The organism is Streptomyces viridifaciens, from assembly GCF_001888885.2.
Taxonomy (GTDB): domain Bacteria; phylum Actinomycetota; class Actinomycetes; order Streptomycetales; family Streptomycetaceae; genus Kitasatospora; species Kitasatospora aureofaciens.
On record NZ_CP090840.1, the window covers coordinates 1,554,360 to 1,731,283 of the forward strand.

At 69.7% G+C, this 176,924-nt stretch carries 155 protein-coding genes, 22 pseudogenes and 3 CRISPR repeat arrays (1 of these 180 only partly in view); of the genes and pseudogenes, 107 read left to right on the forward strand and 70 right to left on the reverse strand.

Features of this window, described 5'->3' with window-relative positions; translation table 11 throughout:
* Nucleotides 1–878, reverse strand: partial view of an asparagine synthase-related protein gene (locus tag BOQ63_RS06590; RefSeq protein ID WP_030554730.1) — the 5' portion only. The gene continues 694 nt to the left of window position 1, outside the view; only the first 878 of its 1,572 coding nucleotides appear in the window; it begins with the start codon at nucleotides 876–878; its stop codon lies beyond the left edge, outside the window.
* A 2-nt stretch (nucleotides 879–880) separates the two neighbouring features.
* Entirely contained in the window at nucleotides 881–2,596 is a 1,716-nt protein-coding gene (locus BOQ63_RS06595) for a thiamine pyrophosphate-binding protein (protein ID WP_072653673.1), read from the reverse strand.
* A 392-nt stretch (nucleotides 2,597–2,988) separates the two neighbouring features.
* Between BOQ63_RS06595 and BOQ63_RS06600 the strand changes: the two genes are divergently transcribed.
* The 4 genes from BOQ63_RS06600 (at nucleotide 2,989) to BOQ63_RS06615 (ending at nucleotide 6,633) form a co-directional block, all read left to right on the forward strand.
* A complete protein-coding gene (locus tag BOQ63_RS06600; RefSeq protein ID WP_072653674.1) occupies nucleotides 2,989–4,032 on the forward strand; it encodes an aldo/keto reductase in 1,044 nt (347 codons plus the stop codon).
* A gap of 207 nt (nucleotides 4,033–4,239) precedes the next feature.
* On the forward strand, nucleotides 4,240–4,695 hold the full coding sequence (locus BOQ63_RS06605; RefSeq protein ID WP_030554735.1) for a nuclear transport factor 2 family protein: 456 nt from the start codon (nucleotides 4,240–4,242) through the stop codon (nucleotides 4,693–4,695).
* Nucleotides 4,696–4,821: 126 nt separating this feature from the next.
* Nucleotides 4,822–6,021, forward strand: a complete 1,200-nt coding sequence (locus tag BOQ63_RS06610; protein ID WP_030554738.1) for a PLP-dependent aminotransferase family protein — start codon at nucleotides 4,822–4,824, stop codon at nucleotides 6,019–6,021.
* Between the two features lie 105 nt (nucleotides 6,022–6,126).
* Nucleotides 6,127–6,633, forward strand: a complete 507-nt coding sequence (locus BOQ63_RS06615; protein ID WP_043389671.1) for a flavin reductase family protein — start codon at nucleotides 6,127–6,129, stop codon at nucleotides 6,631–6,633.
* A 122-nt stretch (nucleotides 6,634–6,755) separates the two neighbouring features.
* On the opposite strand, the gene BOQ63_RS06620 is transcribed toward BOQ63_RS06615, so the two are convergent.
* A complete protein-coding gene (locus tag BOQ63_RS06620) occupies nucleotides 6,756–7,151 on the reverse strand; it encodes a 2'-5' RNA ligase family protein (RefSeq protein ID WP_150476327.1) in 396 nt (131 codons plus the stop codon).
* 4 nt (nucleotides 7,152–7,155) lie between these two features.
* Here BOQ63_RS06620 and BOQ63_RS06625 point away from each other — a divergent pair.
* Nucleotides 7,156–7,525, forward strand: a pseudogene (locus BOQ63_RS06625) (phosphotransferase); the annotation flags it as partial.
* A gap of 147 nt (nucleotides 7,526–7,672) precedes the next feature.
* Here BOQ63_RS06625 and BOQ63_RS06630 read toward each other — a convergent pair.
* From BOQ63_RS06630 to BOQ63_RS06640, 3 genes and pseudogenes are all read right to left on the reverse strand, one after another.
* The gene (locus BOQ63_RS06630; protein WP_030554742.1) at nucleotides 7,673–8,257 is read right to left on the reverse strand and encodes a DinB family protein; all 585 of its coding nucleotides are present in this window, start codon (nucleotides 8,255–8,257) and stop codon (nucleotides 7,673–7,675) included.
* A gap of 371 nt (nucleotides 8,258–8,628) precedes the next feature.
* A pseudogene (locus BOQ63_RS06635) lies at nucleotides 8,629–9,001 on the reverse strand (dihydrofolate reductase family protein); the annotation flags it as partial.
* Nucleotides 9,002–9,115: 114 nt separating this feature from the next.
* Nucleotides 9,116–9,885 (reverse strand): IS5 family transposase gene (locus BOQ63_RS06640; RefSeq protein WP_150476328.1). Its coding sequence is split into 2 segments (ribosomal slippage): nucleotides 9,116–9,576 and nucleotides 9,576–9,885, totalling 771 coding nucleotides; the frame shifts between segments, so codons are not numbered across the junction.
* Between the two features lie 107 nt (nucleotides 9,886–9,992).
* On the opposite strand from BOQ63_RS06640, the gene BOQ63_RS06645 reads away from it, so the two are divergent.
* Nucleotides 9,993–10,376 carry a S8/S53 family peptidase gene (locus BOQ63_RS06645; RefSeq protein WP_072653677.1) on the forward strand — a complete coding sequence of 128 codons (384 nt, stop codon included), beginning with the start codon at nucleotides 9,993–9,995 and terminating at the stop codon, nucleotides 10,374–10,376.
* Here BOQ63_RS06645 and BOQ63_RS06650 read toward each other — a convergent pair.
* Both BOQ63_RS06650 and BOQ63_RS06655 read right to left on the reverse strand, forming a co-directional pair.
* Nucleotides 10,358–11,248, reverse strand: coding sequence for an IS3 family transposase (locus BOQ63_RS06650; protein WP_150476329.1), 891 nt, complete (start codon nucleotides 11,246–11,248; stop codon nucleotides 10,358–10,360). The two genes, BOQ63_RS06645 and BOQ63_RS06650, sit on opposite strands and share 19 nt — an antisense overlap.
* The gene (locus BOQ63_RS06655; RefSeq protein ID WP_072653749.1) at nucleotides 11,245–11,535 is read right to left on the reverse strand and encodes a transposase; all 291 of its coding nucleotides are present in this window, start codon (nucleotides 11,533–11,535) and stop codon (nucleotides 11,245–11,247) included. Before BOQ63_RS06655 ends, BOQ63_RS06650 begins: the two co-directional genes overlap by 4 nt.
* A gap of 74 nt (nucleotides 11,536–11,609) precedes the next feature.
* Between BOQ63_RS06655 and BOQ63_RS06660 the strand changes: the two genes are divergently transcribed.
* The 8 genes and pseudogenes from BOQ63_RS06660 to BOQ63_RS06695 all read left to right on the forward strand — a co-directional run bounded on the left by BOQ63_RS06660 (nucleotide 11,610) and on the right by BOQ63_RS06695 (nucleotide 18,894).
* Complete coding sequence (locus BOQ63_RS06660; protein ID WP_223886192.1) at nucleotides 11,610–12,065, forward strand: S8 family serine peptidase; 456 nt, start codon at nucleotides 11,610–11,612, stop codon at nucleotides 12,063–12,065.
* A 92-nt stretch (nucleotides 12,066–12,157) separates the two neighbouring features.
* Nucleotides 12,158–12,601 (forward strand): annotated as a pseudogene (locus BOQ63_RS06665) (transposase); the annotation flags it as partial.
* Between the two features lie 82 nt (nucleotides 12,602–12,683).
* Nucleotides 12,684–13,056: pseudogene (locus BOQ63_RS06670) on the forward strand (hypothetical protein).
* 111 nt (nucleotides 13,057–13,167) lie between these two features.
* Nucleotides 13,168–13,434: a hypothetical protein gene (locus tag BOQ63_RS06675; RefSeq protein ID WP_223886193.1), complete on the forward strand. Its 267-nt coding sequence runs from the start codon at nucleotides 13,168–13,170 to the stop codon at nucleotides 13,432–13,434.
* A 489-nt stretch (nucleotides 13,435–13,923) separates the two neighbouring features.
* On the forward strand, nucleotides 13,924–15,264 hold the full coding sequence (locus BOQ63_RS06680; protein ID WP_150476330.1) for a hypothetical protein: 1,341 nt from the start codon (nucleotides 13,924–13,926) through the stop codon (nucleotides 15,262–15,264).
* A gap of 469 nt (nucleotides 15,265–15,733) precedes the next feature.
* Nucleotides 15,734–15,961, forward strand: a complete 228-nt coding sequence (locus BOQ63_RS06685; protein WP_072653682.1) for a hypothetical protein — start codon at nucleotides 15,734–15,736, stop codon at nucleotides 15,959–15,961.
* 735 nt (nucleotides 15,962–16,696) lie between these two features.
* Nucleotides 16,697–17,191 (forward strand): hypothetical protein, encoded by a 495-nt coding sequence (locus BOQ63_RS06690; RefSeq protein WP_072653683.1) that lies wholly within the window; start codon nucleotides 16,697–16,699, stop codon nucleotides 17,189–17,191.
* Between the two features lie 419 nt (nucleotides 17,192–17,610).
* On the forward strand, nucleotides 17,611–18,894 hold the full coding sequence (locus BOQ63_RS06695) for a tetratricopeptide repeat protein (RefSeq protein ID WP_223886194.1): 1,284 nt from the start codon (nucleotides 17,611–17,613) through the stop codon (nucleotides 18,892–18,894).
* Between the two features lie 26 nt (nucleotides 18,895–18,920).
* Here BOQ63_RS06695 and BOQ63_RS06700 read toward each other — a convergent pair.
* The 4 genes and pseudogenes from BOQ63_RS06700 to BOQ63_RS06715 all read right to left on the reverse strand — a co-directional run.
* Nucleotides 18,921–19,037 (reverse strand): annotated as a pseudogene (locus tag BOQ63_RS06700) (IS5/IS1182 family transposase); the annotation flags it as partial.
* A 108-nt stretch (nucleotides 19,038–19,145) separates the two neighbouring features.
* Complete coding sequence (locus BOQ63_RS06705; RefSeq protein ID WP_191093617.1) at nucleotides 19,146–20,927, reverse strand: reverse transcriptase/maturase family protein; 1,782 nt, start codon at nucleotides 20,925–20,927, stop codon at nucleotides 19,146–19,148.
* Between the two features lie 437 nt (nucleotides 20,928–21,364).
* Nucleotides 21,365–22,147, reverse strand: a pseudogene (locus BOQ63_RS06710) (IS5 family transposase).
* 123 nt (nucleotides 22,148–22,270) lie between these two features.
* Nucleotides 22,271–22,873 carry an anhydro-N-acetylmuramic acid kinase gene (locus tag BOQ63_RS06715; RefSeq protein ID WP_223886340.1) on the reverse strand — a complete coding sequence of 201 codons (603 nt, stop codon included), beginning with the start codon at nucleotides 22,871–22,873 and terminating at the stop codon, nucleotides 22,271–22,273.
* A 65-nt stretch (nucleotides 22,874–22,938) separates the two neighbouring features.
* Between BOQ63_RS06715 and BOQ63_RS06720 the strand changes: the two genes are divergently transcribed.
* Together BOQ63_RS06720 and BOQ63_RS06725 are read left to right on the forward strand one after the other, a co-directional pair.
* Nucleotides 22,939–23,238, forward strand: coding sequence for a hypothetical protein (locus BOQ63_RS06720; protein WP_167395605.1), 300 nt, complete (start codon nucleotides 22,939–22,941; stop codon nucleotides 23,236–23,238).
* A 722-nt stretch (nucleotides 23,239–23,960) separates the two neighbouring features.
* Complete coding sequence (locus tag BOQ63_RS06725; protein ID WP_072653686.1) at nucleotides 23,961–24,176, forward strand: hypothetical protein; 216 nt, start codon at nucleotides 23,961–23,963, stop codon at nucleotides 24,174–24,176.
* Between the two features lie 586 nt (nucleotides 24,177–24,762).
* On the opposite strand, the gene BOQ63_RS06730 is transcribed toward BOQ63_RS06725, so the two are convergent.
* Nucleotides 24,763–24,930: a hypothetical protein gene (locus BOQ63_RS06730; RefSeq protein ID WP_167395667.1), complete on the reverse strand. Its 168-nt coding sequence runs from the start codon at nucleotides 24,928–24,930 to the stop codon at nucleotides 24,763–24,765.
* A gap of 164 nt (nucleotides 24,931–25,094) precedes the next feature.
* Entirely contained in the window at nucleotides 25,095–26,372 is a 1,278-nt protein-coding gene (locus BOQ63_RS06735) for a SpoIIE family protein phosphatase (protein WP_072653687.1), read from the reverse strand.
* A gap of 329 nt (nucleotides 26,373–26,701) precedes the next feature.
* Between BOQ63_RS06735 and BOQ63_RS06740 the strand changes: the two genes are divergently transcribed.
* From BOQ63_RS06740 to BOQ63_RS06760, 5 genes are all read left to right on the forward strand, one after another.
* The gene (locus tag BOQ63_RS06740) at nucleotides 26,702–27,547 is read left to right on the forward strand and encodes a patatin-like phospholipase family protein (RefSeq protein ID WP_072653688.1); all 846 of its coding nucleotides are present in this window, start codon (nucleotides 26,702–26,704) and stop codon (nucleotides 27,545–27,547) included.
* A gap of 250 nt (nucleotides 27,548–27,797) precedes the next feature.
* A protein-coding gene (locus BOQ63_RS06745) for an IS630 family transposase (RefSeq protein ID WP_454130716.1) occupies nucleotides 27,798–28,879 on the forward strand; the annotation gives its coding sequence in 2 pieces (ribosomal slippage) (nucleotides 27,798–28,283 and nucleotides 28,286–28,879; 1,080 coding nt in all).
* Between the two features lie 229 nt (nucleotides 28,880–29,108).
* The gene (locus BOQ63_RS06750; RefSeq protein WP_072653689.1) at nucleotides 29,109–30,974 is read left to right on the forward strand and encodes an NAD(P)/FAD-dependent oxidoreductase; all 1,866 of its coding nucleotides are present in this window, start codon (nucleotides 29,109–29,111) and stop codon (nucleotides 30,972–30,974) included.
* Between the two features lie 603 nt (nucleotides 30,975–31,577).
* A complete protein-coding gene (locus BOQ63_RS06755) occupies nucleotides 31,578–31,946 on the forward strand; it encodes a hypothetical protein (protein WP_072653691.1) in 369 nt (122 codons plus the stop codon).
* A 196-nt stretch (nucleotides 31,947–32,142) separates the two neighbouring features.
* On the forward strand, nucleotides 32,143–33,036 hold the full coding sequence (locus tag BOQ63_RS06760) for an IS5 family transposase (RefSeq protein WP_223886195.1): 894 nt from the start codon (nucleotides 32,143–32,145) through the stop codon (nucleotides 33,034–33,036).
* Here BOQ63_RS06760 and BOQ63_RS06765 read toward each other — a convergent pair.
* Entirely contained in the window at nucleotides 33,017–33,520 is a 504-nt protein-coding gene (locus tag BOQ63_RS06765) for a hypothetical protein (RefSeq protein WP_072653692.1), read from the reverse strand. The two genes, BOQ63_RS06760 and BOQ63_RS06765, sit on opposite strands and share 20 nt — an antisense overlap.
* A gap of 319 nt (nucleotides 33,521–33,839) precedes the next feature.
* On the opposite strand from BOQ63_RS06765, the gene BOQ63_RS06770 reads away from it, so the two are divergent.
* A complete protein-coding gene (locus BOQ63_RS06770; protein WP_223886196.1) occupies nucleotides 33,840–34,736 on the forward strand; it encodes a S41 family peptidase in 897 nt (298 codons plus the stop codon).
* A 187-nt stretch (nucleotides 34,737–34,923) separates the two neighbouring features.
* Here BOQ63_RS06770 and BOQ63_RS06775 read toward each other — a convergent pair whose 3' ends face one another.
* Nucleotides 34,924–35,580 carry a hypothetical protein gene (locus BOQ63_RS06775; protein WP_072653693.1) on the reverse strand — a complete coding sequence of 219 codons (657 nt, stop codon included), beginning with the start codon at nucleotides 35,578–35,580 and terminating at the stop codon, nucleotides 34,924–34,926.
* 303 nt (nucleotides 35,581–35,883) lie between these two features.
* Here BOQ63_RS06775 and BOQ63_RS06780 point away from each other — a divergent pair, with 303 nt between their 5' ends.
* The 14 genes and pseudogenes from BOQ63_RS06780 (at nucleotide 35,884) to BOQ63_RS06845 (ending at nucleotide 47,099) form a co-directional block, all read left to right on the forward strand.
* Nucleotides 35,884–36,444: a GNAT family N-acetyltransferase gene (locus tag BOQ63_RS06780; protein WP_072653694.1), complete on the forward strand. Its 561-nt coding sequence runs from the start codon at nucleotides 35,884–35,886 to the stop codon at nucleotides 36,442–36,444.
* A 350-nt stretch (nucleotides 36,445–36,794) separates the two neighbouring features.
* A complete protein-coding gene (locus tag BOQ63_RS06785) occupies nucleotides 36,795–37,328 on the forward strand; it encodes a GNAT family N-acetyltransferase (protein WP_191093637.1) in 534 nt (177 codons plus the stop codon).
* A gap of 332 nt (nucleotides 37,329–37,660) precedes the next feature.
* The gene (locus BOQ63_RS06790) at nucleotides 37,661–38,383 is read left to right on the forward strand and encodes a hypothetical protein (protein WP_072653696.1); all 723 of its coding nucleotides are present in this window, start codon (nucleotides 37,661–37,663) and stop codon (nucleotides 38,381–38,383) included.
* Between the two features lie 91 nt (nucleotides 38,384–38,474).
* Nucleotides 38,475–38,618: pseudogene (locus BOQ63_RS06795) on the forward strand (IS5/IS1182 family transposase); the annotation flags it as partial.
* A 248-nt stretch (nucleotides 38,619–38,866) separates the two neighbouring features.
* On the forward strand, nucleotides 38,867–39,679 hold the full coding sequence (locus BOQ63_RS06800) for a DUF4328 domain-containing protein (RefSeq protein WP_072653697.1): 813 nt from the start codon (nucleotides 38,867–38,869) through the stop codon (nucleotides 39,677–39,679).
* 288 nt (nucleotides 39,680–39,967) lie between these two features.
* Nucleotides 39,968–40,306, forward strand: coding sequence for a hypothetical protein (locus tag BOQ63_RS06805; RefSeq protein WP_072653698.1), 339 nt, complete (start codon nucleotides 39,968–39,970; stop codon nucleotides 40,304–40,306).
* Between the two features lie 513 nt (nucleotides 40,307–40,819).
* A complete protein-coding gene (locus tag BOQ63_RS06810) occupies nucleotides 40,820–41,359 on the forward strand; it encodes a hypothetical protein (protein WP_072653699.1) in 540 nt (179 codons plus the stop codon).
* 79 nt (nucleotides 41,360–41,438) lie between these two features.
* On the forward strand, nucleotides 41,439–41,975 hold the full coding sequence (locus tag BOQ63_RS06815) for a hypothetical protein (protein WP_072653700.1): 537 nt from the start codon (nucleotides 41,439–41,441) through the stop codon (nucleotides 41,973–41,975).
* A gap of 515 nt (nucleotides 41,976–42,490) precedes the next feature.
* Nucleotides 42,491–42,796, forward strand: coding sequence for a type VII secretion target (locus tag BOQ63_RS06820; RefSeq protein ID WP_072653701.1), 306 nt, complete (start codon nucleotides 42,491–42,493; stop codon nucleotides 42,794–42,796).
* Between the two features lie 2 nt (nucleotides 42,797–42,798).
* The gene (locus tag BOQ63_RS06825) at nucleotides 42,799–44,382 is read left to right on the forward strand and encodes a hypothetical protein (RefSeq protein WP_072653702.1); all 1,584 of its coding nucleotides are present in this window, start codon (nucleotides 42,799–42,801) and stop codon (nucleotides 44,380–44,382) included.
* A gap of 8 nt (nucleotides 44,383–44,390) precedes the next feature.
* On the forward strand, nucleotides 44,391–44,780 hold the full coding sequence (locus BOQ63_RS06830) for a hypothetical protein (protein ID WP_191093638.1): 390 nt from the start codon (nucleotides 44,391–44,393) through the stop codon (nucleotides 44,778–44,780).
* The gene (locus BOQ63_RS06835; protein ID WP_072653704.1) at nucleotides 44,777–45,244 is read left to right on the forward strand and encodes a protease inhibitor I42 family protein; all 468 of its coding nucleotides are present in this window, start codon (nucleotides 44,777–44,779) and stop codon (nucleotides 45,242–45,244) included. The genes BOQ63_RS06830 and BOQ63_RS06835 overlap by 4 nt, the downstream gene beginning before the upstream one ends.
* A 21-nt stretch (nucleotides 45,245–45,265) precedes the next feature.
* Entirely contained in the window at nucleotides 45,266–46,138 is an 873-nt protein-coding gene (locus tag BOQ63_RS06840) for an NAD-dependent epimerase/dehydratase family protein (protein WP_150476332.1), read from the forward strand.
* Between the two features lie 169 nt (nucleotides 46,139–46,307).
* Complete coding sequence (locus tag BOQ63_RS06845) at nucleotides 46,308–47,099, forward strand: hypothetical protein (RefSeq protein ID WP_143174656.1); 792 nt, start codon at nucleotides 46,308–46,310, stop codon at nucleotides 47,097–47,099.
* Between the two features lie 21 nt (nucleotides 47,100–47,120).
* On the opposite strand, the gene BOQ63_RS06850 is transcribed toward BOQ63_RS06845, so the two are convergent.
* Nucleotides 47,121–47,534, reverse strand: coding sequence for a hypothetical protein (locus tag BOQ63_RS06850; protein ID WP_072653707.1), 414 nt, complete (start codon nucleotides 47,532–47,534; stop codon nucleotides 47,121–47,123).
* 326 nt (nucleotides 47,535–47,860) lie between these two features.
* On the opposite strand from BOQ63_RS06850, the gene BOQ63_RS06855 reads away from it, so the two are divergent.
* Nucleotides 47,861–48,823 carry a WGR domain-containing protein gene (locus BOQ63_RS06855; RefSeq protein WP_223886197.1) on the forward strand — a complete coding sequence of 321 codons (963 nt, stop codon included), beginning with the start codon at nucleotides 47,861–47,863 and terminating at the stop codon, nucleotides 48,821–48,823.
* Nucleotides 48,824–48,923: 100 nt separating this feature from the next.
* On the opposite strand, the gene BOQ63_RS06860 is transcribed toward BOQ63_RS06855, so the two are convergent.
* A complete protein-coding gene (locus BOQ63_RS06860; RefSeq protein WP_318299398.1) occupies nucleotides 48,924–49,046 on the reverse strand; it encodes a hypothetical protein in 123 nt (40 codons plus the stop codon).
* A gap of 74 nt (nucleotides 49,047–49,120) precedes the next feature.
* On the opposite strand from BOQ63_RS06860, the gene BOQ63_RS06865 reads away from it, so the two are divergent.
* The 4 genes from BOQ63_RS06865 (at nucleotide 49,121) to BOQ63_RS06880 (ending at nucleotide 51,158) form a co-directional block, all read left to right on the forward strand.
* The gene (locus BOQ63_RS06865) at nucleotides 49,121–49,762 is read left to right on the forward strand and encodes a helicase associated domain-containing protein (protein ID WP_223886198.1); all 642 of its coding nucleotides are present in this window, start codon (nucleotides 49,121–49,123) and stop codon (nucleotides 49,760–49,762) included.
* A 32-nt stretch (nucleotides 49,763–49,794) separates the two neighbouring features.
* Nucleotides 49,795–49,947, forward strand: a complete 153-nt coding sequence (locus BOQ63_RS06870) for a hypothetical protein (RefSeq protein ID WP_167395668.1) — start codon at nucleotides 49,795–49,797, stop codon at nucleotides 49,945–49,947.
* Between the two features lie 154 nt (nucleotides 49,948–50,101).
* Nucleotides 50,102–50,362 carry a hypothetical protein gene (locus tag BOQ63_RS06875; protein ID WP_072653710.1) on the forward strand — a complete coding sequence of 87 codons (261 nt, stop codon included), beginning with the start codon at nucleotides 50,102–50,104 and terminating at the stop codon, nucleotides 50,360–50,362.
* Nucleotides 50,362–51,158 (forward strand): IS5 family transposase gene (locus BOQ63_RS06880; RefSeq protein WP_167395688.1). Its coding sequence is split into 2 segments (ribosomal slippage): nucleotides 50,362–50,698 and nucleotides 50,698–51,158, totalling 798 coding nucleotides; the frame shifts between segments, so codons are not numbered across the junction. The genes BOQ63_RS06875 and BOQ63_RS06880 overlap by 1 nt, the downstream gene beginning before the upstream one ends.
* Before the next feature lie 122 nt (nucleotides 51,159–51,280).
* Here the strand turns inward: BOQ63_RS06880 and BOQ63_RS06885 are convergent.
* From BOQ63_RS06885 to BOQ63_RS06895, 3 genes and pseudogenes are all read right to left on the reverse strand, one after another.
* Nucleotides 51,281–52,119: pseudogene (locus BOQ63_RS06885) on the reverse strand (IS5 family transposase).
* Nucleotides 52,116–52,688, reverse strand: a complete 573-nt coding sequence (locus BOQ63_RS06890) for a hypothetical protein (protein WP_150476334.1) — start codon at nucleotides 52,686–52,688, stop codon at nucleotides 52,116–52,118. The pseudogene BOQ63_RS06885 and the gene BOQ63_RS06890 overlap by 4 nt, the downstream one beginning before the upstream one ends.
* A 138-nt stretch (nucleotides 52,689–52,826) precedes the next feature.
* Nucleotides 52,827–53,615, reverse strand: coding sequence for a hypothetical protein (locus tag BOQ63_RS06895; protein ID WP_030558152.1), 789 nt, complete (start codon nucleotides 53,613–53,615; stop codon nucleotides 52,827–52,829).
* A 610-nt stretch (nucleotides 53,616–54,225) separates the two neighbouring features.
* On the opposite strand from BOQ63_RS06895, the pseudogene BOQ63_RS06900 reads away from it, so the two are divergent.
* Nucleotides 54,226–54,354, forward strand: a pseudogene (locus BOQ63_RS06900) (IS110 family transposase); the annotation flags it as partial.
* A gap of 92 nt (nucleotides 54,355–54,446) precedes the next feature.
* Here the strand turns inward: BOQ63_RS06900 and BOQ63_RS06905 are convergent.
* A complete protein-coding gene (locus tag BOQ63_RS06905) occupies nucleotides 54,447–54,788 on the reverse strand; it encodes a hypothetical protein (RefSeq protein WP_050366262.1) in 342 nt (113 codons plus the stop codon).
* 800 nt (nucleotides 54,789–55,588) lie between these two features.
* Here BOQ63_RS06905 and BOQ63_RS06910 point away from each other — a divergent pair.
* On the forward strand, nucleotides 55,589–56,794 hold the full coding sequence (locus tag BOQ63_RS06910) for a trypsin-like serine protease (RefSeq protein ID WP_050366261.1): 1,206 nt from the start codon (nucleotides 55,589–55,591) through the stop codon (nucleotides 56,792–56,794).
* Between the two features lie 359 nt (nucleotides 56,795–57,153).
* Here BOQ63_RS06910 and BOQ63_RS06915 read toward each other — a convergent pair whose 3' ends face one another.
* On the reverse strand, nucleotides 57,154–57,561 hold the full coding sequence (locus BOQ63_RS06915; RefSeq protein WP_030558159.1) for a hypothetical protein: 408 nt from the start codon (nucleotides 57,559–57,561) through the stop codon (nucleotides 57,154–57,156).
* A gap of 616 nt (nucleotides 57,562–58,177) precedes the next feature.
* Here BOQ63_RS06915 and BOQ63_RS06920 point away from each other — a divergent pair.
* Nucleotides 58,178–58,684, forward strand: a complete 507-nt coding sequence (locus tag BOQ63_RS06920) for a GNAT family N-acetyltransferase (RefSeq protein WP_030558160.1) — start codon at nucleotides 58,178–58,180, stop codon at nucleotides 58,682–58,684.
* 314 nt (nucleotides 58,685–58,998) lie between these two features.
* On the opposite strand, the gene BOQ63_RS06925 is transcribed toward BOQ63_RS06920, so the two are convergent.
* Nucleotides 58,999–59,550 (reverse strand): hypothetical protein, encoded by a 552-nt coding sequence (locus tag BOQ63_RS06925; protein ID WP_030558161.1) that lies wholly within the window; start codon nucleotides 59,548–59,550, stop codon nucleotides 58,999–59,001.
* Nucleotides 59,551–60,372: 822 nt separating this feature from the next.
* A complete protein-coding gene (locus tag BOQ63_RS06930; protein WP_072653713.1) occupies nucleotides 60,373–61,170 on the reverse strand; it encodes a hypothetical protein in 798 nt (265 codons plus the stop codon).
* A gap of 203 nt (nucleotides 61,171–61,373) precedes the next feature.
* Between BOQ63_RS06930 and BOQ63_RS06935 the strand changes: the two genes are divergently transcribed.
* The 3 genes from BOQ63_RS06935 to BOQ63_RS06945 all read left to right on the forward strand — a co-directional run bounded on the left by BOQ63_RS06935 (nucleotide 61,374) and on the right by BOQ63_RS06945 (nucleotide 63,734).
* Nucleotides 61,374–62,642 carry an MFS transporter gene (locus tag BOQ63_RS06935; RefSeq protein ID WP_072653714.1) on the forward strand — a complete coding sequence of 423 codons (1,269 nt, stop codon included), beginning with the start codon at nucleotides 61,374–61,376 and terminating at the stop codon, nucleotides 62,640–62,642.
* 181 nt (nucleotides 62,643–62,823) lie between these two features.
* Nucleotides 62,824–62,979 carry a hypothetical protein gene (locus BOQ63_RS06940; protein WP_157846660.1) on the forward strand — a complete coding sequence of 52 codons (156 nt, stop codon included), beginning with the start codon at nucleotides 62,824–62,826 and terminating at the stop codon, nucleotides 62,977–62,979.
* Nucleotides 62,980–63,188: 209 nt separating this feature from the next.
* Nucleotides 63,189–63,734, forward strand: coding sequence for a GNAT family N-acetyltransferase (locus BOQ63_RS06945; protein ID WP_072653715.1), 546 nt, complete (start codon nucleotides 63,189–63,191; stop codon nucleotides 63,732–63,734).
* Nucleotides 63,735–64,022: 288 nt separating this feature from the next.
* Here the strand turns inward: BOQ63_RS06945 and BOQ63_RS06950 are convergent, their stop codons facing one another.
* Complete coding sequence (locus tag BOQ63_RS06950) at nucleotides 64,023–64,313, reverse strand: hypothetical protein (RefSeq protein WP_072653716.1); 291 nt, start codon at nucleotides 64,311–64,313, stop codon at nucleotides 64,023–64,025.
* 68 nt (nucleotides 64,314–64,381) lie between these two features.
* Here BOQ63_RS06950 and BOQ63_RS06955 point away from each other — a divergent pair, with 68 nt between their 5' ends.
* Nucleotides 64,382–64,528 (forward strand): hypothetical protein, encoded by a 147-nt coding sequence (locus BOQ63_RS06955; RefSeq protein ID WP_197697942.1) that lies wholly within the window; start codon nucleotides 64,382–64,384, stop codon nucleotides 64,526–64,528.
* A 72-nt stretch (nucleotides 64,529–64,600) separates the two neighbouring features.
* Here BOQ63_RS06955 and BOQ63_RS06960 read toward each other — a convergent pair whose 3' ends face one another.
* Nucleotides 64,601–65,176, reverse strand: a complete 576-nt coding sequence (locus tag BOQ63_RS06960) for a hypothetical protein (protein WP_030558169.1) — start codon at nucleotides 65,174–65,176, stop codon at nucleotides 64,601–64,603.
* Between the two features lie 1,186 nt (nucleotides 65,177–66,362).
* Between BOQ63_RS06960 and BOQ63_RS06965 the strand changes: the two genes are divergently transcribed.
* Nucleotides 66,363–67,025, forward strand: a complete 663-nt coding sequence (locus BOQ63_RS06965) for an HAD-IA family hydrolase (RefSeq protein ID WP_030558171.1) — start codon at nucleotides 66,363–66,365, stop codon at nucleotides 67,023–67,025.
* A gap of 165 nt (nucleotides 67,026–67,190) precedes the next feature.
* Here BOQ63_RS06965 and BOQ63_RS06970 read toward each other — a convergent pair whose 3' ends face one another.
* Nucleotides 67,191–67,349 (reverse strand): hypothetical protein, encoded by a 159-nt coding sequence (locus BOQ63_RS06970; RefSeq protein ID WP_157881877.1) that lies wholly within the window; start codon nucleotides 67,347–67,349, stop codon nucleotides 67,191–67,193.
* A 444-nt stretch (nucleotides 67,350–67,793) separates the two neighbouring features.
* Between BOQ63_RS06970 and BOQ63_RS06975 the strand changes: the two are divergent.
* From BOQ63_RS06975 to BOQ63_RS06985, 3 genes and pseudogenes are all read left to right on the forward strand, one after another.
* Nucleotides 67,794–67,979: pseudogene (locus BOQ63_RS06975) on the forward strand (replication-relaxation family protein); the annotation flags it as partial.
* A 257-nt stretch (nucleotides 67,980–68,236) separates the two neighbouring features.
* On the forward strand, nucleotides 68,237–68,953 hold the full coding sequence (locus BOQ63_RS06980) for an NUDIX hydrolase (RefSeq protein WP_223886200.1): 717 nt from the start codon (nucleotides 68,237–68,239) through the stop codon (nucleotides 68,951–68,953).
* 155 nt (nucleotides 68,954–69,108) lie between these two features.
* Nucleotides 69,109–71,874: a M4 family metallopeptidase gene (locus tag BOQ63_RS06985; protein WP_030558219.1), complete on the forward strand. Its 2,766-nt coding sequence runs from the start codon at nucleotides 69,109–69,111 to the stop codon at nucleotides 71,872–71,874.
* On the opposite strand, the gene BOQ63_RS06990 is transcribed toward BOQ63_RS06985, so the two are convergent.
* Nucleotides 71,871–72,041 (reverse strand): DUF1330 domain-containing protein, encoded by a 171-nt coding sequence (locus BOQ63_RS06990; RefSeq protein WP_078938848.1) that lies wholly within the window; start codon nucleotides 72,039–72,041, stop codon nucleotides 71,871–71,873. The genes BOQ63_RS06985 and BOQ63_RS06990 overlap by 4 nt on opposite strands.
* Before the next feature lie 810 nt (nucleotides 72,042–72,851).
* The gene (locus BOQ63_RS06995) at nucleotides 72,852–73,703 is read right to left on the reverse strand and encodes an NAD(P)H-binding protein (protein WP_072653720.1); all 852 of its coding nucleotides are present in this window, start codon (nucleotides 73,701–73,703) and stop codon (nucleotides 72,852–72,854) included.
* A 223-nt stretch (nucleotides 73,704–73,926) separates the two neighbouring features.
* On the opposite strand from BOQ63_RS06995, the gene BOQ63_RS07000 reads away from it, so the two are divergent.
* Nucleotides 73,927–74,787 (forward strand): helix-turn-helix domain-containing protein, encoded by an 861-nt coding sequence (locus BOQ63_RS07000; RefSeq protein ID WP_198429405.1) that lies wholly within the window; start codon nucleotides 73,927–73,929, stop codon nucleotides 74,785–74,787.
* A 779-nt stretch (nucleotides 74,788–75,566) separates the two neighbouring features.
* Here the strand turns inward: BOQ63_RS07000 and BOQ63_RS07005 are convergent.
* The gene (locus tag BOQ63_RS07005; RefSeq protein ID WP_046386466.1) at nucleotides 75,567–75,830 is read right to left on the reverse strand and encodes a hypothetical protein; all 264 of its coding nucleotides are present in this window, start codon (nucleotides 75,828–75,830) and stop codon (nucleotides 75,567–75,569) included.
* 1,113 nt (nucleotides 75,831–76,943) lie between these two features.
* On the opposite strand from BOQ63_RS07005, the gene BOQ63_RS07010 reads away from it, so the two are divergent.
* Complete coding sequence (locus BOQ63_RS07010) at nucleotides 76,944–77,516, forward strand: RICIN domain-containing protein (RefSeq protein WP_030558224.1); 573 nt, start codon at nucleotides 76,944–76,946, stop codon at nucleotides 77,514–77,516.
* A 177-nt stretch (nucleotides 77,517–77,693) separates the two neighbouring features.
* On the opposite strand, the gene BOQ63_RS07015 is transcribed toward BOQ63_RS07010, so the two are convergent.
* Entirely contained in the window at nucleotides 77,694–78,431 is a 738-nt protein-coding gene (locus BOQ63_RS07015) for an MBL fold metallo-hydrolase (RefSeq protein WP_030558226.1), read from the reverse strand.
* A 5-nt stretch (nucleotides 78,432–78,436) separates the two neighbouring features.
* Entirely contained in the window at nucleotides 78,437–79,387 is a 951-nt protein-coding gene (locus BOQ63_RS07020; RefSeq protein ID WP_167395670.1) for a saccharopine dehydrogenase NADP-binding domain-containing protein, read from the reverse strand.
* 193 nt (nucleotides 79,388–79,580) lie between these two features.
* Between BOQ63_RS07020 and BOQ63_RS07025 the strand changes: the two genes are divergently transcribed.
* The 5 genes from BOQ63_RS07025 to BOQ63_RS07045 all read left to right on the forward strand — a co-directional run bounded on the left by BOQ63_RS07025 (nucleotide 79,581) and on the right by BOQ63_RS07045 (nucleotide 83,827).
* Nucleotides 79,581–80,060: a MarR family winged helix-turn-helix transcriptional regulator gene (locus BOQ63_RS07025; RefSeq protein WP_046387077.1), complete on the forward strand. Its 480-nt coding sequence runs from the start codon at nucleotides 79,581–79,583 to the stop codon at nucleotides 80,058–80,060.
* Nucleotides 80,061–80,465: 405 nt separating this feature from the next.
* Nucleotides 80,466–81,089, forward strand: coding sequence for a type IV toxin-antitoxin system AbiEi family antitoxin domain-containing protein (locus tag BOQ63_RS07030; protein ID WP_167395671.1), 624 nt, complete (start codon nucleotides 80,466–80,468; stop codon nucleotides 81,087–81,089).
* 583 nt (nucleotides 81,090–81,672) lie between these two features.
* Nucleotides 81,673–82,002 carry a hypothetical protein gene (locus tag BOQ63_RS07035; protein WP_141763811.1) on the forward strand — a complete coding sequence of 110 codons (330 nt, stop codon included), beginning with the start codon at nucleotides 81,673–81,675 and terminating at the stop codon, nucleotides 82,000–82,002.
* Nucleotides 82,003–82,154: 152 nt separating this feature from the next.
* A complete protein-coding gene (locus BOQ63_RS07040; RefSeq protein WP_191093640.1) occupies nucleotides 82,155–83,435 on the forward strand; it encodes a helicase associated domain-containing protein in 1,281 nt (426 codons plus the stop codon).
* A gap of 80 nt (nucleotides 83,436–83,515) precedes the next feature.
* The gene (locus BOQ63_RS07045; RefSeq protein ID WP_072653723.1) at nucleotides 83,516–83,827 is read left to right on the forward strand and encodes a DnaB-like helicase C-terminal domain-containing protein; all 312 of its coding nucleotides are present in this window, start codon (nucleotides 83,516–83,518) and stop codon (nucleotides 83,825–83,827) included.
* Here BOQ63_RS07045 and BOQ63_RS07050 read toward each other — a convergent pair.
* From BOQ63_RS07050 to BOQ63_RS07060, 3 genes are all read right to left on the reverse strand, one after another.
* The gene (locus BOQ63_RS07050) at nucleotides 83,820–84,278 is read right to left on the reverse strand and encodes a hypothetical protein (protein ID WP_143174660.1); all 459 of its coding nucleotides are present in this window, start codon (nucleotides 84,276–84,278) and stop codon (nucleotides 83,820–83,822) included. The genes BOQ63_RS07045 and BOQ63_RS07050 overlap by 8 nt on opposite strands.
* A gap of 111 nt (nucleotides 84,279–84,389) precedes the next feature.
* On the reverse strand, nucleotides 84,390–84,788 hold the full coding sequence (locus BOQ63_RS07055; protein WP_191093641.1) for a hypothetical protein: 399 nt from the start codon (nucleotides 84,786–84,788) through the stop codon (nucleotides 84,390–84,392).
* Nucleotides 84,785–85,639, reverse strand: coding sequence for an IS5 family transposase (locus tag BOQ63_RS07060; RefSeq protein WP_150476338.1), 855 nt, complete (start codon nucleotides 85,637–85,639; stop codon nucleotides 84,785–84,787). Before BOQ63_RS07060 ends, BOQ63_RS07055 begins: the two co-directional genes overlap by 4 nt.
* Before the next feature lie 328 nt (nucleotides 85,640–85,967).
* Here BOQ63_RS07060 and BOQ63_RS07065 point away from each other — a divergent pair.
* Nucleotides 85,968–86,806 (forward strand): annotated as a pseudogene (locus BOQ63_RS07065) (IS5 family transposase).
* Here the strand turns inward: BOQ63_RS07065 and BOQ63_RS07070 are convergent.
* Nucleotides 86,803–87,135 (reverse strand): hypothetical protein, encoded by a 333-nt coding sequence (locus BOQ63_RS07070; RefSeq protein ID WP_223886203.1) that lies wholly within the window; start codon nucleotides 87,133–87,135, stop codon nucleotides 86,803–86,805. The pseudogene BOQ63_RS07065 and the gene BOQ63_RS07070 sit on opposite strands and share 4 nt — an antisense overlap.
* A gap of 10 nt (nucleotides 87,136–87,145) precedes the next feature.
* Between BOQ63_RS07070 and BOQ63_RS07075 the strand changes: the two genes are divergently transcribed.
* Both BOQ63_RS07075 and BOQ63_RS07080 read left to right on the forward strand, forming a co-directional pair.
* Entirely contained in the window at nucleotides 87,146–87,499 is a 354-nt protein-coding gene (locus BOQ63_RS07075) for a helicase associated domain-containing protein (RefSeq protein ID WP_072653726.1), read from the forward strand.
* 856 nt (nucleotides 87,500–88,355) lie between these two features.
* Nucleotides 88,356–88,999, forward strand: a pseudogene (locus BOQ63_RS07080) (IS5 family transposase); the annotation flags it as partial.
* Between the two features lie 21 nt (nucleotides 89,000–89,020).
* Here the strand turns inward: BOQ63_RS07080 and BOQ63_RS07085 are convergent.
* The gene (locus BOQ63_RS07085) at nucleotides 89,021–90,262 is read right to left on the reverse strand and encodes an IS110 family RNA-guided transposase (RefSeq protein ID WP_072653728.1); all 1,242 of its coding nucleotides are present in this window, start codon (nucleotides 90,260–90,262) and stop codon (nucleotides 89,021–89,023) included.
* 376 nt (nucleotides 90,263–90,638) lie between these two features.
* On the opposite strand from BOQ63_RS07085, the pseudogene BOQ63_RS07090 reads away from it, so the two are divergent.
* The 4 genes and pseudogenes from BOQ63_RS07090 to BOQ63_RS07105 all read left to right on the forward strand — a co-directional run bounded on the left by BOQ63_RS07090 (nucleotide 90,639) and on the right by BOQ63_RS07105 (nucleotide 94,926).
* A pseudogene (locus BOQ63_RS07090) lies at nucleotides 90,639–91,421 on the forward strand (IS5 family transposase).
* A gap of 437 nt (nucleotides 91,422–91,858) precedes the next feature.
* Nucleotides 91,859–93,640, forward strand: coding sequence for a reverse transcriptase/maturase family protein (locus tag BOQ63_RS07095; protein WP_191093617.1), 1,782 nt, complete (start codon nucleotides 91,859–91,861; stop codon nucleotides 93,638–93,640).
* A 239-nt stretch (nucleotides 93,641–93,879) separates the two neighbouring features.
* Nucleotides 93,880–94,161, forward strand: a pseudogene (locus BOQ63_RS07100) (transposase); the annotation flags it as partial.
* Nucleotides 94,162–94,548: 387 nt separating this feature from the next.
* Nucleotides 94,549–94,926 carry a hypothetical protein gene (locus BOQ63_RS07105; protein WP_223886204.1) on the forward strand — a complete coding sequence of 126 codons (378 nt, stop codon included), beginning with the start codon at nucleotides 94,549–94,551 and terminating at the stop codon, nucleotides 94,924–94,926.
* A 23-nt stretch (nucleotides 94,927–94,949) separates the two neighbouring features.
* On the opposite strand, the gene istB (BOQ63_RS07110) is transcribed toward BOQ63_RS07105, so the two are convergent.
* A complete protein-coding gene (gene istB, locus BOQ63_RS07110; protein ID WP_318299399.1) occupies nucleotides 94,950–95,771 on the reverse strand; it encodes an IS21-like element helper ATPase IstB in 822 nt (273 codons plus the stop codon).
* A 140-nt stretch (nucleotides 95,772–95,911) separates the two neighbouring features.
* Nucleotides 95,912–97,069, reverse strand: a complete 1,158-nt coding sequence (locus BOQ63_RS07115; RefSeq protein ID WP_223886205.1) for a Mu transposase domain-containing protein — start codon at nucleotides 97,067–97,069, stop codon at nucleotides 95,912–95,914.
* A 97-nt stretch (nucleotides 97,070–97,166) separates the two neighbouring features.
* Here BOQ63_RS07115 and BOQ63_RS07120 point away from each other — a divergent pair, with 97 nt between their 5' ends.
* Nucleotides 97,167–97,838, forward strand: a complete 672-nt coding sequence (locus BOQ63_RS07120; protein ID WP_072653729.1) for a hypothetical protein — start codon at nucleotides 97,167–97,169, stop codon at nucleotides 97,836–97,838.
* On the opposite strand, the gene BOQ63_RS07125 is transcribed toward BOQ63_RS07120, so the two are convergent.
* Entirely contained in the window at nucleotides 97,781–99,091 is a 1,311-nt protein-coding gene (locus BOQ63_RS07125; RefSeq protein WP_072653730.1) for a tyrosine-type recombinase/integrase, read from the reverse strand. The genes BOQ63_RS07120 and BOQ63_RS07125 overlap by 58 nt on opposite strands.
* A 159-nt stretch (nucleotides 99,092–99,250) precedes the next feature.
* Complete coding sequence (locus BOQ63_RS07130) at nucleotides 99,251–99,838, reverse strand: SMI1/KNR4 family protein (RefSeq protein WP_143174661.1); 588 nt, start codon at nucleotides 99,836–99,838, stop codon at nucleotides 99,251–99,253.
* A gap of 132 nt (nucleotides 99,839–99,970) precedes the next feature.
* Here BOQ63_RS07130 and BOQ63_RS07135 point away from each other — a divergent pair, with 132 nt between their 5' ends.
* Nucleotides 99,971–100,327, forward strand: coding sequence for a hypothetical protein (locus BOQ63_RS07135; protein WP_107488445.1), 357 nt, complete (start codon nucleotides 99,971–99,973; stop codon nucleotides 100,325–100,327).
* Between the two features lie 80 nt (nucleotides 100,328–100,407).
* On the opposite strand, the gene BOQ63_RS07140 is transcribed toward BOQ63_RS07135, so the two are convergent.
* The 3 genes from BOQ63_RS07140 to BOQ63_RS07150 all read right to left on the reverse strand — a co-directional run bounded on the left by BOQ63_RS07140 (nucleotide 100,408) and on the right by BOQ63_RS07150 (nucleotide 102,392).
* Complete coding sequence (locus BOQ63_RS07140) at nucleotides 100,408–100,566, reverse strand: hypothetical protein (RefSeq protein WP_167395672.1); 159 nt, start codon at nucleotides 100,564–100,566, stop codon at nucleotides 100,408–100,410.
* A complete protein-coding gene (locus tag BOQ63_RS07145; RefSeq protein ID WP_072653732.1) occupies nucleotides 100,563–101,228 on the reverse strand; it encodes a recombinase family protein in 666 nt (221 codons plus the stop codon). Before BOQ63_RS07145 ends, BOQ63_RS07140 begins: the two co-directional genes overlap by 4 nt.
* Nucleotides 101,229–101,414: 186 nt before the next feature.
* The gene (locus tag BOQ63_RS07150; RefSeq protein WP_072653733.1) at nucleotides 101,415–102,392 is read right to left on the reverse strand and encodes a TetR/AcrR family transcriptional regulator C-terminal domain-containing protein; all 978 of its coding nucleotides are present in this window, start codon (nucleotides 102,390–102,392) and stop codon (nucleotides 101,415–101,417) included.
* Nucleotides 102,393–102,570: 178 nt separating this feature from the next.
* Here BOQ63_RS07150 and BOQ63_RS07155 point away from each other — a divergent pair, with 178 nt between their 5' ends.
* On the forward strand, nucleotides 102,571–103,680 hold the full coding sequence (locus BOQ63_RS07155; protein ID WP_072653734.1) for an FAD-dependent monooxygenase: 1,110 nt from the start codon (nucleotides 102,571–102,573) through the stop codon (nucleotides 103,678–103,680).
* Nucleotides 103,681–104,133: 453 nt separating this feature from the next.
* A pseudogene (locus tag BOQ63_RS07160) lies at nucleotides 104,134–107,160 on the forward strand (Tn3 family transposase).
* A 263-nt stretch (nucleotides 107,161–107,423) separates the two neighbouring features.
* Here BOQ63_RS07160 and BOQ63_RS07165 read toward each other — a convergent pair.
* The 4 genes and pseudogenes from BOQ63_RS07165 to BOQ63_RS07180 all read right to left on the reverse strand — a co-directional run bounded on the left by BOQ63_RS07165 (nucleotide 107,424) and on the right by BOQ63_RS07180 (nucleotide 112,235).
* A complete protein-coding gene (locus BOQ63_RS07165; RefSeq protein WP_072653735.1) occupies nucleotides 107,424–108,704 on the reverse strand; it encodes a hypothetical protein in 1,281 nt (426 codons plus the stop codon).
* Nucleotides 108,701–109,960, reverse strand: coding sequence for a tyrosine-type recombinase/integrase (locus BOQ63_RS07170; RefSeq protein ID WP_072653736.1), 1,260 nt, complete (start codon nucleotides 109,958–109,960; stop codon nucleotides 108,701–108,703). The genes BOQ63_RS07165 and BOQ63_RS07170 overlap by 4 nt, the downstream gene beginning before the upstream one ends.
* 78 nt (nucleotides 109,961–110,038) lie before the next feature.
* Nucleotides 110,039–110,371, reverse strand: a pseudogene (locus tag BOQ63_RS07175) (IS21 family transposase); the annotation flags it as partial.
* Between the two features lie 679 nt (nucleotides 110,372–111,050).
* Nucleotides 111,051–112,235: a radical SAM protein gene (locus BOQ63_RS07180; protein ID WP_072653738.1), complete on the reverse strand. Its 1,185-nt coding sequence runs from the start codon at nucleotides 112,233–112,235 to the stop codon at nucleotides 111,051–111,053.
* A 568-nt stretch (nucleotides 112,236–112,803) separates the two neighbouring features.
* On the opposite strand from BOQ63_RS07180, the gene BOQ63_RS07185 reads away from it, so the two are divergent.
* From BOQ63_RS07185 to BOQ63_RS07205, 5 genes are all read left to right on the forward strand, one after another.
* The gene (locus BOQ63_RS07185) at nucleotides 112,804–113,412 is read left to right on the forward strand and encodes a transcriptional regulator (RefSeq protein ID WP_079183449.1); all 609 of its coding nucleotides are present in this window, start codon (nucleotides 112,804–112,806) and stop codon (nucleotides 113,410–113,412) included.
* A 69-nt stretch (nucleotides 113,413–113,481) separates the two neighbouring features.
* Nucleotides 113,482–114,720 (forward strand): MFS transporter, encoded by a 1,239-nt coding sequence (locus BOQ63_RS07190; RefSeq protein WP_167395674.1) that lies wholly within the window; start codon nucleotides 113,482–113,484, stop codon nucleotides 114,718–114,720.
* Nucleotides 114,717–115,865, forward strand: a complete 1,149-nt coding sequence (locus BOQ63_RS07195) for a glycosyltransferase (protein WP_072653741.1) — start codon at nucleotides 114,717–114,719, stop codon at nucleotides 115,863–115,865. Before BOQ63_RS07190 ends, BOQ63_RS07195 begins: the two co-directional genes overlap by 4 nt.
* 450 nt (nucleotides 115,866–116,315) lie before the next feature.
* On the forward strand, nucleotides 116,316–116,720 hold the full coding sequence (locus BOQ63_RS07200) for a helicase associated domain-containing protein (RefSeq protein WP_072653742.1): 405 nt from the start codon (nucleotides 116,316–116,318) through the stop codon (nucleotides 116,718–116,720).
* Between the two features lie 105 nt (nucleotides 116,721–116,825).
* Nucleotides 116,826–117,917 carry an integrase core domain-containing protein gene (locus BOQ63_RS07205; RefSeq protein ID WP_072653743.1) on the forward strand — a complete coding sequence of 364 codons (1,092 nt, stop codon included), beginning with the start codon at nucleotides 116,826–116,828 and terminating at the stop codon, nucleotides 117,915–117,917.
* Nucleotides 117,918–118,155: 238 nt separating this feature from the next.
* Here the strand turns inward: BOQ63_RS07205 and BOQ63_RS07210 are convergent, their stop codons facing one another.
* Both BOQ63_RS07210 and BOQ63_RS07215 read right to left on the reverse strand, forming a co-directional pair.
* Nucleotides 118,156–118,869: an SEL1-like repeat protein gene (locus BOQ63_RS07210; protein WP_072653744.1), complete on the reverse strand. Its 714-nt coding sequence runs from the start codon at nucleotides 118,867–118,869 to the stop codon at nucleotides 118,156–118,158.
* Nucleotides 118,866–119,282, reverse strand: a complete 417-nt coding sequence (locus BOQ63_RS07215) for a hypothetical protein (protein WP_072653745.1) — start codon at nucleotides 119,280–119,282, stop codon at nucleotides 118,866–118,868. The genes BOQ63_RS07210 and BOQ63_RS07215 overlap by 4 nt, the downstream gene beginning before the upstream one ends.
* 169 nt (nucleotides 119,283–119,451) lie before the next feature.
* On the opposite strand from BOQ63_RS07215, the gene BOQ63_RS07220 reads away from it, so the two are divergent.
* The 11 genes and pseudogenes from BOQ63_RS07220 to BOQ63_RS07270 all read left to right on the forward strand — a co-directional run bounded on the left by BOQ63_RS07220 (nucleotide 119,452) and on the right by BOQ63_RS07270 (nucleotide 126,392).
* Nucleotides 119,452–119,940: a hypothetical protein gene (locus tag BOQ63_RS07220; RefSeq protein WP_150476339.1), complete on the forward strand. Its 489-nt coding sequence runs from the start codon at nucleotides 119,452–119,454 to the stop codon at nucleotides 119,938–119,940.
* 301 nt (nucleotides 119,941–120,241) lie between these two features.
* Nucleotides 120,242–120,505, forward strand: a pseudogene (locus BOQ63_RS07225) (recombinase family protein); the annotation flags it as partial.
* A gap of 86 nt (nucleotides 120,506–120,591) precedes the next feature.
* A complete protein-coding gene (locus BOQ63_RS07230; protein ID WP_223886341.1) occupies nucleotides 120,592–120,891 on the forward strand; it encodes a serine integrase family protein in 300 nt (99 codons plus the stop codon).
* 44 nt (nucleotides 120,892–120,935) lie between these two features.
* Nucleotides 120,936–121,187: pseudogene (locus BOQ63_RS07235) on the forward strand (transposase); the annotation flags it as partial.
* 260 nt (nucleotides 121,188–121,447) lie between these two features.
* A complete protein-coding gene (locus tag BOQ63_RS07240; RefSeq protein WP_072653747.1) occupies nucleotides 121,448–121,708 on the forward strand; it encodes a DUF4158 domain-containing protein in 261 nt (86 codons plus the stop codon).
* 36 nt (nucleotides 121,709–121,744) lie between these two features.
* Nucleotides 121,745–122,611, forward strand: a complete 867-nt coding sequence (locus BOQ63_RS07245; RefSeq protein ID WP_191093643.1) for a hypothetical protein — start codon at nucleotides 121,745–121,747, stop codon at nucleotides 122,609–122,611.
* 34 nt (nucleotides 122,612–122,645) lie between these two features.
* Nucleotides 122,646–122,963 (forward strand): transposase, encoded by a 318-nt coding sequence (locus tag BOQ63_RS07250; protein WP_030558334.1) that lies wholly within the window; start codon nucleotides 122,646–122,648, stop codon nucleotides 122,961–122,963.
* Complete coding sequence (locus tag BOQ63_RS07255) at nucleotides 122,960–123,874, forward strand: IS3 family transposase (RefSeq protein WP_150476341.1); 915 nt, start codon at nucleotides 122,960–122,962, stop codon at nucleotides 123,872–123,874. Before BOQ63_RS07250 ends, BOQ63_RS07255 begins: the two co-directional genes overlap by 4 nt.
* Nucleotides 123,875–123,901: 27 nt before the next feature.
* Nucleotides 123,902–125,164: pseudogene (locus BOQ63_RS07260) on the forward strand (Tn3 family transposase); the annotation flags it as partial.
* A 50-nt stretch (nucleotides 125,165–125,214) separates the two neighbouring features.
* On the forward strand, nucleotides 125,215–125,505 hold the full coding sequence (locus tag BOQ63_RS07265; RefSeq protein ID WP_072653749.1) for a transposase: 291 nt from the start codon (nucleotides 125,215–125,217) through the stop codon (nucleotides 125,503–125,505).
* Nucleotides 125,502–126,392 carry an IS3 family transposase gene (locus BOQ63_RS07270; RefSeq protein WP_150476343.1) on the forward strand — a complete coding sequence of 297 codons (891 nt, stop codon included), beginning with the start codon at nucleotides 125,502–125,504 and terminating at the stop codon, nucleotides 126,390–126,392. The genes BOQ63_RS07265 and BOQ63_RS07270 overlap by 4 nt, the downstream gene beginning before the upstream one ends.
* A gap of 33 nt (nucleotides 126,393–126,425) precedes the next feature.
* Here BOQ63_RS07270 and BOQ63_RS07275 read toward each other — a convergent pair.
* A pseudogene (locus BOQ63_RS07275) lies at nucleotides 126,426–126,764 on the reverse strand (helix-turn-helix domain-containing protein); the annotation flags it as partial.
* Nucleotides 126,765–126,854: 90 nt separating this feature from the next.
* Nucleotides 126,855–127,187: a CRISPR direct-repeat array (repeat unit 28 nt; unit sequence GGCTGACCCCCGCGGGTGCGGGGAGGAG).
* 215 nt (nucleotides 127,188–127,402) lie between these two features.
* Here BOQ63_RS07275 and BOQ63_RS07280 point away from each other — a divergent pair.
* Nucleotides 127,403–127,714: a hypothetical protein gene (locus tag BOQ63_RS07280; RefSeq protein ID WP_191093644.1), complete on the forward strand. Its 312-nt coding sequence runs from the start codon at nucleotides 127,403–127,405 to the stop codon at nucleotides 127,712–127,714.
* Between the two features lie 355 nt (nucleotides 127,715–128,069).
* Nucleotides 128,070–128,627: a hypothetical protein gene (locus tag BOQ63_RS07285; protein ID WP_150476344.1), complete on the forward strand. Its 558-nt coding sequence runs from the start codon at nucleotides 128,070–128,072 to the stop codon at nucleotides 128,625–128,627.
* A gap of 46 nt (nucleotides 128,628–128,673) precedes the next feature.
* On the opposite strand, the pseudogene BOQ63_RS07290 reads toward BOQ63_RS07285, so the two are convergent.
* From BOQ63_RS07290 to istA (BOQ63_RS07300), 3 genes and pseudogenes are all read right to left on the reverse strand, one after another.
* Nucleotides 128,674–128,793: pseudogene (locus BOQ63_RS07290) on the reverse strand (IS21-like element helper ATPase IstB); the annotation flags it as partial.
* A 619-nt stretch (nucleotides 128,794–129,412) separates the two neighbouring features.
* Complete coding sequence (istB, locus tag BOQ63_RS07295) at nucleotides 129,413–130,231, reverse strand: IS21-like element helper ATPase IstB (RefSeq protein WP_223886207.1); 819 nt, start codon at nucleotides 130,229–130,231, stop codon at nucleotides 129,413–129,415.
* Entirely contained in the window at nucleotides 130,231–131,499 is a 1,269-nt protein-coding gene (istA, locus tag BOQ63_RS07300; RefSeq protein WP_072653819.1) for an IS21 family transposase, read from the reverse strand. The genes istB (BOQ63_RS07295) and istA (BOQ63_RS07300) overlap by 1 nt, the downstream gene beginning before the upstream one ends.
* A gap of 214 nt (nucleotides 131,500–131,713) precedes the next feature.
* Here istA (BOQ63_RS07300) and istA (BOQ63_RS07305) point away from each other — a divergent pair, with 214 nt between their 5' ends.
* Nucleotides 131,714–132,979: an IS21 family transposase gene (gene istA, locus BOQ63_RS07305; RefSeq protein ID WP_030291260.1), complete on the forward strand. Its 1,266-nt coding sequence runs from the start codon at nucleotides 131,714–131,716 to the stop codon at nucleotides 132,977–132,979.
* Between the two features lie 116 nt (nucleotides 132,980–133,095).
* Nucleotides 133,096–133,824, forward strand: a complete 729-nt coding sequence (gene istB / locus BOQ63_RS07310) for an IS21-like element helper ATPase IstB (protein ID WP_051747369.1) — start codon at nucleotides 133,096–133,098, stop codon at nucleotides 133,822–133,824.
* A 1,402-nt stretch (nucleotides 133,825–135,226) separates the two neighbouring features.
* Here the strand turns inward: istB (BOQ63_RS07310) and BOQ63_RS07315 are convergent.
* Nucleotides 135,227–135,781: a Uma2 family endonuclease gene (locus BOQ63_RS07315; protein WP_030557348.1), complete on the reverse strand. Its 555-nt coding sequence runs from the start codon at nucleotides 135,779–135,781 to the stop codon at nucleotides 135,227–135,229.
* Nucleotides 135,782–138,521: 2,740 nt separating this feature from the next.
* Nucleotides 138,522–138,795: direct repeats of the CRISPR family, unit length 29 nt; unit sequence CGGCTGACCCCCGCGGGCGCGGGGAGGAC.
* A 119-nt stretch (nucleotides 138,796–138,914) separates the two neighbouring features.
* On the opposite strand from BOQ63_RS07315, the gene BOQ63_RS07320 reads away from it, so the two are divergent.
* Nucleotides 138,915–139,289, forward strand: a complete 375-nt coding sequence (locus tag BOQ63_RS07320; protein WP_191093645.1) for a hypothetical protein — start codon at nucleotides 138,915–138,917, stop codon at nucleotides 139,287–139,289.
* 222 nt (nucleotides 139,290–139,511) lie between these two features.
* Here the strand turns inward: BOQ63_RS07320 and BOQ63_RS07325 are convergent, their stop codons facing one another.
* The 3 genes from BOQ63_RS07325 to BOQ63_RS07335 form a co-directional block, all read right to left on the reverse strand.
* Nucleotides 139,512–139,745: a helix-turn-helix domain-containing protein gene (locus tag BOQ63_RS07325; RefSeq protein WP_072653753.1), complete on the reverse strand. Its 234-nt coding sequence runs from the start codon at nucleotides 139,743–139,745 to the stop codon at nucleotides 139,512–139,514.
* Nucleotides 139,745–140,332 carry a DUF2975 domain-containing protein gene (locus tag BOQ63_RS07330; RefSeq protein WP_072653754.1) on the reverse strand — a complete coding sequence of 196 codons (588 nt, stop codon included), beginning with the start codon at nucleotides 140,330–140,332 and terminating at the stop codon, nucleotides 139,745–139,747. The genes BOQ63_RS07325 and BOQ63_RS07330 overlap by 1 nt, the downstream gene beginning before the upstream one ends.
* Nucleotides 140,333–142,526: 2,194 nt before the next feature.
* A complete protein-coding gene (locus BOQ63_RS07335) occupies nucleotides 142,527–145,556 on the reverse strand; it encodes a CRISPR-associated helicase/endonuclease Cas3 (RefSeq protein WP_072653755.1) in 3,030 nt (1,009 codons plus the stop codon).
* A gap of 173 nt (nucleotides 145,557–145,729) precedes the next feature.
* On the opposite strand from BOQ63_RS07335, the gene BOQ63_RS07340 reads away from it, so the two are divergent.
* The 8 genes from BOQ63_RS07340 (at nucleotide 145,730) to BOQ63_RS07375 (ending at nucleotide 154,407) form a co-directional block, all read left to right on the forward strand.
* Nucleotides 145,730–147,229 (forward strand): type I-E CRISPR-associated protein Cse1/CasA, encoded by a 1,500-nt coding sequence (locus BOQ63_RS07340; RefSeq protein ID WP_072653756.1) that lies wholly within the window; start codon nucleotides 145,730–145,732, stop codon nucleotides 147,227–147,229.
* Nucleotides 147,222–147,803 (forward strand): type I-E CRISPR-associated protein Cse2/CasB, encoded by a 582-nt coding sequence (gene casB, locus BOQ63_RS07345; protein WP_079183456.1) that lies wholly within the window; start codon nucleotides 147,222–147,224, stop codon nucleotides 147,801–147,803. The genes BOQ63_RS07340 and casB overlap by 8 nt, the downstream gene beginning before the upstream one ends.
* Nucleotides 147,804–147,807: 4 nt before the next feature.
* Nucleotides 147,808–149,175 carry a type I-E CRISPR-associated protein Cas7/Cse4/CasC gene (locus BOQ63_RS07350; protein WP_072653757.1) on the forward strand — a complete coding sequence of 456 codons (1,368 nt, stop codon included), beginning with the start codon at nucleotides 147,808–147,810 and terminating at the stop codon, nucleotides 149,173–149,175.
* Nucleotides 149,172–150,041: a type I-E CRISPR-associated protein Cas5/CasD gene (cas5e, locus tag BOQ63_RS07355; RefSeq protein ID WP_072653758.1), complete on the forward strand. Its 870-nt coding sequence runs from the start codon at nucleotides 149,172–149,174 to the stop codon at nucleotides 150,039–150,041. Before BOQ63_RS07350 ends, cas5e begins: the two co-directional genes overlap by 4 nt.
* A complete protein-coding gene (gene cas6e / locus BOQ63_RS07360) occupies nucleotides 150,038–150,772 on the forward strand; it encodes a type I-E CRISPR-associated protein Cas6/Cse3/CasE (protein ID WP_223886208.1) in 735 nt (244 codons plus the stop codon). The genes cas5e and cas6e overlap by 4 nt, the downstream gene beginning before the upstream one ends.
* A gap of 45 nt (nucleotides 150,773–150,817) precedes the next feature.
* A CRISPR array of direct repeats spans nucleotides 150,818–152,005; the repeat unit is 29 nt; unit sequence GTCCTCCCCGCGCGAGCGGGGGTCAGCCG.
* Nucleotides 152,006–152,084: 79 nt separating this feature from the next.
* Nucleotides 152,085–152,402 (forward strand): hypothetical protein, encoded by a 318-nt coding sequence (locus BOQ63_RS07365; protein ID WP_223886209.1) that lies wholly within the window; start codon nucleotides 152,085–152,087, stop codon nucleotides 152,400–152,402.
* Nucleotides 152,403–152,445: 43 nt separating this feature from the next.
* On the forward strand, nucleotides 152,446–153,561 hold the full coding sequence (locus BOQ63_RS07370; RefSeq protein ID WP_478295460.1) for a hypothetical protein: 1,116 nt from the start codon (nucleotides 152,446–152,448) through the stop codon (nucleotides 153,559–153,561).
* A 129-nt stretch (nucleotides 153,562–153,690) separates the two neighbouring features.
* On the forward strand, nucleotides 153,691–154,407 hold the full coding sequence (locus BOQ63_RS07375; protein WP_072653761.1) for a hypothetical protein: 717 nt from the start codon (nucleotides 153,691–153,693) through the stop codon (nucleotides 154,405–154,407).
* Between the two features lie 688 nt (nucleotides 154,408–155,095).
* Here the strand turns inward: BOQ63_RS07375 and BOQ63_RS07380 are convergent.
* Nucleotides 155,096–155,986 carry an IS3 family transposase gene (locus tag BOQ63_RS07380; protein ID WP_360334877.1) on the reverse strand — a complete coding sequence of 297 codons (891 nt, stop codon included), beginning with the start codon at nucleotides 155,984–155,986 and terminating at the stop codon, nucleotides 155,096–155,098.
* Nucleotides 155,983–156,273, reverse strand: a complete 291-nt coding sequence (locus tag BOQ63_RS07385) for a transposase (RefSeq protein WP_454130967.1) — start codon at nucleotides 156,271–156,273, stop codon at nucleotides 155,983–155,985. Before BOQ63_RS07385 ends, BOQ63_RS07380 begins: the two co-directional genes overlap by 4 nt.
* 464 nt (nucleotides 156,274–156,737) lie before the next feature.
* Between BOQ63_RS07385 and BOQ63_RS07390 the strand changes: the two genes are divergently transcribed.
* The 3 genes from BOQ63_RS07390 to BOQ63_RS07400 all read left to right on the forward strand — a co-directional run bounded on the left by BOQ63_RS07390 (nucleotide 156,738) and on the right by BOQ63_RS07400 (nucleotide 159,131).
* On the forward strand, nucleotides 156,738–156,935 hold the full coding sequence (locus BOQ63_RS07390) for a hypothetical protein (protein ID WP_072653762.1): 198 nt from the start codon (nucleotides 156,738–156,740) through the stop codon (nucleotides 156,933–156,935).
* Nucleotides 156,932–158,551 carry an alpha/beta hydrolase gene (locus BOQ63_RS07395; RefSeq protein WP_167395678.1) on the forward strand — a complete coding sequence of 540 codons (1,620 nt, stop codon included), beginning with the start codon at nucleotides 156,932–156,934 and terminating at the stop codon, nucleotides 158,549–158,551. Before BOQ63_RS07390 ends, BOQ63_RS07395 begins: the two co-directional genes overlap by 4 nt.
* Before the next feature lie 148 nt (nucleotides 158,552–158,699).
* Nucleotides 158,700–159,131: a hypothetical protein gene (locus tag BOQ63_RS07400; RefSeq protein WP_072653764.1), complete on the forward strand. Its 432-nt coding sequence runs from the start codon at nucleotides 158,700–158,702 to the stop codon at nucleotides 159,129–159,131.
* Nucleotides 159,132–159,629: 498 nt separating this feature from the next.
* On the opposite strand, the gene BOQ63_RS07405 is transcribed toward BOQ63_RS07400, so the two are convergent.
* A complete protein-coding gene (locus tag BOQ63_RS07405; RefSeq protein ID WP_167395679.1) occupies nucleotides 159,630–161,267 on the reverse strand; it encodes a PKD domain-containing protein in 1,638 nt (545 codons plus the stop codon).
* Nucleotides 161,268–161,842: 575 nt separating this feature from the next.
* On the opposite strand from BOQ63_RS07405, the gene BOQ63_RS07410 reads away from it, so the two are divergent.
* From BOQ63_RS07410 to BOQ63_RS07425, 4 genes are all read left to right on the forward strand, one after another.
* Nucleotides 161,843–163,095, forward strand: a protein-coding gene (locus BOQ63_RS07410; protein ID WP_223886210.1) for an IS3 family transposase whose coding sequence is annotated in 2 segments (ribosomal slippage) — nucleotides 161,843–162,125 and nucleotides 162,125–163,095 — 1,254 coding nt in all. Because the reading frame shifts where the segments join, the coding sequence is not laid out codon by codon here.
* 87 nt (nucleotides 163,096–163,182) lie between these two features.
* Nucleotides 163,183–163,893, forward strand: coding sequence for a NucA/NucB deoxyribonuclease domain-containing protein (locus BOQ63_RS07415; protein WP_223886211.1), 711 nt, complete (start codon nucleotides 163,183–163,185; stop codon nucleotides 163,891–163,893).
* Between the two features lie 30 nt (nucleotides 163,894–163,923).
* A complete protein-coding gene (locus tag BOQ63_RS07420; RefSeq protein WP_050366105.1) occupies nucleotides 163,924–164,463 on the forward strand; it encodes a hypothetical protein in 540 nt (179 codons plus the stop codon).
* Nucleotides 164,464–164,794: 331 nt separating this feature from the next.
* The gene (locus tag BOQ63_RS07425) at nucleotides 164,795–165,544 is read left to right on the forward strand and encodes a helicase associated domain-containing protein (protein WP_223886212.1); all 750 of its coding nucleotides are present in this window, start codon (nucleotides 164,795–164,797) and stop codon (nucleotides 165,542–165,544) included.
* Here the strand turns inward: BOQ63_RS07425 and BOQ63_RS07430 are convergent.
* The 5 genes and pseudogenes from BOQ63_RS07430 to BOQ63_RS07450 form a co-directional block, all read right to left on the reverse strand.
* Nucleotides 165,516–166,312 (reverse strand): IS5 family transposase gene (locus BOQ63_RS07430; RefSeq protein WP_191093689.1). Its coding sequence is split into 2 segments (ribosomal slippage): nucleotides 165,516–165,976 and nucleotides 165,976–166,312, totalling 798 coding nucleotides; the frame shifts between segments, so codons are not numbered across the junction. The two genes, BOQ63_RS07425 and BOQ63_RS07430, sit on opposite strands and share 29 nt — an antisense overlap.
* A 345-nt stretch (nucleotides 166,313–166,657) precedes the next feature.
* A complete protein-coding gene (locus tag BOQ63_RS07435) occupies nucleotides 166,658–168,721 on the reverse strand; it encodes a hypothetical protein (protein ID WP_072653772.1) in 2,064 nt (687 codons plus the stop codon).
* Nucleotides 168,702–170,138 (reverse strand): lipase/acyltransferase domain-containing protein, encoded by a 1,437-nt coding sequence (locus BOQ63_RS07440; RefSeq protein ID WP_072653773.1) that lies wholly within the window; start codon nucleotides 170,136–170,138, stop codon nucleotides 168,702–168,704. Before BOQ63_RS07440 ends, BOQ63_RS07435 begins: the two co-directional genes overlap by 20 nt.
* On the reverse strand, nucleotides 170,044–170,820 hold the full coding sequence (locus tag BOQ63_RS07445) for a hypothetical protein (RefSeq protein ID WP_167395606.1): 777 nt from the start codon (nucleotides 170,818–170,820) through the stop codon (nucleotides 170,044–170,046). Before BOQ63_RS07445 ends, BOQ63_RS07440 begins: the two co-directional genes overlap by 95 nt.
* Before the next feature lie 268 nt (nucleotides 170,821–171,088).
* Nucleotides 171,089–171,658, reverse strand: a pseudogene (locus BOQ63_RS07450) (transposase); the annotation flags it as partial.
* Between BOQ63_RS07450 and BOQ63_RS07455 the strand changes: the two are divergent.
* On the forward strand, nucleotides 171,627–171,821 hold the full coding sequence (locus BOQ63_RS07455) for a hypothetical protein (protein ID WP_223886213.1): 195 nt from the start codon (nucleotides 171,627–171,629) through the stop codon (nucleotides 171,819–171,821). The pseudogene BOQ63_RS07450 and the gene BOQ63_RS07455 overlap by 32 nt on opposite strands.
* A 476-nt stretch (nucleotides 171,822–172,297) precedes the next feature.
* Here the strand turns inward: BOQ63_RS07455 and BOQ63_RS07460 are convergent, their stop codons facing one another.
* The 3 genes from BOQ63_RS07460 to BOQ63_RS07470 all read right to left on the reverse strand — a co-directional run bounded on the left by BOQ63_RS07460 (nucleotide 172,298) and on the right by BOQ63_RS07470 (nucleotide 175,468).
* Nucleotides 172,298–173,017 (reverse strand): TnsA-like heteromeric transposase endonuclease subunit, encoded by a 720-nt coding sequence (locus tag BOQ63_RS07460; RefSeq protein ID WP_499503635.1) that lies wholly within the window; start codon nucleotides 173,015–173,017, stop codon nucleotides 172,298–172,300.
* 1,039 nt (nucleotides 173,018–174,056) lie between these two features.
* Entirely contained in the window at nucleotides 174,057–174,476 is a 420-nt protein-coding gene (locus tag BOQ63_RS07465) for an endonuclease VII domain-containing protein (RefSeq protein WP_079183459.1), read from the reverse strand.
* Between the two features lie 275 nt (nucleotides 174,477–174,751).
* Nucleotides 174,752–175,468: a DUF4241 domain-containing protein gene (locus tag BOQ63_RS07470; RefSeq protein WP_072653775.1), complete on the reverse strand. Its 717-nt coding sequence runs from the start codon at nucleotides 175,466–175,468 to the stop codon at nucleotides 174,752–174,754.
* Nucleotides 175,469–176,924: the final 1,456 nt, after the last annotated feature.

A 176,924-nucleotide genomic window follows, 5' to 3' on the forward strand; every position in this document is an offset into this window, starting at 1 on the left:
ACCACCCTGGCCTGCGGGAACTCGTCGGCGAGGTCGGTGCCCATCGACACGGTGTCGACGGGCCCGGTCCGGTGGTGGGCGGTCAGTGCGGCGACGCTGGAGGAGTCGATGCCGCCGGAGAGCACCACCAGCGGGGTGTCCGGGCCGGTGCGGGCGCGGACGGCGCGGTCCAGGGCGAGCCGAACGGCCTCGGTGGCCTCCTGTTCGGCCATGATCCGGCGGGCCGGCGTGGGCGCCCAGGTGCGGTGGTCGGTGCAGTCCGCGGTGGCCACCCCGATCTCCAGGACGGTCCCGGCGGGCACCTGGTGGGTGCCGGGCAGCCGGCGGACCCGGCGCGCGGCCGTGATCCGCCGGCCGACCGGCGCGGTCCGCAGGGCCTTCGCCTCGGTCGCCGCGAGGACGGTCCCGGGGACGGCGCTCACGTACAGCGGCACGGAGCCGGCGTGGTCGGTGGCCAGCAGCACCCGGCCGCCGTCCGCGACCACGGCCGCGAACCGCCCGTTGAGCAGCCGGAACGCGTGCAGGTCGTAGGTGTCGACGAGGGCGAGCAGCAGGTCCGCGTCGGTGACCGGCCCGGCCTGCGCGCCGAGCAGGGTGAGCAGCTCGTCCCGGTTGTAGAGCTCCCCGGCGAGCAGCACCGTGCGGCCCCGCCGGTGGGCGTGGGCGGCGTCGGGTGCGCCGGAGTGCAGCAGGACGGCGTCCAGGCCCGGTCCGCCCGGTCGGGCCTTGATGACGGCGCGCGGGCCGGCGGAGGCGAACACCGCCCCGGGGGCGGCGGGGTCCGCTCCCCGGGGGGCGGGGAACGCCCCGGGGGACCTGCCGCCGTCGCACTGGACGGCGGCCAGGAACCCGGTGGCGGCGGGCAGTGTCGACGCCATCGTCAGATGCTCAGCGCGCCGAAGCCGCCGGTCGTGAAGTCGTAGTTCACCGGCACCTCGATCAGGAACGGCCGGCCGAGCGCGGCGCCCTTGCGCAGCGCGGCGAGCAGCTCCTCCCGGGTGGTCGCCTTGACGGCCTCCACGCCGTTGGCGCGGGCGAGGTCGACGAAGTCGACGCCGGTGAACTTGACCACCGGGTCGTGCGAGCGGTGGTGGCCGAGGTTCTGGTACAGCTCGATCAGGCCGTTGGTGTCGTTGTTGACGACGACGGTGACGATCGGCAGGTTGAGCCGGGCGACGGTCTCCAGGTCGGCGCTGTTGGAGTGGAAGCCGCCGTCGCCGGCGATCAGGAAGGTGGGCTGCCCGGGGCGGGCGAGCTGGGCGCCCATCGCCGCCGGGATGCCGTAGCCGAAGCTGGAGCAGCCCGCCGAGGTGAGGAAGCCGAACGGCTGGTCCGCGCGGGCGAACAGCACACCGTAGTGCCGGAAGAAGCCGATGTCGGAGACGATCGTGCCCTCGCCCGGCTCGGCGGTCTCCGCCATCACGGTGTTCATCGAGTCGATCACCTGGTGGACGCGCATGCCGTCCTGGTAGCGCTCGGTGTCGGCGAGGAACTCCGCGATCCGCTCGCGCAGCGGGGTGATGTCGTGCGGGGTCTTCGCCGGGACGTCGGCTGTCCGCTCCTCGAGGTGCTGCACGAAGGCGAGCACGTCGGTGACGACGTCGACGTCCGGCCGGTAGACCCGCGGGATCGGGTTGACGGTGGGCGACACCCGCACGGTGGTCTTGGCGCCGCCGCGCTGCCACATCGACGGACGCAGGTCCTCCGCGTAGTCGTAGCCGAGGGTGAGGATGACGTCGGCCGGGCCGAACAGCGTCTCCAGCGCCGGGAACGACAGGATGCCGTCCATGTAGCCGGTGACGGCGCCGTAGTTGAGGGCATGGCCGTGCGGCAGCACTCCCTTGGCGATGTACGTGGTGATGACCGGGATGTTCAGCCGCTCGGCGAGCGCGCGGACGGCCGGGATGGCACCGGAGCGGATCGCGGCGGCGCCGACCACCAGCACCGGGTGCTGCGCCGACTCGACCAGCTCCGCCGCCTGCTCGGCGGCGTCCTGCCAGCCGTCCTGCACCGCGCCGACCGGCTTGGCGGGGGTCCGGGCGGCGGGGTGGACCAGCGTGGTGTCGATGTCGCTGCCGAGCAGGTCGACGGGCAGCGAGATGAAGCTCGGGCCGACCGGCTCGGTCATCGCGGCGGCGACCGCGGAGTCGACCAGGTCGGTGATGTCGTCGGGCCGCTGGAGCTCCACCGCGTACTTGGTCATCGGGCGCATCACCGCGACCGAGTCCAGGCACTGGTGGGTGTCGTTGGGAAAGATGTCGTGCGACTCGGACTGCGCCGCCAGCGCGATCACCGGGGAGCGGTCGAGGACCGAGGTGGCCACCCCGGTGGACAAGTTGGTCATGCCCGGCCCCAGGGTGGCCCAGCAGGCCTGCGGCCGGCCGGAGATCCGGGCCAGGACGTCGGCCGCCACCCCGGCCGTGAACTCGTGGCGGGTCAGCACGAAGTCGACGCCCTCGACCTCGTCGAAGAGGATCGAGGCGGCCTCGCGGCCGACCACGCCGAAGACCGTCTGCACCCCGTGGTCGCGCAGCCGCTGCAGCAGCGCGTGGGCGGTCGTCGGGTTGGTGCTCGGGCTCTTGGACACACGGGACATGGCAGCTCCTCAGGCACGAAGGGGGTATCGGTGCGGGCGCCGGAGGGCCGGCGCCGGAAGGCGGCGTGCCGCCGGGACTCGACCGGCCGGGACGCCGCGTCTCGACTCTGCGGCCAGGGGCTTGCAGGCGCATGGACGATCGCCTTGGCGCTGCGGCACCCGCTGCCCACCGGGCCGGGCGGCGGGTGGTCAGCGAATCGTCAAGTGGCCTGCGGGGCGGCTGTTGTGACGCCCCGAGGACGGCGCTACCGTGCTGGGGTCGGGCCTGCCGGGGCCGGCGGGGCTCGCGCGCCCACGCCTCGATCGCCCCGATGGCCCGGGTCGCCCCCGGTCGCCCTTGCCACCCGGGGCCCGCCCGTTCCCGTGCGTCTCCCCTTCACCGGAGGTCAGCCATGCCGTCAGCCGTGCCCGCGCCCGGTTCCGTCGTCCCGCCGCCCGCGGGCCCGTCACCGGCCGGTCTGCCGGCGCGCGAGCTGCGCGGTCTGCGGGTGTCCGCGCTGGGGCTGGGCTGCCTGCCCACCACCGCGTTCTACGGGCGGCCCGACGAGAAGGAGGCCGTCGCCACGATCCGGGCCGCCCTCGATGCCGGCGTCACACTGCTCGACACCGCCGACGTCCAGGGGCTGGGCGCCGGCGAGGAGTTGCTCGGTCGGGCGCTCGCGGGCCGCCGCGACGAGGTGGTGCTGGCGACCAAGTTCGGCATGGTGCGCTCCCCGGACGGCGCCTTCCGGGGCCTGCGGGGGGACCGGGCCTACGTCCGCGCCGCGTGCGAGCGCTCGCTGCGGCGGCTGGGCGCCGACCACATCGACCTCTACTACCAGCACTGGATCGACCCGGCCGTGCCGGTGGAGGAGACCGCCGGTGCGGTGGCCGACCTGGTAGCGGAGGGCAAGGTCCGGCACTTCGGCCTCTCCGAGCCGTCGGCGGCGACCCTCCGGCGGGCCGACGCGGTGTTCCCGGTGACGGCGGTGCAGAGCGAGTGGAGCCTGTGGACCCGCGACCTCGAAGCCGAAGTGCTGCCCGTCTGCCGCGACCTGGGCATCGGCGTGGTCGCCTACGCCCCGCTCGGCCGCGGCTTCCTGACCGGCGCGATCCGCACCACCGCCGACCTGGCCGCCGAGGATTTCCGCCGCTCCCAGCCGCGGTTCAGCCCCGAGGGCCTGGCCGGCAACCGGCCGCTGCTGCATCGGCTGCGGCCGGTCGCCGACCGGCTCGGGCTCACCCTCGCCCAGCTGGCCCTGGCCTGGGTGCAGCACCGCGGCCGGGACGTGGTCGCCATCCCGGGCACCGGGCGGCGCACCCATCTCGCGGAGAACCTGGCGGTCGCCGCGGTCGAGCTCACCGAGCAGGACCTCGCCGAGGTGGCCGAGGCGGCGGCCGTACCGGTCCACGGGGCGCGCTACGCACCGAACCTGCTGGCCATGACCGGGAACTGAGCCGCGCCGGGGCCCGGTGGAACGGCACTTGAAAAGCGCTGGACGGCCGGACGCCAAGGATGGTCCAAGCAAGCGCTGCCACGGTGGGACCAGGCCGGCGGCGGCCCGCTCGACGGCCGTCACGGGCCGGGCCCGTCCCCCCGGCGGGCGTCCACCCCCCCTCGACGGGCACCAGCCCCGCGGGCCCGGACTCTCGGAGGACCCTCCATGCCCACGGCAGCCACGGACATGACGGACGAGCAGCGCAAGGCGTTCGTCACCGCCTACCTCAAGGCCTTCGACAACGGCGGCACCGGCCACGACGGCACCCCGGTGCTCGACTTCTTCGCCGAGGACGCCGACTTCTTCTTCCCCAAGTGGGGCCTGGCGCACGGCAAGCCGGAGATCGCGAAGATGTTCGGCGACCTCGGCGGCTCCATCACGTCGGTCCGCCACCACACCTGGGCCTTCACCTGGGTCCTCTCCGGAACGGACCTTCTCGCGGTGGAGGGCACCACGCACGGCGAGCACCGGGACGGCCCCTGGCGGGTCGGGCAGCCCGAGTGGGGCGCCGGCCGGTTCTGCGGCGTCTTCGAGGTCCGCGACCACCTGATCCACCGCGCCTTCATCTACCTGGACCCCGACTACGCCGGCGGGGACACCGCCCGCTACCCCTGGCTCTGACCCAAACGCGCCCGCTTCCCCGTACCGCACCGCACCGCCGCGTGCACCGCGTCAACCGCGCCGCCGCGTGCGCCGTCCCCCCGGTGCACCGCACCCGCCCGCCCACCGCACCGCCCGAGGAGCATCATGGACGTCCTGGCCGCCCTGGAACGCAAGCACAGCCTGAACCTGTTCCCGATCGAGAACCGGCTGTCGCCACGAGCCGCCGCGGCGCTGGCCAGCGACGCGGTCAACCGGTACCCGTACTCCGAGACCGACGTGGCCGTCTACGGCGACGTCAGCGACCTGAACGCGGTGTACGACCACTGCGTCTCCCTCACCAAGGAGTTCTACGGCGCCCGCCACGCCTACGTGCAGTTCCTGTCCGGCCTGCACACCATGCACACCGTGCTCACCGCGGTCACACCCCCCGGCGGCCGGGTCATGGTGATCGCCCCGGAGGACGGCGGCCACTACGCCACCGTGACGATCTGCCAGGGCTTTGGCTACTGGGTCGAGTACGTGCCGTTCGACCGGCAGACCCTGGAGATCGACTACACCGCGCTGGCCGAGCGGACGGCCGAACACCCCGCCGACGTCATCTACCTGGACGCGTCCACCGTGCTGCGGATGCCGGACGCCCGGGCGCTGCGCGCCGCCGCCCCCGGCGCGGTGCTCTGCCTGGACGCCTCGCACCTGCTGGGCCTGCTGCCCGCCGCGCCCGGGACCCTCGTGCTGGACGGCGGGTTCGACAGCATCTCCGGCAGCACCCACAAGACCCTGCCCGGCCCGCAGAAGGGCCTGCTGGTCACCAACAGCGACGCCATCGCCGAACAGGTGGGCGCCAGGATCCCGTTCACCGCGTCGAGCTCCCACTCGGCGAGCGTCGGCAGCCTGGCGATCACCCTGGAGGAGCTGCTGCCGCACCGGGGGGACTACGCACGCCAGGTGATCGCCAACGCGCGCGAACTGGCCCGGCAGCTGGCGGCCCGCGGCTTCGACGTGGCAGGCGAGGCGTTCGGCTTCACCGACACGCACCAGGTCTGGGTGCACCACCCCGAGGGCAACACCCCGCACGAGTGGGGCCGACTGCTCACCGCGACCGACATCCGCACCACCACGGTGGTGCTGCCCAGCACCGCCCGCTCCGGACTGCGGCTCGGCACCCAGGAGTTGACCCGCTGGGGCATGAAGGAGGACGACATGACCACGGTGGCCGAGCTGCTCGCCCGGCTGCTGCTGCGCGGCGAGCAGTCCCGGTCGGTGGCCGCTGACGTCCGGGACCTGGCCCGGTCCTTCCCCGGGGTCGCCTTCGCGGACCGGCCCGCACCGCTGGCCGTGGCCTGACGCACCGCACCGGCCGCGGGCACGGGTGGGGGTGAGGCGGGGCCGCGGGGACGAGCCGGTCGGCACGTCCCCGCGGCGACCCGGGAGGGAAGGAGCACTGCTGACATGTCCGATTCCACCCTGAGCGGAGCACGGGTCTGCGCCGACCGGTTCCGGTCGGTGCTCAGCCACTACCCCACCGGGGTGGTGCTGGTGACCGCACCGCCGCCGGCCCCGGCGCAGCCACCGCCCGCGATGATCGTCGGCACCTTCACCTCGGTGTCGCTGGACCCGCGCCTGGTGGGCTTCCTGCCCGCCAAGTCCTCGACCAGCTGGCCGCGGATCCGCGCGGCCGGCCGGTTCTGCGTCAACGTGCTGGCCGCGGACCAGCAGCAGGTGTGTCGGGGGTTCGCGGCCCGCGACCCGGCCCGCTGGGAGGTGCCATACCGGCTGACCCCGGCCGGCTGCCCCGCGCTGGTCGACGCGCTCGCCTGGCTGGACTGCGAGCCGGCGGGCGAGGTGGAGGCGGGCGACCACTGGTTCGTCACCGCCACCGTCCGCGACCTCGCCGTCCAGCGGACCGGCCCGCCGCTGGTCTTCCTGCGGGGCGACTACGGCCGCTGCGTCGCCTGACCCGGGCCGCCGGCCACCCCTCCGACCGCCTGCCGACGTCGGGCGGGCGCGGCCGGTCACTGCCCGGCGCCGTCGCCCCCGGCCCGGACCCCGACGCCGAAGCGCCACGCCTCGATGTCGCGCTAGCGGATCGGCCCGGGCCCGCGGCCGATGTTGCTGCCGACCAGGTGGAGCCGCTCCGCCGGCCACCGGCGGCCCACGAAGTCGGCGAGCCCGGGCGCGGCCTGCGGCACGCTGGTGGAGTCGTCGCGGCGGGAGCGCGCCAGCGTCAGGTGGGGCCGCAGCGGGCGCTCGCCGAACTCGATTCCGCAGGACCGGACCAGGGCCCGGACGTCGGCCGCGAGCTGGTGCAGCCCGTCGAGGTCCCCGTCGATCCCGCTCCACAGCAGCCGCTCGTCGAAGTGGCCGCCCCCGCGCAGGCCCAGTTGCAGGGCGGCGGCGAGCTCGTCCTTGGCCTCGTCGGGCGGAGCCAGCGCCACGAACACACGCAGGGTCGAGGGCGCGGGGTCATGGTTCACCAGGCCGATCCCGGTGCCGCTGGCGAAGGGGAGTCCGGGCGCGGCTTACCCGTTCGCGTGGTCGGTGCGGGTGGATCGACGGCACGCCCGCGACGTTCGAGGCGGTCGTCGATCCGATCCGTCTCGCCGATGACCTGGCCGGCTTCGTCGCCGCGTTGCGGAGCATCGACGCCTCGCAAGGGCCGCAGCCCGGCAAGCACAACTGGTTCCGTGGAGCGACGCTGCGCACCTACGAGGCGCAGGCGCTCGGTGCGCTGGAGGAACTGCGCGGCCACATCGACGTCGCGCCGGCACATGAGTTGTGGGCTCGGGCGCTCGAGGCGCGGTGGGACGGGACCGACGTCTGGTTCCACGGCGACCTTGCCAAGGGGAATCGGCCACTGGCTCGCCCACCACCGGCAGGACGGCCACGTTCCTCATGCCCGGTGAACTCGCCAGCACCAGCAAGGTCACGCGCGGGTGCACAGCCAGGAATGGATCAGCACCCGTGACCGGCATCATGGCGCTATGCGAGACAATCTCTACGCCTTGATTGGCGCGGCCGCCCTGGCTGCCTGCTCGATCTTCGCGCGGTAGGCTGCCCGGGCTTCCTCGTCGATTTTCTTTTCGTGTTCGGGGCGCATCCCGGTGCGGCCGTCGAGGCCCTCGCGCAGGATGTCGGCGTGCCCAGCGTGCCGGTTGGACTCGCCGAGGACGTGGACCATGATGGCGAATAGGTTCGTGTTGGAATAGGGCTCCGGCCACCACGGCACGTGGCCGGGGGCGTCGAGGGGAAGCTCGTTGATCGTCGCATCCGAGTGTTCCCACGTGCGCCGGTAGAACCCGATGATCTGATCGCGGGTCTCGTCCTCGGTCGCCCACAGATCGCTGCCGTCGGAGTCCTGCCACCGGGGCAGCGGTTCCGGGGAAGGGCGGTCGAAGACCTCACCGAAGTACCTGGCCTCGACGGTGGCCACGTGCTTGACCAGGCCGAGGAGGTTGGTCCCGGTCGCTGTCAGGGGTCGGCGGGCGTCGTATTCGGACAAGCCGTCGAGTTTCCAGAGCAGCGCCTCGCGGTCCCGCCGCAGTCTCCCGTGCAGGTTGCCCTTCGCGAATTCATCGATCATGCGGCATGAGCCTGCCATGGGCTGCTCGCGGCCTCAAGATCCCGTACATGGTCCGCAACGACCCCCCCGGACCGCTAAGGCTCGTATGCGCAATCTATCGATAGGTCACAGTCATAGCTGTGTCCGGCCCGTCGGCTGCCGGTGAGTTTCGCCCCGCACGCCTGGTGAGTTTCGCCCCGCTGAAACTCCCCGTCGCAGGTCAGAGCCTGTGCGATCCCCGTCGCACCCTGCGAGCCCGTCCTGTCAGGCCGTCCTGCAGAACGGCCGGCCGGTTGCAGCGCTGCACGATGGTAGCGCTGCAACCGGCTGCTACCCGAGCAGCGCTGCACGCTGCTATTCCGAGCAGCGCGGTGCAGCGCTGCGTCAGCTGGTTAGTTGTCGGCGGGGCCGTAGACGGTATACAGCACACCGGTGGTGAAGGCGGTGTTCTTCAGGAGCCTGAGCCGGATCGGGTCGGCGGTCTCGTCGAACAGGCGCAGGCCCTTGCCGATCGCGATCGGATGGACGTACAGGTGCAGTTCGTCGATCAGCCCTGCGGCCAGCAGCGCACGCACCACCGAGATCGAGCCCGATATCGCGATCGGGCCGCCGCTGTCCTGCTTCAGCGCGGTGACGGCCTCGATGAGGTCGCCCTTGAGCTGCGCGGAGTTGCGCCAGGTGAACTCCAGCTTTGAGGTGGGAGACGACGATCTTGCGGGCGTCGCCGAGGGCCTTGGTCATCGGGGCGTCCTCGCCGCCGGCGGCCATTCCGCCGATGAGTCGCGCACCGTCGGGCAGTCCCAAGAGGTGTGAAGACTCTGCTGCTTCCCATGCCCCCGGCCGTCCGGGGTGAAGGTATTGCCCTGCTTAGAAGTCATCTCATTTGGGGATTCTCCGCAGGCAGATGACTGCTGCGGCGATGCTGGCGAACGCGGCGAAGTGCTCGCCCTTGCGTTCGTAGCGGCGGTGGAGGCGGCGGAAACCGTTGAGCCAGGCGACGGTGCGCTCGATCACCCATCGGTGTCGGCCCAGGCGCTGGGAGGAGTCGACGCCCCGGCGGGCGATGCGGGCCGGGATCCGGCGTCGTCGCAGGTAGGCGCGGATGAATCGGTGGTCGTAGGCCTTGTCGCCGTGGAGTTTGCCTGGCCTGCGTCGCCTGGGGCCGCGGCGCGAGCGGATGGGCGGGATGGCATCGGTCAGCGGGATCAGGGCCTGGCTGTCGTGGACGTTGGCGCCGGATATCGCGAGCGACAGGGGTAAACCGGTGCGTTCGGTGAGCAGGTGGATCTTCGACCCGTACTTGCCCCGATCGACAGGATTCGGACCTGTCAGGTCCCCCTTTTCAGGGCTCGCATGTTCACGGAGTCAACCGCGCAGCGCGACCAGTCCAGCTCGCCCCGTGCGCCGAGTTCGTCCAGGACGACCCGGTGGAGCTTGGCCCACACCCGTGCCTTGCTCCACTCGGCGAACCGCCGATGGGCAGTCGGCCCGGACGGGCCGAAGCAGGGCGGCAGTTGGGCCCACGTGCACCCGGAGGTTGCCACGAAGACGATCGCCGCCAACACCTCGCGATCCCCGTAACGGCGTCGGCCACCGCCCTGTGGCCGGGTCGGCGCCGCCGGCACCACCAACTGGAACAGCTCCCACAACTCGTCCGGACCAGACGCTCCACGATCAGCACGCCCAGAGTCTAGCCATCCAAATGAGATGACTTCTAACCGCCGGGCTGGCGCTCCTGTGGGAGCCGGCTTACCAAGTGCACGCGGCGCAGGGCGGTGGGCAGCTTCCCGACCCGTTCGCGCCCGGCAAGCTCAACGACCTCATCGCCAGTGCCCCAATCGTCAGCCCCCTCGTCGGGGGCCTGCGCCGCGTTGCCCTGCTCGACACTGGAGACCTCGGGGCGACCCGGCAGATGATCGACTTCCTGGACGGTGACATCCGCGATCCCTCGACCGGCCCCGCCGGTGATCTACACGGGCACGGCACGGCCGTAGCGACGGTCATCAGAGCGATGCGTCCGACCGTGGACATCCACCCGCTGCGCGTACTCAACAAACGCGGGACCGGTCGCTCGCACGGAGTACTGGCTGAAGTTCCACCCTGTGGTTGGACACTCTCCGTCTACGCTGCGAGGGTGTGACCTTGCCGGTGCCGCTGGCGGGTCTCGAGTGGCGTGAGGTAGCCCCACTCGGGGTGTTTGCGTAGGCGCCTGCGGTTGTAGAAGGTCTCGATGAAAGAGAAGACCTCCGCCCGGGCGGTGGCGCGGTCGGGCCAGACCCGGGTGCCGATCTCCTCCTTCAGTACGGCGAAGAAGCTCTCGGCAGCGGCGTTATCGTAACAGGAGCCGACCCTTCCCATCGACTGCCTCATGTCCAACTTGCTTATCCCGTTGCGGAATTCACTCGACGTATATTCGCTGCCGCGGTCCGTGTGGAAGACGCAGCCGCGCTCCAGACCGCCTCGGCCGGCGGCCATCCGCAGCGCGGCCACCGGCAGTTCGGCGCGGTGGTGGTCGGCCATCGCGTAGCCGACCACCTCGCGGGTGGCCAGGTCGATGCAGGTGGCCAGGTAGAGCCAGCCCTCCTCGGTCGGCAGGAAGGTCATGTCGCCGACGAGCCGCATCCCCGGGCGGGGCGCGGTGAAGTCGCGCCCGACAAGGTCCGGGGCGAACACCGGCTTGCGGGCCTGGCGGGTCAGACCGCGGCGCCGGCGGCGGGTGACGCCCGTGATCCCGCGCTCGCGCATGATCCGTTCCACCTTCTTCCGGTTCACCGCCCGGCCCTGGCGGCGAAGTTCCGCGTGGACGCGCGGGACGCCGTAGGCGCCCCGGGAGGCGAGGTGGATCACCGCGATCTCCGCGGCGAGGAGGTCTTCGGCCCGTTCGCGGGCGCGACGGTCCTTCTCGCCGGCCCGCCAGGCGTAGAAGGAGGAACGGGCGATCCCCAGCGCCCGGCAGATCCGCTTGACGCCGAAGGCGCCGTGGTGGTCCTCAACGAAACGGAAGCGGATCACCGATTCGTCTCGGCCGCGAAATAGGCGGCCGCCTTGCGCAGGATCTCGATCGTCTTCTGCTGCTCGAGGTTCTGCCGACGAAGTCGGGCGAGCTCCTCGCGCTCGGGGCTGGTCAGGTCACCAGGCCGGCCCTCGCCCCGGTCGGTGCGGTCCTGCTTGACCCAGCCCCGCAGCCCCTCCGGGCTGACCCCCAGCTCCCGGGCGATCTCGGTGACGTTCCGGTGCGGAGAAGACCGGACGAGCGCGACCGCGTCCCTCTTGAACTCCGCCGTGTACCGCTTACTCATGTTGCCGTTGCTTCCCACCTGAAACTGCTTCCTCTGGGCTCACATGTCCCAGTCTCCAGGTGTCCAGCCCCAGGGTGGAACTTCCGGCCGGCCTCATGTACGCGATGTGGTGCGGCCACTATGACCTCATCAACGCCAGTCTCACGACAGCGGTTTCCCACGCATGCGACGCCACCTATGGCCGCAGCATCGACTACCTCGCCACCTACTGTCGCCGGAACAGCGGCGTCATGGTTCCGGAGGTTCCGGTTCTCGTGGCGGCCGCGGGCAACGGCAGCGGCAACCCGAGCGGCTACCCTGCCCGGATGCGCGGTGCCATCGTCGCTCTGGCAACCGACCTGCACAGCCAAGCGCAGCCGTACAATTCCACGCCGCCGGCCCAGGCCATCACGCAATATGCCTACGGCGGCAGCGCGACTGACCCACTGGGCAACCTGAACCCGCTCACCCGCGTCACCGGAGCGGGTGCTTCGCTGTGGGGCACGTCTCTCGCAGCACCTGTAGTCTCCGGCGCTTACCTGCCGCCATAGCCATGGCTGTTGGGTCGGTCCATGTTCTACGGGCAGTCAACGGCCCGCAGCCCGCGCTTTCCTCCACCTCCACATGATCAGCCGGACAGCTCGTAATCGCGATGCGGCCGGGCTCGCGGACCCGGCTCTGTCACCGGCTGCGGTGCCATACCGGGCGCAAGGGCGAACGCCGCAGCCTGTCCGAGCGCGACTACATCGGGCTGATAGACGGGGTCCACCAGCTGGTCAAGGCGCCGATCGTGCTGGTGTGGGACCGGTTGAACACCCATGTCTCCCATGCCATGCGCGACTTGATCAACGCGCCGGACTGGCTGACGGTGTTCATCCTGCCCGCATACGCACCCGAGCTGAACGCGGTCGAGTACCTATGGGCCCACGCCAAGCGCAGCCTGGCGAACCTCGCCAGCGTCGCTCTGGAGCGACTCGCCGCGCTCGTCCGCAACCGCCTCAAACAGCTTCAGTACCGCTCCGACGTCCTCGACGGCTTCCTCGCCGGGACCGGACTCTCCCTCGACCTCCCACCGCCATCACCTTGAAGCGCCGAAGTCAGTAGCAACTGATCGGAGCTTGCCAGAGAAGGCAGTTGAGCAGTTCGGGCTGGCCGGAGATGCTCCCTGTATGACCCACACCGGAACCGAAACGGCTGACCAGGGATGGGACGGCCCGTGGTACCGCGTCCGCACAGATCGCTTCGAGGCGTCGTTCCTGCCCAGCGTGGGCGAGCCTCTGGACAGCGTCTGCAACATCGACGTAGAGGTCCGGCTGACAGCGGACGGCTCTCGCTGGAGCGCGACCGTGTTCACCCTTGCCGGTCGAACGCCTCATGGAGAGGTGGGCCCGGACTGGCGAGGCGCTGGACGGCCGCTACCTCTGGTGCTTCGACGGCCTCATTGTCCGGGAGCCCGGCATCGACAACATGACGCAGGGGATGGTCGGCCTGCTCGACGACGGCGATTTCACCCAGGTTCTCCAGCGGCTCCACGACGAATGACCGCCCATGCTCATTCTGAAATGATCAGTGAGTCAGGCGGTCAAACTCATCTGTCAATCGGTCAAGGTCGCCTGTCAGAGGTCAGCTCGTGCGCAGATGATGGCAGAGCACATGGCCAGGTCGTTCCCGCGCGGCTTCCGCGGCCTGGACATCGAGGGCTGGGACATGGTGATGCTCGACTCGGACGCATATGCCTACGCCGCCTGTGTCCACGAAGACCTGCTCAGCGAACAGGCCCACGCACGCCTGACGCGGCTGACGTCGGCGTTCGGGAAAGTCCTTCCGGCGATCGACGACGAATACGCGGCCAAGTACTACACACATCTGCACAACATGGTCGTGCTGTCTGCCGAGATCGAGAGCCAGCGCAAGAAGTAGTCCCCGCCAGGAGTGAAAGGTTCGTGGTTCGGCAGCGGGGCCGGGCGGGGGTTCGGCCGGCGGTTCGGTTCGGCCGCTCGCCACCCGTCCCGCTTTCGCCCGAAGCCTTCGGAACGATGATCATGAGACCAAGGACCGCGGGGCAGAAGGCCCGCGTGCGCGGCAGGCACGTCGTGGGCGAGGTGGGCGGCGGCATGGCCAGCCGAGCGGGCAAGCAGACCGTCAAGTCCGGCGCCGCCCACCGGTCACCGACACGGCGTTGAACGAAGCGGCGCCGCGCCGCGTTCGAGGGCCCGAGAAAAGTTTCCGGATCCGTCTGCAACCGTGGCGGGGGCTGCGCGTCTAGTTAAGTGAGAGGCGCGGAAGGGGGCCACCTTCCGTCGGCAGGGTGATGTTCCGCCTGTGTACCGCAAGGGTTCACAGGTGCGCGTTCCGGCCGCTCGCCGACTCGCTCACGCATCCGTCCAGTGTTTCCAGGGGGGAACCACCATGTCCAGCACCACCCGTATCCGCCGTTCCCGTCGTGCCGTCGTGGCCGCTGCCACGCTCGGTGTCCTCGCGCTCGGCGGCTCGCTCGCCCTCCCGGCGCAGACGGCCTTCGCCGGGGCCCTGCACGACGCGTACCACGGGGCGCTGAGCGTCCAGGCGCCGGCGGCGGTCGGCTTCGCCGGGCAGCCGGTCGCGTTCACCGAGACCATCACCAACACCGGCACCGAGGACACCTCGTACACGCTCCTGCTGCAGACCACCACCGAGGCGGGCACGCCGCCGCACGCGATCACGATCGACTACAAGGACCCGGCGGACGGCATCTGGAAGTCGGTCCCGCTGGACTTCTACCCCGGCAGTGACGAGGCCACCTACAACGGCATGACCGGCGCCATCGTGGTCGCGGCCGGCAAGAGCGTGAAGCTGGACATGCGCATCGGCGCCCCGATGGGCCTGCCGCACGACGGCGCGAGCAACGGGGGCTTTCACTCCATCACCCTGGCCTCGCGCCTGACCGTGCCGGGAACGGGGGACAACCTGGGCGAGCAGGTCAGCGCGATCACGGTCGACTCCATCGGCAGCTCGTTGGCCCACGTGCCCGCCACGGCGATCGCCGGCGGGGCGCCGATCGAGTTCGACGCGGTGCTGGCCAACCCCACCCCGTCCGCCTACACCAACCTCGGCGACGTCCTGTTCGTCGATCCCCACGCCACCGTCCAGGTCCGTCAGGCGGACGGCAGCTGGACCACGCCGGAGAAGGTCTCCGACGGGATCCCGGACGACAAGCCCGGCGTCTACCTGCAGGGCCGCGACTCCTCCATCGACGCGGGTAAGACCATGGTGACCCGGGTGCGGGTGTCCTACGACGCGACCACGCCCCTGGGCGCGACCTCGATCGACCCGTGCCTGTTCGTCAACGAGGGCGCCACCCCGTTCCGCGGCACCACCACCTGCAGCCAGGGCAGTACCGTCAAGGTCGTCGCCGACCCCGCCCAGGCCCCCACCCAGACCCCCGCCCAGACCCCCGGGAACACCCCCGCCCAGGCCCCCGGGAACACCCCCGCCCAGATCCTCGGGAACACCGCCGACAAGAACGCCAAGCCCGCCGCCGACACCACGACCGCACAGGTGCAGCCCGCCGCTGACACCAAGCCTGCGGCCCCCGCTGCGGCTGCCCCTGTCACCGTCCCCGCTGCCCCGGCCCCTGCCGCCACCGGCGCCGAACTCGCCGCCACCGGAAGCGCGTTCGACACCGTCAAGGCTGGCACCGCCGCCGCAGCAATCGCCGCCCTCGGCGCTGGCGCGCTCCTGCTCGCCCGCCGCCTGCGCCGCCAGTCCTGAGCCGCCCACGGCCCGCGCCGCGCACCAGCGGAGCGGGCCCCGGCGGGGCGGGGCCGCGTCGCGTCCGGTTGCCGGATCGGCCGGGGGTGAGACTCCCCCGGCTACTCGGCGCGGGGTGGCTTGTAGGGGTTGTGAGCCGGGGGCCCGCGCCCAGGGCTTCGGCGTAGTTGGTTGATGTCCGGTTTGTAGTCATGCGAGGCCGAGGAGTACGAGCGGGCGTCGAGGGTCACGGGCGTTGCGCCGTAGTCCTGCCGCGACGTTGGTGATGCCGGCTCGTTTCAGGGCGCCGATCGCGAGGTTGCGCCAGGTGGCCATGGCGCGGGGCGCGTTGCCGGTGCGCAGTTGGGAGGCACACGCACAGACTGGTACAGGCCGGTCCGCGTCCGAACCCCCGAGCGGGCAGCGGACCGGCGTCCCTCGTCCACGCGCCGCACACGGCTCTTCCCCCAGGTCATCGGAGGGTTTTAGGGTGGCCGTCCGGTCACCTCGGCGAAGGGCTCACACCAAGGCGCGCACGATCGTCGACGCGTTCCTCTTCGACTCCACGTGGGGCGACGACGGCCCGGCGGTGCAAGGGATCGAGATCCCTCCCCTGCACGCCCTCGACTGGGCGCAGCTGCGCAAGATCCTTCGGGACAACCTCGACGGAGAGCTGAACATCATCGTGGACGCGAAGGGCAACGTTCTCCTGCGGTAGTTCCGGCAGTCCTCGGCTGGCCCTCCAGCGGCTACGCTCCGGCGGAACGCGCCCCTCTGCTCTACGAGTCCGGCCGCTGCCGGGCCGCTGCCGTTCCGCCCGCCCGTCCGGCCCGGGCTGCCCTCCGGTCGCCGCCGTCGGCCGTTGTGCCGCCGGCCCGCCGCCGGCCCGCTGTTGTGCCGTCGCTGCCTGCCGCCGTCGCTGCCTGCCGCTGTGCTGCCGTCTGGGGCGCGTCGCTGGGTCCCGCTCGTGCTGGGCCGCCGCCGCTGCCCGCCTGCAGCCCGCCGCCGTCCGGCCGCTGTGTCCGTCCCGGCCGCCTGCTCCTTGTCGAGCCCGTGCCGTTCGTAGGAAAAATGCCGCGCGTGCTGCTCGGGCGGATGATCATAATGACTGACCCGTCCCGGCCTGTTCCGGAGGCCGTTGTCCGACGGGAAACGGGAGATCAGGAGACACCCCTTGACGCGGTTCGTCGTCCGTGTGGCACCGGTGATGCTGGCGATGACCGGTCTCATGGCGGGTTGTTCGTTCGCACCGACCCCGGGGTCCCCGCCTCCGGCCGGCCCTGACCATGGTGCCGCTGCGTCTCCGTCGGCTCCACCAGCCTCGGCGCCCTCGCCGGCCTCGTCGGCCGCGCCGTGGCGGCCGCTCGCACCCCTGTCCCGCGAACAACTGGACGCCTCGCTCCTACAGGTTGCCGACCTACCGTCGGGCAGCACGACCGAGCCCGCCAAGGCCGTGCCCGGCACACCGGCCGAACTGGCCGACCAGATCCAGCGGTACCCGGCATGCGGGCCGGTCCTCACCGCGGTTTCCGAGCAACTGCCGAACTCCGCCCGTCGCTGGTACGTCACAGGCAACAACGTGCTTGGCAACCGAACCCTGGCGGACCTCGGGAACGTTCCCGACGGGCGGTCCCGGGAACGCTTCGACGCGCTGGAGCATGCCGTGTACGGCGGCGGCTGCACCGGCTTCCGGGGGGACGGCGGGCTGCAGCTGCGGGTCGAGGCGGTTCCCGTCGAGGGACTGGAGGTTCCGGCCGTGGGCTTCCGCATCGTCGCACCGACCGGCGCGGTGGCGTCCCAGGGCGGGTTCACGCGTGTCTACCTCTACGCGGCCGTCGGCGACAACCGCGTCCTCCTCCTCACCGCCGACGACACCGCTCACACACCTGCCCTGCGCAGCGACCTGGTGACCGCCCAGGTCCACCGCCTCGCGACCGCGTCCGGCTGATCCGTCGTCATGCCGTGGGAAGAACCGTCGGGCGGCCACGAGGTCAAAGCTCCGTAGGCCCGTGGGTTACGCCCGCGCCTGGTCGGCCCGCGCCGCGCACCGGCTGCCCGTCGGCACACTCCGGATGGCGGGCGTGTTCTCTTCGCCCTGGACGGGGTCGGTCTGGGGTGCCGGTTGTGGGCTGATGCGGACCGCCGGCGACGCGCGCGAGGCAGCGGACAGGAGGAAGCCGGAAGCACCGGTCGGGAGGGGCTGCAGTGGAGGGTGCGGGGCGCGTGGTCAGGTGAGCCGGTGGGGATCTGGCGGGATCGATCGGGTGTCGGGGGCGGGGGCTAGGGTGCTGGCCCGTGGACGCTGATGATCTTGACTACCGGGCCCGGACGCGGTCCGGGTGTGTTCCGCCGGAGCTGGTTGCCCGGTTGCTCGAGCGCGGTCATGCGGCCGTGGTGGGGGAGTTGGCCGGGGGCGGGGAGTGGTTCTGCGCGCGGGAGTGGGCGCGGCTGCTGGGTGAGCGGGACCGGCAGGCCGAGGCGCTGGACGTGCTGGCACCGTACCTCGCGACCGGCTGGTGGACGGCCACCGAGACCGCTGCCGGACTGCTGGAGGACTGGGGCCGCGCCGGGGAAGCGATCGAGCTGACCCACGCCCGGATGCTGCTCGGCCACCCGCACGCACTGGAGTCCTACACCCGCCTGCTCGCCCGGCACGGCCGCGCCCGGGAGGCGTTCGACCTGCTCGTGCCCCACGTCGGCGACGGCAGCCTGGCCCGGGCGCTGGTCGACGTCGCCGCTGTCGCCGACCGCGACGACGAGGCCGCCGTCCTGCTCGAAGCCCTTATCCCGGCCGACGAGCACCGGTGTGACAGTTCGTGGTGCTGCCGCGGCCTGGACACCTACACGGCGACGGGCCTGCTCACGACGGTCCGCGAGCGCCAGGGCCGCGTCGACGAGGTCGTCGTCCTGCTGCGCGCTCTGGGGGATACCTGGATCGATGCCCGTGACGAGTTGGCCAGCCTGCTGGCCCGGCACGGCCGGATCGAGGAACTGCGCGCCTACGCGGCGACCGAGGAGTTCGGGCGCGCGGCGTGGCGGCTGGCGGTGTGGCTGGAGGAGCGCGGCGACGTCGAAGGTGCGGTCGCCGTGTACCGGCAGGCCCTCGACACGACCGCCGCCCGGGGCCACGTGGCGTTGCACCTCGCCCGGCTGCTGGCCCGGTACGGCCGGGGTGAGGAGGCAATCGAGGTGGTGCGCGCGCTTGCCGACGCCCCGGGCGGCGCCGAGGACTGGATCGTCGACACGCTGTGCACCCTGTACGCCGACCAGGGCCGCCCCCAGGACGCCCTGGACTACCTCGACGACCTCAAGGCCCGCCGAGGCAAGGAGGAATGGGAGCTGTCCTGGATCCGCCTCCCGCTGATGGCCGCCTGCGACCGCGTCGACGAGGCCGTCGAGCAGGCGCGGGCCCACCCCGACGGCGGCACCCCGTACGCGGCTGCGCACGTTGCCAGGATGCTGGCCGACGCCGGACGCACCGAGGAGGCCGTCGCCGTCCTCGAACAGCACGCGCCGACCCACCGCCACGACCTGGCCGGCTACCTCATCGACCTCGGCCGCATCGACGACGCCGTGGCCCTCCTCCACCAGCACGTCCCCCCACGACCCGCCCAGCGGACCGGCCCTTGGAACGACAAGCCCCCGTTCTAAGGTGGTCGGCCCGTTTAGAAGTCATCTCATTTGGGGATTCTCCGCAGGCAGATGACTGCTGCGGCGATGCTGGCGAACGCGGCGAAGTGCTCGCCCTTTCGTTCGTAGCGGCGGTGGAGGCGGCGGAAACCGTTGAGCCAGGCGGTTGGGTCGGCCGCGCGGCGAGGTGCCTGCCCGTGGCAGGTCCTTTTCCGCGCGGCCTCCCGCCGAACCGGACATGACGGTTTCCCTGTCATCCGGCTCTCCAGTGATCACGGCGTGTGTGATCCGGCTGTTCGTGCCTCGTGGATGCGGTCGTGGCAGGCAGCGCAGGCCACGAGGGTCTTGCGCCGCCGGTCGAGCATGACGCGCGCCCAGTCGGACGGCGGCCATCCAGCACGTGCGAGATCGGCGAGGGCCCGGACGTGATGCACTTGGACATCACCGGTGGCCCCGCAGACCTCGCACGTGTCCGCCAGGAGCCTGGTGATCAGCTCCTTGTGCGGATAGTCCACCCAGACAGGCCGACGGTCGACGACCTTCGCCGACCGCTGCTGTTGAAGAGGGATTCCACCGAACCGCGCCACCAGCGGCTTCCTGTTCTCCCGCTCGATGCAGGCCTCGAAGCAGACTCGGGGCCCGTTTGGTGTGTCGATCCTGGCCTTGTGCTTGGCGGCCATCTTCGTCACGGTCGAACGGTGCTTGCCCGCAAGGGTCTTGAGCATCGAGGTCTCCATGACCCATCGCAGGCGGTGCAGCCGGAAGACGTCTCCGGCAAGCAGGTAGTACTGGACGATGCCCCGGTAGACGGCCCCGAACGTGGCGACGATCGCGTGATCGCTGCCGTTGGTCAGTTCCGTTCGCTTCGCGGGCTTGCCGCGAACGAGGTAGGGCTCGCATTTGGCCTTGATCACGTCCCTGGGGACACGAAGGGCGATCTGGCCGTTCACCCTGCGGTAGCGGCCGGTCTTCTTCGTGTCGTTGTGCTGGGTCGTGATCTCGTAGCCGAGGAACCTCGCCGCCCGGGTGCGGGCGTGGGTGATCAGCGTCTTCTCCCGGGAGAGTTCCAGCTTGAGTTCGTCGCGCAGGAATTCCGCCAGGCGGTGCTTGATCTGCTCAGCCTCGGCTTTCGGTCCGGTGAATCCGAGGAGGTGGTCGTCTGCGTAGCGGACATAGCGAAGCCTGCGATATGACGGATCGTTGGGATCCGCGCTCGGCAGGCTCACCATCCGCTGACGCAGTGCCCGGGCCTGGGCCCGGTCGCCGCGCCGGCGGGCTTTCGCCAGCAGATTCTGCAACTCCAGATATGCCGGGTTGCGAACCCGGCGCTCTCCACGGGTGTACTCCGGGATCAGAACTTTCTCGACGAACTCGTCCAGCCGGTGCAGATATATGTTGGACAGGATCGGGGAAGCCACTCCGCCTTGCGGCGCTCCGGAGAGCGTGGCTCCCCATTTCCAGTCCTCCAGGTATCCGGCTGTGAGCATGTTGCGCACCAGCCGCAGGAACCGCTGGTCATGGATCTTCTCGCCGAGGATCGACAGCAGGACCTGGTGGTCCAGGCTGCCGAAGCAGTCGGCGATGTCCCCTTCGACGAACCAGGACGTCCCGGTCCAGGTGTGGGCCACCTCCCGCAAGGCGGTGTGACAGCCCCTTCGGGGACGGAATCCATGCGATCGGTCGGAGAACGTCGGCTCGTAGTACGCCTCCAAGATCAGGCGGACCACCTCGCCGACGAGCTTGTCCGACCAGGTCGGCAGCCCCAGCGGTCGCGTGCTCCCGTTCTTCTTCGGGATGTGCACGCGCCGGACCGGCCGGAAGCGGTAGCGCTCGTGGCGCATCGCTTCGATGATCCGGTCGATCTTCCGCTGGGACATGCCGTCCACGGTTTCCGGCGTGACCCCGGGCGTCATCGCGCCGTGGTTGGCGTAGATGCGACCGTAGGCCATCAGATACAACTGCGGGTTGAACAACTGTCGATACAGTTCATTGCACGGCAGACGGCGCCTGCCGCGCTCACGCAGGACACCCAGCACCGTTGCGGCGCTCTGCATTTCGCATACCTCCCCATATCCGGGTGTCCGAATCACCTGGCCCCCTTCGCCCTGCGGACGGCTTTCCCGTCCTCCCTGACCGGGCGTGACTCCGGCGACTACTACGGGACCTCCGTCGCCATAGGACTCGCGTCCCGTAGGCGATCCCACGTTCGTCCCTGTCTGTACGTTCTAGCGCGACACAGGCGTCCCACTCATCTCCTTGAATGTCCTCGCTGGACATCGCTCCGGGCCCCGGAAGTTGCACCAGTTGACACAATCGAAACCGGTGCAGGGTCGGCGTCGGTTTCAGCTGTCTTTCCGACGGATGGGAACTTGCATCTTCTGGAGATTGGGCTTCAAACAATCCAGTCTTCGCCATATCGCGCGGGCCGCCCGGCACACCGTCCCAGACAACTGGACCCGGTCACCGGTTTCCTGACATGCTCTTGTCCCCTTCACCTTTCGGATCCAGGTGAGTCATTCGGCCCAGGAACCTCCTTCCGAGTTCCTCCCGGCTGAGCCGGGGATACAAACAGAGCGCCTCGTGGCGCACACGGTGCGCTCGATCACCCATCGGTGTCGGCCCAGGCGCTGGGAGGAGTCGACGCCCCGGCGGGCGATGCGGGCCGGGATCTGGCGTCGTCGCAGGTAGGCGCGGATGAATCGGTGGTCGTAGGCCTTGTCGCCGTGGAGTTTGCCTGGCCTGCGTCGCCTGGGGCCGCGGCGCGAGCGGATGGGCGGGATGGCATCGGTCAGCGGGATCAGGGCCTGGCTGTCGTGGACGTTGGCGCCGGATATCGCGAGCGACAGGGGTAAACCGGTGCGTTCGGTGAGCAGGTGGATCTTCGACCCGTACTTGCCCCGATCGACAGGATTCGGACCTGTCAGGTCCCCCTTTTCAGGGCTCGCATGTTCACGGAGTCAACCGCGCAGCGCGACCAGTCCAGCTCGCCCCGTGCGCCGAGTTCGTCCAGGACGACCCGGTGGAGCTTGGCCCACACCCGTGCCTTGCTCCACTCGGCGAACCGCCGATGGGCAGTCGGCCCGGACGGGCCGAAGCAGGGCGGCAGTTGGGCCCACGTGCACCCGGAGGTTGCCACGAAGACGATCGCCGCCAACACCTCGCGATCCCCGTAACGGCGTCGGCCACCGCCCTGTGGCCGGGTCGGCGCCGCCGGCACCACCAACTGGAACAGCTCCCACAACTCGTCCGGCACCAGACGCTCCACGATCAGCACGCCCAGAGTCTAGCCATCCAAATGAGATGACTTCTTAGTGCCGTGGCCGAGAAGGTTCACCGGCTGCGGTCTGGTGACGTTCGGAGGCCCGGGGATGTGGTTGGCGATAGCCAGGCCGTTTTTTCAGTTGATCAGAGAGGACAACACGTCCGCGATGGACATGGTCGTGTCGGGTTGGAGGCGCGTGGTTTCGCCTCGGAAGGACCGCACCTCCAGCCAGCTCTGCGGCGATGCCGTGGGCAGTACGTCCATGAGCTTCTGGAGGTCGACCGACCGATAGACCTTGAATTTCGGTGACGGTCGGTAGTGCGACGGCTGGATGTCGAAGCGCATGTCAACGGCGGGATACGGTGATCGTCTCCAGTCGCTGTAGGGCAGCGCGGCGTGACCGTGGATGCGGGCGTCTACCAGCACCTCCGAGTCTCCGTCCCCGATCTCGCAGTTGAACACGGGGAAGGCTGTCGCAACCCTCGCTGCCACTCCCGGATATGCAGCGCACGCGCGGCCCAGTGCCGGCGAGCAGAACAGCGCGTGATCGAAGGACCCGACCGGGCTCGGCAAGGCCACCTTGTGGTGGGACTGGCCGCCGAAGGCGAGGTCACGTCTGGTGCAGAGGAAGTCCAGGAACCCAGCCACCACCGTGTCCTGGTGGCTGCTGGCTCGCACTGTGAAGCGGACCGCGCTGCGTCCCTGTTCACGCAGCACGTAGTACTCGAAGAAGCCCATCGGGTGATCGGGCGTGTGCGCGCGTCGGTAGACCTGGTCGAAGCCGTCGACCGGCAGGTATTGGGGTGCCGGTGCGTGGGGGCGGCTTCGCCGATGGCGGACAGGCCTTTGCCCCGTACGTCGCCGATCATCACGCGGACTGCGTCGTCGGTTCGGTTGGCGGCGTACAGGTCGCCGCCGATCTGGGCCTCGTCTTCTGCGGCCAGGTACAGGCAGGCGACCTCCAGCGGGCCGATCCGTTCCGGCAGGGGCCACATCAGGACGTGTTGGGCGGCCTCGGCGACCGAACGGACCTGTGCCAACTCCGCCTGGCGGCGCTCACGTGCCATGCAGAAGAGGACGATCAGGCAGGACAGCACCCCTAGGGCGAAGATCTGTACCACCACGTTGCGGGAGAAGAGCGCACCGTAGTACCAGCCGATGAACGCTTGGGCGGCCACGGTCAGCAGGCCGATCAGTCCGGTCAGCCGGGGGCCGGCGAACGAGGCGGTGATCGCGGGAGCGATCACCAGCAGCGGACCGAGGTGGACGTCGGCCGGCACGAACAGGTCCGCGACCGTGATCGCCGCGATGAGGACGAGCGGGATCGCCAGCAGCGCAGGGCTCGATTTCCAGGGCTGCCGCATACCGGCACCGTTTCGCCGGCTCGCCATCTCTCTACCGTGCACCCGTTCGGTGGCGGCGGCATCTGTGTCCCCTGACGGGACCAGTGCTGAAGGGCCCGGCTCGCTGGGGTCCGGGCGTCGGCCAACCGCTCGTCGCAGATCGTGCCGGCCGGTGGACAGCCCTCCGGGCCTGGTCCGGGCGAGAACGATCAGCGTTCTCCGGCCTGCCAACCGACTTCGCCGCCTCCGGGGCCTGTTGTTCATGGAGAACGCCACGCGCGTTCCATCAGCAGTTCCGTTCGCCGAACGCTCACAGCAACCGTTCGGCGAACGTTTCCTCACACCTCGCTTTTCGGGCATTTACCGGTTGACATGGGGGGCTTCGGGGTTCGAAAACAGTCACCGTCTCGGGCCAGCTCCGGTCAAGGCCGCCACCCTCCCCGACCCGAACCCCACCGTGTCCGGCGGCTGGCACTGGCCTTGTGCAGCAGCCGGCTCGCGGCCGCCGCCCGGACCTGGGCCGCCCGATTCTCGACGTCGGCGGCCTGGACGTCAGCGGGCCTGAACGGATCGGGCCTGTTCGTCGGCAGCACCTCGTCGTCGACCGCCTGCCCCTGCTCTCCATGAGCGCCGACGGCGCCATCGACCTGCTGCGCCTGGCGTTGTGCAAGGCCTGCTCTGATCGGCCAACCGGGTGATTGGACGCGGCGGGCCGGCACGCGCCTGCCCGCCTGGGGGTTCGGCAGCGAGTAGTCCCCCGTCGAGATGAGGAGGGCGCTGATGCGTCTGACCCGCTCCGCCGTCGTGGCAGCCGCAGCGCTGCTGACCGTCGGCCTGTCCAGCCCCGCTGCCTACCACTGTCTGGGACGCCGGCACCGCCTGACCAGGCACCACAACACAGCGCGGGCCCCGGCACCGCGCCGGACCCCTTCGTCGCACCGCAGCAGCCACCTGTCCCGCGCGATCGCCTCGATGCCGAGCACCACAGCGACGGGGAACTCGGCCGCTTCGCCGCCAACCACTTCAGCCGGCCCCAGACGTCCACCACCACCGATGTCGCCCCGGGACGCGGTCCACCGAGCCGACCGCCCCCGCGACGCGCGCGAACCCGCGACCCCGGTCGCTCCGGTCGCTGCCGTGACCGCGATCCCCAGCGACACACCGATCCCCGAGCCGACGCTGCGCCGGACCACCTCCCCCGAACTGCCAGGGCCCGTTACCGGCCCTGTCGGCCGCCGTCGAGCGGAGGCGGATTCGCCGCGCGTGCAGTACGGCTCTGGGTCGTCAGTGCCGTAGGGCGTCGGGTTTGGCCAGACGCGCGGCGGTGTCTTCCAAGCCAGTGCTGTGTGAGCCTTTGACGAGCACGACGTTGCCGGGTTCGAGGTAGGTGAGCAGCAGGTCGTGGGCGGAGTCGCGGTCGGGCACCAGCGTGGCGTCGACGCCGTCCTCCACTGCCCACATCTGTACGAGTCGGGCCTCCCGGTCCCCGGCCGCGATCGGGTGGACGGGCGCGCGCGGCGCCGGGCTCGGTCTTCAGGGGGCAACGATCGGCGGCCACGAAGTCGGGACCGAAGACCGCGTCATTCGGTTCTTGCACGAGCGCCGTTCCTGAAGTCTCAGAGGCGGACGACGACGAGGGCGATGTCGTCACGGGCGCCGTGGCTGACGCCCATGCGGGCGAGGAGGGTGTCGGCGAGGCGCTCAGGAGCAAGCGTTGTGCAGCACTGGGTCAGGGTGTCGGTGAGGCGCTCCAGGCCGGTGTCGATGTCCTCGTCGCGGCGTTCGATGAGGCCGTCGGTGTAAAGCACGAGGGTGTCGCCGTGGTGGTAGGCGGTGCCGGTCTGGGGGCGGGGGACGTGTTCGGGCCGGGCGCCCAGGGGCGGGTCGGTGGCCTGGTCGAGGAGATTGCAGGTGCCGTCGGGGCTCATCAGGACCGGCGGGGGGTGGCCGGCGCTGGAGTAGACGATCAGGCGCGCGCGAGTGTCGACCAGGGCGGTGAACGCCGTCGCGCCGAGTGCGCCTTCGACGGAGCGGGCGTACAGACCCAGGACCTCCAGTGCCCGGGCGGGGCCGGCCACGGCCCGGCTGGCGGCGGACAGGGCGCTGCGCAGCATGCCCATGACGGTTGCGGCTTCCAGGCCGTGGCCGACGACGTCGCCGACCGCGACGGTGAACCGGCCGTCGGGCAGGTCCACGGCGTCGTACCAGTCGCCGCACACGTTCAGTGAGCCGATGGCGGGCAGGTAGCGCACCGCCACGTCCCGGTGGCGGGCCAGGTCCGGGGAATGCAGCATCGCCTCCTGCAGGGTGATGGCGACCTGCCGCTCGCGGGCGTGCGCGGCGCGCAGCTCCTCGTTCAGGCGCTGCAGCTCCCTGGCGCGGGCGTACAGCTCGGCCTCCATGCCCTCCTCGTCCTCGGCTATCGGCCCGACGGTGTCCGGCCGGCCGTGTCGGCGGGCGCGGATGAAGGTGGTCACGTCCTCGACCCGGTGGATGACCCATGCCACCTGTCCGTCGGCGCCGAGCACGGGTGTGTTGACCGGGGACCACCAGCGTTCCTCGAAGGCGCCCGGCTGGCCCGCGATCGGGATGTCGTACTTCTGCACCGCCATCGTGTCCGGCTCCCGGCTCGCCAAGACCCGCTCCAGGGAGGCCGACAGATTCCGCACGCCGTCCGCATCCCGGTCGGAGGGGTTGTCGGGAAAGGCGTCGAAGAGGTACTGCCCGAGCAGGTCCTCACGCGTGCGGCCGGTCACGCGGCAGTATGCCTCGTTGACGCCGACGATCGTCAGGCCCGGGTTGATCACCAGGTACGGGCTGGGAGTGGCGGCGAACAGCGCAGCGAAGTCGACCTCCCCCGCAGTCCCCTGCCGCCCGGCCGCGGGTATACCCATTCCTCCAATCTACGAGGCCACCAGCATCCACGCCCGGTTGCACTCAGCACCGGACTCGCCAGGCATTTGGCTGGGCCCCTGGGGCCCGCACGGGGGGCGGAGCGGGGCCGAGTACTCCGACGCCGCTTTGAGCCACGACGGGTGGTGGACCGTGTTTACCGAAGGCGCCGACCACCATCAGGTGGTCGGCGCCTTCGCCGTGCCGGGCGCCGCCTTGGTATTCGGGGTCGGCGCCTGCTGGTCCGGCCTGGCCCTGCGGGTGTACTGTCGCATCGACATGAAGCGGGGATCAGTCCCCATTTCTTGCGTGTCGGGGGAGAGGAATCACCATGAACCAGGCGGCGCTGGTACTGGGCGGCGGCGGACCGGTCGGCGGTGCGTGGCTGACCGGTGTAGTCGCGGGCCTGGCCGACGGCGGGATCGACCTGATGGCTGCCGACACCGTCATCGGTACGTCGGCCGGAGCCGTTTTCGGGGCCCGCCTCGCCAGCGGCGAACCCGCCCGCGAGCTGTACGAACGCCAACTGGCGGACCTCGACCGGGTCGAGATGGACATCACCGCCATACAGACCCTGCGCTTCCTGTGGGCGGCCCTCGCCACCCGCGACCCGGAACGCTCGGTCCGCCGCCTGGGCCACGCTGCCCTGACAGCGCGCACCGCCCCCGCCCAGGACCTCCACGAAACCGTGCGCACCCTGCTGCGGGGTGCCATCGCCTGGCCCGCGCAAGCGCTGCGGATCACCGCCGTGGACGCGCTGACCGGCAGTGTCGAGGCCTTCGACGCCGGCTCCGCGCTCGACCTCGCGGACGCGGTCGCCGCCAGCTGTGCCGTCCCTCTGGTGTGGCCTCCGATCGCTGCCCTCGAGCGGCGGTGGATCGACGGCGGCACCCGTTCCACCGGCAACCTCCAGCTGGCCATCGGCCACCGGCAGGTGCTGGCCGTCTCACCTGTCCCCACTGCCATCGGGCCGCATCCCAGTGCCCAACAGCAGGCGGCGCAGCTGCGCGCCGCCGGCGCGCACGTCACCCTGATCACCCCGGATGCCGACGCCCGCCGCGCGATGGGACACAACCTGACCGCCAACGCCCGCCGCCCGGCCGCCGCCCGGGCCGGACACCGGCAGGGCACGGACCTCGCCGCCTCGGTCGCCCGCGCCTGGCCATCCAGCGCCTGAACCATGTTGCGCGCCGACATCCTTGCCGCGCTCGGCGTCCTCAAGGTCGCCACCGCCGACCAGCGCCAGCGACTACTGCGCCCCGGGACGACTCGCACGACTCACCACTCGGGCCTGACCCCCAGCCATACCCGCGGGGACTCCTTGAGCCGCATCGCTGATCCTGGACACGTTACTGACCTTGGCGCTTCGAGGTGATTGGCCTGTTTGTGTAGCTGACTGACGGCCATGTGCGCGCTATGCCGTTGGTATGCGCTATGCGGATGGGGGCGGGCTGACGGCGAAGGCACGTCAGCGCCGCGAGGCGGTGCGGCTGGAAGCCGCCGAGTTGTTCGACGAAGGTGTCCCACCGAAGGAGGTTGCCCGCAGGTTGCGGGTGACCACGAAGTCGGCCTACCAGTGGCACCAGGCCTGGCGGGAGGGCGGGGCCGGGGCGCTGGCTTCACGGGGACCGGGTGGGCAGCGTTGCAAGCTGTCGGCGCGGTGCCGGGCGAAGCTGGCCGAGTACCTTGAGCAGGGGCCGGCCGTGCACGGCTGGGACGAGGACCAGGTGTGGACCGGTGCGCGGGTGGCGACGCTGATCGGCCGCAAGTTCCACGTGTCCTACAGCGTCTCGGGAGCCACCCGCCTGATGCAGCGACTCGGCTTCACCCCGCAGGTCCCAACGCGGCGTGCCGCGGAACGCGACGAGCAGGCTGTCGCCGCGTGGATGGAGGTGACCTGGGCGGAGGTAAAAGCGCCCGGGCGGCCTGCGACGGATGGCTCTGCTTCGAGGATGAAGCCGGGTTCACCCGCAGACCGCCCAAGGCACGCACGTGGGGACGCCGTGGCATCACCCCGGTCGTGAGGGTGGGCGGCCGGGGCTCCGGACGGGTCTCGGTCGCCGGGCTGATCGCGATGCGGCCGGGCTCGCGGACCCGGCTCTGTCACCGGCTGCGGTGCCATACCGGGCGCAAGGGTGAACGCCGCAGCCTGTCCGAGCGCGACTACATCGGGCTGATAGACGGGGTCCACCAGCTGGTCAAGGCGCCGATCGTGCTGGTGTGGGACCGGTTGAACACCCATGTCTCCCATGCCATGCGCGACTTGATCAACGCGCGGGACTGGCTGACGGTGTTCATCCTGCCCGCATACGTACCCGAGCTGAACGCGGTCGAGTACCTATGGGCCCACGTCAAACGCAGCCTGGCGAACCTCGCCAGCGTCGCTCTGGAGCGACTCGCCGCGCTCGTCCGCAACCGCCTCAAACAGCTTCAGTACCGCTCCGACGTCCTCGACGGCTTCCTCGCCGGGACCGGACTCTCCCTCGACCTCCCACCGCCATCACCTTGAAGCGCCGAAGTCAGTAAGCACCAACGCTCCGGAAAATCGAAGCGGGGCCCGGGGCGGCGGCGAGGCCGACCACGCGACCATGACGGCTCACGCTGGGACGCCGTTGCATCCGAACGACCCACCGATTTCCGAATTCGCGAGCCCTTGTTCGTGCGCGCCCGCAAGCCGTTCGGGTGAGGCCCACTTGACTGCCGGGGCGGCCATCCCCGCGCCTGCCAGTCTGTTGGCCATGATCACCAGAAGGTCTCTCTTCTCCGCCGCGGCTTCCGTCGCGGCCGCGGGCTCGATCACCGGTTTTTCCGGAACCACGCACCCCGGCGCACCGGTGCGCGATGCCGCGCAGGATGCGAACTCGCTGGCGATGGCCCGCCGGATCCTGCTCACCGACGAGTCCTACAACGACCTGACGCTGCACTACCTCAGGCTCCTCACCGGGAAGACCCCGCTGCGAGCGGCCCACGGACGCGACGTGCTGGTGGTGGGTGCCGGGGTGGCCGGGATGGTCTGCGCCCGCCTGCTGCGCGCGGCCGGGCACCGGGTACGCGTACTGGAGGCGAACCGCAACCGGGTCGGCGGCCGGGTGAAGACCTTCCGGGGCGAGGTCTGGCAGGATCCGCGGCTGCGGGCGGAGGCGGGCGCCATGCGGATCCCGTCCAGCCACGCCCTCACCCTCGCGCTCGCCGACCGGCTCGGTGTCGCCCGCCGCCCCTTCCACCTCGTCGATACCGACCCGACGCCCGACCTCACCTCGGGCGACAGCCGGATCGTCTACACCTCCTGGACGGGCGAGACCTTCAGCACCGGAACGCGGCCGCCGTACGCCGCGCCGCCGGCCCTCGGCTCGCGGCTGATCCACGTCAACGGGCAGACCGTCACCAAGGCCGTCTACGCCGCCGACCCGCGGCCGGTCAACAAGTCCTTCGGCTGGGACAGCGGGCAGACCTCGGCCGCCGCCCTCGACCAGGCGCTGGCCACCGCCCGCTCCTACACCCAGACCAGGAACCCGGACGGCACCTGGTCGGACAAGCCCATCGAGGAGCGGGTCGACGGCATGGCCCGGCTGCTGCACGACCTGGACGGCTACTCCCTGCGACGCTACCTGACGGACATCGCGCACTGGGACGAACCGCAGATCCAGGCGGTCGGCACCCTGGAGAACCTCACCAGCCGGCTCTCCTACGGGTTCCTGCACTCCGCCCTGGACGCCGTCGACATCAACCCGGCCGTCACCTACTTCGAGTTCACCGGCGGCACGGACGCCCTCACCACCGCCCTGGCCCAGGACCTGCCGATCGAACAGGACCGCGTGGTCACCAAGGTCGTGCTCGAGCCATCCGGCCGCGTGACCGTCCTCGCCGCGCCCGAGACCGGCCCCGAGGACGAGGCGTGCGCCGGCGCCATCGGCACGCCCGTGCACGAGTACCGGGCCGACGCCGTGGTCCTCGCCGTGCCGTTCGCCGCGCTGCGCCACGTCGACTTCGACCCGCTGCTGCCGTACGGGAAGCGGCGGGCCATCAACGAACTGCACCACGACACCGCGCACAAGGTGCTGCTGGAGTTCACCGAGCGCTGGTGGGAGTGGGACGAGGACACCTGGCGCAGCCGGACCGGCGACGCGTACCGCCCGGCGCCCCACGGGCCCGCCCGGCCGGCCGTGGGCGGCGGCTGCGTGAGCGACGAGGCCTGCCGCTTCGTCTACTTCCCCTCCCACCCCAGCGACCAGGGCGCACCCGGCGGCGTCGTGCTCGCCGCCTACAACTGGGCGGAGGACGCGATGCGCTTCGACGCCCTCGCCCCCGACGACCGGCACACCGAGGCCCTCGACCACCTCGCGGCCCTGTACGGCGACCGGATCCGGCAGTTCGCCACCCACCGTTCGGTGTCGCAGTCCTGGCTGCGCAACCGGTGGGCACTGGGCGAGGCGGTCATTGAGACCCCCGGACAGCTGACCACTCTCGGGCCGCACGTCGCCACCCCCGTCGACGGCCGGCTCTACTTCGCCGGAGACCACTGCCAGCCCCGCTACCATGCCTGGATCGCCGGGGCCGTGGCCTCCGGGGTGGAGGCCGCGCTCCAGGTCAACAGCGGTGCCTGACCTTCTCTCGCCCCGCACCGCCGCAGGGGTTCCGGGCATCGGGACGCAGACACCGGCCCCGACGCCCGGCTGTCCCAGCCCGGAGCCGACGCCGCCGTCGGCCACCACCCCGCCCGCGACCACCGCGCCGAGTCCCACGCCGCAGGCCTCGCCAAGCCCCACGCCGCAGGCCTCGCCGAGCCCGTCGGCGAGCCAGGCCCCGCCGTCCTCGGCCCACCCCACCGCGCGACCCCCCGCCCTTCCGGCCCCGCCCCTCTCCAGACCAGCGCCGATCCAGCGACACCCCGCGCCCACCGCCCCGGATCCGGCTTCGGTCCCGGTTCCGAGCCCGGCTGCGGCGGCCACCCAGCCGAACGCCCACGAGGGATCCGCTACCACACCCGCCGGCCGACCCACCACCCCCGCCACGGCGGCACCGAGCCCCACCGCGCCCGGCGGTGCCGCGAACCCGACCGCTGGCACCGCCGGCGCCGCGCCGCACACCTCGCAGCCGTGGACCCGGGAACCCGCGGACCTGTCCGTCGTCCTCGTCTCCCTGCTCCTCCTCGCCGTCCTACTGCCCGCGGCGGTCAGCGCCGTCGCGTCGATCCACTGGAGGAACCGTTGATCTTCGTCGTGGTGCCCGTCCTGGCGGTCGTGTTCAGCGTCGGGCTACTGGTCGCCGTGGCACGGCTCCGACCCGACGGCATGACTCCGCACGCCGCGTTGGCGCCCGTGCCCAACGTGCTGGCCTCGGTGGTCGTCCTGCTCTCCAGCTTCGAGGTCGTCACCGGCTGGGCCAACCGGGCCAGTTCACACCCCCTGCACCCGCCGGCCGTCGTCTTCGTGCTCGACGTCCTCGCGGCGGCCTCTCTGCTGGCCTATCCGGCCGTCGCCGGGCTCCCGTACACCTGGCGCAACCGCATTCTGGTCGGCATGTTCGCCTTGCCGGTTGGGGCCGTGCTGGCACTGGCCTGGGACCTCCAGCGGTGAGAAGCGATTCCCAAACCGAGGGACACGGCTGCCGCTCGAACTTCCGCGCGCGTCGGTCTCGTTCGGGTGATCGCTCCGCGGTCGGCGCATAGGAGAAGAGCCTCCTGCGCAGTTCGGTGATGTCGAGTCAACGAACCATCAGGAGGCCCTGGTGTCCCACTGTGGCGTGCTTCCTCCGTCCGCGTCCAGCTCCGGCATGTCGTGCGATTGCCTCGCACACCTGCTCGGGAATGCCGCCGACCAGCCGGACCGGGCCCGCCGCTACGGCTCCGACCTCACCGACGCGGAGTGGGTGGTCGTCCGGCCGCTGCTGCCGGTCCCGGCCTGGATGAACGGGCAAGGGGGCCGCCCGGAGGGCTTCTGCCACCGCCAGATGCTCGACGCGGTGCGCTACCTGGTCGCCGAGGGTGTGCGCTGGGCCAGCCTGCCCGCCGACTTCCCCAAGTGGCGGGCCGTCTACCGGTTCTTCCGCCGCTGGCGCGACAACCACCTCATCAAGGAACTCTACGGCCGACTGCGCAAGATACTGCGAGAGTTGGCCGGCAAGAAGGAGGCACCCACCGCCGCGATCATCGACTCGCAGTCGGTCAAGGCCGATGCCACCGTCGGCGCGGCCACCCGCGGCTACGACGCCGGGAAGAAAATCAACGGCCGCAAGCGACACATCACCGTGGACACCCTGGGCCTGCTGCTGGTGGTGATCGTCACCGCCGCGTCGGTCAAGGACAACGACGCCGGCCGTGACCTCCTTGAACAACTGCGCGCCGAACACCACCGCATCGCCCTGGTCTGGGCCGACGGCGGCTACACAGGATGGCTGGTCGCCTTCGCCCACGCGGTCCTGGCCCTCGCGCTGACCGTCGTCAAGCGCGGCGACGACGCCAAGGGGTTCGTGGTGCTGCCGCGCCGCTGGGTCGTGGAGCGCAGTTTCTCCCACCTGATCCGGGCCCGGCGCCTGGTCCGGGACTACGAGACCCGCATCGACAGCGCCGAGGCGATGGCCTGGTGGGCCGCGAGCATCCCGGCCACCCGCCGCCTGGCCCGCTCCGGCGCCCCGGCACCCCGCCGCCTCAAGCGGCCCGCGGCCTGAACAGTCCCGGCCGCCCCTCGCTCAACCAGCCCCGCTCCGCCAGCCGCTTCGCCCGAAACCGGGCCGCCTGCTCCCTCGCGTCACTCGCAGGCCAACCCAGATCCTCGCGCATCGCCCGAGCCCGCACCCCGTCCCCACCACCGGCCGCATCGCGCTCGACCAGGGCCACGATCCGCGCACAGTCCGGCGCAAGCGCATCGATCCCCAACCCCTCGCTCCAGAAGGGCACTTCGACCCGCGGCCCGACCACGCCCACAACCGGCTCCACCACCGGGGCGCCGACCGGCGCCCAGGGCACCGCGGCCTCATCGGCCAACTCGCCCAAGGCAGCGACGGTCTCCTCCCGCGCGATGACCGCGCGCCGCGCGGCCTCATCCGCCTCGGCCACGGCGGCCTGAAGCCCCTCCAACTCGGCCCGCAGCTCCTCCGCCCGGGCCAACGCCACCCGCTCGCGCCTCTCCAGCACTCCCAGCACCGACGGCATCCGCCACCTCCGACCACGCCCCGCACCGACACGACGCTCCGAGCGTGCCTACCGAGTGGCGGCCACACACCTCACCTGGGAAAGCGTGACCCTACCCTCGGTTTGGGAATCGCTTCTTACAGTGGTGCACGCCCCGCGACGCCGTGGGGAACGGTGGGGGGAACGCATGGCACGGAAACGCTTGCTGCGTCTGGCTGCCCTGGGGGTGGCTGTGGGGGTTTTGTTGCCGGTGGCCGGGTCCGCGAGCGGGCTGTCGCAGGACCCGGACGACGGCATGTCTCCTGGGGCCCGGACCTACCTGACGAAGGTGCTGGACCTGATGGAGCAGCAATCCGTGATGCGTCACCGGGTGGACTGGGCTCAGCTGCGGCGGCGGGTGCTGGAGCAGGCGCACGGCGCGCGGACGGCGTCCGACACCTACGGGGTCATCGCCTGGGCGCTGAACTCCCTGGGAGACGGACACAGCTTCTTCCTCGATCCGCAACAGTCCGGGGCGAGGTTGGGAGCCACCACGTTATCTTTCGAGGGCCTGACGGGCCGCGCTCTGGAGGACGGCCTGGGCTACGTCTCGCTGCCGCAGGTCCAGGGGACACAGCAGACTTACGACGCGTACGTGCGACAGGGCCGGGCGGCCGTCGCGACGGCCGACGGCGCCTGCGGCTGGATCGTGGACCTGCGCGACGACCGCGGAGGCAACATGTGGCCGATGCTGGCAGTCCTGGGGCCGGTGCTGGGCGACGGACCGGCGGGGGGCTTCGTGGACGCCGACGGCAACCGCTCGACGTGGTCCATCCAGCACGGCAACGCCTACGCGGACGGCGAGCCCGTGGGCTGGACGGACAGCGAACCGATCACCCGCAGCGCTGCGCCTGTGGCCGTGTTGACCGGCCACCGGACCGGCAGTTCCGGCGAGGCGGTCGCGGTCGCCTTCCGTGGCCGTGCCGACGCCCGCTTCTTCGGTGAGCCGACCTACGGCGTTCCCACCGGGAACATGGTCTACCACCTGTCCGACGGAGCGACCCTGGTCCTCACCACCGCCGATGACGTCGACCGCGCCGGCCGCACGTACAACGCTCCGATCCGGCCTGACGAAGAGGTGGTCAACGACCCCGCCGCGGCCGTGGGCGGCGACCGGGACCGGGTGCTGGCCGCCGCGCGGGCGTGGCTTCACCAGCAGCCCGGCTGCCAGCGGAGCCGGGGGAGTCAGGCAGGGTAGCTCGGGGCTGGGCGGGCACGGCGTGGACGGGTTCGGGTTCGGCCGGTGCGCGCGGACGTTGCTGATGTCCCGGGCGCCGCTGGTCTGGGGGTGTCGCCGCCGTCGGACGTGGCAGGCGCCCCTGTCCTCCTGGTGGTGGGGGTGGGGTGGTGGTGCGCCGTCGGGTCGGGGCGGCCTGCGGCGCTAGCTAGCTAGCGGGCGCCCGGACGTCCTCGCGCACGGCGGCCACCTCGGCGGCCAGGGCGTCCAGGTCCACGCTCTCCGGCCGGACGGCCTCCCGCAGCGGCTCGCTGACCACCACCACGGCGGAGGCGTCCGCCCAGCTGCACTCCGCCCGCCGGAAGTCGACGCCCCCCGTCCGCACCAGGACGATCCGGCAGCGGAGCGGCTCCCGGGAGCGGGGCGGCGTGATCGACCGCGGGCCGACGATGAAGCCCTGGACGTTGTCGCGCCCGTCCAGGACGCTCTGGAACTGCTCGAGCGCCGTCGCCGGGCTCCGTACGGTGCCGTACAGGCCCGTCACGCCGATCGCGAGCGCGCCGTCGCGGTCCTTGGGCGCCGACTGGTACCAGCCGAACACCGCGGTGGCGCCCTCGATCTGGTCCGCCATGACCTGCGCCAGCCTCGGGTCGACCGGCGCCGCGTCGTGGGAGCCGGCGTAACGGCCGTGCCCCAGGCTCTCCGGCAGCGTCAGCCGGTAGGGGCGCGGCTGGTCCGCGTCCTCCCGCGCGACCTGCTGCCCTGCCTGCCCCGGGCCCGTCATCCCCTGCCCGCCCCCGCCGCCGCATCCGCTCACCGCGGCCGCCGTCGCCAGCACGGCCGCCACCCACCCCAGGCGCTTCACTTCGTCCGGCTCCTCGTCACTTCGTCCTCGACGGGACAGCCTAGGCGCTGTCCGGCGGCCTGGCGGCCTTCGTGGTCCCCGGCTGGGCCGCCGGGGACGGCCCGGTGTTCGGCGGGGTGGTACGTCGTTGAACCCGGGCACCGCCAGCCCGGCCCGGCCCACCGGACGCCACCGCCGGACGTGAGCCGGCGCGTTCGGGCGGGAATCGTGTATCCGGGGCAGCGGCTGTTTCTGAACCGGGCGCGGGGACTTACTCGACAGCCTGCTGAGTGCTCGTCTGCGACGGCTGCATAGGATTCTCTGATGCCTTCCACCGCCTACTACCTCGCGCAGGGGCCACGTGTGGCCATTCGTCATGTCTGCCGCCAGGACTATGAAGAGCTCACGGCGCTGGCCAGAGAGAGCATTGAGATGCTCAGTCGGTGGCTGTCAGCTCGCGAGGACACGGTGGAGGCTTTCGAGAGCTACCTTGCTCGGATTGAGCAACCCGCCCATGAAGGCTTCGTCATTTGTCTGCAGAGCACGGGCGCGATCGTGGGCGGTGTCAACATCAACAACATCGTCCGGGGCACGATCCAGAGCGGGACCTTGGGCTATACCGCCTACGCATCGACGACCGGCCGTGGCTATATGGCCGAGGGCCTGCGGTTTGTCCTGCAGCTCGCCTTCGGTGAGCTGGGACTGCACCGGCTGGAGGCGAACATCCAGCCGGACAACGCGCCCTCGTTGAACCTCGTCAAGCGTCTGGGCTTCCAACGAGAGGGCTACTCGACCGCCTTCCAGTTCATCAACGGCGCGTGGAGAGACCACGAACGGTGGGCTATCACCGCCGAGATGGCCGTGACGACGAGCGGTATGCACTGATTCCCCAGGCCTGAGTTGTGCCGGGTGAGCGCCTGTCTCTACGGACCTATTTCGGCCCCACCGTTCCGAGGTCTACTGGCCCCACTTCTGGGCCGACCGGGTGACGGGCTGAGTGAGTAGGAGAAAGTTCCAGGCAGTTTCGGCCCCACCCAATCGATCGGGTGAGGTTTCAGGGCTGGCTGCCGGCATACAGGTCAACGTGCCCCACCGCGTACAGCCGAACGTACGCAGGTCCAAGACGACGCTCAGGGATGGATCTCGGTGGTCCCGCATATCGAGCGTCCGCGATCGGCAGGACCGATGGCGTCCCGTGGCACGACAGTGCGTTCGACCGTGAGATGGTTGCTGTCATGACAGATGGCGCGCCGGGCAGCGAGATTGTACTCGAGACGAACCGCCTGCTGCTCAGACCTTGGCGGGTGGCCGAGGCTGTCGTCCAGCGTGAGCTGTGGACCGAACGTGATCCACGAGTGCCGCCGCACCGCCGAATCGACGCGGACGGACACCCCACGGTTGCGGAGCTCGAGGATTCGATCCGCACCAACCAGCTATGGTCGACCGGGTTGCTGGCTATCGAGCGGAAGGCATCTCGCGACGTCATCGGCTACTGCGGGCTGGTCGACAGCGGGCGAGGGCTGGCGGGGGAACCGGAACTGGCATTCGAGCTGCTACGCCGAGTCTGGCGCCAGGGATACGCGACTGAGGCATCGTTGGCGGTTCTGGACTGGGCAAGATCGTCTGGGTTCGAACGCCTGTGGGCCACGGTCTGGGACTGGAACACCGCTTCTCGCCGCGTGCTGGCCAAGGTCGGGTTCACCGAGACCGATCGGAAGGAAGTGGACGCGGTGTACGGGACCACCCTGTTCACCACGAGACGGCTCTGACAAACTCGACGTTTGGCCTTGCGGACGGCTCCATGCAGTGCTGGCAGGCCAGCGGTCTCCGCTCGTTCGTCGATCCGCACGACGCTGCCCTGCCCGGCGGCCTGGCGGCCTTCGTGGCCGACGCCATGGTCAAGGAACCACGCGGCAACTGACCCCTCCGAGGACCCGGTCCCGCCCGACGCGACGGCCCGTCGCGGGTCCTGAGAACAGACAACCCGTAGAGGATCAACCCGGCATTCACGCCGTGCCGCCAGCATGACCATGACCACCGGGGAGGGCCCGTGATGCAAAGTACCGTCCGTCGGATAGCGAAGCGCGGACAACGGAATCGCTTGACCGCCGCGGCCGCCATAGCCGTTCTCGGCGGCGGGCTCGCGATCAACGCGTGGATGAACCGGGACCCTGAAACGAAGGTCTACGAAGGTCCCGTGGCCGGCCACCTGCTGCTGGTCAGCTCCGACGGCCAGACCCTCACACTCAGCATCGGCTGGGGCTGCGAGAAGCAGCCCAAGCTCGTGGTGCGCGAGTCCACCGGCACGGTGAAGGTATCCCTACGCCACACGGTCCCCCCGGGATTCTGCGACCCGGGTGGCATCGGGCAGATCACGACCCACCTGAACAAGCCGCTGGGCACCAGGGCGTTGAACGACGCCACAGACAGGCCCGCCGTCCACTTCGACGAGCACGACCTTCACCGGCCCGCGTTCCTGCCGGAGAACTACTACCCCTACCCCGCAGGCAGGATGGCCCAGCTGCCCGGCCTGGCCCCGCTCCCGACCGACACTCCGGCCTGGGCCAGCGGGTACCGCCTGGGAACGGACCCCGAGCAGGGTTCCCTGATCATCAGCCAGATCCTCCGGAACGGCACACCACCGGAGGGCCGGGCCGCCACCATCAAGGGCCACCCCGCGACCATCACACCACCGAATTCCCAAGGTTCACCCCGCTCGCTGACATGGTCAGACGGGACCTACACCTTCGTCGTCACCACCGGCGGCCCCCCACGCCTCTCGGACGAGGAACTCATCCACGTCGGAGAGAGCCTCGGTAGCTGACACCACGACGGCGTCCGGTGGCGCCCCTGCACCAGTCAGGGCAGAACAACCTCGTCGAGGCCGGGTGATCTGCGCGACTCCGTGCTGCCCCAGCGGTGGATCGTGGTATGCGCTGCCGCCTTGCTTCGGGGTCTCCGAGTCCACCGTTCACAGCCGGTTCGTCATCTGGTCGCGGGCAGGGGTGTGGGTGCGGCTGCACGAGGCGGTCCGCGCCGCGCTGGGTGACGTCGGGGTCCCGGCCGGCGGCGCTGGTGACGGGAGACACCGCTGCGTCGGGTTTCGCGCTCGGCCGTGGTGACGGGACCTGCGGGTAGCCAGGGACGTGTCGGGTATTTGCTGATACCGCTCTTGACCTGCGAGAACCTGCTGGCTGGCGGGCTGCTTATCCCCTAGAGTCGGCGCTTCCGTTCCGGTCCGGGGCGGGGGCGTACCGGTGTGCTTCTTCGTCGGGCGCGTCGGGCGATTCCAGGAGTTGACGATTCGATGGTGTGTCTGGCGTGCGGGACGCGTCCGGCGGGAACGGACAGCGGCCGGTGCTTCGGCTGCGCGGAGGCGGCGCCCGGGTGGGCCGCCGCGCTGAAGCCGGCGAACGCCCTGGCCACGGCGGTGTCCGTCCTGCTCGGGCTGAACGCCGTCATGGCCGGGGTGCTGATCACGGTGGATGTCTGGTCCAACGTGCTCACCGGCCGGATACTGGACGGGGCTGATGACGTCGGCCCCGGGGACTTCGAGCCCCTGAAGGCGGTGGCGCGGACCCTCGATGCACTGCTCCCGTCGTTGCTGCTGGCCACTGCGGTGGTCTTCATCATCTGGTTCCACCACACCCGCAAGAATGCCGATCTGCTCGCACCCAACGGGCACCGCATGGGACGTGGCTGGACCATCGGCGCCTGGTTCACCCCGATCGCCCAGCTCTGGATCCCCTGGCAGCTGATGTCGGACTGCTGGCGGGCCAGCGCGCCGCTGGACGCCGAGGGACGGCGCAGCCAGCCGTCGCAGGCCACCGTCGTCATCTGGTGGTCGGCCCTCGTCGCTTCCGTCGTCGCCAGCCGGATCGCGGCCGTGCTGACCCGCCACACCGACCAGATGGACTCCATCGACCTCGAAAACCTGCGCACCGGCATCTGGGTAGAAGCCGGCGGGGCGGGCCTGCGGCTCGTGGCGGCGATCGCCGCGATGCTGGTGGTCCACCGCCTGACCGCGATGCAGCGGGCTCGCCGAGCCGACATCAACCCCCTCGCCGCCCGGGCCGCCCAGGAGGCCCGCACCAAGGCCATCACGACCCCCACCAGCTGAGCGCGCCCCGGTCTCCGTCGCCCCGGCCTGACGCTGGAAGAGCGCCGCGAGCGGGGACACGCAGCGACCGGTAGCGGCAGACACCACGCGGAATCCGGTCGGTGCCGGGCTGGAGCGGGCCCGGCTGCGGGCCTGCGGACCAGGGCGGGGTCCAGACCGGCCCGCGGGGGCTGCTCCGACAGAACGGGAACGCCGCGTGACGCCTGACGCTGCCGCGCCCGCCGCGTGGAGAATCCCGGCCTCGACGCCATCGACGTCACAATCGGACGTCTCGATCAATGGGGGGCAATGAACAACAACGACCCGTACCGCCGGCAGGTGCACGGGTGCTCCGTGGTCCTGGCCGTGCTCGTGCCGATCGGACTGCTGGGGATGCTCGGATACCTGGTCCGCGTCCACTCGGTCACGCACCAGTCCGGGCTCGGGCTCGAGGCGCTGGTCATAACCGGCGTGGCTGCCACCGGGGCCGCAGCCGGTGCGGGCTGGTCCTGGCTGGCGTCACGGCAGACCGACCGCCTCTGGTTCTCGGCGGGACTGGGAGCCGCGGTCACCCTGCCGTTCCTCGCCGTCTATGCCTTCCTCTGCGCCCTTCACGGCGGTCTGGCGAACGTCCACCTCGTGTGGTAGCACGTTCAGCCGTCCCGGCCGGCGCGTGCAGGGCACCGCACACCCCTCCGTGGCCAAGCCGGCTGCGGGCGAGGCCGCGGAGGGCGAGCAGCAGTCGGCCTCGGCGGACTGAAGCGCACGGCCAGCTACACCTACGACGCGGCCGGCAACCAGGGTGTAGCGCAGTTCCTCGGCGAGCAGGCCGTCGCTGCCTGGGATGATCTCGCGGCTGCTCACCTGGACGATCGCCTCGGCCACCCGCTCCAGCAGCCGGCCGTGGTCCTCCTCTCTCTGGCGGCCTCCCGCCGCGGGGCGTCGCCACCGTCTGTTCTGCACCTGACGCTTTCGGACGGCTTGCGAATGGTTCTGGACAGTGGTCGCCGTGCGAACGACACAGTTATGCGAAGCATGGATGGATTTCGTAGGCGACCGCTTGGCCGCCGGGGAGGGATAACACCATGCTTCGCAAGCTCGCGACAGCTGCGGCTGACACTGCAGTACCGCAGCCGTCTGTTCGACCGCATCGAGGTCGGGATGCTCTTCAAGGGCTACGACAAGGCGGTCGCCGAGGCCAACGGCTACGCGATCAAGACCAGCCCCCAAGGCTTCGAGTACTCCGTCAAGAAGAACGCGACCGAGGCCGAGGACGCCGCTGCCCAGCAGCTCGCTGCCGCGCGGTGGGGCATCAAGCCGGCCGCCAAGCCCGGCCACGACGTCGCGGACGACTACAGCGACTACTACAACCCGCAGTGCGGCACCGCCTGGCTGTCCGGCAACGCGGTGGGCAACCTCAGCGTCGACATCTCCACTGGATTCACCCTCAACCCCAACCAGCGGGCGATCTTCTACTACTGGGAGGTCGGCCTGTCCGACTCCGGCGGCGTCAGCCACCAGCACTGGGGCCCCGCCGGCCTGCTGGAGCGCCAGAGCTGGAAGGGCGACAAGCACGTCCCCGGCCTGTCGCCCAGCAACGGCATGGCCTGGGTCGAGAGCACCAGCTACGCCACGCTCGACGACGGGTCGAGCTGCTACCCGGCACCGGGCGCGGTGATCGTCCACTACGCCATCTTCTGATCCGGCAAACCGCCAACGGCGTGGGGCTTGTCCTGACAGGCTGCCAGGACAAGCCCCACGCCGACAGGAAGGACAGCACGTGTTCCGCATCCCGCCGGGAGCCGACCAGCCCAGGCGCGCCGTTCCCACCCACGACGAGACGCTGCGCGAGTTCGGCCGACCCATCGCGGCCCTGGCCCGCCCGGAGCCCGGGTGGACGATCCTGCTCGGCCGCGAAGGAATCGACGACTACCTGACCGACGTCGACGTCCAGTACACCCACCAGCGCTCCTACCGCGTCCGCGTGCGCACCACCCGGCCGGCGCCAGAGCACTTCAGGGCCAAGCCGCGCACGCGCCTGGAGGACCTTCTCAACAACACGATCTCCAACTTCGACGAAGGCGAACTCGACCCCCGTGCATCAGCCGAGACACTCCTGAACCCTGTCCCCGCCACAACCGGGGAGGCGGTGCTGCGCCTCGACGGCCAGGAGCACACCGTCCGTACGGTGATCCGGGGTGGCTTCTTCGCAGCCGTGCTCGAGCTCGGCGACCAGACCATCGCCGTGGCAGCACCAGAGTCGCTGCGCGACGTTGCCCTCGACCTGACCTGGATTCAGCCTGGCCAGCCGCTGTAGGTGAGACAAGTCTGCTGGCCCAGGCCGGGGGCGGCTGCCCTGGCCGGATACTCCCCACCGCGGGCGGAACGGTGAGTCTCGCCCGAATGTCTGGGCGAGACAGGTTCGGGGAGACGGACGTGAACACGCCCTCGCGGCCTGAGCAAGCAAGTCGGTGAACCTATGCGGTCATCGCCTAGCGCCTTCCGGAGTGGGCGACGCGACCCTCCAGGGGCCGGGGATGATGATGGGCCGGGTCTTTTCCGTACGCGGTGCGGCCGGCCTCCGCGGCGGCATTCATTGTGGAGGTCCGGGCAAGTGGCTTGGCCTCCACTCACCGCACCCGACCGACGACTGCCTTACGCGCCGTAAGGTGCCCCCGGCCGACGCCGGGGCTGATGGCAGGGGACGTTCGGCATGGCCCATCGGCATGCCGCTCCCTGCGTGCACTGGGCAACTGACCAGCGATGTTGACGTTATGCTGTCAGGCGGTCTACGGGCCGTGTCAGGGGATTGTGGGGGGACGATGGGTAGTGATGGCGTCGGGACGGGGGTTCGGTGCCCGCCCGGAGAAGCTCGGAGACGCTGGCGACAAGCTGGTGTCGGCCAGTGGGGACGTGGGTGGCGTCAAGGAGACCCTGGGAAAGCTCAGCATGTCCGACGCTGCCGTTTTCGGTCAGTACGCGGGTGACGCGGCGAAGGCCTTCTGGTCGGCGTGGCAGGACGAGCTGCAGGTGAACGTCGACGCGCTGTCGGACCTCGGGGGCAAGGTGCACACCACCGCGGCCAACTACACCCAGACGGACCACGGCGTCCAGCAGCAGTACCAGCAGGGGGCCTGAGCGTGCCGGATCACGATGCGCATCCGCTCGGTGACGACAAGGGCGGCAGCCAGCGGCAACAGGCCGAGAGGCTGCAGAAGACCATCGACGAGTCCCACGGCATGTGGGGCGCGGGCGACTTGAAGTACGCCGTCCATGACGCTCTGCAGCTGCCCGCTCCCAAGGGAGACTCCGGCAAGCTCGGCGAACTGGCCGCCGCCTACAACACGGCCAGCAGCCAGCTGGACCAGATCCAGATGAAGGTGGCGCAGGTCAGCTCGAAGCATCTGCCCGACGCCTGGACCGGGCAGGTCGGCGAGAAGGCGGCTGAGGTGGTCAAGGCCTCCGCCGACGACCTCGGGCGCTGCCGGGACATGCTGGGCAAGGGCCGGGACCAGCTCAAGGCGCTGGCCTCCGCGCTGAGCGAGGCGCAGACCCTGGACGGCCAGGGCGCCGCGCCGCTGAGCGAGGCGTTGAACCTGCTGCACGACATCACCGTCTCCGGCGCGCCGGACCCGTTCCACTGGGACGACGACAAGATGCACCGCGCCCACGCGAAGGCGAAGGAGGGCATCAAGTCGATCTACGACGCTGCGGTGAAGGCCGAGAACGCGGGCCGCGCCGCTTCGCGGGAATTGAATGCCCTGGCGGGCAAGGCGCTGGCCGGCAAGTTCAAGAACAAGGGGCTCGGCGCGGAGGACAAGCTGGTCATTGCCGATGCCGCCCTCGACGGGAACCAGGGCAACGGTGGCATCCTCACAGCCAACGACGTGACGCGGGCCGGCCAGTTCATGGACAAGATGAGTGACGCCGACCGGGCCCGCTTCGACCATCTGCTGGCCGGCAGCAAGTCGGCCGAGGAGCGCGCCTACCTGATGAAGGCTCTGGCCGCCGGGCACAGCTACGACGAGATCAAGGCCTTCGACGACCAGATCCACGCGCACGGCGACGACCCCCGCTGGCTCACCGAGCGGATCGCCCCCGTGCAGCTCGAAGCGGTCTCAGCCCAGACGGCGGGGACCGGCTACAAGGGTGTCAACTGGGATCAGGGCCAGCTCAACACCTGCGTGGCGGGCTCGACAGTGACCGCCCGGGCGATGGTCGACCCGCTGTACGCCTTCCAGCTCACCACCGGCGGCCACCCGGACGACCCGGCGTACGACAACGGACCTGCCTCGCTCCAGCGATGGTTGAAGGAGACCGACCGGGTCTACGACACCCGCTCCTCCTGGATGCACCTGGGCCAGGACGGGATGTACGACTGGGAGTCCAAGGACGTCGCCGACGACGAGATCGCCAAGCACACCGGCGCGCAGTACCACACCGTGGACCTCGACAGCCATGACAAGCGCCAGAACGCGCTGGCCGAGATCGAGCAGAAGGTCGATGAGGGCAAGCCCGTCCCGCTGTCCGTCCACGGCGGAACCTTGTTCAATCCCCACGGCCACCAGATGATGATCATCGCGCACCGCGGCGACCAGCTGGAGATCTACAACCCCTGGGGCTACACCGTCTGGGTCAGTGAAAGCGACTTCATCAACAACCACATGCAAGGCGCCTCCGACGAGAGGCACCCCGAAGTCCGCAGCGTCCGAATGCCCGAGTGAGGTTCCAATTGAACACCCCACAGTCCCAGAGCGACGGCCGGCTGGGCGAGCTGGACGTCGAGATCCTGCTGCGCTTCGGCCTGCCGAACCCGGGAGGGCACCGCTCCACCCTGTTCGGTGACGGCGCGGTGGCCGCCGCGATCACCGTTGACCGGCTCGGCGTGCTGCCGCGTGCCCTGGTCTTCCTCGGCGAGGTGGTCCGCACCGGCGGCACCCGCTTCGCGGCCGGGCTGCCCGAGCCGCTTCCCGGCCCGGCAGCGTCAGTGGCGCGCGGCTGGCTGACGGCCGCCGCCATGGTCGTGCAGAACCCAGCGGGCGACCAGCTCGTCGCCCGCTGGCTCGACGCGGTCGCCGCCGTGCTGGCGCTGCGCGTCACTCATCGGGAGGTGAGCGCATGAAGCGGCGGTGGCGGCGGATCCTGCTGGCGGTGGCCGCGGTGCTGGCCGTCGCGGTCACCGTGGGCGCAGTGGCCATCCATCGGATGACCACCGGCAGACTCGACCACGGCACGGTGTTCACCCAGACCTCGGGCCAGCTCACCGTCAAACCCGGCGAGCTGTTCTCGATCGAGGTGTTCGCCAACCGGGAGGCGGGCGACAACTGGACCATGGCCACCCCCGCCCCCGACCCGGCCCTCGTGCAGGCCGCCGGCGACGAGTACGTCCAGAACTTCGGTCTGGCCAACCTGACCGGCGCGCTCGGCGCGGATTCCGGCGGTCACTACTACTTCGTCTTCCGGGCCGGCCAGAACCCAGGCCGCACCACCGTCACCATGCACGTCGCGTACCGGGACGAGCTGGGCGGGACCTTCTCCGGCGGCCCGGAACGGACTAAGCGCCAGTTCACCATCGACGTCCACTGAGCCGCCTCGGGCCTACCCCGCGTGAAGATCCACCTGGACCGGACCGTGGCGCTCGCGGTGCCGGCCGTCGAAGGCATCGGGCACCTCGCCCTGGACGCGAGCGATCCCGCCCGCCTGACACAGGCCGCCCGCGGCGCCGTCGCGATCCACGGCTGCGCCGCACCGCCGCTGGCGCAGTGGGCCGCGCAGTGGCCCGCCCTCACCTCCGCGCTGTGCGCGGCGGCCGAGGACAGCGGCGCCGTGCTGGTCATGCTCGGCAACCTGTACGGCTACGGCCCGGTCGAGGGCCCGCTGACCGAGGACCTGCCGCCGGCCGCGACCGGCCCCAAGGGCCGGGTGCGGGCGGCGGGCTGGGAGCAGGCGAGGGCCCTGCACGAGGCCGGGCGGATCCGCGCCGTGGAGGTGCGCGCCTCGGACTTCTTCGGCCCCGGCGTCACCGACGGCGGCCACCTGGCCTCCCGCGCGATGCCGAACCTGCTCAAGGGCCGTCCGGTCGCCGTCCTCGGCGACCCGGACACCCCGCACAGCTGGACCTACCTGTCCGACGTGGCCCGCGCGATGGCCGAACTCGCCACCGGGGAACGCGCCTGGGGCCGCCCCTGGCACGTCCCCACCGCCCCCGCCCTGCCGGTGCGCGCCATGGTCGAACGCCTCGCCGCCGAGGCCGGCACCGGCCCCGTCGCGGTGCGCCGTCTGTCCCCCGTCCTGCTGGGCGCAGCCGGGCTGTTCTCTCCCCTGCTGCGTGAACTGCGCGAGGTCCGCTACCAGTTCGACCGCCCCTTCGTCATGGACTCCTCCGCGTACGAGGCGGCCTTCACCCTCCGGGCGACCCCTCTGGAGCAGCAGCTCGAGGCAACCGTCGGCTGGTGGCGCGAGCGGCTGCGGACGGCCTGAGGCGCGGTGGGCGACGGGCTGACGCACGGGGCGGGTGCGGCGCGTGGCAGGATGACCACCGCACGTACGCGAATCGCCGTGCGTTCCGCTCGCAGTTCGTCTGCCCAGGATCGGGGGGATCCTTTTGTCCACGTCCAGAACTTTGGTCGCCGCCTGTGCGGTGGCCGTCGTGGCCGTTGTCGCCCTTGCGGGGTGCGCGTCCAACAACATGGACTTGTCCGGCTCGATGTGGGCGGGCAGCGGCTCGCCTTCGGCGGTCGGCAGCTCGCCGTCCATCACGGCCGCCTCGCCCGCCGCTTCCGCCTCACCCGCCGGCACTTCGCCGACGATCGACAGCAACGCCTCGCCCGTCGTCAGCAGCCCGAGCGCCACGCCGAGCGGCCCCAAGCCGCTGAGCGGCAGGCAGCTGAAGCCGCTGCTGCCCACCTCGGCGACCCTGCCAGCCGGCTGGACGATGAAGGACAACACCGAGTCCGACACCGGCGACGCCTTCGAGGACGAGCCGAACCCGACGCTGCTGAACAACCCCTGCACGTGGCTCTCCACCGCGAGCGGGGGCACGCTCGGACTCGGCTACCAGACCGCGCACGCCATGGAGATGGTGTCCGACGGCGACAACGAGTCCCGGATCGACCTGGGTTCCTACTTCCCCGGCACCGCCGTCAAGCAGCTGGACCTCATCCGGGCGTACGCCGACAAGTGCAAGACGTACACCGGCCAGGACTGGGACAAGAAGCCGGTGCCGCACACTGTGACCGTCACCCCGGTGCCGGGCCTCGGCGACGAGGCCATCGACCTGGTGAACACCCCTAAGGGCCCGTACGCGACCCAGGAGGTGCTCGCCGTCCGGATCGGCGACAAGATCCTCTTCCTGGACGGCGACAACATCGTGGACCGGCTGCCGCACATCAAGGACCTCGCGGCCCCGATCGCCAAGCACATCAAGGAGGTTGCGCCCTGAGGCTCCTGGGGCTTGTGGGGCTCAGTGCTCCTTGATGCTGTCCGCACCCCGGTAGCCCGTCGGCACGCCCTCGGCGGTGATCACGTCGGCGACCATGTGCCGGGTGCGCTGTGCGACTTCGGAGGCGAGGGTGTCCTGGTCCCGCAGCCGATCCACCGCCCGAGTCACCACGTTGTCAGTGGACGCGCTGAGGGTCGGGCCCTGTTCGGGCAGAGCGCTTAGGAAGGCGTACTGGTTCTCACGAACGTGGCGAGCGGTCAGGAGGGTCGCCGGCCGCCTGCGGTAGGACTCGACGGTGCGGACCCGCCAGTGGCCGTTCTCCTCCCGGATCTCCCAGCCGGCCGCGCTGGAGATCTCACTGCGGCGGCCTGTTACTCCCACCGACCGCCGCACGATAGTCCACTGCTCTGCTGTTGGGGCTGTCACGGGCTGCATGATGATCCGTCCTTCGCCCGCCGTTGATCCGCACGCACCCGTAGCGGTTGGCCTCCCGCCGGCCGGGCCCGCGTGGAACGCACCCCCCTCGTTCCCGGGCCCGGCCGTCTGCGCTTTCCGTCGCGCGCCTTCGATCGCCACCCCGACGTGCTCGCAGCCCAACGGCGCGAGCGTGCCCGTATCCGCAGCGAGAAGGGCATCCGCTGGGGCGGACGGATGCGCATCCTGGCGTCCTGACCACCGGAGAAGCAAGCTCGCGGGCGAGCGATAGGGTCACCCGCGTGCGGTCCCGGCGCAGGCCTACCGCAGGCGGCATGGGAGGCCCGATGACCACATGGCGGCGGTTCGAACGCCGAGAGGCCACGCTCGAATTTTTGGAGATCCGTCAGGAAGGGATCCGCTGCTTCCTTCGCTGGGGCTCTGACCGCACCTCGGGCAAGGGGAGCACGACGATCCTCGACGACGAGGAACAGGCGCGGCGCCATGCAGCACGCAAGATCAACGAACGTATCCGCAAGGGCTTTACCGAGGTAGACCCGCCCTGCGATCCGGCAGAAGCCGAGGCCGGGACACCGGTGCTGGACGTCATCACCGGGTCTGCCGGTCCCCACGCGCCAGCACCCCAGTACCTGCCGGTCGACGGCTTCGACCAGGTCTACCGCCGCGCACACACGCCCGATCACCCGATGGGCTTCTTCGAGTACTACGTGCTGCGTGAGCAGGGGCGCAGAGCGGTCCGCTTCACAGTGCGAGCCAGCAGCCACCAGGACACGGTGGTGGCCGGGTTCCTGGAGTTCCTCTGCACCAGACGTGACCTCGCCTTCGGCGGCCAGTCCCACCACAAGGTGGCCTTGCCGAGCCCAGTCGGGTCCTTCGATCACGCGCTGTTCTGCTCGCCGGCACTGGGCCGCGCGTGCGCTGCATATCCGGCAGCGGCAGCGCGGGTCGCGACAGCCTTCCCCGTGTTCAACTGCGAGATCGGGGACGAGGATCCGGAAGTGCTGGTAGACGCCCGCATCCACGGTCACGCCGCGCTGCCCTACAGCGACTGGGGACGGTCGCCGTATCCCGCCGTTGACATGCGCTTCGACATCCAGCCGTCGCACTACCGACCGTCACCGAAATTCAAGGTCTATCGGTCGGTCGACCTCCAGAAGCTCATGGACGTACTGCCCACGGCATCGCCGCAGAGCTGGCTGGAGGTGCGGTCCTTCCGAGGCGAAACCACGCGCCTCCAACCCGACACGACCATGTCCTTCGCTGACGTGTTGTCCTCTCTGATCAACTGAAAAAACGGCGAGCGTGTCAGAAACTTTCTGACACGCTCCCGCCTGGGCTCCGCACGGTGAAGCCTGCGAGCGGCCGGGCCCGTACACAGCCCGGCCGCCCTCACTCGCATCCTGCGGGCCGCTTGCCGAGGGCGGTCCTCTCGGCCTTGGCGGGGGCCGTGCTGGTGCTCTTCCGCGCCGGAGACTCCTTGCCGGCCTGTTTGGCGGTGCTGGTGCTCTTCACGGCGCCGCTGGTCTTCGGGTGCTGCTCCTGGGCGTCGGCGAGGGCGCGCTCGCGCGGCGCGGATCCTCCAGACGGTGAAGCTGCGGGCGTTCAACCCGCGGGCGGTCGAGTGGCAGCGTATGCACGCCGTCGCCGCCGTGTTCCACCTGGGGCACGGCCACCTCGACCCCACCGACAAGACGGAGCACGGCGAGCTGATCTCCTGGCTCGACCGGCAGCGCTACCTGAACGGCCAGGGCCTGCTCGATGCCGTTCGGGTCTCGGAGCTGGACGCGCTCGGCATGATCTGGTCCAAGCACGCCAACGCCTGGGAACGCGGCTACGCCTACGCCCGCGCCTGGGCCGCCCACCACGGCCACCTGGCGATCCCGGCGACGGAGAAGCTGGACGGCTACGCGGTCGGCGCCTGGATGCGCCGCCAGCGCAAGGCCGAGGCCCTCGGCGCCGACCAGGCGGCGAAGCTGGACGCGCTGGACGAGTTGTGGCGGCTGGAGCCGGACTGGAACCGCTCCTACCGCCGCCTGCTCGCCTACCTCGCCGCCGGCGGAACCCTCGACGGCCCCGCCAACCGCACCGGCAGCGAAGCCGACCCGGCGTTTAGGCCCGGCGCGTGGCTGCGCAAACAGGACAAGGCCCGCATCGACGGCAAGCTGACCGAGCAGCAGTCCGCCCTCCTGGACGCGCTCACCCGGCACGCCATGACCGTGACCGGCTGACCCGTCGCACCTCGACGGCTGGCACTGGCCTTGTGCAGCAGCTGGGTCGCGCCCGCCGCCCGGACCTGGGCCGCCCGATCCTCGACGTCGGCGGCCTGGACGTCGGCGGCCTGGACGGATCGGGCCTACTCGTCGGCAGCACCTCGTCGTCGACGCCGACGACGGCCTGCCCCTGCTCTCCATGAGCGCCGACGGCGCCATCGACCTGCTGCACCTGGCGCTGTGCCAAGGCCTGCTCTGATCGGCCAACCGGGCGATTGGACGCGGCGGGCCGTCACGCGCCCGCCCGCCCGGGGGTTCGGCAGCGAGTAGTCCCCCGTCGAGATGAGGAGGGCGCTGATGCGTCTCACCCGCTCCGCCGTCGTGGCAGCCGCAGTGCTGCTGACCGTCGGCCTGTCCAGCCCCGCTGCCTACGCCCAGACCCGCAGCATGCACCGGGGCGTGGACGGCTGTATCGCGTGGTCGTACGACCCGGGGGTGTGGAGCACGACCGTCTACCTGCACAACCGCTGTGACACCACCCGCCTGGCGAAGATCGCGTGGAAGTGGTCCGGACTTAGAAGTCATCTCATTTGGATGGCTAGACTCTGGGCGTGCTGATCGTGGAGCGTCTGGTGCCGGACGAGTTGTGGGAGCTGTTCCAGTTGGTGGTGCCGGCGGCGCCGACCCGGCCACAGGGCGGTGGCCGACGCCGTTACGGGGATCGCGAGGTGTTGGCGGCGATCGTCTTCGTGGCAACCTCCGGGTGCACGTGGGCCCAACTGCCGCCCTGCTTCGGCCCGTCCGGGCCGACTGCCCATCGGCGGTTCGCCGAGTGGAGCAAGGCACGGGTGTGGGCCAAGCTCCACCGGGTCGTCCTGGACGAACTCGGCGCACGGGGCGAGCTGGACTGGTCGCGCTGCGCGGTTGACTCCGTGAACATGCGAGCCCTGAAAAGGGGGACCTGACAGGTCCGAATCCTGTCGATCGGGGCAAGTACGGGTCGAAGATCCACCTGCTCACCGAACGCACCGGTTTACCCCTGTCGCTCGCGATATCCGGCGCCAACGTCCACGACAGCCAGGCCCTGATCCCGCTGACCGATGCCATCCCGCCCATCCGCTCGCGCCGCGGCCCCAGGCGACGCAGGCCAGGCAAACTCCACGGCGACAAGGCCTACGACCACCGATTCATCCGCGCCTACCTGCGACGACGCCGGATCCCGGCCCGCATCGCCCGCCGGGGCGTCGACTCCTCCCAGCGCCTGGGCCGACACCGATGGGTGATCGAGCGCACCGTCGCCTGGCTCAACGGTTTCCGCCGCCTCCACCGCCGCTACGAACGCAAGGGCGAGCACTTCGCCGCGTTCGCCAGCATCGCCGCAGCAGTCATCTGCCTGCGGAGAATCCCCAAATGAGATGACTTCTTAAAGTCTCGGAGATCAAGCTGGCAGGGGACGCCAAGGCACACGAGGAACGGCGCTCCGACGTCGACACCATCTAAGAGGGCATTTGGTGAGAGTAGTTTGCCCTTTATGTTCTAGTAAGTTCCTCGCCAGGTTGGTGTGGTCTCGTCCGTTATGCGCTTGGTGAGGTTGTCGATCGAGGCGATGTGGATCATGGCTTCGGAGCTGGTCGGGAGGGTCTCGTAGTCGCGGGCGAGACGGCGGCGTTGCATGATCCACCCCAAGCTTCGTTCGACCACCCATCGCCTTTTCACCACGTGGAATCCAGGGACGTCGGACTCCGGTGGACGACCTCGACGTCGATTCCGAGGCTTGCGCCGTGCTCGATCATGGCGTTCTTGAAGCCGGTGTCGACCCAGCTCTTGGAGATGCTCGGGTAGGTCTTCTTGGCCTGGTTGAGGAGGCGTATTCCCAGGGCGTTCTCGGACAGGCTCGCGGCGGTGACGGCGACGGCGAGGATGAGTCCGATGGTGTCGGTGAGGATGCCCCTCTTCCGGCCGACGATTTTCTTCGCGGCGTCGGTTCCCTGGCTGGTCAGGGGCACGTTGGTGGAGGTCTTCACGCTCTGGGTGTCGATCACCGAGGCGGTCGGCTCGGGTTTGCGGCCTCCCTTTACTCGGGCCAGTCCGGTGAGGTCGTAGTTGAGTTGGGCGAATATTCCCTCGTCACGCCAGGCGGCGTAGTAGGCATAGACGGTGCCGTGGTTGGGGAAGTCGTGCGGGAGATACTTCCAGGGGATTCCCGTGCGGTTGACGTAGATGATCGCATTGAAGACGTCGCGCAAGTCGACCTTCGCCGGCTGACCGGTCGGCCGCCGGTCGAGCCGAGCCTTTCTCCATGCCGTCAGAATCGGCTCGATCAGGGCCCATCGGGCGTCGGACAGATCACTCGGGTACGGCTTGCGCTCGGTCATGACACAGCGTCAGCACGGATGGCGCGGAGGATCTCGTTCCGCTGCCTGTTGGGCGTTTCTATGACTTCTTCAAACCAGACGGATCCCAGAACCCGGAAGCGGATGAGACGGACTCTGGCTTTCGCTGCCCCTGTGAGGGCATACCTCGTCTTCTCCGTAGATCGGGGCAAATCATGACATGGACGAAGGCCGTATAGCGGATGATCGCTATCAAAATGCCCACTGAGCTCCTCAGTGCTGGGTACGGCGTCGGCGGCCGCGGTGACGGCCCGGTCCAGGCGGCGGACGCGCTCCAGCACCTCGGGGTCGCGGCCCAGCGGCCCGGTCTCGGACATCAGCCGGTCGAGTGCCTCCGTGATCGCCCGGTGGTCACCGGGGCCGGTCTTGCCGCCCTTTCCCACGCCGTTCGAGCCGTCGTCGGCGGGAAGGCCGGCGATCTCGTCGCTGAGGCGGCGGACGTGCTCGACGGTGTCGGGGTATCGGACGATGGTGGTGGCGCGTCCATCGAGCTTCTCGCGCAGCGCGGCGATGATCTCTGAGGCAGACATGCCATTCGTGGGGCTGGTCACCCGCGCCGTCCCCTGGGAGAAGTAACGCTCCTGGGCGGGTCGCGCAGCGCCTGGACGGCCTCGTATCCGTGATGGGGCACGGGGCCGCCGTTGCTCGCGGTGCCGAGGCAGAGGACGGATGCGTGCTGTTCGTGCCTTTCAGGGGTTCCGCAGGCCGTTGGCCACCCGGAGGAGCTCGGAGGGCGAGAGCGCCGCGTGGTGCGGGTCGATGCTCACCACGGTGAAGGTGCTGACGCCGTCGGACCATGTGAGGGCGCGTTCGGAATCCGTGTCGCACACGAGGGATGCGCTGTGGCCGTTGACGGACATCGGTGGACCGGCATGGGTGCCCGGTGCCGGGTCGTGGGTGCCGGCTGCGGGGAGGTTTTGGGTGATGCTCAGCGCGGGTTTGCCGACGGTCGCGTAGTAGCGGGTCCAGGAGGGCACGGTGTCGCTGCGGTTGTACGGATTGGGAGTCCAGGGTCCGGCCACGGAGCCGAAGACCTGTGGGACGTCCGATATTGCGGTGAAGCCCGGGGGGAGGTAGCCGACGTCGGCGAGCCGGGCGGCGGGGAACGGGACGAAGGGCTTTCCCGTGTTGGCCTCCGACAGCTGTCTGGTCCCCAGAGAGGCGTGGAGTGTGAGACTGACCAGACGGCCGGCTGAGGGGCACTCGTGGGTCTGGTCCACGGTGCGCCCGGTCTTCAGATCCGCGGCGACCGTCTGCGGCGTCTCGCGCGCAAACAGCCGCGGTTCGGCCTCCTGGCACGGTGCCCACATGACCGGTGTTGTGAGGGTGCGGCCGTCGGCGCTGAGGAGCACCTGGCTGAACAGCCCCGCGTCAGCTCTGGGCTCGCGGTCCGCATAGCGCACCACTGCGGACAGAGCAGCCAGGGCGACGACGGCGCCCACGGCGGGGAGGGCCTTGCGGCGCCCCGGTGATGGCATTCGACCACTCCACGTTCGACGGCACGGCCTGTCCTGTTCGACCCGATGTCACCACAGTTCCAACGCTTTCGCAGTGGCCCGCCCTCCGGCGAGCGACCGTGACACTGTTGGGCATTGGGCGCGTCGGAGGATAGTACACACGTCCCCGTGGAGCGCCCGGCGCAGGTGTGTCGGGGCGAGGGGAAGGCGTTCGGTGCCGCGGTCGACCGTCCCCCGTGGACGTGGCGCCCGATGGTGTGCACGCCCGCCCGGGATCCCCTTCTTCCCGGCCCTGCCACGACAGTACCGCACCCGCCTTCGACCCGGCCCGGCGAAGCGGGCCCCACCGCACCGCCGTCACCTTCCATACCGCCCACAGCTCCGCACGGCCCGCCGGCGTCCCCGCGATCTCCACCACGGCCCAGGCGGCTCCTCGAGGCCCGAGTACTACCGGCCGGCTGAGGGACCGGGGCGGCCCGCGCCCTGACGGGCGAGGGCGGCGGTCCACTGCGGGAACTGCGTGATCGGTACGCAGGACGCGGCGGCGGTCTCGGGGCGCACTGCTGCGGCGGGGAGGAACGCGACGCGGCAGTGGCGGCACAACCAGGTCTCCCGCCACACCCGTGGGGCCGAGGGGAAGTCCCACAAGCAAGCGGTCCTCGCCCTCGCCAGGCGTCGCCTCGACGTCCTCTGGGCCCTCATACGCGACCACCGCACGTTTGCTGTCGAGCCACCCCAGCACGACCTCGCTACGGCATAGCCCGCTCACCAAGCGTCACCGACGCTCTTGACAAACCCGATTGGGAATCACAGAACGTCCTCTGGCAGCCGAACGCGGGGCGGAGAGTCCGGTCAGCCGTAGAGCGGTTGGGCGACTGAGACAGTGACCCGGTCGCCGAAGCGGCCGCGCAGGTCTGCCTGGGCGCTGGCCAGATTTCCGCTGACGCCGACCTCCACCACGCCGCGGGTGAAGCTCACCGCCGATCCGTCACCCACACTGACGATGCTGTAGTCGCTCGTGTGCCCTATCAGTGCCGCGACCCGGTTGCGGGTGGCGGCCAGCTCGTTGATCGAGCGCGGCGCGTCGCGCAGGTCCACGCGCACGCCCAGACCCAGGTGGGCGAGGGCGGCGTCGAAGCCGCCACCGCCCGGCTTCCGGTAGACGATGACGCCACCGCCCGGAACGTCCACCATCAGGCCAGTGAAGACATCCTGGTAGGAGCCGCCGAGGTGTGAGACCGCATCTGCGGCCGTGTCCAGCTGCTGCTGATCCGGTCGGCCCGAGCTCGGCGGAGGGCTTGCGGCGACGGCGGACGCGGCGGCACTCGTCGGCGGAGGGCTTACGGCGACGGCGGACGCGGCGGTACTCGTCGGCACGGGAGTGGACGGCGCGACATCGGTGTGTCCAGCGCAGGCTGCGCAAGCCAGCAGAGCGGTCAAGGCCAGGGTGACAGCGGTCAGGTGTATCGGCGTTGGGGTACGGGGCATCGATTCAGCCTCACTTCATCGGCGACGGTTCGTGATCGTACGCGGGCGCGAAGCGGCGTGCGTAAGGAAGGGGACGCGGCGCCTACCACCTGCCGGGCAAATCGCCTAAATTTATGACGATTTCTCTTGCTAGGAGATGGTAAATCCTTGACCGTTATGCCCGGAATGCGCGGAAAGGTGATTCTGGGGCTTTTGTTTGTGTGCGGCAAGTGTCTGCTCGGGGCTACTATGCGGGGTGCGCGATCACCCAAATGGCTGATTGCATCTCATATGGGGGGAATTGAGTGGCTGCTCAAAGAAGTAACTCCGGCCGGAAGTGGATAATTTTGGCCACTGCTCTGCTGGCATCGGTGTCTGCAATTGCTCCAGCTATCGCTATATCGGGGGGCGGCGCCCCCAGTCCTGCGCCGACTCGGCCGGGCTCTTCGTCCAATAAGAAGATTCCAGCCGGCGGTACCACTGCAGCTGCACTGGCGGAGGTCACCAAGCCGGAGACCCTCGAGCTCATGAAGAAGCAGGAGGCACTGGACAAGGTCGTCGACCGGATCGTCGGAGGGCGGGAGGAACATGCTCGGGATCGGATCCCAGGATTTTCCGAGGTAGAGGTCGACCCGGGGGCCAACCGCATCACCTTGCATTGGAAGGGGGAGCTCCCGGACGCGGTTCGCGGTGTGCTCCAAGACCTTCCGGGGGGCGTGAGCGTGCAGGTCGTGCCTGCCAAGTACTCCAAGGCGGAGCTGCACGCAGCTCGCGAGAAGCTGCTGTCGAACGGCAAGCCAGTCCCCCTCGCAGCGAAGAGGGCAAGTCACATCAGCAGCATCGGGCCGTCGCTTGACGGAAGTGGCCTTGACCTCGGCTATGAGGCGGACGACGAGCGGGTGCCTGGGGCACTCCTTGCGCCACTTTCTACCGAAGAGCTGACGCCGCAGGTGGAGGCCATCGCGTCGGCCGTTGCCGGTGTGGAAGTCCACGCCCGCCATCAAAAAACGGTTGTGGACCTGTCGCGAGGCGCAGACTCCGAGCCCTGGTACGGCGGTGCTGGTGTACTGACTCCCGGTGGGACGATCTGTTCCACTGGCTTCGGGGTGTACAAGCCTGCGGACATGTACAAGAGCTTGGTCACCACTGCGTGGCACTGCGGCGCCGGCTCGTACAATACCTGGTACAGTCAGCAGTATATGGGTTACGCCAATGAGGGTGACGGAAACGCCGCCGATGACACGATTGGTATCGTCCCGCGCGACTCCCAGAAATCGGGCGGGTACGTCTATACCCTCGCGTGGAACGAACCCAGCGATTATGCCATGCAGGTCTCCGGATCCGGCGGCAACAATGTTGGCGACTATGTCTGCCAGTCCGCCGCCAACTCGGGGGCGCACTGCAATATTCGCGTCGCCCAAGTGGATCGACAGATCTTGGGGCCCAACGGCGTCTGGCGTAAGTTCGCTGACGAGGCCGTGCAGACGGACCCCAACAACATCGCCGCCGCCAACGGAGACAGCGGTGGACCTGTCTTCGTGACGAGTGACAACGGAACCAAGATCCAGGCCCGCGGGACCATCACCTCTCTTGAGTCGGAGCAGGACTGCGCTGGCCGACAGACCGCTGACGGCGGATGGCGTACGCCGTGGTGCTTTCATGGGATGTGGTACGTCCCGATTTCCCAGACGCTCGCCGACATGGGGTGGGTCCTGAGGACAAGCAACCCGTAAAGATAACGGCCATGGGTGAAATTGGGGTCGGGGCGTGTTGGCCTGGCGGTTCGGCTGGTGGGATCAGCAGACGGCGTCGCGGGCGAGGACCAGTTCGGTGCTCGCCCGGTGGCGGGCCGGGCGTCGTGCGGAGCGGTCGGAGACCAGCCCGGCGATGGCCAGATGGGTTCACCGCGATCGCCGCCCCCGCGCCGGCCCGCCGACGCGAAGCCCGTACCCTCCTGGTTCTGCTGCTCAACCGCAAGCTCTGACCTGCCTACTCAACCCCGCACGGAACCCGAACGACACCGCTGAATCCGGTCACCGAAGGCGCCGACCACCACCAAGTGGTCGGCGCCTTCGGCATGCCGTGTGCTGGGTCAGAGCTGCTTGAGAGCAGCCTCGGTGGTGGCGGCCAGGACGAAGGCCTCGACGTCGGCTTCGACGGGGAAGGATTCCGCCCTGCCGCCGCCCCACTTGATGGCGGAGATCAACCAGCCGGCGGTGAAGGGGACCGGGATGTCGTACCGGTGACGGGCCTGGTGGGCGATCAGACCGTAGGTACGGGTGGCGGGCCGCTCATCGCTCAGCAACCACCGTAGCGCCTGCGCCGTCTGCGGCGTTGGGTCGGGCAGGCCGGCGTACTGCGCGCTCTCGTAAGTGGCCTCTCCCTCAGCCCACTTCTTGCGGAACGCGGTGGTACTTGGGCTGGTCAGCGACAGGAGCGCGGCGTCGAGCAGCACCCCGGTGACGACGTGGAGCGGGAGTTCGGCGGCCTGGTCGAACACGTGTGATCTCCGATCTGCCAGCAGCAATACCCAGCCACGCTACGTGCCGATCCAGTGACTCCGGGCCCGAACGAGAAGATCCGCCACCACCGTCGGGTGTGACCTGTTGGTTGTTGTGGCGTGTCGGTGATTCGCTGATTGATCTTGTTGGTGAACTGGGGGTTTGCAGGTTGGTTGAGAAGTGTGGGGTGGGGTTGGGCTCGTGTTCGGGGGTGGGGGGTCGGTTCCGCCGGTGTCGTTGGCTGACCGTTTGGGCTGTGCGGCCTGCGTGTTTGTGTGGTTGGTTGAGAATCAGCGGATGGCATGAGAAATGGTGGGACTTTCCGCAGTTTGGTTGAGAGCCCTGTATGCGGGTGGGCCGGCGTGGGTGGTACTGGGCGTGGTCCGTCCTGGCCGCCACCACGGTCGCGGTTGACAACCGCGCGTACCCGGTGATCCCGCGGCGGTGCCCCCCGTGACAAGGCGCTGGCCGGGACCGCGTGCAGCACCTGGAGTGCGGCCTTGCGGTGAACGGCCGGCCCGTTCTCCTCGATCAGCCGGACCGCGTCGTCCACGATCTCTTCGCTGGGGATAATCGGCTTGCCCGTGCGGTCCGTCCTGGGGCAAGGTCCGCACCATGTCCGAACAGCACGAACTCGAACTGCGCCGCCTGAGCTCCGACGATTGGCCACTCTGGCGCGAGCTCCGCCTCGCCGCTCTCGCCGAGGCCCCCTACGCCTTCGGCTCCACCCTCGCCGACTGGCAGGGCCCCGGCGACCACGAGGAGCGCTGGCGCTCCCGACTGGAGATCCCCGGCGCCCTGGACCTGGTCGCGGTCCTCGACGGCACCCCCGTCGCCATGGCCACCGGCGTCCCGGCTGACGAGGACCCGTCCGCCGCCGAGCTGATCTCCATGTGGGTCGCCCCGGCCGCCCGCGGCCGGGGCGTCGGCGACCGTCTCATTGCCGAGATCGCCCGATGGGCCGCCGACGAGGGCTACCGGACCCTCAAGCTCGCCGTCATGCCCCACAACGACGCCGCCATCGCCCTCTACCGCCGCAACGGCTTCGCCGACACCGACGAACTCGGCGACCTCCTCGACGACGGCACCATCCGCGAACTCGTCCTGGCGCAGGCCCTATAGGGGACTGTCGCGCCGGGACGGTGAGCATCTCGGCGGCCGGCCGCAGATCCGCCACCGCCGAACGCACCCCGGCCGCTGCCGCGCCGACCAGGACCACCAACAGCAGCCGCGGGAACGCCCTCCAGCGCAGCCCCCACGCCCGATTCGACCCGCCCACGCCGACACCCCACGGTTGCGCGACGCGCTCGTTGCCGAACTGGTCGCATCGGACGGCCGCCACGAGCACATCTGCGTCGTGCGCGTCACTTGCTGACACCCTCCGGGTCCGGGCGCCTGAGCGCCCTGGCGCCGCGTGGCGGACAACGGTGGCGCGGTCAGGCGTGCAGCAGCATGCCGACGTTGCGCCCCTGAGCGTCGCGGCAGGTGAACACGTTCATCCCCTCCTGGTTGACGCGCAGGGCGAGGACGGGCCCGTCCGGCTCCAGCTGCCAGCTCTCGGAGGGCTTTCCCGTCCTGCCGGTGGCCTCCGCGCCCGGGTTCACCTCGTGCCTGCGGTCGCCTGCCTCGGCGAAGTCCTGGGCGAAGCGGACGGCGGACCGGTTGTCCGCCAGCGCGTGGACCAGGAGGACTCCGGTGAAGGTGTCGAGGAACTCGACATCCTCGTCCATCCCGACCGGGTAGGCGTCGTCCAGGCGCAGCAGGGCCGCCGTGATCTCGGGCTCGTCCGGGTCGGCGTCGAGGACCAGGTACGCCACTATCTGGGGGACCTCGATGGCGTACCCGTCGCTGCCCTGCGGGTCACCGATGTGTACGGTCACGCCCTCGGGTACGCGCAGTTCCACCCGGCGCAGTGGCCACGGTGCGGCCGGGTCGAGGCCGGCGTCGAGCGCGGGCAGGGCGGCGAGCAGCTCAGGCAGGACGTCCACGGTTCACTCCTTCATCTGGTGTCCGATCAAGGACGGCGGCCGGGGACGGACGGTTCCTTCCATCCCGAAGTGCCCGTCCCCGACAACGGGGACGAGCAGTTCCCGCGCGCTCGGGATGCCGCCCACCGGGCCCTGGGCACCGCCGTGGAGCAGTCGGCCGGGTCCCGTGGGCGGGATTGGCTCGTGGTCGGGTGATGTTGGAGGTCAGCAGGTACCGCCCGCCGCTCAGCTCGACGGTTACCGCATCCTCCCAACCTTCGTCGCGGGCGGTCGCCTCGGCGACCGCCCGCGAGGCCCGTGTCCTCGTCCGCGTAGCACCACCTGGGAAGAAAGACGAGGTGATCGGGTAGCCAGGCGACGGCCTGTGGTTCACCGCCGAGCGTCAGTACGTCCCCGTGCCCGGGCAGCGGCACGGAATCCGCGTACTCCGAGGTACGGGGCAGCGCCTGCTCCCAGCCGTCCCACCCGGCCAGGGCCCGCTCCGGGACGAGCGCCTACCGGGCGGTGTCAGTCGATTCGAGCCAGCCGTCGACCGGCTCGAACCCGGGCTGGTCGGACCGGGCCGGGCGCTCATCCTTCGAGTGGACACCGTTCATGGTCCGGATCATGCCATCCGCCGTGGACAGTCCGAGGACGGCTCGGCGCGCCGGCTGAGCCGGCTTGGTCAGCCGAGCAGGTAGCCGTAGTTGCTGTCGTTCGCGCAGACGCTCCAGAGGGTGTCGTCGTTGGCCGCGCACGGGGCGTCGAGCTCGGCGAGAAGGTCCAGGGCGATCCGCTCCAAGGTGAACTTCCCGAAGTAGACGTTTCCCTTCGTTTCTGCCCCTACCGCCTGGTCCGCAACTGTCGGAGCGTCCAGCCCGGCCCGAGCGTGCGGGTGTGGGTGGTGAAGAGTTCGGCGGCGCGGCGGTAGGAGAGGCGGGCGCGGCCGGTGTAGGGGCAGCGGTCCGGCGCGGGGGTGTCGGCGGGGGCTCGGCGGTCGGTGAGGAAGAGCGGGCCTTCGGTGCGGCCGGCGACGAGGAGGGGGAGGAGCCGGGCGGTGCCCGCCCGCCAGTGGACGGGGGTGTGCCCGGGGCGGGTGCGGCGGTGAGGGAGGTCGAGGTGGTTGGTGTTCAGCGCCAGGACGGTTTCGATCGCGAGGCCGGACTCGTGCAGCAGGTGCCACAGCGTCTGCTCGCGCAGCGGGGCGCGTAGGGCGAACAGGGCGCGCAGTTCGTCGGGGGTCAAGGGGGTGGTGGTCGTGGGGGGTTCCGGTAGTGGCCGGGGGCGCAGGTCCGCGGTCGGGTCGCCGTCGATCCAACCGCGGGCCCGCCACCAGGCCGCGGCCGCGCGCAGGGTGGAGATCTCCCGGTTGAGGGTGCGCGGGTCCGTTTCGGCGGCGCGGTGGGCGACGGCGCCGCGGAGCCGGTCGGCGGCGTCCGGGTGGTCGAGCAGGGCGAGCGGCAGGACGGGCGGCCGGGCTTGCCGCCGTTCGGGGCCGGCGGGGGCGGGACGGTCGGCGAGGGCCCAGGCCCAGGTGGCCAGTGCGATCCGGTAGATCCGCCGGGAGTTGCGGGCGAGCCCGGAGGCGGCCAGGTAGCGCTCGACGGCGACGCCGTACTCGACCGGTGGAAGCTCTGTCATATCCGCCTTCTTCCGCAGTAAATATGTGCCGACGAGTCGCCGGCAAGTTACCTCGATCTCGCAGTAAATAGCAGATCGGAGGCCATGTCGATGCCTGTTTACTGCGGGATGAACGGCGTCTGCGTGAATTGATGCGATAAGGCTCAAGTTTTTTTCCGCAAACTCTTGAGTTGTCTTCCTCCGAAACCGCAGACTTGCTGCCCATGGCAGTGGAAACAGAACGGATCCCGGCCCGCCGGAGGCGCCCTGGTGGCCGGCTCGAGGTGCTGGGAGAGCGCGATTTCACGCGGTTCTTCGTCGGCTACACGACCTCGCTCGTCGGCTCGTCGATGGCGCCGGTGGCGGTGGCCTTCGCGGTGCTCGACGGGGGTGGCGGCGGCACCGACCTCGGATGGGTGATGGCAGCCCGGATCCTCCCCGTGGTGCTGGTGCTGCTGGCCGGCGGGGTGAGCGCGGACCGGTTCGGCAGCCGGCGGTTGATGCTGGGCTCGGACCTGCTGCGCGGCCTGGTCCAGGCCCTGTTCGCCGGATTGCTGGCGGTCGGGCGCGCGCCGGTGTGGGCGATGGTCGCCCTGGTCGCCGTCTGGGGGATCGGTGAGGGCCTGTTCATGCCCGCCTTCGGCGCGGTGGTGCCCGAACTGGTGCGCCGCAAGGAGTTGGTGGCGGACGCCAACACCTTGCTCGGACTGTCCCGTTCGGTGTCGGCGGTGGTCGGTCCCGCCGCGGCCGGTCTGGTGACCGCGGCGCGTGGCCCGGCCGCGGTGCTGGTGTTCGACGCGGTGACGTACGGCGTCGGCGCCTTCGCGCTGGCCCGGCTGCGGCTGCCCGAGCGGGCGGCGGCTGACGGTGGCGAGTCGGTGCTCCGGGAACTGCGCGCCGGCTGGTCGGAGTTCGCCTCCCGCCCGTGGCTGTGGATCACCACCGCGCAGACGGGTCTGTTCAACCTGCTGGTCTGGGCCCCGTTCCTGGTGTTGGGACCGCTCACCGCCCAGCGGGACCTCGGCGGTGCCCGCGCCTGGGGCCTCGTGATGGGCTTGTACGGTGCCGGCGCCGTGTCGGGCGGGCTGTTGATGCTCGGCCGCGTGCCCGCCCGCCCGCTCGCGGTGGCATCCGTGGCGGCACTGGGCTGGGCGCTGCCCTCCGGGGCGCTCGCGGCGGGGGCCTCACTGGCCTGGGTGGGGGCCGGGGCCCTGGTGGCCGGGATCGGTTCGGCGGTCTGCGGAACGCTCTACAGCACGACGACGCAGAGGTGGGTGCCGGTGGAGTTGCTCGGTCGACTGACCTCCTTCGGCGTGCTCGGCTCCTTCGCCCTCGGTCCGCTCGGCCTGGCGGCGGCCGGGCCGTTGGCGGGCCGGTTCGGGACGGGCGCCGTGCTACTCGTCGGCTCGGTATGGCAACTGGTTTCCGGAGCCGTCGTGTTGGGCCTACCAGCCGTACGGAACCGCCGCTGGGAGGACGGCCCGGAGAACTGACCAGATCCCTCGGACGGCTCCGGGGCGCACCCCCGGCCTCCGGTGCGGCTCACCGCGTGCCGCGCCCGGCCGGCCCCGGAGCGGGACCGGCTGCCCCACCCGCACACACACGCCTGCGCGGCGGGCGGGGCGGCCGACCCGGTCGTACGGCGGAGGGTGCGGCGGCGCAAGAGGTCGTCCAATGCCCGGTCCGCTCACCATCAGCCACCACGAGTCCGCGGTTGCCATGGACCACCCCGAGGCTGAGCGGCTCGCCACCGTGCCGGCCGAGCTGACGTACCTGTTGGAGATTCCGGGACCGCACCGGATCAACGACGCGCAGCCCGCCCCGCTATGAGGGCCGCACCCCGAGCAGGCGGCCCGTTTCGACGGCCTGTCGGCCCGGGGCCACGTGGCCACCCTACTGCCGACCGGCACACGGGTGACCGCCGTCATCGCGGCGGTCATCGCACGCGGCCTGAACGGCGACGATAACGAACTCCTGACGCAGTAAATTCTCGACCCGATGGAATGTGCCGTAATTCCTCGCAAAATTAAGGAACCGTCATGCCAGCGCGCCTTGCCGTAGACATGAACCAGGAACACATCTGCCTGCGCCCGATAGTCGAATCCGACTTCCCGTACTTCCTCGCCCTGCTGAACGACCCCGCCGTCATGGGCGAACACCTCTGGACCGGCTGGCGGCAGCCGGATCGCATCCACCGCGTCTGGGCTGAGACCGGCCTGCTCACAGACGAGCAATGGACGCTCGCGATCACCACCGACGGCGAGTTCTGCGGCTATGCCGCCGCCATGCGGGAGGGGGCGTCACCGGCCGCCCCGCACTGGAGCATCGGCGCGCAGCTGCTGCCCGAAGCACGTGGCCGGGGAATCGGCACGCGCGCCCACAGGCTTTTCGCTGACTACCTGTTCGCGCACTCGCCAGTGATGCGGCTGGAGGCGGAGACCGAATCCACCAACCTGGCCGAGCAGCGGGTCCTGGAAAAGGTCGGATTCACCCGCGAAGGCGTACAGCGCGCGCACACCTTCCGCGACGGCGAATGGCGGGACATGGTGCTCTACAGCCTGCTGCGCACCGACCCCCTGGTCTGAGCCGGTGCGGCCGGAACCCGCGTTTTGGGTGCGTTCCGGGTCTGTACGGGTGCGCGTTCAGCGTTCGGTCGCCTTGCCGGGTTGGCCGCGTTTCCCCTGGTCAAGTGGCTGTCCCATCCCACTCACCACCCGGACTTACCTTCCGGGGCCCCTGCCTGGGGTTTGTGGTGGGTGGGTTGGGGCGTTGGTCGGTGTGGTCGGGCGCTGCGCTGTGCTCTTGTTCTCGCGTCCGGCTGGTGCCGGCCGCTCGTGTGGGTGTGGGTGGGGCGGGCGGCGGTCCCGTGGCGGTCAGGCGGGCTTCGGGGGTGGTGGCCACAGGAGACGGACTTTGCCGTAGCGGGCGCGGGCGGCGTCCGCGCTGAGTCCGAGCGCCTTGCCGATCGTGGCCCAGGTGGCGCTGGCCTCGTGGTCGGCGATCACCGCGCACCGGACCAGCTCGCGGGTCAGCTGCTGGAAGTCGGCCGCCGCGGTGCGGTGGGCGCCGGGCAGGCCTTGCTGGGCGTGCAGCGCTTCGGCGATCAGTTCGTCCAGGGCGAGTGCGTGTGTCTGGAGTTCCTGGCTGATCTGGAGCAGGGCCACGCGCGCGTGGATCGCGGCCTTGGCGCTTCTGCGGGTCCGGTAGGCGGCCTGTCGGCAGGGACTCGGGCGTGGGCAGTACCGGCGACCCCGCCCAGCGCAACCTCTACAACCGGCTCCTCGGCTGCCTCCACCACTGCCTGGCCACCGGCACTCCCTACAACGAGCGCACAGCCTTCCCGGCGCCGCCCAAGCTCGAACTGGCCATCGCAGCTTGACCCGCTAACCCCATCGGATGTCTTCCTGGGCCCCTGCCTGGCGGTGGTTGTGGTGGAGGTGGGCGGCGGCGTTCAGTGGAGGAGGCGGTAGCCGATCCAGCCGTTCCGCTGGATGCCGGTCTTCATCCCGGGGGCGAGTTGTACGGGCTCGAGCAGAGCCGCGCCTACGGCCGGGAAATGCTGGTCGCAGAACTCGTCGTATGGACTGACGCCGAGTGCTGGCGGAGCGTCCATTCTGGTCATCCGGTGGGCGCGCGTGATGAAGTACTGGCGGTCGACGACGTCACGTGATTCCTCGTGGGTGAAGCCATGTCGCAACACGCCGTGATGGACGGCGCCGTTCTCCATGACGGCCCAGCCGTAGTTCCAGTTGAAGTCGCCGTTCCCCTCGATCCATTGTGCCGCTACCACGGCCACCTGGTCGGTCCGCTTGTACCTGTGGTACGTCGGTTGATCGCCGAGCTCGAACTCGACGTAATGGCGGAGTACGGGGGCGCCGTGGCGACGAGCGAAAGCGAAGAACTCCCTGCCCTGGCGGAGGCCGCGTTCTCTCTGCCGTGCTGCGGCCTGGGCGGCTTCGGCTTCCTTCGCCGTGTGCTCCCGCTGTCGGCGCACGTACTCCGCTGCAGCCCTCTCCAGGTCCGACATGATCTCCAACCCCCAAGCTTGCTCTGGTGAACGCCGGATACCTACCCCGGAGTTAGCCGCGGAAGTCGACCACTGCATCAACGAGGACGACGCTCCAGGGGTCCCGGCTGTGCACGGCCGGCCCCGTCGATCCGCAGTCTGGGCTGTTTGGGGTTTCGTGGGTGTGACCTGTGGTGGGTCGCCTTGGCTGTTTTGGGAGTTTTGGTGGTTTTGGTTGGACCGGTGTGGGTCGGTCCCGGTGTCGGCCCACCCTTTCTGCCCGTGTCGGGCAGCACCTGGTTTTGGTTGCTCTGTGTGTTCGTCGTGACCATGTCATGCGACTGCGCGGGGGGTGTCGGGGGGTACGGTTTTGACGGGGTGTTTGCGCGGGTTTTCGGAACGGGCTTCAGCCGTGTTTTTTTTGCCGGGTTTTGACCGTGTTTCTGCCGGGGTTTCCGGGGTTTTCGGCCTGTGTTTTCGGTGTCCCGGGGTGGTGCGCGTCACGGGCAATGGGGTGTGACGCGCACCGGGTGGTGATCTTGTCAGGCCGGGTGTCGGCGGCTTGTTCGGGGGCGGCTGGTCGGCGTCTTGCTCGGTGCCGCCGTCCTGCCCGCCGCCTTCGTGCCGCCGTCCGCCCCGCCGTCCTGGCCGCCTGTGGACGTCCGCCTCGGCGCCGTCCCAGCGGGGCCTGGGCGGCGTCTGGGCGAGGCCTCGGCCGCCGTCCTGGTCGCGGGCCTCGCCCGCCTCGGCGGCCCGCTGCGCGGACCTCGGCGTCTGGCCTGGCCGTGTGGGGCGGTTCGTTCCAGAAATCTGGAACGCAGGGTGAGGACTCCCGGTCGCCTGGCTGTCGGTCTGCCAGCCGGTCTGCCAGGACCGTCCATCCCGGTGGCCCGGGCCGCGCTGGTCGACGTCCTCGGTCCCGCCCGTCGGCCCTTCGCCGCCTGCTGCTCGCGGCTGCGTCGGCGTCGCCCGGGGGATGGCTTGCGCGAGTCATCATGCTGATGTCCGGGCCGCCGCTCGTCTTGGCGGCTTTGCGAGTTGCTTGGGTCGTTGTTCCTGGTCGTGGTCGTCGGCCAGGAGCCAGCCGTCCCGCGTCCTGCTCGGCGTCCGGCTCGCGGCTGTCCGGGTCCTGCCGCCGCTGTCCGGGGCGTCGTGCTGCGCGGCCTGCTGCGGGGTGTCGTAGGACGCTCTGGCATGATCACCGGCTATGAGCGACCTTGTGTTCGATGCCCTTCTGTGCGACCTGGACAACGTCATCCGCTTTTACGACCTGGACGAGGTGGCCCGCCAGGAGGAAGCCGTCGGGATCGCTCCCGGTACCACCATGGAGATCGCATTCGCCCCCGGGCGGGACCTGCCGCTCGTGCTGGGCCAGATCACCCGGGCTCAGTGGGCCGCGTCCATCAGTGAGGCCCTGACCGCTCAGATCCCCGCCCAGCGGGCAGCCGATCTCGCCACCGCCTTCGCCCATGCCCCCGCCCGGGTGGACCAGCACGTGGTCGAGCTGCTTCACCAGGCCCGCCGCAGCATCCCGGTCGTGCTGGTCACCAACGCCACCGTCTGGCTCGACGACGACCTGGCCCAGCTCGGCCTCACCGATCTTGCCGACCACGTGGTCAACAGCTCCCGGGTCCACAGCGCCAAGCCCGACGCCGAGATCTACAGGATCGCCGCCGAACGAGCGGGCGTCCCCGCTCACCGCTGCGCCTTCGTCGACGACAGCCAGACCAACGTCGACGCTGCCCGCCGGGCTGGCATGACCGCTGTGCTCTACCGCGACATCTCCGACCTTCGCCGGCTCCTCGCCCCCATTGTGAACGAGGGCGACTCGTCCTTCTTGCAGGAGACGCAAGCGGGTCCGCACGACTGACTGTCACTTCGCTGAGGGCCGGAAAAACTTCGTTGAGACGGGCCAGGGTGCCTCGCGTGAGTCATCAAGCGGTGCCTGGCGGCCTGGTCGTCGTCCTGCTCGGTGGGCGTGCTGTTCGGTGGCGCTGCCGTCTGTCGGCGTGGTGGGGATGGCTCGCGCGAGTCATCAGGGGGCGTCCGGTGCGTGGCCGCCGTCCTGGTCGCCGTTCTCGGCGCGGTCCCGGCCGTCGTCGTGCTGCGCCCCGCTGCGCCCGGCGAGCTTGTGGTCCGGGCTGTCTTGGCGCCGTCTTGGTGGACGTCGTCGGGGATGCCTCGCGCGTGGCATGGGCGGTTCCCCGCGGCCGCCTCGCCGCCCGTCTCGGCGCTCGTCACCGTCCCGTTCGCATCCGACCTGGGGCTCGGGCACTGCTGCCCGCTGGGGCCGCTGCCCGCCTTGCCGGACAGTGCCCCGAGCACCCGACCGCCCGGGGCTGAACACTGCTAGCCTCTGCTGCCGACATGGGCGAGCAGGCGGAAGACACCGAGGCACCGCGGCACCTCCACGACGGCGGGGACTACAGGCGGCTGGCCGAGCGGACCTCGGACCCTGACGTCCTGCGCCGACTGGCCAGGGCGGAGTACCCGTTCGTCTGGCACGCGATCGCCCGGAACGCTGCCGCGCCTGCGGATCTGCTGGTCCCGCTCGCTGCCCGCGGAACAGCACCTGGAACGACAACTGCCTCCTTCAGCTGGTCGCTGCCCACCCGGGGCGGCGGGCGGGGTGGGCACGGTGCGGTCCTGGGCGACCGAGGTCGAGTTCCTGCTGCCGGGCGGCCGGCGCAAGGTACGCCCGGACGGGGTGTGGCAGGCCCCGGAGATCGGGGTGCCGGTCCTGATGGTCGAGGTCGACCGCTCCACCATGGCCCCGGCCGACGTCGCCGCGAAGTTCCCCCGGTACCGCGAGCTGTTCCGCACCAGGGTCCGCGACAACGACCCGGCCCTCGCCGACCGGGAGCCGGCCGACCGGACGGTGCACTGGTGGCGCCGTACCTGGCCCGGCCACACCCGGGCCGGGTACCCGCCGGTCGCCCTGGTCGTCACCGACGCCGGACCCGTCGCGCTGGCCAACCGGCAGCAGGCAGTCGTGGACCTGTCCGCCGAGTGCTGGCGCGGCCGGTGGTGCAGGGAGGTCCGCGACTACAACGACGACGGTGGCGCGAGTACGACGACGCCGTGCCCATCGTCGCGACCACCCTGGAGCTGCTGGCCGAGCACGGGCCGCTCGGGCCGGTGTGGTGGCGCTTCGGCCGCTCGGGCCGGCACTCCCTCATCGAGGCGCTGGAGAACCCGAACAACCGAGCCGCCTACGACCTGCGCCAGGCCGCCCGCGAGGACGAGGAGCACAAGGCCCACCAGGAGCTGATGGACTCCCTGGTCTGCATCGACTGCGGCGACGTTCCCGAGCAGGAGAGCACCTGGGAGTACGGCCGTCAGGGACAGGTCGAGTGGACCCGCCGCCCCGGCGGCCGCTGCTGGCCCTGCCACCAGGACCGCGAGGAGCGCCTGGAACGGGAGGCCGAAGAACAGCTGGAGGCCGCCCGCACGGCCAACGCCGTGCTCTACCTGGACGGCCTGATCCTCCCCGGCGGCGCCGCCCGTTCCGGTGAACTCCCGCACGAGGCCGCCGCCCACCACCTGCTCGCCCAGACCGGCCTCTCCCGCCGCCTCACCCATGTCCTCGCCGTCGACTACACCCCCCCCGACCGCTACCTGGAGCGCATCAACCTCGTCTTCGACGGTGGCATCGCCGACGGCCGCCCCGCCGGCGCCCGCTTCGTCCCCGTCCGTGAGCTGGGTCGGGCCATGGCCCCCGCCCAGGCCGCCCGCGTCGCCGACGCCCTCGCCGGCCGTGCCCTCCCGTTCCTCCTCCACGGTCAGAGAGCCGCCTGAGGGCCGGGGCTCCCGGAGTCCCAATAGGTAGTTGTTCGACATATGCCGAGCGATAGCTTATGTTCGTGACGTGGCCCTGGCACACCGTCAGCCGACCGGCGACGGGCAGGGCGCCACCGCCGATTCCCGTGTTCCCGTTCCGTGAGAGGAGCGCAGTGCACCGTCACGCCCGCACGCCCAAGGCCCTCGGCGCCGGCATAGCCGCCGCCCTGAGCCTGGCCGCCCTGGCCGTCCCGACCGCCGCCGCCGACACCGCGCCCGCGCAGGCCGCCGGCGACCCCGTCCCCGGCGTGGTCACCGGGCAGGACACCGCCGCCCCGCAGCTGGTCACCGGCCTGAGCGATCCCGCCCCCGGCGACCCGGCCGCTGCCGCCCGCGCCCACCTGGCCGCCCACCGCGACCGTTACCGGGTCGACCCCGCCCAGCTCGCCGAAGCCGGCACCGAGAGCGGCCCCGACGGACGGCGCACCGTCAGATTCCAGCAGAACGAGGGCGGCGTCCCCGTGCTCGGCGCCCAGTACCTCGTCCACCTCGCCGGTGACGGCGCGGCCCAGCACGTCGAGGCGGTCGGCGGCAAGTTCTTCACCAGCCTCGCCGCCCCCACCGAGCCCACCGTCGCGGACGAGCTGCTGCGCACCGCCGCGCTCGGCGCGCTGCCGGACGCCGCCCGCGCCAAGGCCACCGCCGATGACGCCGGCCTGGTGATCCTGCCCGACGGCGCCGGGAAGCTGACCCGCCACTACACTGTGCGCGGGGCCGGCGCCGACGGCACCCCCCTGACCCGTGACGTCTACGTGGATGCCACCGCCGGCGTCGTCGTCCTCGCCCACGATGCCCGCACCCCCTCCGCGGCCGCCGCCCGCCCCGAGGCCGTCGCACCCTCCGCGGCCGCCCCCGACCCGGCCCCGGCCACCGTCACCCCCGCCACCGGCACCGCCCCCGACGTCCACGGCAAGAGCGTGAGCGTCAACATCGCCCGCCAGGCGGACGGCAGTTACCAGCTCACCGACCTCACCCGTCCCGCCGCGATCACCACCTACGACGCGGCCGGCCGCGACGTCGGCGACTTCGACCGCATCCCCGCCGACGCCCACCCCGCGAGCTCCCCGACCCCCGACTTCCCCGCCGCCACCGGCACCGACGGCGCCACCGACGCGCACGTCAACGCCGGTATCGTCTACGACTTCTACCGCGACCGCCTGGGCCGTCTGAGCCTGGACGGCAAGAACAGCCCGATCGTCTCCGTCACCGGAGTCACCGCCGGCGGGCGCGCCTTCCCCAACGCCTACTGGGACGGCAGCAAGATGATCTACGGCGGCGGCGACGACAAGTACTTCCCGTTCGCCGCCGCCCTCGACGTCTCCGCCCACGAGATGACCCACGGCGTCATCACCAACAGTGCCAACTTCGCCTACCTCGGCCAGTCCGGCGCCATGGACGAGGCGCTCGCCGACTACTTCGGCAACGCCATCGAGGTCACCACCCGCGGCATCGCGATGGACGACCCCAGGGCCGCGCTGCTGGGCGAGGGCCTGTGCCGCACCGGCACCCCGCGGGCCTGCGCCACCCGCCACCTGGACGACCACCACACCACCGTCGACGACTACGTCGGCGCCTCCCTGAGCACCGACAGCGGCGGCGTGCACCTCAACTCCACCATCTTCGGCGGAGCCCTGTGGGACATCCGGCGCACCCTGGACCCGCTGGTCGCCGACCGCGTGATCTACCGCGCGCTCACCGAGTACATGACCCCGCTCGACGACTTCGTCGCCGGCCGCAACGCCGTCCTGGCCGCTGGCCGCGCCAGTGGCCTGACCCACGCCCAGCTGCGCACCGTCGCCGCCGCGTTCGACGCCCACGGCATCAAGGCCGGCTGGCAGCGCAAGCTCGGCCTGGACAGCCACGTCCTGCTCAGTGGCATCACCAACAACATGGCCGCCCCGGTGGTCGCCGACGGTCACTGGGTGATGCTCGCCAACGCCGACGCCACCCGCAAGAGCACCGCCCTGTACACCGGCACCGTCACCGGCAGCGCCACCCCGGTGCGACTGAGCCCCGACGACGGCCGCTACCACAGCTGGGCGGCCACCGACGGCACGAACGCGGTGTGGAAGGCCGTCGGCAAAGACGCCCAGGGCGTCTTCGGCTACGAGCTGCTGAGCGCGCCGCTGACCGGCGCCGGCCCGGTGCGCAGCATCTACCACGACGCCCGGCAGGAGCCGCAGAACATCCGCACGGCCGGCGGCGACATCGTCTACACGCTCCGGGACTTCACCACCGACACCACCCGCATCCACGTCGTCCACGGTGACGGCTCCCCGGAGACGGTGATCCCGCTGCCCGCCGGTCACGGCGTGGGCGGCCTCGACCTGAACGGCGGCGTCCTCGCCTGGACCGAGAACTGGATGTCCGGCCAGGACTACGTCAACGCGCCGACCGCGTACTCGCTCGCCGAGGGCAAGGTCACCGCCCAGTACGTGCCCGCCGACCCGAAGAACCTGGCCGACGCCGTCCACCTGGCCGGCGGCCGCATGCTGTGGGTCCAGACCCCGCCCACCGGGCGCGCCACGATCCGCTCCGGCGCCCTGGACGGTTCAGGCATCACCGACCTCCTGCCAGCCGACTCCACCGCCCCCGAGCCGTACCAGCTCACCGTCTCCGAGCGCGCGGTCACCTACGTCTCGCGCATCGGGCGGGTCCACGACGACTGGACCAACGCCCAGACCGCCAAGCTGTGGCAGCTCCCGCTCACCGGCGGCGCCCCCGAGCGCGTCTCCTGCGACCGAGGCTCCCAGGACTCGCCCGTCGCCGATCGCGGCACCCGCGTCGTGTGGCTGGACGCCACCGCCGGACGCACCGACCTCGTCACCCGCGAGCGCCCCGCCGGCGCTCAGTGCGCCAGCGAGTCCGCGCCCCGTTAACCCGCGGGCACCCCGTCGGCGAAGATCGCGTCGGCGACCATGTGGCGGGTGCGCAGCGGGAGGATCTCCCGGTACGCGGGGGAGTCGTACCACGCGCGCACCCGCTCCCGGTCGGTGAACTCGACACCCGCGGCGCCCGCGTTTTGTGAGTGGTCTTGTGGGTGCATGGTGATCCTGCCCGGCACGGCATCACCGCATGTCGGGGGCTGTTTTGGGTGGGCCGGAAATGCCGACAACCCCTTCTTCTGTCCTTTGTCCTGGTGGTGGAGGTGGGTCGGTCGGTTCGGTTCGGGCCTCGCGCCTGCGGCGGGCCGGTGGTTCTTCGGTGCGTCCGGCGAAGCCGTCCGCGTCGACCGGCCGACCCACGGCGCTCCCCCCGGTTCCGCGCTGGTTCCACGTAGGCACCACCGCAGGTGCCACCGTAGGCGGCACCGACGGCACCACCGTACGTATCCCGCCGCTTCTGGCCGCGTTCGCGCGTTTCCGCAGCTCAGCGGCCGCTTTTGGACGGGGGGAAAATGCGACAACCCCTTCTGTCCGTTCCTTTCCCCGGCTTGCTGGTAGGTGGTGGGGCGGTGGTGGGTGACGGTCCGGTCGGCAGGGGTCTGACCCTGCGGGGCCGTGATGGTTGGTGAGCGCCCGGCGAACGCCGGACGCCCCCGGGCTCCGTCTGTCCGGACCGGCGGCGATCCTCCGCCAGGCCCTCCCCCGGTTGATGAGGATGGTCGAAATTCACCAAGGATGCTGGCCGCCTCAGATCGTCCACTGGGCAACGAAGTGAGGGGTCTTGGCAGGGGGCAGCGGCGTGTTGAGGGCCCGGCGACCGAAGTTCGCCGGGCCCTGGTGATCTGTGCGCTGGGGAACATTCCGGGTGCTCGGGTGCGCCTGATCTCCCTGCCTATGGCGTCGATGCTTGGCGCGTCGCCGAAACTCGGACGGCGGCCGGTCATGGCCCCGGGGCCGTCCGTCGCGGCGTCTTAGTGGAATTCGCCTGCGTGTTCCTCGCACCACTGGCGGAAGGTCCGCGGGGCGACGCCGGTGAGGTTGGTGATGTCGTCGCTGATGACTCCGGCGCGTCCGGCGCGGAAGAGCTCGTTGAGGTTCTGCACAGCTGCGGCCATCTCGGGCGGGATGCCCTGCTCGATGCTGTGCTGGGCGAACTGTTCGGGGGTGACCGGCACGAACTCGATCGGCCGCCCCAGGACGTCGGCGAGGATCTCCACCTGCTCGCGGGCGGTGAGCGCCTGCGGGCCGTTCAGGATGTAGGCGCGGCCGGCGTGGCCGTCCTGGGTGAGTGCGACGGCGGCGACGCGGGCGATGTCGAAGGTGTCGACGGGCACGGTCTTGCCGGGGTCGCTCGCGTCGTAGACGCGGCCCTCGTCGCGGATCGTGGGCAGCCACCACAGCGAGTTCGACATCAGGGCGTTGGCGCGCAGGTAGGTGACGTCGAGCCCGGAGTCGCGGAAGACCTGGTCGCGGGCGGCGATCCTGGCTCCGATCACGGGCAGCGGTTCCAGGACGGTACCGATGGAGGACAGCACCACGATCTTGCGCACTCCGGCGGTGCGGGCGGCCTTGATCATGTTCTCGGCCTGTGCGGGCAGCGGGGCGAGCTGCATGAAGAAGACGCCGTCGACGCCGCTGGCAGCCTCGGTCAGGCTCTCGGCGTCGTCCAGGTCGCCGATGGCGATGTCGATGCCGGCCGGGATCAGTTCGGCGCGCGAGGCGCTGCGGACCAGGGCCCGCACGTGGTGGCCCTGCTCGTGGAGCTGGGGGATCAGGGCGCTGCCGACGTTTCCGGTGGCTCCGATGACGAGGAAGGAGGACATGACGGATCCTTTCGGGACCGATGGGTGGTGGAGCGATGGATGAGCGGGTAGCGGCCCGGTTACCAGGGCAGGTCGCCGTCGCGGTCCCGGATCGAGTCTGGCCCGCGGGAGTCCGGGCAGCGTGGCCCAGGTTGGGCCACCCGAGGAGCCCGGCGGCACGTCGACAATCAGGGCCGTGACCATCGAGAATGCAGCTGTGAGCGAGGGACCGGATCTGGCGGCGATGTTGCGTTCCTGGCGTGCCAGGGTCCGCCCGGAAGACGTCGGTTCTCCCTTCGCCCGCGGCGCCCGCCGCACCCCGGGGTTGCGGCGCGAGGAGGTGGGGTGGCTGGCCGGTGTATCGCCCGACTACGTCAAACGCCTCGAACAGGGCCGCGCGCACCCCAGTGCCGACGTCCTGCGGGCGTTGTCGCGCGCCCTGCGCCTGACCGACGCCGAGTTCACGCTGGCGTGCCGGCTCGCCGGCCACGCCGCCGAGCTCGACGGGACCGTCCCCCAGCTGATCGGCCCCGACGTGCAGCGGCTGCTCAGCCGCCTGGCCGACGTGCCGATCGCGGTCTTCGACGCGGCCTGGACCCTGCTGGAGCACAACGACCTGTGGGCGGCCCTGCACGGCGAGACGCGACGCCGCGCCGGCCGCGAGACGAACCTGGTCTGGCGCATCTTCCACAACGACCCCGGCAGGATCCGGCACCCCGACCCGGAGGAGCACCGGGCCTCCCTGGTCGCCGACCTGCGCGACGTCGCCTCCCGTTACCCGGCCGACCGCCAACTGGCCGCCATGATCCGCGACCTGCGCCGGTCGAACACCGACTTCGCCCGACTGTGGGACGGTTCCGCCGTCGCCCACCACGCCAGCGGGCGTAAAACCATCGACCACCCCCAGGTCGGCGCGATCGAACTCGACTGCGACGTGCTCACCCTCCATGGCGCGGACCTGCGCATCATCGTCTTCACCGCCGCCCCCGACAGCGAAGCCGCCGACAAGCTCCGGCTCCTGACCGTCCTCGGCCTCCAGGACATGACCTCGCCGACCCCCGGCTCACCCGCCCACGCGAAGGATCGCGGCCTGGGGACCGCCTGAGCCTTGGACACCGCGTCACCACCCGAAGGGTGGTGAACCAAGCCCAGCAGGTTTGGGTCACCCACCAGCACCACCTGGGGAGGTTCAAACAGCGTCATCACGGTCCGGTTGGACTGTCGACGCCGACCGGATCCGACACCGCCCCCCTGGCCCGATCGATGCCCCACAGGCGGCCCCTGACGGCGATCACCGCGCCCCTGACGCGCCGTCCGGCCGGCCCCCACACGGCCCGGGAACGGCCCTTCCGGGCCTCCCGATGCAGCTCCTGATGTAGCTCCCGATGTGACTCCTGATGTAGCTCCTGATGCCAGCACCCCCGCCCCGGGCGCGGGGTGGCATCTGCGCAGCTCACAGGGCCCACCAAGGTGGCCGGAAATTCTGACAACCCTTTCTGCGCGCCCCTGTCCTCCTGGTGGTGGGGGTGTTGGTGGTGCGCTGTCGGGTCGGGGTGGCCTGCGGCGCTGGCTGCCGGGCCCTGCCCGGCGGCCTGGCGGCCTTCGCGGTCCCCGGCTGGGCCGCCGGGGACGGCCCGGTGTTCGGCGGGGTGGTGCGTCGTGGAACCCGGGCATCGCCGGCCCGGCCCGGCCCGGTCTACCGGACGCCACCGCTCGGTGGGACGCCCCGTGCTGGGCGCCCTCCGTCTTCCTGACGCTCTGTTTTGTCATGGCTGCGGTCCGCTACAGTGGCCGAGCACCTGCGGCTCCCCCCTTTCCGTAGTGGCACGCGGGCGCGCATCCCGGGACCTCGGGATGCGCGCCCGCCGGTTCACCACCACCGGTTCACCAGCTGGTGGGCGGCTGTTCCTCCAGTACTTCGAGGACCTCGACCGAGGGGGCCATCACGATGTACGCGCCGTTGACGTCGATGCTTGTCCACCAGATGCCCCGGTCCACCCGGCGTCCGGCGAGGCCCCACTGGACCATCACCTCCTCCTCCCCCCGCCGGAAGACCCGCCGGCGCCGTGGGTGCACCGTCTGGACGTCGACTTCCTCCAGGAAACGCACCCGCGCCCGCGTCCACCAGTTCCGTTCTGCGATCGCCATGCTCGGTACAACGACCGGCACTGACGAGCGGTACGACAAGCACCCGTGACCACAGGGCCGTCAGCTCACGTGCGGGCCTGCACTCCTGCTTCGTCCGGGGCCGGGCCGTCGCGCGCGTGCCTTCGGCCAAGTCCGCTCGTTGAGTCAGACGCGCGTTTCCACCAGGACGCGCGGCGGATCGCCTCGTTCCTTCTGCCCGAATCGCACACCCCCCGCGACCCCGGGCCCTATCCGCTGCGCCAACATGGGCAAGGCCCTGCCTCACTCGGCCCTGCCGTCGCCGACGCGCCGTGCGCCTTGTTCGGCCGGGGGTTCGGCTCGTCGTTCGGCACGGGATCCGGCTGGGGGTTCGGTCCGCGGTGCGGTTCGGCCACCGGCCTCCGTCTCCGCTTGCCGCCTGTTTGCGCTGCTCATCGGGGGTAACGGGCCGAACTCACCACCCGGACTTACCTTCCCGGGGCCCCTGCCTGGTGGTGGTGGTTGTGGTGGTGGGGGGCGTTGGTCGGTGTGGTCGGGCGCTGCGCTGTGCTCTTGTTCTCGCGTCCGGCTGGTGCCGGCCGCTCGTGTGGGTGGGGCGGGCGGCGGCGGTCAGGGGGTTCTGGGGGTGGTGGCCACAGGAGGCGGACTTTGCCGTAGCGGGCGCGGGCGGCGCTCTCGGTGCCAGTATGGCGCCGATGCAACTGCCTTTCCCGCTTCCTGTGAGCACGACCTCCTTGGTGACCGATTGGATCAGTGAGCCTTTTCCAACCTCTCGCGTTGGTTCGGACGTAGAGGAACAAGCCAGGAAGCGATGGCTGGTCCGCTGAGCGGAACAGAGGGCGACTGCGCGCTTTCGCCGGAACACTGTCCACGAGCGAGACGAAATCGGGTTTCCGTTCGACAAGTCAAACGGTGGTGCTCCTGGCGCAGGGGGAGAAGGCTTGCATAATCGGCGAAAAATGGGCTGCACAACAACCAGCCGAACCGCAAACCTTGTTACGTGGCCAGCTGGCCCCGAAGGGAACTCGCATGGTCGATCCCACCCGCAGGCAGTGAGCCTTTTCCAACCGCCGGAACACACTGTCCACGAGCGAGACGAAATCGGGTTTCCGACAAATCATAGGAGTTGCGACGATGAAGATCCAGAACAGGATCACCGTCCTGGCGGCGACGTTTCTGAGCTGCGCGGGCATGGTCACGTTGGCGACGGGAGCGAGTGCCGCCGTGCCGACGCCGGACTCTACGGCGGGAGTGTCCGCCCGTGTCACAGCCGCCGCTGCCGCGAGTAGCTATCACACGATCAAGAACATGGCCTACAGCCAATGCGTGGACGCGCCCGGCGGGGTGCTCAACGTCAGACTTCAGCTGGCCAACTGCAACGGCTCCAGCACGCAGAACTGGGCGTTCGTGTCGGCCGGTTCGGCGGACACCTACTACCTGGTGAATCAGGCGAGCGGGTACTGCGCCGAGGTCAACAACGGCACCAGCGTTCCGGGCGAGGCCGTCGACGAGTACCTCTGTGACGGGCTGGCGTCGGAACAGTGGGTCGAGACCGCCGTGATCGTCGACCAGAAGATCGGCGCGAAGTTCAGGCACGTGGGCACCAATCTGTGCCTCGACACGGTCGGCGGTGCCGGCAGCCAGCTCATCCAGTGGAGTTGCGGCGACGCACGCCCGGCGGCGGCCCAGGTTTGGATCGTGAGTTAGGCCGCTTCCGAGCAGCCTGCCGCTCACCGTTCGGCGGGCTTGCTCAAACGAACGCCGTTCCTGCCGGGGCGATCCCACGGCAGGAACGGCGTTCACAACAGCAGGGCCTCCTGGCGGTTCGGAATGGTCGGATCGGTGTGCGGCGTCGGGCGCCCGGCAGGATCTCCCTGGCGGCCCTTAACGGATTCCGCCGGCCACCGCCTGCCGCGCGGCCCGTGCCAGGCCGTCCGTCCAGGCTTCGCCGTGGCCCGGAAGCACGGTGGCGATGTCGTGTTCGGCGATCTTCTCCAGTGAGGCCAGCGCGGTCGTGCTGTCCTGGGTGAAGGCCCGGCAGATGACGCACGGTCCGACCCGGCCGGCCACCGCGTCGTGGGTGACCAGGGCGTCGCCGGTGAAGGCGACGGAGGCGTCCGGGAAGAGGTAGCTGGTGCTGCCGTGCGTGTGGCCGGGCGTGTGGATCGCGAGCGGCGCGCCGGGCAGGTCGAGTTGCCGGTCGTGGGTGAAGGTGCGCAGGCTGCGGACCGGCGGGATGCGCAGGGCGCCGCCCCGGGCCAGGTGCAGCGGCGCGCGCAGGCTGTTCGGGCGGCGGACCGCGTAGCCGAGCAGCGAACGCTCCGGGGTCCAGACCTTGTTCAGCCGTCGGGGCTCGGTCAGGATCGGCGCGTCGGACTCGTGCACCCAGATCTCGGCGCCGGAGGCGGCACGGACCTGCTCGGCGACGCCGACGTGGTCGGGGTGGCCGTGGGTGACCAGCACCGCCGCGATGTCGGTGACCGGGCGGCCGAGGTCGCGCAGCGCGGTTCGGAGGCCGTCCCAGTGCGCGGGCAGTCCGGCGTCGACCAGCAGGAGGGCGGGCCCGGTGTCGACCAGGTAGAAGTTGACCAGGTGGTCGCCCAGGCGGTGCACGGTGGTCATCGGGCTCACCGGCCCAGCTGGATCGTGGTGCCGGGCAGGGACGCGATCGGTTCGGCGCCGAGCAGCCGCGCCGCCGTCCAGGCGCCGGGCGGCGGGCCGTCGAGGAGGCGGGTGGCGGTCGCGACGGCGACCGCCGTGGTGAACGCGAACCCCTCGCCGGTGCTGAGCTGCGCGGTGTGCACCCGCCCGTCCGCGTCGGTGAGTTCCGCGTAGGCGTGGGAGCGGCCGTCGTCCGTTCCCGCGCCGCGCGGCACCGCGTACGCGGTGACCTCCGGTGCACCGCTCGCCTCCCGCGTCGCCTCCAGGTCGCCGACCGGTACGGGGATCACGGTCCGGGCGGCGCCGCCGAAGGTGAGGGTGGTGGCGCCCTCGCCGAGCGGCGCGCGCACCAGTTCACCGGCCCGGTAGCGGGTGGCCCCCTCGGCCATGGCCTCGGCGACGGTTCCGCGCACACCGTCGGTGTCGTGGGCGCTGTGGGGGGCGGTGGCGACCTTCACCGCGGTCGCGTCGACGCCCGTCCCCAGCAGGGCCAGCACCAGTGCCTCGGTGGCGGCCGGGCCGAACCCGGCTCCGGTGACCAGGGTGGCGTCGCGTTCGCGGGCCTCGGCGTCCCGGTCGAGCAGGGCGCGCACGGCTGCCCGTTCGTTGGCGAGGTCGAGGTAGGCGGTGCCGGTGTCCAGGCAGGCCGCCACCACCGGCGGGGCCAGCCGGGCGAACGGACCGACCGTGTTGACCAGCACCCTGCCCGCACCGGCTGCTGCGATCAGCGAGGCGGGGTCCGCCAGGTCCACCGCCAGAACCGACACCGCCCCGGCCTCGAACCGGGCCGCGGTCCGCGCCAGCCGCGCGGCGTTCCGGCCCGCGAGCACGACCCGCCGACCCCGCCGGACCAGTTCCTCGGTGATCAGGCCACCGGTGGTGCCGGAGGCGCCGAGGACCACGAAGTCACTACGCATGACCATGCCCCTTCCCGCCGACGGGGCCTTCCCGCCGACCGAGACATCATGACACAACATCGATGTTGTGTCATTGATGTCGCGACATCAATGTCGTGCCATTGATATACTGGCTTCCCCCTACTCGGGCGGCGGACCGAGCCGCCAGGCGGACCAGACGGACCCCGGAGCCGCCGAGAGCAAAGGAGCGCGCATGACCGCCGACCGCAGCCACTCCTCCAGGGCCGCCCACGACGAGCTGCGCTACCTCCTGCTGGCGGCCCAGCGCGAGGGCAGCCGCCGGTTCGGCGAAGCCCTGCGCCCGCTGGGCCTGACGCCGCCCCAGGCCGAGGTGCTCGACGTGCTGGCGGAGCACCAGCCCGTCACCCTCGCCGCCCTCGGCCGTCTGCTCGTGTGCGAGCAGGGCAGCCCGAGCCGGCTGGTCGACTCGCTGGTCCAACGGGGCCTGGTCAGCCGTCTCCCCCACGAGCAGGACAAGCGCGCCGTCCTGCTCGAACTCACCGCCGAAGGCCGGTCCCTGGCCGACCGGCTCGGCGAAGCGACCGGCCGGATCGCCGCCGCGATGGCCGAACCGCTCTCGGCCGCGGACATCGCCACCCTCAGCGGCCTGCTGCACACGCTGCTCGAAGGCACCGACGTCGCCCGGACCGTCCGCAACCGCTTCCCCCGGTAGCCGTTCCGGCGACCGGAGCCGGGACCCGGTTCAGCCGTCCCGATAGGGCGGGTGCTCTTTTCCCGCGAACGGCCACCGCGGCCGACCCCCCGCCGTACGGCTACCGGTTCGCGCGAGATGTCGTGCACCCGCGCCATGCCGTCTCCGCTTGCGGACCGGGTGGTTGATGCCGTCGTGCTGTACCGGGCCTCGGGGGGCCGGTGCACGTTCGCGGCGGTCACGAAGGAGATCGGGGTCAATCACGAGACCCTGCGGAACTGCGTGCGGGCCGCCGACGTCGGGCCGGCGTCGCTCCGTCGCTCCGTCGCTCCGTCGCTGCACCGCCTGCCTCGGCCCGGGGAACGGGCGGGGCAGGCGGCGCAGGATGTGCGGGCGGCGCGGAGGACGCACCGGCGGTCAGAAGTGGTGGCTGGTCTCGCGGTTGCCCTGGCCGGACTGCCGACCTCGCAGGACACCACACCGGCGGGCAGCACCCGGCCAAAGGCGCACGCCATCGCTGGGGTCCGGCCGCAGCAGCTCGCGGCCGAAGCCGGGGCGGCGCTGGACCGGGGCGGGGAGCTGGCCGAAGAGGGCACCTCGGGCACGGACACGGTCACGAAGACGGCGAAGAAGGCCACCGCCAAGAAGGCGGCCCCTGCGAAGACGGCCACAGGAAAGAAGGCGGCCCCCGCGAAGAAGACCGCGGCGAAGAAGACCGCCGGCGGCGCGCGGCCGCGCACCGGCGCGAAGAAGACGGCCGCAGCCACGGGCACCAGGCCGGTGCAGACCGGCGCCGAGCCGGCCCCGGACAAGAGCGAAACGGCTGCGCCCGCGCCCAGGCGGCGAACGACCGGTGCCACCTCCGACAGCGTCCTGAGCGTGCTGGCCGACACCCCCGGACCGCTGCGCGCCCGGGAGGTGACCGCCCGACTGGGAGTCGACGAGTCGGCGGACACCGTGAACGCGGTGCGCACCATGCTGGAACGCCTGACCAAGGCCGGCCGGGCGCAGCGCCCGGGCCGCGGCCTGTACGCAAGACTGGACGGCTGACCCGCTGGCCCCGCCGGCGGCGGGTTCGCGACCCTGCCCTCGCCTCACCGCCGGTTGGTCGAGCGACATCGCCGGGTGCGGCACCCGGACTACCGTGTCATTGCCGTCCCTGTCTGAGATGCCGGAAGGCCGCCACCGGCGGTGGCGGCCTCCTGCGCCCTCTCGGGGCCGGGCAGCGTACCGCCGCCCCCGGACACCGCCGGGGCCGACCGGGGGTCACGTGGCCGACCGCTCCTCGGCCACGTCACTCTTCACGGCTGTTGACCGCGGGCGACGCTCCGTTCGAGCGCTGGCTCGCGGCGGTGACGGAAGGGGCGCTGCTTCTTGTCGGACGCCGCCGCGCTCGCGCGGAGAAGGCACCTGATCTCCTCACCTCCTACTGGCTAGTAGACATGCCGTCATCGGATGAACGCGGAAGGTAATCTGGGCGGCCGGTCGAAGACAGGACCGGCCTTCGCCACGACGATCTGAGGAGCTGTCGCAGTTGATTGGGCACGATCCCCGCGCGGGCGCGCGATCCGAGGCCCCCTTACCGGAGAGCGCGTACGCCGCCGCCCTGGGACCGGCGGCCGAGAACACCGCCGTGACCCGCCTGCAGACCGCGCTCAGGCACAGCGGCCAGTACCCGCGCGCCTCCCTGGAACGCGAGTTCCGGCTGCGCCGGGCAGCGCTGGCCGACCGGCTGGCACTGGAGAGCGGTGAGGAGTGCGACGCCGCGGAGGCCGCGCGCACGGCGTACGAGCTGGTCGCCTTCGACCTGGCCGACGGGCGGTTCGTCCTGGGCCCGGCCGGGCCGGGCTCCTCCAGGTGGGAGGAATCGGCGCGGCCGTATGTCCGTCAGGAGTACGAGCGGTGGGCGGAGCTGACCGACGGCGGCCGGGACGCCCGCCTGAAGGACACGGGCGGCAGCTGACCCCGAGCGTCACCGGAACGAGGGCCCCCTTGGCGCGAGCAGGACAGGCCAGTGTTCTACCTGAGTGAGGGACTGGACGGCGGTGAGGCCGGGGGTGTCGGCGGCGCCGGGTGCGTGTCCGGCCTGCGGCACGCTCGAGCGGTGTCGCCGCCGTGGTCGACGTGCCTGTGGTCGTCGACCTGCCCCCGCTCGCCGGCCCGGCCCGCCGGGCGCCATCGCCGGAGTTCAAGGCCCACACCGGCGACGACGGCGAAGAGTGCGGCATCCTCTGCAACAGCCGGCTGCTGACGGAGGGGATCGACGTCGCCGCCGTGGACGCGGTCTGCTTCGCCGACCCCAAGAGCTCGGTGATCGACATCGTCCAGGCCGTCGGCCGCACGCTGCGCCTGTCCTACCGGCAGGGCAAGGTCTCCTGGGTCATCATCCCCGTCTACCTCCCGACGCCGCTGATCGGGGACGACACGGCGGCCGCGGACCCGGCCGAGATCCACGACGCCGGTGAGGCGGTGAAGGCCGAAGCCGACACCGAGATCGAAGCCAGCTCGTTCCGCACGATCTGGCGCGTCCTGCGCGTCCTGCGCGCCCTGGCCGCCCACGACGCCCGCGTCGTGGGCCGGATCACCGAGCTGCGTGCCCACCGCGCCCAGCCCCAGCACGCCATGGCGCAGGTCTCTGAGGACGGCGCGGCCGCAGAGGCCGGGGCGGGCGAGCAGCAGCTGGCCGCGGAGCGGTCGCCGGTCGACTGGCTGCGGATCGACGCCCGCCGGCACGCGGCGCGGATCCTCCAGACGGTGAAGCTGCGGGCCTTCAACCCGCGGGCGACGGAGTGGCAGCGCATGCACGCCGTCGCCGCCAGGTTCCACCTCGAGCACGGCCACCTCGACCCCACCGACCGCGAGAAGCACGGCGAGCTGATCTCCTGGCTCGACCGCCAGCGCTACCTCAAAGGCCAAGGCCTCCTCGATGCCGCGCGCGTCTCGGAGCTGGACGCGCTCGGCATGATCTGGTCTAAGCACACCAACGCCTGGGAACGCGGCTACGCCTACGCCCGCGCCTGGGCCGCCCACCACGGCCACCTCGCCATCCCCGCCACCGAGAAGCTGGACGGCTACGCGGTCGGCGCCTGGATGCGCCGTCAGCGCAAGGCCGAGAACCTCGGCGCCGACCAGGGCGCCAAGCTCGACGCGCTGGACGAGTTGTGGCGCCTGGAGCCGGACTGGAACCGCTCCTACCGCCGCCTGCTCGCCTACCTCGCCGCCGGCGGAACCCTGGACGGCCCCGCCAACCGCACTGGCGGCGAGGCGGACCCGGCGTTTAGGCCCGGTACCTGGCTGCGCAAGCAGGACAACGCCCGCATCGACGGGAAGCTGACGGACCAGCAGACCGCGCTCTTGTACGCCCTCTACCGGCACGCCGAGACCGTCACCGGCTGACCCTGCCCCGTACACCCCGCCGTCCCGGCCCACGCAGCCCGGGACGGCCGTCCGTCCCCGACCCTTGGAGGCACCGCGCGATGACCGACACCACCCAGCCGGACCCCGCCGGCGTGCCCCGGCTGGAGCTGGCCCTGTCCAGCAGCCGGCCCGCCCACGGCAAGAGCACCCTCGCGCTCACCATTCTGCGGGCCTGCTCCTTCCTCCATGGCCTGTCCGCCGTGATCTACAGCCTTGGGATGGTCTGCGACGAGATCGGCATGCGCCTGCTCTCTGCGGAGACCATCCTCCTGCTGGTCCACCACCGCAGCCCAGCAGCGCGAGGACGTTGCTGGGCCTGTGGAAGCGTGGCCGCGCCCGGACGGTTGGGACCAGTCGTGTGGGTCAGCTGAGCCAGTAGGTCGGCGACTGGACGTTTCCGTGCCAGACACCATTTCCGTCTACCCAGGACATCGAGACGTTGTAGTAGTTTCCTGGCTGAACACCTCCTTGCCAGGGCGTGTAGGAGCAGCCGCCGGGCCCGGAGCAGGTTGCTCCGTTTTCGTAGAACTGCGGTACCGCCTGGCCGTTGACGACCTTGTTCATGGCGAACACCACATGCGCGCCGCTCGGGAGCTGCGAGGATCCACCCACCATTACCACCCAGCTGGCGGACTGGTCGGAGGTGATGCAAATGCCGGGCTTCAGATCGACTCCACTGACATTGACTGCAGTCCGGAAGTGGCAGTAGGTCGTCGGGCTGGCGTAGGCAGTACCTGCAGTAAGCGCGGTACCTCCAGCGAACGCGACTGCAGCGGCAGTTGCGGCGACGGTTCGCCGAGCTACTTTGCGGAACTTCAACATGCATTTCCTCCCCGCTATATGGTCCTCTGCCTGAGGGCCTTCGAAAGGCTCTCTGGGCGCGCTGGTTGCGTGCAAGGTCGATTCGAGTCAGATATTTGACGTGAGAGGACGTTAAGTCCGTTTCTGGTAGATGCCTCGTCCGGGTTGGGCGAGGAAGCCCTGGCGGGTGAGGCGTCCGAGGCGGGAGCGGGTGACATTCAGGGAGGGGTCGTCGGTGGGCCAGCTGAGGAGTTCGTGCAGTTCGCGGACGCGAAAGGGCTGGTCGGGGTGGTGGTTGAAGGTGTCCAGGACCTGCTGGTAGGCGGTAGCCGGTTCGTCGGGCTGGGGGTCGATGCCGTCCGGCGTGATCTCCTGGACGATCTTCCGGGCCGTGGCCAGCTCGGCCAAGCGTCTCTCGGTCTCGGCCAGGGCGGTCGTAAGGTGCTCGATCTGCCGCCGCAGGTCGTCGGCCCGGGCCATGGCCTGTTCATGCCGAACCTGGACGTCCTTCAGGAGGTCGGCGACGTTCACACGGCCACCTCGTAGGCGTCGCGCCAGGCCGGGGCGGGGGTAGTGAGGCGGCGGGCCATGTTCGCGGTGGACGCCCAGTAGACGCGGGAGGCGGCGTTGTCGGGCCGGTGGTCGGACTCGCGGGCCAGACGCCGGTGGAGCATCAACGTGCCGTTGACCTGCTCGACCACCCACCGCTTCGGCTGCGGGACGAAGCCTTTGGCCTTGTCGTCGGGATTGCGGCGGACGATCTCGACGGTGATGCCGAGCAGGGTGCCGTGGATGACGGTCTCATCCTTGAAGCCCTGGTCGACCAGGGCCTTCTCCAGGCGGTTGCCGCACCGCTCGGCGGCCTGGGTGAGCAGGGTGGTGCCGGCGGCGTTGTCGTGGGCGGAGGCCGCGAGGACGACGACCCCGATGATCAGGCCCAGCACATCGACCACGAGCCCACGCCTACGGCCCGGCACCTCCTTGCCGGCGTCCAGTCCCGTCGTGGTCTTCGGGACACCGGCCGCCGCACGGACGGACTGGGTGTCGATGATCACGAGGGACGGGTCCTCTAATCGCTTGGCTCTCTCCCGCACCTGGCAGCGCAGCAGCTCCTGTATTCGCTGGTCAAGGCCGTCCTGCCGCCACAGCGTGAAGTAGTAGAACACCGCCGACCACGGCGGCAGGTCGTGCGGGAGGTAACGCCACTGACAGCCCGTCCGGTTCTGGTAGAAGATCGCGTTCACGACCTCCCGCAGGTCGCAGGACCCAGGATCTCCGGTCGCCGACCGGGCCACCCGCTCCTGCTTCCACGACTCGATCATCGGTCTGACCAGTTCCCACTGCTCGTCTGTCACGTCACTCGGATACGCCGGTCTCTCCATACGCCGCACAACATCACCTACCCCCCGGCCAGCACGCCAGTTCGTCGAACGATCACACGAACGAGCGATCCCTAACCATGAATAAAGGGACTTAACGTCCTCTCAGTGGGCATTTTGATAGCGATCATCCGCTATACGGCCTTCGTCCATGTCATGATTTGCCCCGATCTACGGAGAAGACGAGGTACGCCCTCACAGGGGCAGCGAAAGCCAGAGTCCGTCTCATCCGCTTATGGGTTCTGGGATCCGTCTGGTTTGAAGAAGTCATAGAAACGCCCAACAGGCAGCGGAACGAGATCCTCCACGCCACCCGTGCTGACGCTGTGTCATGACCGAGCGCAAGCCGTACCCGAGTGATCTGTCCGACGCCCGATGGGCCCTGATCGAGCCGATTCTGACGGCATGGAGAAAGGCTCGGTTCGACCGGCGGCCGACCGGTCAGCCGGCGAAGGTCGACTTGCGCGACGTCTTCAATGCGATCATCTACGTCAACCGCACGGGAATCCCCTGGAAGTATCTCCCGCACGACTTCCCCAACCACGGCACCGTCTATGCCTACTACGCCGCCTGGCGTGACGAGGGAATATTCGCCCAACTCAACTACGACCTCACCGGACTGGCCCGAGTAAAGGAAGGCCGCAAACCCGAGCCGACCGCCTCGGTGATCGACACCCAGAGCGTGAAGACCTCCACCAACGTGCCCCTGACCAGCCAGGGAACCGACGCTGCGAAGAAAATCGTCGGCCGGAAGAGGGGCATCCTCACCGACACCATCGGACTCATCCTCGCCGTCGCCGTCACCGCCGCGAGCCTGTCCGAGAACGCCCTGGGAATACGCCTCCTCAACCAGGCCAAGAAGACCTACCCGAGCATCTCCAAGAGCTGGGTCGACACCGGCTTCAAGAACGCCATGATCGAGCCCGGCGCAAGCCTCGGAATCGACGTCGAGGTCGTCCACCGGAGTCCGACGTCCCTGGATTCCACGTGGTGAAAAGGCGATGGGTGGTCGAACGAAGCTTGGGGTGGATCATGCAACGCCGCCGTCTCGCCCGCGACTACGAGACCCTCCCGACCAGCTCCGAAGCCATGATCCACATCGCCTCGATCGACAACCTCACCAAGCGCATAACGGACGAGACCACACCAACCTGGCGAGGAACTTACTAGAACATAAAGGGCAAACTACTCTCACCAAATGCCCTCTGAGTGGTTTTGTTGCCCGCTGCGTCCGTGACGGCTGTCAGGTTCCCGGCCGGGTCGTAGACGCTGATTGTGGTGTTGCCCGCAGGGTCCTTGGCCGTGGTGCGGTGGCCTGCGGCGTCGTAGCCGAAGGACGTGGTGTTGCCCAGCGGGTCCTTGACGCTGGTGAGGTTGCCCGCATTGTCGTAACCGTAGGCGGTGGTGTTGCCCAGCGGATCGGTAGTGGAGGTGAGCAGGCCGCCGGCGTCGTAGATCTCGACCCGGTGACGCGCCAATTCACCGTTCGCGTATTCCACCCGGCGCTGCGTGCGTGGGCAGACCACCGTCTACGGCTACGACGCGAACGGGCGGCTCGCGACCGTCACGGAGCTCCCGGCGGAGACGGAGTTCGAGGGCGAGGCGCTCGGCCGGTGGGTGCGGGCGCAGCGGGCCGGATGGGCCGAGTTCGACCAGGAGCAGCAGGACCTGCTGACGGCGATCGGCATCGAGGAGGACCAGGAGCTGGCTACCGCGAAGGTGGCCGCCGCGGCGAAGCCGAAGGTGTCGCGCGCGGACCGGTTCGCCCATCACCTGGCGGCGCTGGCGGCCTTCGTCGAGCGCGAGGGGCACGCCCGGGTCCCGCGCACCCAGGCCCGTCGGGACAAGCTCACCCCCGAGTAGCTCGGACAGCTGGAGGCCCTCGGGGTGAGCTGGTAGAGCTGGCCAGAAGACCGTGGAAGCGCCGAAGGACCGCCGCTGAGCGGCGGCCCTTCGGTCGGTACGGCTCCAGCGCGTGCACCACGACGAACCAGCACCGGGGTCAAGCAGCAGGCGGGCTTCAATCGGTACTTAGGCGATGCCAGTCACAGACTGACCTTGGCCCACCACCAGGACGACGGCCTCATCCGCCAGCATCCGACCGTCTGCTCCACGCGCAGCGTCGACCTCGACAGAGGCCAACACATGGAGGCCGTCACAAGCTCTCGGCTCCCCTAGGACGACAACCTGAATGGGAAGATCTCCCGGCAGTTTCGCCAGAGCGTTGTAGAGATCCCTGACGCATTGCATATCGCGCTTCCCTGCGCCCTCGCCGGTCAAGACCTGGCCTCCTTTGCTGGAATCCATGGAGTGTAAATAGTTACCCGTCTCGATAAACAAAGAATAAATGGCGAAGAGTCGCGCAGCCTCAGGCCTCTAGGTGGAGTTTCGTACACCCATTGGTCTACACCTTCGCCCGATGTTCCGCAGGTGCAAAGTTGCGCGTTCAGTAAATCACACGAGCCGGCACGTCTGCTCGCCGCCGTTAAGATGGATGGATTCCATTGGATTACTGCCACAGTATGCCGATATGCAAGATTTCAGACAGCTATGACACCGACTGTCCATCGCTTCAAAATTTCGGACATTTGACCCATGCTATCCAAGGCGAGAACGATAGCTTCGAGATTTATGCAATATTTCCACACGGGCCTCATATCCGGGGCGGGTCCGTCCGTTAGGCCGTGTCCTGCCGATCAGTTGGGTCGTTGATACGACTATGGGGAGTAGGAGTGATCTGACTGACAGTCAGTGGGAGCGGCTGCAGCCGCTGTTGCCGGTGAGCAACGGGCGTTGTGGCAGGTGGCGGGACCACCGGCAGGTCATCGACGGCATCTTGTACCGGACCCGGACAGGCGTGCCGTGGCGGGACCTTCCGGAGCGCTACGGCTCATGGAAGACCGTCCATGAGCGGCATCGTCGCTGGTCGGCCGACGGGACGTGGGAACGTCTGCTCCAGCGGGTCCAGGCGGAGGCGGATGCCGCCGGTGGCATCGACTGGGACATCTCCGTCGACTCCACATCCATCCGCGCACACCACCACGCGGCTGGCGCCCGCCGCACTCCGCCAGTCCTCAAAGGGGGCGCCGCACGAGCGATCAGGAACGCTCGGGTGTGGACGGAACTGTTCAACTGCCTGGCGGCGGCGGGGCGGCCGGAGAGGCCCTCGGACGGTCCCGGGGCGGCCACACCACCAAGATCCACCTGAGCGCGGAAGGCCACTGCCGGGCGTTGTCCCTGGTCATCACGCCGGGACAACGCGCCGACTGCACTCAGTTCGAGCCCGTCATGGACAAGATCCGGGTTCCGCGTATGACGACCGGCCGGCCTCGTACCACGCCCGACAGCGTCAGCGCCGACAAGACACCCCATGCAGTTATCGGGTCAAGCAGCCGCGGCGAGTGGTGCTGATTTCGGCGGTGCGAACGCGATCGCTTCGTCGAACGGCTGGCGGCTGGTCAGGCAGTGGTGGAGCTGGCCGAGCATGCGGTTGAACAGGTTCCGGAGGGCCGCGTAGTAGCGGTCGCCGGTGTCCCGCCGGTGGTTGTAGTGGTTGTGAGCGCCGGGTGAGGCGGTGAGTGCGGCGAAGGCCCAGTGCCTGCCGGTCGCGGCCAGGCGGCTGTTCTTGATCCGTCTGTGGCTGACGCGACGGCTCTTGCCGGACTCCCGCGTCACCGGGGCGCTTCCGGCGTAGGCCTTCAGGTCCCGGGCCGTGTCGAATCGGGTGCGGTCGTCGCCGATCTCGGCGAGTATCCGGGCGCCGGTGAGCACGGCGAGGCCCGGGAAGCTCGTGATGATCTCCGCGTCGGGATGCTGCAGGAAGAGCTCTTCGGTGGCGCCGGCCAGGTCGTCGCAGGCCTGGCAGGCTGCTTCGAGCTGGGCGAGCAAGGCGAGTGTCTGACGTCCCATCGCCGTTTCCACCAGCGCAGGCTGACGAAGCCAGGTCCGGCGGAACACCTCGAGCAGACGGTCGGTCTCGGCGTCGATCCGGCGTTGGCGGCCGGCCCTCGTGATGGCGGCCTTGAGCTTGCTGCGGGTGAGCCTGGCTGCTTCGGCCTGCGTGGGCGCGATCGCCAGAATCGCGCGGGCTTCACGCGCCAGCAATCGTTCGCGCTTGTCGGCGAACGCTTCGAGGATCGCCGGGTAGTACTCGCGCAGGTGCGAGCGCAGTCGGTTGTGGGCTCGGGTGCGGTCCCAGACCGCGTCCTGCTGGGCTCTGGCGAGGACGGCTATCGCCTTGACCAGGTCGAAGTCGCCCGGCAGGGGTCGGTGAAGCTCGGCGTCGGTCCGCAGGATGTTCGCCAGGACGACGGCGTCCTGGTGGTCGGACTTCTTGCGGGAGGCGGTGTGCCGATCCCGGTAGCGCGCGACGGCCATCGGATTGATCGCGAAGACTCGGCGTCCGGAAGCCCGGAGGCAGGCCACCAGGAGCCCGCGGGACGTCTCGATCGCGATCGGGACCGGAGTCTCCGGGCTGTCGCCGTGCTCGGCGAGCAGTCGCAGCAGGTCCTGGAAGCCGGCCGCATCGTCGCCGATCCGCAGTTTGCCCACAAGGCGGGCGTCGGCGTCGACCAAGGCCACGTCGTGATGGTCTTCGACCCAGTCGATTCCGCAGGTCACGTGCATGCGCGCCTCATTTCGATACTTCGCTGTCCGTCGGCGTCGAGCCGCGGCAGGACCACTCGGCGACCTAATAGAAGCGCTCGCTGGCGCACCACCCCATCAGCCGTCCGTGGCCCCAGCTGTTCCCAGGGTCCTCGCTCTCGTGAAGAGCTCCACGGCTCCGGCTGATCAAGAGGTGGCCCTGAAAACGGCTCGAACCACGGCACGCTACGGCGGCCCAGTCCCAAGCGGCAGGGGCCGCGCACGCGTCGCTCTTGTCGAAGCGCTCGAAGCGCGGCATACAGCAAGACGTCTCGCCCGGCCCCTGCCAGAGCTGACCCAACTCCCAGCCCTCAACGCCTATTAGAAGTCATCTCATTTGGATGGCTAGACTCTGGGCGTGCTGATCGTGGAGCGTCTGGTGCCGGACGAGTTGTGGGAGCTGTTCCAGTTGGTGGTGCCGGCGGCGCCGACCCGGCCACAGGGCGGTGGCCGACGCCGTTACGGGGATCGCGAGGTGTTGGCGGCGATCGTCTTCGTGGCAACCTCCGGGTGCACGTGGGCCCAACTGCCGCCCTGCTTCGGCCCGTCCGGGCCGACTGCCCATCGGCGGTTCGCCGAGTGGAGCAAGGCACGGGTGTGGGCCAAGCTCCACCGGGTCGTCCTGGACGAACTCGGCGCACGGGGCGAGCTGGACTGGTCGCGCTGCGCGGTTGACTCCGTGAACATGCGAGCCCTGAAAAGGGGGACCTGACAGGTCCGAATCCTGTCGATCGGGGCAAGTACGGGTCGAAGATCCACCTGCTCACCGAACGCACCGGTTTACCCCTGTCGCTCGCGATATCCGGCGCCAACGTCCACGACAGCCAGGCCCTGATCCCGCTGACCGATGCCATCCCGCCCATCCGCTCGCGCCGCGGCCCCAGGCGACGCAGGCCAGGCAAACTCCACGGCGACAAGGCCTACGACCACCGATTCATCCGCGCCTACCTGCGACGACGCCGGATCCCGGCCCGCATCGCCCGCCGGGGCGTCGACTCCTCCCAGCGCCTGGGCCGACACCGATGGGTGATCGAGCGCACCGTGTGCGCCACGAGGCGCTCTGTTTGTATCCCCGGCTCAGCCGGGAGGAACTCGGAAGGAGGTTCCTGGGCCGAATGACTCACCTGGATCCGAAAGGTGAAGGGGACAAGAGCATGTCAGGAAACCGGTGACCGGGTCCAGTTGTCTGGGACGGTGTGCCGGGCGGCCCGCGCGATATGGCGAAGACTGGATTGTTTGAAGCCCAATCTCCAGAAGATGCAAGTTCCCATCCGTCGGAAAGACAGCTGAAACCGACGCCGACCCTGCACCGGTTTCGATTGTGTCAACTGGTGCAACTTCCGGGGCCCGGAGCGATGTCCAGCGAGGACATTCAAGGAGATGAGTGGGACGCCTGTGTCGCGCTAGAACGTACAGACAGGGACGAACGTGGGATCGCCTACGGGACGCGAGTCCTATGGCGACGGAGGTCCCGTAGTAGTCGCCGGAGTCACGCCCGGTCAGGGAGGACGGGAAAGCCGTCCGCAGGGCGAAGGGGGCCAGGTGATTCGGACACCCGGATATGGGGAGGTATGCGAAATGCAGAGCGCCGCAACGGTGCTGGGTGTCCTGCGTGAGCGCGGCAGGCGCCGTCTGCCGTGCAATGAACTGTATCGACAGTTGTTCAACCCGCAGTTGTATCTGATGGCCTACGGTCGCATCTACGCCAACCACGGCGCGATGACGCCCGGGGTCACGCCGGAAACCGTGGACGGCATGTCCCAGCGGAAGATCGACCGGATCATCGAAGCGATGCGCCACGAGCGCTACCGCTTCCGGCCGGTCCGGCGCGTGCACATCCCGAAGAAGAACGGGAGCACGCGACCGCTGGGGCTGCCGACCTGGTCGGACAAGCTCGTCGGCGAGGTGGTCCGCCTGATCTTGGAGGCGTACTACGAGCCGACGTTCTCCGACCGATCGCATGGATTCCGTCCCCGAAGGGGCTGTCACACCGCCTTGCGGGAGGTGGCCCACACCTGGACCGGGACGTCCTGGTTCGTCGAAGGGGACATCGCCGACTGCTTCGGCAGCCTGGACCACCAGGTCCTGCTGTCGATCCTCGGCGAGAAGATCCATGACCAGCGGTTCCTGCGGCTGGTGCGCAACATGCTCACAGCCGGATACCTGGAGGACTGGAAATGGGGAGCCACGCTCTCCGGAGCGCCGCAAGGCGGAGTGGCTTCCCCGATCCTGTCCAACATATATCTGCACCGGCTGGACGAGTTCGTCGAGAAAGTTCTGATCCCGGAGTACACCCGTGGAGAGCGCCGGGTTCGCAACCCGGCATATCTGGAGTTGCAGAATCTGCTGGCGAAAGCCCGCCGGCGCGGCGACCGGGCCCAGGCCCGGGCACTGCGTCAGCGGATGGTGAGCCTGCCGAGCGCGGATCCCAACGATCCGTCATATCGCAGGCTTCGCTATGTCCGCTACGCAGACGACCACCTCCTCGGATTCACCGGACCGAAAGCCGAGGCTGAGCAGATCAAGCACCGCCTGGCGGAATTCCTGCGCGACGAACTCAAGCTGGAACTCTCCCGGGAGAAGACGCTGATCACCCACGCCCGCACCCGGGCGGCGAGGTTCCTCGGCTACGAGATCACGACCCAGCACAACGACACGAAGAAGACCGGCCGCTACCGCAGGGTGAACGGCCAGATCGCCCTTCGTGTCCCCAGGGACGTGATCAAGGCCAAATGCGAGCCCTACCTCGTTCGCGGCAAGCCCGCGAAGCGAACGGAACTGACCAACGGCAGCGATCACGCGATCGTCGCCACGTTCGGGGCCGTCTACCGGGGCATCGTCCAGTACTACCTGCTTGCCGGAGACGTCTTCCGGCTGCACCGCCTGCGATGGGTCATGGAGACCTCGATGCTCAAGACCCTTGCGGGCAAGCACCGTTCGACCGTGACGAAGATGGCCGCCAAGCACAAGGCCAGGATCGACACACCAAACGGGCCCCGAGTCTGCTTCGAGGCCTGCATCGAGCGGGAGAACAGGAAGCCGCTGGTGGCGCGGTTCGGTGGAATCCCTCTTCAACAGCAGCGGTCGGCGAAGGTCGTCGACCGTCGGCCTGTCTGGGTGGACTATCCGCACAAGGAGCTGATCACCAGGCTCCTGGCGGACACGTGCGAGGTCTGCGGGGCCACCGGTGATGTCCAAGTGCATCACGTCCGGGCCCTCGCCGATCTCGCACGTGCTGGATGGCCGCCGTCCGACTGGGCGCGCGTCATGCTCGACCGGCGGCGCAAGACCCTCGTGGCCTGCGCTGCCTGCCACGACCGCATCCACGAGGCACGAACAGCCGGATCACACACGCCGTGATCACTGGAGAGCCGGATGACAGGGAAACCGTCATGTCCGGTTCGGCGGGAGGCCGCGCGGAAAAGGACCTGCCACGGGCAGGCACCTCGCCGCGCGGCCGACCCAACCCGCCTGGCTCAACGGTTTCCGCCGCCTCCACCGCCGCTACGAACGCAAGGGCGAGCACTTCGCCGCGTTCGCCAGCATCGCCGCAGCAGTCATCTGCCTGCGGAGAATCCCCAAATGAGATGACTTCTTAGGCCTACAGCAACCGTCGGACCCGCCGCTACCTGCGACGACGAGGGATCCCGCACGTCATCCCCGAGAAGGCCGACCAGGCGGCGAACCGCCGTAAGCGGGGAAGTGCCGGCGGCCGGCCACCCGGATTCGACAAAGAGCGGTACAAGAAGCGCAACGTCGTCGAGCGTGCGATCAACAAGCTGAAAAACTTCCGCGCCGTCGCGACCAGGTATGACAAGCGCGTCTACGTCTTCCTCGGCACGGTCACGGTCGCCGCACTGGCCATCTGGCTCCGCTCATGATCGGCCGGACAGGACCTAGGTCCTCTGAAGCCGGGCTTCACGTCTTCAGGGTGCCCACGGAGGCGCCTTCTAGGGGCGGGCTTCTCGGGCTCTCGGGGGCAAACCACCGGTACGTCAAGGCCTGCCACCCGGTTCGAGGACGGGGCACCCCGCACCACGGGTGCATAGCTCTGTGGCTGGCAGGTCCGCGCCGCGGCCACCTCCGCAGGGCTGACTGTCAGACCTGTCCGAGGCATCGGCACGGCGGCTGTCCGGCTGCGGATGTCAACGGACACGCCGAGATCCTCATAGGCGGACATTTCCGGGTCCTTTCCGGCGGACATCTGATCTCCCTGCCCGGTGTGACAAGTAGTCACTCAGTCGGGCTCGTCAACGTAGGGTTGGCGGGTGTCAGCTGATCTGGGAGACCGGCCGAAGCCCAAGCCGTTCGATGAGTTGCAGAACCTCTATGACGTGCTCGAACACGTGCGGCAGCGGCCCGGCATGTTCGTGCGCAACGGCTCACTGGACGAGTTGGGCCTCTTGCTTTCGGGGTATGGCCTCGCGCTGCGGATTCATGGCGTGGACGAGCGGTTCGATCTCGACCCGGTAGGTCCGTTTGCCCAGTGGTTGAGCTGGACGCGCGGGTGGTCGATGGTCTGCGGCTGGGCGACGGCCATCGAGCAGAACTGCGGGGACGAGCCGCCACTGGAGGCGTTCTTCCGACTGCTGGACGAATGGCGGGCGAGCCTCGCGGCTGCGTCGAACGCGCCGGCTGGGGCCTGAGGCGACGGGCTGCACCGACTCGATCACGGGGCGAGTGAGACGACGCCCTTGCCGGCGGTGGCCTGCGCGAGGCGAAGGCTGGTGCCCTCGGTCAGCACGATGTGCGCGTGGTGCAGGAGCCGGTCGACAGCTGCGGTGGCCAGCGTCTTCGGCATGATCGAATCGAATCCCGAGGGGTGAAGGTTGCTGGTCACCACCACCGAGCGGCGTTCGTAGGCGGCGTCGATGACGCGGTAGAACGCCTCGGCGGCGGCCTGCCCGCAGGGCAGCATGCCGATGTCGTCGACGACGATGAGGTCGCATCGGGTGATCTTGTTGACGGCTCGGGTGACGGAGTTGTCGACGGCGGCTCGGCCGAGGTTGGCCGTGAGCGATTCCAGGGTGAACCAGCAGACCTGCAGGCCGGCGTCGATGGCCTTGTGTGCGATGGCCTCGGCGAAGTGGCTCTTGCCTGTGCCCGAGGGGCCGCTGAGCGAGAGGTTCTCGGCGCGGTGGACCCATTCCAGGGTCATCAGCGCGTGCTGCATGGGCGCCGGGATCGAGGAGACCTCTTCGTCCCAGGACTCGAAGGTCTTGCCGGTGGGCAGGTTGGCCTGCTTGCGGTGGTTGCGCTTGGTCGCCTCGTCACGGCCCTTGATCTCCTCCTCCAGCAGGATTCTCACCACCTCGGCGGGGTCCCAGCGCTGGGCCCGGGCAGTGGCCAGCACGTCGGGGGCAGCCGCGCGCAGGTAGGGGAAGCGCATCTGCTTCAGCACCGCCTCCAACTCGGCCGGGATCGGCGGCGCGACGGGCGCCGACGGCAGCGGGGTGGGCATCACGAGCGGCTCGGCGACGACTGCGGTCATGTGAATCGGCCTTTCGGACAAGGGCCGCCGGGCGGCGGCCGGAAGAGTGGGCCCGGGCTCGCGCCCGCCGAGCCGGCGGGCGCGGACCCGCGCCAGGGCCGTGGTCACCAACGCGGCGAACAGGGCGGTGGAGGTGGGGTTCACGTCGTCTTGCGGCCGAAATCCGCCCAGGCCGAAGTGCCGGGCTGGACCGAGTACTTCTCGTCGCAGAAGACGAGGTCGGAGGGGCGGGCGCCGGTAGCACGGTGGCGCACGATCGACAGCAGGTCGTCGTCGGCGAATCGGCCGGCGGCCGCGGCCAGTCCGAGGCAGAGGTCGACCTCTCCGGCGCCGACCAGCGCGGCGAGCTCGACCGCGGCCGCCATCTTCACCCGCATCCGGGTGGTGCCTGCGGCGGCGGCCTCCATCAGCCAGGACGCGGCGCCGGGGCCGAGCGCGAGGAACGCCTCCTCCGCGGCGGTGGAAGGTCTCGCCTTGGGCGGGCGGGGCGAGCCGTCCGCCCGCTGCGGATGGTCGGGGTAGTGGGCCGGGTCGACGACCGGTCGGCCGGGCAGCGCGATCCGGTGGCGGGCGACCTCCAGCAGCCCCGCGGGGCCCTGCAGCCACTCGGGCCGGTGCGGGAGTTGGGCGAGGTCGACCACGACGACCAGCTCGTCGCCGTCGACCCGCACCCAGGCTTCCTGGCCGACCAGGCCGGGCGGGGTCGAGTAGCGCACCGACCCGAATCGGACCGTCTGGTCGCTGTTGATGCTACGGGACTCGCCCAGGGCCAGCGTGTGCGGGGACGCGGGCAGTTGGTGCAGCCGGCGGCGTTCGATGTCCAGCGCGGACGAGGGCATCCGCCCGCTCTCGCGGTGGACCCGGTTGTTGACCTGGTGGCAGAACAGCGCGCAGGCTCCCCGCAGTTCGGCGAACGACTGGTAGTCCGGCCGCAGGTTCGCCGAGGTCGGGACCAGGTCGGCCTTGGCGATCCGCACGGTCGCCTCCGAGCCGCCCTTCGATTCCGGGTCGAACGGCACGCAGGTGTGGACCTGCATCCCGTAATGTCGGCCGGCGGCCACGATTTGGGGGTGCCGGACCGGGATGCCGGCGACCCGGTCGACCGTCACGGTCTTCTCGTTGTCGGTCAGCGTGTAGGTCGGCGCCCCGCCGATCGCCCGCAAGGTGGCGTCGACGCATGAGATCAGCGTCGGCAGCGTGCGGTCCCAAACCGGGATCACCACCCGGAAGCGCGACCAGGCCAGCCACGCGCAGAACAGCAGCGTCTGCCGCGGCTCACCCGTGCCCGGACCAGGCACTTTCGGCCCGAACCCCCAGTCGAACTGCAGCCATAGGCCCGGCTCGGTGATCTTCTCTGAACTGTCGAGATTGAGACTTGGCAGTAGCCTCACGCTGGTGAATCTCAACCTCTTCAACGATGTGCCTGATGGTCTGACTCAACGAGCCCGATCGTTCGTCCGCGCGCACGGCGTCAAGGTCGACGTCCGGCCCGTCGAGGAGCACAGACAGTGGTGGCTTGAGCGAGACATCCCTGCGACGGTCATCGACCGGATGGCGGCATATCACGAGCGATGGGGCGGCCTGGTCCTGCCACCCGCATCCACGTACGACGGCGGCCCGAGATACTTCGAAGCGGACTCTCCTGAAGGCTCTGCGTCCGAAGGGTGGTGGTTCGAAGCCGGTGTGCAGCGGACAGCGGTTCCCTACTCGTTCATGATCGGGCCATCTGGTGAGTTCGGTATTCACGCAGGTCAGTGGTCGCCCCTCCATGCCACTGTCGAGGGCTGGGTGGAGTCGCTCGCGCTGGCCCACCACGCGTCCATGTGGGCAAAGAAGATCGTCAAGGTCAATGGCGACGAGGTCGACGGCATCCTGCTGGATGAGTACGAGCCAGTGCACGAAGTGTTGGGCTTGGCCGACACCTGGTGGCGAGGGGCCGACTCACTGGTGGCGATCTATTCAGGGGAGGCCGAAGCCATGGCTTTCCCTCGGGGTCGCACTGCGTTGATCTACTCCGGCCTGGATGAGTGGGGCCTGCGAGGAGGCGTCAAGGACGGTGGCAGCTGAGCCCGTGACAAGCCTTTGGCTTCGGTGGTGACATGACGCCCCGCGACGTCGGGGAAGGCCGGCATTCCGAGGTGGATGGCGGCGGCGCGGTGGGTGATGAGGTTGTCGAGCTGGGCGAGTTTGGCGTTGGCCGCGGCGAGGCTGACCTTGAGCCCTTCGGCCTCGCCGCCCCAGCCCTCGCGTTCGGCCTCGGTGATCCGGTCGATGAGGTTGTCGCGGATGTCCACTAGTCGCGGCCGCTGGGCCGGGGCGGCCCGTAGGAGCGGGCATCGGATGCAGCTGTGCTCGTGGAGGCAGCTGGTGCCGTAGGCCCGGCCGCAGTCGCCGAGGGCGACCTTGCGGCGTTCGAAGTGGCCGAGGAACTCCTCCCATTCCTGCTCGGTGGGGCTGCGGTATTCCTCGCTGGGCCGCAGGTCCCGGCGACGAGCGATGAACGCGCGGTGCCCGTTGATGACCTCCTCGGGATAGACGGCCTTGTAACCCATGGTGGTGTTGATGTCGCGATGGCCCAAGACGAGCTGGGCGATGTGCGGTGGCATGCCGTTCATGACGGCGTCGGTGGTGAAGATTCTCCGGAAATCGTGCGGGGCGAAGTGCAGCGGCTTGCCGGTCGTGTCGGTGGACCCGGTGGCGGCGAGTGCCTCCTGAAGCAGGGTGCGGATGCCGTCGATGGGGATCGGCCGGTCCTCCAGGCCGATCTTGCGCTGGAACAGCAGCGGCATGGGAGGGTTCCAGACCTTCTGGTGGTGGTCATAGGCGACCACGAGCGGGACGCCGCCATCATCGGTGCGGATGCGGCAGATGATCGCGGAGAGTACGTCGGCGAGTTCCGGAGAGACGACCAGGAGCCGTTCCGCGTCGGTCTTGGAGGGGGCGATCTGCAGCAGGGGAACGAGTTCGCCAGTGTTGGGTAGCCGGTACTGGACCAGGCTGTGGTGCGAGATCTCGCTCAGTTCCTCGATGCGGAGCCCGGTCATCCGCAGCACCTCAACCGCGGCCCAGCCCCAGAACGCGTTGCTCTCCTCCCGGGCCAGGTTCCGGCGCCGCCCGCTCTCGGGCTCCTCTGCCCAGAGATGGGGCGAGTGCCGCTTGAGGACCGCACGTCGCAGCGTCTGGCCTCCAGCGGTGAACAACTCGCCGGGGCCAGCGCAGTTGGCGGCCTCCAGGCGTGCCGCGGCTGCCTTTCGGTTGCGGTCGACCGCCTCGACCAGGGCAGGGAGGACGGGCAGGCGCTCGCGGGTGCGCTGGTCCATCCGCGCCTTTTGGGGTGCCGTTAACGAGCGGCGAACCAAGTGACAGGTGACTCCGTGAGTAACTTCGCGACCGGGGCCAGCCCTCACGCTTCCCGGGTTGATCTGGCACTTCGCCCCGCACGGTCGATCCTCTGCGTCAGCTGACGGGTGCTGGCTTCCTCACCAATGTGGATCGGCGTCCCACTCGGGGTCCGGCTCGCTGATCTGCTCGTACGACGCGAAGGTGTGGGTGTCGAAGAAACAGGCGATGGAGAACGGCTGCCGGGGATCGGTGAGGACCCGGTAGATGAACTCGCTGGTGGAACCGTCGAACCGCTCCCAGCCAGCGGCGACGTCATCATGCGGCTGGGCGAGAATCGGCCAGCGGTCGGGATCGGCGGAATCGGTCAGCCAGAAGAACTGGTCGGCTTGGACGGAGTCCGCCCACTGAAGCAGGCCGCCGGCGGCGGGGAACACGGGATGCGGACTGAAGAGGTCGCCGATCGAGGAGTCGGCAGCGGCTCGTGCGCCCAGCCACTCGGCGCCCTTGATTAGGTCGTGGTGCGGGCTCGGCGTGTCAGGGGTGGAGAGCTGCAGGAACCCGTCGAACGCTCCCGAACCGAACCACTGCGCCAGCTGCTTGTAGTCGGTCGGCAGGGCGACGCCGAGCCGCGCCTCCACCGAGGGCCAGTCGATCACCCTCCCCGTCGCGCTCTCCCAGCCTGTGATGGCTGCCAGCTTCTCGCTCCACGTTGCCGCTGTGTCCACGGTGCCGAGTAAATCGCAGTGCACGGACAACGCTCGGCGCGGGGCCTCTGTACTCCTACTTCGGAGTCACAGTCACTCACCGTGGTGAGATCGCCCGTCGACAATCGGAGGGCGGAGCGACAGGATTCGGAGGTGACGAATCTGATCGACATGAACGAGCGCGAGTACTTCGTCCAGTTCGCCAAGCGGACCGGCATGTTCATCGGCCGCACGTCCCTCACTGGCGTGACCGCCTTCATGGTGGGCTACGACCAGGCGGCCCAACGGCATGGCGGGCCGGGCCTCGATGGTTGGCGTGAATGGCTGATGGCCAACTATCCGGTCAGCGGCAACCTCGTCTGGGAAGCCCAGATCCGGCAGGTCGCCCTGCCGGGCTGGGAGGGCGGCTGGGACCTCACGCCAGAGCAGGAAGCGCACGTCCTCAAGGTGCTCTTCGAGCTGTTCGACAAGTTCCTCGCTGAACGGGATGGCGCCGCTTCGGGATCGTGAGGCGCCTTCCACGACCGAGGTATGCCGGTGAGGTCGACCCACGGAGGCTCATGAGCGCGGGCCAACTGAGCCGCTCAGTCTCAGCACCACAGCTGGCCGTCGTCGGGCTCATCAGCCTCCGGCTCCTTGTGCTCCCGGTCGTCGCTGTCGGTCCAGGTGCCGAACGGTCCGGGCAGGCCGGGTTCCTCGGCGCCGAGCTGGAGGGCGCCGCCCTTGAGCCGGTGCGGGCCGGGGATCACCGGGCGCCGCCGTCGAGCTGGGCGGGGATGCGGCTGGCGCGGAGCTCGCGCAGGTCGGGGATGTGGTTGTACAGCGTCCCCGGGCTGATCTTGAGGAGCTTGGCGATCGCGGTGATCGAGAGGTCGGGGTTGGGCAGCATGTCGCGCGCGGCCTTGATGATGTCCGGGTTGACCGAGGGCCGGCCGCCGACCTTGCCGCGGGCGCGGGCGGCGGCCAGGCCCTCGCGGGTGCCGGAGACGATCAGCTCGCGGACGAACTCGGCGAGGGCGGCGAAGACGTGGAAGACGAGCCGGCCGCCGGGGGTGGTGGTGTCCAGGCGCTCGTGCAGCGAGGTGAAACCGATCTCCCGGCGCCGGAGCTCGCTGACCATGTTGATCAGGTCCTGAAGAGAGCGGCCGTAGCGGTCGAGCGCGGGGACCACCAGGGTGTCGCCGCGCTGGAGGAAGGCGTGGCACGCCTGCAGCTCCGGGCGGTCGTCGTCCTTGCCGGACTTCTTGTCGGCGAAGATCCTGCGGCAGCCGGCCTGGTTAAGGGCGTCGATCTGGCGGTCGAGCTTCTGTCCGCCGGTGGACACCCGTGCGTATCCGATGCGGATCTCGGTCCGAACGGCCGCTTCGGCGACCGGGAGTTCGAACTGGTCCGGTTCAAGTGGCGTGCTCACGCCCGGAATCCTCTCAGAAAAGGGTGGTCGGAGGTTCTTGAACCATCCGGGTTTCTGAAGGGGTTTTTGAAGGCCGTGCGGATCTTTTCGATCTTGGTCCGGCAATCTTCAGTAAACGTTGGTTTGTTGAAGATCGAGCTGTGTGCTTCTGGCCGCTGGCGCCGCTGGGATGGCGAGCGATCCCGATTACAGGGGCCCGCGGCGAGACGGCGGGGTCTCGATGATGAGGGCGATGCCGTCGAGGAGTGGCTTGAGGCCGAACTCGAACAGGGTGTCCAGGTCGAGGTCGTAACCGTCCTTGCAGCTGCTCGCGATCCTGGTGAATACGGGGTACCGGGTCGCCGTGGTGATCGCCGCGAAGGCGGGGGCCTGGTGGTCCATCCACTCATCCTCGGACAGGCCGGTGGCGGCCTCGGCCTGGGCTTCCCGTTCCAGGTGTACGGCGATCCCCTGGATGTAGCTGTAGAGCAGGACGTGCAGGTCGAGCATGGTCTCCGGGCCGAGGCCGTGACCGTCGAGGGCGGCGAGCGCCCATTCCGCGTGGACCATCAGGGCCGGAAGCATCAGGGGGCGGGTGAGGGAGCCGACCTGTGCGAGCCAGGGATGCCTGCGGTGGATCCTCCACAAGGTGCGCGCACCGAGTTCCAGGCGGGCCCGCCACCCCTCCGGTGACTCGACCGGGTAGGTCTCCTCGCCGAACGCCGCGTCCGCCATCAGGAGAACCAGGTCGTCCTTGCTGTTGACATACCGGTAGGGGGACATGGCGGCGACACCGAGCCTGGCGGCAACGCTCCGCATCGACACCGCGCTCAGCCCTTCGGCGTCTGCGATGTCCACCGCGGCCCGGATGATCCGTTCGCGGCTCAGTTCGTGATCGGAGGGGGCCATGGAGGGAGGCCGGCGCTTGGACGGGGCACGGTGCTCCACCAACGCCGCGCTCTCTCTGGCCGCTACCACGGTACCGACCCGGGGACGGGCTTCGACCAGCCCTTCCAGGCGAAGCGTGGTGAGGGCCTTCGTGGCCGTGGCGAGCGCGACTCCCCACTCGCGGGCGATCTGGCGTGTCGACGGCACGCGCTCGCCCGGGGCAAGCGTGCCCTCGGCGATGCGCCGGGCGATCTCGTCGGCGATGCGCCGAAACGGCGGGTCGGACTGCGAGGCCATGCTGTCGGCTCCCCGAGAAATTTCTTTCGCGCCATCGAATCTGTACTAGATCAGACCCTACCAGCACGGGAGGCCGAAATGGCCCTACTATCCTAGAGCAGAGCAGGGTAAATGGCAGTTGGCAGCGCTGCACATACGCCGTACATTCAGGGCGCGTACAGCGTATGAAGGAGCTTGTATGAAGACTGTGCTGATCTCCGGCGCCGGTGTCGCCGGGTCCGCGCTCGCCCGTTTGCTGCACCGCGACGGCGTCACCGTGACGGTCGTGGAACACGCCCCGGTCATGCGGCCCGGCGGCCAGGCGGTGGACATCCGTGGCGTCGCACTCGATGTCACGGAGCGGATGGGACTGCTGGCTCAAGCCCGGGCCCACCGCACCCGGATGCGCGGCATGTCGGCGCTGGACGGCGACGGCAAGGAGATCCACCGCTCCACCGAGACGACCTTCAGCAGCGGCCGGCTCGCCAACGACGACATCGAGCTGCTGCGTGAGGACCTGGTCCGCATCCTGCACGAACACGCCGGCGCCGACGTCGAGTTCATGTTCGGAGACCGCATCACCGCGCTCGACCAGGACGAAGACGGGATACGGGTCACCTTCGAGCACGGACGCCCCCGGACGTTCGACCTGGTCGTGGGAGCCGACGGCCTACACTCGGCCGTGCGACGGCTGAGCTTCGGGCCCGAGAAGCAGTTCACCCGCCACCTGGGCATGCATCTGGCGATCTTCAGTGCGGACAACTTCCTCGCCCTGGACAACTGGCAGCTGTGGCTCAGAGACGGCGAGGCCGGCTACGGCATCTACCCGGTGCGCGACAACACCCAGCTGAGGATCACGTTCGGCTTCGCAGGCGAACCGCTTCCCGCCGGCCACCGTGACGCCGAACAGCACAAGCAATTCGTCGCCGATCGGATGGCAACGCTGCGCTGGGAGACCCCGAGGCTCCTGAAGGCCCTGAGGGAGGCAGACGACTTCTACTTCGACGCGATGACGCAGGTCCACATGGACCGCTGGTCGAACGGCCGCACCGTCCTGCTCGGCGACGCGGGCCACTGCGCCTCTCCGCTGTCCGGCCAGGGAACCAGCCTCGCTCTCGTGGGAGCCTACGTACTGGCCGACGCCCTGCGACGCGCGGACGGCGACCACCGAACGGCCTTCGCCTGCTACGACAAGCGCATGCGCCCCTTCGTCGAGCTCAACCAGGCGCTCGCCACTGAGAATCCTGGCGGACCAGCTGCCGAAGCCTCCGTCGAACGGGCCAAGAACGCGATCGCACTCGACGACTGACGGTCCGGTGAGTCGAGGTGGCTGCCGCAGCCTGAGTGGTCACTGCGGCGTCCAGCTCAGCCCCCAGTTGCTGGCCTGGGCCGACGTGGTAGTCGCCGTGGACCAGGCCGTCCTGGACTCCCTGCGCGAGCTCGCCGACGAGGGCGGCTGTACTTGGTCGGCGGGACGTACCCAACCCGTGGCAGCAGCCCGCCGAGGCGTTCACGCCTGCGTGACCGTCGTGAGGCCGGCGCCGACCGGCACCTAACCCGCGTGTAGAACTTTGAGCACGCCGAAGGGCGGCACCGAGGACCAGGCAGGCCCGGGCCGCCCTTCGACCTGTCCGGACGGGGGTGGCTCGGCTCTACCAGACCACCTGGCCCAGCGGGGCCGTTCTGCGATATCCGCCACCGGCGAGGCGGACGGTCACTACCGTCCCCAGCGATTGCCGGTCTTCGTGGGAGGGGCACACCGGTGGGGCGGGATCTGGGGCTGGACCAGGTCGTCGAACATTTCACGCTGGTCGGCGACGAGGTGGCGTGGCTGCGGAACAAGCCCGGGGCGACCCGGATCGGTTTCGGCGTCCAGCTCAAATTTCTGCTCTGGCGCGGCCGGTTCCCCAAGAACCGGCTGGAACTGCCGCCCGATGCCGTCGACCACGTCGCCCGGCAGGTCGGCGTGCCTGCTGTGGAGCTCGCGTCCTACGACTTCACCTCGCGCACGGCCAAGCGGCACCGCAGCGAGATCCGGGAGCTGACCGGCTGGCGCGAGTGCAGCCAGACCGACGCCATCAAGGCCACCTCGCACCTGGTGGACCTGATCTGGCACGACGAGCGCCGCGAGGAGCAGATCCGCAGCGAGCTGCACCGGCACCTGCGGGCCGAGCGGACCGAGCCCCCGACGACGGACCGCCTCACCTCGATCGTCCGCTCGGCCCTCCACCAGGCCGAGGAGCGGGCGGTCACCGAGGTCGCCCTGAAGCTGCAGGCCACAGGCGGCCTGCCGCAGCGGCTGGACGCGCTGGTCTTCACCAACCTGACCGGCGCCCCAGGCGAGCACGCCGCGCCCGAGGAGCCGGCCGGCGAGGGCGGCGACGGCGACCAGGACGAGGACGACATCGAGGCGGTGCTGTCGCAGATCAAGGCCCATCCCGGCAACGTCAGCCTCAACTCGCTGCTGGAGGAGATCTCCAAGCTCAAGCAGGTCCGCGCGGTGGGCGTCCCCGCGAAGGCGTTCACCGGGATCGGCGTGCAGGTCATCAGCGCCTGGCGGGCGAGGGCATCGGCCGCCTCGCCGAGCCACCTGCGGCGCTTCGACCCAGCGGTGCGTCAGGTCCTGCTGGCCGCGCTGCTGTTCCAGCGCCAGCGCGAGATCACCGACACCCTGGTGGAGCTGCTGAACTCCACCGTGCACCGGATCAACGCCCGCGCGGAGAAGAAGGTCACCGACGCCTTCGTCGCCGAGTTCACCAAGGTCCGCGGCAAGACCGGCCTGCTCGGGAAGATCGCCGCCGCCTCCCTCGGCCGCCCGGACGGCACCGTGCGCGACGTCGTCTACCCGGCCGCCGGCGGGGAGAAGACCCTCAAGGACCTGGTCGCCGAGCTCAAGGCCACCAGCGCCGAGTTCGCCCGTAACAAGCGGGAGGTGTTCAAGTCCTCCTACAGCAACCACTACCGGCGCGGGCTGATGCAGTTGCTCGGTGTACTGGACTTCCAGTCCTCCAACGACGCGCACAAGCCCGTCATCGACGCCCTGGCGCTCATCGAGCGGCACAAGGACTCCACCACCCAGTACCTCCCACTCGGCGAGACCATCCCGCTGGACGGCGTCGTGCGCAAGGACTGGATGGAGTTCGCCGTCCACACCCCGCTCAAGGGCCCGCAGCGGGTGGTCCGCACCGTCTACGAGGCGTGCGTCTTCCAGGCCCTGCGCGAGAGGCTGCGGTGCAAGGAGATCTGGGTCGTCGGCGCCGACCGGTGGCGCAACCCCGACGAGGACCTGCCCGACGACTTCGACCTCCGCCGCACGGAGTACTACGACAAGCTGAACAAGCCGCGGGATGCCGCCGACTTCACCGCCCAGCTCAAGAAGGAGATGCGCGAGGCGCTGACCGCCCTGGACATAGCCCTGCCCAAGCTGCCGTAGGTCACCATCAGTGCCAAGTACCGCAGCGGCGCGATCAGGTTCACCGACCCCGAGCCCCAGCCGGAGCCGAAGAACCTGCGCAAACTGAAGAAGGCCATCCGCAAGAAGTGGGGCACGGTCGCCCTGATCGACATCCTCAAGGAAGCCGCCCTGCGGACCGGGATGCTCAAGGCCCTCGCGCCCGTCGGTACCCGCGAGGCCATCGACGAGGCCAAACTCCTCGAACGCCTCCTGCTGATCGCGTACGCGTACGGCACCAACAGCGGGATCAGTTCGGTGGCGGCCGGCGAGCACGGCCACTCGGAGGAGGACCTGCGCTACACCGCCCGCCGCTACTTCACGGCCCTCGGCCTGAAGGCCGCCGGCGTCGAGGTCGCAGGCGCTACCTTCGCCGCCCGCCAGGAGACCGTGTGGGGCCAGGGCACCACCACCGTCGCCTCGGACTCCACCCACTTCAAGGCGTGGGACCGCAACATATTCACCGAGTGGCACTCTCGGTACGGGGGCCGCGGCGTTTTGGTGTATTGGCACATCGAGAAAGGTTCGATGGCCATTCACAGCCAGCTTCTCAACTGCACCGCCTCCGAGGTCGCCGCCGCGATCGAGGGCATGATGCGGCACGCCACCACGATGAAGGCTGAGGGCAACTACGTCGACTCGCATGGCCAGTCGGAAATTGGCTTCGGGCTGACGAGGTTGCTGGGCTACGACCTACTGCCCCGGATCAAGCAGATCAACAAGGTCAAGCTCTACCGGCCCGGCCGCGAGGACGAGGACATCTACGAGCGTCTGGCCGACGCGATGACCCGCCCGATCCGCTGGGACGTCATCGAGAACAACTACGACCAGCTCATCAAGTACGCCACCGCGATCCGGGTCGGCACCGCCTCCACCGAGGCCATCCTGCGGCGCTTTACCCGCACGGCCTCCCACCCCGTCTACCAGGCCATGCTGGAGGTCGGACGTGCCCAGAAGACCGTCTTTGTCGCCCGCTATCTGCGCTCGCGCGACCTGCAGCGCGAGATCCAGGAAGGGCTGAACGTCGTCGAGGGCTGGAACGGCGCCAACGACATGATCTTCTTCGGGAAGAATGGCGAACTGTCCAGCAACCGCCGTGACCAGCAGGAACTGTCCGTCCTCGCGCTCCACCTGCTCCAGGCGGCGCTAGTCTTCGTGAACACCCTGATGATCCAGGACCTCCTGGCCGAACCGGAGTGGACGGGCGCCCTCACCGACGAGGACAAACGTGCCCTCACCCCGCTGTTCTGGATGCATGTTCAGCCCTACGGCGAGGTACGGCTGAACATGGGCAACCGGCTCCAACTCTCCGCCCCCGAGCCGGCCGACGCGGCGTGAACGGTCGGCCATGCCGCTCAGCGCGATACACCCTGAGCACGGCGCCCTGGACCTTACCCTGGGCGGCCTGGGCTGCGAGGGCCGCCTCACCTGGGAGCAGATCCACCGCGCCCGGCCCCGCGTGCCGCTGACCTGTCCGAACCCGAGTCACCGGCAGGTTCAACTCTCTAAATGAGTTCGAGATCCTCGCCCGCATCTGGCCCGCCGGGGTCTGGGTGCCACAGGAAATGACTCCGCAACAGCTTCACTGCGACTACACCGGGCTACTTGTCACTTGGTTCGCCGCTCGTTAACGGCACCCCCTTTTGGCGGGACTTCATCTGGCGGTGCCGAACGTCGTCGGCTCGGATCGGGCAGGGGACCGCCCACGGGCCCCAGCGGGCGGGCTCGTCCAGTGCCCACTGGGAGAGGTCGAGGTGGAAGGCCCGCACTGTCATCAGGGTGTCAGAGGCGGTGGCGCGTTCCACCGTGGTCTCCACGACCTGGCCGCGCTCGTTGGTGGTGCGGACGGTCCGGGTCTGCAAGCGTTTCTTCCAGGCCGCGGCGACGTCCGGGGCCAGCCGGAGCGAGTCGATGCCGGGGTTGACGTTCTCCAGGTCCTTCCAGAACCACAGCGCCAGCGCGGTGGCCAGCCCGGTCAGCGTGTTGTAGTCCACGGCTGGCTGGCGTTCCCGCAGGTAGTCGACCAGCAGGTCGCGGACGGGGCGGCAGGCCAGGTCGTAGCGGTCGACGAGTTGCTCTACGGTGAGTTGGCCGGGGAAACGCGTGCTGAACATGCGGACCGAGGAGGGGGCTTCCACAGGGAAGACCCCGAGGGTGTGCAGCAGCTGGTAGAAGAACGGGCTGTGCCGGCTCGCTCTGGCCGGACCGGGGAAGAGCTTCCGACTGGTCTTCAGCAGTTCCAAGCAGTCGCCGGGGGTGACATCGGCGACAGCGCCGCCCTTGGCCGCCATGATCAGTGCGATCTTCTCGATCGCCGGCAGCACGGTGGAGTCGCCAACGCTGCTCGCCGCCCGTAGGGCACGGAGTCGGGCGATGGCCTCGCCGTCGCGGACGTGCTCCATCTCGTTCGCGATCCGCAGCGGCGAGCTGGTCGCCATCAGCCAGCCCAGGTCCGGCCGGAGGACGTCTCCGCCGATCAGCTGGACCAGGCCCATGCCCAGGATGCGGAAGATCCGCTCTCCGCGCGGGCCGAGGTTGTCGACGCTCTTCAGGTCGCCGATGAGCCGGAGTCGCCAGTCCAGGCGCCCGTCGATGCCGGCTCCGCTGGCGTCCCACCGCTCCTGCCAGGTGTTGCCGGGCTGCATCTCCAGCCAGTCCATCACCTTGAGCAGCGTCAGCTTCCGGTTGCAGCGGGTCTTGGAGTCCTGGCCGAGGAACGGGGGCGCTAGCATGCGGGCGACCACGGCGGCCCGGGTCTGCCTGGTCGCCGGCCAGCTCTTGGGGTTGGCGCGGGGCGGGAACTTGTGCCACAGCGCGACTGCTTCTGCGCTGAGCTGCCAGGGCCGGGCAGCGATTGCGGAGGTGATTGCGCTGGTGGTCACGGCCGCTCCCGGCCGAACAGCACGTCCAAGCTCTCCGGGCGGTAGTGCAGGGCGGGTGCGGGTGGCTCCGCCTGCTTCTGCTCGGCCTGACGGCGGTGGTGGGCCAAGACGCCCTCGATGACGTCCTCGGCGGTGGGCGTGACGTACCGCTGTGTGGTGGACAAACGCGCATGTCCCAGGACCCACTGGACGTCCGTGATAGGCATGAGCGGGTCGCGGGCCAGCCGGTAGGCCGCTGTATGTCGTAGGTCATGCAGGGACCAGTTGGACCCGAGAGTGCTGTTCGCGCGGACGAACATCGCCCGCGCGGCGTGATAGTTCAGCGGCCGGAAGGGACGTCGCAGGGTCCACCAGAGCGGATCGTCCGGCCCGTTGGGCACCTGTCCGTACGTCTGCTGCTGGTAGAGCCGCAGCCAGACGAACGCGTCCGGCGAGGCCGGCAGCTGCTGGAGCGCGCATGAGCCCTTGCGGACGACCGTGATCAGCTGCCGTCCCGGATCCGTGCCCGAGCAGAGCACACCGAGCAGTTCCGAGGCCCTGGCCCCGGTCGAGACCCAGAAGGCGACCAGGGCCCGGTCGCGGTCCGAGGGCAGTCGGGCGAACAGCTCGTTGAAGGCCACGTCGGGAATCTGCCGTGGGATCCGTTGTTGCTGCCGAGGCCGGTATAATCCCGCTCGTTGCGGGCGCCACTGTTCCATCGGGTTGTGGTGCGCGTTCGCCCGGGGCCCCCTGGCCAGCGGGAACGGGTTCACCAGTGGGCCCGTCCCGGCCTCCAGGTGGTGGGCGTAGAAGCTGCGGAGCACCGTCTCGCTGTGCGCGACCGTCGAGGAGGCATAGGTCCGTCCGACCGGCCGTTTCCCAGTGATCGAATTTGCACCTCGGGCGGGTGGCGGCAACACCGGTGCCGACGCCGTCCGCGATCCTGAACTACCCCGCATCCGTGGGGGTTTGGCTGTGATCTGGATCCACCGGGAGAAGTCGCGCGCATCGATCCGGGTCGCCTCGTTCCACGGCACGTCAACCGCCCAGAGGAAGCGGAACCAGCGCAGCAGATCCATGCCGTAGGAACGCTGGGTCGTCGCGGGCCGTCCGGCTGCCTGCAGATCTGTCAGATATGCGGCCGCCGACCTGACAGGCGCACCGCAGGGATCCACCAGCCGATACGGCTCCCACGGATCACCCGTCTCCACCAGCGACCCCACTCGCGGCACCGCCAGCGAACTCCAGTCCCTTGGGGCATCCTCACGCTCGATCACGAGAGGGGACGGTAGCCAGTTCGCTTCCTCCCCGTCCGAAGAACAAGGACAGGACCACCCGTAGTTCAGTCAACACGCCCATGGGCGGTAGGTCCTGCGGTGGCCGGCCCGCCATCGCTCCTTGGCCGCCGCGACCGCGCGCCGGGTCGTGCGCTCGTCGCCGGTGAAGCCGAGCAGCACCAGGCGCTCGTGCAGCTTGTCCGCTCGCACCGTGCCCTGCGACCGGTCGACCCACTCCTCGATCTTCGGCATGAACGGGTCGATCAGCCGTGGTCGCCGGATCGGTTGGTCAACGGGTTGACCAGCGTCCCTCATGCGTGCGTACCGCCGCACCGTCTTGGGATCCACACCTGCCAATCGCGCCGCCGAATGCGCGCATCCAGTGGCGTCGAGCGCCTCGAAGATTTCCATGATCACCCTGTCAGACTTCTTCACGACCCCTCCGGTCGGGGAACTCGTTGTCGGCAGCACCGAGCAAACCGCCGGAGGGGTCACCTGTTTGGAACCGACACGAACGGCCCAGTAGTCAGGGAGATCAGCTGTCCATACAGAAGGAGCTGGACTGTCCGTCAGAACGGATCTTGAACTGTCCGCTCACACCATGCTGGGCGGCCGGGCCCCTTGCCCGGCCGCCCAGTGCCAGGAGCACCTGCTCGCGTCCTTCCGCATCGCCACCGCGCACTACCCGTACCAGATCGTCAGCCTTGGGATGTGCCCGGCGGAGGTCTGCCTCCCGCGCTCCGTGTCGGCACACAACGGCCACCGGACAGGCAGGTGCAGCACAAGCTCCCGCCCGTAGACCGACGTGTCGCCTGTCAGTCGCTCGCAGTCGCTGCGCACATGTTCGGCCCAGCTCCCGCTCAGCCCTGGCACGCCGCCCCTTGAGTCCGGCTCCGAGCATAAACATGAATCGGCCGCCCGACCGATCTGTTGATGCGTCGGCGTAAATGGACGGGTCCTTTTTGGAAGGGACTCGGTATCAGGCGAGGTCCGCCAGCCTCGCTGGCCGCCTCGACGAACGCACTGCTGACCGCCATGGCTGACTGTCTGGTAATGGGTGTAGGTCGAACTTGCGTTCGGAGGAATGTCCTTATGCCTGGCCAGCCTTCTTCGTATCCAGACGAAGGTGCGTCCGAGCGAGGATGTGGTTGTCTACCGTGTCATAGAAGTTCTTCCTCTGTTCCTTTGTTCCGTGAGGCTTTGGAGCCGCATCGCAGGCTACCCACCGGTCTTTTATTTTCTGTTCCGGAAGATAGCCATCAGAAATATTTCCCACGGTCCATTCTGGCTTCCCTGCGGTTTCCCAGCAGCTGTACAGGGTGCCGTCGGCGCTGACCACCGCGCCGCTGGCCCCGGCGAATCCCGAGCAGTGGACGCACTTGCTGACGGGGACCCCCAGGACTGGGACCGCGAGGCCGGCGTCAAAGGCCAGGTCGACCATTTCGATAAACTTGTCCGCCAGGTTCTCGTAGCTCAGATGGTTCTCGTACCCGATGTTGTGGTCGTCTACGAGTGCGGGCGCGAAGGACACCGACGACTGCGCGATGGGCAGGTTCGCCAGGTCATCGATCAGCCGAGGGATCCCCTCGAGGTTGTGGTGGGAGACGTTGACCCTGACCTTCCAGGCGAGGGAGGTCTCCTGCATGGCGCGTCCCACGTTCTTCATGATTCTGTCGTAGGTCCCGGCGCCCTTTCGGTCGAAGCGTGTGCCGTCGTGGTCCGCCCGGTGCCCATCGAAGCTGACCTGAATGCGCTGAAGGCCCTCGTCATCGAGCTGGCGGGCCAGTGACGGGGTCAGCAGTGCGCAGTTGCTGATCATCATGGACTCCGCGAGCCCAAGCGGCCGCAGTTGCTTGAGCAGTGCGAGGCAGCCCTTGGGGTTAAGGAGCGGCTCCCCGCCGAAGATCACCAGCGAGATGCTGTCGAAGCCCAGGAGATTCATGCGCTCTTGTGCAAATGTGGCGATCCTGCTGACGTCGTCTTGTGCAAGAAGGCGGCGGCTGATCCGCGGTGGCGCGAAGGGGGTCACGGACTCGTCGGCGGGTGCTGTGTTCTGGAAGCAGTAGGGACAGCCCAGGTTGCACGACGTCGCGGTAAGGACCGTCAGGCCGAACGGCATCTTCCTGGGGCTGAAGAAGCCCCCTTGCTCGAGAATCTGCCGAGCCTCTTTTACGAGGCTGCCGTTCTCCACGGCGCCGACCGGTAGATGTGCGACCTTGGGGTGGTCTGCATACCACCATCCGTCTTCGGACGCGAAAAGCCGGGCTTCCCCCATCGTGGTTCCCCTCCGCAGTGTTGTGGGATCAAAAGCGCCAGGGGTGGCGCAGCTCTCCGTGAGAGTCGTGCACCACCCCTGGCCAGAGGACAGGCTGTCCTCCTCGGCCTTCAGGCCAGCGTCAGGACTGGATGCCGCAGAAGACGTCAGTCTCCTCGACGTAGATCGTGATGCCGCTCATGGTCCCCTCCCCTCACCACTCACGATGCCGGAGGACAGCAGCACGGGCTGTCCTCCTCGGCCTTCAGGCCGGCGTCAGGACTGGATGCCGCAGAAGACGTCAGTCTCCTCGACGTAGATCGTGATGCCGCTCATGGTCCCCTCCCCTCACCACTCGCGATGCCGGAGGACAGCAGCACGGGCTGTCCTCCTCGGCCTTCAGGCCGGCGTCAGGACTGGATGCCGCAGAAGACGTCAGTCTCCTCGACGTAGATCGTGATGCCGCTCATGGTCCCCTCCCCTCACCACTCGCGATGCAAGGATCGTAGGCAGGTCAACGATTATTGCACAAGGCATCTTGAGTAACTCAGATGCACAAGATTTCTTGTGCATCTGCTACCCTTGGGTCATGTCTGAAGAGATGCCCACGAGTGAGGTGACCGCGCCAGCGACCTCGATCGACGCCCTGCGCGTCATGGCGCACCCTGCTCGCATCCGCTTGTACGAGTTCCTCGTGCACCACGGCGCCAGCACCGTCTCCGAGCTTGCGCGGCGATCGGATCTGGCCATCGGCTCAGTGAGCTACCACTTGTCACAGCTCCACAAGGCCGGGCTGGTCATGGAAGCGGCAGAGGAGGGAACGGACCGCCGGCAGCACTGGTGGAAGGCTGTCCCCGGCGGCCTGCAGTGGTCGCCGGCGGATTTCGTCGACTCCCCCTCACACCGCCGGGTCTCATCCCTGGCACAGCAGATGTTCAGCGAACGCCGTATGGAGCGCTTGACCCAATGGCTGCATACCTGGGACCAGTGGCCGAAGGAGTGGTTGAACGCGGTGGTGGAGACGGACATGTCTCTGGAGTTGACGCCAGACGAGTTGGAAGAGATGGCGGCCGAGCTTCAGAGCGTGGTGCGCCGGTGGTCCCGGCGGACACCAACCGGGGCGGACAGCTCGCGTCGGCGGGTCTTCACAATGATCCACGCCTTTCCGATGGCTGATGATGCCGCGGATCACGAGTGACAGGCTGAACTGGTGGGGGGATTTGCTGTGAGGAAACCTGTCGGTATGTCATCGGTCCGCTCCAGGCGGATGGGCGCGTTCTTCGCGGGTTACACCGCGTCCATGGTCGGGGACCAGGTATGGCTGACGACCCTGGGGTGGTCAGCCAGTCACTTAGACGATCCACTGCGCGCGGGGCTGGTCATGGGAGCCGGAACCGTGCCCCGCGCTCTCCTTATGCTTCTCGGCGGAAATCTGGTGGACCGCCTGGGAATCCGGCGCCTAGCGCTGGCGACACAGGCAGGCCGCGTCGCCGTGATGACGGCGGCCGCCCTCATCACACTCGCCGTCCCACGCTCCTGGGTTGCACTGACGGTGGTGGCCGTGGTCTTCGGCGCGATCGACGCGATCAACCTCCCCGCACTGGGCGCGGCGCCGGCAATGATGGCTCCGCCCGAACAGCTACCGCGGCTCACCGGCATCCTTCAGGCCGCTCAGCGAACCGCCACCATCATCGGCGCTCCAGCTGCTGGACTGATCATCGCAGCCGCCGAGACTCCGGCCGCGACCATCACCTGCACGGTGCTGTTCGCGCTGGCCCTGGGCACGTTCCTGGCCGCGCAGCTACCTGGCCGCTCTTCCCCGGCCGCAGATAGCCCGAAGGCCCGCAGCGTCGACCCCACCGGCATCCGCTACGTGCTGGCCCGCCCACAGCTCCGGGTCCTGGCCGTCGTGATCGCCTGCCTCAACTTCACCGTGATGGGATGCTTCAACGTCGGCCTGCCGCTGCTCGTCGAACTGCGCGGATGGACGTCGACAACCTACGGGATCATCGAGGCCTGCTTCGGAGCCGGCGCCATCGCCGGCTCACTCGCGCTGGCTATGCGCAGGCCCGCGCGCAACCCCGTCCTGACCGCAGCCTGCTTCCTCGCGATCCAGCCCCCGCTGCTGGCTGCTGTCGGCCTCATACCGAACACTGTCGCAGTCTGCGTTGCCTCTGCGGCAGTCGGCCTCGCTCTGGGACCTGCCGGGTCCATACTCGTGGCACTGATCCAGACAGGAACCGACCGCTCGTACATTGGCCGCGTCGTCAGTGTCATCAGCTTTACATCCGCAGGCCTCACTCCGGTCTCCTACCTGGCGTTCGCCGCCGTTGCGGACATCGCCGGCACGCCTATCGCGTTCGTCGCGAACGCGGCCATCGCCGCCTGCGCCGCCGCCGCCATGTTCCGGCCATCGAGCCGAACGGCGCCCAGCGAAGACACCGCACCCCATGAAAACAACGACGCGAAGCACGTACACGCCCCGACAGGACAGGACGCGAGTTGAACATTCTCCTCTGCCCCCTGAGCGACCCCGGGTACCTGTATCCGTCCATCACCGTCGGAACCGAACTCATCCGGCGTGGACACCACGTCACCATCGTCGGGAGCAAATCGATTGCCGCGCCAGCCGCTTCAGAGGGCATACCAGCGATACTGGATGAGACAGATGACGGCCAAGGTTCCATGTCAGTGAGATTCTGGTTCCGCCATCAGCCCGACCAGTACCGTGTGATAACTGAAGCGGCCCGGCAGACACGCCCCGACATCCTTGTCACCTCTGTTCTGTGCCACGGCGCACTGCTTGCCGCCGAAAAGCTCGACGTGCCCGTGGTGATACTCGGACCCGCCGCTCATCTCTGGCCCTACATGTCAGGAGCGGAAGGAGAATCCGAACTCCCCGCCAGGAGGAAATGGCGCATCCGGGAAACCATTCGGTTCCTGCAGGAAGCCCGTGAGGCGACCGGCTTCGGAAGAAGCAAAGACAGCGATGCTGAACGAGCTCTCCTCGGCGCCCGCTTCCTCCTGCAAGGCGACCCTGCCCTGGAGCACCCAGGCGCTCTGCTCCCGAAGAACGTCCACCACATCGGCCCCTGCCTGTGGGAGCCAGCACCGTCAACGGGAGACATGGACAGAGTGATGGAGACCGTAGCCAGGCGAGGCAAGCCGCTCGTCTACGTTCACCTGGGCAGGTGGTTCGACGGAGCCAACCCATGGCCCACACTTAACAGGCTTTTCGCCGACGGACCGTTCCAGGCTGTCGTCGAAGTGGGCCGGACCGACAACCCCGCGCCGAGCAAGACAGCAGATATCTGTGTCGTCAGGCTCCCCTGGATGTCACCACTCGTCAGCAGCTCTGAGCTGGTAATAACCAGTGCCACGTCGGCCCCGGTGTTGAATGCACTAGTCCTGCGCAAGCCCATGGCCGTCGCCCCGGCTGGCGGCGAACAGGCCCTGCTCGCAGAGTCGTGCATCCGTACCGGCCTAGCGCACAAAATCCCGGCCGACGCGGCTGCGCAGTTCCTATTCCAAACCGTCCAGGACAGCCAGCTTCGCGAAAAAATAGAGATCCTAGGATCGCGCCTGTCCGAGACCAGGGGAAATATAGCGGCAGCAGATCACATTGAAGAAGTTCTGAGGGATGGAAAGTAGAACCAAAGTTCAGCCGGCAACTTGTTCCCGGCTGATCGGGCTGAGGCCTGATCGAACCTCGTCATTAGTCAGGGCCTGGGCAGTACCCCAACCTCGCCCTGGAGAATCACGCAATTGTCGGCAGACTCCTACGGGCACGCCTTCAACCGCAGAATGTTTCAGGACCTGGGCAGTTCCGGGGCCTCTCGCCACTCTGCGCGCCGCCTGCGGTCGGGGCCCGGCAACCCGCGGTGCGGCTCCCGGCTGCCGGTCGCGGGGCTCCAGGTTGCATGGTGGCGAGCAGGGGGTTCATGAACGCTCGGGCGACCTTGGCGGTGACGATGTCGCCGCAGCCCGCGAGACCGATGACCAACCACGCCAGCTACCTCTGGGCATTCTCCGCGATCACCGCCTCCCCTGGCGCGAAGGCCCACCGGCGCGGGCGGCGGTCGGCGGGTACGCGATCGGGGCTTGGCTCGCCGGGCCGCGCTGGAGGAGATCGACCCGTGGTGGTGCCCGCGCTGGCCGATCACCTGGCAGCGCTCGTACGCGGTGGCCCGGCAGTGGTGGCTGGAGTCGGACGGCCGGGTCGACTGGGCGCAGCTCCCGGCGGAGACGGAGTTCGAGGGCGAGGCGCTCGGCCGGTGGGTGCGGGCGCAGCGGGCCGGATGGGCCGAGTTCGACCAGGAGCAGCAGGACCTGCTGACGGCGAGCGCGGACCGGTTCGCCCATCACCTGGCGGCGCTGGCGGCCTTCGTCGAGCGCGAGAGCCACGCCCGGGTGCCGCGCACCCACAAGACGGAGGAAGGGTTGTCCTTGGGCACCTGGCTCAACAACCAGAAGGCCCGCCGGGACAAACTCTGCGGGTGCCGATAAATCATTCGCGCAGGTCGCCGCCTTGATCACCGATCTCCGGCCATACCCGCCAGCCGCTTCGGGAGTCTTCATGTGCAAAGGGCATTGGCAGCATAATGATCAGTCGTGCTGCTGCGCCTGGCCTACCTCGCCGCCACCAACACCTTCGCGCTGCTGCGGCTCCTGCCGATGAGCAGCCGGGAGAAGGACATCGAGATCCTCGCGCTCCGGCACCAGTTGCTGGTCCTGCAGCGAGAGGTCGGCAGACCCGTCTTCACCAATACCGACCCTGCTGTCCTGGCCGGCCTGCTCCACCACCTGCCCACCGAGAGACTGCGGCGCATTGTGGTGCTGGTCCGCCCCGATACGCTCCTGCGCTGGCACCGCGACCTGATCAAGCGGCGACACGGCGCGACCTGCGTGCCGAAGCGACCGGGACGCCCGCGCACCGTCCGCTCGGTCCGTGCCCTGGTGCTGCGCCTGGCCAGGGAGAACAGCTCGTGGGGCTACCGCAGGATCCACGGCGAACTCGCCGCGCTCGGTATCAAGGTCGCCGCCTCCACCGTCTGGGAGATCCTCCGCGAGCACGGAATCCCGCCCGCGCCCGAGCGGCAGAGCACGAGCTGGGCCGACTTCCTGCGCGGCCAGGCCGAGGCCCTGCTCGCCTGCGATCTCTTCGAGGTCCGCACGCTGGCCGGTGCGCGCCTGTACGTCTTCGCCGTCATCGAGCACGCCGCCCGCAGGGTCCGGATCCTGGGTGCCACCGCACACCCGACCGCGGACTGGATAGTGCAGCTCGGACGCAACCTCCTCATGGACCTTGAGGACGCCGGCAGCAGGGCCAGGTTCCTGATCCGCGACCGCGACTCCAAGTTCACCGCCGCCTTCGACGCCCTGCTGACCGACGCCGGACTCGAAATCGTCACCACCGGCATCCGGATACCGCGGATGAACTCCCTGATGGAGCGCTGGATACAGACCTGCCGCCACGAGCTCCTCGACCGCACTTTGATCTGGAACCAGCGCCACCTCCTCCACGCACTCCGCGAGTTCGAGACCTTCTACAACGAGCACCGGCCACACCAAACCCTGGACCAATCCGCTCCGCTCCGCCCGCTACCCGACCCGATCAACCCGCCTGCGCACGTCAAGCAGCTTCAGGTCCGCCGAAGAGACCGACTCGGCGGCACCCTCCACGAGTACCGACACGCCGCTTGACCAGGCCGGATGATTAACCGGCACCCGCAACCTCGGTGCGCACGGTCAAGACGTGCGGGCTCGGGGCGCTGCTGCGCCACTTGGGCGACGGACTGTGCGGACGGGCGCGCGGCGAGGCGGCGGGGAGCTTGTGGTGGTGCCGGTGCCGGGATGTATGTCCCGCCGCCGGATGCCGGCGCCCGTACCGCTTGCCCGGGCGTGCCGGTTCGCATCGCCTGGCTGCTGGCCCCGGCACGGCTTAGTTCGACGAACTGAACCGCCACCAGGGGCGCTTTTGCGTACCGGCCCGGCCCTGGGACCGCTTCACGGCCCGTTCTACCTGGCGGCGGGCCGACTTCAGATTCGCTTCGAGCGAGTAGTCGCTGTTCCCGTCGCGTTGCCCGATCTCGATCGCTTGCTCCAGGTACGGAATAGCCTCGTCATATCGGCCCAGGGTGTAGAGGAGCTGTGCAACGGCCTTCACGGACCTCTCATTGCCAGCCGCGGCAGCCTTCAGGAACCAGTCGAGGGCCTCCTCGAACTCCTCTCGACAGTCGGACTTCCGGGCCCCGGCGTACTCCCGGAACTCGGCCTGGCGCCGGATCAGGATGCCCAGGTCCTCGCAGGCTCCCGGATCTCCGAGATTGGCGAGCGCACGCGTCCACTCGCGCGCCTTGGCCTCGCGCTGCGTCAGCTTGTACAGCATCACGAGGAGCCTCATCGACTCTTCGTGGCCCGCTTCGGCCGCGCTGACCAGCGGGAACTCTGCCTCGCTCCATTCGCGGGCATCGTACTTGACCTTGCCGTACCGGAAGCAGCTCTCGACATCGTTTGCCGCCACTGCTCCGGGGCCGTAGTTGTGTTGTGTGACCTGGTTGTTCTGGACGCCGGAGCCCTGGTTGAACACGATGCCGCCGCTGTCGGCCGCTACGTCCTGGTGAATCTCGTGGCCCTCGTCATCGCGTGCGCTCACCGGCCGTGCACCTCGTTGTGCTGAGAACCTGAGCCCAGGTTGAATACGATCCCGCTGCCGCTCGCGTTCACGGTCTGGACGACCTGGGCGCTCTCCTGCCCGCCGGGCTCTGCGCAGTCCCTGAGGATCGCGCGGAGGTCGTCGACAAGACTGGGATCCTGGGTGAGCGCTCGTCGGATCCTACTGCGCCACTCCGCGGCGATCTCGTTACGCGTTTCGCCGGACTCGACGTCTTCCACCAGGCGCTGACGCGATTCCTCGAGCTCTTCTACGACGGTGGAGGGATCGTCTGAGCGCCGCGACAGCAGCCTGGCGAACCGGTCACGGACGCCGGACCAGAGGTCACCCATCATCACACTGACAAGGGTTTGAGCGGCTGGCGTGATCAGCTGCGCGATGTCGATTTCGGTCATGACTTCCCCTGTTTTTCGGACCGGCGGATGACTGCTTACGTGGCCATGAAGACCTGATGCACAATCAGAATCTATCGGGCTCCGACAGACGGTGTAGCAGGATTGCGCGAGCTCAAACGATCCGCTGTCCACGGACCTAGAAGCCAGGGCCGACAACGGCCTCATCGAGGTGTACGACTCCGACGCCTACCTCACCAACTCCGAAGTTGTCAGGCAGAGCTGGGACACGGTGGTAGCCGGCACCGGTACCCAGATCTATCTCCGCAGCCTCCAGAGCATCGCACCTGCCGAGATCCTGGTACGGGTGTGGGACGGCCCTGCGCCGGCCGACAGCACCTGGATCGCCGAGGGCGAACGCTCGACAGTGCTCGACAGCCCCACCGGCGAAGTGGTCATCCGCGCCTTTGCCCCGGACATCGCCGGTCACTTCCAATTGCCCCGCCCAGGCGTCTACGAAGGCCGCGTGTCTTGGAAGGGGCGACACGAGGCTGCCGCGCAGGAGACGGGTCTCCACGCCGAACTCGGCACGGCGCAACCGCAGTCACAGGCTGACACCGACATGATCTGGGCAGCCCACCGGGAGGTTCTGGAGAACTACCGGATCGACCTGTGGTGGACCTCCGAGTCCGAGGACGACGAAGACGAAGACGAGGACTAGGACCAGGCACCACGGGGTGTGGCACCGCCCTGACGGCGGTGTCACACCCCGTGGGGAACAGAACAATTTCCGCACAGCATCGGGTTTCCAGGCCGGCCGCGCGGTCCCCTGGGGTAAGTGACGCCGCTCGCGTACCAGGACGGCGGCTTCCTCCGGGCTGTCCGCCCGCCGCAGCTGCGCTTCGTGCAGGACCAGGAGACCGAGCGGCTGGGCGAGAGCGAGCCGTTCCGGCCGGGGAGGGCAGCGAGCATCTCAGCTTGTCGTTTTACCTTCGGTGATCGACTCGAGGTTGCCCCGGCCGGTGAGTGCCGGCGCCGAACCGGTCGGGCACGTACGCCTCGGGTACGCCCGCGCATCGACCGCCCGGCAGTCCCTCGACGCGCAGCTCGACTCCCTCCCCGAGGCCGGAGTGACGCGGGTCTTCTCGGAGAAGATCTCCACCCGCGCCACGAAGCGCCCCGAGCTGGAGACCGCTGTGAAGCTCGCCGGAGAGATCCGCTCCTCCGGCGTCGCCGTGACCCTCGTCGTTCACGAGCACAAGCGGCTCGGTCGCGGCATCGAGCTCGCCATGCTTGCCGAGGAGCTGAAGGCGAGCGACGTCGGCCTGGAGTTCCTGACCGGGGAGCTGAAGGGCTCACACGGTCCGGGATCGTGTTCACCGTGCTCGCCGCGATGTCCGGGATGGAGCGCGAGTACATCCGCGACCGCACCCTCGAAGGCCACGAGTCCGCCCGCAAGCGCGGCAAGACCATCGGCGGCGCGGGCGTCACCGACGACTCCATGCTGTCCATGGCCCTGCACCTACGCGCCCAGGAGATGAGCCTGCGCGACATCGCCAAGCGACTCGTCATCACCACCGGCGCGAAGAAGGGCCAGCACCCCTCGCCCGCCACCGTCATGCGGATGCTCCGCGAGCATGACGAGCAGGCCGCCGCAGCGGCGAGCACGTGATCACCCGGCTACTTTGCGGCTGGTGTCTGAGCTAGGACTCCAGGGCCCACTACGTCTGCTACGGCCCCGCCGACACCCGACTGACGGACCTCGCCCGGATCGCCGGGGCGAGGTGGCAAGTGGAAGAGTGCTTCCAGACCGCGAAGAACGAGTGCGGCCTGGATCACTACCAAGTCCGTCGCTACCAGGCCCGGTACCGGCACATCACCCTGTCCATGGCCGCCCTCGCCTGCCTGACCGCCATCCGGGCACACGAGCTGGCAAAGGGGGCTCCAGACCCGACCGCAGCGGCCTGATACCCCTGTCCGTCCCGGAGATCCGCCGCCTCATCGGCCTGCTTCTCCATCCTCTCCACCTCACCGCGGCCCACCATCTGCGCTGGTCGTACTGGCGACGCCGCAGCCAGGCCCGCGCCCGCCACAGCCACTACAAACGTCGAGGCCACACCCCATAACTGCGGTTGCAGTATTAACGGCTCTGTCATCAGCCCCAAATACGGGTGATCTTTCAGCGTTCGGCCACTGTGACCTGCCCGGGTTCGGCATGATACGGCGCCATGGGGCGGCAGCCGGTGGGCATGGACGAGCTGGTGGAGCACTGGACGGTGCTCGGTGACGAGGTGGACCTCGTCGCGGGCAAGCGGGGCGGGACGCGCCTGGGCTTCGCGCTGGTGCTCAAGTTCTACACCCGGCACGGCCGCTTCCCCCGGGGTCGGGTGGACTTCCCGGACGAGGTGGTGGAGTTCGTTGCCCGGCAGATGAGGGTGTCGGCCGCCGACTTCGAGTCCTATCAATGGGCCGGCAGCACCATCGAGTAGCACCGGGCCCAGATCCGCGAGCACCTGGGCTTTCGGGTGTGCAGCGTCCAGGACGCCGAGAAGCTGACGGCCTGGCTGGCGGTGAACGTCGCGCATGCGGAGCGGAGCCCGGAGCGGGTGCGCGAAGAGTTGCTGAAGCGGTGTCGGGAGGAGTTCATCGAGCCGCCGGCCCCGGACCGGATCATGCGGATGGTCCACTCGGCCCTGCACACTGCTGAGGAGGCCTGGTTCACCACGGTGGCGGCCCGGTTGTTGCCGCCAACCCGGGACAAGGTGCTGGCCCTGGTGGCGGCAGCCCCGGACGCCGCCGAGGGGACCGAGGGGGACGACCAGGAGTCGGTCCTGGCCCTGGTGAAGGCGATGCCGGGCAACGTGAGTCTGGAGTCGATGCTGCGGGAGATCCGCAAGCTGATCGCGATCCGGGCGATCGGCCTACCAGCGGGGTTGTTCGCTGACGTGGTGCCGAAGGTTCTCGGGTCGTGGCGGCAGCGGGCGGTGGTCGAGTCCCCGTCCCATCTGCGCAGGCGTTCGCCCGAGTCCGCGGTGACGCTGCTTGCCGCGCTGCTGGTGGAGCGGGAGCGGGAGGTGACGGACTGCCTGGTGGACCTGCTGATCGCCACCGTGCACCGGATCGGCGCCCGCGCGGAGCAGAAGGTGACCAGCGAGCTGATCAACGCCTTCAAGCGGGTCTCGGGCAAGGAGAACCTCCTGTTCCAGATCGCCGAGGCGTCGCTCGGCAAGCCGGACGGCGAGGTCCGCGAGGTGGTCTTCCCCGCCGTGCGGGGCGGGGAGCAGACGCTGAAGGAGCTCGTGCACGAGTACCGGACGAAGGGGCCGGTGTACCGGCGCACGGTCCAGACGACGCTGAAGGCGTCCTACACCAACCTGACATTCCCCTCGTAGCGTGGAGTCGTGATCAGAGGGGAAGTTGAGGGTCATGGCGGGGAAGAGGCGCTCTTACGACGCGGAGTTCCGCGCGGGTGCGGTGCGGATAGTGACGGAGACCGGGAAGTCGGCCGCGGAGGTCGCGCGGGACCTGGGCGTGCACGAGAGCACGCTGCAGAACTGGGTCCACCGCGCCCGGACCCGGGCGGACGCGGAGGCGGCGGGAGGCTTGAGCGAGTCCGAGCGGGACGAGCTGCGCCGGCTGCGGGATGAGAACGCCCGGCAGCGCAAGGAGATCGCTGAGCTCGGGATGGAGCGCGATGTCCTCAAGCGATCGGTGGTCCTGTGGGTGAAGGAGGCGACGAAGTGACGGTTGCGGGCTTCATCGCCGACCAGAGGACCGAGCACGGCGTCCCGCACACGACCGCCTGCCGGGCCCTTGGAGTGTCCGCGTCCTGGTTCTACAAGTGGCGCCGGCGCCCGGCTGAGCCGACGGCCCACGAGGTCCGGCGGGCTGAACTGACCGACCGAATAAGGTACTTCTTCGCCGCGTCCGGCAGTACCTACGGCTCGCCCAGGATCACCCTGGACCTATGGGCCGAGGGCTGGCAGGTCTCGGAGAACACCGTCGCCAAGATCATGGCCGAGCTCGGACTCCAGGGCCGCAAGCCCCCGCGCCGACGCCGGTCACTGACTCGCCAGGGCAGACGCATAGCGGCCCGCGACTTGGTCAATCGACACTTCGACGCGGTGGTGCCGAACGTTCTGTGGGTGGGCGACATGACTGAGATCGGCACCGGCGAGGGCAAGCTCTACCTGGCCACGGTGATCGACCTGTTCTCGCGTCGGCTCCTCGGCTACGCGATGGGTGCCCATCACGACGCCGCCCTGGTCGGCGCCTCGCTCACGATGGCAGCGGCCACCCGTAGTGGTCGGGTGGACGGCGTGATCTTCCACTCGGATCGCGGCAGCGAGTACAGCAGCCAGGCCTACAACGAGCTGTGTGACCGTCTCGGCGTGGTCCAGTCGATGGGCCGGGTGGGGTCGGCGCTGGACAACGCCGCCGCCGAGAGCTTCCACTCCACGATCAAGGTCGAATACATCCACCGGCAGCGCTTCGCCACCCGCGCAGAGGCCCGCTTGAAGATCGCGACCTGGATCGCCGACTTCTACAACACCCGTCGCCGACACAGCGCGGCCGGCGGACTGCCGCCCGTGGAGTTCGAACGGATCATCAGCAAGGCACGAGCCGAGGCTCATCAGGAGGCCCAGGCCGCTTAGCGAGGACTCCACGATTACTGGGGATTGACAAACCACTACCGCAAGGGTCTGATCGAGCTGCTGGGGGTGCTGGAGTTCCGCTCGAACAACTCCGCCCACCGGCCGGTGATCGACGCGCTCGACCTGGTGCAGCGGTACGCGAAGGCCGGCAACACCACCTACTACCCGTTGGGGGAGGTTGCCCCCGAGCATCGGGGCACGAACGGGCAGTGGGCGGAGCTGGTGCACCGGGAGGACAGGCGCGGGCAGCGCCGGGTGGTACGCATGGTCTACGAGGTCGCCACCTTCCAGGCCCTGCGCGAGCAGCTGCGTTGCAAGGAGGTCTGGGTGGTCGGCGCCGGCCGGTGGTGCAACCCGGACGAGGACCTGCCGACGGACTTCGAGGCCCGCCGCGTCGAGCATTACCGCGAGCTGCGTAAGCCGCTGCGGGCGCAGGAGTTCATCGACCAGCTGCGTAAGGAGATGACCGGTGCGCTGGCCGACCTGGACCAGGCGCTGCCCGAGCTGGACTGGGTGGAGATCAAGGAGCGCGCTGCGGGGGCGATCAAGTTCACCGCCCCCGAGGCCCAGGAGGAGCCGCGCAACCTGCGCCGGATCAAGGCCGAGGTTGGCCGCCGTTGGAGCGCGGTGCCGCTGATCGACATGCTCAAGGAGGCGGTGCTGCGGACGGGCTGCCTCAAGGCGGTCGCTTCGGTTGCCGGCGCCGGGAACCTACCAGAGGAGGTACTGGCCGAGCGCCTGATGCTGGCCATCCACGCGTATGGGACGAATACGGGGATCCGGTCGGTGGCCGGCGGCGCGCACGGCCACACTGAGGAGGAGATCCGCTACACCGGGCGCCGCTACCTGACGCTGGAGGCGGCTCGGCAGATCGCGGTGGAGATCGCGAACGCGACCTTCGCCGCCCGCGACAGCGGCCTGTGGGGTGCCGGGTCGACGGCGGTGGCCTCCGACTCCACGCACTTCCGCTCGTGGGACCAGAACCTGTTTACCGAGTGGCACTCGCGCTACGGCGGCCGCGGGGTGCTGGTGTATTGGCACGTGGAGCGCGGTTCGGTGGTGGTGCACTCCCAGACGCTGCGGGCCTCCGCCTCGGAGGTCGCGGCGATGGTGGAGGGCGCGATCCGGCACGGTACGACGATGAGCGTGGAGGGCAACTACGTCGACTCGCACGGCCAGTCCGAAATTGGCTTTGGGATCACGAGGTTGCTGAACGTCGACCTGCTGCCGCGGATCAAGCAGATCAACCGGGTGATGAAGTTCCACCCTGGGGCTGGACACCTGGAGACTGGGACATGTGAGCCCGGAGGAAGCAGTTTCAGGTGGGAAGCAACGGCAACATGAGTAAGCGGTACACGGCGGAGTTCAAGAGGGACGCGGTCGCGCTCGTCCGGTCTTCTCCGCACCGGAACGTCACCGAGATCGCCCGGGAGCTGGGAGTCAGCCCGGAGGGGCTGCGGGGCTGGGTCAAGCAGGACCGCACCGACCGGGGCGAGGGCCGGCCTGGTGACCTGACCAGCCCCGAGCGCGAGGAGCTCGCCCGACTTCGTCGGCAGAACCTCGAACAGCAGAAGACGATCGAGATCCTGCGCAAGGCGGCCGCCTATTTCGCGGCCGAGACGAATCGGTGATCCGCTTCCGTTTCGTTGAGGACCACCACGGCGCCTTCGGCGTCAAGCGGATCTGCCGGGCGCTGGGGATCGCCCGTTCCTCCTTCTACGCCTGGCGGGCCGGCGAGAAGGACCGTCGCGCCCGCGAACGGGCCGAAGACCTCCTCGCCGCGGAGATCGCGGTGATCCACCTCGCCTCCCGGGGCGCCTACGGCGTCCCGCGCGTCCACGCGGAACTTCGCCGCCAGGGCCGGGCGGTGAACCGGAAGAAGGTGGAACGGATCATGCGCGAGCGCGGGATCACGGGCGTCACCCGCCGCCGGCGCCGCGGTCTGACCCGCCAGGCCCGCAAGCCGGTGTTCGCCCCGGACCTTGTCGGGCGCGACTTCACCGCGCCCCGCCCGGGGATGCGGCTCGTCGGCGACATGACCTTCCTGCCGACCGAGGAGGGCTGGCTCTACCTGGCCACCTGCATCGACCTGGCCACCCGCGAGGTGGTCGGCTACGCGATGGCCGACCACCACCGCGCCGAACTGCCGGTGGCCGCGCTGTGGATGGCCGCCGGCCGAGGCGGTCTGGAGCGCGGCTGCGTCTTCCACACGGACCGCGGCAGCGAATATACGTCGAGTGAATTCCGCAACGGGATAAGCAAGTTGGACATGAGGCAGTCGATGGGAAGGGTCGGCTCCTGTTACGATAACGCCGCTGCCGAGAGCTTCTTCGCCGTACTGAAGGAGGAGATCGGCACCCGGGTCTGGCCCGACCGCGCCACCGCCCGGGCGGAGGTCTTCTCTTTCATCGAGACCTTCTACAACCGCAGGCGCCTACGCAAACACCCCGAGTGGGGCTACCTCACGCCACTCGAGACCCGCCAGCGGCACCGGCAAGGTCACACCCTCGCAGCGTAGACGGAGAGTGTCCAACCACAGGGTGGAACTTCAGACCGTGGACGGACTGCGACCCAGCTCGGCCGCGATCGCGCGCACGGTGGCCTTCTCACGCAGCCGGTCGGCGATGTGGATGCGCTCGTCCTCACGCAGATACCGGGACCCGCCGGACGCACGGGAGGGCGCCCGCTCGGGTCGAGCGGGCGCCCTGAACCTCTTCGGGTCCGTCCGGCCGTTGCGCCACTCACGTCCCGTACGCGGGTGAACGCCCACCAGCCGGGACGCCTCTTTGCTGCTGTAGCCCTGTTGCACGAGCCGGAAGTATTCCTCCCGCTCGGCACGGAGCTTCCTGGGCCCCTGCGGCCGCCGGTCCTCGCGGATATCGAAGGTCATTGCACTCCCCAGCTGGGGCGTTGCAACGATCCCTAGAACTCAAGGTGCGGGGAGGAGGGGCTTCGGGAGCGTTTCCGTCCGAGTCGGCGAGGCTGACCCCCGCGGGTGCGGGGAGGAGACCGTGACCACCTGGACCCCATGGCGGCCCAACGGCTGACCCCCGCGGGTGCGGGGAGGAGCCAACGACCCAACTCCGTCTCTGGGAAGGGATCGGCTGACCCCCGCGGGTGCGGGGAGGAGTCGTCGCCGTCGATCTGCGAGAGCGAGTAGAGCGGCTGACCCCCGCGGGTGCGGGGAGGAGTGCGCTGGGCGGTCCGGCACGCCGCGATGCTCGGGCTGACCCCCGCGGGTGCGGGGAGGAGCTCATCCTGCTGGCCATCGACGAAGTCTCGAACGGCTGACCCCCGCGGGTGCGGGGAGGAGGCTTTCTGACCTGCGGTGCAGTAGCGGCTTTGCTGTTTCTTGACTGGTTGCGCGACGTGGTGTGCTGTTGTGGTGTCAAGGTGCGGGTTCTCATCGTGTCACGGCGCATGGTCGGTGTTTGACGAGTTCGCGGCGGCCCCGTGCTGGTGGGGAGGACCGACAGGGGACCCCGCAGGCGCGGGACGACCTCCGCGCAGCGGACGCGGCAGGCCCGGATGGTGAACAGCAGGTCGACGCGCTCGCCGGTGCGGCGGGTCGGTGAACTTCGGCTGATCCGGGCGGACGGCCTGCCAGGCATCGACGGCCTGGCAGAGGATCGGGTCGACCGGCCTGGTGAAGGCGGTGCCGGTCTTGTGGGGCGGGACGTCGAGGAGACAGACGGTGTCGCGGGCCAGGACCTGCTGGGAGTCACCGGTGATGGGGTGCCGTCGTGCTGCCAACGGATGCAGCCCACCCTCAATCGGGCAATCTCGTTGCTGCGTTGTCCGGACAACCAGGTCAGTGTGACCGCGCAGACCGGCGGCTGACCCCCGCATGTGCCTTCGCCCATGCCAGGTCGCGGTGCGTCGGCCGACCCCCGCAGGCGCGGGGAGGACGAGGCCTCGAAAAGGCACCACCGGCTGCCGTCCGGCTGACCCCCGCGGGCGCGGGAAGGACCCGCAGCTGCGCCCCGGCGCCCGCCAGACAGCGCGGCTGACCCCCGCGGGTGCGGAAAAGAGGAGACCGACCAGGTGTCGAGCCCGTCGTTCGTCGGTAACTTGGCGGTCCCGGGTTCTCTCGGGTCGGCCCCTGACAGGCCCGGCTGGCGAGGGCCCGGTTTCGTGTCCGACGTGGGTGGAAACTGGGATGCCCCGGCCGTGCGCCGCTGCGAGACTGACCGCCGTGACACGACCTGAACTCTCCGAACTCGACCACCTGCGAGAGATAGAACGGCTCGCCGGCGTGGTCGCGGGCGCCGCCTCGGCCGAGGGCTGGCTCTCGTATCAGCCCGAAGCAGAGGACGCGACACCCTTGCAGCGGGCGGTGAACGCGCTGGCCCGGGGACTTCGCCACTACCACTTTCCAGGAGACGGCTGCCTCGACGATGAGGCGGAACGCCCCGAGCTGAAGCTCGCGGGCGTAGTGATTCTGCGTCCCGGGGCGATGCCGGACGTCATGGAGGAGACCTATGAGCAGGCGTGCGCCCGCCTCGGGGTCGAGGCCCGGCCCGAAGGGTGGGCCCTGTGGAACACATGGGGCGACGGAAAGCTGCAGGTGACGATGGTCGTCTCCGCCGTCGACACCACCGAGGGCCTGCTCGCGAACTGGTCGCGGGGCAAGGCCATCTATCCGCTGACGCCAGTGCCTTCCCAGATCGCTCTCATCCACCACGGCTGGGCTGCCCATATGGTCTTCTCCCCGTTCGGGGTGAAGAAGCTCGGGCTCGGCGGACAGCCATGACATCGCGTCACCTCGACCGCCGGTCCTCCGCTCCCGGATCGGCTGGTCAGCAGCCCAGCTGGTGCTCAACTTCGGTGGCGGCCAGCCGGGAGGACTCGATGCCGGTCTCGACCAGGGTGAAGCGGAAGGTCAGCCGGTCCGCGATGGCCGCGCAGAGCCGCAGGTCGGGCGGGAGGGCACCCGGGAGCCTCGTGCTCGACGGCCAGGGGTTGCCGCAGACGACGACGGCGTCCCGCGCGAAGAAGGGGACCAACGGCTGACCGCCGCGGGCGCGGGGAGGACAGCCCCGAGGGCTGCGGCCTTGGCGGTGATCGCCAGCTGACCCCCGCGGGTGCGGGGAGGACGTGACGATCGGCCGGTAGCTGACCGACCAGGTCGGCTGACCCCTGGCTGCGCGGGGAGGACGGGACACGTTGCCCATCCTCCTGAGGCCGCTGCGGCTGCCCCCCCGCCTGCGCGGGGAGGATCAGGATCTCGATGAGGCTGGCCGCGTCGCCCTCGGCTGACCCCCGCCTGCGCGGGGAGGACGACGAAGAACCGTTCCAGCTCAGCACCAGCTACAGCTGACCCCTGCGAGCGCGGGGAGGACGGACCGTGGCGGGATTCCCCGGTGGGCGGCAGCGGCTGACCCCCGCGGGTGCGGGGAGGACGAAAGAGCGGCGCGGTACAGCTGGGCGTAAGCTGGCTGCCCCCCGCAGGTGCGGGGAGGACCGTGTCGGCGGCGGTTGAACCGTGACCCGGTTCCGGCGGTTGAGTTCTGACCCTCGCGTCTTCTGTTGATCTTGTTAGTCGTTGCTGGTCGGTGTGCGGCCGAGGTCCCCGCGGCCTCGCATGCGGTAGGACTCGCCCTTGAGGGAGTGGACCTCGGCGTGGTGGACGAGCCGGTCGATCATGGCGGCGGCGACGGTCTCGTCGCCGAAGGTTTCTCCCCAGCGTCCGAAGGGCTTGTTCGAGGTGACGATCACGCTGGCCCTTTCGTATCTGTTCGAGACGAGCTGGAAGAACAGGTTCGCGGCCTCGGGCTCGAAGGGGATGTAGCCGACCTCGTCGACAACGATCAACGGGTAGCGGCCGAGTTTGACGAGTTCGTCCTGGAGGCGGCCGGTGTGGTGGGCGGCGGCGAGGCGGTCGACCCATTGGGAGGCGGTGGCGAACGCGACCCGGTGGCCGGCCTGGCAGGCCCGGATGGCGAGTCCGGTGGCCAGGTGGGTCTTGCCGGTGCCGGGCGGCCCGAGGAAGACCACGTTCTCCTTCGCGGCTATGAAGTCCAGTGTGCCCAGGTGGGCGAGCTGTTGGCGCGTCATGCCCCGCAGATGGGCGGTGTCGATCTCCTCGATGGTCTTGACCGCGGGGAATCGGGCGGCCCGGATGCGCTGTTCGCCGCCGTGGCTGTCACGGGCGGAGACCTCGCGCTGCAGGCAGGCGACCAGGTATTCGAGGTGGGTCCAGGACTCGGTGCGGGCCCGCTCGGCCAAGCGCTCGGCGGCGTCCAGCAGAGCGGGTGCCTTCATGGCGCGGGCGAGGAACGCGAGGTCTGCCGAGGTCTGCCGCCCTTCCTTGGGCGTCTGCTCTGCGGTGGTCGTGGCGGTGGCGGTGCGAGCCATCAGGTGTCCTCCTTGCCGGCGCCGCCCTCGATGAGGGTGAAGATGCGGTCGTAGGAACCGAGCTCACGCTGTTCGACTTCAACGCCGAGGTCATCGGGGGCGAGAGCGGTCAGGCTCGAGGCCCAGGCGCGTGAGGCCCGCTGCCGGATCGCCTGGCCGCGCAAGGTCTGGGCCGCGGCGGTGTGCTCGGGGTCGGTGATGGTCTGGTGCCGAGCCCAGCATCGGCTGTGGCGGGCGACGACCTCGCCGGTGCGGTTGGTGGCGACGATCTCCTCGGTGTCGGCCCGGACGGTGATCTGCTGCCCGATCGCGCGGGGGTGGACGGAGTAGTCGCAAGTGTCGACGCGGATGTAGTGGTCGCGTCCGAGCCGGGTCGTCTGGGGCCACCAGTTGGGCGGTGCGACCGGTGGCAGGGTGAGCATCTCGGACCGGTCGGCTTCCCAGCGCTCGGCGGGCCGGCAGCCGATCGTGCGGTGGTGCCGGCGGTTGGCGACCTGCAACCAGGCGGTGAGCTGGGTGTTGAAGTCGCCCGGTCCGGCGAACGTGCGGCCAGGCAGGAAGCTGGTCTCCAGATAGCCGTTCACCCGCTCCACCAGGCCTTTCGCCTCCGGGTCACGAGGCCGGCAGAGGTGGATCCTGGTCGCGAGCAGGCCGGCGAACGCTGCGAACTCCGACGTCAGCTTTCCCTGGCCGACGCCGCTCTCATTGTCCCAAACGAGCGTCTTCGGGACGGCGCCCCAGCCGGTCAGCAGCCGCCAGTGCCCGTCGATCAGGTCGGCGGTGGAGCGGGACGGCAACATCCGCGCGGTGATCACCCTGGAATAGCCGGACACGACGACGAGCACCGGCGGGCGTCCCGTCTGCCCGTAGCCCAGCGGGATCTCGGCCGGCGGAAACCACAGATCGCACTGCGCGAGCTCGCCCGGCGAGTAGACCGTCCGAGAGACCGGATCGACCGGCAGATAGGCCGGCCGCAGCTCGCGCACCCGCTCCTTGAGAATGGTCAGCCCACGGTCCCAGCCGATCCGCTCGGCGATCACCGTCGCCGGCATCGCCGGCGTCTGCCGCAGCAGCTCGCGGATCGCAGGCTCGACCGCATCAACCGCCGATCCCTTCAACGGCCGCTGATAGACCGGCGGCCGGTCCGTCGCCAACGCCCGCTTCACCGTGTTCTTCGAGATCCCCAGATGCCGGGCGATTGCCCGGATCGGCATCTGCTCGGCCCGGTGCAGCCGACGGATCTCAGCCCAGTCCTCCACGCGAATCACCCTCTCCTCCTGACCCTCGATGAAGATCAGGATGAACAGAAGATCGCGAAGTGGGTCCCGTTTCATCCGCCGATCAGCGGTCAGTTTTCACCCGTCGCCGACAGGTGTCGGCAACGGGTGAATTGAGGGCCACGGACGGCGGATCAAAATCGGGTCACTCTGCGATCTCTTGATCATCCTGACTTCACTGGTACGGGAGTCAGGAGGAAGAGAGGTGATCCAGGTGGAGGACTGGGCCGAGATCCGGCGGTTGCATCGCGCGGAGGGGTTGTCGGCGCGGGCCGTGGCCCGTGAGCTGGGGATCTCCCGGGGCACGGTGTTGCGGGCTCTGGCCTCGGATCGGCCGCCGGTCTACCGGCGGGCGCCGAAGGGCTCGGCCGTGGACGCGGTGGAGCCAGCGATCCGGGAGCTGTTGAAGCAGACCCCGACGATGCCGGCCACGGTGATCGCGGAGCGGATCGGGTGGGAGCGGGGGCTGTCGATCCTGCGGGAGCGGGTGCGTGAGCTGCGGCCGGCCTATCTGCCGGCGGATCCGGTCTCGCGGACGGTCTACCAGCCCGGCGAGCTCGCCCAGTGCGATCTGTGGTTCCCGCCGGTGGACATCCCGCTCGGCTACGGCCAGTCGGGCCGCCCGCCGGTGCTCGTGATCGTCTCCGGCTACTCCAGGATGATCACCGCCCGGATGCTGCCCTCGCGGACCACCGGTGACCTGATCGACGGCCACTGGCGGCTGCTGAACTCCTGGGGCGCCGTCCCCAAGACGCTGGTCTGGGACAACGAAACCGGCGTGGGCAAGGGCAGGCTGACCAGCGAGTTCGCCGCTTTCGCCGGCCTGCTCGCCACCCGGGTGCACCTTTGCCGGCCCCGGGACCCGGAAGCGAAGGGCCTGGTCGAGCGGGCCAACGGCTACCTGGAGACCAGCTTCGTGCCCGGCCGCACCTTCACCGGTCCGGACGACTTCAACCGTCAGCTGACCGCGTGGCTGCGGATCGCCAACCGGCGGCATCACCGCTCGATCGACGCCCGCCCCGCGGACCGCTGGGAGGCGGACCGCGCACAGATGCTCACCATCCCACCGGTCGCCCCGCCCCACTGGTGGCCGCTTCGCGTCCGTATCGGCCGCGACCACTACATCCGCGTCGACACCAACGACTACTCCGTCCACCCTCGTGTGATCGGCAGGACCGTGACGGTCCACGCCGACAACGAGGAAATCACCGTCACCTGCGGCGACGATGTCGTGGCCCGCCATGCGCGCTGCTGGGCCAGGCACCAGAGCCTGACCGATCCCGACCACGCCGCCGCGGCAAACCTCATGCGCGGCGAGGTGATCCACCAGCAAGCCGCCCGTGCGGCCACCGCCCGGGCCGCGGTGCTGGCTCCGGACAGCCTCGGCATCGAGGTCGAGCAACGCGAACTGGGCACCTACGACCGCATGTTCACCCTGATTGAGGGCGGCGCCGGAAAGGAGGACACGTGATGGCCCGCACCGCTCCCCAGCCCCCGAACACCACGACCGACGCGGCGAAAGCCGGCGTTCCCGCCGCCCGCACCACCCGACAAACCGCCGCCGACCTGGCCTTCCTCGCCCGCGCGATGAAAGCCCCCGCCCTGCTGGACGCCGCCGAGCGGCTCGCCGAACGCGCCCAGGCCGAGTCCTGGAGCCACCTCGAATACCTCGTCGCCTGCCTGCAGCGGGAGGTCTCGGCCCGCGACAGCCACGGCGGCGAGGGCCGCATCCGCGCCGCCCGCTTCCCCGCGATCAAGACGATCGAGGAACTCGACCTCGCCCATCTACGCGGAATGACCCGCCAGCAACTCGCCCACCTGGGAACCTTGGACTTCATCGCGGCCAAGGAGAACGCAATTTTCCTGGGGCCGCCGGGCACGGGCAAGACGCACATCGCGACCGGGCTGGCGATCCGGGCCTGCCAGGCCGGCCACCGGGTCGCGTTCGCCACCGCCGCCCAGTGGGTCGACCGCCTGGCCGCCGCCCATCACACCGGCCGGCTCCAGGATGAGCTGGTCAAGCTCGGCCGCTACCCGCTGATCGTGATCGACGAGGTGGGGTATATCCCGTTTGAGGCCGAGGCGGCGAACCTGTTCTTCCAGCTGATCTCGAACAGATACGAACGGGCGAGCGTAATCGTCACCTCGAACAAGCCCTTCGGACGCTGGGGAGAGACGTTCGGCGACGAGACCGTCGCCGCCGCGATGATCGACCGACTCGTCCACCACGCCGAGGTCCACTCCCTCAAGGGCGAGTCCTACCGCATGCGGGGCCGCGAACTCGGCCGCGTCCCCACCGCCGCCGACAACGACTGAGCCAGCGAGAGCGCACGATGGCCGACGATTGAACCGTTGAGACCGGCCTCAAATTGGGCCGTTGCCGACAGGAGGACGGCCCGCTGTCCTACCTCGGCGCGATCGGCACCGGCTGACCCCCGCCTGCGTGGGGAGGACGACGCCCCGACGTACGAGCTTCCGTCGACCGGCGGCTGCCCCCCGGCAGGTGCAGGGAGGACGTACTGGCCGGCCTGTAGGACCCGGGTGACCGCGGCTGACCCCTGCGGGTGCGGGGAGGACCTCGCGATACGAGGCGGCCACGGCGGCCACCCCGGCTGACCCCCGCGGGTGCGGGGAGGACAGCATCGAGGGCTGGGCCGACGTCCAGCAGAACGGCTGACCCCCGCGGGTGCAGGGAGGACTACATCTGCACCAACTCCGGTCCGGGCCGCTCGGCTGACCCCCGCGGGTGCGGGGAGGAGCGTCCGTCGGACTGCGGGTCGACGCAGTGGGACGGCTGACCCCCGCAGGTGCAGGAAGGAGGCCAAGACGCTGCGGGACCTGGGCGACGACAGCGGCTGTCCCCTGCAGGTGCGGGGAGGACACGTCCACCGCGACGGCGGCCACCCGCTCCGGCGGCTGACCCTCGCGGGTGCGAGGAGGACAGCGTGCTGCTGCCCCTGCTGCCCCCCGGCCGCGGCTGACCCCCGCGGGTGCGGGGAGAACGTGGCCCGGATCAGCTCCTTTTCGGTCATGTCCGGCTGACCCCCGCGGGTGCGGGGAGAGCGGTGAGTTCGCACCTCACCGGAGCCGGAAGGACGCCTGACCCCGGGTGCGGGGAGGACTACGTCCTCCACCAGCCAGTCGAAGACCTGGGCGGCTGACCCCCGCCCGCGCGGGGAGGAGACGGTTACCAAGACCGCCGAGGACGGCACCACCGGCTGACCCCCGCCCGCGCGGGGAGGAGGCCGTACAGGTGGTCGAGGGCGACGAGCGCGGCGGCTGACCCCCGCCCGCGCGGGGAGGAGTACGCGAGGTGGTGGCCGAAGCCCTCCGCCGTCGGCTGACCCCCGCCCGCGCGGGGAGGAGGCTTTCTGACCTGCGGCGCAGCAGCGGCTTTGCTGTTTCTCGACTGGTCTGCGCGACTTGGTGTGCTGTTGGGGTGTCAAGGTGCGAGTTCTTATCGTGTCACGCAGCGCATGGTCGGCGTTTGACAAGTCCGCGGCGGGCCCGTGCTGGTGGGGAAGGCCGACGGGGGACCCCGCAGGCGCGGGGACGGCGGTGCGGGGAGGAGGCGGACTTGGTGTCAGTGCTGTCCCGGCTGTCCGGCTGACCCCCGCGAGTGCGGGGATGAGGCTTTCTGGCCTGCGGCGCAGCAGCGGCTTTGCTGTTTTCTTGACTGGCCGGTTGGGCTTGGTGTGCTCGGGCTGGCCTCGTGTGGTCAGAAAGCGGTGGTGTCCAGGGTCAGATTGAACGGCTCCGGCAGCCGGAGCGCGGTCCCGAACGGGTGGGGACCGTCGATGACGGCGTAGCCGAGGTCGTGCGGCTCGGAGAACAGGGTGCAGGTGCGGTTCTGCCGGTCGGCGAGCAAGTAGAGCGGGGCGCCGTACTGGGCGTAGCGCTTGCGCTTGGTGACACGGTCGGTGTCGCCATTGGACTCGGAGGTGACCTCGACGACCAGGAGGGTCTGGTCGGGGGTGAGAGCGCCCGCGCCTTTGGCCAGGTCTTCGGGGATGACCGCAAGGTCAGGCATGTACCAGTTGGGGGAGCCTGGCAGGTCGAGGTTTCCGGACCCGCTGATGCAACCGAGCTCATCGACGCGGCGGTCGAGCTGGCGGCGGATCTTCGCCGCCACGTTCTCGTGGTCCCACGTGGGTGACACCAGGACGATCCGCCCCTCGATGACCTGAGCCCACCGGTGATCGATGAGCTGCACGGCGTATTTCAACGCGGCCTCGTGATTCACGTCCGCGTACGCGATCGGCTGCGCGCTCAACGGTTCGCCTCCTCCGGCCTGGCTGTGGTGTGTTCGACCGGACACCCACGGCTCCTACCGTAGCTGGTCGGGAGTCTGGCGGGGAATGATCCCTGTGCCTCCGAGGAAGAGGGGCGGGCGTGATGCCGAGCGGTCATGCCCGGCTGACCCCCGCGGGCGCGGGGAGGACGACGCCCCGACGTACGAGCTTCCGTCTACCGGCGGCTGACCCCCGCGGGCGCGGGAGGACCGGGTGCGCTCCTCGACGTCCGCCCGGCGGACCGGCTGACCCCCGCGGGCGCGGGGAGGACTGGTAGGTGATCTCCTCGACCCACTCGCTGGCCGGCTGACCCCCGCGGGCGCGGGGAGGATCACGGCGTCCGTTTCGACAGCACCTCGGCCAGCGGCTGACCCCCGCAGGTGCGGGGAGGAGGCACGTGCGCGCGCCTTGGCCCCGGGTGGCCGCGGCTGACACCCCGCAGGTACGGGCAGGAGGTCCTAGCAGTCCACTCACACCGCACCGGCGACGGCTGACCCCCGCAGGTGTGGGGAGGAGCTTGGCGGGACATCAAGGTTTCCGGGGGATACCGGCTGACCCCCGCCTGCGCGGGGAGGACCTGATCTTGACCCGGGCCATCTCGCCCGGGTACGGCTGACCCCCGCGGGCGCGGGGAGGACCCCGTCCGGGGCCTTCACCTTCGCGGCGGTGGCGGCTGACCCCCGCGGGCGCAGGGAGGACTCGAACTCAATCGGCACGTTGTGCAGCCGGGTCGGCTGACCCGGGCGCAGGGAGGACGGCAGCTTCCACCGGATCAGGTGTTCCTGCCCCGGCTGACCCCCGCGGGCACGGGGAGGACAATTGACGCTCGGTCGGCTGCACCGGGCTGAACGGCTGACCCCCGCGGGCGCGGGGAGGACCCGTCCGGCGGCGTCCCCACCTCCACCATCGCCGGCTGACCCCCGCGGGCGCGGGGAGGACGTGCCCGACGCACCGCTCCGATCCGAGGAGGACGGCTGACCCCCGCGGGCGCGGGGAGGACACGAATGTCCCATCGGGCTGCCACCCCAGGTACGGCTGACCCCCGCGGGCGCGGGGAGGACGTGGACCCGCCGCCGGCCGAGCCTGCGCCCTTCGGCTGACCCCCGCGGGCGCGGGGAGGACGTGATCGGCGTCGTCTGCAGGGCGAGCAGGCCCGGCTGACCCCCACGGGCGCGGGGAGGACACACGCTCGATCAGGTCGCGGATCTCTGCAACCGGCTGACCCCCGCGGGTGCGGGGAGGACGATGTGTGGCCGAAGGGCGTGGTGTCCCCGGCGGCTGACCCCCGCGGGCGCGGGGAGGACCCCCAGTGGCCCGACGACGGTAAGGCCGGGCGCGGCTGACCCCCGCGGGTTCGGAGAGGACCGTCCCGGATGCGGCGAGCTGATCGACGTCACCAGCTGACCCCCGCCGGTGCGGGGAAGACAAGGTTGACCCGGCCAAGCGGACGAAGAAGGGCGGCTGACCCCCGCGGGTGCGGGGAGGACGTCCGGCTCCGGCCCACGTTCGTGGTGATCAGCGGCTGACCCCCGCAGGTGCGGGGAGGACTCCAACCTGTGGTGGGCGCGCACCACCCTCGGCGGCTGACGCCCGCGGGTGCGGGGAGGACGATCCCGAGGAGTGCGTCTACGTCTGCGGCGCCGGCTGACCCCCGCGGGTGCGGGGAGGACGGCAGCCTCACCAGCCGCTGGTGCCGTATCGGCGGCTGACCCCCGCGGGTGCGGGGAGGACTCATGCCGCCAGGCCTCGGAGTTCACCGCGTACGGCTTACCCCCGCATGTGCGGGGAGGACTTCAGGCGGTCCGCGGCCGAGCGGCGGCTGACCCCCGCAGGTGCGGGGAGGACTTTCGGGGGGGGGCGAGGCCGCCAGAGCGGAGCCACGGCTGACCCCCGCGGGCGCGGGGAGGAGTCGGCGCCCCGGTGCTCGGCGCACTCGATCCCCGGCTGACCCCCGCGGGCGCGGGGAGGACGGCCATGGTGGTCAGTGCCTGGGCCTGTCCCTCGGCTGACCCTCGCGGGCGCGGGGAGGACAACGAGATCGTGGACTACATCCACAGCAAGACCGGCTGACCCCCGCGGGCGCGGGGAGGACCGGCCGACCAGGCCCGGGAGCTGGAGGTGATCCGGCTGACCCCCGCGGGCGCGGGGAGGACCGCCGTCGGGCGTTTACGCAGGTCAGAGCGCGCGGCTGACCCCCGCGGGTGCGGGGAGGAGCGCATGGAGAACACGACGATGTTCCGAGCGATCGGCTGACCCTGCGAGTGCGGGGAGGACGCCAAGCCCCTGCGGGACATGACCGGCGCGACCGGCTGACCCCCGCAGGCGGGGAGGACTCCAGCACAACGGCCCAGGCGGTGGAACCCCGGCTGACCCCGGTAGGCGCGGGGAGGACACGGACGCCAAGACCGTAGTCCTGTTCATCAGCGGCTGACCCCCACAGGCGCGGGAGGTGGTACGGCACGGTCCGCCGGCTCGCCGGCTGACCCCCGCGGGTCCGGGGAGGACCGTGGATCACGAGTTGGGGCCGGTCCCGGGGGCGGCTGACCCCCGCGGGCGCGGGGAGGACGGGCATGACCTCCTGGCGCATTCCTAGCGCCTCGGCTGACCCCCGCGGGCGCGGGGAGGACATCCCCCCGCCGGACGACTGGGAGATCGTGCCCGGCTGACCCCCCGCGGGCGCGGGGAGGACACGGTCACGATCGCGGAACCGATGGACAGAACCGGCTGACCCCCGCGGGTGCGGGGAGGACTGGGCGCCCGCAGCCGAGGGCGTCCTCGCGCTCCGGCTGACCCCCGCGGGCGCGGGGAGGACGAGTTCAAGCACATGCTCGGCGTCGCCACCGACGGCTGACCCCCGCAGGTGCGGGGAGGAGCAGCCGATGGCGAGGCTGACCGCGATGATGACGGGCTGACCCCCGCAGGTGCGGGGAGGAGCCTTCGAGCGCACCTGCCGGAGGCTTCGGCCACGGCTGACCCCCGCAGGTGCGGGGAGGAGGCTTTCTGACCTGCGGCGCAAGCAGCGGCTTTGCTGTTTCTTGACTGGTTGCGCGACGTGGTGTGCTGTTGTGGTGTCAAGGTGCGGGTTCTCATCGTGTCACGGCGCATGGTCGGTGTTTGACGAGTTCGCGGCGGGCCCGTGCTGGTGGGGAGGGCCGACGGGGGACCCCGCAGGCGCGGGACGACCTCCGCGCAGCGGACGCGGCAGGCCCGGAGGGTGAACAGCAGGTCGACGCGCTCGCCGGTGCGGCGGTCGGTGAACTTCGGCTGATCCGGGCGGACGGCCTGCCAGGCATCGACGGCCTGGCAGAGGATCGGGTCGACTGGTTTGGTGAAGGCGGTGCCGGTCTTGTGGGGTGGGATGTCGAGGAGACAGACGGTCTCGCGGGCCAGGATCTGCTGGGAGTCACCGGTGATGGGGGTGCCGTCGTGCTGCAACGGGTGCAGGCCCACCCTCAATCGGGCAATCTCGTTGCTGCGTTGTCCGGATAACCAGGTCAGTGTGACCGCGCAGACCGGCAGCTGACCCCCCGCATGTGCCTTCGCCCATGCCGGTCGCGGTGCGTGTTGGTGGCCAGTTGGAATTCCCCACTGGCGGCCAGTTGGTGGGGAGATATCTGGCCGCCAGTGATCACTCGGCGTTGCGGTTTGAGCAGGGCGGAGGTGCCGGGGTACGGCTTGACCGCTTCGCAGTGGACCTCCGGGTATGACTGGCTAGGCCAGGTCGTCGGGGTCGTGGGTGATCAGGTCACCTGGCTGGCATCGGAGGACGTCGCAGATCCTCGACAGGGTTGAGAAGCGGATGGCCTTGGCCCGCCCGTTCTTGAGCACGGACAGGTTGACGACTGTGATGCCTACTTGCGCGGACAGTTCGGTGAGCGTCATGCCGCGCTCGGCGAGGAGTCGGTCGAGGTGGATCCGGATCGCGTGGAGTTCCTCTTCGGGCATCAGATGGTTCCTTCGAGGTCCTCTCGCATTCGCACGCCCTCGCGCATGATCTTCCCCATGATCACTGCGGCGAGGCCGGCGAGAATGAGCGCCAGCGGTCCGGAGACCGTCGGCCCGGAACCCGCGACCGGCGCCATGCTCCCGACGAGCCAGGACTGAGACCAGCCGGCGACGAGACCGGCCAGCGGCGTGCCGATGGTGACGAACCAGCCGAGGGTGGAGAGCCGTCGTGCCACCGTGTCGGTGAACGGCCCCAGCCGCTGGACGGCCTTGAGCAGCCGTGAGAAGAGCAGCAGCGCGAGGGAGCTGAACAGCAGCCAGGGCAGTTCGCCCCCGAGGTCGGTGGCACGCTGGCCCGCAGAAGGGCTGTCCTGGCAGAGGCGTGCGGCACTGCTGGACGCCTTCACGCCCTTGCCGACCGGCAGGCTGTCCGGCCCCAGCGAGGCATTGCGCCAGAAGTCCGTCTGCACGCAGACCGCCCCGTCATCGAGCATGTGCGTGACCCCCGTGCCGACGAATGCGAGCCCGCAGAGCACCGCCAGCGCAAAGGTCACCGAGGCCAGGGTCCTCGTGAGTCGCGAGTTCATCGCATCCTCCCTATCGATTTTCGATATGCCCAAGGCTAAAGGAGCATATCGATATTCGACAAGTCCATGGCGGTAGGCAGGTGCGGTGACGCAGTACGCCTTGGTTCCCGGTGAGGAAGACGCGCGTTGCGGGCCGCGATGGAGTGCGGTTACGTAGCCACTCCGAACCACCGGGAGATTGCCGCGTTCACCGGAACGACTCCAGGGCTGCTGGCGGCGACCCAGGGTGGCGGTGGACGGCATCGCGTGGGCGGGCCCAGCGTTGGCGAGATGAACCGGACACCACGCCCCACGCAGCACGGGCGCAGGGACGACGTCCACCCTGTGGGGCGCAATCTACGTACCCTCACTGGCTACCGTCCGTGATCCCGGAACTGGCCGTACGTGGGGAATTTGAACTGGCCGCTGTCAGTGCGTCGGCTGACCCCCGCGGGCGCGGGGAGGACTGATCGACCAAATCCTTGAGTCCGACCGACATCGGCTGACCCCCGCGGGCCCGGGGAGGACCTGGACGCCTTCGACGGCGGCGTGCCGCTCGCCGGCTGACCCCCGCGGGCGCGGGGAGGACGCGGCGAGCAGTGCCGGGGCGAGCGCCGGGTACGGCTGACCCCCGCGGGCGCGAGGAGGACTACCCACTGCGCCCTTCTGCGTGGACCTCGAACGGCTGACCCCCGCGGGCGCGAGGAGGACGCCGGTCTGCAAAGCGGGCGCCGGGTCAACTCCGGCTGACCCCCGCGGGTGCGGGGAGGAGTCGATCGGGTAGTTCGAGGTGAACACGGTCGGCGGCTGACCCCCGCAGGTGCGGGGAGGACGCGCTGCCGTCCTTGGGCCGGCTCATCGTCCGCGGCTAACCCCTGCGGGTGCGGGGAGGACTTGCCGAGGTCGGCGGCTTCGAACTGGCCGAACGGCTGACCCCCGCAGGCGCGGGGAGGACACGATCTGTACCGGCACGTCGTCGGCCCACATCGGCTGACCCCCGCGGGTGCGGGGAGGACCTCTCCGATCCGGCCTCCATCGGCTGACCCCGCGCCTGCGGGGAGGAGGACCAGCGCCGGGCCGGCTACTGGCTGGTCGACGGCTGACCCCCGCAGGCGCGGGGAGGACAGCCGGATGCCGATGCCGACCTTGCGGCCGGTCGGCTGACCCCCGCAGGTGCGGGGAGGACCTGGGGTGCCGGCCCTTCAGCCGTGCCGAGATCGGCTGACCCCCGCGGGTGCGGGGAGAGGACTCATCGTTCAGCGCGCGCAGTTCGCGCCCCGCACGGGCGGGGAGGCCGGCTACCCGGGTCCCGAGACCTGGCGCCGCCTCGGCTGACCCCCCCAGGTGCGGGGAAGACATCACGGCCTACGGTGACTCCGGCCCGCTCGACGGCTGACCCCCGCGGGCGCAGGGAGGACGCGTTGGCGAGGTTACGGAACGCGGCCTGAACCGGCTGACTCCCGCGGGCGCGGGGAGGACCTGGAGGCGGAAGAAACCCCGCCGGAAACCGCCGGCTGACCCCCGCGGGCGCAGGGAGGACGCGTTGGCGAGGTTACGGAACGCGGCCTGAACCGGCTGACTCCCGCGGGCGCGGGGAGGACCTGGAGGCGGAAGAAACCCCGCCGGAAATCGCCGGCTGACCCCCGCGGGGGCGGGGAAGACTCCGCCGGCACACCGGGCACGCTCGGCAGCTCCGGCTGACCCCGCGGGCGCAGGGAGGACGTGTACTTCGCGTGGGACGGCCAGGCGGCCGGCGGCTGACCCCCGCGGGCGCGGGAGGACCGGCGCCGTGGCCTGGTCGTCGGCCACTACCACGGCTGAACCCGCCTGCGCCAGGAGGACCCCCTGCTGGTGAGGTTCACGCTGGGCCCGCCCGGCTGACCCCCGCGGGCGCGGGGAGGACCTGGAGGCGGAAGAAACCCCGCCGGAAACCGCCGGCTGACCCCCGCGGGTGCGGGGAGGAAGCCATGGACGGGCGCCCCCTCGCGGCGCTGCTGGGCTGACCCCCGCAGGTGCGGCGAGGAGCGTCCGGCCACGGGTCGGTGTGCTGGAGATTGCGGCTGACCCCGCGGGTGCGGCGAGGAGGTAACAGCGCGGTCGTCCTCGGCCTGGCCGAACGGCTGATCCCCGCTGACGCGGGGAGTAGCGGTTCGGAGCTCGGAACCTCCGGCTCACCCCGGTGTTCACTGGGAGTAGGAGGGGGCAGCGTATCGCCTCAGGGCCGGTGGATGGGGTGCACCCCTCGGGTCGGGCTGTAGCGCAGCCGTCCGACGGGTCCACTGAGGCAGGCACCGTCCGGAGCGAAGACGATGACGTGCCGTCGGTTGATGCGGACGCCACTGGGGGTGTACCACCTCTCGACGGGCGGCAGGTGTCGGAACCAGCTGTGCGGGATCGGCACGGTGTTGAGCAGCCGGTCCCGCTCCTGGGCGCGGCGGGCGTTGCGGACGGAGTCGTCGCGGGCCCGGTAGTACCTGGAGTCCACTTCGTGCAGGCCGCCCTGGTCGTAGCTGTAGTAGAGGCGGGGGCGGCCCGCGCCGGCGGCCTGCTGGCGGAACAGGACGATGACGTCGGTGGTCGGTTCGCCGAGGCGCGAGCGGGCGGCGAGCCCCGCGCTGCCGTCGTCGCCCTGTCCCTCTGCTGAGCCGCTCTTGAGGCGGTCGATGTCGGTGGGGGAGCCGTCGAGGAGGTAGGGCTGGAGGGCTCGGGCGTAGGCGGTGTTCTCGTGGTTGTCGTGTTCGGCGATCCAGGCGTTCCAGGCCTCGGAGAGCAGGGCGCCCATTGGGCTGCCGGCGAAGGGCCCGGGGTTGTAGACGGCTTCGATGAGACGTTCGCTGTCGCGCGGGGTGGACAGGCATGCGATGGGGATGCCGGGGGCGGTGTCGCGGGTCTCCTGGCAGTCCTGGCAGGCCGGCTCGTGGGTGAGGTTGTCGAGCAGGTGGTGGGTGGCGGCCAGGGCGTAGGGGGCGTAGACGTGGCCGTCCGGATTGCCGGGGCCGGTACCGGTCGGCGGGTGGACGAGGGGAAGGCCCGCCTGGTCGGGCTGCCACAGGACGGTCATCCGCGGGGCACGCATCCCGGCCGGGCGACGGGCGTCGTTGGCCGCGTGCCGGTGGAGGCGCCCGCGCCGTTGGATGAGCAGGTCGACGGGGGCGAGGTCGGTGTAGAGGCGGTCGCTGTCCAGATCCAGGGACTGTTCGATCACCTGGGTGGCGATCACGAGCAGGCGGGGCGGCCGGTCGGGGTTGGGGGCCGTCCGGTTCTCGGCCGGGCCGAGGAGCCTGCGGATCCGGCTCTCGATCGGGAGCCGGTCGCGGGAGAGCATCTGGCCGTGGAGGAGGACGATCTCGTCCTTGTGCCAGCCGTGCCTGGGGGCCTCGGTGCAGGTCTGCGCATACAGGTCTTGGGCGGCGTCGACGCGGTTGCGGACGACGGCGATGATGCCTCCGGTGGCGGCCTCGTGCAGGAGGTGGCCAGCGAGGACGACCGGGCCGGGGTCGGGGCGCAGCTCGACCCGGGTATGGAGCTGGGGCGGTGCTTCGTCAGGGGAGGCGTGGGTGAGCTGCCCGTGCCGGTCGACGAGGGTGACGGGGCCACGGGTGTCGGTGGGCTGTGGCGTGGTGCGATGACCGCGGCACCACGCGTGGACCAGCGCCTCACGGGTGGCGCTGGGGAGGGTGGCGGACAGCACGACCACTGAGGCACCCGCGTCGGCGAGCCAGGCGACGGCCGCCTCCAGCAGCCGCTCCTGGAAGAGCTCGTAGGCGTGCCCCTCGTCGATGACCACGGTCTTGTTGGCCAGGCCGAACAGACGCAGGAACCAGTGCTCGGAGCGTTGGGCGGCGAGGGCGATCTGGTCGATCGTGCCGATCCCGAAGGTGGACAGCAGGCCGACGCAGCGCCTGAGGTACCAGGGGTCGAGGACCGCGCGGGTGGAGTGGGCCTCGTCGTCGTGCTCGCAGAGGGTGGGCTCGATGAACGGGATCAGTTCGGTGAAGTCGGTCGGACGGCCTGTCGCGTCACCCGCGTCACCCGCGTCCCCCGCGTCGAGAAGGCGTCCGACGTTCTCGGTCGCCTCGGCCGTGCCGTGGACGATGGCCAGGTTGGCCTCGCCCGGGGTGCCGAACGCCTCGGTCAGGAAGTCAATGTGCTCGACGGCGGCCTGGTCCGTGGCGGCGCGCGAGGGCATCGCCGTGTAGAAGCCGTGGTAGCCGTTGGTACGGGCGAGGTGGTGCGCGTACCAGAGGGCGAGCGCGGTCTTTCCCGATCCGGTGCCGGCTTCGACGATGGCCAGCACCGGCCCCTGCGCCGGGGCGGCGGCCATGGCCGCGTTCTGGAACTGGCGCGGCGTCGGGGTGCGCGGGAACAGCTCCGCCCAGGTCGTGGACTTCGGGCTCCAGGCGTCGAGCCTCAGCGCGGTCAACGCGGCGCGGGCCTGTTTCTTCGACTGCTCCCACCACTGCGCGGCCGATTCGTCGGTCCGGCGGTAGGCGAAGCGCTGCTCGTCGGAGGCGAGCCAGTCCGCGGTGACGACCAGGCCGGCGAATACCGGGAGGGTAGCCGGGCGTTCGAGGGTGGTCCGGTCCGCCAGCAGGGCGAGGTCGACCTCCAGGAGGTCGGCGAGGGCGTCGACGAAGTACCGGTGGAGGTCGTCCCACGCGCCGTCGCGGACCGCGCGTTTGGCCCGCTGCACCGTGTCGGCGCTGGGGATGTGTCCGTGGTGGCCGCCGAGCAGCAGAGCCATCCGGTGCAGGCCGTCGTGCCGCTCGCCGGTGCCGCCGCAGTCCCGGCATGTGCAGCCGAGGAGGCGGGGGAGCTGGAAGGCGGTGATGTGTTCGTGCCGGATCCAGGAGGCCGCGCGGTGGTCCGCGGGGAGGGGGAGCCCCACCTGGTGTGCCAGTCGGAGCCACTTGGCGCCGGCCTCACGCAGGTGTCGACGCGGTGTGCGGGCGAACTGGAGCTGAAAGCAGGCCGAGGCCTTCCCCAAGTCGTGCAGGGCGGCGTAGAACATGGCGTTACGGCGGGCGGTGTCGGCGTCTCCTGCTCCCAGGGCCTCGACCAGGCGGTCGCGGACGGGCCGGGCGAGGTAGCGGTCCCAGAGTTCTCCCGCGCAGGCGGCGACATCGAGCAGGTGGGCGAGGAGAGGGTTCCACGGCGTCCCGCACGTGTCACCACGGAGGTTCAGCTGGTCGGTCTTACCCCAGACCGCGACCCTCGAAACGGTGATTTTCTGAGAATTCGTCACCCGAATGCCTCCCCGGTCAGTAGAGTCTCGATGTGATTGAGCATCAGATCACAAGGAGGTGCCGAGTTTTGATCGAATCCAGAGATCCGCACCGGCCGTGGGATCCCCGTACGGAAGCCTGCCAGGCGGCACTGACAGTGGCTTGGGAAGGGCGGCAGCCTGAGGTGCGACACGTGGGGCTGGTCGACCTCCTGCGCGGCGCGGAGAGTTTCGCTGCACTGGTCGGTTCGACTCCCGGCGAGGAGGTGGCCGTGCTCGAGTACTTGATGGCGATCCTCTACGCGGCCGGCCACGCGCCCGTGGACGCCGATGAGTGGCAGTACTGGGTGGAGACCCGGCAGCCGCTGAGACCTGCGGCGGACTGGTTGGCCGAGCAGCCTGACGACCACTGGGACCTCTTCCACCCCGAGCGCCCGCTCGGGCAGAACGTCCTGCTGGCGCCGTTCATGGCCGAGCACGGGGTGGGCTCCGCGCAGCTCGTCATCGAGCGCGCGGGGGACTACAACCAGTTCTTCGACAAGGTGCACCTGCACAGCCCCGAACCGATGCCGCCCGACGTCGCCTTCCGGGCCATGCTGACCCAGCACGCGTACGGCCTTGGCGGTCGGGCGATGGCTAAGTCGGACTGGCTAGGCCCGCAGCTGACCTACCAGGCCGTCGGACGGCTCGGCACCCGGATCCGCGTGGTGGCCACGGGCCCGACGCTCGGCGACACGCTTCGGCTGAACCTGGCCCCCTGCGAAAGGACGCCCACCGGGGAGAAGCGCACTGGGACCTTCAATTACTCATGGACCGACGGCCGAGCCGGCAGGCGCACCTTCCGGGCCCGCAAGGTGTCGCGGCAGCCGGACGGCCCCGCCGACCTCCACTCCTTCCTCGGACGCTCGATCCTCCTTCGCCCTGTCCTGGTCGACGGCAGGGTCATGGTCGACCGGGTCCTGCAGGCGGCCGGCGAACTGCTCGACCCGCTGCCGCCGATGTACCTCCAGGACGCTGTCCTGGAGAAGACGCGGAAGGACGGGAAGGTCCTGCCCCTGCGTCCCAGCGAGGATCGGGCGCTGTGGCGGGAGTCGCACGCCGTGTACGCGGCCGCGGCCACGGCCTCCCAGGACCTGACCAAGGGAGCGGACCTCTACGACCGACTCGCGCGACTGCGGGACCGCCGCGTGGACCTCGTCGCGGTCGGCCTGATCTCCCGGCAGGCGACGGCCACCGCCTGGGCGTCGGGCACATATCCGTACGTGCCCGGGGAGGAGGACAAGCTGAAGGAGGCCGCTGACGAGGGTCTGGCGATCTGCGAGTACGCCGCCAAGTCCCTCTATACGGCCGCAGTCGCCGCCCGTGACGCGGCCTACCCCAACCCCAAGCCGGCCGACAAGGCCAAGCAGCTCAAGCGCTTCCACGCCGAGCCCGAACTGTGGGCGGGCGCGGCCGACCACTTCTTCGCTCTGATGTCCGAGGTGAGCTGCGGCAACAACCCCGGGGAAGGCCCCCTCGAGGCCTTCGGGACCGAGATCCGGAACCTGACCAAGACCGTCCTCCATGACCGCCTGAGGTCGCTGCCGCCCGACGGGCGCGGCATGAACGCCCGGGCCCAGGCGGAGCAGCGGCTTCGGAAGCGGCTGACCGGTCCGACCTGCCCCGCGTACCTCAAGGAGCCCCCGCGTGCCTGACCCTCAGCAGCTGCCGTTCGACCTCTTCGAGCTCCTGGACTGCGAACCCGTCGCACCCGAGGCGCCCGAACGCACCCCCGGACAGCGCCTCACTAACTGGCTGTGCAGCCTGGTGTGGTCCCACGACTACGGCCGCCTCGCCGACCTGCGTCGCCCCGAGGCCCTGTCGGAACCCCGGCTGCGGGCGGCCTCCTTCAGCCCCGAGGAGGACCACCGGCCGGTCTTCGAGAAGGTCGCCTTCCTCTTCGCCCGCTACCACGCTGGCAAGAGCGTGCCGCAGGCCGGCTTCGGCTCGATGGGCGACGCCCTGCGCCGCATCGGCTCCCCGGCGGGCCGGGGAAAGGACGACCCCGGCGCCAAGCGCCTGCTCGACCGTCTGGTGGCCTCCCGCGAGCTCCCCGTGCGCCACCTGCACCACGCCGTCGAGCGCGCCCGCGCCTGCGAGGTCGCTCCACCCGCCTGGGACCGACTCGCCGAGGACCTGGCCGCGTGGAAGGCGCCCGGCAGGAAGACCCCGTACGGCTGGGCCCGCGACTTCTACACCCCCGAATACCCCGCCAAGAAGAATGGCTGACGACATGACGATCATCCGGACCAGCGCCGTCGCCGAGCGGCTCGACGGCCACCAGTTCCTGTCCCTGCACGCCCTCGAGAGCCTGGTCGCCGTGCTGCCGGTCCGCGACGAGAACGGCATGGCGAAGACCATCCCGTTCGGTGGCGAGACCCGGAACCTGATCACCTCGCAGGCCCGCCGTCGGGCCGAGCGTACCCTCGGCCGCGAGAAGGCCAACGCGGGCGAGGGTGCCCTGGCCAGCTACACCATGGGCATCCGCACCCGCGAATGGGCGCTGCTTACCGCGGAGTCGCTGCGCGGCCTCGGTTGGCAGGAGCAGGACGCCCTGCCCGTTGCCAAGGCCGTCCTGGAGGGCGTGGGCCTCAAGTTCGGCGACAAGGAGCGCACCCGCAACCTCACCAAGGTGTTGCTGTTCGCCCCCGAGGACGCCGGGGCGAAGCTGGCGGGGTTCCTCCACGCCAACCGGGACGAGGTCGTCTCCTGGGTCGGCGAGTTCGAGGAGGCTCGCAAGGCCGCGGAGACGGCCAAGGCCAAGGCCAAGAGCAAGCGGCGCACGGCGGCGGCCGACGAGGACGCCCTGCCCGTCGAGGTCGAGGAGGGCGCCGCCGAGACCGGCATCCCGGCCCTTCCCAAGGCCGTGCGCGCGGCTGTGCTCGCGGCCCTCGCCCCTCGGGACGCCATCGACATCGCCCTCTACGGCCGCTTTCTCGCGGAGATCGCGGACTCGCCGAACGTGGACGGCGCCATCATGACCGGCCCCGCCTTCACCGTGCACGCGGCCGCCCAGATCGACGACTTCTACAGCGCCGCCGACGACTCCAAGATCCGCCGCAAGGCCAACGCCCTGGACTACCTCGACGCCGCCGATGACGCGGGCGCCGGCATGACCGGCTACCAGTCCCTCATCTCCGGCACCTTCTACCGGCACGCCGCCCTCGACCGCGTCCAGCTGCGCGTCAACCTGATGGCCGGCGGAATGAGCGCCGAGAAGGCGGACGAGGCCGCCGTCGCCGCCGAGCGCCAGTTCGTGGAGGCGTTCATCGACGCCATGCCCGCCGCCAAGAAGAACACCACCGCCTCCACCGGCTCCCTGCCCAAGCTGGTCCTCGCCTTCGACGGCAAGCGCCCCTTCAACTACTCCGCCGTCTTCGAGGACCCCATCGACGAGCAGGCCAGCGGCGGTGCCAGCCGCGCCGCCGCCGAGAGGCTCCTGAAGCACCACCGGCTCGTCACCCGCAAGCGCTCCGACATCGCCGGCGGCCGCGTGCTCACCTACGACCTCGGCATCCAGGACCTCCTGGACGAGCTGTCCGCCGCCGGCACGTTGGCCGCTGCCGAGGCCGGCACCGCCGAGGAGCTGACCGCCCCGTGACCCAGCCGTACGTCCTCCTGGCCCGGCTCGCCGGGCCGCTCCAGGCCTGGGGTTTGGTGGCGCGCTTCGACCGGCGCGACACCCACCTCAGGCCCACCAAGTCCGGCTTCATCGGCCTGCTCGCCGCCGCCGCCGGATACTCCCGCGACGAACCGGTCGATCCGCACGACACTGCCAGGCCACTGAAGCCGCTCGACGAACTCCGCTTCGCCGTCCGCGCCGACCGGCCCGGCACCGCCGTGCGCGACCACCACACCGTCGGCGGAGGCAGGTACCCGCTGCGCCCGCGCGACCTGATCACCGACCACCGGCGGGCCCAGCAGGCCTCCACCGCCCTCGAGGCCGCCACCGGGCCGATGTTCGGCACCCTGCCCGCCCGGTCCGTCACCGGCTGGTACGGCGCCCCCAAGGGCATCGCCCCCGACCCGGAGGGCGGTCCCTTGCTCGCCCGCAAGGTCGGGCGCGACCCGATGATCACCAGCCGCAGCTACCTGGCGGACGCCGCGTTCGTCGCCGTCGTCGAGCACACGGACAAGGACTTGCTGGACGAACTGGCCACCGCCCTCGAACAACCCCGGCGCCTGCTGTGGCTCGGGCGCAAGAACTGCCCGCCCGCCGGCGAGATCTCCGGCGGCGTCCACGAGGGCGGTATCGAGGAGGTCCTCGCGCGGACCCGCCTGCTGCCGAACGCCACCGCCGAACGCCCCTGGACGTGGACCGAGGTGCCCCCGGGCACTGCCGGAGCCTCCTCCGTCGCCGACCACCCCGTCAGCTTCCACACCGTGCACCGGTCCTACGCGCCCCGCTGGGAGCGGCGCGTACGCATCGAACCCGGCGAGTCCATCGGATGGGATCACCTGCTGTGACCACTGCCTCCACCGACACCGCCCGCTTCGTGGCCTGCCACAGCATTCTGCACCTGGACGCCACCCACGCCCTGGCGCAGAAAGCGATCCTCGATCCGCACGTCATGCATCGGCTCGTCATGTCCGGCTTCTACGGCTGGACTGAGCCCGGTGAGGCGGACCCGCGAGCCCAGATGGGCATCCTCAACACCTGGACGCTCGACCTGAGGAACAACAGCCTGGTCGTGATCGTGCAGTCGCGCGTCCAGCCCGACTGGTCCTCCATCCCGCGGGCCGCGCTCGCCGACAAGATCGGCCTCCTCCCGGTCGACACCACCGTGCGTACCGGCGACACCTTCGGCTTCCGGATCGTCGTCAACCCCACCCGGGACCGCCAGACCCGCGCCGGTGACGGCACCGTCGTCCGCAAGCGGCTCTCCGACACCACCCCCCGCCACGTCAAGGAGTGGTTCGCCGCCCGGCTCCAGTCCGTCGGCGCCGACCGCGTCGGCCCGGCCGGAGTCCGCCGCATCGGCGCCGACGGCGATCCGGACACCATGGCGATCCGGATGCTTCCCAAGCTCGGCCTGAGCGCCAAGCACCAGGGCGCCAAGATCGGCCGGGCCGAGATCAAGGGCGCCCTGACCGTCACCGACCCGCACGCCTTCACCGACGCCCTCGCCACCGGTGTCGGCCGCGCCCGCTCCTACAGTGCGGGGCTGCTGCTGGTACGGCCTGCGGCGGGCGCGTAGGAACGGCCGCCGGGGCGCGCGTTCGCCGCGCGGCTGGCGGCCGTCGTGCTCCCCGCCTGAGCGGGGGTCAGCCGCTGACCGCCGCGCTGCTGTACGCGGCGGTGGAGTCCTCCCCGCGCGAGCGGGGGTCAGCCGACGGGGTCACCGAATAGGGCGTCGCCGAGCAGGTCCTCCCCGCGCGAGCGGGGGTCAGCCGTCATCGGTCTCGGAATGGTCCACATCTGCGGCGTCCTCCCCGCGCGAGCGGGGGTCAGCCGTTCCACATAGCCACGGTGGCAGCGGCAATGCCGTCCTCCCCGCGCGAGCGGGGGCCAGCCGACGGTGACGGGCGTACCGGAGACGGCACGACCGTCCTCCCCGCGCGAGCGGGGGTCAGCCGAAGGCTTGGCAGGAACAGCAGGCCGAGCGGGAGTCCTCCCCGCGCGAGCGGGGGTCAGCCGCTTTGGAACACCGTCACTGGCGCGATCGGCATGTCCTCCCCGCGCGAGCGGGGGTCAGCCGGTCACGGCCGCGCTGGGGAAGTACCTGTCCGAGTCCTCCCCGCGCGAGCGGGGGTCAGCCGATGTTGCCCGACGACTCCGCCAACGCGATGGCGTCCTCCCCGCGCGAGCGGGGGTCAGCCGACGGACGGCCACCTGCGGCTGACGGCCGACGTGTCCTCCCCGCGCGAGCGGGGGTCAGCCGCGGGTCGTGTCCCTGGAAGACGCGGTCAAGAAGTCCTCCCCACGCGAGCGGGGGTCAGCCGCGTGTACGGCACCACCCTGGCCGGTCTGCTGGGTCCCTCCCCGCGCGAGCGGGGGTCAGCCGTTCACAAAACGACCGCTGCGCCCCGGGCGAAGGTCCTCCCCGCGCGAGCGGGGGTCAGCCGGAGTTCCAAACGTCCTGGAACTCCTTCTTGACGTCCTTCCCGCGCGAGCGGGGGTCAGCCGCTCTACCGTTTCTAAGGGGGTTATGAGTGCTCGTCCTCCCCGCGCGAGCGGGGGTCAGCCGCCGAGCCAGGCCCGCCTCCACCCCACCCACTTGTCCTCCCCGCGCGAGCGGGGGTCAGCCGACGGGGGCGTCGAGCGCGGCCTGGAACGCCGAGTCCTCCCCACGCGAGCGGGGGTCAGCCGCTGTGGGCCCAGCTGGCGAAGCGTTACCCGGCGTCCTCCCCGCGCGAGCGGGAGTCAGCCGCGCGCCAGCCCGGCCATGATGGCGGTGTGTATGTCGTCCCGCGCGAGCGGGGGTCAGCCGGTAACGAACCCCTCGGTCTGTATCGAAAGCCTGTCCTCCCCGAGCGAGCGGGAGTCGCTCCTGCTCTCCGGTCACCCGTATGTCCCGTGGCTCGTCGGCCGCGCGCTCGCGGGGGCTGCTCGGCAAGCGAGCCTCAGGCCCGAAGCGGTGGCGATCGGGCTTCAGCGAGCAGCACGTCACCGCCGATGCCCCGGCCGACTTCCTCGCCGCTGTTGAGCAGCGGGCTGCCGAAATCGGCCGCGCCGCCGAAGCGCTCTACCTGGACGGCACCTCCTACCAGGGCAGTGGCGAGCCGATGCGCTACCTCGACGTCGCCGGCGGCCTGCTCGACTACTACGTCGTCCCGTGCCTGGGAATCGTCGTCGTCTGTCAAGTCACGTCACCGCCGACGCCCTGACCCCGGCATCGGGCCGGGCCAAGGGGAAGTTACGTTTTCCTCGGTGCCCGGTTCGGCGTGGTGGCACGATAAAGTGCCACGGTCAGGCGCGAGTTGGGGGTTGTCGTTGCCGGGTGACAAGCGGCGGATCCAGACGGCGGTGTTGGGCAGCGCGGATTCGGAGGAGCCGCTGATTCTTCCGCTGGAAGCGATCGAGCTGGACGCCTTCCGCCGGCAGCACGCCGCGGACACTTTCTGGTGCGGACTACTGCTCGGCGGCTGCGGTGACCAGCTGACAACAAAGCTCTACACCGACCGAGTCTGCCACTTCGCCCACTTCCCCGACCCCACCGGCCTGCACGTTTGCGAGCGCAGGGCCCGGGACGTGTCCAGCGCCGACCACCTCTACATGAAGTCCGCCGCCACGACCTGGCTCCTCGAACAGGACCACCAAGGCACCGTCCACCTGCGTGAACCGCTCGGCTCCGTCGTCGACATCGCCTTCGAGCACCAGGACCGCGGGCTGCGTCTGCACTTGGACGCCTCGGTGGCACCCGTGTGGGACGACGACCTCATCGAGCCGATCCTCGGCACGACGGTGCCGGTCGACATCGACACTCTGGTCCGCCGCAGGTACGTCCACCGGGTCCGTCTGGACAGCGCCGGCACCTCCCGCAAGGTCCGCATCGGCACCCAGTCCCCCGCCCGGGAGACCCAGTGGTTCGCCCTCGACGAGTGCCACATGTCCCCTGACGGCTTCCGCACCCCCGCCGTCGAGGAGATCCTCACCGTGGCAGAGCACACCGTCTGGCGGCCTGCCGCGTTCGCACCTGCGCAGAAGCCGACCGCCGCGCAGCGCCTCGAGGGCGCTCTGCGGTCGGGCTCCATCCTGATCCTGGAATCCGAGTGCCGCGCTGTGCGGGCAAGCGGCCCACACGAGGGTCGCGAGGCCCAGATCGTCGCCGCTCTGCTGGATCAGGCTCGGCAGTGGCTGGAGCGGCAGAAGCGCCTGCGCGCGGATCTGTTCGGTCGGCTGGCGCAGGCCGTGGATCACCTGGACGAGCAGGCAGTCAACTCTCTGCTCGTCCAGGTGAACTTCAAGGCCGCCCGAGATCGCACCACCGAAGAGCACGAGATCTCCGCTAGGGCCGCCGCGTTTCTCAAAAGCCTGAAGCGCTAGGCGGCCCAGGCCGCCCGGGCTGAGCGCACCGCCGCGAAGGCCCGCGAGACTGAGCTCAAGCGCAAGCGCTTCGCCGGATCCGTTCCGGCCCAGCCGCAGATCAGCCTGTCGGAGACAGCGCACCACCGGATGACCGGCATGATCGCGGACCTGCAGCGCCGGGAGGCGCGCCTGGAGACCCGTGAGCTGGTGCGCCTGGTCGACGAGATGGTCAAGATGGCGACGACGGCGGCGCACCGGGTCTCGAGGCGGCAGCGTGAGGAAGTGGACCAGTGGATCGCCAAGGCGGAACGGCTACGCCCGGGTGCCCGGTCGGCGAAGCCGCCGTCAGTGAGCTCCGAGCCGGTTGGCGAGCGTCGGCCCGGGGGTGGTTCCGCAGGTCTGTCGGCGTCTGATCGCCGGCGGTCGGTGATGGCGGCCGAACCACAGGTGGAGCCGGCTGCCGGGGCCTGCCCGGCCGGTGGTCGTGCGGGAGGCCCTGGCCAGATGCGGCTTTCGCTTGCCGAGCTGGCCAAGGCCGTTGCTGCAGTGCGCCGGGGTCTGGAGCGGGCCGCTCGCGAGCAGGCCGTCATCTCCTGGTCCGTGTTGCGTCGCCAGCTCGGCGGGTCTGTGCCAGTTCTGGGCCCGGACGATCGGCTGGCGGTGCTGCTGGAGGTCGAGAAGGACACCTCGGCGAACGAGCCGATGCTTTCCTCGCTGCTTGCTGCGGGCGGTACCGGGGCCCTGGCCCTGTACCGGGACCTGAGCAGGTGCCTCGGCCGGGACCTGCCTTCCGACGATGCGGCCGTCCGCGCGCACTGGCAACGGGAGATTCTCCGGCTCCAGCACCGATACTGGCGCCGCTGAATCGGGGCCTGCGGTGGCGGCGCGCTTGACTTCTTTGTCACCGCGGGCGCGGGGCCAAGAAGAGCGGCTCTGCCTTTGAATCGGTGGCCAGCCGCCACCAAGGAGGACCAGGTGACCGCACAGCCTGCCCACCAGGCCCAGGCCGCGTCGGGGCCGACCCCCCCTGCACGAGCTGCGCACCGCGCTGTCGCGCTACGGCCTGCCCGGCGATCGCGAGGCCTTGATGAGCGAAACCGTTCTGGCCCCCGTCCGGGGGCCAGAACGGTTTCGCTGGGCCGACGTTCGATCCAACGCGGCCAGCACCCACTCTCCAGTTGAGAGCCGGGAGCCGGCGCCAATCACAGACCTCGCGGACAGAGGCCACAAGGACGGCTGAGGGCACGACGTGCTCCGCGCTCACAGCCGTGGTCAGCGCCAAGGGCCCTGCTGGACCTGCCCCTGCCGTCTGCCCCGATGCCGCATAGGCTGACGTCCGGCCACCACCCCGGCTCGCCGACCTCAGCAGCCGACTCGCCCGACCCGGGGCTGATCCGTCGAGTCGGGAAACGCCTATCGAGAGGTAGTCAGCCCCAACAAGGTGGCGTACCTTCTGCGTCACTCTCGAAGGTTCTTCGCCCAGTCGCCCCGGAAGCGGTAGGCACGGCCGTCGCCGACCTGAAGTTCCACCCTGTGGTTGGACACTCTCCGTCTACGCTGCGAGGGTGTGACCTTGCCGGTGCCGCTGGCGGGTCTCGAGTGGCGTGAGGTAGCCCCACTCGGGGTGTTTGCGTAGGCGCCTGCGGTTGTAGAAGGTCTCGATGAAAGAGAAGACCTCCGCCCGGGCGGTGGCGCGGTCGGGCCAGACCCGGGTGCCGATCTCCGCCTTCAGTACGGCGAAGAAGCTCTCGGCAGCGGCGTTATCGTAACAGGAGCCGACCCTTCCCATCGACTGCCTCATGTCCAACTTGCCTATCTCGGTGCGGAATTCACTCGACGTATATTCGCTGCCGCGGTCCGTGTGGAAGACGCAGCCGCGCTCCAGACCGCCTCGGCCGGCGGCCATCCGCAGCGCGGCCACCGGCAGTTCGGCGCGGTGGTGGTCGGCCATCGCGTAGCCGACCACCTCGCGGGTGGCCAGGTCGATGCAGGTGGCCAGGTAGAGCCAGCCCTCCTCGGTCGGCAGGAAGGTCATGTCGCCGACGAGCCGCATCCCCGGGCGGGGCGCGGTGAAGTCGCGCCCGACAAGGTCCGGGGCGAACACCGGCTTGCGGGCCTGGCGGGTCAGACCGCGGCGCCGGCGGCGGGTGACGCCCGTGATCCCGCGCTCGCGCATGATCCGTTCCACCTTCTTCCGGTTCACCGCCCGGCCCTGGCGGCGAAGTTCCGCGTGGACGCGCGGGACGCCGTAGGCGCCCCGGGAGGCGAGGTGGATCACCGCGATCTCCGCGGCGAGGAGGTCTTCGGCCCGTTCGCGGGCGCGACGGTCCTTCTCGCCGGCCCGCCAGGCGTAGAAGGAGGAACGGGCGATCCCCAGCGCCCGGCAGATCCGCTTGACGCCGAAGGCGCCGTGGTGGTCCTCAACGAAACGGAAGCGGATCACCGATTCGTCTCGGCCGCGAAATAGGCGGCCGCCTTGCGCAGGATCTCGATCGTCTTCTGCTGCTCGAGGTTCTGCCGACGAAGTCGGGCGAGCTCCTCGCGCTCGGGGCTGGTCAGGTCACCAGGCCGGCCCTCGCCCGGGTCGGTGCGGTCCTGCTTGACCCAGCCCCGCAGCCCCTCCGGGCTGACTCCCAGCTCCCGGGCGATCTCGGTGACGTTCCGGTGCGGAGAAGACCGGACGAGCGCGACCGCGTCCCTCTTGAACTCCGCCGTGTACCGCTTACTCATGTTGCCGTTGCTTCCCACCTGAAACTGCTTCCTCCGGGCTCACATGTCCCAGTCTCCAGGTGTCCAGCCCCAGGGTGGAACTTCAACCTGCTTGATCCCGCCGGGCACGACGTCCCCGTGGTAGGGATACTGCTCGGCCGGACGCGGTCGAGAAACTGGTCGCGCTCTGCCCGCTGCTTGGCACTCCTGAGCCCGGCTGCGCGGGCCCAGGGCCGGTGCTCCCTACGTAACCCTGACCGCCTGTGCGGTCCGCAGTAGCATCTGAGTATTTGTACGGATGCGGAGCGCGCATCGCCTGTCTAGGGTTCTGCGGGGGTTGGGCTCAGGCATTCGTTTTCGGGGAGGGGAGTCCACGTGGCTGACAACACCACGGGCAAGGTTGTGGGGCATCCGCGGGTATCGCGAAGACGCTGGGGGAGGAGTTCAGCGCGCCGATCCAGAACGCGGTAAACACCAGTGCCACCGTGTCGGGGCAGCTGACCGGCTGGTCGATCGCGGGTGGACTCGCGCAGTTGGGCACGGGTTGGTCCAAGCCGCTCGGCGATCTGCAGCAGCGTCTCGTGAACACCGCGACCAACCTGGAGGCCAACGCGGCCGCGCACGAGCACAAAGACCAGGCCGTCGCCAGCGCGTGGGCTGTCGCACCGCAGGCGGCCAAGTGACCAGCGCGTATGAGCTCCTGGTGAAGTTCGACCCGCACGGGCTGCACGACGCGGCGAAGACCTGGACGGCGCTCGGCCGCGCAGCGGAGAGCACTGGCCAGCGGCACCGCAGCCAGGTGGACGGTCCGCTGGTCGGCAACTGGGAAGGCGAGGACGCGAAGGCCGCGCTGGCGTTCCTGGCGAAGACGGAGCAGCAACTGAACGTCGTCAAGATGGAGGCGGACACCGCGGCTTTGGTGCTGAACACCGTCGCTGACCGGATGTACCAGGCGCAGACCAACCTCACCAACGCCGTGAACCGTGCGGTGGACGCCGGCCTGGACGTGTCCGCCGACGGCGTCGTCAGCCTCCCGCCCGAGGGCAAGGGGGAGCACAACGACCCGGAGGCGCACAAGGCGCGCCAGCAGCTCGGGTCGGAGATGAAAAGCTTCCAGGACCGGATCAACACCGCTCTGAAGGACGCCCAGGCGGCAAGTGACCAGGGCAATACGGCGTTGGGCCGGCTCAGCTCGAACGCCCTCGACCCGGCCAAGGTGAACGGTGCGCTGGCAGGGGCCAAGAACGCGGCCGCCGCCGCGATGCAGGACCTCGGACTGGTCGACCCCTACATCCCGGACGGCAAGGACCCGGAGAAGTCCGCCGCGTGGTGGAAGGGGCTCACCCCTGAGCAGCAGGACGCCTACCTGGCCCTGCACCCTGATCAGATCGGCCGCCTCGACGGGCTTCCCACGACCGTCCGGGACGAGGCCAACCGGCTCGTGCTCGACGAGAAGCTGGACGCCTACCGAAGCGGGAAGCCCGGCGACTTCGGTATCGACGAGGACGAGTACAAGTCGCGGATCAACGCCATGGAGGAGATCAGGAGGAAGCTGGCAGCGTCCGACGGGAACCCCGAGAACCACCGGATGTTCCTGCTGGGAATCGATCCCGAGGCGCACAACGGCCGGGCCATCGTTTCGACGGGGAACCCCGACAAGTCGCAGCACACGGCGGTCTTCGTACCGGGCACCGGAACGGTGTTCACCGGGGTGCCGGGGCAGATGGACCACATCCGGCGCCCCCAGAAGGCGGCCGAGGACGAAACGGACGGCGGTGCGAACGTCGCCGTCGTCTCGTGGCTCGGCTATGAGACGCCGAACTGGCTGGACGGCACCGTCGCCGAAACCGACCGGGGAGATGCCGGGGCACCGCTTCTGCGCAACTTCACCAAGGGGCTGCGGGTGGCCGAGGGCGACAACGGCCTGTGTTCGCACATGACCCTGATGGGCCACAGCTATGGGACCTACGTGGTGGGCGCGGCCGCGCGCGACGGCGGTGCGAACGTCGACGACATCATCGCGCTCGGCAGCCCGGGAATGGGAGTGGACAAGGCGTCCGAGCTCAACATCGACCCCAGGCACGTCTGGGTCGGCACGGCCAAGGACGACTTCATCCAGACGTTCACCGGCACCGTGTTCGGCGAGGGCCCCCAGAACGGGGTCTTCGGCGGCCAGCGCATCCAGATCGACACCAGCGGACACGGCGGCTACTGGGACAGGGCGAGCCAAAGCCTCGACAACCAGGGGCGGATCATCGCGGGCCGGCCACCGACGCTCGCCCCCAAGCCCCCACGCTGACCCCACGACCAGTCCGACCGACCGCCGACTCAGGAGCACCATGACTGCCAGCGCGCCCCGCACCACCAGGCGGATCATCGCTACCGCGCTCCTGCTCGCGGCACTCGGCGGATGCTCATCCGCTGCCGACAGGAGTGACACACCACCCGTGAAGTCCAAGGCCGACGCCCAGACCTGGGCCCAGCAGATCACCGAGCACATGGCCCGCACCGCCGGGATCGAGACCGACCCGTCGACGATCTCCGCGCTCTTCACCCCGTGCACCGGCAAGAACGGCGAAACCGTCTCCGACGACCGGTACATCCTGATGTACAGCGTCAAGAGCTCGGTTCCACGCGCCCAGCACCCCGACGCGGTCAGGAAGATCCGTGACATGCTGACCGGCGAAGGACTGACGGTGAAGGGCTACCGCGAGTCCGTGGACGGCAAGCCGGATGCGCTCGTCGACACCTACCACCCCACCAGCCGGTACTCCGCCACGGCATCCACCTCGGGTACCGGGGACCGCATGTACCTGAGAGTCACCACTCCCTGCCTGCTTCCGCCCTCCGAGGAGCCGTCCCCTACGTCTACGTCCTGAAGCTTGCTTCCGTCAGCGCTCCGCCGAGCGCGCTACGGCCCTACGGCCTGAGCGGTTCCCTCGACGCCGCGGCGACGATCGCGTGCTCTGCCCATGAACCTCGTGTGTGGCGGGGCCGCGCCCTACCACCAAGACGAGCCGGTCGGCGGCGTTTCCGCACCGCGGACCGGCTCGGCAGGCGGGTTTCGACCGCTGCGGTAGGTGACGTCGGCGATTGGACGGGGACCGCGCTCCTCGGGAAGGCGGTCCAGGGCCCCTCGTACACGAGCAGGACCTCCCTGTCTTATGCCTCCTACCGCGGCGGCGTCTTCGCGCTGACCCGGGAACAGGCCGAGCCCGCGCCTGTCCAGCAGCCGCACCGAAGCCGTCCCGACCGGGGCCAGGACGGCCCGCAGGCTCGAAGCACAAGCACCGCGCCAAGCATCACGACGTCGGCAAGACCGCGAAACGCGCCGAGTCGATCAGCGACCACCAAGCGCGGCGAGATTAAACGCCAAGCTAAGGGACGAGCGGGGCGGGCGGCCCGACCTTCGCCGTGTCGTTACCAGCGGTGGTGTCGCCGTTCTGCTCGGTGGCGACGACTGTGATCCGGTAGGAACCCGCTGTCTGGTAGGTGTGCTGAACCGCGAGCTGCGTGGTCGTCACGATCGGAGTTCCGTCACCGAAATCAAGGTTGTAGGAGACGACCGGTGACCAGGTTTCCTGGTCACGGATCGAGAAGGTGGCCGACGCCCCGGCTGTAATCCCCTGCGGCTGGCTCAGGACCCCGATCCAGCGGGACGAGGTCGTGAACTCGAATGCACCCCGGTCGTAAACCTTCGAACCAGTACCGGTGTTGGCGACGTAGGGGTCGTCGATCCGCTGGTAGCCGTAGAGGTCGGTGCTGAGCTCGCCGGGTGCGTCGGCGTCGGCCGAGTCGATGCCCGGGGAGTTCGAGCCGATGGGAAGTGCCGTGTCGATGTTCCCCGAGAAGTGCGGATCGGCCGTGAGGTCGTGGGCACCCTGCTGCGGGACGGACTTGGTGAAGTCGGCCGCAGTGGCGTAGCTGCTGCCCGCCCAGCTGTAGATCGGCCCGTCGGCAAAGGAGTCGGCCAGGTTGTAGTCGGCGACGATACTCGGCACCGAGCCGGCCGAGACGGAGAGCTTGGCCGTGCTCTGCTCCGGGGTGCAGGCAGGGGCGTTATGGCCGGTGTCGGAGGCGGTGGCGAGGACGTTGTTCTCGACCACGGCCCCGGACGAGTCGCCCAGCAGGCCGATGGCCGGACCGCAGACCGAGCTTACGGTGTTGCTCGTGATCACCGTCCCCGGGGCGTCGGTGACCTGGATGCCGGCCCCGCCGGCCTGGTTGTCTACAGCGTTGGTGCTGAGCACGGTGCCGGTCACACCTGCGTCGACGGCGATGGCGGTGTGGGCGCGACCCCTCATGATGTTCCGGCTGATCGTGATGGCCCGGGTTGCCCCGCCGAGGTGGACGCCGGCGGTTTGCGGGCTGGCCGACGTTCCGCCGCCCATGATGTTGCCGTCTAGGGTCACCTGTTGGGTGTCAGCGAGCTCGACGGATCCGAGGGCGCCCCCAATGCCGAAACCCGTGATCATCACGTCGTGGACGCCGTTGAGAAGGAAGCCGTGGCTCGGGTTCGTGCCGCCCGGGTTGACCCCGACGAGCGGAAGTGTCTTGAGGCCGTTGCGAATGTTGCCGCCCAGAAGGGTGATCGGCTTACCCCGCTCTCCCGAGTGGCTGAGTGTGACCTGCTCGGGGTACTTCGCCGCAGCCACCTGGACGGTCTGGCCGGGCCGGGCGGCGTCGACCGCGGCCTGGATGGTGCAGAACGGCGCGGCCTGGGATCCGCTGCCCGTGTCGGTGCAGCCTGTGGCCGGGTTGACGAAGAGCGTGGCGCCGTCGGCGATCGCAGGCGCGGGAGCGGGCAGACCAACCCCTAGTGCGGTGGCGATGGCGAGGCTGGCGAGATGACGTTGGCGCACGGAAGACCCCCCTGTGGACCGGATGCTGGAGGCTTCCTGCGCATGCGACAGGAAGCCGGGCACATCCTCCTCTCGATCTTCACACTTGTCACTTCGCCCTGTGCGGTCGGTCTGGGCCGCCTTCTCGTCGGCCGCAGTGTTGAAGCCCGCCACGACGAAACAGCGCAGCTCGGCCTCAGTCCGCCGGGCATCTCCGGCAGCAGGAACGAGTAGCGGCCGAGCATGTCGACGTGGTGCCGCACGAACGGGGAGGGACGGGCGACGTCCTGGCCGTCAGCGCGTAGCCGGGTCGGGGCGGCGTCCATGTAGAGGCGCCCACCAGCGGCGGGGACGGTTGGTGTTCGGGGACGCCGGGGGTGGGCGTCCCCGAACACGGTTGGCCTTGCGGCCGGGCCGGCTCCGCTGCAATCGGTGCGCGGCCGTGTTCCCGGAGGTGGTGTTGGGCTGCGACCGGGGAGGCGAGTACCAATCTGCCGTGGCCTGGGTGGGAGGTGCTCTGGTCGCGATGGCGATGGAGCGGACATGAGGCGGATTCAGTCGGCAGGTGGCGGCCGCTTTGGTGCTTTGACCAGCATGGATGTGCCGGGCGGTGCCGCTCTTTGTTGCACCGGCGTTCGGACAATCATGAAAAAATGAAGATGACGTGATTTCGGGCAGAAAAACGGACAAGCGCCAGCTGAACCGCCCCGGGTTCGTTAGAGACTCGACTTCATGTAAGGATTCGAGTCATGGCACGTCCCTCCTCCTACCCGCTTGAGCTGCGCCGTCGTGCGGTGCGCATGGTCGCCGAGGTTCGCGGTGACTACCCGAACGAGTCGGCCGCGTTGCGAGCCGTTGCCGAGAAGCTGGGCATCGGCTCCGCCGAGACCCTGCGCAACTGGGTGCGGCGCGACCAGGTCGACTCCGGGCAGCGCCCGGGCACGACCACGGAGGAGTCCGCGCAGATCAAGGCGATGAAGAAGGAGATCGCCGAGCTGAAGCGGGCAAACGAGATCCTCAAGGCCGCGGCGAGTTTCTTCGAGGCCGAGCTCGACCGGCCACACCAGCGCTCGTAGCGTTCATCGACGAGCACCGGGGCCGCTTCGGCGGCGTCGAGCCGATCTGCCGCGTGCTCACCGAGCACGGCTGCAGCATCGCCCCCTCCACCTACTACGCACAGCACAAGCGCGTGGCCTCGCCCGCCGCCCGCACCGTGCGAGACCTGGAACTCAAGGAGTTGATTAAGGGCGTTCACGACGCCAACTACCGGGTCTACGGGGCCCGGAAGGTCTGGCGGGAGCTGGGCCGGCAGGGCCACACAGTGGCACGCTGCACCGTTGAGCGCCTGATGCGCGAACTCGGCATCACCGGCGCCGTACGCGGCAAGAAGGTCATCACCACCATGGTCGATCCGGCGGCAGAATGCGCCCCGGACCTGGTCGACCGCGACTTCGTCGCCGGCGCGCCGAACCGCTGCTGGGTCGCCGACTTCACGCACATCGCCACCTGGGCCGGAGTCGTCTACGTCGCCTTCGTCGTGGACACCTTCTCCCGGCGCATCGTCGGCTGGTCGGCTGCGACTTCCAAGGAGACCCGCCTTGTGCTGGATGCATTGGACATGGCGCTGTGGCAGCGCGACCGTGACGGATTCCCCCATCAGCGAGGCGAGTTGATACACCACTCGGATGCCGGGTCGCAGTACACGAGTTTCCGGCTCGCCGAACACCTGAACGCCGCCGGCATCGCAGCCTCGATCGGATCCGTCGGCGACGCCTACGACAACGCCCTCATGGAGTCCACGATCGGCCTATTCAAGACCGAGCTGATCAAGCCCCGGCGGCCCTGGCGCACCCTCTCCCAGGTCGAACTCGCCACCGCCGAATGGGTCGACTGGTACAACCACCGCCGGCTCCACGGTGAGATCGGCCACGTCCCGCCAGTCGAGTACGAAACCGACTGCTACCTTGCCACCACAAAACCGCAGGTCACAACCACAACCTGAGATCTCTACCGAACCCGGGGCGGTTCAGACTCCTCGAAGTGGTCCATCAGCCAGGACGTGAACTTCAGCGGCCAGGGTTCCGGCAGCGTGACCAAGCCCGACAAGCAGAGCCGCGTCGAGCTCATCGGTTCCTGGAAGCAGCAGCCTCTGTGGACCCTCACCTACACGGCCCCGGACAAGGGCCCACTGTACGACCAGGGCGACCAGCAGATCGTCAAGGCTGACCTGACGCTCTCGATGCGCGTCACATCGCCCAATACACGGACCAGTCCCTGGTCGGAATTTGGCGCTGCCAAGTCCAACGTCCGCTTCGACTACGCCGGCCCCGTCGCGGGCAAGTACAAGGGAACCGTCTTCACCGACGGCCGGGCCGAACTCGTCATGAAGCTCTCCGACCCGGCCGTGCGGGAGAGCGCGCTGCACATCAAGGACGCGCAGAACAACCCCGAACGGACCTTCCCGTCCTTCAACGGCAAGAGCATCCCCGGGGCGAAGCAGCCCCTGCACCGCCTCATCGACCGTGCCAAGCAGGACGAGAACCGCAGGGTCGCGATAGCCACCTGCAACGAGGTCTGGGGCGACTACTCCGGCTCCGGACTGCAATGCGACGAGTACCCGTTCTCGTCCACGTACGAAGGCGCGAACCAGAAAGACAGCGCAGGCAACCTTGTAAACCGATACTCCGCCCGCCTGATAGACGGCAAGGACAACGGAGACGGAGGCAACATGATCAAGGACGTCTTCACCATCAACCGGATCTTGGACAACGACCCTTTCTACGTCACGATCGTCCCGTAAGCCGTACTCGCCAAGGCCGGAGGACAACCAGTGCCGATCCTGTTCGAGTTCCGCACCGAAGCCAGGCCCGACAACGGCCTCATCGAGGTGTACGACTCCGACGCCTACCTCACCAACTCCGAGGCCGTCAGGCAGAGCTGGGACACGGTGGTAGCGGGCACCGGTACCCAGATCTATCTCCGCAGCCTCCAGAGCATCGCACCTGCCGAGATCCTGGTACGGGTGTGGGACGGCCCTGCGCCGGCCGACAGCACCTGGATCGCCGAGGGCGAACGCTCGACAGTGCTCGACAGCCCCACCGGCGAAGTGGTCATCCGCGCCTTTGCCCCGGACATCGCCGGTCACTTCCAACTGCCCCGCTCGGGCGTCTACGAAGGCCGCGTGTCCTGGAAGGGGCGACATGAGGCCGCCGCGCAGGAGGCGGGCCTCCACGCCGAACTCAGCACGGCGGAACAGCAGTCACCGGCTGACACCGATACGATCTGGGCAGCCCACCGGGAGGTCCTGGAGACCTACCGGATCGACCTGTGGTGGACCTCCGAGTCCGAGGACGACGAAGACGAAGAGTAGGACCAGGAACCACGGGTGTGGCACCGACCTGACGGCGGTGCCACACCCCGTTGGAACAGAACAACTTCCGCTCGCCAGGCGGCGTTCGCTCAGTTCAAGGCCCACGCTGGCCGGCGCCGCGCCAGTCCTACCGCCAGGGCAGGGTCTTCCTGGGTGATCATCCCCGTCTACCTGCCGACGCCGCTGATCGGGGACGAGACGGCAGTCGCCGACCCGGTCGAGGTGAAGGACGCCGGAGAAGCGGTCAAGGTCGAGGCCGAACCCAGATCGAGGCCTCCAGCTTCCGATCTGGCGAGTCCTGCGGGCCCTGGCCGCCCACGACGCCCCGGTCGTGGACCGCATCACCGAGCTGCTCGCCCACCGCGCCCAGCCTCAGCACGCCACCGCGGCCACCGAGGGCGAGGCCGCCGAGGCCGCCGGGGTGGGGGCGGGCGAGCAGCAGCCGGCCGCGGTGGAGTCGCCGATCGACTGGCTGCGGATCGACGCGAAGCGGCACGCGGCGCGGATCCTCCAGACGGTGAAGCTGCGCGCGTTCAACCCGCGCGCGGTCGAGTGGCAGCGCATGCACGCCGTCGCCGCCGTGTTCCACCTCGAGCACGGCCACCTCGACCCCACCGACAAGACCCGCCACGGGGAGCTGATCTCCTGGCTCGACCGGCAGCGCTACCTGAACGGCCGAGGCCTGCTCGATGCCGCGCGCGTCTCGGAGCTGGACGCGCTCGGCATGATCTGGTCCAAGCACGCCAACGCCTGGGAACGCGGCTACGCCTACGCCCGTGCCTGGGCCGCCCACCACGGCCACCTCGCCGTCCCGGCCACCGAGAAGCTGGACGGCTACGCGGTCGGCGCGTGGATGCGCCGCCAGCGCAAGGCCGACAACCTCACCCCCGACCAGGCCGCCAAGCTCGACGCCTTGGACGAGCTGTGGCGCCTGGAACCGGACTGGAACCGCTCCTACCGCCGCCTGCTCACCTACCTGGCCGCCGGCGGAACCCTGGACGGCCCCGCCAACCGCACCGGCCTCGGTGACGACCCGACGTTTAGAAGTCATCTCATTTGGGGATTCTCCGCAGGCAGATGACTGCTGCGGCGATGCTGGCGAACGCGGCGAAGTGCTCGCCCTTTCGTTCGTAGCGGCGGTGGAGGCGGCGGAAACCGTTGAGCCAGGCGACGGTGCGCTCGATCACCCATCGGTGTCGGCCCAGGCGCTGGGAGGAGTCGACGCCCCGGCGGGCGATGCGGGCCGGGATCTGGCGTCGTCGCAGGTAGGCGCGGATGAATCGGTGGTCGTAGGCCTTGTCGCCGTGGACTTTGCCTGGCCTGCGTCGCCTGGGGCCGCGGCGCGAGCGGATGGGCGGGATGGCATCGGTCAGCGGGATCAGGGCCTGGCTGTCGTGGACGTTGGCGCCGGATATCGCGAGCGACAGGGGTAAACCGGTGCGTTCGGTGAGCAGGTGGATCTTCGACCCGTACTTGCCCCGATCGACAGGATTCGGACCTGTCAGGTCCCCCTTTTCAGGGCTCGCATGTTCACGGAGTCAACCGCGCAGCGCGACCAGTCCAGCTCGCCCCGTGCGCCGAGTTCGTCCAGGACGACCCGGCGGAGCTTGGCCCACACCCGTGCCTTGCTCCACTCGGCGAACCGCCGATGGGCAGTCGGCCCGGACGGGCCGAAGCAGGGCGGCAGTTGGGCCCACGTGCACCCGGAGGTTGCCACGAAGACGATCGCCGCCAACACCTCGCGATCCCCGTAACGGCGCCGGCCACCGCCCTGTGGCCGGGTCGGCGCCGCCGGCACCACCAACTGGAACAGCTCCCACAACTCGTCCGGCACCAGACGCTCCACGATCAGCACGCCCAGAGTCTAGCCATCCAAATGAGATGACTTCTTAGGCCCGGCGCCTGGCTGCGCAAGCAGGCGACGGCTCGCACCGACGGGAAGCTGACCGAGCAGCAGACGGCGCTCCTGGACGCGCTCCGCGGACACACCACCGAGACCGTCGCTGGCTGACCAGACCCGAGAACGCCGTCCCGGCGGCTGCTTCCCGATTCGGCTCGTCCAGCGCGCCCGAAGAAGCTGCCCGTGCTCGCAGGGCACCGTTCACACCACCGCAGCCAAGCTTTGGCCGAGGGCGAGGCGGGGAAGGCGAGCGGCAGCCGTCCTCGGTCGAGTCGCCGATCGAGTGGCTGAAGATCAACGCCCGATGACATCGCCCATAGCGGCATAGAATGCTTTCAGGTTCGTATCTCTTAGTGTCGGGCTGTCGATCTTTCTGCGGATGTTGAGTTCGACTATGTCGGCGGTCCAGCCATAGTCGGCTAGGAAGCGACGTTCCATGCCGTGTGCTCCCTCTCGCCTCATCAAGTCGATCAGTTTCTCCATGCTGTGTGGGTCTCCGGTGGCTTCTGCTGGGGCCCGCAGCAGTTCGCGTCTAACTCGGTAGCTCTTGAAGTCCTGGGCCCGAGATTTCAGAGCGTCGAGAGCCTCGTGCGCACGATTTTCGATGTTGGGATCGTTGGATAGGGCCAGCATGGGCAGCATTGCCGCTGCGAACGCCACATCATTTCCGTGGGGGGAGGTGGTGATGATTTTCTGGAGACCAATTAGAGACTCTGGGTACATTGAGACGAACGTTCGCCAGCCGCCCACCTCCAGGCCGCGGTAGCGTGGCAGCCGAACACCTTGTCCGCCCTGGTTCACGAACCGCACGAATCGCCGGAACTGGCGGCGGTCGAACCCGGCCAGCCCTGCCGGGACCGGGACGCCGTCGATGCTGGCCAGCCATTCCTGTACCAGTGTGTCTTCGTATGACCCGCGTTGTTGCAGATATCGCCTGAGCGAGCGCGTCAGTTGCCCTTTGGATTGGATTGCGAGTCTCTTGTAAACTTCCGTTGGAATTTCGAAAAACCTTGAAAAGTCCATGAATTCAAGGAAAGTCTCCTCGTCGACTGGGATTAGGCTATAGTCCTTAAGGGTGCGCCACCTTGCCCCGTCCATGCTCGTGGCCCGCTCGGCTTCGCGGATGAGTAGGCGGTGAAGGTTTTCCCCGCCGCCATCTATCTGCTGGAAGCCGTGCATTGGTATTTCTGATGAGCTTGACGACGGAACCGTTGATGTGTTCTGGATGAGCCAATCATGGAAGCACAGCATCCAGAATCTTCCTCTGAGGTCGAGGTGATGTATAGAGGCCAGAATAATAATGACTGGCTGAGTCTCTACGATTCCTCTCCATCTCGATATGGTTGGCAAACTCACCCGGAGCTCTGGTCGGCGGGACTGGATTTCCTCAACCTCGAAATGGAAATCGAGTGTGGGGGGCATATCGGTGTCAGGTGAACCTCGCCGGACACGCAGGCCACGGCACAGCCACTGTGTTGGAGTTCCTTGCAGTACTGGCAAGGCAGTGAAGCTGTCTTTCAGGAGCTGATACACGAGCTTGTCAACCATCTGGCCGGGGTCGAACAGCTGGGGAGTTGCCTGTCGGCCCGGAGACGGTCTGGGCTGCTTCGGCTCTGCAGCCGCCCAGTCCAGCTGCTCGACCGGATGGGGTTCGATCCGCCACTCGTAGTGCGCCGTCGCGATGTCGATCGCGAATCGCAGCGGACGGTCGGCCCGGTAGAGCTGCTCCCGGCCAGCCGCCACCGCCTGGTCGAAGGGGAGCAGGCCGTTGGTGCGGTGCCGCGCCTCCGGGAGGTCGGGGTACTTCCCGAGCAGGTCGCTGCGGGCGAACCCAGTGCACTCGACGGCCAGGTAGGCGCCGCTGTCGACCAGTTCCACGAGCCGCGACGCGTTGGTGATCGGTCCGTCGGCGAACAGCTCTCGGCCGGGCCGGTCGTAGCCGTTCCACTGGGGCAGGCCATGCGTGGTGCAGACCATGGCGAAGGCGTGCCCGTCGACGACGACCAGGACAGGGAGCAGGTCGTATGCCAGGCACAGGCCGCAGAACAGGGCGGCGAGGTCGAGGCAGGTGCCCTCACGGGGAGCTTCAAGCACCTCGGCCGGTTTCCGGATCGTCTGCAGGGCGGCCGACGGGTGGTACTCCTCCAGCGCGTACCGGATGTCCCGACCGCTCAGGGCGTTGTAGATGGCCGCGGCGACGGCTCGGCATCGGTCCGGCTGGTGGGACAGGTCGAAGCGGCTGACGTCCAGTGGCTGCCAGAGGCTCGCGCGGGGGGTAACGAAACGGACCAGCTCACGCTCGTTGGCGCGCGGCCAGGCCGGCCAGGCGGGTGCGCCGCTACCCGGGCCCGGGCCCATCGGTCACTCCCGCGACCGCGAAGATGTCGTGGACTGGGATCGGGGCCGCCGGTCCGGCCTGGGCGGCATCGACCGTCAGCCGGTACACGCCAGACGGGAGGCCGGCCAGTTCCAGCTGGGCACCTCCGGAACCAGGTGTCAGCTCAACGGTCTGCGTCGATGGTCCGGCCAGCGGCTCGACCGGTTCCACGCGGGCGCGCAGCGGCATGGCCGACGTGGTGTTGACCAGTTCGGCGTGGATCGTCACCGGCTCGTCAGGTAGATACAGGTCCTCGACGTCCAGCGAGATGGCGGTCCGTTCGACCGCGGCTGGGCTCTCCTGCGGTCCGCGAATTGCCCCGAGGCCGCGTACCTGTGATTGCTCCAGGCGCCCGCGCACGTCGGCCAGGATGGCGGCGTTGCACTGCAGCGAGCTGTGGCGCTCCGGCACGAACGTGTCGCGGTAGGCCTCGGACAGCTCGATAGGTATAGCTGACGCCCGTGGCACGGTGCCATCACCGTCCGCGAGTAGCGGGTCGATCCAGGCAGGCAGGTCCCGGCTGACGGTCACCCGTCCGCCGGTGAGCACTCCAGACTGATTCGTCGGCTGGCGGGTGCCGATGATCGGGACGATTGTGTACCCGTCGCGGCGGTAATCGTCGTCGTCGCGGTGCTCGGTCACCTTCGTTTCGATCTCGCGGTGGAAGGCCAGCGCGTCGGCGATCAGCACCGGATCGATCCCGGGCAGGGGCCCGGCCTCCGCCACCCGAACGTACTCGTCGCCGACCCGCAGCGCACGATAGATCGGCAGCAGCTGATGGACCGACGGGAATGAGCGCATCACATCCGTGAGATCTACGAATGCCTTCTTGTAGCCGTTGGCCAGGAAGCCGAGTGGATTGAGGGAGCCCCGGTAGGGCGTACCGAACGTGAACAGTGCACGGCAGTCTCGCCAGCCCTCCAGTGCCTCGAGGTAGTAACGTGCGACGAGGCCGCCCATGCTGTGGGCCAGGAAGATGACCTTGGCGGCGGGGTTTCCGGTGTGCTGCCGCCACTCGTGCAGCGCTCGTTCCACGGTCTCCGTGAGCCGCCGGGCCGCGATGCGGTTGTCGAGGCGCCAGTCGTAGGGGAACTCGAGAAAGTTGGCGCCAGGGACGATCTCGAATGTCTCCCGGGCGAGCCGCACCAAGGCCGAATAACCGTCGATCTTGACCAGCCCGGGGACCATGTGGGCGGTCGGCATTAACCGTTCGGCTACCACCTTGCCGGGATCGCCGTCGCGCAGGTAGAGACTCTGCAGCGAATCACCCCCGCTGGCGCCCCAGGACCAGACGGCCTGCCCGCTAAGCGCCCACACGTCGCGACCGTCCGCGCGTAGCACGCTCCCGGTGATCCCCGGCAGCACCACGATGACATCGCGCAGCGCCTTCCTGCCCATACTCAAATGGTTCCGCACCGCCCCTTGCGCGGCAAACGACCCTATTCAAGGGCAGACCGCCAGCCTCCTCCCGTACCCGCGCAAGAATGATCAGGCCGTCGCCGACGCCGTCGAACCGCCGCCGCCGTTCCGGCCGGGACGGACCGCGTACCGGCGCGGGAAGCCCGGTGTCCGCAGGCTCCACGGCGTCGTAGAGCACGCGGCCGGCGAGCGAGGCGCCCTGCGGGGAGGCCGCCATGTCGGTTAGGACCTGCGCATGCGTGTCGTGGGGGAGTGTGCGGAAGAGATCCTGCGCGAGGAACCTGGCGCTCGCGTCGGCGCTGAGCAGGAACTCTGCCTGGGCCCTCAACGTGCCGTAGCGTTCGGCGACAGCGAGCAGCAGTGCGGCGGCCGGCACCGCGGCGCCGGCTTGGAGCCGTTGCCCGAGGCGCCGCCGGATGCGATGGGTGTCGTCTTCCAGTCTCAGCAGGAGCTCGGCGGCTTCCGGCCCAGGTGTGCCTGCACGGAGCTGGGTCAGTGCTTCGGTGAGTTCGGTCTCTGAAAGGTCGTCGTCGGGGACACCGAAGACGACGTACCGGTCGAAGTAGTCGTTGCTGCCGATGCCGCGTTGGTGTGCGGCGGCCGCCAGATCGCCGCCTGCACCTAGGGACCGGCTCAAGGCGGGGAACAGGCACTGGCGCATACCCGCACACCCCCACCAGCGAGGCCCACATCTCGTTCGGCGACAGCGCGAGCCCGGGCATCGTCGGATGCCGCAGTCCCTCGTGCACCCGGCTCTGCCAGTCCGCGACCAGCCATTCCTCCCACAGCTCCCGCAACTGCGGCAGCGTCCAGCACGCCTCGTCCTCCACCGCACCGCCGCGCTCGGTCACATCGGACCCGGTGTAACCGGCGACGTACTGGGAGAAGCGGTGGCGGATCGTCAGGAACGTCCGCTCCACCTGTCCTTTCGCCGGACCGTTGGCAGGCGGCACCGGCTGCACCGACACCCCGAGGCTTTCGCACGCCGCTAGGAAAGACGACGAGACGAACACCCGTCCCTGGTCGACCACCACTGTCTCCGGCACGATCACCGGCCGCGCCGCCACACCTTCCAGCCGGGCGTCCAGCGACACCAGCCGCTCATAGGGGACTACCGAGCGCTCCAGCGCCAGCGCCTTCTCCCACCCCGGGCGCATCCGCATCGGCGTCGCCATCTGCGCCAGCAGCACCGCCGCGTCTGCCGCCCTGGTCCCCATCGGCCGCAGCACCGCGGCGCAGACGCTGCGTGTCGCCACATCCAGCGCGATCGTCAGCTCCGCCCGCCCGACCACCCCGTCGGCCAGCACCACCATCACGTCCAGCGGCGTGCTGTCCAGCATCACCACCTCGCCCGGCCGCAACACCACGGACGCCCTAAACGGCGCCGCCGGCCGCGAAGCATGACTCCGGCGCTGCGCCGCCGTCCCCAGCAGGCCTTTGCCGTCGGCCAGCGCGTGCACGAGCCGGTTGAACGTCGCCACCGGCGGCACCGTCACCATGCCCGCGCCGTACGTCTCGTCCAAGATCCACCCCACCGACCGCCGCAGCCGGCTCAACGTCCCCGTCGACCGCTCCCGCTGCTCCTCCAACGCCTGCACGATCGCGGCGACCACCCGCTCGTCCGCCCGCCCCAAAGGCGAGCGGCGGCGGGTGGCACGCTGATCGACCAGTCCCCACAGCCCCTCCCGGCGGTACCGGGCCCGCATCCGGCGCACCGTCGTCACACTCACCGCCTGCCCGGCCGCCGCCAGCTCCGCCGCCTTCGCCGCCTCCCGCTGCGCCAGAGTTCGCTGCGCCGGGTCGAACTCACGGCGTGGGACCCCGGACGTATCGGCTGTGGGAAAGCCGGTTTCCACCTCCCTCACGTGCCGCTGCCACGCCATCGCATGCTCACGAGCTTGCTCCGGGAGTTCTTCCAGCAGCCCGAGGGGCGGCACACGGGATGGGGTGGGTGCGTCTGCGAGCGCGAAGGAGGGGGCTGACAGCAGGTGGGCGAGCAGGACCGAGGCCACCGCTCCATCCTCGTCCACCAGCGTGGCTCGAGCTCCCTCCAGCATGACGACCGTCCAGGTCCGTCCCTCAAAGCACAGCCGGGTACCGACCTCCACTGCGCTCCGCCTCGCAGCGCTCACGCCACCTCACCTGCGCCGACCACGACAAGCGCCCGTTCGTGCAGCGGCTCGGTCAGCGCTACCGTCAGATCCCCGCGCCACAGCGCGTGGAACACCATCGGCAGTACCTTTCAACGGATCCCCGAGCTCCCGTACCCCGTCGATCAGCGGCCGCGGCCGGGAATAGCAGCCCAGCAGCTGCCCGGCCTCGGTGCCGGTCGCCGCGTACCGCGGGTGCCGGTATCCGGCGAGCCAGCGGACATTGGCTGCCAACACCGGATCGGGCGGCCCGACCGCACGATAGTGCCAGCCCACGGCCGCAGCCGCCGCCGCGACCACCGCCGCCCTGCGTGCGTGCTCGGGCGACATCCCGTCCCGCCCCACGCAGTCCACCAGCGCGGCCGTTCCGTCGGCCAGGCGGGCCAGCAGGTGCGGCGCGTGTGACAGCACCGCGCCGCTCCCGCGCCAGAGCAGTTCCACCGGACGGCAGGCCAACCCCACGACCGACGGATCACGGTCGAGCAGCATCACCTGCATCCGCATCAGCCCCGACCCGTAGTGCACCAGCCGCCCATCAGTTGCCGACCACCACCAGCCCGGAGCCACACGCCGCCCCGCACGCACGGGGAACCGCCGCACCACACCGCACCGCTCGAATGCGACCTGCTGAACCGCATCCGCCCAGACCATCCGTTGCTCGCGGCCCAGTGGGTCGAAGAAGCACGCGTCGATCAGCGCCGGATCCACAACCCGCCCACACGCAGAACCCACGTCAGAACCCGATGACTGCACAGCAGTAGCCAACCGGCTCAGGGTTAACTGACTAATGCTCAAACATACTGAGAAATAGACTAGTTATTGATGGGATGCGCCTTGCTGATTCGAGACAGGCCATGCTGTCCGTGATCGCCGGTCCTGACTCGCGCGCTGCGCCCGTCTCCGGTGACGCCGCAGGCGGTACCCCTGCACCAGGGCCGCCAGGCCCCGCCCCCTTGCTGCGCACCGTCGTGCTGGCCCGCGCTGGGCCTGCACACCCTCGTCAGTGACGACCACCACGCCACCGTGAGCTGTGACCTGTTTTGGTGATCACTGAGCGAAATGGCTTAAAACTGGGCGAAAGGCCACACTGGCGAGAAGTTGTCTAGACCTCACTACCCTCTGGGGTGGGTGAGCTGAAAGCCCCTGCTGCTGGTTACGCTACGTGTTGGGTCGGGTCGGTGAAGCTGCCGTGGACAGTGTCTCGGTGGCCGGGTGGTGTCCGAGCCCGCCTGAGGAATTGACGGACGGTCCGGAATGGCTGCCGGATTCCACTCTGGAGTTCAGCCCGGATTCTCATGGAAAGGACCGTGAAGGGCAGTTCCGGGGTCTCAGGAAAACCTTGGCAACGGCCGGGAGGGGCCCGGCCGGATGCCGCGCCGTCACGCTTCTCGGGATCGCTGCGCCCCGCCGCCCCGTCCCGGCTGTCCGGTGCCTGGTGGCCGGTCACAGTGGTGCCGGCCGCCGGTTGTCGTGCCCGGTCCCGCCAAGCCCCGCTGGGTGTGGTGGTGGTCTGCCCGGGCCTTGCCAGGCGTACCGGGGGCCCCGGGGCGGCTGGTTCGCCGCACCCGGCCGCCGGCTGCGCCCCGGCTGGGGGCCTGCCAACTGGGCCCCCGCCGGGCCGGTTGCGGCGCCCTGGGGGCCTGGCGCGCCCCTTTTTTGCCGTGCGGCGCTGTCGCGCGGAGTTCTGTGGCGAGGGCGAACGGGCCGCCGGCCGTGCACAGGGTCCGCCTCTGCTGTTCAGGCCCCTTCAGTAGCCTCGAAAGCCTCGAAGATATTCGGCTATCCGTTCAAACGTGTCCGGGTCATCGCGGAGGTAGCCAATCGCGGAATTGCATCGCCGGTGAAGAATTCCCCTCACGCATTCACCGCACGATGTCCTCTTGGGACAGCACGAGTGGTCATGGTCTATCACAACGTCCTTGTCGAACTTCCCGAGGTGCTCCCCGCATACCGGGCACCTGCCACCTTGATTCAGGTGGATCTCCGAATACCTATCGTATGTAATTCCGTGCCTTTTTGCCCTCCGAGCTATCCGCTGCTGATCCTCATTGCACTTGACACTGTCACATACGTACATCCATACGGTCTCATTTCCACTGGAAACGAACCTGCGCTCGTTCCTCCCTCCGCAACATGCGCACTTGGGCGTGCCCTTGATTACCGACATCCGGACTCCACCGTTCCTTTCTTGGACCCGGTTTGTGTTGACCCCGGGACAGCCAGAGCCTGAGCCGCCCGGACGTCGTGCTGTTCTCTCCCCGCTGCTGCCCCCAGCAGCAGCCCTGGCTCGTTCCGGCCTTCCGGTCGCCGACGTTGCCGACCGGCTGCTGCTCTCCACCAACCCCGCGAGGCGATCACCCTGCTGAGTCCCGGCCGTGACCGGGGACTTGGTGCCTGCGGATTGTCGTGGCCCGGCGGCAGTGGCCGGAGGGCTGGGCTGTTTCAGTCCCACGGGCTGGTGGGCACATGGCCGGGAGCGACGATCACCGCGACCTCGCCCTCGTGGGTGCGGCCTTCCCAGACCTGGCCCCAGCCTTCCGGGACGCCGAAGGTCAGCAGGTCGGCCCGGTGGGCCTCATCGCGGACCAGGTCGAAGAAGCCCTCGCAGAGGTCCTCACGGACCAGTTCGAAGCGGTCCTCGGTGTCCCGTCCGGGCACCGGGCCGCCGAACCCGGCGGCGACGTCCGTCAGGTGGCGGCGGAAGGGCTCGGTCAGCGGCCGCCAGGCGGTGGCGTCGGCGAAGCAGCCCATGGACTCCTCAGCCTCGAACCCCGCGCCGGCGGCGCGCAGGGCCGGGTCCTCGCCCACGCCGAGGGCGAGCTCCCACGTGACCACCGGCTCGTCGCGGATGCGCAGGCGTGTGGCGGCGCACTGCCGGTACTCGTTGTAGTAGCCGTCGGAGAGGTGGGGCCAGTTGGCCCAGGAGACGTCCACCAGGTATTCGCCGGGCGGGATGCGGAACGCGAGCTCGCGCGGCGGCTCGGTGTTCCAGGGCGAGTCCACGACCAGCCGGCCGCTCGGCAGCCGGATTGCAGTGACCCCCTGCACCTCGGCGATCTCGATCCAGCTGTACGGGGTGTGCGCATCGCCGCCGATCCGCAGGCCCGGTGTGAACAGCCCGTCGAGGTACTCGCGTGTCTCCGGCCTGACCTCGTTCATGCCCGCCCCTCTTCCTCTCTCCCCTGGCATCCGCCGCCCGGACCGTACAGGTCCCCACCGACAACCGCCCTGGCACCGCGTCCTGTCCTCGGCCGGTGCCGCAGGCCCGGCCCCGCACCCGCGGCACTGGCGGGCCGCCAGGCCCCCGGCCCGTGCACCCACTACCGGCGGGGCCGTCAGGCCCCAACCCCGGCCACCCACCGGTGCGGCCGCAGGCCGACACCCCCATCTGCGGCCGCCAGGCCGCCCGCCGGAGGGCTGCGTGGTGGTGCCTGTGCCGGGCCGTGTGCCCGCTCGCCCTGCTGCGCCCGGGGGCGCCCAAGAATGCAGCGAGTTAGTGGCTGATGTCCCATCACGGCCCGGCCCGCCCGCGGCGCTGCGCCCCCCTCAGTCCTGCTGCCTCCGTGGCCGGGGGCGAGTCCGTGACAGCTCTTGCATCTATGAACCCGCCGGTTCGATGGCTGCCTGACGAGGCCGTCTCGACCGCTTGGGCCGAGAGGATTTGACGAGGCCTTCAGGCCGCTACTGGTGATGGCGGCCTCCGTCAGGCTGGGATCCGGCCCTGGTTCGGCGGGCTGCCTGGGGTCCTTGGAGCAGCCGAACGGGAGGCCGTCGGCAGGAGCAGGCCAGGATGGCTGGATGCGGCCGGGCGCACCGCCCCCTCAGGCCCGTCAGGGCCCGGCCTGGTGCTGTGTCCCGCTGGACCTGGGGTGGGGCCGCCCTTTGTCCCACAGCCTGGCCCCGGCTCATTCGCCGGGCCGCGCACCCTTGATGAACGACATTTGGGTTGCGGTGTCTGGGCGTCACTTGTTTTCAGCGGTCGGTTTCGGCTTCGTGCTGGCCAGGGCTTGGCGCCGCTGAAGGGCGGTGTCGCCTTCACGCCGAAGAGGGGTGTCGTAGACCGGTGAGGCCGTGGGGACATCCGCTACCCCGCTGCGCCCGGCGCCGCAGCCGTCGGGTGTGCCTGCCCGTTGGCGCCGGCCGTGCTGCGTTGACGTCGCCGGGGCGCAGCCCCGGTGGCCCGTCAGGGCCCTCGCTCCCTGGGTAAGACGTTGCCGTCGGCATTTCGCGTCATATCGTCAACGGGTGCCGCGCTGGATATTGCCCTCCCCGTCAGGGGAGGGGCTTCTACCGGAAATTCACGTCACATCGTTAACGCCGGGGCCGCCCCGCAGGGGCGGGGCCTATACCCGAATTTCGCGTCACATCGTCAACGCTGCCCATGGCGGGCCGCAGGCCCGTGCCAAACCACCGCGAAGTTGAGGCCCCGCCAGGGGCCGCACCCGCCCACCCATTCGCCGCAGGCGAATGGGCCTCAGCTAGCCCGCCCGGCGCAGCCGGGCCCCGAGGCGCAGCCTCGGGCCAACGCCCACGGTGACGCCGCCAGGCGGCACCCCCGCACCTGGCGGTGCGTCAGCACCGCCGCATTTCCCGTCAGGAAATGCCTAAGCCGCAG

Coding starts and splice junctions, on each gene's coding strand:
- BOQ63_RS06595 (WP_072653673.1), bottom strand. CDS start 2,596: ATGTCCCGTGTGTCCAAGAGCCCGAGCACCAACCCGACGACCGCCCAC.
- BOQ63_RS06600 (WP_072653674.1), top strand. CDS start 2,989: ATGCCGTCAGCCGTGCCCGCGCCCGGTTCCGTCGTCCCGCCGCCCGCG.
- BOQ63_RS06605 (WP_030554735.1), top strand. CDS start 4,240: ATGCCCACGGCAGCCACGGACATGACGGACGAGCAGCGCAAGGCGTTC.
- BOQ63_RS06610 (WP_030554738.1), top strand. CDS start 4,822: ATGGACGTCCTGGCCGCCCTGGAACGCAAGCACAGCCTGAACCTGTTC.
- BOQ63_RS06615 (WP_043389671.1), top strand. CDS start 6,127: ATGTCCGATTCCACCCTGAGCGGAGCACGGGTCTGCGCCGACCGGTTC.
- BOQ63_RS06630 (WP_030554742.1), bottom strand. CDS start 8,257: ATGATCGATGAATTCGCGAAGGGCAACCTGCACGGGAGACTGCGGCGG.
- BOQ63_RS06655 (WP_072653749.1), bottom strand. CDS start 11,535: ATGAGTAAGCGGTACACGGCGGAGTTCAAGAGGGACGCGGTCGCGCTC.
- BOQ63_RS06675 (WP_223886193.1), top strand. CDS start 13,168: ATGGCCAGGTCGTTCCCGCGCGGCTTCCGCGGCCTGGACATCGAGGGC.
- BOQ63_RS06680 (WP_150476330.1), top strand. CDS start 13,924: ATGTCCAGCACCACCCGTATCCGCCGTTCCCGTCGTGCCGTCGTGGCC.
- BOQ63_RS06705 (WP_191093617.1), bottom strand. CDS start 20,927: ATGCAGAGCGCCGCAACGGTGCTGGGTGTCCTGCGTGAGCGCGGCAGG.
- BOQ63_RS06715 (WP_223886340.1), bottom strand. CDS start 22,873: ATGGGCTTCTTCGAGTACTACGTGCTGCGTGAACAGGGACGCAGCGCG.
- BOQ63_RS06735 (WP_072653687.1), bottom strand. CDS start 26,372: ATGGGTATACCCGCGGCCGGGCGGCAGGGGACTGCGGGGGAGGTCGAC.
- BOQ63_RS06740 (WP_072653688.1), top strand. CDS start 26,702: ATGAACCAGGCGGCGCTGGTACTGGGCGGCGGCGGACCGGTCGGCGGT.
- BOQ63_RS06750 (WP_072653689.1), top strand. CDS start 29,109: ATGATCACCAGAAGGTCTCTCTTCTCCGCCGCGGCTTCCGTCGCGGCC.
- BOQ63_RS06760 (WP_223886195.1), top strand. CDS start 32,143: ATGTCGTGCGATTGCCTCGCACACCTGCTCGGGAATGCCGCCGACCAG.
- BOQ63_RS06765 (WP_072653692.1), bottom strand. CDS start 33,520: ATGCCGTCGGTGCTGGGAGTGCTGGAGAGGCGCGAGCGGGTGGCGTTG.
- BOQ63_RS06770 (WP_223886196.1), top strand. CDS start 33,840: ATGGAGCAGCAATCCGTGATGCGTCACCGGGTGGACTGGGCTCAGCTG.
- BOQ63_RS06780 (WP_072653694.1), top strand. CDS start 35,884: ATGCCTTCCACCGCCTACTACCTCGCGCAGGGGCCACGTGTGGCCATT.
- BOQ63_RS06785 (WP_191093637.1), top strand. CDS start 36,795: ATGACAGATGGCGCGCCGGGCAGCGAGATTGTACTCGAGACGAACCGC.
- BOQ63_RS06800 (WP_072653697.1), top strand. CDS start 38,867: ATGGTGTGTCTGGCGTGCGGGACGCGTCCGGCGGGAACGGACAGCGGC.
- BOQ63_RS06805 (WP_072653698.1), top strand. CDS start 39,968: ATGAACAACAACGACCCGTACCGCCGGCAGGTGCACGGGTGCTCCGTG.
- BOQ63_RS06810 (WP_072653699.1), top strand. CDS start 40,820: ATGCTCTTCAAGGGCTACGACAAGGCGGTCGCCGAGGCCAACGGCTAC.
- BOQ63_RS06820 (WP_072653701.1), top strand. CDS start 42,491: ATGGCGTCGGGACGGGGGTTCGGTGCCCGCCCGGAGAAGCTCGGAGAC.
- BOQ63_RS06835 (WP_072653704.1), top strand. CDS start 44,777: ATGAAGCGGCGGTGGCGGCGGATCCTGCTGGCGGTGGCCGCGGTGCTG.
- BOQ63_RS06850 (WP_072653707.1), bottom strand. CDS start 47,534: ATGCAGCCCGTGACAGCCCCAACAGCAGAGCAGTGGACTATCGTGCGG.
- BOQ63_RS06855 (WP_223886197.1), top strand. CDS start 47,861: ATGACCACATGGCGGCGGTTCGAACGCCGAGAGGCCACGCTCGAATTT.
- BOQ63_RS06875 (WP_072653710.1), top strand. CDS start 50,102: ATGCGTCTCACCCGCTCCGCCGTCGTGGCAGCCGCAGTGCTGCTGACC.
- BOQ63_RS06895 (WP_030558152.1), bottom strand. CDS start 53,615: ATGCCATCACCGGGGCGCCGCAAGGCCCTCCCCGCCGTGGGCGCCGTC.
- BOQ63_RS06905 (WP_050366262.1), bottom strand. CDS start 54,788: ATGGTGGACGTTCCGGGCGGTGGCGTCATCGTCTACCGGAAGCCGGGC.
- BOQ63_RS06910 (WP_050366261.1), top strand. CDS start 55,589: ATGAAGAAGCAGGAGGCACTGGACAAGGTCGTCGACCGGATCGTCGGA.
- BOQ63_RS06920 (WP_030558160.1), top strand. CDS start 58,178: ATGTCCGAACAGCACGAACTCGAACTGCGCCGCCTGAGCTCCGACGAT.
- BOQ63_RS06930 (WP_072653713.1), bottom strand. CDS start 61,170: ATGACAGAGCTTCCACCGGTCGAGTACGGCGTCGCCGTCGAGCGCTAC.
- BOQ63_RS06935 (WP_072653714.1), top strand. CDS start 61,374: ATGGCAGTGGAAACAGAACGGATCCCGGCCCGCCGGAGGCGCCCTGGT.
- BOQ63_RS06940 (WP_157846660.1), top strand. CDS start 62,824: ATGCCCGGTCCGCTCACCATCAGCCACCACGAGTCCGCGGTTGCCATG.
- BOQ63_RS06945 (WP_072653715.1), top strand. CDS start 63,189: ATGCCAGCGCGCCTTGCCGTAGACATGAACCAGGAACACATCTGCCTG.
- BOQ63_RS06960 (WP_030558169.1), bottom strand. CDS start 65,176: ATGTCGGACCTGGAGAGGGCTGCAGCGGAGTACGTGCGCCGACAGCGG.
- BOQ63_RS06965 (WP_030558171.1), top strand. CDS start 66,363: ATGAGCGACCTTGTGTTCGATGCCCTTCTGTGCGACCTGGACAACGTC.
- BOQ63_RS06970 (WP_157881877.1), bottom strand. CDS start 67,349: ATGCCACGCGCGAGGCATCCCCGACGACGTCCACCAAGACGGCGCCAA.
- BOQ63_RS06990 (WP_078938848.1), bottom strand. CDS start 72,041: ATGCACCCACAAGACCACTCACAAAACGCGGGCGCCGCGGGTGTCGAG.
- BOQ63_RS06995 (WP_072653720.1), bottom strand. CDS start 73,703: ATGTCCTCCTTCCTCGTCATCGGAGCCACCGGAAACGTCGGCAGCGCC.
- BOQ63_RS07000 (WP_198429405.1), top strand. CDS start 73,927: ATGTTGCGTTCCTGGCGTGCCAGGGTCCGCCCGGAAGACGTCGGTTCT.
- BOQ63_RS07005 (WP_046386466.1), bottom strand. CDS start 75,830: ATGGCGATCGCAGAACGGAACTGGTGGACGCGGGCGCGGGTGCGTTTC.
- BOQ63_RS07010 (WP_030558224.1), top strand. CDS start 76,944: ATGAAGATCCAGAACAGGATCACCGTCCTGGCGGCGACGTTTCTGAGC.
- BOQ63_RS07015 (WP_030558226.1), bottom strand. CDS start 78,431: ATGACCACCGTGCACCGCCTGGGCGACCACCTGGTCAACTTCTACCTG.
- BOQ63_RS07020 (WP_167395670.1), bottom strand. CDS start 79,387: ATGCGTAGTGACTTCGTGGTCCTCGGCGCCTCCGGCACCACCGGTGGC.
- BOQ63_RS07025 (WP_046387077.1), top strand. CDS start 79,581: ATGACCGCCGACCGCAGCCACTCCTCCAGGGCCGCCCACGACGAGCTG.
- BOQ63_RS07045 (WP_072653723.1), top strand. CDS start 83,516: ATGACCGACACCACCCAGCCGGACCCCGCCGGCGTGCCCCGGCTGGAG.
- BOQ63_RS07050 (WP_143174660.1), bottom strand. CDS start 84,278: ATGTTGAAGTTCCGCAAAGTAGCTCGGCGAACCGTCGCCGCAACTGCC.
- BOQ63_RS07060 (WP_150476338.1), bottom strand. CDS start 85,639: ATGGAGAGACCGGCGTATCCGAGTGACGTGACAGACGAGCAGTGGGAA.
- BOQ63_RS07085 (WP_072653728.1), bottom strand. CDS start 90,262: ATGCACGTGACCTGCGGAATCGACTGGGTCGAAGACCATCACGACGTG.
- BOQ63_RS07095 (WP_191093617.1), top strand. CDS start 91,859: ATGCAGAGCGCCGCAACGGTGCTGGGTGTCCTGCGTGAGCGCGGCAGG.
- istB (WP_318299399.1), bottom strand. CDS start 95,771: ATGACCGCAGTCGTCGCCGAGCCGCTCGTGATGCCCACCCCGCTGCCG.
- BOQ63_RS07125 (WP_072653730.1), bottom strand. CDS start 99,091: ATGGACCAGCGCACCCGCGAGCGCCTGCCCGTCCTCCCTGCCCTGGTC.
- BOQ63_RS07150 (WP_072653733.1), bottom strand. CDS start 102,392: ATGGCCTCGCAGTCCGACCCGCCGTTTCGGCGCATCGCCGACGAGATC.
- BOQ63_RS07155 (WP_072653734.1), top strand. CDS start 102,571: ATGAAGACTGTGCTGATCTCCGGCGCCGGTGTCGCCGGGTCCGCGCTC.
- BOQ63_RS07180 (WP_072653738.1), bottom strand. CDS start 112,235: ATGGGGGAAGCCCGGCTTTTCGCGTCCGAAGACGGATGGTGGTATGCA.
- BOQ63_RS07185 (WP_079183449.1), top strand. CDS start 112,804: ATGTCTGAAGAGATGCCCACGAGTGAGGTGACCGCGCCAGCGACCTCG.
- BOQ63_RS07190 (WP_167395674.1), top strand. CDS start 113,482: ATGGGCGCGTTCTTCGCGGGTTACACCGCGTCCATGGTCGGGGACCAG.
- BOQ63_RS07215 (WP_072653745.1), bottom strand. CDS start 119,282: ATGACCGAAATCGACATCGCGCAGCTGATCACGCCAGCCGCTCAAACC.
- BOQ63_RS07240 (WP_072653747.1), top strand. CDS start 121,448: ATGGGGCGGCAGCCGGTGGGCATGGACGAGCTGGTGGAGCACTGGACG.
- BOQ63_RS07250 (WP_030558334.1), top strand. CDS start 122,646: ATGGCGGGGAAGAGGCGCTCTTACGACGCGGAGTTCCGCGCGGGTGCG.
- BOQ63_RS07265 (WP_072653749.1), top strand. CDS start 125,215: ATGAGTAAGCGGTACACGGCGGAGTTCAAGAGGGACGCGGTCGCGCTC.
- BOQ63_RS07280 (WP_191093644.1), top strand. CDS start 127,403: ATGGTGAACAGCAGGTCGACGCGCTCGCCGGTGCGGCGGGTCGGTGAA.
- istB (WP_223886207.1), bottom strand. CDS start 130,231: ATGGCTCGCACCGCCACCGCCACGACCACCGCAGAGCAGACGCCCAAG.
- istB (WP_051747369.1), top strand. CDS start 133,096: ATGAAAGCCCCCGCCCTGCTGGACGCCGCCGAGCGGCTCGCCGAACGC.
- BOQ63_RS07325 (WP_072653753.1), bottom strand. CDS start 139,745: ATGCCCGAAGAGGAACTCCACGCGATCCGGATCCACCTCGACCGACTC.
- BOQ63_RS07330 (WP_072653754.1), bottom strand. CDS start 140,332: ATGAACTCGCGACTCACGAGGACCCTGGCCTCGGTGACCTTTGCGCTG.
- BOQ63_RS07350 (WP_072653757.1), top strand. CDS start 147,808: ATGACGATCATCCGGACCAGCGCCGTCGCCGAGCGGCTCGACGGCCAC.
- BOQ63_RS07365 (WP_223886209.1), top strand. CDS start 152,085: ATGTCCCGTGGCTCGTCGGCCGCGCGCTCGCGGGGGCTGCTCGGCAAG.
- BOQ63_RS07375 (WP_072653761.1), top strand. CDS start 153,691: ATGACCGGCATGATCGCGGACCTGCAGCGCCGGGAGGCGCGCCTGGAG.
- BOQ63_RS07385 (WP_454130967.1), bottom strand. CDS start 156,273: ATGAGTAAGCGGTACACGGCGGAGTTCAAGAGGGACGCGGTCGCGCTC.
- BOQ63_RS07435 (WP_072653772.1), bottom strand. CDS start 168,721: ATGGGCCCGGGCCCGGGTAGCGGCGCACCCGCCTGGCCGGCCTGGCCG.
- BOQ63_RS07440 (WP_072653773.1), bottom strand. CDS start 170,138: ATGGGCAGGAAGGCGCTGCGCGATGTCATCGTGGTGCTGCCGGGGATC.
- BOQ63_RS07445 (WP_167395606.1), bottom strand. CDS start 170,820: ATGCGCCAGTGCCTGTTCCCCGCCTTGAGCCGGTCCCTAGGTGCAGGC.
- BOQ63_RS07465 (WP_079183459.1), bottom strand. CDS start 174,476: ATGTCGGTAATCAAGGGCACGCCCAAGTGCGCATGTTGCGGAGGGAGG.
- BOQ63_RS07470 (WP_072653775.1), bottom strand. CDS start 175,468: ATGAACGAGGTCAGGCCGGAGACACGCGAGTACCTCGACGGGCTGTTC.